The sequence below is a fragment of the Thauera sp. SWB20 genome, assembly GCF_000831325.1.
Taxonomy (GTDB): Bacteria; Pseudomonadota; Gammaproteobacteria; order Burkholderiales; family Rhodocyclaceae; genus Thauera; species Thauera aminoaromatica.
Genome location: NZ_JTDM01000021.1, coordinates 278559 through 509244, shown reverse-complemented (window position 1 = coordinate 509244; position 230686 = coordinate 278559). Strand labels below are relative to the sequence as shown.

Annotated in this window: 199 protein-coding genes, 1 tRNA gene and 1 pseudogene (2 of these 201 only partly in view); 111 read left to right on the top strand and 90 right to left on the bottom strand. The window is 67.4% G+C overall.

Annotated elements, in window-relative coordinates; translation table 11 throughout:
- A protein-coding gene (lptF, locus tag PO78_RS19645) for an LPS export ABC transporter permease LptF (RefSeq protein WP_004300523.1) crosses the window boundary here: on the top strand, positions 1–901 show its 3' portion. It extends 182 nt beyond the left edge of the window; 901 of the gene's 1083 nt are visible here — the last part of the coding sequence; its start codon lies beyond the left edge, outside the window; it ends in the stop codon at positions 899–901.
- A 79-nt stretch (positions 902–980) separates the two neighbouring features.
- Positions 981–2057, top strand: coding sequence for an LPS export ABC transporter permease LptG (lptG, locus tag PO78_RS19640; RefSeq protein ID WP_043746287.1), 1077 nt, complete (start codon positions 981–983; stop codon positions 2055–2057).
- A 224-nt stretch (positions 2058–2281) separates the two neighbouring features.
- Here lptG and rplS read toward each other — a convergent pair whose 3' ends face one another.
- The 4 genes from rplS to rpsP form a co-directional block, all read right to left on the bottom strand.
- On the bottom strand, positions 2282–2689 hold the full coding sequence (rplS, locus tag PO78_RS19635; RefSeq protein WP_004300527.1) for a 50S ribosomal protein L19: 408 nt from the start codon (positions 2687–2689) through the stop codon (positions 2282–2284).
- Between the two features lie 97 nt (positions 2690–2786).
- The gene (gene trmD, locus PO78_RS19630; protein WP_269429776.1) at positions 2787–3557 is read right to left on the bottom strand and encodes a tRNA (guanosine(37)-N1)-methyltransferase TrmD; all 771 of its coding nucleotides are present in this window, start codon (positions 3555–3557) and stop codon (positions 2787–2789) included.
- A gap of 98 nt (positions 3558–3655) precedes the next feature.
- Positions 3656–4174 carry a ribosome maturation factor RimM gene (rimM, locus tag PO78_RS19625; RefSeq protein WP_004300530.1) on the bottom strand — a complete coding sequence of 173 codons (519 nt, stop codon included), beginning with the start codon at positions 4172–4174 and terminating at the stop codon, positions 3656–3658.
- A gap of 28 nt (positions 4175–4202) precedes the next feature.
- Complete coding sequence (rpsP, locus tag PO78_RS19620) at positions 4203–4454, bottom strand: 30S ribosomal protein S16 (protein ID WP_004300532.1); 252 nt, start codon at positions 4452–4454, stop codon at positions 4203–4205.
- A 195-nt stretch (positions 4455–4649) separates the two neighbouring features.
- On the opposite strand from rpsP, the gene PO78_RS19615 reads away from it, so the two are divergent.
- From PO78_RS19615 to PO78_RS19605, 3 genes are all read left to right on the top strand, one after another.
- Complete coding sequence (locus PO78_RS19615; protein WP_004300534.1) at positions 4650–6164, top strand: hypothetical protein; 1515 nt, start codon at positions 4650–4652, stop codon at positions 6162–6164.
- Between the two features lie 86 nt (positions 6165–6250).
- Complete coding sequence (gene wrbA, locus PO78_RS19610) at positions 6251–6850, top strand: NAD(P)H:quinone oxidoreductase (RefSeq protein WP_004300537.1); 600 nt, start codon at positions 6251–6253, stop codon at positions 6848–6850.
- Entirely contained in the window at positions 6847–7194 is a 348-nt protein-coding gene (locus PO78_RS19605; protein ID WP_004300539.1) for a DUF2069 domain-containing protein, read from the top strand. The genes wrbA and PO78_RS19605 overlap by 4 nt, the downstream gene beginning before the upstream one ends.
- A 61-nt stretch (positions 7195–7255) precedes the next feature.
- Here the strand turns inward: PO78_RS19605 and PO78_RS19600 are convergent, their stop codons facing one another.
- The 5 genes from PO78_RS19600 to PO78_RS19580 all read right to left on the bottom strand — a co-directional run bounded on the left by PO78_RS19600 (position 7256) and on the right by PO78_RS19580 (position 13128).
- The gene (locus tag PO78_RS19600) at positions 7256–8791 is read right to left on the bottom strand and encodes a 2-isopropylmalate synthase (protein ID WP_004300541.1); all 1536 of its coding nucleotides are present in this window, start codon (positions 8789–8791) and stop codon (positions 7256–7258) included.
- Positions 8788–9678 (bottom strand): CDP-diacylglycerol--serine O-phosphatidyltransferase, encoded by an 891-nt coding sequence (gene pssA / locus PO78_RS19595; RefSeq protein WP_004300542.1) that lies wholly within the window; start codon positions 9676–9678, stop codon positions 8788–8790. Before pssA ends, PO78_RS19600 begins: the two co-directional genes overlap by 4 nt.
- A 156-nt stretch (positions 9679–9834) precedes the next feature.
- Positions 9835–10851, bottom strand: coding sequence for a ketol-acid reductoisomerase (gene ilvC, locus PO78_RS19590; RefSeq protein WP_004300544.1), 1017 nt, complete (start codon positions 10849–10851; stop codon positions 9835–9837).
- A 41-nt stretch (positions 10852–10892) separates the two neighbouring features.
- Entirely contained in the window at positions 10893–11384 is a 492-nt protein-coding gene (gene ilvN / locus PO78_RS19585; RefSeq protein WP_004300546.1) for an acetolactate synthase small subunit, read from the bottom strand.
- Positions 11385–11415: 31 nt separating this feature from the next.
- Positions 11416–13128, bottom strand: coding sequence for an acetolactate synthase 3 catalytic subunit (locus PO78_RS19580; protein ID WP_004300548.1), 1713 nt, complete (start codon positions 13126–13128; stop codon positions 11416–11418).
- 250 nt (positions 13129–13378) lie between these two features.
- On the opposite strand from PO78_RS19580, the gene PO78_RS19575 reads away from it, so the two are divergent.
- The 4 genes from PO78_RS19575 (at position 13379) to pepN (ending at position 19600) form a co-directional block, all read left to right on the top strand.
- On the top strand, positions 13379–13933 hold the full coding sequence (locus PO78_RS19575) for an RDD family protein (protein ID WP_082047918.1): 555 nt from the start codon (positions 13379–13381) through the stop codon (positions 13931–13933).
- Positions 13934–14079: 146 nt separating this feature from the next.
- Complete coding sequence (locus tag PO78_RS19570) at positions 14080–15867, top strand: cation:proton antiporter (protein WP_043746280.1); 1788 nt, start codon at positions 14080–14082, stop codon at positions 15865–15867.
- Positions 15864–16760, top strand: coding sequence for a universal stress protein (locus PO78_RS19565; protein WP_043746277.1), 897 nt, complete (start codon positions 15864–15866; stop codon positions 16758–16760). Before PO78_RS19570 ends, PO78_RS19565 begins: the two co-directional genes overlap by 4 nt.
- Before the next feature lie 161 nt (positions 16761–16921).
- Positions 16922–19600: an aminopeptidase N gene (gene pepN / locus PO78_RS19560; protein ID WP_043746274.1), complete on the top strand. Its 2679-nt coding sequence runs from the start codon at positions 16922–16924 to the stop codon at positions 19598–19600.
- 313 nt (positions 19601–19913) lie between these two features.
- Here the strand turns inward: pepN and PO78_RS19555 are convergent, their stop codons facing one another.
- The 5 genes from PO78_RS19555 to PO78_RS19535 all read right to left on the bottom strand — a co-directional run bounded on the left by PO78_RS19555 (position 19914) and on the right by PO78_RS19535 (position 23245).
- On the bottom strand, positions 19914–20360 hold the full coding sequence (locus PO78_RS19555) for a CBS domain-containing protein (RefSeq protein ID WP_004300557.1): 447 nt from the start codon (positions 20358–20360) through the stop codon (positions 19914–19916).
- Between the two features lie 133 nt (positions 20361–20493).
- Positions 20494–21321, bottom strand: coding sequence for a pantoate--beta-alanine ligase (gene panC / locus PO78_RS19550; RefSeq protein ID WP_004300559.1), 828 nt, complete (start codon positions 21319–21321; stop codon positions 20494–20496).
- A 29-nt stretch (positions 21322–21350) separates the two neighbouring features.
- On the bottom strand, positions 21351–22166 hold the full coding sequence (gene panB, locus PO78_RS19545) for a 3-methyl-2-oxobutanoate hydroxymethyltransferase (RefSeq protein ID WP_043746270.1): 816 nt from the start codon (positions 22164–22166) through the stop codon (positions 21351–21353).
- 112 nt (positions 22167–22278) lie between these two features.
- Entirely contained in the window at positions 22279–22917 is a 639-nt protein-coding gene (locus tag PO78_RS19540; RefSeq protein ID WP_043746265.1) for a deoxynucleoside kinase, read from the bottom strand.
- A 28-nt stretch (positions 22918–22945) separates the two neighbouring features.
- The gene (locus tag PO78_RS19535) at positions 22946–23245 is read right to left on the bottom strand and encodes a DMT family protein (protein ID WP_043746262.1); all 300 of its coding nucleotides are present in this window, start codon (positions 23243–23245) and stop codon (positions 22946–22948) included.
- A 61-nt stretch (positions 23246–23306) separates the two neighbouring features.
- Here PO78_RS19535 and PO78_RS19530 point away from each other — a divergent pair, with 61 nt between their 5' ends.
- The 17 genes and pseudogenes from PO78_RS19530 (at position 23307) to PO78_RS19465 (ending at position 44360) form a co-directional block, all read left to right on the top strand.
- On the top strand, positions 23307–24695 hold the full coding sequence (locus PO78_RS19530; protein WP_043746259.1) for a hypothetical protein: 1389 nt from the start codon (positions 23307–23309) through the stop codon (positions 24693–24695).
- Complete coding sequence (locus PO78_RS23055; protein WP_156147865.1) at positions 24692–26839, top strand: site-specific integrase; 2148 nt, start codon at positions 24692–24694, stop codon at positions 26837–26839. The genes PO78_RS19530 and PO78_RS23055 overlap by 4 nt, the downstream gene beginning before the upstream one ends.
- Positions 26836–28980 (top strand): hypothetical protein, encoded by a 2145-nt coding sequence (locus PO78_RS23050; RefSeq protein WP_156147864.1) that lies wholly within the window; start codon positions 26836–26838, stop codon positions 28978–28980. Before PO78_RS23055 ends, PO78_RS23050 begins: the two co-directional genes overlap by 4 nt.
- A complete protein-coding gene (locus PO78_RS19510; RefSeq protein ID WP_043746248.1) occupies positions 28977–29462 on the top strand; it encodes a TetR family transcriptional regulator in 486 nt (161 codons plus the stop codon). Before PO78_RS23050 ends, PO78_RS19510 begins: the two co-directional genes overlap by 4 nt.
- On the top strand, positions 29462–29956 hold the full coding sequence (locus tag PO78_RS19505) for a hypothetical protein (protein WP_043746245.1): 495 nt from the start codon (positions 29462–29464) through the stop codon (positions 29954–29956). The genes PO78_RS19510 and PO78_RS19505 overlap by 1 nt, the downstream gene beginning before the upstream one ends.
- A complete protein-coding gene (locus PO78_RS19500; RefSeq protein WP_043746242.1) occupies positions 29953–32118 on the top strand; it encodes an ATP-dependent DNA helicase in 2166 nt (721 codons plus the stop codon). The genes PO78_RS19505 and PO78_RS19500 overlap by 4 nt, the downstream gene beginning before the upstream one ends.
- Before the next feature lie 140 nt (positions 32119–32258).
- Positions 32259–33296, top strand: a complete 1038-nt coding sequence (locus PO78_RS23045) for an ETEC_3214 domain-containing protein (protein WP_156147863.1) — start codon at positions 32259–32261, stop codon at positions 33294–33296.
- A 180-nt stretch (positions 33297–33476) separates the two neighbouring features.
- A complete protein-coding gene (locus PO78_RS19495) occupies positions 33477–34391 on the top strand; it encodes an SLATT domain-containing protein (protein ID WP_197068811.1) in 915 nt (304 codons plus the stop codon).
- Between the two features lie 221 nt (positions 34392–34612).
- Positions 34613–35071, top strand: coding sequence for a hypothetical protein (locus PO78_RS23040; protein WP_156147861.1), 459 nt, complete (start codon positions 34613–34615; stop codon positions 35069–35071).
- Positions 35072–35112: 41 nt separating this feature from the next.
- Positions 35113–35442 carry a hypothetical protein gene (locus tag PO78_RS22585; protein WP_082047916.1) on the top strand — a complete coding sequence of 110 codons (330 nt, stop codon included), beginning with the start codon at positions 35113–35115 and terminating at the stop codon, positions 35440–35442.
- Between the two features lie 200 nt (positions 35443–35642).
- A complete protein-coding gene (locus PO78_RS19490) occupies positions 35643–37004 on the top strand; it encodes an IS1380 family transposase (RefSeq protein ID WP_043746921.1) in 1362 nt (453 codons plus the stop codon).
- Positions 37005–37657: 653 nt separating this feature from the next.
- Entirely contained in the window at positions 37658–38200 is a 543-nt protein-coding gene (locus PO78_RS19485; RefSeq protein WP_043746236.1) for a hypothetical protein, read from the top strand.
- A 271-nt stretch (positions 38201–38471) separates the two neighbouring features.
- Entirely contained in the window at positions 38472–39134 is a 663-nt protein-coding gene (locus PO78_RS23035) for a hypothetical protein (protein WP_156147860.1), read from the top strand.
- Positions 39135–39503: 369 nt separating this feature from the next.
- Positions 39504–40193, top strand: a complete 690-nt coding sequence (locus PO78_RS23030) for a hypothetical protein (RefSeq protein WP_156147859.1) — start codon at positions 39504–39506, stop codon at positions 40191–40193.
- Positions 40194–40362: 169 nt separating this feature from the next.
- A pseudogene (locus PO78_RS19470) lies at positions 40363–41238 on the top strand (IS91 family transposase); the annotation flags it as partial.
- 380 nt (positions 41239–41618) lie between these two features.
- Positions 41619–42935, top strand: coding sequence for a hypothetical protein (locus PO78_RS23025; RefSeq protein WP_156147858.1), 1317 nt, complete (start codon positions 41619–41621; stop codon positions 42933–42935).
- A gap of 321 nt (positions 42936–43256) precedes the next feature.
- Positions 43257–44360, top strand: coding sequence for a hypothetical protein (locus PO78_RS19465; protein WP_043746227.1), 1104 nt, complete (start codon positions 43257–43259; stop codon positions 44358–44360).
- Positions 44361–44999: 639 nt separating this feature from the next.
- Here PO78_RS19465 and folK read toward each other — a convergent pair.
- The 5 genes from folK to PO78_RS19440 all read right to left on the bottom strand — a co-directional run bounded on the left by folK (position 45000) and on the right by PO78_RS19440 (position 49861).
- Positions 45000–45506 carry a 2-amino-4-hydroxy-6-hydroxymethyldihydropteridine diphosphokinase gene (gene folK / locus PO78_RS19460; protein ID WP_004300567.1) on the bottom strand — a complete coding sequence of 169 codons (507 nt, stop codon included), beginning with the start codon at positions 45504–45506 and terminating at the stop codon, positions 45000–45002.
- A 10-nt stretch (positions 45507–45516) separates the two neighbouring features.
- On the bottom strand, positions 45517–46887 hold the full coding sequence (gene pcnB / locus PO78_RS19455; RefSeq protein ID WP_004300569.1) for a polynucleotide adenylyltransferase PcnB: 1371 nt from the start codon (positions 46885–46887) through the stop codon (positions 45517–45519).
- Between the two features lie 436 nt (positions 46888–47323).
- Entirely contained in the window at positions 47324–47986 is a 663-nt protein-coding gene (locus PO78_RS19450; RefSeq protein WP_004300571.1) for an HAD family hydrolase, read from the bottom strand.
- Between the two features lie 79 nt (positions 47987–48065).
- Complete coding sequence (hda, locus tag PO78_RS19445) at positions 48066–48758, bottom strand: DnaA regulatory inactivator Hda (RefSeq protein WP_043746224.1); 693 nt, start codon at positions 48756–48758, stop codon at positions 48066–48068.
- On the bottom strand, positions 48755–49861 hold the full coding sequence (locus tag PO78_RS19440; protein WP_043746221.1) for an AI-2E family transporter: 1107 nt from the start codon (positions 49859–49861) through the stop codon (positions 48755–48757). The genes hda and PO78_RS19440 overlap by 4 nt, the downstream gene beginning before the upstream one ends.
- Positions 49862–50002: 141 nt before the next feature.
- On the opposite strand from PO78_RS19440, the gene purM reads away from it, so the two are divergent.
- Together purM and PO78_RS19430 are read left to right on the top strand one after the other, a co-directional pair.
- Complete coding sequence (gene purM / locus PO78_RS19435; protein ID WP_004322816.1) at positions 50003–51070, top strand: phosphoribosylformylglycinamidine cyclo-ligase; 1068 nt, start codon at positions 50003–50005, stop codon at positions 51068–51070.
- 133 nt (positions 51071–51203) lie between these two features.
- On the top strand, positions 51204–51608 hold the full coding sequence (locus PO78_RS19430; RefSeq protein ID WP_043746218.1) for a DUF2784 domain-containing protein: 405 nt from the start codon (positions 51204–51206) through the stop codon (positions 51606–51608).
- Positions 51609–51861: 253 nt separating this feature from the next.
- Here the strand turns inward: PO78_RS19430 and PO78_RS22580 are convergent, their stop codons facing one another.
- The gene (locus PO78_RS22580) at positions 51862–52524 is read right to left on the bottom strand and encodes a hypothetical protein (protein ID WP_012585659.1); all 663 of its coding nucleotides are present in this window, start codon (positions 52522–52524) and stop codon (positions 51862–51864) included.
- Positions 52525–52919: 395 nt separating this feature from the next.
- Here PO78_RS22580 and PO78_RS19420 point away from each other — a divergent pair, with 395 nt between their 5' ends.
- From PO78_RS19420 to PO78_RS19395, 6 genes are read left to right on the top strand one after another with little or no spacing between them, the layout of a single operon-like run.
- Positions 52920–53510 carry a hypothetical protein gene (locus tag PO78_RS19420; protein ID WP_231570771.1) on the top strand — a complete coding sequence of 197 codons (591 nt, stop codon included), beginning with the start codon at positions 52920–52922 and terminating at the stop codon, positions 53508–53510.
- Positions 53511–53544: 34 nt separating this feature from the next.
- On the top strand, positions 53545–56409 hold the full coding sequence (locus PO78_RS19415) for a DUF6603 domain-containing protein (protein WP_043746215.1): 2865 nt from the start codon (positions 53545–53547) through the stop codon (positions 56407–56409).
- 28 nt (positions 56410–56437) lie between these two features.
- Complete coding sequence (locus PO78_RS19410) at positions 56438–59059, top strand: hypothetical protein (protein ID WP_043746212.1); 2622 nt, start codon at positions 56438–56440, stop codon at positions 59057–59059.
- Positions 59049–63128 (top strand): hypothetical protein, encoded by a 4080-nt coding sequence (locus PO78_RS19405; RefSeq protein WP_156147856.1) that lies wholly within the window; start codon positions 59049–59051, stop codon positions 63126–63128. The genes PO78_RS19410 and PO78_RS19405 overlap by 11 nt, the downstream gene beginning before the upstream one ends.
- Positions 63125–65023 (top strand): hypothetical protein, encoded by a 1899-nt coding sequence (locus tag PO78_RS19400; RefSeq protein ID WP_043746206.1) that lies wholly within the window; start codon positions 63125–63127, stop codon positions 65021–65023. Before PO78_RS19405 ends, PO78_RS19400 begins: the two co-directional genes overlap by 4 nt.
- A 36-nt stretch (positions 65024–65059) precedes the next feature.
- Complete coding sequence (locus PO78_RS19395) at positions 65060–66925, top strand: hypothetical protein (protein ID WP_043746203.1); 1866 nt, start codon at positions 65060–65062, stop codon at positions 66923–66925.
- A 125-nt stretch (positions 66926–67050) separates the two neighbouring features.
- Here PO78_RS19395 and PO78_RS19390 read toward each other — a convergent pair whose 3' ends face one another.
- Both PO78_RS19390 and PO78_RS23260 read right to left on the bottom strand, forming a co-directional pair.
- Entirely contained in the window at positions 67051–68688 is a 1638-nt protein-coding gene (locus PO78_RS19390; RefSeq protein ID WP_004304985.1) for an alpha-D-glucose phosphate-specific phosphoglucomutase, read from the bottom strand.
- Between the two features lie 201 nt (positions 68689–68889).
- A complete protein-coding gene (locus tag PO78_RS23260) occupies positions 68890–69045 on the bottom strand; it encodes a hypothetical protein (protein ID WP_187283066.1) in 156 nt (51 codons plus the stop codon).
- A 364-nt stretch (positions 69046–69409) separates the two neighbouring features.
- Here PO78_RS23260 and PO78_RS19385 point away from each other — a divergent pair, with 364 nt between their 5' ends.
- Entirely contained in the window at positions 69410–69661 is a 252-nt protein-coding gene (locus PO78_RS19385; RefSeq protein ID WP_012585652.1) for a type II toxin-antitoxin system prevent-host-death family antitoxin, read from the top strand.
- Complete coding sequence (locus PO78_RS19380) at positions 69648–69968, top strand: type II toxin-antitoxin system RelE family toxin (RefSeq protein WP_012585651.1); 321 nt, start codon at positions 69648–69650, stop codon at positions 69966–69968. Before PO78_RS19385 ends, PO78_RS19380 begins: the two co-directional genes overlap by 14 nt.
- A 46-nt stretch (positions 69969–70014) precedes the next feature.
- On the opposite strand, the gene PO78_RS19375 is transcribed toward PO78_RS19380, so the two are convergent.
- From PO78_RS19375 to PO78_RS19365, 5 genes are all read right to left on the bottom strand, one after another.
- Positions 70015–70329, bottom strand: coding sequence for a BrnA antitoxin family protein (locus PO78_RS19375; RefSeq protein ID WP_043746199.1), 315 nt, complete (start codon positions 70327–70329; stop codon positions 70015–70017).
- A gap of 114 nt (positions 70330–70443) precedes the next feature.
- Positions 70444–70599 carry a hypothetical protein gene (locus PO78_RS23015; RefSeq protein WP_156147855.1) on the bottom strand — a complete coding sequence of 52 codons (156 nt, stop codon included), beginning with the start codon at positions 70597–70599 and terminating at the stop codon, positions 70444–70446.
- Positions 70600–70645: 46 nt separating this feature from the next.
- A complete protein-coding gene (locus PO78_RS19370; RefSeq protein ID WP_043746196.1) occupies positions 70646–70867 on the bottom strand; it encodes a ribbon-helix-helix protein, CopG family in 222 nt (73 codons plus the stop codon).
- Positions 70864–71328 (bottom strand): putative toxin-antitoxin system toxin component, PIN family, encoded by a 465-nt coding sequence (locus PO78_RS22575; protein WP_082047912.1) that lies wholly within the window; start codon positions 71326–71328, stop codon positions 70864–70866. The genes PO78_RS19370 and PO78_RS22575 overlap by 4 nt, the downstream gene beginning before the upstream one ends.
- 4 nt (positions 71329–71332) lie before the next feature.
- Positions 71333–74848, bottom strand: a complete 3516-nt coding sequence (locus PO78_RS19365) for a class I SAM-dependent DNA methyltransferase (protein ID WP_052484466.1) — start codon at positions 74846–74848, stop codon at positions 71333–71335.
- A gap of 232 nt (positions 74849–75080) precedes the next feature.
- Here PO78_RS19365 and PO78_RS19360 point away from each other — a divergent pair, with 232 nt between their 5' ends.
- From PO78_RS19360 to PO78_RS19345, 4 genes are all read left to right on the top strand, one after another.
- Positions 75081–75368, top strand: a complete 288-nt coding sequence (locus PO78_RS19360; protein ID WP_004304977.1) for a BrnA antitoxin family protein — start codon at positions 75081–75083, stop codon at positions 75366–75368.
- 187 nt (positions 75369–75555) lie between these two features.
- Positions 75556–76356 (top strand): DUF3047 domain-containing protein, encoded by an 801-nt coding sequence (locus PO78_RS19355; protein ID WP_043746193.1) that lies wholly within the window; start codon positions 75556–75558, stop codon positions 76354–76356.
- Positions 76353–76964: a sigma-70 family RNA polymerase sigma factor gene (locus PO78_RS19350; RefSeq protein WP_043746190.1), complete on the top strand. Its 612-nt coding sequence runs from the start codon at positions 76353–76355 to the stop codon at positions 76962–76964. The genes PO78_RS19355 and PO78_RS19350 overlap by 4 nt, the downstream gene beginning before the upstream one ends.
- A complete protein-coding gene (locus PO78_RS19345; RefSeq protein ID WP_004304972.1) occupies positions 76961–77158 on the top strand; it encodes a zf-HC2 domain-containing protein in 198 nt (65 codons plus the stop codon). The genes PO78_RS19350 and PO78_RS19345 overlap by 4 nt, the downstream gene beginning before the upstream one ends.
- Before the next feature lie 3 nt (positions 77159–77161).
- Here the strand turns inward: PO78_RS19345 and PO78_RS23010 are convergent, their stop codons facing one another.
- Positions 77162–77317, bottom strand: a complete 156-nt coding sequence (locus PO78_RS23010; protein ID WP_231570770.1) for a universal stress protein — start codon at positions 77315–77317, stop codon at positions 77162–77164.
- A gap of 157 nt (positions 77318–77474) precedes the next feature.
- Between PO78_RS23010 and PO78_RS19340 the strand changes: the two genes are divergently transcribed.
- Together PO78_RS19340 and PO78_RS19335 are read left to right on the top strand one after the other, a co-directional pair.
- Positions 77475–77813 carry a type II toxin-antitoxin system RelE/ParE family toxin gene (locus PO78_RS19340; protein ID WP_043746187.1) on the top strand — a complete coding sequence of 113 codons (339 nt, stop codon included), beginning with the start codon at positions 77475–77477 and terminating at the stop codon, positions 77811–77813.
- A gap of 2 nt (positions 77814–77815) precedes the next feature.
- Positions 77816–78136, top strand: coding sequence for a helix-turn-helix domain-containing transcriptional regulator (locus PO78_RS19335; RefSeq protein ID WP_004304966.1), 321 nt, complete (start codon positions 77816–77818; stop codon positions 78134–78136).
- 62 nt (positions 78137–78198) lie between these two features.
- Here PO78_RS19335 and torD read toward each other — a convergent pair whose 3' ends face one another.
- The 5 genes from torD to PO78_RS19310 form a co-directional block, all read right to left on the bottom strand.
- Positions 78199–78921 (bottom strand): molecular chaperone TorD, encoded by a 723-nt coding sequence (torD, locus tag PO78_RS19330; RefSeq protein WP_043746184.1) that lies wholly within the window; start codon positions 78919–78921, stop codon positions 78199–78201.
- Entirely contained in the window at positions 78921–81437 is a 2517-nt protein-coding gene (gene torA, locus PO78_RS19325; protein ID WP_004304961.1) for a trimethylamine-N-oxide reductase TorA, read from the bottom strand. The genes torD and torA overlap by 1 nt, the downstream gene beginning before the upstream one ends.
- A gap of 16 nt (positions 81438–81453) precedes the next feature.
- Complete coding sequence (gene torC / locus PO78_RS19320) at positions 81454–82677, bottom strand: pentaheme c-type cytochrome TorC (RefSeq protein WP_043746181.1); 1224 nt, start codon at positions 82675–82677, stop codon at positions 81454–81456.
- 75 nt (positions 82678–82752) lie between these two features.
- Positions 82753–82938 (bottom strand): periplasmic nitrate reductase, NapE protein, encoded by a 186-nt coding sequence (locus PO78_RS19315; RefSeq protein WP_004304957.1) that lies wholly within the window; start codon positions 82936–82938, stop codon positions 82753–82755.
- Between the two features lie 194 nt (positions 82939–83132).
- Positions 83133–84458, bottom strand: coding sequence for a hypothetical protein (locus PO78_RS19310; RefSeq protein WP_043746178.1), 1326 nt, complete (start codon positions 84456–84458; stop codon positions 83133–83135).
- A gap of 222 nt (positions 84459–84680) precedes the next feature.
- On the opposite strand from PO78_RS19310, the gene dmeF reads away from it, so the two are divergent.
- The 3 genes from dmeF to PO78_RS19295 all read left to right on the top strand — a co-directional run bounded on the left by dmeF (position 84681) and on the right by PO78_RS19295 (position 86571).
- Positions 84681–85724, top strand: a complete 1044-nt coding sequence (gene dmeF / locus PO78_RS19305) for a CDF family Co(II)/Ni(II) efflux transporter DmeF (protein WP_043746175.1) — start codon at positions 84681–84683, stop codon at positions 85722–85724.
- Between the two features lie 135 nt (positions 85725–85859).
- Positions 85860–86198 (top strand): arsenic metallochaperone ArsD family protein, encoded by a 339-nt coding sequence (locus PO78_RS19300; protein ID WP_043746173.1) that lies wholly within the window; start codon positions 85860–85862, stop codon positions 86196–86198.
- A 34-nt stretch (positions 86199–86232) separates the two neighbouring features.
- Positions 86233–86571, top strand: coding sequence for a hypothetical protein (locus PO78_RS19295; RefSeq protein ID WP_231570769.1), 339 nt, complete (start codon positions 86233–86235; stop codon positions 86569–86571).
- Between the two features lie 66 nt (positions 86572–86637).
- Here the strand turns inward: PO78_RS19295 and PO78_RS19290 are convergent, their stop codons facing one another.
- Positions 86638–87105: a hypothetical protein gene (locus tag PO78_RS19290; protein WP_043746169.1), complete on the bottom strand. Its 468-nt coding sequence runs from the start codon at positions 87103–87105 to the stop codon at positions 86638–86640.
- Between the two features lie 121 nt (positions 87106–87226).
- On the opposite strand from PO78_RS19290, the gene PO78_RS19285 reads away from it, so the two are divergent.
- From PO78_RS19285 to PO78_RS19245, 10 genes are all read left to right on the top strand, one after another.
- Positions 87227–87478 (top strand): RNA recognition motif domain-containing protein, encoded by a 252-nt coding sequence (locus PO78_RS19285; protein WP_004304945.1) that lies wholly within the window; start codon positions 87227–87229, stop codon positions 87476–87478.
- Positions 87475–87720, top strand: a complete 246-nt coding sequence (locus PO78_RS19280; RefSeq protein WP_043746167.1) for a hypothetical protein — start codon at positions 87475–87477, stop codon at positions 87718–87720. Before PO78_RS19285 ends, PO78_RS19280 begins: the two co-directional genes overlap by 4 nt.
- A gap of 56 nt (positions 87721–87776) precedes the next feature.
- Positions 87777–88139: a hypothetical protein gene (locus PO78_RS19275; protein ID WP_012585633.1), complete on the top strand. Its 363-nt coding sequence runs from the start codon at positions 87777–87779 to the stop codon at positions 88137–88139.
- Positions 88139–88540 (top strand): hypothetical protein, encoded by a 402-nt coding sequence (locus PO78_RS19270; protein WP_043746165.1) that lies wholly within the window; start codon positions 88139–88141, stop codon positions 88538–88540. Before PO78_RS19275 ends, PO78_RS19270 begins: the two co-directional genes overlap by 1 nt.
- Entirely contained in the window at positions 88537–89034 is a 498-nt protein-coding gene (locus PO78_RS19265; RefSeq protein ID WP_043746163.1) for a hypothetical protein, read from the top strand. Before PO78_RS19270 ends, PO78_RS19265 begins: the two co-directional genes overlap by 4 nt.
- 195 nt (positions 89035–89229) lie before the next feature.
- A complete protein-coding gene (locus tag PO78_RS23005; protein WP_012585632.1) occupies positions 89230–89430 on the top strand; it encodes a hypothetical protein in 201 nt (66 codons plus the stop codon).
- 3 nt (positions 89431–89433) lie between these two features.
- Positions 89434–89643, top strand: a complete 210-nt coding sequence (locus PO78_RS19260; protein ID WP_004304933.1) for a hypothetical protein — start codon at positions 89434–89436, stop codon at positions 89641–89643.
- Positions 89644–89787: 144 nt separating this feature from the next.
- Positions 89788–90888 (top strand): efflux RND transporter periplasmic adaptor subunit, encoded by a 1101-nt coding sequence (locus tag PO78_RS19255; protein WP_043746160.1) that lies wholly within the window; start codon positions 89788–89790, stop codon positions 90886–90888.
- Between the two features lie 14 nt (positions 90889–90902).
- Positions 90903–93956 carry an efflux RND transporter permease subunit gene (locus PO78_RS19250; RefSeq protein WP_043746158.1) on the top strand — a complete coding sequence of 1018 codons (3054 nt, stop codon included), beginning with the start codon at positions 90903–90905 and terminating at the stop codon, positions 93954–93956.
- On the top strand, positions 93953–95386 hold the full coding sequence (locus PO78_RS19245; RefSeq protein WP_043746154.1) for an efflux transporter outer membrane subunit: 1434 nt from the start codon (positions 93953–93955) through the stop codon (positions 95384–95386). Before PO78_RS19250 ends, PO78_RS19245 begins: the two co-directional genes overlap by 4 nt.
- 155 nt (positions 95387–95541) lie before the next feature.
- Here the strand turns inward: PO78_RS19245 and PO78_RS19240 are convergent, their stop codons facing one another.
- A complete protein-coding gene (locus tag PO78_RS19240; protein WP_043746152.1) occupies positions 95542–96864 on the bottom strand; it encodes an IS1182 family transposase in 1323 nt (440 codons plus the stop codon).
- Positions 96865–97143: 279 nt separating this feature from the next.
- On the opposite strand from PO78_RS19240, the gene PO78_RS19235 reads away from it, so the two are divergent.
- Complete coding sequence (locus tag PO78_RS19235) at positions 97144–97926, top strand: hypothetical protein (RefSeq protein WP_043746150.1); 783 nt, start codon at positions 97144–97146, stop codon at positions 97924–97926.
- A 336-nt stretch (positions 97927–98262) separates the two neighbouring features.
- On the opposite strand, the gene PO78_RS19230 is transcribed toward PO78_RS19235, so the two are convergent.
- The 5 genes from PO78_RS19230 to PO78_RS19210 form a co-directional block, all read right to left on the bottom strand.
- Positions 98263–98353 (bottom strand) — tRNA-Ser (locus PO78_RS19230).
- A gap of 94 nt (positions 98354–98447) precedes the next feature.
- Entirely contained in the window at positions 98448–98828 is a 381-nt protein-coding gene (locus PO78_RS19225) for an Hpt domain-containing protein (RefSeq protein WP_012585628.1), read from the bottom strand.
- A gap of 14 nt (positions 98829–98842) precedes the next feature.
- A complete protein-coding gene (locus PO78_RS19220) occupies positions 98843–99211 on the bottom strand; it encodes a response regulator (protein WP_043746148.1) in 369 nt (122 codons plus the stop codon).
- Entirely contained in the window at positions 99208–101775 is a 2568-nt protein-coding gene (locus PO78_RS19215; protein ID WP_012585626.1) for a sensor histidine kinase, read from the bottom strand. The genes PO78_RS19220 and PO78_RS19215 overlap by 4 nt, the downstream gene beginning before the upstream one ends.
- Positions 101776–101802: 27 nt before the next feature.
- Positions 101803–102417 carry a response regulator gene (locus PO78_RS19210; RefSeq protein ID WP_004315810.1) on the bottom strand — a complete coding sequence of 205 codons (615 nt, stop codon included), beginning with the start codon at positions 102415–102417 and terminating at the stop codon, positions 101803–101805.
- 210 nt (positions 102418–102627) lie between these two features.
- On the opposite strand from PO78_RS19210, the gene PO78_RS19205 reads away from it, so the two are divergent.
- The 5 genes from PO78_RS19205 (at position 102628) to PO78_RS19185 (ending at position 108204) form a co-directional block, all read left to right on the top strand.
- Positions 102628–103014: a DUF2237 family protein gene (locus PO78_RS19205; protein WP_004315811.1), complete on the top strand. Its 387-nt coding sequence runs from the start codon at positions 102628–102630 to the stop codon at positions 103012–103014.
- Positions 103014–104447, top strand: coding sequence for an AAA family ATPase (locus tag PO78_RS19200; RefSeq protein ID WP_043746146.1), 1434 nt, complete (start codon positions 103014–103016; stop codon positions 104445–104447). The genes PO78_RS19205 and PO78_RS19200 overlap by 1 nt, the downstream gene beginning before the upstream one ends.
- 10 nt (positions 104448–104457) lie before the next feature.
- Positions 104458–106203 (top strand): VWA domain-containing protein, encoded by a 1746-nt coding sequence (locus PO78_RS19195; RefSeq protein WP_043746144.1) that lies wholly within the window; start codon positions 104458–104460, stop codon positions 106201–106203.
- A 151-nt stretch (positions 106204–106354) separates the two neighbouring features.
- A complete protein-coding gene (locus PO78_RS19190) occupies positions 106355–107200 on the top strand; it encodes a Rossmann-like domain-containing protein (protein WP_043746142.1) in 846 nt (281 codons plus the stop codon).
- Between the two features lie 65 nt (positions 107201–107265).
- A complete protein-coding gene (locus tag PO78_RS19185) occupies positions 107266–108204 on the top strand; it encodes a DMT family transporter (RefSeq protein WP_012585621.1) in 939 nt (312 codons plus the stop codon).
- A 50-nt stretch (positions 108205–108254) separates the two neighbouring features.
- Here the strand turns inward: PO78_RS19185 and PO78_RS19180 are convergent, their stop codons facing one another.
- The 15 genes from PO78_RS19180 to ettA all read right to left on the bottom strand — a co-directional run bounded on the left by PO78_RS19180 (position 108255) and on the right by ettA (position 126934).
- On the bottom strand, positions 108255–108824 hold the full coding sequence (locus PO78_RS19180) for a hypothetical protein (protein WP_231570768.1): 570 nt from the start codon (positions 108822–108824) through the stop codon (positions 108255–108257).
- Positions 108825–108964: 140 nt separating this feature from the next.
- Entirely contained in the window at positions 108965–114526 is a 5562-nt protein-coding gene (locus PO78_RS19175) for an RHS repeat-associated core domain-containing protein (RefSeq protein ID WP_231570767.1), read from the bottom strand.
- A gap of 257 nt (positions 114527–114783) precedes the next feature.
- Positions 114784–115830, bottom strand: a complete 1047-nt coding sequence (locus PO78_RS19170) for a TadE/TadG family type IV pilus assembly protein (protein ID WP_043746139.1) — start codon at positions 115828–115830, stop codon at positions 114784–114786.
- Positions 115827–116153 (bottom strand): DUF192 domain-containing protein, encoded by a 327-nt coding sequence (locus PO78_RS19165; protein WP_012585617.1) that lies wholly within the window; start codon positions 116151–116153, stop codon positions 115827–115829. The genes PO78_RS19170 and PO78_RS19165 overlap by 4 nt, the downstream gene beginning before the upstream one ends.
- Before the next feature lie 2 nt (positions 116154–116155).
- On the bottom strand, positions 116156–117061 hold the full coding sequence (locus PO78_RS19160; RefSeq protein ID WP_004298709.1) for a type II secretion system F family protein: 906 nt from the start codon (positions 117059–117061) through the stop codon (positions 116156–116158).
- Positions 117058–117927 (bottom strand): type II secretion system F family protein, encoded by an 870-nt coding sequence (locus PO78_RS19155; protein ID WP_012585615.1) that lies wholly within the window; start codon positions 117925–117927, stop codon positions 117058–117060. The genes PO78_RS19160 and PO78_RS19155 overlap by 4 nt, the downstream gene beginning before the upstream one ends.
- Positions 117924–119348, bottom strand: a complete 1425-nt coding sequence (locus tag PO78_RS19150; protein ID WP_043746136.1) for a CpaF family protein — start codon at positions 119346–119348, stop codon at positions 117924–117926. Before PO78_RS19150 ends, PO78_RS19155 begins: the two co-directional genes overlap by 4 nt.
- A gap of 12 nt (positions 119349–119360) precedes the next feature.
- Entirely contained in the window at positions 119361–120800 is a 1440-nt protein-coding gene (locus PO78_RS19145) for a type II and III secretion system protein family protein (protein ID WP_012585613.1), read from the bottom strand.
- Positions 120787–121647 carry a Flp pilus assembly protein CpaB gene (cpaB, locus tag PO78_RS19140; RefSeq protein ID WP_043746133.1) on the bottom strand — a complete coding sequence of 287 codons (861 nt, stop codon included), beginning with the start codon at positions 121645–121647 and terminating at the stop codon, positions 120787–120789. The genes PO78_RS19145 and cpaB overlap by 14 nt, the downstream gene beginning before the upstream one ends.
- A gap of 7 nt (positions 121648–121654) precedes the next feature.
- Positions 121655–121834, bottom strand: a complete 180-nt coding sequence (locus PO78_RS19135) for a hypothetical protein (RefSeq protein WP_004298692.1) — start codon at positions 121832–121834, stop codon at positions 121655–121657.
- On the bottom strand, positions 121831–122613 hold the full coding sequence (locus tag PO78_RS19130) for a hypothetical protein (RefSeq protein WP_012585612.1): 783 nt from the start codon (positions 122611–122613) through the stop codon (positions 121831–121833). Before PO78_RS19130 ends, PO78_RS19135 begins: the two co-directional genes overlap by 4 nt.
- Before the next feature lie 2 nt (positions 122614–122615).
- Positions 122616–123386, bottom strand: a complete 771-nt coding sequence (locus PO78_RS19125; protein WP_004298684.1) for a hypothetical protein — start codon at positions 123384–123386, stop codon at positions 122616–122618.
- A complete protein-coding gene (locus tag PO78_RS19120; RefSeq protein ID WP_004298681.1) occupies positions 123383–124807 on the bottom strand; it encodes a Tad domain-containing protein in 1425 nt (474 codons plus the stop codon). Before PO78_RS19120 ends, PO78_RS19125 begins: the two co-directional genes overlap by 4 nt.
- A 29-nt stretch (positions 124808–124836) precedes the next feature.
- The gene (locus PO78_RS19115) at positions 124837–125106 is read right to left on the bottom strand and encodes a hypothetical protein (RefSeq protein ID WP_004298679.1); all 270 of its coding nucleotides are present in this window, start codon (positions 125104–125106) and stop codon (positions 124837–124839) included.
- A gap of 163 nt (positions 125107–125269) precedes the next feature.
- Positions 125270–126934: an energy-dependent translational throttle protein EttA gene (ettA, locus tag PO78_RS19110; protein ID WP_043746129.1), complete on the bottom strand. Its 1665-nt coding sequence runs from the start codon at positions 126932–126934 to the stop codon at positions 125270–125272.
- Positions 126935–127085: 151 nt separating this feature from the next.
- Between ettA and PO78_RS19105 the strand changes: the two genes are divergently transcribed.
- Complete coding sequence (locus PO78_RS19105) at positions 127086–127322, top strand: AbrB/MazE/SpoVT family DNA-binding domain-containing protein (protein ID WP_004298675.1); 237 nt, start codon at positions 127086–127088, stop codon at positions 127320–127322.
- Positions 127322–127720, top strand: a complete 399-nt coding sequence (locus PO78_RS19100) for a type II toxin-antitoxin system VapC family toxin (protein ID WP_004298674.1) — start codon at positions 127322–127324, stop codon at positions 127718–127720. The genes PO78_RS19105 and PO78_RS19100 overlap by 1 nt, the downstream gene beginning before the upstream one ends.
- A gap of 74 nt (positions 127721–127794) precedes the next feature.
- On the opposite strand, the gene PO78_RS19095 is transcribed toward PO78_RS19100, so the two are convergent.
- From PO78_RS19095 to PO78_RS19085, 3 genes are all read right to left on the bottom strand, one after another.
- A complete protein-coding gene (locus PO78_RS19095) occupies positions 127795–128277 on the bottom strand; it encodes a glutathione peroxidase (RefSeq protein ID WP_004298672.1) in 483 nt (160 codons plus the stop codon).
- 105 nt (positions 128278–128382) lie between these two features.
- A complete protein-coding gene (locus PO78_RS19090) occupies positions 128383–130761 on the bottom strand; it encodes an EAL domain-containing protein (protein WP_043746126.1) in 2379 nt (792 codons plus the stop codon).
- A gap of 199 nt (positions 130762–130960) precedes the next feature.
- Positions 130961–131737: a ferredoxin--NADP reductase gene (locus tag PO78_RS19085; RefSeq protein WP_004298669.1), complete on the bottom strand. Its 777-nt coding sequence runs from the start codon at positions 131735–131737 to the stop codon at positions 130961–130963.
- A 107-nt stretch (positions 131738–131844) separates the two neighbouring features.
- On the opposite strand from PO78_RS19085, the gene PO78_RS19080 reads away from it, so the two are divergent.
- Entirely contained in the window at positions 131845–132771 is a 927-nt protein-coding gene (locus tag PO78_RS19080; RefSeq protein ID WP_004298667.1) for a LysR family transcriptional regulator, read from the top strand.
- Between the two features lie 154 nt (positions 132772–132925).
- On the opposite strand, the gene murJ is transcribed toward PO78_RS19080, so the two are convergent.
- Positions 132926–134464 carry a murein biosynthesis integral membrane protein MurJ gene (gene murJ / locus PO78_RS19075; protein WP_043746122.1) on the bottom strand — a complete coding sequence of 513 codons (1539 nt, stop codon included), beginning with the start codon at positions 134462–134464 and terminating at the stop codon, positions 132926–132928.
- A 169-nt stretch (positions 134465–134633) separates the two neighbouring features.
- Here murJ and rpsT point away from each other — a divergent pair, with 169 nt between their 5' ends.
- Positions 134634–134900, top strand: coding sequence for a 30S ribosomal protein S20 (rpsT, locus tag PO78_RS19070; protein ID WP_043746119.1), 267 nt, complete (start codon positions 134634–134636; stop codon positions 134898–134900).
- 275 nt (positions 134901–135175) lie between these two features.
- On the opposite strand, the gene PO78_RS19065 is transcribed toward rpsT, so the two are convergent.
- Positions 135176–135466 (bottom strand): DUF3579 domain-containing protein, encoded by a 291-nt coding sequence (locus PO78_RS19065; RefSeq protein ID WP_043746116.1) that lies wholly within the window; start codon positions 135464–135466, stop codon positions 135176–135178.
- Positions 135467–135712: 246 nt separating this feature from the next.
- On the opposite strand from PO78_RS19065, the gene PO78_RS19060 reads away from it, so the two are divergent.
- The 8 genes from PO78_RS19060 (at position 135713) to PO78_RS19025 (ending at position 142273) form a co-directional block, all read left to right on the top strand.
- A complete protein-coding gene (locus PO78_RS19060) occupies positions 135713–136888 on the top strand; it encodes an aspartate aminotransferase family protein (RefSeq protein WP_043746113.1) in 1176 nt (391 codons plus the stop codon).
- 9 nt (positions 136889–136897) lie between these two features.
- The gene (argF, locus tag PO78_RS19055) at positions 136898–137824 is read left to right on the top strand and encodes an ornithine carbamoyltransferase (RefSeq protein ID WP_043746109.1); all 927 of its coding nucleotides are present in this window, start codon (positions 136898–136900) and stop codon (positions 137822–137824) included.
- A gap of 67 nt (positions 137825–137891) precedes the next feature.
- Positions 137892–139121 carry an argininosuccinate synthase gene (locus PO78_RS19050; RefSeq protein ID WP_043746106.1) on the top strand — a complete coding sequence of 410 codons (1230 nt, stop codon included), beginning with the start codon at positions 137892–137894 and terminating at the stop codon, positions 139119–139121.
- Between the two features lie 102 nt (positions 139122–139223).
- Positions 139224–139454: a DUF2788 domain-containing protein gene (locus PO78_RS19045; protein ID WP_043746103.1), complete on the top strand. Its 231-nt coding sequence runs from the start codon at positions 139224–139226 to the stop codon at positions 139452–139454.
- 14 nt (positions 139455–139468) lie between these two features.
- A complete protein-coding gene (gene ppnP, locus PO78_RS19040) occupies positions 139469–139792 on the top strand; it encodes a pyrimidine/purine nucleoside phosphorylase (RefSeq protein WP_043746100.1) in 324 nt (107 codons plus the stop codon).
- Positions 139793–139807: 15 nt separating this feature from the next.
- Entirely contained in the window at positions 139808–140293 is a 486-nt protein-coding gene (locus PO78_RS19035) for a YajQ family cyclic di-GMP-binding protein (RefSeq protein WP_004298649.1), read from the top strand.
- Positions 140294–140725: 432 nt separating this feature from the next.
- On the top strand, positions 140726–140923 hold the full coding sequence (locus PO78_RS19030) for a YjfB family protein (RefSeq protein WP_004298647.1): 198 nt from the start codon (positions 140726–140728) through the stop codon (positions 140921–140923).
- 255 nt (positions 140924–141178) lie between these two features.
- Entirely contained in the window at positions 141179–142273 is a 1095-nt protein-coding gene (locus PO78_RS19025; protein WP_043746097.1) for a PEP-CTERM sorting domain-containing protein, read from the top strand.
- Positions 142274–142345: 72 nt separating this feature from the next.
- Here PO78_RS19025 and PO78_RS19020 read toward each other — a convergent pair whose 3' ends face one another.
- The 6 genes from PO78_RS19020 to PO78_RS18995 form a co-directional block, all read right to left on the bottom strand.
- Complete coding sequence (locus PO78_RS19020; RefSeq protein WP_231570766.1) at positions 142346–145912, bottom strand: pilus assembly protein; 3567 nt, start codon at positions 145910–145912, stop codon at positions 142346–142348.
- A 32-nt stretch (positions 145913–145944) separates the two neighbouring features.
- Entirely contained in the window at positions 145945–146571 is a 627-nt protein-coding gene (locus PO78_RS19015; protein ID WP_144312166.1) for a pilus assembly PilX family protein, read from the bottom strand.
- Positions 146571–147605: a PilW family protein gene (locus tag PO78_RS19010; protein WP_012585601.1), complete on the bottom strand. Its 1035-nt coding sequence runs from the start codon at positions 147603–147605 to the stop codon at positions 146571–146573. The genes PO78_RS19015 and PO78_RS19010 overlap by 1 nt, the downstream gene beginning before the upstream one ends.
- Before the next feature lie 100 nt (positions 147606–147705).
- On the bottom strand, positions 147706–148188 hold the full coding sequence (locus PO78_RS19005) for a type IV pilus modification PilV family protein (protein ID WP_043746091.1): 483 nt from the start codon (positions 148186–148188) through the stop codon (positions 147706–147708).
- Positions 148189–148199: 11 nt separating this feature from the next.
- Positions 148200–148736 (bottom strand): GspH/FimT family pseudopilin, encoded by a 537-nt coding sequence (locus tag PO78_RS19000; RefSeq protein WP_004298635.1) that lies wholly within the window; start codon positions 148734–148736, stop codon positions 148200–148202.
- The gene (locus tag PO78_RS18995; protein WP_012585599.1) at positions 148733–149161 is read right to left on the bottom strand and encodes a type IV pilin protein; all 429 of its coding nucleotides are present in this window, start codon (positions 149159–149161) and stop codon (positions 148733–148735) included. The genes PO78_RS19000 and PO78_RS18995 overlap by 4 nt, the downstream gene beginning before the upstream one ends.
- A gap of 224 nt (positions 149162–149385) precedes the next feature.
- Here PO78_RS18995 and PO78_RS18990 point away from each other — a divergent pair, with 224 nt between their 5' ends.
- The 4 genes from PO78_RS18990 (at position 149386) to PO78_RS18975 (ending at position 152915) form a co-directional block, all read left to right on the top strand.
- On the top strand, positions 149386–150036 hold the full coding sequence (locus tag PO78_RS18990; RefSeq protein ID WP_012585598.1) for a retropepsin-like aspartic protease family protein: 651 nt from the start codon (positions 149386–149388) through the stop codon (positions 150034–150036).
- Between the two features lie 8 nt (positions 150037–150044).
- Entirely contained in the window at positions 150045–150668 is a 624-nt protein-coding gene (locus tag PO78_RS18985; protein WP_004298629.1) for a CoA pyrophosphatase, read from the top strand.
- A 112-nt stretch (positions 150669–150780) separates the two neighbouring features.
- Complete coding sequence (locus PO78_RS18980) at positions 150781–151704, top strand: CobD/CbiB family protein (RefSeq protein WP_012585597.1); 924 nt, start codon at positions 150781–150783, stop codon at positions 151702–151704.
- A 29-nt stretch (positions 151705–151733) separates the two neighbouring features.
- A complete protein-coding gene (locus PO78_RS18975; RefSeq protein WP_004298625.1) occupies positions 151734–152915 on the top strand; it encodes an acetyl-CoA C-acyltransferase family protein in 1182 nt (393 codons plus the stop codon).
- Between the two features lie 233 nt (positions 152916–153148).
- On the opposite strand, the gene msrB is transcribed toward PO78_RS18975, so the two are convergent.
- The 3 genes from msrB to ppsR all read right to left on the bottom strand — a co-directional run bounded on the left by msrB (position 153149) and on the right by ppsR (position 155677).
- Positions 153149–153550 carry a peptide-methionine (R)-S-oxide reductase MsrB gene (msrB, locus tag PO78_RS18970; RefSeq protein WP_004298623.1) on the bottom strand — a complete coding sequence of 134 codons (402 nt, stop codon included), beginning with the start codon at positions 153548–153550 and terminating at the stop codon, positions 153149–153151.
- A 17-nt stretch (positions 153551–153567) separates the two neighbouring features.
- A complete protein-coding gene (locus tag PO78_RS18965; RefSeq protein ID WP_043746087.1) occupies positions 153568–154737 on the bottom strand; it encodes a DUF2863 family protein in 1170 nt (389 codons plus the stop codon).
- Positions 154738–154843: 106 nt separating this feature from the next.
- Positions 154844–155677 carry a posphoenolpyruvate synthetase regulatory kinase/phosphorylase PpsR gene (gene ppsR, locus PO78_RS18960; protein ID WP_043746084.1) on the bottom strand — a complete coding sequence of 278 codons (834 nt, stop codon included), beginning with the start codon at positions 155675–155677 and terminating at the stop codon, positions 154844–154846.
- Positions 155678–155814: 137 nt separating this feature from the next.
- Between ppsR and ppsA the strand changes: the two genes are divergently transcribed.
- Entirely contained in the window at positions 155815–158181 is a 2367-nt protein-coding gene (gene ppsA, locus PO78_RS18955) for a phosphoenolpyruvate synthase (protein WP_043746077.1), read from the top strand.
- Between the two features lie 147 nt (positions 158182–158328).
- Positions 158329–162084: an EAL domain-containing protein gene (locus PO78_RS18950; RefSeq protein ID WP_052484464.1), complete on the top strand. Its 3756-nt coding sequence runs from the start codon at positions 158329–158331 to the stop codon at positions 162082–162084.
- A 63-nt stretch (positions 162085–162147) separates the two neighbouring features.
- On the opposite strand, the gene PO78_RS18945 is transcribed toward PO78_RS18950, so the two are convergent.
- Positions 162148–163680 (bottom strand): fumarate hydratase, encoded by a 1533-nt coding sequence (locus PO78_RS18945; RefSeq protein ID WP_043746074.1) that lies wholly within the window; start codon positions 163678–163680, stop codon positions 162148–162150.
- Positions 163681–163969: 289 nt separating this feature from the next.
- On the opposite strand from PO78_RS18945, the gene acs reads away from it, so the two are divergent.
- The 7 genes from acs to clpB all read left to right on the top strand — a co-directional run bounded on the left by acs (position 163970) and on the right by clpB (position 176537).
- Positions 163970–165934 (top strand): acetate--CoA ligase, encoded by a 1965-nt coding sequence (gene acs, locus PO78_RS18940; RefSeq protein WP_043746070.1) that lies wholly within the window; start codon positions 163970–163972, stop codon positions 165932–165934.
- 196 nt (positions 165935–166130) lie between these two features.
- Entirely contained in the window at positions 166131–166328 is a 198-nt protein-coding gene (locus PO78_RS18935) for a hypothetical protein (RefSeq protein WP_043746067.1), read from the top strand.
- A 13-nt stretch (positions 166329–166341) separates the two neighbouring features.
- Entirely contained in the window at positions 166342–169083 is a 2742-nt protein-coding gene (locus tag PO78_RS18930) for a sensor histidine kinase (RefSeq protein ID WP_043746063.1), read from the top strand.
- Between the two features lie 30 nt (positions 169084–169113).
- Positions 169114–169482, top strand: coding sequence for a response regulator transcription factor (locus PO78_RS18925; RefSeq protein WP_004356430.1), 369 nt, complete (start codon positions 169114–169116; stop codon positions 169480–169482).
- A 3-nt stretch (positions 169483–169485) separates the two neighbouring features.
- Positions 169486–171792 carry an exonuclease domain-containing protein gene (locus tag PO78_RS18920; protein ID WP_043746060.1) on the top strand — a complete coding sequence of 769 codons (2307 nt, stop codon included), beginning with the start codon at positions 169486–169488 and terminating at the stop codon, positions 171790–171792.
- A 37-nt stretch (positions 171793–171829) separates the two neighbouring features.
- A complete protein-coding gene (locus PO78_RS18915; RefSeq protein ID WP_043746057.1) occupies positions 171830–173875 on the top strand; it encodes a sodium:solute symporter family protein in 2046 nt (681 codons plus the stop codon).
- Positions 173876–173945: 70 nt separating this feature from the next.
- Positions 173946–176537, top strand: coding sequence for an ATP-dependent chaperone ClpB (gene clpB, locus PO78_RS18910; RefSeq protein ID WP_043746053.1), 2592 nt, complete (start codon positions 173946–173948; stop codon positions 176535–176537).
- Between the two features lie 126 nt (positions 176538–176663).
- Here the strand turns inward: clpB and PO78_RS18905 are convergent, their stop codons facing one another.
- A complete protein-coding gene (locus PO78_RS18905) occupies positions 176664–179945 on the bottom strand; it encodes an EAL domain-containing protein (protein ID WP_043746050.1) in 3282 nt (1093 codons plus the stop codon).
- 151 nt (positions 179946–180096) lie between these two features.
- Here PO78_RS18905 and PO78_RS18900 point away from each other — a divergent pair, with 151 nt between their 5' ends.
- Positions 180097–181992, top strand: coding sequence for a SurA N-terminal domain-containing protein (locus PO78_RS18900; protein WP_004318358.1), 1896 nt, complete (start codon positions 180097–180099; stop codon positions 181990–181992).
- A gap of 159 nt (positions 181993–182151) precedes the next feature.
- On the opposite strand, the gene fabI is transcribed toward PO78_RS18900, so the two are convergent.
- Positions 182152–182949, bottom strand: coding sequence for an enoyl-ACP reductase FabI (gene fabI, locus PO78_RS18895; protein ID WP_004318356.1), 798 nt, complete (start codon positions 182947–182949; stop codon positions 182152–182154).
- A 342-nt stretch (positions 182950–183291) separates the two neighbouring features.
- On the opposite strand from fabI, the gene PO78_RS18890 reads away from it, so the two are divergent.
- The 13 genes from PO78_RS18890 to PO78_RS18830 all read left to right on the top strand — a co-directional run bounded on the left by PO78_RS18890 (position 183292) and on the right by PO78_RS18830 (position 203129).
- Positions 183292–185505, top strand: coding sequence for an ABC transporter substrate-binding protein (locus PO78_RS18890; RefSeq protein ID WP_443080488.1), 2214 nt, complete (start codon positions 183292–183294; stop codon positions 185503–185505).
- Positions 185505–186482 (top strand): ABC transporter permease, encoded by a 978-nt coding sequence (locus PO78_RS18885; protein WP_004329293.1) that lies wholly within the window; start codon positions 185505–185507, stop codon positions 186480–186482. The genes PO78_RS18890 and PO78_RS18885 overlap by 1 nt, the downstream gene beginning before the upstream one ends.
- On the top strand, positions 186479–187951 hold the full coding sequence (locus PO78_RS18880) for an ABC transporter permease (RefSeq protein WP_012585586.1): 1473 nt from the start codon (positions 186479–186481) through the stop codon (positions 187949–187951). Before PO78_RS18885 ends, PO78_RS18880 begins: the two co-directional genes overlap by 4 nt.
- A 49-nt stretch (positions 187952–188000) precedes the next feature.
- A complete protein-coding gene (locus tag PO78_RS18875; protein ID WP_043746047.1) occupies positions 188001–189575 on the top strand; it encodes a protein adenylyltransferase SelO in 1575 nt (524 codons plus the stop codon).
- Between the two features lie 204 nt (positions 189576–189779).
- Positions 189780–190541, top strand: a complete 762-nt coding sequence (locus PO78_RS18870; protein WP_043746046.1) for a Crp/Fnr family transcriptional regulator — start codon at positions 189780–189782, stop codon at positions 190539–190541.
- A 150-nt stretch (positions 190542–190691) separates the two neighbouring features.
- Positions 190692–191954 carry an MFS transporter gene (locus PO78_RS18865; protein ID WP_004301705.1) on the top strand — a complete coding sequence of 421 codons (1263 nt, stop codon included), beginning with the start codon at positions 190692–190694 and terminating at the stop codon, positions 191952–191954.
- 27 nt (positions 191955–191981) lie between these two features.
- A complete protein-coding gene (locus PO78_RS18860; RefSeq protein ID WP_043746043.1) occupies positions 191982–193637 on the top strand; it encodes an MFS transporter in 1656 nt (551 codons plus the stop codon).
- Positions 193638–193726: 89 nt separating this feature from the next.
- Positions 193727–197482 (top strand): nitrate reductase subunit alpha, encoded by a 3756-nt coding sequence (locus PO78_RS18855; RefSeq protein ID WP_012585584.1) that lies wholly within the window; start codon positions 193727–193729, stop codon positions 197480–197482.
- 35 nt (positions 197483–197517) lie between these two features.
- On the top strand, positions 197518–199086 hold the full coding sequence (gene narH / locus PO78_RS18850) for a nitrate reductase subunit beta (protein ID WP_043746040.1): 1569 nt from the start codon (positions 197518–197520) through the stop codon (positions 199084–199086).
- Between the two features lie 12 nt (positions 199087–199098).
- Positions 199099–199647 (top strand): nitrate reductase molybdenum cofactor assembly chaperone, encoded by a 549-nt coding sequence (gene narJ, locus PO78_RS18845; protein WP_043746037.1) that lies wholly within the window; start codon positions 199099–199101, stop codon positions 199645–199647.
- 10 nt (positions 199648–199657) lie between these two features.
- Entirely contained in the window at positions 199658–200350 is a 693-nt protein-coding gene (narI, locus tag PO78_RS18840) for a respiratory nitrate reductase subunit gamma (protein WP_043746035.1), read from the top strand.
- 104 nt (positions 200351–200454) lie between these two features.
- Complete coding sequence (locus PO78_RS18835) at positions 200455–202398, top strand: type IV pili methyl-accepting chemotaxis transducer N-terminal domain-containing protein (RefSeq protein ID WP_004301716.1); 1944 nt, start codon at positions 200455–200457, stop codon at positions 202396–202398.
- Entirely contained in the window at positions 202398–203129 is a 732-nt protein-coding gene (locus tag PO78_RS18830) for a response regulator (protein WP_043746032.1), read from the top strand. The genes PO78_RS18835 and PO78_RS18830 overlap by 1 nt, the downstream gene beginning before the upstream one ends.
- Before the next feature lie 37 nt (positions 203130–203166).
- On the opposite strand, the gene PO78_RS18825 is transcribed toward PO78_RS18830, so the two are convergent.
- On the bottom strand, positions 203167–203574 hold the full coding sequence (locus PO78_RS18825; protein ID WP_004301720.1) for a MarR family winged helix-turn-helix transcriptional regulator: 408 nt from the start codon (positions 203572–203574) through the stop codon (positions 203167–203169).
- Between the two features lie 177 nt (positions 203575–203751).
- On the opposite strand from PO78_RS18825, the gene PO78_RS18820 reads away from it, so the two are divergent.
- Positions 203752–204324, top strand: a complete 573-nt coding sequence (locus PO78_RS18820; RefSeq protein ID WP_004301722.1) for a Yip1 family protein — start codon at positions 203752–203754, stop codon at positions 204322–204324.
- A 6-nt stretch (positions 204325–204330) separates the two neighbouring features.
- On the opposite strand, the gene smpB is transcribed toward PO78_RS18820, so the two are convergent.
- Positions 204331–204777: an SsrA-binding protein SmpB gene (smpB, locus tag PO78_RS18815; RefSeq protein WP_004301724.1), complete on the bottom strand. Its 447-nt coding sequence runs from the start codon at positions 204775–204777 to the stop codon at positions 204331–204333.
- Positions 204778–204899: 122 nt separating this feature from the next.
- Between smpB and PO78_RS18810 the strand changes: the two genes are divergently transcribed.
- Both PO78_RS18810 and PO78_RS18805 read left to right on the top strand, forming a co-directional pair.
- Positions 204900–205352: a type II toxin-antitoxin system RatA family toxin gene (locus tag PO78_RS18810; RefSeq protein ID WP_043746902.1), complete on the top strand. Its 453-nt coding sequence runs from the start codon at positions 204900–204902 to the stop codon at positions 205350–205352.
- A complete protein-coding gene (locus tag PO78_RS18805; RefSeq protein WP_012585581.1) occupies positions 205349–205675 on the top strand; it encodes an RnfH family protein in 327 nt (108 codons plus the stop codon). The genes PO78_RS18810 and PO78_RS18805 overlap by 4 nt, the downstream gene beginning before the upstream one ends.
- 86 nt (positions 205676–205761) lie before the next feature.
- Here the strand turns inward: PO78_RS18805 and PO78_RS18800 are convergent, their stop codons facing one another.
- Positions 205762–206262 carry a DUF4124 domain-containing protein gene (locus tag PO78_RS18800; protein ID WP_043746028.1) on the bottom strand — a complete coding sequence of 167 codons (501 nt, stop codon included), beginning with the start codon at positions 206260–206262 and terminating at the stop codon, positions 205762–205764.
- Positions 206263–206344: 82 nt separating this feature from the next.
- On the opposite strand from PO78_RS18800, the gene guaB reads away from it, so the two are divergent.
- The 6 genes from guaB to PO78_RS18770 all read left to right on the top strand — a co-directional run bounded on the left by guaB (position 206345) and on the right by PO78_RS18770 (position 213607).
- Positions 206345–207808, top strand: coding sequence for an IMP dehydrogenase (gene guaB / locus PO78_RS18795; protein WP_043746026.1), 1464 nt, complete (start codon positions 206345–206347; stop codon positions 207806–207808).
- A gap of 72 nt (positions 207809–207880) precedes the next feature.
- Positions 207881–209446 carry a glutamine-hydrolyzing GMP synthase gene (guaA, locus tag PO78_RS18790; RefSeq protein ID WP_043746023.1) on the top strand — a complete coding sequence of 522 codons (1566 nt, stop codon included), beginning with the start codon at positions 207881–207883 and terminating at the stop codon, positions 209444–209446.
- A gap of 220 nt (positions 209447–209666) precedes the next feature.
- The gene (locus tag PO78_RS18785; protein ID WP_043746020.1) at positions 209667–210947 is read left to right on the top strand and encodes a tyrosine-type recombinase/integrase; all 1281 of its coding nucleotides are present in this window, start codon (positions 209667–209669) and stop codon (positions 210945–210947) included.
- Between the two features lie 295 nt (positions 210948–211242).
- Positions 211243–211962: a DUF6088 family protein gene (locus tag PO78_RS18780; protein ID WP_052484463.1), complete on the top strand. Its 720-nt coding sequence runs from the start codon at positions 211243–211245 to the stop codon at positions 211960–211962.
- A complete protein-coding gene (locus PO78_RS18775) occupies positions 211959–213029 on the top strand; it encodes a nucleotidyl transferase AbiEii/AbiGii toxin family protein (RefSeq protein ID WP_043746016.1) in 1071 nt (356 codons plus the stop codon). The genes PO78_RS18780 and PO78_RS18775 overlap by 4 nt, the downstream gene beginning before the upstream one ends.
- 5 nt (positions 213030–213034) lie before the next feature.
- Positions 213035–213607, top strand: a complete 573-nt coding sequence (locus tag PO78_RS18770; protein ID WP_231570765.1) for an AbiJ-NTD4 domain-containing protein — start codon at positions 213035–213037, stop codon at positions 213605–213607.
- Positions 213608–213624: 17 nt separating this feature from the next.
- On the opposite strand, the gene PO78_RS18765 is transcribed toward PO78_RS18770, so the two are convergent.
- Positions 213625–214659 (bottom strand): IS630 family transposase, encoded by a 1035-nt coding sequence (locus PO78_RS18765; protein WP_043746013.1) that lies wholly within the window; start codon positions 214657–214659, stop codon positions 213625–213627.
- Positions 214660–214765: 106 nt separating this feature from the next.
- Here PO78_RS18765 and PO78_RS18760 point away from each other — a divergent pair, with 106 nt between their 5' ends.
- Both PO78_RS18760 and PO78_RS18755 read left to right on the top strand, forming a co-directional pair.
- A complete protein-coding gene (locus tag PO78_RS18760) occupies positions 214766–214978 on the top strand; it encodes a hypothetical protein (RefSeq protein WP_231570764.1) in 213 nt (70 codons plus the stop codon).
- A gap of 179 nt (positions 214979–215157) precedes the next feature.
- Complete coding sequence (locus tag PO78_RS18755) at positions 215158–215481, top strand: hypothetical protein (protein WP_043746011.1); 324 nt, start codon at positions 215158–215160, stop codon at positions 215479–215481.
- Here PO78_RS18755 and PO78_RS18750 read toward each other — a convergent pair whose 3' ends face one another.
- From PO78_RS18750 to PO78_RS18685, 14 genes are all read right to left on the bottom strand, one after another.
- Positions 215482–218253 (bottom strand): conjugal transfer protein TraG N-terminal domain-containing protein, encoded by a 2772-nt coding sequence (locus tag PO78_RS18750; protein WP_043746006.1) that lies wholly within the window; start codon positions 218251–218253, stop codon positions 215482–215484. It lies immediately after the preceding gene.
- A 33-nt stretch (positions 218254–218286) separates the two neighbouring features.
- Positions 218287–219747 (bottom strand): conjugal transfer protein TraH, encoded by a 1461-nt coding sequence (locus PO78_RS18745; protein WP_052484462.1) that lies wholly within the window; start codon positions 219745–219747, stop codon positions 218287–218289.
- Between the two features lie 12 nt (positions 219748–219759).
- On the bottom strand, positions 219760–220572 hold the full coding sequence (gene traF, locus PO78_RS18740; protein ID WP_231570763.1) for a conjugal transfer protein TraF: 813 nt from the start codon (positions 220570–220572) through the stop codon (positions 219760–219762).
- A gap of 42 nt (positions 220573–220614) precedes the next feature.
- Positions 220615–220986, bottom strand: a complete 372-nt coding sequence (locus PO78_RS18735) for a hypothetical protein (RefSeq protein WP_043746002.1) — start codon at positions 220984–220986, stop codon at positions 220615–220617.
- A complete protein-coding gene (gene traN, locus PO78_RS18730; protein WP_052484461.1) occupies positions 220983–223370 on the bottom strand; it encodes a type-F conjugative transfer system mating-pair stabilization protein TraN in 2388 nt (795 codons plus the stop codon). The genes PO78_RS18735 and traN overlap by 4 nt, the downstream gene beginning before the upstream one ends.
- 90 nt (positions 223371–223460) lie before the next feature.
- A complete protein-coding gene (gene trbC, locus PO78_RS18725; protein WP_043745987.1) occupies positions 223461–224210 on the bottom strand; it encodes a type-F conjugative transfer system pilin assembly protein TrbC in 750 nt (249 codons plus the stop codon).
- On the bottom strand, positions 224197–225222 hold the full coding sequence (traU, locus tag PO78_RS18720) for a conjugal transfer pilus assembly protein TraU (RefSeq protein ID WP_043745986.1): 1026 nt from the start codon (positions 225220–225222) through the stop codon (positions 224197–224199). Before traU ends, trbC begins: the two co-directional genes overlap by 14 nt.
- Positions 225219–225851: a type-F conjugative transfer system protein TraW gene (traW, locus tag PO78_RS18715; RefSeq protein WP_043745984.1), complete on the bottom strand. Its 633-nt coding sequence runs from the start codon at positions 225849–225851 to the stop codon at positions 225219–225221. Before traW ends, traU begins: the two co-directional genes overlap by 4 nt.
- Entirely contained in the window at positions 225848–226249 is a 402-nt protein-coding gene (locus PO78_RS18710) for a hypothetical protein (RefSeq protein ID WP_043745982.1), read from the bottom strand. Before PO78_RS18710 ends, traW begins: the two co-directional genes overlap by 4 nt.
- Before the next feature lie 11 nt (positions 226250–226260).
- Positions 226261–226851 (bottom strand): conjugative transfer signal peptidase TraF, encoded by a 591-nt coding sequence (gene traF, locus PO78_RS18705; RefSeq protein ID WP_043745979.1) that lies wholly within the window; start codon positions 226849–226851, stop codon positions 226261–226263.
- A complete protein-coding gene (locus tag PO78_RS18700; RefSeq protein WP_043745976.1) occupies positions 226848–227228 on the bottom strand; it encodes a hypothetical protein in 381 nt (126 codons plus the stop codon). Before PO78_RS18700 ends, traF (PO78_RS18705) begins: the two co-directional genes overlap by 4 nt.
- The gene (traC, locus tag PO78_RS18695) at positions 227225–229786 is read right to left on the bottom strand and encodes a type IV secretion system protein TraC (protein ID WP_043745975.1); all 2562 of its coding nucleotides are present in this window, start codon (positions 229784–229786) and stop codon (positions 227225–227227) included. Before traC ends, PO78_RS18700 begins: the two co-directional genes overlap by 4 nt.
- A gap of 7 nt (positions 229787–229793) precedes the next feature.
- The gene (gene traV, locus PO78_RS18690; RefSeq protein WP_043745972.1) at positions 229794–230393 is read right to left on the bottom strand and encodes a type IV conjugative transfer system lipoprotein TraV; all 600 of its coding nucleotides are present in this window, start codon (positions 230391–230393) and stop codon (positions 229794–229796) included.
- A protein-coding gene (locus PO78_RS18685; RefSeq protein ID WP_043745970.1) for a DsbC family protein crosses the window boundary here: on the bottom strand, positions 230390–230686 show its 3' end. 507 nt of this gene lie beyond the right edge of the window; 297 of the gene's 804 nt are visible here — the last part of the coding sequence; its start codon lies off the right edge, out of view; it ends in the stop codon at positions 230390–230392. The genes traV and PO78_RS18685 overlap by 4 nt, the downstream gene beginning before the upstream one ends.

Genomic DNA, 230686 nt, shown 5'->3' with positions numbered 1-230686 from the left:
CACGGTGCTGACGCTCACCTTGTTCATCGCCATCCTGGTGTCGCTGTCGCGCAGCTACCGGGATTCCGAGATGGTGGTGTGGTTCGCCTCGGGTGTGCCCCTCACCGCCTGGATCCGGCCGGTCCTGATGTTCGCGCTGCCCGTCGTGCTGGTGGCCGGTGGCGGCTCGCTCTACCTGACGCCGTGGTCACAGCAGAAGAGCGCGGAATACCGCGAGCGCCTGGAGAATCGCGACGATACCCATCGCGTCGCGCCCGGCGTCTTCCGCGAGTCCGCGAGCGCGCAGCGGGTGTTCTTCGTCGAGGTCGGCGCCGGCGAGGATGGCCGGGTGCGCAATGTCTTCGTCAGCGAGCAGACCCGCAGCGGCCAGTTGGTGGTGATCGCCTCGGCCGAAGGCTACCTGCGCGGCGATGCGGACGGCCGGCGGTTTGTCGTGCTCGAGAAAGGGCGGCGCTACGACGGGACCCCGGGTACGCCCGAGTACCGGGTAATGGAGTTCGATCGCTACGAAGTGCAGGTCGAGCAGAAGCAGGTCGCGGGCCAGCAGGCACGCATCCGCGCGCTTCCGACCGCGGTGCTGCTCGCGCAGCCCGAGCCGCGCGGCCTCGGCGAACTCGTCGGCCGCTTCGGCGTGCCGGCGGTCGCGTTGCTGCTGGCCTTGATGGCGATCCCGCTGTCCTTCGTCAATCCGCGCGCCGGGCGTGCGAACAACCTGCTGGTGGCGCTGCTCGTGTACCTGCTCTACAGCAACGCGATTTCCGTGTTCCAGTCCTGGGTTGCGCAGGGCAAGCTGCCCTTCGTGGCCGGATTGCTGCTGCCCCACGTGGTGGTGCTGGCGGTGCTGGCGCTGATGTTCCACAAGCGCCTGGCGATCTCGCCGTTCTGGCGGAGGCGTGCATGAGCGCACCCGCACGGCCGCCCGAAGGGAGGCGCTCGGCGCCCTCCCGAAGAATGTCGCCCGGCGGCAGGAGGGGAGTCCGGTGAGTCCGGTTCTGCTGCGCTATCTCGCGCGCGAGATCTTCGCCGCCAGTGCGCTGGTGCTGGTGGCCTTTCTCGGCCTGTTCGCCTTCTTCGACTTCATCAACGAGCTCGAGGACGTGGGCAAGGGCGGCTACACGCTCTACCAGGCCCTGGTGTATGTCGGACTCACCCTGCCGGCGCGGGTGTATGAGCTGATGCCGATCGCGGTGCTGATCGGCACCCTGTATGCGCTGGCGACCTTGGCGAAGAACTCCGAGATCACCGTGATGCGAGCCTCGGGGATGTCGAACGCGCTGCTGACGAGCGTGCTCGGCCTGATCGGCGGAGTGTTCGCCGTGCTGATCTTCCTGGTCGGCGAATACGTGGCGCCGCCCGCGGAGGCCGCCGCGGAGGAGTGGAAGCTCACCGCCACGCAGGCGACCGTCTCGCAGCAACTGCGCTCGGGCCTGTGGGTGAAGGACGGCCGGCTCGTGCTCAACGTGCGCACGCTGATGCCCGACCGCAGCATGCGCGGTGCGCGCATCTATGCCTTCGATGAAGACTACGCGCTCGAATCGATCGCCGAAGCGGCGACCGGCGTGTTCGACGGCAGCGGGGAGTGGAAGCTGCTCGACGTGCAGCGTACGCGCTTCCACGGCGATCGCACCGAGGTCGAGCGCCTGCCCGAAATCCGCTGGCGTTCGGAGCTGACGCCGGAGGTGCTGGGGGTGCTCATGGTGTCGCCCGAGCACATGCCCTTCGGTCGCCTGTGGACCTACATCAACCACCTGCGCGACAACAACCAGAACGCCGACCGCTTCGAGATCGCGCTGTGGAAGAAGCTGATCTACCCCTTCACCGCGTTGGTGATGATGGCGCTGGCGATGCCCTTCGGTTTCATCCACGACCGCATGGGCGGCGCGAGCGCGCGCATCTTCATGGGGGTGATGCTGGGCGTGGGCTTCCATCTCCTCAACGGCCTGTTCTCCAACCTCGGCATGATCAACGCCTGGCCGCCCTTCATGGCTGCGCTGACGCCCAGCCTGATCTTCCTCGCGGCCGCGTTCTGGCTCATGCATCGCGTCGAACGGCGCTGAGCAGGGGGCCACGGAGGAGGCGTCCCGGCGCGTGTCCAGGCGTCGCAATCGCGACTCGCGTCGCTCCTGCAACGGACTCCCAGCGCCGCAGCCGCGCCGCAGGAGCGACGCAAGTCGCGATCGACGGGCCGGCGTGGCCGCGCCTGCCAAGCCCCGCCGCGCGGCTGCGGTGAACGAAAAAACGGGCCCGAAGGCCCGTTTCGATGAAGCGAACGCCGGAGCGATCAGGCTTCCTGTTGCTGCTGGGCGGCACGCTTGGCGGCGGCGGCCTTGTAGTCCAGCTTTTCCTTGATGCGCGCCGACTTGCCCGAGCGCTGGCGCAGGTAGTACAGCTTGGCGCGACGCACGTCACCGCGACGCTTGACCTCGACGCCGGCGACCAGCGGCGAGTAGGTCTGGAAGGTACGCTCCACGCCCTCGCCCGAGGAGATCTTGCGGACGATGAAGGAGGAGTTCAGGCCGCGGTTGCGCTTGGCGATGACCACGCCTTCATAGGCCTGCAGACGCTCGCGGTTGCCTTCCTTGACCTTCACCTGGACGATCACGGTGTCGCCGGGACCGAACTCGGGGATGGTCTTGCCCTGCGAGACGCGGGCCATTTCTTCCTGTTCGAGTTGCTGAAGCAGGTTCATTGCAGATACTCCATCGATGTTATCGGCCTTCGCCTCTTGCGTCGGCCTGGCCGCAGAGCAGGTCGCAACCTGATGCGCGCCGTTTGTGAAAGGACGCTCAGCCGCGCTGGGGTTCCAGTGCGTCCTGCGTCCCGGCTTGCTCCTGCCTGAACTCTTCAAGCAGTTTCAATTCGGTCTTGCTGAGCTGGCGCGCCGCGAGCAGGTCGGGGCGGCGCAGCCAGGTGCGGCCGAGCGACTGCTTCAGGCGCCAGCGGCGGATTGCCGCATGGTTGCCCGACAACAGCACCTCGGGCACGCGTTCGTCTTCGTACCGCTCCGGCCGCGTGTAGTGCGGACAGTCCAGCAGGCCGTCGGCGAAGGAATCCTCCTGCGCCGAGCCGGCGGTGTTCAGTGCGCCGGGCAGCTGGCGCACGATCGCGTCGAGCAGCACCATCGCCGGCAGCTCGCCGCCCGACAGCACGAAGTCGCCGAGCGAAAGCTCTTCGTCGACCTCGCGGTCGATCAGGCGCTGATCCACGCCTTCGTAGCGCCCGCACAGCAGCACCAGCGCGGGCTCGGCGGCCAGTTCCAGCACCACCTCCTGCTCCAGCCTGCGCCCCTGCGGCGACAGGTAGATGACCCGCCCGCTACGTCCGAGCGCCCTTTCCTGCGCCGCGCGTGCGGCGCGGATCGCCTGCATCAGCGGCTCGGCCAGCATCACCATGCCGGGGCCGCCGCCGTAGGGGCGGTCGTCCACCGTGCGATGCGGATCGCTGGTGAAGTCGCGCGGATTGTGGAACCCGAGCGCGTACAGCCCGCGATCGATCGCCCTCCGCGTGATGCCGCTGCCGGTGAGCGCGGCGAACATCTCGGGGAAGAGGGTGATCACGTCGTATCGACGCGGGCCGCCTGCAACGCCCGAAGGGCTCGCCTGCTGTGTTTCGCCTTGCGGGCTCTGCGGATTCACCGGCCTTCCACAGTCCCGTGTTACCAGTCTTTCTGCCAGGCGACCCGGATGCGCCGCGTGGCCAGGTCGACGTCGAGCACGTAGGCGGCGACGAAGGGGATCAGGCGTTCGACCCCCTCTTCACCTTCGCCTTCACGCACCTGCAACACGTCGTGCGCGCCGGTCGAGATCAACCCTGCGACCGTGCCCATCGCTTCACCCGCCTCGTTCTCGACCGCCAGGCCGACGAGGTCGCCCCAGTAGTACTCGCCCTCGGCAGGCTTGGGCAGCGCCTCGCGCGGCGCGGCGATGTAGAAGCCGTCGATCGCCTCGGCGGCGCCCCGGTCGGATATCTCGGCCAGTGCGGCCACCAGCCCCTTGCCGTGCGGCCGGCAGGCGCTCAACGTGTATTGCTTCCACGCCTCGGCGGGCGCGTCGTCGTCGCTGCACAGCCACCAGTGCGACATATTCCGCCACGAGGCGGGGTCGTCACCGAAGGGATGGATCTTGATCCAGCCCTGAACGCCAAAAGGGGCGACGATGCGCCCCAGTACGATCATGCGCCGCTCGGCCGCTGATCGAAGTCGATCAGGCCGCGGCCGTGCCGGCCTGCTTGACCAGGCGAGCGACGGTGGGCGAGAGCTGGGCGCCGTTCTGCTGCCAGTAGGCGAGGCGCTCGGCGTTGATCACGAGGCCTTTCTCGGCGCCCGAGGCGATCGGGTTGTAGAAGCCGACGCGCTCGATGAAGCGACCGTCGCGGCGGTTGCGCGAATCGGCAACGACCATGTTGAAGAACGGGCGCTTTTTGGCGCCACCACGGGCAAGGCGAATGACGACCATCTGGATGTTCCTGATCGGTGGATGCGAAAAACCGTGGATTATAGGGGAGTCGCCCGTCGCGGACAAGGTTTTATTGCGGCCGACGAGCGATTCCTCGACATCTTCCGCGTACCGGCGCCGGGTGTCCGCAGTGTTGCGGCGTGTGTGCGCGGGATGGGGATAGAATGTGACCCGAGCAATGTTTCTCCGGGGACCATGGAAGCGCCTTCGACACCGTCCGATGCCGAGCAGTCGCTGCTGCGCTGGCTCGACAGCGAGCCTGCAGACGCCGTGGAGGATGACCTCGCCGCGCTGCGAGCGCGCATGCACGACGCTTTTGGCGGCACCGCTGCCGGTCCGGCGACGAGCGACGCGTTGTTGTGCGCGCTGGCCGAGCGCATGGGCGACATCGGTGGCCGGCTGCGGCCCTTGCTGCTCGCGAGACAGCTCCCGGTGGACGTGCCGCTGTTCGAGGCGAACGAGCAGTTGTGCGTGCTCGCGCTCGATGTCGCCACGGCCGTCTCGGCTGCAGCCGGGCGCGCCGGAAGGGCGCGGCCGGGGGGCGGAGCGGAGCTCTGCGAATACGCGATCGGCGTGGTGACCGAGATCTTCGTGCTGAGCGCGCTGGCGGCGGCTGCGCCTCCCGCGGGGACTTGGCGGTTGGCGCACGACTTCGCGGCGCACCATGAGGTTGCCGCGGCTGCCGCGGACGATCCCCTGCGCTGTGCCTACCTGCGTCTGCTGGCCGTCGCGGTCGCACAGCCCGAGGGGCTTACCGGCCGCGAGATCGCCTGGTTGTACGACTTTCTCGATGCGCGTGTTCTCGGCGCCGCGGTGCTCGCGCGCGGCACCGGCGACACGAGCGCATCGGCGTGGTGGATCGACCTCGGCGCCGACCTGGGGCCGCAATCCGTGGCGCGGCGGCCGGCGCCCTCGGAGTCGGTGCTCGGCGGCGATCTGTGGAGCTTCAATCCGCGCCCGATGGCGCAGAAGCTGGGCGAGTGCATCGAGTGGGTGACGGCGCGCATGACCGCGGCAGAACTCGCGGGCATGCAGGGCGAAGTCGAGTCGCTGGATGCCGAGGAGGCGCTGTTTCCGCCTGGCCTCTCACCCCTCGAGACGGTGGCCTTGCTGCGCCGCCTTCGCAGCCACTGGATGGCGGCGCCGGTGCGGGGGCAGCCGCGGCGCCAGCATCAATACGTGGTTCAGGTCGGGATCGGCCTGCAATCGGTGTGGGATCTGGGCAGTGGGGGAAGGGATGACCCTGCGTTGCTGCAGGAGTGGATGGTCCTCAACGAAAGCCCGGGCGGCCTTGCGATCATGAGTGTGGCCGGCGTGCGCGGCGAGATCGAGGCGGGCGGCGCGCTGGCCCTGCGGCGCAAGCCCGAGCAGGCCTGGTCGGTGTGCATCGTGCGCTGGGTGCGCAGCGATTGCCCGGGGCAGGTGGAGGTCGGGTTGCAGATCATCGGGCAGTCCTTCCATCCGGTCATGGTCGGCTTTCGCGGGCGTGCGGTGCAGCAGCTCTCGCCCGCGCTCGCGCTGCCGATCATGGAGCCGCTGCGCCGCCATCCGGCGATGCTCGCGGTCGCCGGCACCTACGCCTCGCGCCGCTTCGTCTTCGTACGCGGGACGCAGACGGTCTATGTCGCCCAGGCACGCGCGCTCGGGCTCGACCTGCAGACGCCGAGCGTCGAACTTTTCCAGTACGAGATCGATCCCTATCCGATCTGAGCGCATTGCCCGCGTGCGCCTTCGGGCTGCGGGTGGCCGGCGACGCCGCGCGATATAATCCGCTCCCCTTCCGGAACTGGCATCCGATGCACGAAATCCTCGTCCTCTACTACAGCCACCGCGGTTCGGTGCGCGCGCTCGCCGAGCACATCGCCGCCGGCATCCATCAGGTGCCGGGCGCGGTGGCGCGGGTGCGCACGGTGCCGCGGGTGTCCGCCGTGTGCGAGGCGGTGGAGGACGACATCCCGGCGTCCGGGCCGCCCTACGTCGAGGTCGCCGACCTGGAGGAGTGCGTCGGCCTGGCGCTCGGCAGCCCGACGCGCTTCGGCAACATGGCGGCGCCGATGAAGTACTTCCTCGACGGACTTGCCGGTGCCTGGCTCAACGGCGCCCTCGAGGGCAAGCCGGGCTGCGTGTTCACGTCCTCGTCCAGCCTGCATGGCGGGCAGGAGAGCACGCTGCTGTCGATGATGCTGCCGCTCTTCCATCACGGCATGCTGGTGCTCGGCCTGCCGTTCTCCGAGCCGGCGCTCGGCGAGACGCGCAGCGGCGGCACGCCCTATGGCGCGAGTCATGTCTCCGGGAGCGAGGGCGATTCCGCGCCGAGCGCAGAGGAGATCGCGCTCGCGCAGGCGCAGGGCCGGCGCCTTGCCGAGGTGGCGATGCGCCTGGCGGGGTCGCGATGAATGCGCGCATGCTGAGCGTGGTGTCGAGCGTCGCGCTGCTGGCGCTGATCGCGCTGTGCGTGATCTGGGAGGGCTGGCTCGCCCCGCTGCGTCCGGGCGGCTCGTGGATGATGCTGAAGGCGCTGCCGCTTCTGCCGGCGGTGTTCGGCGTGCTGCGCGGCCGCCGCTACACCTCGCAGTGGCTGTCGATGCTGTCGCTGCTGTATTTCACCGAGGGTGTGCTGCGCGCCACCGACCCCGGGCTCACCGGCGTGTTCGCCCTCGTCGAGGTCTTCCTCGCGGTCGTGTTGTTCACCAGCACGATGCTGCATGCCCGTGCGACGGCTCCCTCCCGCGCGCAGTGAGGCGGGCGGGGCGGGGTCGGCAAGTTCCGCACCCGCCCGTCGCTCCTGACGCCTTACGCCCTCATACCTGCGGGTTGAGCCGTTCGGCTCCCACGTGCAGCTTGTTGAGCGCGTTCAGGTAGGCCTTGGCCGAGGCGACGATGATGTCGGTGTCGGCGCCCTGTCCGTCCATCACGCGGCCGTCGCGCGACAGGCGCACGGTGACCTCGCCCTGGGCGTCGGTGCCGCTGGTGATCGCGTTCACCGAGTAGAGCAGCAGCTCGCTTCCCGTCGTCGCCACCGTCTCGATCGCCTTGAAGGCGGCGTCCACCGGGCCGGAGCCGTTGGCACGGGCGTGCTTCTCGGCGCCGCCGATCGACAGGGTGATCTCGGCCACCGGCGTCTCGCCGGTCTCGGAATGGAAGCGGGTCGACACCAGGCGGTACTGCTCGGGCGCCGGGGTCACCGCCTCGTCGCGCATCAGCGCGGTGAGATCCTCGTCGAAGATCTCCGACTTGCGGTCGGCGAGCTCCTTGAAGCGCGCGAAGGCCTGGTTCAGGTGCTCCTCGCTCTCGATCTCGATGCCGAGCTCCTGCAGGCGGGCGCGGAAGGCGTTGCGACCGGAGAGCTTGCCGAGCACGAGCTTGTTGGCGCCCCAGCCGACGTCCTCGGCGCGCATGATCTCGTAGGTCTCGCGGTGCTTGAGCACGCCGTCCTGGTGGATGCCGGACTCGTGCGCGAAGGCGTTGGCGCCGACGATGGCCTTGTTGGGTTGCACCGGGTAGCCGGTGACCTGCGAAACCAGCTTCGAGGCCGGGACGATCTGCGTGGTGTCGACGCCGGTCTCGACCGGGAAGATGTCGGCGCGGGTGCGCACCGCCATGACGATCTCTTCGAGCGATGCGTTGCCCGCGCGCTCGCCCAGGCCATTGATGGTGCACTCGACCTGGCGCGCGCCCGTGCGCACCGCGGCGAGCGAGTTGGCCACGGCCAGCCCGAGGTCGTTGTGGCAATGCACCGACCACACCACCTTGTCCGAGTTGGGCACGCGCTCGATCAGCGTGCGCACGGTGGCGGCGAACTGCTCGGGGACGTTGTAGCCGACCGTGTCGGGCACGTTGATGGTCTTCGCGCCGGCGTCGATCACGGCCTCGAAGATGCGCACCAGGAAGTCGATCTCGGAGCGGCCGGCATCCTCTGCGGAAAACTCGACGTCGTCGGTGTATTCGCGCGCCCAGCCGATCGCCTTGACCGCCTGCTCGACGACCTGATCGGGCGTCATGCGCAGCTTCTTCTCCATGTGGATCGGGCTGGTGGCGATGAAGGTGTGGATGCGGCCGCGCGCCGCCGGCCGGATGGCCTCGCCGGCGCGGCGGATGTCGTGCTCGTTGGCGCGCGCCAGCGAGCACACGGTGGATTCCTTGATCGCCTCGGCGATCGAGCGCACCGCCTCGAAGTCGCCATTGGAGGCGGCGGCGAAGCCGGCCTCGATGACGTCGACCCGCATGCGTTCGAGCTGGCGGGCGATGCGCAGCTTCTCGTCGCGCGTCATCGACGCGCCGGGGCTCTGCTCGCCGTCGCGCAAGGTGGTGTCGAAGATGATCAGCTTGTCTTTCATGGCTTGCTCCCGGGGTCGGATGAAGCGCCCTCGACGGGCGCGGCGGCGGCGTCGCCGGCTTGTGCGGTGTACGCGGCCGCCTGGGGTGCGGCGGGTTCGGCGCGATGGGTGCGGCGCCGGCGCCAGCGCAGCGCGGCGACCACGTAGCCCGAGCCGGCGTAGGCGAGGAAGAGGCCGAAGAGGATGCCGGGCGGGTAGCTGGAGATGAGCGCGAAGGCGAGCACCAGCGCGATCAGCACGATGAAGGGCACGCTCTTGCGCAGGTTGATGCTCTTGCCGCTCCAGAACAGCACGTTGCTGACCATGGAGACGCCGGCGAAGATGGTCAGCACCGCGGCGTACCAGCGCAGCTCGTTGCCGGCGAAGCCGTTGTCGATGCCCACCCACACCATGCCGGCGACCAGGGCCGCCGCCGCGGGACTGGGCAGGCCCTGGAAGTAGCGCTTGTCGACCACGTCGATGTTGGTGTTGAAGCGTGCCAGGCGCAGCGCGGCCCCGGCGCAGTAGATGAAGGCGGCGACCCAGCCGAGCTTGCCGAGGTCCTGCAGCGCCCACTCGTACATCACCAGCGCCGGTGCGGCGCCGAAGGAGACCATGTCGGAGAGCGAGTCGTACTCGGCGCCGAACTCGCTCTGGGTGTTGGTGAGGCGGGCGATGCGGCCGTCGAGGCCGTCGAGCACCATGGCGACGAAGATCGCCACCGCAGCGTACTCGAAGCGCTGGTTCATCGCCTGCACGATCGCATAGAAGCCGGCGAACAGCGCTGCGGTGGTGAACAGGTTCGGCAGGATGTAGATGCCGCGGCGTCGCTTGTCGGACAAGGGCAGCGGGGCGTGTTCGTTATCGGGCACCTTGGGCGTCGCCTCCGTGGATTCCAGGATCGTCATTTTAGCGTACGCGCGCGCCGTGCCGGCTGCAAAAGCGCCTGCGCCGCCGCATGACGATCCTGCGGTGCGTGCGCTTGCGCGGGCGATCGGGCGCAGCAATGAAAAAGGCCGGCACCGCGAGTGCGGTACCGGCCCTTGGACCGAACGTCGGGGCGATCAGTTCTTCGACTTGTCGACCAGGGCCTTGGCCTTGATCCACGGCATCATGTCGCGCAGCTGGCCACCGACCTTCTCGATCTGGTGGTCGGCGTTGAGGCGGCGGTAGGCGGTCATGCTCGGGTAGTTGGTCTTGCCCTCGAGGATGAACATCTTGGCGTACTCGCCGGTCTGGATACGCTTGAGCGCGTTGCGCATGGCAGCGCGCGACTGCTCGTTGATGACCTCGGGCCCGGTCACGTACTCGCCGTACTCGGCGTTGTTCGAGATCGAGTAGTTCATGTTGGCGATGCCGCCCTCGTACATCAGGTCGACGATCAGCTTGAGCTCGTGCAGGCACTCGAAATAGGCCATCTCGGGGGCGTAGCCGGCTTCCACCAGGGTCTCGAAGCCCATCTTGACCAGCTCGACGGCGCCGCCGCACAGCACGGCCTGCTCGCCGAAGAGGTCGGTCTCGGTCTCTTCGCGGAAGTTGGTCTCGATCACGCCGCCCTTGGTGCCGCCGTTGGCAGCGGAGTACGACAGGGCGATGTCCTTGGCCTTGCCCGAGCGGTCCTGGTAGATCGCGATCAGGGTCGGCACGCCGCCCCCGCGCAGGTACTCGGAGCGCACGGTGTGGCCGGGGCCCTTGGGGGCGACCATGATGACGTCGAGATCGGCACGCGGCACGATCTGGTTGTAGTGCACGTTGAAGCCGTGGGCGAAGGCGAGCACGGCGCCCTTCTTGATGTTCGGCTCGATGTCGTCGCGATAGACCTGGGGCGCGGTCTCGTCCGGCAGCAGGATCATGACGAGGTCGGCGGCCTTGACGGCTTCGCCGATTTCCTTGACGGCCAGGCCGGCGGCCTCGGCCTTGGCCCACGAGCTGCCGTCCTTGCGCAGGCCGACGGTGACATTCACGCCGGAGTCGCGCAGGTTCTGGGCATGGGCGTGGCCCTGCGAGCCGTAGCCGACGATGGTGACCTGCTTGCCCTTGATCAGCGAGAGGTCGGCGTCCTTGTCGTAGTAAACCTTCATGTCTTTCCTTTGGTTCGATGTGGAGCGGGGGAGGGGGGAGCTCAGACCTTGAGCACGCGGTCGCCGCGGCCGATGCCGCAGACGCCCGAGCGCACGGTCTCGAGGATCAGTGCCGGGTCGATCGCGCCGATGAAGGCGTCGAGCTTGCCCTGGTTGCCGGTGAGTTCGACGACGTAGGAGGCGTCGGTGACGTCGATGATGCGGGCGCGGAAGATGTCGGCGGTGCGCTTGATCTCCTCGCGGTCCTTGCCCGTGGCGCGCACCTTGACCAGCATGAGTTCGCGCTCGATGTGGGCGGCCTCGGAGATGTCGACGACCTTGACGACCTCGACCAGTTTGTTCAGCTGCTTGGTGATCTGCTCGATGATCTCGTCGGACCCGGTGGTGACGATGGTCATCCGCGACATCGAGAAATCCTCGGTCGGAGCCACGGTCAGCGATTCGATGTTGTAGCCGCGCGCCGAGAACAGGCCGGACACGCGCGACAGCGCGCCGGATTCGTTTTCGATCAGGAGGGAAATGACGTGACGCATGGTGATGTGTTCCGGATTCGGTAGGAGGCGATCAAAGGTCTTCGGCCGACAGGATCATCTCGGTGAGACCCTTCCCGCCCTGCACCATCGGATAGACGTTTTCGGTCTGGTCGATCTGGAAATCGAGGAACACGAGCTCGTCCTTGTGGGTGGTGAAGGCCTCGCGCAGCGCACCCTCGACGTCGGCCGGCCGGTCGACACGGATGCCGACGTGGCCGTAGGACTCGGCCAGCTTGGCGAAGTCGGGCAGGGAGTCCATGTAGGACTCGGAGTAGCGCCCGCCGTGGAACAGCTCCTGCCACTGGCGCACCATGCCCAGGTAGCGGTTGTTGAGGTTGCAGATCTTGATCGGCAGGCGGAACTGCTTGCAGGTCGAGAGCTCCTGGATGTTCATCTGGATCGAAGCCTCGCCGGTCACGCAGGCCACCTGCATGTCGGGGTTGGCGAGCTTGGCGCCCATGGCATAGGGCATGCCCACGCCCATCGTGCCCAGGCCGCCCGAGTTGAGCCAGCGCCGCGGCTTGTCGAAGCCGTAGTACTGCGCCGCCCACATCTGGTGCTGGCCGACGTCGGAGGTGACGATGGCGTCGCCGCCGGTGACTTCCCACAGCTTCTGGATCACGAACTGCGGCTTGATGATCTCGTCCGAGTTCTTGTAGACCATGCACTTGCGCTCGCGCCACTGCTCGATCTGCTTCCACCACGAGGCCAGCGCCTCGGGGTTGGGGCGCGCCTCGCCGGATTCGATCTGGCGGATCATCTCGTCGAGCACTTCCTTGACGTCGCCGACGATCGGAGTGTCGACGCGCACGCGCTTGGAGATCGACGAGGGGTCGATGTCCACATGGATGATCTTGCGCGGCTCTTCGGCGAAGTGCGCCGGATTGCCGATCACGCGGTCGTCGAAGCGGGCGCCGACGGCGAGCAGCACGTCGGAGTAGTGCATCGCCATGTTGGCTTCAAAGGTGCCGTGCATGCCCGGCATGCCGAGGAACTGGCGGTCGCTCGAGGGGTAGCCGCCGAGGCCCATGAGGGTGTTGGTGATCGGGTAGCCGAGGAGCCGCGTGAGCTTGACGAGCTGCTCGGCCGCGTTGGAGAGCACCACGCCACCGCCGGTGTAGATCATCGGGCGCTTGGCTTCGAGCAGCAGCTGCACCGCCTTCTTGATCTGGCCCGAGTGGCCCTTGGTCACCGGGTTGTACGAGCGCATCGAGATCTCTTTCGGGTACTCGTACTCGCAGCGCTGCATCGACACGTCCTTCGGGATGTCGACCAGGACCGGGCCGGGGCGGCCGGTGCGGGCGAGGTGGAAGGCCTTCTTCATCGTCGCGGCGATGTCGCGCACGTCCCTGACGAGGAAGTTGTGCTTGACGCACGGGCGGGTGATGCCGACCGTGTCGACTTCCTGGAAGGCGTCCTGGCCGATCGCGGCGACCGGCACCTGGCCGGAGATGATCACCATCGGGATCGAGTCGCAGTAGGCGGTGGCGATGCCGGTGACGGCGTTGGTCGCACCCGGGCCGGAGGTCACCAGCGCGACGCCGACCTTCTCGGTGCTGCGCGCGAAACCGTCGGCGGCGTGCACGGCGGCCTGCTCGTGGCGTACCAGCACGTGGCGGACCGTTTCCTGCTGGAAGAGCGCGTCGTAGAGGAAGAGGACCGCGCCGCCCGGGTAACCGAAGACGTACTCGACCTTTTCTTCCTGCAGGCACCTGATTACAATTTCGGCTCCGGACAGCACCATCGCGAACTCGCTCTATTGGGGTTTGGATAAACGCAGAACGTTACCGGCCGCTTGCGGTTTGGTCAAGGCTGCAGGCGGTGGCCGGGAGCGCATGCGGCGACGCGCGCGCGATTGACGTTGTCCTGCGGGGCCGCGATCCCGATCCCGCCGCCGGCGGCCGCAGCGCAGGTCCTCGCGCACGCGCTCCTCCCCGGTTCCCCTACCGTTTTCCCTTTTTGCGCCGCCGCCATGCGGCGGCCTGGATCGACTCATGACGCGCAGCAAGAGCCGGGCCGGCAAGGCCGTCCCCGACGGGGCGCGCGCCGCCCAGCCCCCGGCACGGGATGCTTCCTCCCTCAAGGACACGGCCGGTGCAGGCCCAGCCGACCGCCCCTCCGCCGAGCTCGCCGGACTGCGCCGGCGCCTCGCTTCGATGCTGTACGAATCGATGCTGCTGCTCGGCGTGCTCGCGCTCACCTTCCTCGTTCCCTACCTGATGCTCGGCATCGCCGCCGGGTTCGCCCCGCCCGGCTGGTTGCTCTGGCTGCACGTGTTCGGCGTGCTCGGGGGGTATTTCGTGTGGTACTGGCGGCGCGGCGGGCAGACCCTCGCGATGCAGACCTGGCGATTGAAGATCGTCACCGGTGCGGACGGGCGCATCGCCTCGCTCGGGCGCTGCTGGCTGCGCTATGCGCTCGCCTGGCCCTCGGTGCTGCTGGGCGGCATCGGCCTGGCGTGGGCGTTGGTCGATCGCGACCGCCAGTTCCTCCACGACCGCCTGGCCGGCACCTGCATCGTGCTGCTGCCCGCACCCGCGAAGGCCTGATCCGGCGCTTTCCCGAGTTTCCGCGCGCGCCTTTTCGTCCGCCGGCCCTGGCGGCGCGGATCGGGTACCATTCGTGCGAAGGCTTTGGTTCCGCTCCGCGCGCCCCCGTATCCGGGTGTCTCGCCGGGTGACACGAGGATCGAACGATGGCCGGGATGCTGGCCCACGGGCCCTACGCCGAATTCGCCGTGCTGCTGATCGTCTCCGCCCTGGCCGGAGCGTTCGCGGTGCGCCTCCGCCAACCGGTGCTGATCGCCTACATCGTGGTCGGCATCCTGGTGGGCCCGGCGGTGTTCGGCATCGTCACCGCGCACGACGAGGTCGCCCTGCTCGCCGAGATCGGTGTCACCGTGCTGCTTTTCGTGGTCGGGCTCAAGCTCGACCTGCATCACATCCGCCACATCGGCCCGGTCGCGCTCGCCACCGGCCTCGGCCAGCTCGGCTTCACCATCGTGTTCGGCTTCCTCATCATCGTGCTGATGGGCAAAAGCCTGATGAACGCGCTCTACGTCGCGGTGGCGCTGACCTTCTCCAGCACGATCATCGTGGTCAAGCTGCTCTCGGACAAGCGCGAGCTCGACTCCCTGCACGGGCGCATCGCGGTGGGTTTCCTCATCGTGCAGGACGTCGCCGTGGTGCTGGCGATGATGACCATGAGCGCGCTGCGCGGCCACGGCGACGACGCCATCCTCGCCGTGGCCGGGCACCTGGCGCTGCGCCTGGTGGGCGCCGGCGTGCTGATGTTCGTGCTGATGCGCTACGTGCTGCCCTGGCTGGTGCACGCGATGGCGCGCACGCAGGAACTGCTGCTGATCTTCGCCATCGCCTGGGGCACCGGGCTCGCCGCGCTCGGCGAGCTGGCCGGTTTCAGCAAGGAGGCGGGCGCCTTCCTGGCCGGCTTCTCGCTCGCCTCGACGAGCTACCGCGAGGCGATGAACGCGCGCCTGACCGGCATCCGCGACTTCATGCTGCTGTTCTTCTTCGTCGACCTCGGTGCCAAACTCGATTTCTCCACGCTCGGCGGTGAGCTCTGGCCGGCGGTGATCCTGTCGCTCTTCGTGTTGATCGGAAACCCGTTGATCGTCATGGCGATCATGGGCTACATGGGCTACCGCAAGCGCACCGGCTTCCTTGCCGGCCTCACCGTGGCGCAGATCAGCGAGTTCTCCATCGTGTTCGTGGCGATGGGCATCACCCTTGGTCACGTCGGTGTAGAGGCGCTCGGTCTCACCACCCTGGTCGGGCTGGTCACGATCATGGTGTCCACCTACATGATCCTGTACTCGCAGCCGCTCTACGAGCGCCTCGCGCCGCTGCTCGGCGTGTTCGAGCGCGCGCGCCCCTTCCGCGAGCTCGCGGTCGAGCGCCAGGGCAGGGCGGCGGGGCAGCCCGACATCGTGGTGTTCGGCCTCGGCCGCTATGGCGCGCGCCTGATGCGGCAGCTCCGCCAGGCCGGCATCGCCGTGATCGGCGTCGATTTCGACCCCGAGATCGTCCGCCAGCTGCGCCGTCAGCGCCTGCCGGTGCGCTTCGGCGACGGTGAGGACCCCGGCTTCCTCGAATCCCTGCCGCTCGCCGATGCGCGCTGGGTGGTGACCACCTTCCCGCAGTGGGATTCCAACCGCGCCTTCCTGCACGCGCTCGGCGAGGCCGGCTTCAAGGGCCGCATCGCCGGCGTGGTGCGTGACGACATCCATGGCGCCGCGCTCGGCGCCGCCGGGGTGGAGCGCGTGCTCAACCCCTTCAACGATGCGGCCGACTACGCGGCGCGCGCCTTCGCGGTGGAGATCGCCTACGAGGACGCTCACCGCACGGACGCACCCGCAGCTGCCGGCACGCAGTCCGCAACGCCGGCGCAGGATCCGGCCGCCGCGCAGCCCGCGGCGAGCCCGCGGGCGAACGCGCCCGACCGGCCCCAGGAGACCGAACGATGAACCCGATCCGCACCCTCGTCGCCCCCACCGACCTCTCGGCGCTCGCCCGTCATGCCGTGGTGCGTGCCTGCCTGCTCGCGGCCGAGCTCGGTGCGCGGGTGTCGCTGCAGCACGTGGTCAATTCCGGCGCGCTCGACACCTTGCGCCAGCTGCTCGACACCGACTCCGTCGGGCTGCAGGAGAAGCTGCTCGAGGAGGTGCGCGGCGAGGTCGAAGCGCTCGCCGCCGAGATGCACAAGCGCCACGGGGTGACGCCCGAGCTGCACCTGGCGGTGGGTGGCGTGCTCGGCGAGATCGTCGCCCACGCCGAGGCGATCGACGCCGACCTGCTGGTGATGGGGGCGCGCGGCGCAGGCTTCATGCGCGAGCTGCTGATCGGCTCCACCACCGAGCGCGTGCTGCGCAAGTCCGTGCGCCCGATGCTGGTGGTCAAGCAGATCGCCCACGAGCCCTATCGCCGCGTGCTCGTGCCGGTGGACTTCTCGGCACGCGCGCTTGAGGCGCTGGAGTTCGCGCGGCGCGTGGCCCCGCAGGCCGAGTTCGTGCTGCTGCACGCCTTCGAGGTGCCCTTCGAGGGCAAGCTGCGCTATGCCGGCGTGGAGGAGAGCGCGCTGTCCTCGCTGCGCGTCAACGCGCGCCGCGAGGCGGGTGCGCAGATGAACGAGCTGGTCGCGCGCGCGGGGGTGGACGAGAACCGCGTGCGCCGCATCGTGGTCCACGGCGAGGCCACGACGCAGATCCTCGAGCAGGAGCAGGAACAGGATTGCGACCTGATCGTGATCGGCAAGCGCGGCCACGGCCTGCTCGGCGAAATGCTGCTCGGCAGCGTCACCAAGCACGTTCTCGCGCGTTCGACGGCCGATGTGCTGGTCTGCGACCGCAAGCCCGACTGAGCCGCGCCGCGGGCAGCCTGGCGCCGCTCGCGCCGTGGTCCCGTCGTCCTGACCGGTCCTGACCGCAGCTTTGCGCCAGGCATGCCCGCCCTGTGCGGCTCGCCCGCCAGGGCGTACACTCGCGCCCTTGCCGCGCCCGCGAGGCGCCGATGGAGAACATAATGAAAACCGAACATGCCCCGACGATCCAGCGCGCCGACTACCGGCCGCTGGCGTGGACGGTCGAGACCGTCGACCTGCACTTCCGCCTCGACCCCGAGGCCACCCTGGTCACCAACCGAATGTCCTGCGTGCGCAAGCGCGACGCCGCCGACGGCCCGATCCGGCTATGGAGCGAGGCGCTCGAGCGCGTGTCGCTGAGCGTAGACGGCCAGGCCCCGCAAGCGCTGCGCGAGGACGGCGGCGTCATCGAGATCGACGCTGCGGGCGATCGCGTCGTGGTCGAGGTCGTCACCCGGGTGAATCCGCGCGCCAACACCACGCTCTCGGGCCTCTACCTGTCGAACGGAGGCTTCTTCACCCAGTGCGAGGCCGAGGGCTTCCGCCGCATCACCTGTTTCCCCGACCGTCCCGACGTGATGGCGCGCTACACCGTCACGCTCGAAGCCGACCGCGAGGCCTGCCCCGTGCTGCTCTCCAACGGCAACCTGGTCGACGCGGGCCTGCTGCCGGGTGGGCGCCACTACGCCAAGTGGGAGGATCCCTTCCGCAAGCCCTCGTATCTGTTCGCGCTGGTCGCGGCGAAGCTGGTCGCGCTCGAACGCAAGGTCGAGACGATGTCGGGCCGCGAGGTGCTGCTGCAGGTGTGGGTGGAGGAGGGCAACCTCGACCGCGTCGAACACGCGATGGATTCGCTGGTGCACTCGATGCGCTGGGACGAGGAGACCTTCGGCCTGGAGCTCGACCTCGACCGCTTCATGATCGTCGCCGTGGCCGACTTCAACATGGGCGCGATGGAGAACAAGGGGCTGAACATCTTCAACACCAAGTTCATCCTCGCCAAGCCCGACACCGCCACCGACCTCGACTACGAGAACGTCGAGAGCGTGGTCGCGCACGAGTACTTCCACAACTGGACGGGCAACCGCGTCACCTGCCGCGACTGGTTTCAGCTCACCCTGAAGGAAGGCCTCACCGTCTTCCGCGACCAGCAGTTCTCCGCCGACATGCTGGCGCGCGCGGCCGGCCCCGAGGGGGCGGCCTCGGCGCGCGCGGTCAAGCGCATCGACGACGTGCGCGTGCTGCGCGCCGCGCAGTTCCCCGAGGACGGTGGGCCGATGGCGCACCCGATCCGCCCCGACAGCTACCAGGAGATCAACAACTTCTACACCGCCACGGTCTACGAGAAGGGCGCCGAGGTCATCCGCATGCTGCACACCCTGCTCGGGCAGGAGGGCTTCCGCAACGGCATGGACCTCTACTTCAGCTACTTCGACGGCCAGGCGGTGACCTGCGACGACTTCGTCGAGGTCATGTCCGAGGCCAACAACGGCTTCGACCTCGACCAGTTCATGCGCTGGTACGAGCAGGCCGGCACGCCGCGGGTGAAGGCGAGCGGGGAGTGGAACGCGGCCGACGGCAGCTACACGCTGACCCTGGCGCAATCGACCCCGGCCACGCCCGGCCAGCACGTCAAGTTGCCGCTGGTAATTCCGGTCGCGCTGGGCCTCATCGGTGCGGACGGGCGCGACCTGCCGCTGCGGCTCGAGGGCGAGGCCCAGGCCGGGGCGACCACGCGCGTACTGAAGCTGACCGAGGAGGCGCAGGTGTTCCGCTTCGTCGGCCTCGCCGCCGAGCCGGTGCCCTCGCTGCTGCGCGGCTTCTCCGCGCCGGTGATCCTCGAACTCGACGAGGATGATGCGCGCCTGGCCTTCCGCATGGCGCACGACGCAGACCCCTGCAACCGCTGGGACGCCGCGCAGCGCTACGCCGAGCGCGTCGCACTGGCGCTCGCGGCCGACCCCGCGGCGACGGTGCCGGAGGCCTTCGTCCGCGCCTTCCGCGCCCTGTTGAACGACGACGCCGCGCTCGACCCCGCCTTCCGCGCCCAGGCGCTCGCGCTGCCGGGCGAGGCCTATCTGCTCGAGCGCATGTCGCCCGCCGATCCCGCCGCGCTGCGCGGCGCGCTGGTGCGCATGATGCGCGCGCTCGGCGCCACCCTCGCCGCCGACTGGCTGGAGGTGGTCGAGCGCCTGCAGGTAGCGGGTGAATATCGCTACCACCCGGGCGACGCCGGCCGTCGCGCGCTGGTGAATCTCGCCCTGCGCTACCTCGCCGCCGCCGGCGTGGCCGAGGGCCTGGCGCGGGCCGAGGCACGCTTCGCCGCTGCCACCAACATGACCGAGCGCTTCGGCGCGCTCGCCGCGCTGGTGCACAGCACGAGCCCGGCGCGCACCGCCGCGCTGCAGGCCTTCCACGACCGCCATCGCGACGACGCCCTCGTACTCGACAAGTGGTTCGCCTTGCAGGCCGGCGCCTGGCGCTGGGGCGAGGCCGCCGAGCCGGCGCTGGCGCGCGTGCGCGTGCTCCTCAGCGACCCCGCCTTCAGCCTGTCGAACCCGAACAAGGTCTACGCCCTGCTGGGCACCTTCTTCCGCGCCAACCCGGGCGAGTTCCACGCCGCCGACGGCAGCGGCCACGCCTTCTGGGCCGAGCAGGTGATCGCGCTCGACGCCCGCAACCCGCAGGTCGCCGCCCGCATGGCCCGCGCGCTGGAGAACTGGCGTCGTTTCACGCCTGCGCTGCAGGCCAGCATCCTCCCGCAGCTCGAGCGCGTGCTCGCCACGCAGGGGCTGTCGGCGGACGTGGCCGAGATCGTCGGCAAGGCGGTGGGGGAGTGAGCCGCGAGGCGTCCGCTCGGCTCGACAAACCGAGGGGGTTCGTAGGAGCGACGCCAGTCGCGATCCGTGCGCCCGGGGGGCGGCGCCGGCGCAACTCGACCACAGCAATCGCGACTTGCGTCGCTCCCACAGCGCGGCTCGAAAGCCGAGGCGGTTTCTGTGGGAGCGACGCAAGTCGCGATGAGCGCGCTTCCGGGCCACGCTGGCGCAGCCTTCCCGCGCGCCCCGCGACGCATCCCGCAGACGACGACGCCGGACCCGACTCCCGTCGGCTCCGGCGTCTGCTTGTTCGGCGGCGATGTCGCCGCGCGGCTCACTCCGCGGCGAGGTCGCCGGCGATGTAGCTCTCGAGCTGCTTGATGGTCTTCTCGTGCTGGGTGACGATGGACTTCACCATGTCGCCGATCGTCACGATGCCGAGCACCTTGCCTTCCTCGACCACCGGGATGTGGCGGAAGCGCTTGGCGGTCATCGTCGCCATCACGTCGTCGGCCGTGCCCGTCAGGCCGACCGTGTATGGGTTGGGCGTCATCAGGTCGCCGACCTTCACATCGCGCGACACCAGCCCCTTGAGCACGACCTTGCGGGCATAGTCGCGCTCGGTGAAGATCCCGACCAGCTTGTCGCTGTCGGTGACCAGCACGCAGCCGATGTCGAACTGCGCCATCAGCGACAGCGCGTCGAAGACCGAGTCGGTCGGGCGCACCGCATGGAAGGTGCTGCCTTTCGCCTCGAGGATCTGTTTTACCGTCGTCATCATCTTTCCACTCCCCCTTCTTCGTTGAAATGCGCGCCGCAGGTCGCGGCCGGGCCTTTATTTGCGGGTTTTACGGTTTTTAACCAGATCCGTCCGCCGATGCAAGCGCGGGCGAACCCGGATCCAGCCTCCCGCTTCAGATTTCCAGGTTGTCGATCAGCCGGGTGCGGCCAAGTTTCGCCGCGGCGAGCACAACGAGCACGTCGTCTTCCTGCACCGGCGGCTGCAGGTCGAGGCGGCGGCGCACGGCGACGTAGTCGGGCGCCCATCCTGCTGCGCTCAAGCGGGCCATCGCGTCTGCCTGCAGCCGCGCGAAGTCGCGCTCGCCGGTGCGCACCGCGGCGCGGATGCCTGCGAGCAGGTGATGCAGCAGGGGCGCGCGCGCGCGCTCGTCCGCGCTCAGGTAGCCGTTGCGCGAGGACAGCGCGAGGCCGTCCTCGGCACGCACCGTCTCACCCGGTACGACCTCGATCGGCATCGCCAGTTCGCGCACCATGTTCGACAGCACCATGAGTTGCTGGTAGTCCTTCTTGCCGAACAGCGCGACCTCGGGGCGTACGATGTTGAGGAGCTTCATGACCACGGTGGCGACACCGCGGAAATGGCCGGCGCGGAACTCGCCCTCCAGGATCGACACCTGCTCTGCGGGAGGATCGACGTGGTAGCGCTGCGGCTGCGGGTACATGACCGACTCGTCGGGCGCGAACAGGTGCTCGACTCCCGCGGCGGCGAGTTTCTCGCAGTCGGCGGCGAAGGTGCGCGGATAGCGGTCGAAGTCCTCGCCGGCGCCGAACTGCAGGCGGTTGACGAAGATGCTCGCGATCACGCAGTCGGCGTGTTCGCGCGCCTGGCGCATCAGGGCGATATGGCCCTCGTGGAGGTTGCCCATGGTGGGCACGAAGGCGACGCGTCCGGCGCCCGCGCGTGCGGCGCGCAGGCTGTCGATGTTTTCGTGGATCTGCATTTGCGGTTCCTCGCGTGCGCGACGCGGGCTCAGTAACAGTGCTCGGGAGCGGGGAAGCTGCCGTCCTTGACCGCGGCCGCGTAGCGCGCGACCGCTTCCTCGATGCTCGCCGCGCCTTCCATGAAGTTGCGCACGAAGCGCGCCGTCTTGCCGGGGAACACGCCGAGCAGGTCGTGCAGCACCAGCACCTGGCCGTCGCAGGCGGCGCCTGCGCCGATGCCGATCGTCGCCATGCTGGAGAGGCTGGCGGTGATCTCGCCGGCGAGCGTGGCGGGCACCATTTCCATGACCATCAGTGCGGCGCCGGCCTGCTCGAGCACGAGCGCGTCGGCCTTGAGGCGCGCCGCGCCTTCCTCGCTGCGGCCCTGCACGCGATAGCCGCCGAGCTGATGCACCGCCTGCGGGGTGAGGCCGATGTGCGCGCACACCGGCACGCCGCGCTCGACGAGGAAGCGCACGGTCTCGGCCATGAACTCGCCGCCTTCGAGCTTGACCATCTGCGCCCCGGCGGCCATCAGGCGGGCGGCGTTGCGCATGGCCTGCTCGCGGCTCTCGTGGTAGCTGCCGAAGGGCATGTCGGTGACGACGAAGGGGCGCGCCCCGGCACGGGCCACGCATTCGGTGTGGTAGGCCATCTGCTCGAGGGTGACCGGCAGGGTGGATTTCTGTCCCTGCAGGACGTTGCCGAGCGAGTCGCCGATCAGGATGGAATCGACGCCGGCGCGGCCGAGGAGCGCGGCGAAGCTCGCGTCATAGGCGGTGAGCATCGCGATCTTGCGCCCTTCGGCGCGCATCCTGCCGAGTTCGAAGAGGGTGACGGGCTTCTGGTCCTGGAGATAGCTCATTCATCGCTCCTGTTGGGAGGCGGCAGTGTCGGCCAAACTGGTGCATTGCACAAGCCTCGCGGCCCGTGCCGGGCACGGGCAGCCATCGTCGGCGCGCGCCCGCCGACTGCGCTCAATCCGCGTAGCCGAAGAACTCGCGGTAGCTGCGCATCTCGCGCAGGCGTTCGAGCAGCAGTTCGAAGTCCTCGTCGCGGTCGACCGGGTTGAGCTTTCCGGCATCCACGATGAAGAGCGGTGCGGCGTCGTACTGGTAGAAATAGCGCGTGTAGCGCTCGGCCACCTGCTCGAGGTAGAGCTCGGTGATGCGGCGCTCGGCATCCAGGCCGCGCTTGCGGATGCGCTCCATCAGGGTGTCGGGGCGCGCCTGCAGGTAGATCACCAGGTCGGGACGGGGCGCGTTGGCGGGCTGCAGGCCGTCATGCACGCGGCGATAGAGCGCGAGTTCGTCGGGCGACAGGTTCTGCTCGGCGAAGAGGTGGTCCTTGTCGAACAGGAAGTCGGCCACCACACGACGCTCGCCCTCGATGGGGCCGCGCGTGGAGAGCTGGTCGATGCGCTGGAACAGGAAGGAGAGCTGGGTCGCCAGGCCCCAGCGCTCGGACTGCTGGTAGAAGCGGCCGAGGAAGGGGTTGAGCTCGGCCTGCTCGAACACCGCCTCGGCCTGGAGGCGGTCGGCCAGACGGCGGGCGAGGGAGGTCTTGCCGGCGCCGATCGGGCCTTCGACGACGATGTAGCGGGCCTTGTCGAGCATGCTGGGCTGCCTTTCCGGTGAGCGTGCGTCAGTTGCGGAAGATGAAATACACCGCGCCGAGCATACACAAGGCGGCCCACAGGTAGTCAAGCTTGAGCGGCTGCTTCATGTAGAGCACGACGAAGGGCACGAAGACCAGCAGGGTGATCACCTCCTGCATGATCTTGAGCTGGGCGAGGCTGAGCGTGGTGGCGCCGATGCGGTTGGCGGGCACCTGCAGCAGGTACTCGAAGAGCGCGATCCCCCAGCTCACCAGTGCGGCCACATACCAGGCCTTCGTCTGCATGTTCTTCAGGTGGCCGTACCACGCGTTATCGGAGTGATACATTAGCACTTGCTTTGATATTTTGTTGAGTATACGTTGTTATTATCCGACAAAGAAATAAAAAATGCCCGATTACGGTTACAAAGTCGTATATGCCGACCCCAAACTGCTCGCCGAAGCAGGCTATGGGGCGCTGTCCGATCAGCCCTTCCTCCTCGATCCGGAGCCGGGCTATGCCCGGCTTCCGAATCAATTCCTAATCGACCGAGGCTTGGGCTATTGGGACCCGAAGTGGCGTGGCGAGAAAAGAAACCCCATCCCGCCCAGCCGCATTTCCATGAAAAACTTTGCGCGCTGGCTTGCCAACGCGCTTGAGTGGGCCGACACCCGATCTGTCGACCTGATGCGCGGTGACTACGTAAGCGATTTGATCGACCGCTACCAGCAGGAAATGCTGAAGGGCATCTGGTCGGCAGACAACCGCCCGCTGGCCCCGGAAACAGTGAATCCTCGTGTACAGATAGCCCTTGAGTTCCAGATGTGGGCAGCAGACAAAGGTCTGCGACCGCCATTTGTCATCCCAACCACCACAACAACCTACATCGCAGGCAGTCATGACAACAGTCGTAGCCACGAGGCCAAGGTCATCCAATCCCGCAAGGGTAAGGTCAAGGTCAACAAGCGCACCCTGTCCTTTCCGTCAGTTGAAGAGATCGAGGCATGGCGCGAGCGCGTGTATGAGCGCCCGGAGGTCGGTGCGACCGAAGGGCTGATCGTTGACCTGATCCTGAACACCGCCATACGCCGCGAGGAGGCGGCATGTTGGCGGGTGGACACCCTGCCCCTTGATCCAAAGGATTGGAAGATCGTGAATCCCGATCAGCCGGAAGAAGCTCAATCCGTCATTGTAACAATCAGATACGGCGCGAAGGGCAAGCAGTACGGCATCGACGAGCATGACGACAAGATCGGGCCGGAAGGCGAGATTCATATCCCGCTTTGGATTGCAAAGCGTCTGCACGGATATCGCAACAAAGAACGACTGATGGCACTCAAGCCACGGCTCAAGGGTGTAAGGCCTGCCGAGGCACGCCGCATCATGGAGGAGACCGTACATCTGTTCCTCAATCCGGTGACGGGCTTTCGCTATACGGGCGATCAAATTTATGCGTTCTGGAGCCGCGTCCAGGGACCGGCGCATTGGTCTCCGCACCTAGGCCGCGACTGGTGGGCTTGCCGCTATCTCGAAGAACGGATGAAACAGCACGCCGAACTGATTCAACAGATGCTCAAGACGCCCAATGTCAGCATGGAGCATCCGATGGTTCTGGCCTTGAGAGACAGTGCAGTGACTGTGATTCAGATGGAAATCAAGCCACAACTGCGCCACGCCAGCTCGCGTACCACCGAGATTTACCTGCACTGGCTGTTCGCCAAGATGCGTGTGCCGCTCACCATGACGCGGCAGTGGGTGGCGTTGGACGAAGAGGGCGGTGAGGGCGACGACGAATGAGCATAGGAAAGAAAAACAAGGATCATCTGAAGCAACATGCGGGCGTGTCAGCAGTAGGCGGTGAGCCTCCCGATCCGCCCAAGAGCGACGATCCCCTGCATTTCTGGACCAACCACCCAACGGAAAACTATGCCGTCGACCTGCACCCGTTTGCAAGCGGCGAGTTTGAAAATCCTCACCCTAGCGGCGGAAACGTTGGCGCATGGAGAGGCGCTTACACAGGTCGTCCCCGCCTGATCGTCGAACTGGCACCTGCAATTCAGGCGAGTACTTCATTTTTGAGCAAAGAAAGCGCTGAACACTACAAGGCATCCCTTCGAGCATGGTGGCGCTTGTTCGATGCCTACGAGAACACCCCTCTCGCTAACGGTCAGCGTCCACCTCGCATTGATTCGGTGACCGATCTCAATGAACTCCATGAAGCATTTGCGCTTCAGAGTGGAATCGCCCTAGCCTACTTCAAAATCTTTCGTCGCGTTGCCAACGCTACACGGCAAGCCAGGAAGCTCCCGCTGCTGCTTTGGGAGTCCCCCAACAGCGCCGCCCCGATACGCACCTTGATCCCTGACAATCAAGCTAAGGAACTCAAAACTGCTCTCAAGCAGGACTGGGAGCGAGTTCGCAAGACATGGGCGCGCAACGACGCGATCCGCGAAGAAGCGGCACGGCGCGAACGTGGTGGCCCGGTCCGCATCCTCGACGAAGAGGAAGATCGCTTACTGAAAAACTGGCAGCATTTGGAGCGCATCCAGCAGCAGACTGGACGCATACTTCCCAGTGGCGAACAATTGCTTGATGGAAAAAAAGCCCGCACTCTTTGCTATTACAGCTTGGAGCGCAGGCTCATGCGCTCGATCTTATTTCCTACCGTCGAGGAAGCCGATATCGCCTTTCACCTAGCGCTATTGAACAGCGGCTGGAATCCAAGCACACTCAAAAATCTCGACGCCGAATCACCCTATCTGGTTACCCCTCACCCAAAGGATCACGGGCAACTCGTACTGACCTCGGAAAGGTTTGGCGAGCAACAAGAAGAGGATGAGGCAACCCTGCGGGCCCCAAAACCACGCGCTGGAAATAAGACACAATTCTGTACGGGCCTTGTGAAACATACCGCAAGCCCACCATTCATCGTCGCAGCCTATCTCAAGCGCGTTGCACCGCTGCGTGAATTGCTCAAGCAGCAATACACGGAGGCCGTGAAGGAACTGGAGGACATGCGGAACCGCCTAACCGCCGCAAATATCATCGAAGCGCAGTACCTTAAAACCCAAAAGCTACGCCAAGGATGCGGCAATGTCTGGTTGTATGTAGATTTAAAGGGCGACATCAACTGGCTGGATTGGAGGGAATGGAAAAGATACAAACAAAGCGGAGACAAGAGGAATGTTTCATATCTCGATTTGCTTCTGAATCGCCTGAACGCCACACGTGCTGAGCACGGTAAAAACCCCATCGCGGCGGTAACCCCCTCGGACTTCCGCGACATCTACGCTCGCTGGGTCTACAAGCAATCCGGCGGCAACATCCTTGCCGTCATGCTGGCCTTAGGGCACTCGACCATTGCCAGTACCATCAACTACCTTGAAAACAACATCTTCTCAGCCGAGAACGACGCCCATGCCTTGCGGTTCATGACCCATCTCATTGGGCAGTTGCGGGAGGGAAGAATCGACCTCACCATCCTCGCCCAACTCGTGCGTCACGGTGTGCTAACACCTGAAATGGAAGCGCGACTCAAGGAATACCGTACGCTCATGAAAAGCCGCATCGGAGCCGGATGCAGCGACCCACGACATCCTCCTGAGCATGTCGCGCCGAACCATATTCCTGGTCGTCTATGTGGCACCAACCGCTGCCTCAAGGACTGTCACAACGCCAAGTTCTTACCTGAATCGCTGGATGGCATCGCCATGCGCGTCGAGGAACTGTTGATGATGCTTGAGTGCCTGCCCCGCGAGACGTTCCTGCGTGGCCATTTCGATATGGAATTGGAATCCGGTGAATACTTGCTTGACACGCTTTACCCGGCCGAGGCCATGTGCCTTGCTCGCGAGAAATGGCGTAAACGGATTGCATCCGGTGAGCATATCGTCCCTGGATTGGGCCACATCAACGCACGCGATCTTGAGGAGATCGCATGAACGCGGCTGTCAGAAATCTATCTGTCTCTCCCGACCTTGAAGCCGAAGGGCGCCGCGCCGTTCTTGAAAACTTCAAGGCCGAGGAAATCCAGCATCTAGGGCGCGATGATCTGCTCGCCGCCAAAATTCTCGCCGGGCATGGTGCCGATTGGGGGTGCTGGACAACACCCGAATCGATGATGAATGGATCGAAAAAGTATCTATACAACATCGATCTTCGCAAGCGTCTCGTTGACTACCTCACCAAAGAGCCGATTCCGAACGCATTTCCTGATGTTCTGGTCGACGAGGGCGTGCTGACGCTCACACGCATTGCGTTGCTTATGAAATTGGTGCCCACAGCCGGACGTACTATTAATAGCAAAGGCAAGCGCCTCAAGGCATCCTCAATTACCCAACAAATTTATCAATATTGTCCTGTAATTATCGCGCGTGCGATCCGACGCAAGGCTGACGGCCCCGGCGGCGAGGACTTGTTCCAATATCTCACTGAAGCCGACGTCCTTGAGTTCATGGATTACAAACACACGCGAATTGAGATTGAACGCCTGCACACGCTAATCGCCCGTGGCGCCTGGTCTGACGCACCACCGCGACCAGACATTCGGCAGACCACGAATCCGGCCGCTGCAAGCCATTTACCAAAATCAAATCCCAAATCGGAACCCCATCCCCCGCTTCCCGACGAGTGGCTGGCCCAAATCGGCCCTCGCGTGCTGTGGATAATCGAAGAAATGGGGCCGAACCTGCTGCGATTGCTTGAGGATATGCGTGAAGACTTCAAGGGGCTTGATCTGCAAAGGTCGGAGGCTGCAATCCGCAAGTATGTATCCAAGTTGATTGCGGATCACCTTGATGGACATCCTTGGCTGGATCGTTTGGGGCAACCCCTAATGCCGCCTTTCAAGCTTACGACCGCAGGTGGAAAAGGCGGTGCCGACACTTGCGAATGGCCGCCGCGCACTTGGGAACAAGTAACGAACCTGTGTGTAACGCTCCAAGCCGCGCATCTCTTCATCGCACTACTACTGAGTGCGGGTCGCATTGGCGAGATCGCCACTCTGAGCCGCGATTGCGTCAAGATCGGGCGCGATGGCAAAAGCCACCTACACGGTTTCACCTACAAGCTCGCGGACAGCCTCTTTGGCGATGCGCGCACCTGGCCCGCTCCAGATATCCTCGGTCAATGCTTCGGACAACAGGCGAGACTGGCTTCCGCATGGGATTGGTTACCAAACGCACTGGTCGATGACCTGCCTCAAGCCCCGCGATTCGGCAATGATCTTTGGGTGTCGATTGGTGTTGCCGGGAGAGCCGGCAGTGATCCCAGACTCAATATCAGCTCCGCTCTCCAAAGCTTTGCCCGTCGCCTTGACATGAACCCCATGCCAGGAGGGAAGAACGCCCACCCTCACCGCTTCCGCAAGACCATCGGTCGCCTCGCCGGGGTCGCGCTGTTCAACTCGCCATTGGTGCTCAAGCGCCTGTTCGGTCACAAGAGCATCGAAATGACCTTGCACTACATCCTCTGCGATCCCGGCGTGCGCGAGGAAGCCGAAAAGGTGCTGCGCGAGCTGCGCATCATGCACTGCGCCGAAGTGCTGGAGGAGATTCACCAGGCCATGAACGATGGTACTGCCCTGCCTGCTCACGGGGGGGGCGGCCCGGCCCGGCTGATCACGGCTGTTCGCAACGAGGACGCCAAGCTCAACGAATCCGGGCGCGTCTGGAACGAGGGTAGCGCCTACGACCTCGCACTCCTGCTCACGATGCAGGGTCAGGGCTGGCGGCTGATCAAATCCAACATCGTCTGCTCCAAGGCTCCCGGCGAGGATGGTCTGTGCCAGAAGAAGCGCAGCAAGGGCGAACCCAATACCGCCAACTGTCAGCCGCAATGCGACAATCTCATCGTCTTTGCCCGCAGACGGCGTGATGTGGAACAGAGCATCGAACAGTACCTCGATATTGCGCGTCAGGCCCGCGACGATGGACAGCTGCTGGTGCTAGCCGCGACCCTGGATAACGCGCAGGACGAATGGGTGAACTTCCCTGATCTGGCAGCGAAGTACCACGCCGATTATGAGGTTCAAGCCCTGTTCGCGCTGTGCGAGGAAGCCGAATCTGTAGAGGAGTTCGCATGAGCGAACAGCACAAGCTAGCCGCTGCCAAGCGTGGCGCGGCACGTACCGAAAAGACCCTGCGCCAGGTCGAGGATGCAATTCGTTCAATAGCGGACGACATGGCGAACAATGGTGGCATCTACCCACAAAACGGCGGAGCTGTGTCGATGGCCGAGATCGCCCGTCGCGCGGGGATTAACGAGGCGACGCTCTACAAGAAGGACAATACGGCGCTTAAGGAGCGGGCGGCGCTATGGCTCGATACCCTGAAGAAGAAGGAGACGGTCGGGCGCATGCGTGTGCGCAAGACCTTCCAGCAGCGTGCGGAGAGTTGGAAGGAGAAGTACGACGCTTTGCAGAACCGGCACATCATCACCGAGCTTCAGTTGCAGCAACTCCAGTCCGAACACGAACAATTGCGCCGGGATTACGACGCGCTGCTCGAGCAGATGCGCGCCGGATCAGCAAGCAAGGTCACGCCGATGTCGCGAGGAAACCGCTGATGCCCCGCCCCTCAGTCATCCCTGGCATCAAGGCCCGCCTCGAGGCGTACCTCGACCAGCGCGAAGCCGAATACCTCGCACTGCCGGAGGGCTCGCGCCAGCCCACCCTGCCGGTCACGGCCGACGGCAAGGTCAATGTTCGCGCGCTCGCACAGGCGATCGAGCTCAAGCCGACCCAGGAGAAGTATCTCTACGAGCGCAAGGAGCTTTGCGATCTCATCAACTGCATCGCCGAGGGCCAGGGCGTGCTCTCCATCGGCTCCCGCGTCACGCAGACCGAAGCCGACAAGGCGATCAAGCAGCGCCTGATCCAGCAGGCCAAGAGTGCCCAGGAAGCCTCCCAGGCGGCCGTGGAGGCGGTCTCGGCCCAGCAGGCGCTGCTGGACCGGATCCGCAGCCTCACCGCCGAACTGGAGGCGTCCCGGGCCGAGAACGAGCGCCTGCGTGCGCAGCTGCAGGCCGTAGAGAACGGTATCTGGGTCGACGTGCGATGAGCGCCGGTTTCGCGTTCGATGCCGACGTGACCGTCACGCGCATCGTCTCGGCCCTCGAGGGCGGAGCGATCTTCGTCGGCGAGACGACAGCCGGCGATCGTGTACGCGTGCGCTACCAGGGCCGCCACCAGAAGCCGGTGGTCGGCGACACATTCAACGTCAAGGGACAGTGGTCCAACTTCACCGACCGGTACAAGCGCGAACACCGCCAGGTCGAAACCAAGGTGATGAAGCGCAAGGCCATCGTCGGCGAACTGCTCGCGCCCTTCCTGCAGCGGGTGCCGAACGTCGGCCCGCAACGGGCCGAACGGCTGATGCAGCGCTACGGTCACGAACTCACCGAGGTACTCGAGAATCCGGCGCACCTGGCCGAAATCGCTGAGATAATCGAGCCGGACAAGCCCGCACTTGCCGTGCGCATCGCCGCGCAACTCTATGCCGCGATGGCCGAAAAATCGGCCGCCGACCAGGTCAGGCTCGCCGAGGCTCAGTTCCTCGTGATGCTCGAAAAGGCGGGCCTTCGCGACTCTTACGCCGCCTCGCGGCTGTGGCGATTCTGCGCCGGTGCCGACGCGGTTCCGCGGCTCCAGCGCAACCCCTATCTTGCGGCCCACCTCACCTCGTGGCCCCTAGCCGACCGGGTGGGCAAGTTGCTCCTCCGAAAACAGGAATCGGATGCCGATCTCGACACACATCCGGCCCGCCTCGGCGGTGCGATGGCGAGCGTATGGCGCGAACTCCTTGCCGCCGGGGACAGCGCCGCCACCGAGCCGGTACTGCGAGAGATGCTGGTGAAGCGTGGCGTCGATGCGGAACTGGCGCTGCGTTATGCGGAAGACATCGGCAGCCTGCGTCGCCGCGGCGACCTTGTCCGTGCCCCCGGGGCGGCATGGCTGGAGGAAGAGGTTGCGCGGATGCTTCGCGCGATCGAGGCAACCCCGTCCAGCATTCCTCTGCCCGGCGACCAGCTGCTCGACCGGCTGATCGACGCCGGAGAGCGCGCGTGCGATCTGCACCTCACCTCTGAGCAGGCCGACGCACTCTGCAAGCTGGTTCGCTTGCCCCTGGGGGTGCTCCAAGGCGGTGCGGGCGTCGGCAAGACGACCGTGATGAAGGTGCTCGCTTACGTCTGGGAGCGCCAGGGCGGAAACGTCGTGTTCGGCGCCCTGGCGGGAAAGGCCGCACTGCAGCTGTCGCGCGGCGCCTCGACCCATGATTCGCCCCGGCTCGCGCACACGCTGGCCCGGCTGATCGGCATCCTTCAACTCCAGGCCGCCTACCAGGAAGATCCACAGAATGCCCGCCCGCCGGAGCTCAAGTTCGACAGCAGAACCCTGCTGGTGATCGACGAGGCGGGCATGATGGACACGCCCACCTTCCATCAGCTCCTCAAGCACCTGCCCAGGGGCGTGCGAATCCTGCTCGCCGGAGACGATGGCCAGCTCTTCCCGGTCGCCTTCGGCAAAGTCTTCCACGACCTCGTGGAGGAGGGCTCGCGCGTGGCGACCCTCACCAAGGTCCTCCGCCAGGCCGAAGACAGCGCCATACCGCTGGTCGCGCTGGAGATCCGGCTGGGCACCGCCCCGGCTCTACCGACTTGGAGGGGCGAATCCAAGGGCGTATTCCTGATCGACCGTACCCAGCTCAACCAGCTCGTTCGCGGCGAGGACTTCATGCTGATCGCGGCGCGCCGGCAAACGGTGGATGAATGGAACCACGCCGAGTCGGCTGCGCGGCGCCGAGAGAGCACGCCCACGCGCCGTCTCGGACCATTGGCGACTGTGGCCGTCGGAGACCCCGTGATCATCACGCAGAACCGCTACCGCCACGGGCTGTTCAACGGGCTATTGGGCACCGTGACCGAGATCGGCGGGGAGCGGGTACAGGTTCAATTCGACGGGGAATTGGCGGCCCGCGACCTGCCCGAGGAAGCCGAGGTGGACGTGAGTCTCGCTTACGCGATTACCTGCCACAAGGCGCAGGGTTCGAGCGCGGCAACCGTGGTCATGCTTGCCGACGACGGCGCGCTGGTGACCCGGGAATGGCTGTACACAGGGATCACGCGCGGGCGCGAACTGGTTCTGCTGCATGTCGCCTCGTGCGAGAGGCTTGCCGAGGCCGTGTCACGTCGCGCAGCGAGGACGACGGGGTTCGTGCTTTGATCCTGGCCGCGGCAGCCCGGGGCCGGCTACGGCGCCCGCGTTGCGTGGGAGGCCGACGGGCGGCAGCCGGCCACGAGCTGTCGGTGACCGTTACATTCCACTTGCGGGCTGATGGCGCTCGTCTATGTTGAAGCAATGACATGACGCTGGGCTCGTGCCGGTCGAAAGAATGCGGTGAAGATCCGGCGCAGCAAGGAGAGACCCTCCATCTGTGTGCGCTGCGGTCGGTGGGTTCTAGCGTTGCGGGATTTGCCGCACTGTCAGTAGGAGAAAAGGAGACTCCGAACCCGTTCGGCCTCGTACCTCGTACCTTCGCCCTTGTGGAGCGGCGCATGCCAATCTCAGAGTTCCTAATTTCTCTGCGAATTATTGCTACTAGCACGAACGCGCTGATTGGATACGTTTGCCTTGTAGCTGCTTGGGCATACATAGCTGCCCGCACTATGCGCAATAAGCAGTTACTCGAAAAACTGAGTCACATTCCTGAAGTGGATCGACTCGAAGCTCTACGAATAGAGATGGGTGCTGCGCGCTTGAAGGCTGGACTTAATCCAGAACAGTATCTTAGATCGAAGATTCATTTCTATTATCTCATCGCATTTTTGTCGGCATTGCTCACGGTCGTCCTTCTGGCTGCGATTGCTTGGTTCGAACCGGTAACGAAGAAGGCAGGGTACGAGAACGTTACGGTCGGCGCAACAAAGGAATTTATTATTAGTTCGATCGGTCCCGCACAGTATGCCAAGGGATCGGACAGCCAAAGAGTTCAGTACATCTTTGAAGACTACTATTTATTTATCGTCTATCAGGATAATAAGGTCGCCGCTTTTGGCTTAACGAGTAGAAAAGAAAATTTTAAACCATGTATCTTGGACATCTGCTTGGGACTCGATAGCTTTGCAGATGTGGGCGGCTCACCCGATTGGTTCAACAGGTCTTCCAAAGAATACACTTATGTCGAACGACTCGCAGGCGATACCACAGCGAGTAGAGGAGTCTCCAAGTACGTTTTCCTGTCCGACTTTGGTCACGCATTCGGAGAATGTGCGTTGAATGTTGACTCGATCGGCGAGGCAGAGCAACTCGTAAGAAAGAACGACACAACGTATTTGCGTGCGCGCGAGGAATGTCGACCAAATGGTGTCGGGCTCGCATCTTATCCCTGGAAGACGGCGTAGCCTTCATAGTTTGGCCAGAGAATAGCGACACAATTTATTGAAGCATGAAGCACAGGGTTTATACCTCGCAGCAAGCGACGTTCAGTCTGTGGGCGGATGCTGCGAGGGGTAAACGCTATTAGTTGGGAGGCGATATTCACTCAGAGCTTGTCGTCTCAAAAACCTCGGGAGGCAATTGAAATGGCCAAGCAGGACATCTCTACAAAAGAGCTCTCGAAATGGGATAATTACAAGGACAGAAAGCCCGAAGAGACGCTCCCTTCAATCTATGCTCACATCGAAACTACATCACTTGAGATGTGCTCATGGTATTGGACCAGCATTCGAACGAAGCGGACAACTTCGCTTGTGGCCAGATTTGCTGCGTTCCTACTACTTGTTCTTGGAACAACCTTACCGATCTTCGCAGCGATCCAAGTGGAGGCGAAGGACAAGCTGCTATTCACTCAGTGGGCTGTCGCGCTCCTTGCAATTGCTGGCCTCACACAGGTCGCGGATAAGGTTTTTGGCTGGTCGAGCGGTTGGATGCGTTACATCACTACTGTGACGACAATGGAGAATCTCACGCGTGCGTTTCAAATGGAGTGGGCGAAGTACCTTGTTTCAAAGAACGGCGCCCCACTCGAAACGTCCGATGCAAAAGCACTGTTTGACTTGGCCCAAGCACTCGAACAGGAGCTCACAAAGCTTCAGGCAGAGGAAACTACCAAGTGGGTTGCAGAGTTCAATACTGGGATATCGTTGCTGGATACCCTAATCAAGACTCAACGTGAGGAAACAGACAAGAAGCTTGAAGCGATTCGGACCGGACTTACTGCGCAGGAGACTTCAGTGAAGGCTGAGGAGAAAGGGAGGCTTCCAGGATCACTTGAAGTCACGATAGCGCATAAGGGAGAACCAAAGAGGATCAAGATCACCCTCGACAAGCAGGAGCCGGTTGATTTCCTTGGGTACGTGTGGGCGAAACTTGACGTACCTGTCGGACGTCACCTTCTGAAGATTCACACTTCTTCAGAACCCCAACATGCTATCGAACGAGTTATCGAGATCAAACCTGACAGCACGACTAGGGAGCAGATAAACATCGGCGAATGATACTTACTAAGATTTCGGCAAGTAGTGTCAGCCCGACCTTAGGGCGCAAGCCGTTGAAGTCCGGAGATTTTCATGGACAGAATAAATGACACTACTAATGGGAAAATTAGTACCTTCGCACGCACCCGTAAATTCAGGGCCCGGTGACGGACGACCAATCGAACGCAACCGTGGCATTCTTCCACATAACGACTAATACGGTAAACGACGGGAGACATAACATGTCTGCTTTTGATCGAGCCTTAAATATGCGCGGATTAGTCGGCTCCCTTTTGTTGGTCGCGGTTCTCGCATTGCCTGGATGTGCTGTCAAGCTTATCAGCGGCTATGACGAGACAACTGACAAGAATGTAACTGCACTACAGAAGAAGACAGAGGCGCATCTGGTCGCGCTTGAAGCTGTAGAGGGTTTGCCAGAGTGCAAATTCGAGAAATACAAGCCGTTTTATGAAGAGGCAAGAGTCGACGTTAGTGCTATTGCTGTCCGTGCTGCTGCCATCCCAAGGAACGAAATTACAACGGAGCAAACCTTATTGCTTTCCAAAAGCCTGGAGAGCCTCGAAAAACTTCACAAGATTGCATGCCTTTCGAAGGATCAAATTGCTAGTTTGCGCACGCAGTTCAATTCTAGCTTTACAGCAATTCTAAAGCTCGAGCTTGCAAAGCGTCGCGGCGAATAAGGTCAAACTAAAATTTAGATTCAACCTCTAAGGAGGCGATCATGAGTCTTAGTGCAGCACAATTAGGCAAAGACATTCTCGCCGCATTCAAGGGCGCTCTTTCTGAAAAATGGCCAGACATTAAGGAATATGGCGAGGCCGAGGCAAAGAAGCTCGCTCATACGCTCGTGATGATCGCGGCACTCAGAGCCTCAGGAAAGATAAATGAAGAACAAGCAACCCTTCACATCGAAATACAGAAGAATGCGACCCGCACAGTTCTTCTGACTCTTGAAGGACTTGGTATCTTGGCTGTTGAGGCCGCAATTAATGCGGCGCTCAACGTCGTCAAGGACGCAGTCAATACCGCTGTTGGTTTTGCGCTACTCTAGCAGCCCAACCCGCCAGTAGAGGCGCGGCGTCGCCGCTGGGTCGTCGTACTGGCGATGCCGACCCGTGCCCTCACTTTCACGTTGAACGACAGCTTTCCTCAATTCTCAATCCTGAATCCGTGTTCGCTTAGCCGGAAATCCAGTCTAACGCTTTGATGCAATTGTACAATTACGCTTCCAACTCCTTCACCCAACCGACCATGCCGCGCTTCGAAGTCAAGCAATCCGCCAAGCTCAACCTGACCTCCTACTCGGGCCTGGCGTTGATCGGGCAGTGCTGCCAGGCGGCACAGGTCGAGGCGGTGATCGACCCGAGGCTGCCGGTGTCGCAGGGCATGCGGAGCTCGGACCTGGTCAAGTCGGTGGTGGGGCTGCTGAGCCTGGGCAAGAGCGACTTCGAGGCGATCGAGCCGTTTCGCGGCGACCGCTTCTTCAAGGAAGCGCTCGGGCTCGCCAAGGTGCCCGGCAGCGTGTGGATGCGCCAACGGCTCGATGCCCGCGCGGCCGAGCTGCGCGAGCTGACCGACGAGCTGAGCCTGCGCCTGCTCGAGCGCACCGAGGCGCCGATCACGGCGCACAAGGGCTACGTCTGCGCCGACCTGGACACCTTCGTGATGGACAACTCCGACACCAAGAAGGAGGCGGTCAGCCGCACTTACCAGGGCGTCGATGGCTACACGCCGATCGCGCTGTACCTGGGCAACGAGGGCTGGAACCTCGGCCTGGAGCTGCGCGCGGGGTCGCACCACTCGGCGCTGGAGACCGAGTATTTCTTCGAGCGCGCGTTCCCGCGCCTGCGCCGGGTGTGCGCGGCCGATGCGAAGCTGCTGTGGCGGGCCGACAGCGGCTTCGACAGCGCCCGGCTGCTGTTCGCGCTGGCCGACGAGCGCGATCGCTGGGCAGCGCTGGGGCGTTCGTTCGACTACCTCACCAAGTGGAATCCGCGCCGTCAGGACAAGACCGCCTGGGTGGACCGGGCCGAGGCCGCCGGCGTCTTCGAGGAAGTACGCGCGGGCAAGCGGGTGGGGCTGCTGGACCTGAAGATCGAGCGCGCCTGGAAGAAGGCCAAGCGCACGCTGCGTCTGGTGGTGCGGGTGACCGAGCGCACGATCGACAAGAAGGGCCAGCACCTGCTGACCCCCGAGATCGAGATCGAAGGCTGGTGGACCAGCCTCGAAGTGGCGATGGCCGACGTGATCGAGCTCTACAAGCACCACGGCACGCACGAGCAGTTCCACTCCGAGATCAAGACCGACCTGGACCTCGAGCGCCTGCCCTCGGGCAAGTTCGACACCAACGACGCGGTCATGCATCTGGCCGCGTTCGCCTACAACTGCCTGCGCCTGATCGGCCAGCTCGGGCTGACCGGCGAGCTCTCGCCGATCCGTCACCCGGCCAAGCGCCGACGCATCAAGACAGTGCTGCAGGAGGTGATGTACCGTGCGGCGAAGTTCGTCGAACACGCCCGCCGCCTGGTGCTGGACTTCGGACGCGGCGTCGCCGCGCATGTGAAGGTGTTCACCACGGTGCAGGCGCGACTGTGCGCGGTGGCTTCGCCGTGATGCAAATCCGACGGCCGAATTCTCCGAATCGAGGCCATTTCGCTGCGGCGAAAGGGCGACGGCCGCGTGGGAGCAGGAAAATGACGTAGCGCCCCCCCCGTAAGCCCGGCTCGCCGGGCCTCCGGGCCGTGAAAGGACGGTGCTCGGGGCTGCGGTGAGCTGAGATCGGGAGTCAGGCAGCAGAAAAATCATGCGCTGGGGCTCGCGGAGCGGGTACGCGCTGAAGACAACACGGATTCAGGTCAATGGCAACACCGGGTCGAGTCGCGACGCTCACAGACGGTTCGTCGTGGCGCTGGGAATGGCGGACGTCTCAGCCCGGCAAGGAGCTACCGGTGACCGTTACATTCGACTTGCGAGTCCATGTTGAAATGACGGCATGACAAGAACCTTATGCCGGCGAGGAGCACTCAGTGAGAGTTCGCCGCTGCAAGTATACATCCACCGTCCGCATGAACTCCGCTGGAGGTATCGTTGCCGGATTTGCAGTTCTGTTAGTCAGAGCGTATTTGGCTCAACATGGCCATAGATAACTGACTTTTTTCATCTCTTCGAGCTATTTGGCTCCGATCTGACGGAGGGTTGATGGTGTTACGCAGCAGTGCATTCGCCCAAAATCAAAGTCAGGCCCAAGACTGTCGCGGAGTCCATTCATGCCACAGAACCTGAGCATCGCCGCCTTCGTGCTTGGGGCGATCTTGCTTCTCGTCGCAATCGTAGGAGGCGGCTTCAAGCTTTTTGGGGCCGAGATCCCCAGCGGCATTTCGTCTGGCAACCGGAAAGCAGCTCTCATTTTCGGCCTTATATTTTTTACTTTAGCGCTGCTCCCCGAGAGGCAGAAACCGGAGCCCAGCAGCCCCCCACCCAAGGTAGAAAACCAACAAGACATCCGGCCGAGTTCTCCACGGCCACCAGACGTTGCCGATGTTTACGTGCACCCCACTGGAAGCTTCGAGAGACAGGGCGAGGTTTGGGTCGAGTACCCGCCCTATGCATCGGGGCAAAACCATCGCTTCAAGGAAGCCCGTCGGGATAGCGAGTTCATCTATCTCTACGACGAAACGAGGTATGAGGAAGGTGATCCGGTCCGTGTCTTCTATCTCCGCTTACCCATCTCAGGCGGAATGTCGGAATGGTCCTATCCCAACCCATTCCAGTGGCAGTCCCTCTATCCAGTCACTCCAAAGCTCCATTAATTTTGGCTGCAGCCTAACAACGAGTTCTTTTCCCTCGGACCCAGCCGTCCAGCGACACCGCCTGTATCCGACGGAGCACGGACTTGAACGGCAGCTTTCCTCAAAGCTCAACGGCAACAACGGGCCGAGTCCAGTCAGCCCGGAACAGCAAGATCAAAGACGTAACCTCCAACGGTGGTGATGTCCAGCCCCGAAACCAACTGGGCCCGTGAGAAGAATCGACGGGGGCCGATTCAATTGAGCGTTTGGTGCCGCGAGAGGAGGAATATCGATGCACACTAACCGAGTCGTAACGAAGTCCTATCCTGAAAATCTTGAAGGCGGCTTCATGGTTTGCGGTATCAATTATGGCTATTCGATCGATGACGAGAAGAGGGAGAGCGAGAGCGCCTCTGTTGCAGTCGAGACTCCATCGTTTTTTTCAGACGGTACCGTTAGAAAGAAAGATCGGTTCAAGAATAGAGTCTTGAAGTGGCTGAAAGGCTGGGGGCTAGAACTTGTGGACACGCCTGGTAGAGAGAGGGCTTTCGAGCGTTCTTTTTTCCAGTGCAATTGGCTAGATTCTCAAACCCGAGGCACGAATAGTGATGAGGAGATTACAGATGCTATGCTGGTCAACCAAGCGGACGGCTTTCTAAATCTCCTGACCGAACGGAAGCCTTCTGTTATCTTCCTGTTTGGTGCAAAGCTGATCGAGGCGTTGAACGACGAGCGGGTCAGGCCAAGAGTAATTGCGATTCTCGGGGAACGGACAGCCCCAAAGAGCTATGCGGCGGACATCCAGGACTATCAGGGCAAGAAGTTTTCAGTGCGTGTGCAGCGGTTCGGGGAAACCGTCATCATCGCCTCGCCTCATCCGCAAACTCAAGGCTTATCCGATGCATATATGGCGGCTATTAAACTGCCCATTTTCGCCATGGAGAAGTTTTCTTGAGATCTATACGGTCTGTTCAGTCCTACATCGGGATTTAGAGACGTCATTCAGAACGGAAAGGAATTCGTTGGGGGTGTAATATCCCTTGTTTTCCACAATCGCAGGCATCGTAAAGGTCACTCAAGAAGAAACGTCCGAGACCCTAATCCAGAATAGGTTACGAATGTTCAGAATGGGCGCAGGTGACGCTCGCAATTGCGAATGTGTCGCTCCTGCGGGAACGCTGGATGTGGGGCACCTAAGATGTTGCCGTCGAAGGACAGCTTTCCACAAAGCTCAACGGCCGCAACGGGTCGAGTCCAGCCAGTGACGCATGAGCAAATGAAGGACCTGACCCTGTGCGTTTCGTGAGCCCCCCATGGAGGTGCCATGGCAATATCCATAAGCCCATCCTTCCGAGACTCCAAGCTGGATTCTCCATCCATCGATGACGTCATTGACGTCTACGAGGACCGTGTTCGGAACTGGCTTTTGGCCCCCGCAAAAGTTCTTCTCGAGCAGGAGCACTGCGAGCCTGCGGCTTTCTGCATTCTTCTCACGTACTTTGAAGGGGCTTGCAGCTATGCAAGGTGCCAGTCCTCCAAGAACCGATCAAAGGAATTTTTCTCCCGAGGCTTCGTGGATGTATTTAAGTCCTCGAACGTACCCGAAACGCTTCTCTTGAGAGTAGGCGAACTTCTTTACTCTGATGCTCGCTGTGGATTCTTTCACGATGGAATGTTCCGCGAGCGTGTCTATTTCGCAGAGATGAATCGCGACATCGTGGTCACTCTCCCGAAGAAGGATGGGGTTCTTGATTTCCAAGGGGAGATAGCGTCTGTGCTGATCGACGTTCGGCGCTGTTACTCGGCCGTTCTTCGTCATTTCGATGCTGCAATCACCCGCCTTCGCGACCATCAGAGCGTTCCGGAGCGTGATGCGTTCGTTGGGTTTTTCAAGAGTCAATGTGACTGGGAGAAGGTAGGGCCCGTGATTGGACTCCACGAACCGACCGCGCAAAATTGCGAACGAGCGCTTGCAGGGGGTCGTCAAAACGCTGCGGATTTCGCCGTCCGTTGAAGGGACGCGTTGAGCGACAACTTTCCTCGAAGCTCATTGGCGGCTCCGGGTCGGGTTGAGACGGTCGCAGTCCGTTCGCAGCGTCCCCGCGTAGAAGGGGCCGAAAGTCTCAGGCCGGCCAGGAGCGGACACAGGGAGCAGATTCCGAAACCGTCCGTTCTATCCGGCCCCGATGGCCTTCGGGCACCCGCGCTGGCTCTACGGCGCGTTGTTCGACAGTGCGGCGGCGACCTTGCTCGAGTTCGCCGCCAACCCGTGCTGGTTGGGCGCCGTGCCTGGCTTCAGCCTCGTGCTCCACACCTGGAGCCAGGACCTGCGCATGCACCTGCATGTGCACGCCCTGATCACCTGTGGCGGGCTCGACGCCGAGGGCAGATGGCGCGCACCGGTGCGCGGCCCGCGCTTCCTGTTTCCCGTCCAAGCCGCCTCGAAGGTGTTTCGCGGCAAGTTCCTCGCGCGGCTCGACGCTGCCCACCGCTGCGGCGAGCTGCCCGACGATCCGCACGCTGCGGCGGGTGCATGGCAAGCCCGACGTCGTGCGCTGCTGGCGCACGACTGGGTGGTCTACGCCAAGCCGCCGCCAGGCGGACCCGCCCAGGTGCTCGATTACCTTGCCCGCTACACGCACCGCGTGGCGCTCTCGAATGACCGCCTGCTCGGCTGCGAGGTGGGGCAGGTGCGCCTTCGGGTGCGCGACAACGAAACCGGCGGCAACCGTACGGTGAGCCTGCCGACCGAGGAGTTCATCGGACGCTTCCTGCGCCACGTGCTGCCGGCCGGCTTCAAGCGCCTGCGTCACTACGGGCTGCTCGCCTGCGGCCACAAGCGGGCCCGGCTTGCCGCCGCCCGTGCGGCGCTCCAGACGCCGGCACCACAAGCGGTCGCGATCGAGGCGGCCGAACACTTCCTCGCCCGCGTAAGCGGGGAGGACCCGCGATGCTGCCCGCACTGTGGAGTCGGGCGTTGGCACACGGTCGAGATCGTCATGGCTCGCCGGTACGATCCGCCCGCGCCGGCGCCGCGCTGTCGGGATGGGCCGACATGAACACGCACGCAGTCCGGACTCGCTCCTTGCCGATGCAACGTCCGCACCGGCAGGCCGTGGCACGTTCCCAGATTGGCGGACGCGACCGACACCGCACGCCCGGCGCACGGCCGGCACCCGATTGCGGCCCAGTACGACGATGGTCGCGAGCGCTGAGCCGGGAGAGGCTACTCGCCGATGCCAAGATCCTGTCGCGCCCTATCCAATGTGGATGGCCCGCGCGTAGAATCCCCAACATCACCGCCTGAGCGGCGGTTCAGTTCAACAAGGCTTATCCCTCGCGGCAGGCGCCCGCACACTGAACGGCCCTTGCGGCGCGAGGGATAAACCCTATTCGTTAGGGCGCCGGTCAGGAATGGAGCGGAAATATAAGGATTAAGATGTACGAATTTTCAGTCGAGCAAGCAGCTAATAATATTCACGATCACCGGACGAAAGAGTACTTTCGTGAAGTGATGAATAATTATTTCAATGGAAATCATAGGTCTGCACTTGTAATGCTGTGGACCGTAGTCATTTGTGACCTTGTTTATAAGCTGCAATATTTAAAAGATATTCATAGTGACGAAAAGGCAGAGTCTATCCTTAATGAGATGTCAGATTTTCAAGAGAAAAATCCTGCAAACCCAAAATGGGAGGAGAATCTCTTAAAAGAAATATTTTCACGAACAAGCTTGTTAGAAGGCCATGAGCTTGACTCTTTGCAGGCACTGCATCGGCATAGGCATTTGTCAGCTCATCCAGTGATTAGTAAAGCCGACATCCTGTTTCGCCCCAATAGAGAGATGGTTCTTTCAGATATAAGGGTTGCGTTGGACTCTGTATTAACGAAGCCCCCTATTCTAACAAAACAGGTTTTTTCCGAGTTGGTCGAAGATCTTGAAAAAGTAAAAGATTTGTTCGCAGATAATAGCCAGCTTAAAAGGTATCTAGAGTCAAAATATTTTAAAAATTTAAATGAAGAGGTTTCTTCTCAAATATTTAAGTCATTATGGCGGGTAACTTTCAAGATTGAAGACGATCGGTGCAATGAGAATAGAATCATTAATTCCAGAGCAGTCAGAATACTTTTTGACCGAAATCGTGAAGCATTAACAGAATACATCAAAAACAACTCCCCATACTTCAGTGAGATATCTGACGGCACACCATTGCGGCAGGCAGTTTTCTTCCTGGGCGATTATCCTCATTTGTTTAATCTTCTCAGTGAAGCGACTAGAGAAGTGGTTTCTGCTAAAGCAAAATCGGATGTAGATCTGCTGGCTGTTTCTTATTTTCTCAGCAAGAATATCTCAGAGCACATAGAGATGCTTGTTAATTTGATAAAAACGAATCATGCATGTTCTTTTGGCGGGACGCACAAAATACACATTAACCACATTCATGACCTGATGAGGCATGCCGAATCAGCTGGTATAAAAAATCGAATCAACAAACTACTAGTAGTAATGTACGTAAATGCAACAAACTTTGACGCTGCTGATTCGCTCTTTTCTCAATTTATTAAGCCTCATATCAGGAGATTCGATAAAGCTGATATCGAAATTCTGATCGAAGGTATTGGAAATAATAAGCAAACGCACTGCCGGGGCCGAGCTGAGAGCGATCATAGGCTCGTTGTGGAGCGAGCTATGGAGGTAATCGATGAATTTGACGTTTCGGAATACCGATTCCTTCCAGAACCAGAAGAGCCCTAACAAGGTGCTGCTAGGGACAAACCTACGCTCCGCTCCGGCTTGCCCCAGAGCACGGCGTTGAGCGACAGCTTTCCTCAAAGCTCAACAGCCGCAACGGGTCGCAGCACTCGGCGACGAACGGCTGCCTCCGGGAAGTGAAAATGCAACGACCGCTTCTCGGCGATGAACTCGAAGAGATGTAAATCGCATCCCGACCCAGATCTGCGGTACGTTCTGCTCTGCCAAATGACCGCCAAGGCGGCAGAAGTGGCTGCACGGTTGACTTCATATGTAGCCTCGAACACGAGCACACTTGTGGCTTCGGAGGAAACTGGGACGTGTATGAACGCCAGATACTTATTGGAGCAACGCGTCCTCGGACCGCGCTTGCAAATGGATATCAACGAGGAGCGGTACAACGAACTGGCGCATGCGCGTGAAGTTCTGTCGGACGCGCTGGATTTCGAGCAACGCTACGAGTTATTGCTTGGCAACTTCATCTCGTTGGAGCTTGATTTTACAGAGATTTGCCTACGCGCAATGATTGAGCCGCAATACCGGTATCCGGAGATTGCGGAGACCCTCCGACGGGCGAATCGGCACATCGTAAACGTGCTCACAGCCATGCGAGGCTATGCTGACCAAGTGCAGCAGGACTTCAAGTGCTTAGACCTAAAGCCTAAATTCAGCCTGATTGCTAAAAAGGAGCTCGTTAGGATCTTCGAGAGCAGCCCAGATTACAGATTTATGTGCGCGCTGCGGAATCATGTCCAGCACAAAGCCACTGCTCTTCATGGGTTCGAGGAGGCAGATGCAAAAAGCGGCGACCCCAACGGCTGGGTCGAGACGATTAAGTTCTACGCAAGCAAGGTCTCCCTTAGTGCGGATCGAGACTTCAAGTCTCGAGTCTTGGATGACCTGCCAGAGAAGATTGATGTTCGCCGGTGCGCAAGAGAAAGTGTACAAGAGCTGGGGAGGGCGCACTTGGCGTTGCGCAGTGCGATTTCGGAGCATGTAGCACGAGCACGATCGACCATTGAATTGGCTATCCGCGACTACACGGAAGGCGGGGCTGACTCTGCAATTGCTCTTTGTGCACGACGCGTGGGGGATCCTGACGCCGATGTGCCGGTGCTACTGGACTGGGATGATGTTCGACTCCAACTAGTCGAGAAGAACCGACGTCCGCCCCGGCTCTGGCCAAGTCGCACGCATCGCGAACCGGGGACTGAACAAATTGTCTCGCTAAGGAAAGAGGCCCAACACTCGCTGGCTCAGGCTGCAGCGGCAGTGTTCATTCCGGAAAAGCGCTGGCAGGAATACGAATCCGGATTGCCGATGCCGGAGGGACTGTTCCATTTTTACCAGCTTCAGGTAGGGCGTCATCCAACACACCAACTCCAGCCCTCAAGCTCTGCTGACGACGAGAGTAAGCTTACCGATTAGATGCGGCCCGTGGGCATTTCAGCACGGCGGTTAGCTCCTGGCCGGCAGGGATAGATCACCAACGGCCGCTTCGGAGCTGCACGGCTTGCAAAACGAGGGGTTCGGCGAACGACCGCTTCGGCGAGCGCTGGGGGACCGCAACGGGTCGAGGGCTGTCTTTCGAAGACAATGTGGTGCGAGCGGGTTTCCCATCTAGTGTAGTCGGGGTCAAGGGCGGGCGCGGAAGCCGCATGCGGAGCGCAGCCGCAGGCGAGCACCGAACGGGTGAGCACCCGGCGCAGCGTACCCTTGAAGCCGACGTAGCGGCGAAGCTCTGTGGCGGGGCGGTGGTTTAAGCCACCGCCCCCTGCCACGCGGCGAGCGCGGGGTTTGGGGCGGAGCCCTAAGGTTTGAGCACTTGCCTTAAGTTGCTACTTCTAGCCTTAAGGCAAGTGGTTAAGCACTTGCCTACCGATGTAGCGTAGCTCCTACGGCGTTTTGGGATACTCGGCAAGTGTGGCGCAACGTATACCGCTGGAAGGTCATGAACACGTTGGAGGCGGTGAGCAGCAGCGCGGTCTGCATCCACACGGGAATCGAGCTGACGGACTGGATCCAGGCGGCCATGGGCGGACGGAGGGCGGGTCGGTGGCGAGCGGGTCAGGGGTGGCGGGCGCTGTCGGCGGGGGTGGGCACGCGTTCGATCGCCTGGCCGGCGAGCGCGGGCAGCAGCGCCGCGACCGCGCCGCGGCCGGGAATGCTGGCGGCGGGATCGATCTCGGCCAGCGGCAGCAACGCGAAGGCGCGCTCGTGCATGCGCGGGTGGGGCACCTGCAGGCCGGGCTCGTCGATCACCGCGTCGCCGTACAGCAGCAGGTCGAGGTCCAGCGTGCGCGGCGCCATCGGGAAGTCGCGGCGGCGGCCGCTGTCGTGCTCGATCGCGAGCAGGGCCTCCAGCAGCGGGCGCGGCGCGAGCGCGGTGTCGAGCGCGATCACCGCGTTGAGGTAGTCGGGCTGGCCGGCCACGCCCACCGGGGCGCTGCGGTACAGCGAGGAGCGCGCGACGACGCGCGTGCCGGGCAGCGCATCGAGGCGCTGCACGGCTTCGAAGAACGCGGCGGCCGGGTCGCCGAGGTTGGCGCCGAAGGCGACGTATGCGCGGACCAAGCTCGAGCGCTCAGGACGGATCGACGACGGCGGCGTCCGCCGCCGCGGGGGTCTCGCCGGCCGGCTTGCGCTTGCGCCGGCGGCGCTTCTTCGCCGCGGGTGCGGCGTCGGGCGGCGCCTGGCGCAGCAGGGCCTCGCGCTGGTCGGGGCCCGCGTGGGCGAAGTCGTCCCACCAGTCGACGATCTCCATCGGGATCTCGCCGGCCTGCGCGCGCAGGCGCAGGAAATCCCAGCCGGCGCGGTAGCGCGGCTGCTCGATGACGCGGTAGGGCGCCTTGCCGGCACGCTTGTCGAAGCGCGGCTGCAGCGCCCAGATGTCCTTGATGTCGCCGGCGATGCGGCGGGTGATGGCGAGCTTGCCGGCCTGGGCGTCGAGCACCTCGTCCATGGCCTCGAAGAGTGCAGGCTGGCTATGGTCGCCGGCTGCCTTCTTGTTGTCCCAGGTCTTCAGCACCTCGTGCCAGAGCAGGGTGGAGAACAGGAAGCCGGGCGAAACGGACTTGTCCTCGCGCACGCGCTCGTCGGTGTTCTCCAGTGCCAGGGTGACGAAGCGCTCGCCCATCGGCTGCTCGAGGATCACGTCCAGCAGTGGCAGCAGGCCGTGGTGCAGGCCTTCAGCGCGCAGCTGCTGCAGGCACTTCAGCGAGTGACCGGAGAACAGCAGCTTGAGCATCTCGTCGAAGAGCCGCGCCGCCGGCACGTTCTCGAGCAGCGGGCCCATCTCGCGGATCGGCTGGCGCGCTGCGGGGTCGATGGTCAGCCCGAGCTTGGCCGCCAGGCGCACCGCGCGCAGCATGCGCACCGGGTCCTCGCGGTAGCGCGTGCGCGGGTCGCCGATCATGCGCAGGGTCTTCTGCTGGATGTCGGCGACGCCGTGGTGGTAGTCGACGATGGTCTCGGTGCCGGGATCGTAGTACAGCGCGTTGACCGTGAAGTCTCGCCGGGTGGCGTCTTCCTGCTGGTTGCCGAAGACGTTGTCGCGCAGCACGCGGCCGTGCTCGTCGGTGTCGGCGCTCTCGGCGTCCTGGCTGGCGCGGAAGGTGGAGACCTCGATGGTCTCCGGCCCGCTCATCACGTGCACGATCTTGAAGCGCCGGCCGATGATGCGCGAACGGCGGAAGGCGGCGCGCACCTCCTCGGGTGTGGCGCTGGTGGCGACGTCGTAGTCCTTGGGCGGGTGGCCGATCAGCAGGTCGCGCACCGCGCCGCCGACGACGAAGGCCTTGAAGCCCTTCTCCTGCAGCACCGCGCATACCTTGCGCGCGGCCGGCGACAGCTGCTCGCGGCGGATGCCGTGGCGTTCGACGGGAATGAGGGCGGGTTCGTGGCGTGCGGGGGTGGCCGGGCGCTTGAAAACCTTGCGCAGCAGCTTGCGGATCATCGGGAAAGGAGTCGTGCTTGCATAAGCGCGCAATGATAACCGATCGAAACGTCCGTACGCTGCGCGAAGGCGGAGGGGAGCGGTGGGGATTCGGCAAAATGGCACTCCCGACTCGCGTCCCGCCCGCGGAAAGGCTGCGCGCTTCCGGGGCGGCTGCGATCGCGACTTGCGTCGCTCCTACGGGAAACCGGTGCGTGTTCGGGGCGGTGGCGATCGCGACTTGCGTTGCTCCCACGGGAAACCGGTGCGTCTTCGGGGCGGCTGCGATCGCGACTTGCGTCGCTCCCACGCGAACCGTCGCGCACTCGGAGCCGCGATGTGGGAGCGACGCAAGTCGCGATCGGCGGTGCGGGAGGCGATGAGCGTCGGCGGGTGCGGGGTGGTGTAGGAGCGACGCAAGTCGCGAATCTTCAGCGCAGCGAGATCAACGACCAGTTCAGCGCAGCGAGATCACCGGCCAGCCGGCGGCCTCGGCATGGGCGCGCAGGGTGTCGTCGGGGTCGACCGCGACCGGGTCGGTGACGCGCTGCATCAGCGGCAGGTCGTTGTGCGAATCGCTGTAGAACCAGCTGTGTTCGAAGCTGCCCATGTGCAGGCCGAGCGACTCCAGCCAGGCGTCGACGCGCTCGATCTTGCCCGCCTTGAACGCCGGCATGCCGCGCGGCTTGCCGGTGAAGGCACCGTCCTGCTGTGCGGGGATGGTGGCCACCACGTGCGGGATGCCGAACTCGCGCACGATCGGACCGGTGACGAAGGCGTTGGTGGCGGTGACCACCGCGACTAGGGCGCCGCTGTCGAGGTGCTCGCGCACCAGCGTGCGCGCCTTGGCGGTGATCATCGGACGGATCGACTGCGCCATGAACTCGCAGTGCCAGGCGTCGAGTTGCGCGCGCGGGTGGCGGGCGAGGGGGGCGAGCTGGAAGTCGAGGAATTCGAAGATGTCGAGCGTGCCGGCCTTGTACTGTTCGTAGAACGCGATGTTCTTCGCTTCCTGCACCTCGCGGTCGAGCACGCCCTTGCCGATGAGGAACTGCGCCCAGGCGAAGTCGGAGTCGCCGGCGAGCAGGGTGTTGTCGAGGTCGAAGAGGACGAGATTCACGATCGGGCTCCGCAAGATGGATCGGTTGGATGAGGATTCGAAGAGGGCGTGACGCGCGTCGGACGGCGGCCCCGCGGGGTCAGATTTCCAGCCCTTGCTGGATCATGTCGCGCAGCAGCGGCAGGGTGATCGGGCGCTTGTGCTCGAGCGAGGCGCGGTCGAGCGCGTCCAGCACCTCGCGCAGGCTGGAGAGCTCGCGGCGGCCGTGGCGCAGCAGAAAATCCACCACCTCGTCGGCCAGGCGCAGGCCGCGCCGCGCCGCCAGGGTGGCGAGGATCTCCGCGCGCGCGTCGTCGTCGAGCGGCTTCACCTCGTAGATCAGGCTCTGGCCGATGCGGGTGCGCAGGTCCTCGCGCAGCGCCAGGCCGAGCGGGGCGGCCGGGCCGCACAGCAGCAGCGACTGGCCGTTCGCGCGGGCGCGGTTGAAGGCGTTGAAGAGCGCGATCTGCGCGGCGGCGCCGAGCTGGTCCGCGTCGTCGATCGCGAGCAGTGCGCCCGGCGTCTCGGGCAGGTGGTCCTCGACGGTCGCGGCGGCGAGCAGGTGGGCGGGCCGGCCGGCGGCGCGCGCGGCGTCGACCGCGGCGCGCAGCAGGTGGCTGCGTCCGCTGCCCGGCGCGCCCCACAGGTAGATGTGGCGCGCCGGGAGCTGTTCGGCGGTGGCGGGCGAGGCGAGCAGCGAGACGGTGGCGACCAGCTCGGCGTTGGCGCCGGCGACGAAGTTCTCGAGCGTGGGCGGGGCGTCGGGGCGGATGTCGAGGACGAGCTGCTTCATGGGCGCTCGCGCTCGCTCGCGATGATCGGCCGCGGCTGCGTGCCGAGATACACCGGGCTGGCGAGCCAGGCCTCGCGCACCTCGCGCAGGCCTACCAGCAGCGCGGCGCTCACCGGCAGCGCGACCAGCACGCCGACGAAGCCGAAGAGCTGGCCGAAGGCCATCAGCGCGAAGATCACCGCGAGCGGGTGCAGGCCGATGCGTTCGCCCACCAGGTAGGGCGTGAGCACGAAGCTCTCGACGACCTGACCGAGCGCATACACGATTGCCACGCCGGCCAGCGGCGGCCAGCCCTGCGCCTGCAGCAGCGCGGCGACGATGGCGAGGATCAGCCCGCCGCCGAAGCCGACGTAGGGGATGAAGACCAGCAGGCCGGTGAGCACGCCCACCGGCAGCCAGAAGTTGAGCCCGGCCAGCCACAGGCCGGCGCTGTAGAACACCGCCAGCAGCAGCATCACCGAGAGCTGGCCGCGCAGGAACTCGGACATCACCGAGTCGATGTCGCCGAGGACGCGCTTGGTGCCGTCGACCCAGGGGCGCGGCACGATGCGCTCGAGCTCGTCGAGGATGCGCGGCCACTCCTGCAGCAGGTAGAACATCACCAGCGGAATCAGCACCACGTTGGCGAGGAAGCCGAGCACCGCCATGCCCCCGGTCTTGAGGTGGGCGAGCACCGCCGGCACCAGTTCCTGCGCGCTCGTCCAGTTGTCGGCGATCAGCTGCTGGAACTGTTCGGCGTTGAGCTTGATGTCTACGCCGAGGCGCGCCTCGAGCAGCGGCGCGACGTTGAGGTTGAACATCTGCACCAGCTCGGGCAGGCGGCGCACCAGCAGCACGCCCTCGCGATAGACCATCGGTACCAGGATCAGCGCGAGCGCGATCAGCAGCAGGCCGAGCGCGAGGATCACCAGCAGCACCGCCAGTGCCCGCGGCACGCGGCGCGCGACCATCCAGTTGACCGCCGGGTCGCAGATGTAGGCGAACACCGCCCCCACCACGAAGGGGGTGAGGATGGGCCCGAGCAGCCAGAGCAGGGCGACGAGGGCGGCGCCGGTCGCGGTCCAGGCGACGGTTTGCAGGCGATCGACGCGGGGAGGCTTCATTTAAAGTAAAATCGCGGGCTTGGCGCGGGCGAAAACCGCCCGCAGAACACGTAAATGTAGCCACTTGGCGTTGCGGCCTCAAGCTCGGTCCCTCCGGGCATGCGGCGACGCCCGGCAGCCTGCGAGCCCGAAGGAACGATCTTGGCCGACCATCATCCCGAACCGCTGGATCCCCAGCCCTCCCTTTCCTACCGCGACGCCGGCGTGGACATCGAAGCCGGCGACGCGCTTGTCGAGCGCATCAAGCCCTTCGCCAAGCGCACCATGCGCCCCGAGGTGCTGGGCGGCATCGGCGGCTTCGGCGCACTCTTCGAGCTGTCGAAGAAGTACAAGGAGCCGGTGCTGGTGTCCGGCACCGACGGCGTCGGCACCAAGCTCAAGCTCGCCTTCCAGCTCGACAAGCACGACACCGTCGGCCAGGACCTGGTGGCGATGAGCGTGAACGACATCCTGGTGCAGGGCGCCGAGCCGCTGTTCTTCCTCGACTACTTCGCCTGCGGCAAGCTCGACGTCGACACCGCCGCCGACGTGGTCCAGGGCATCGCCCGCGGCTGCGAGCTCGCCGGCTGCGCGCTCATCGGCGGCGAAACCGCCGAGATGCCCGGCATGTACCCCGAGGGCGAATACGACCTCGCCGGCTTCGCGGTCGGCGTGGTCGAGAAGGCCGACATCATCGATGGCAGCCGGATCGTCCCCGGCGACGTGGTGCTCGGCTTGGCCTCGAGCGGCGCGCACTCCAACGGCTACTCGCTGATCCGCAAGATCGTCGAGCGCGCCGGCACCGACATGATGGCGCCCTTCCACGGCCGTCCCTTCCGCGACGTGGTCATGGAACCCACCCGCATCTACGTCAAGCCCATGCTCGAGCTCATGCGCGCGATGCCCGGCGTGGTCAAGGGCATGGCCCACATCACCGGCGGCGGCATCACCGAGAACGTGCCGCGCATCCTGCGCGAGGAACTGACCGCGCGCATCGACGGCGACACCTGGGCGCTGCCGCAGATGTTCCGCTGGCTGCAGTTCGCCGGTGGGGTGAACCAGGACGAGATGTATCGCGTGTTCAACTGCGGCATCGGCATGGTGGTGATCGTGTCGGCGGCCGACGCCGAGGCCGCCGAGGCGAAGCTCGCCGCCGCGGGCGAGACCGTGTATCGCATCGGCGTCATCGACACCCGCCGCGAAGGCGAGGCGCAGACCATCATCGACTGAGGATGTGCCCCGGCGCGCAGGGGGCGACCCGTGCGCGCCGCGTTATCGACCTCGGTCGAGTCGCGTTTCCGCGCCGCTTTCCGCGTTCCCCTCCGCGTTCCGTTCCATCCCCAGGCCTGGAGCTCGTCGCGCCATGGGCTATCGCCTCGCCGCCGACGCGGTGCTGCTGCTTCACCTGGGCTTCATCGCCTTCGCCGTGCTGGGCGGGCTGCTCGCGCTGCGCTGGCGGCTTGCCCCCTGGCTGCATCTGCCCGCGGTCGCCTGGGCCGCGTGGATCGAAGCGAGCGGCGGCCTGTGTCCGCTCACCCCGCTCGAGAATCGCCTGCGCGTGCTGGCCGGCCAGTCCGGCTATGCGGGCGGCTTCATCGAGCACTATCTTCTTCCGCTGATCTATCCCGCCGCGCTCACCCGCGAGCTGCAGTTCGCGCTCGCCGGCTTCGTCGTGCTCGTCAACCTGGCGGTGTATGCGTGGGTGTGGCGTCGGAAGCTGCGCCAGGGCAGCACTGGTGCGTGCGCCAGGCGGGCGCGGGCGCCGTGATCGCGACTTGTGTCGCCCACGTCGCCGCTCCGGAAGCGCAGCGGTTTTCCGTAGGAGCGACGCAAGTCGCGATCGCAGCCGCTGCGGGCCTGCCGACGCTCATCGACTTTCGCACCGCCGATCGCGACTTGCGTCGCTCCTACATGACCACTACGCCTGCCGAGACTCCCGCAGGAGCGATGCAAGTCGCGATCGGCGGTTCGGGCCCGATCCGCATCGGGAGTGAACAGCCGGGTACGGTGCGCTTGCCCGGCTACTCGCTCCAGCCTTCGAAACCGCGCGTGGCCTGTGTCGGGCGGGCGAAGCCGCCGGTGATCCAGGCGGTGGCGCTCGCCACGCCGAGGCGGAAGTCCGGCGGCACGCGCACCTGCGCGACCTCTTCGCCGAGCGCGTCGAAGGCGCTCAGCGTGGCGTAGGGCTCGTACTCGTCGGGGGTGATGTCGAGGCGGACGTCCCACTGCGCGTCGAGCGCGAACACCGTGAGGCGCTTGTGCAGCATCGCGTGCGCCTGCTGGCGGTGACGCTGCAGGACCTCGCCGGCGGTCTTGACCAGGGTGTTGAAGGCGGACTGGTCGAGCGGTTTGGGGTTCTTCTTGTCGCGCCCCATGGTCCATGGGCCCACCAGCGCCGGCTCGGCCTCGCCGTCCTGCAGCATCTCGACCGCCCAGCCGTCGTCGTCCTCGTTCTTGATCACGCGCGCGGTCCAGCCGTCGAGCTGCCACAGACGGTCGCTGCGGAGGGCGGGCACGCCGGGCTGGGGCGGAGTGAAGAGGGCCTGGGCTTCGTCCCGGGCGGGGTCGGGGAGGCTGGGGTTCGTCATGAGGGCCGTGGGCGTGGTATCGGTATGGGGCGCATCGAGCGGGAGCTCGAGCGCGATGGAGACGGTGAGGGATGGCGCGTCGGACGGCATTGGCATGACCGCGTCCGTATGCGGAGCCGCCCGTGGCTTGCGCGTTCGGCGCTGCGGAAGCGATGGAGACGCCGACGACGCCTGTGCTGCAAACAGGGAGAGTTGATCGGTGTTCATGCTTGCCTTTCTCCGAAGCTGATATTTTATACAGTCTTCAGGCGTGAGCAAGCACCGTCGTCCAGCGCACGCAGAAGTGCGACTGGATGCTCCGAGTCGGGCCGTCTATGCTGAATAAAAGCGCCGATGCTCCGTGGCAAGGGCGTCGCGCGTGTTGCGGCTTTCTCATCGCATGCATTCCGACAGGAGTCTTCCTCATGCCCAAGACCGTTCCCAAGCAAAGCGATTCGTAAGTCCCCGTCGCCGCAGCACCCGCCGGGGCCCCGATCGGCATCGGCGAAGGCTTGTTCTCGCCCAATGCCGGCGCGGACGGCAAGACGCACTTCAGTGCCAGCATCGATCTGGCGACGGATGGTCATCCGGCCAGCCTGCTCATCGATAACCCCGGCGAAACGGGGACGGTGCAAGGCGGGGGGACTTCGGTCTGTCTCACCCATCCACTGAAGGTCAAGTTCGAACATCTCAAGGACCATCTCGGCACCCAGGGCGCGACGGTTCCCGAATCCTTGTCCAATGTGATGGAGAGGGCTGAACTCGACTGCGCGGCCTTCTATTACCGCGATAGCGGACCGATGCTGCTGAGCATTGCCTTGAAGTGTTCCGATGAGCAGAAGGGGGGCCTCATCGCGGCGCTGACCAATAGTCCTGAATTGGGTAAGCTGTTCGACGTCGAGGGCGTGTCCTTGCGGGTGTTGAAATGCCCGGAGGCTTGCCAGGAGGAACTGGAAACCTACTGGAAGGCCGTGTCCGCGTTGCCGTCCTCTCCTTCCGAAGAGAAGGACCCCAAGGACGTGAATGCGCCCCCCGCGCCGACCGCTGAGGAAGGGGGGGAGCAGGGAGCGGGCGCAGCCGACACGCCGGCAGCCGTCGGATGAGGGCGATCCATCCGCCTTGCCGCGGAGCCGCGGGGTGAGCACGACGGAGGATGCCGGGCCGGCCACGCCGACGACGGTCGAGCTCGAACTCGAACTCAGGGTAGGCGGCCGTCCACTTGCGTTGCGCGGGACGCTCACCGGTGGCGGGCTGACGGGCCTCGCGGGGACACTGCGCGGCGAGAAGACCGACACCCTGGGCGGCCTGCTCGCCGGTCTCGGCGAGGCCTTCGCCGGCCCCGGCGCGGCGCTCGATGCCCTGGGCGGGGGGGCCTTGGCGGCGATCCATTTCGAGGCGGTCGAGCTCGCCTATCGCAGTACCGCAACGCCCTGCGTCGTGCTGAACACCACCCTGGGCGTCGGGGTCGGCCACACCCGGATCGTCGTCGCGAAGCTCCTTCCCGTCCCCGGGCGTGCGGAGGATGAAGGCGGCCTGGTGGCGGGTTTCGAGCTCGAGCTCGAGCCGCGGCCGATCGGTGACAAGGGCCTCTCGGAGCTGATCGGCGGGATCGTGGTCGAGCGGCTCGGCGTCTTCCATGCGAGCCGGGACTGCAGCGGGCTGCACCTCGAGCCGGCGACCGCGCCGGGCGCCTTCGCGCCCCTCGTCGAGCGCGCCGGGGAGGGCCGCAGCCTGCACGCGGGGCTGAACCTGTCGGGGCGAGTGCTCATCGGTGGCGTCGATCTGCTCGAAGGTTTCGGGCACGACACCGGCAATACCCTCGACGCACAGGCCCCGGCCGCCGAGCCTGCCCCCGCAGCCGCCCCCGCAGTCGCATCGCCCGCGCCCGAAGCACCCCTGCCGGCGCGCGGCAAGGCGTTCTGGAAGCGCATCGGCGGCCTGTCCTTCGAGCTGGTCGGCTTCGGCGTCGATTGCCCGATCGCGGCGTTGCTGAAGGGGCCCCACGCGGCGATGGACGGCCTCGGCGTCCGGCTCGAGGGCGCGATGCTCGGGCTCGAGACCGGGGCGATCGCGATCAGCGGCGGGTTGACGCGCGCGCCGGGAGAGACGCTGCGTCTGGACGGCAGCCTGCGCGTGAGCACGCCGGTGCTCAGCGTGAGCGCGATAGGCTCCTACGAGCGCATCGAGGGCGCGCACTCCTTCTTCGCCTTCGCCGCCTTGCACAAGGAGATCGGCGGTCCGCCCTTCTTCTTCGTCACCGGGCTGTGCCTGGGCATCGGCATCCACCGCCGCCTCACCCTGCCGCCGATCGAGCAGGTGCACAGCTTCCCCTTGCTGCGCGCCGCGGCCGAGCCGGATTACCTCGGCAAGGATGCGGATCCGCGTCGCATCGGCGCGCTGGTGGACACCTGGCTCGCCCCCGAGCGCGACAGCATGTGGATCGCCGGCGGCGTGCGCTTCACCTCCTTCGGCATCGTGGAGTCGGTGGCGATGCTGTCGGTCGCCTTCGGCAACCGCCTGGAGATCGGCGTGCTCGGCCTGTCGCGCCTGCAGCTGCCGCGCAAGGCGGGCGGCGAGGCTGCCATGGCCTGCGTGGAGATGGAACTGCGTGTGGTGATCGCGCCCGACGACGGCCTGGTCGCGGTCGAGGGCCGGCTCACCGAGAACTCCTTCGTGCTGCGACGCGATTTCCGCCTGCGCGGCGGTTTCGCCTTCTTCGCCTGGTACGCGGGCCCGCATGCGGGTGATTTCGTCGTCTCGGTGGGTGGCTACCATCCATCCTTCCAGGTTCCGGCGCATTACCCGCGACCGGAGCGGGTCGAGTTCAACTGCCAGATCGGTCAGGTCACGATCAGCGGGCAGTGCTACTTCGCCCTGTGTCCCGCGGCGATCATGGCCGGCGGCAGCCTGTCGATCGTCTACGCTTCGGGCGGCATCCGCGCCTGGCTGGTCGCGCGCGCGGATTTCCTGATGCAGTGGAAGCCGCTCCACTACGAGGCCGCGGTTGCGGTCTCGCTGGGCGTGCAGCTGAACATCAAGATCTGGTTCGTGCGCATCCGCCTGTCGATCGAGCTCGGCGCGGCGATCGCGCTCTATGGTCCGCCGCTCGCCGGCAGCGTGCGTATCTCGCTCTACGTGGTCAGCTTCACGGTCGGCTTCGGGCCGCCCAGGAGCCTGCCGCCGCCGATGGTCTGGGAGTCGGACGACCCCGAGCGCTCGTTTGCGCACAGCTTCCTCGGCAACCCCGACGTCACCCGCATCGCGGTCGTGGATGGCCTGCTCGATACGCCCGCCGCGCCCCCGGGCAGCGCGCCCCGGCGCCCGGTGCTGCAGGCGCATCGCCTGCACCTGCGCTGCCAGAGCAGCGTGCCGGCGACCGAGCTGCGCTTCGACGGCCGCGAGCTGCACCCGCGCGGGGGTGGTACCTGGCCGCAGCTGGGCGTGCAACCGATGGGCCTGGGGCGCTTTCATTCACGGATCGAGCTCACGCTCGAGGCGCTCCACCCGGATGGCAGCGTCCGGGGAGACGCGCAGGCCGAACTCGACCTCGCGCCCCTCACCGTCAGTGTCCCCAGCGCGCTGTGGAGTCCGCGCCCGCCCGGCATCGACATCCTGTCCGGGAAAACCCTCATCGACGGCGCGCCGGTGGGCATCGAACTACGCGGCCGGGTCGATCCGGACACAAGGGTCGGCCCGGCGCTCGAGCAGGAGACCTTCGCGTACGATCGGGTCGAGTATCCCTGCAGCGATGTCGGTGCGCTCCGCCCGGCGACGGCCCTGCCCGGGAGCGCGGCGAGGCTGGGCGACACCCTCATGGCGGGCGTCGTGGTCGAGCGCCGCAGGGCGATCGTGGACTGCCTCAACGCCGGCCGCGGCGTGCGCAAGCTGAGCGCCGACGCCGAACTGCCCATCCTCGCCGCGGCGCCCGAGCACGTCCTCGACGTCGAGCCCCTGATGGCGCGGATCGGCCAGGACGTGCCGCGCATGTTCGCCGAGATCTGATCGCCTCGATATGGGAGATTCCGCTGTCGTGGAAGAGACCGCCGCCGTTCCGTCGTCAAGTGTCGGGCCCGGGCAGATCCGCTTCGCCGATGCCTGCCTGCCCGCGCTCGCGGCGGGCGACTACCGCCTGCGCATGAATCAGGAGGTACGCGCGGCCCCCCTCGTTCCCTTGCCGATGCACTCGGTGCCCTATGCGTCCGAACTGTTGTTCAGCGTCGATGGGCCGCGCTTCCGCCTCGAGCCGGCGGACATCCACGCCACCTATCCACCGCCGGGTGCGGCCGGCGCCTTCGCCGACGCGCTGCCACACGTGGTGTTCACCCGCCGCACGCTGCCTTGGGAGCGCACGCTCGACGGGGGGCCGCAGGGCGATCCGCCACGACCCTGGCTCGCCGTGCTGCTGCTCGGCGAGGACGAGTTGCTCGCCGGCGTGGAACAGGGCGAGGGCAGGGCGGTGGCAGCCTGTGTCCCGCCTCGTCCGCTGCCGGTGTGCGGCGGTGCGGACAGCAAGGAGGACAGCCTGCTCTTCGCGCGCGACCCGCAGGGCCGGAGTCTTGCCCGGGTCCGGGTTCCCGCACTCGGCCAGGAGGGGCCCGACCACGAGCGGCTGCTGGCCCGCCACGCTGGCGAGCGCTGCCAGGCGCTGGACCTGCCGGCGAAGCTGTTCGCCGCGATCGCGCCCCGGGATGTGGACCTGCCCTGGCTGGCCCATGCCCGGCTGATCGACACCGGCGACAAGGAGATCTTCCGCGGGCACGACCAGGGCTGGTATGCGGTGGCGATCGGCAATCGCATGCCGGCCGCGGGGGGCGCGCATCATGCCTTCCTGGTCTCGCTGGAGGGCTTCGCGGATGTGCTCGCCGACTTCAGCCGCCTCGACGGCTACACCAGCGTGCGCCTCGCGGTGCTCGCGAGCTGGCGTTTCGAGTGCGTCGGCAAGGGCGACTTCAAGGCACGGATGCGCGGGCTCGATGCGGGGGCCTTCGAGCGCGCACGGATCGCGGGCGAGCGCGCCGGGAGCGAGGGAGCGGGGACCGAAAGGACGGCAGCCGGGGTCGACGCCTGGCTTCACCTGCCACTGCCCGAGCCGGCCCTGGCGGCCGAATCGGCGCCGGCGCGCCTGCCCGGAGAGGCTCCGACGCCGGCCGCGCTGGTGCATGGCGCGCTCGCCCGCGGCTACGCTGCGTTCGATCATCGGCTCCGCCACGGTGAGCGGACGGTGTCCTGGTATCGCGGTCCGCTCGTGCCTCTGGAATACCCGCAGCCGCGCCTGGTGCAGCGGCTGGTGCGCTGCAGCGACGAGCTCCTGCGCTACGACCCCGAGTGCGGCATGTTCGACACCGCCTACGCCGGTGCCTGGCAGCTCGGTCGCCTGCTCGCACTGCAGAACCGCGGCTTCGTGCTCGCGCTCGAGCGTGCGCGGCTGGGCCTGCGGCGGCGGCTCGCCGAGCTGCGCCACGCCGCCCGCCTGGCCAGCCTCGTGCCCTGCGCGGGCGTGCGCGGCGAGCCCGACGATGGCGGGCGGCCCGGGCGGCTGCGCGAGGCGCTTGCGCTGGCTTGCGCAGAGGCGATCGAGGCTGGCGTCGGGGCCGGACGTGCCGGCCTCGGGCCGGGGCCGACCCCCATCGCGCCCGCGGCGTCGGCGCCCACGGCAGCGCCGGTGCTGCGGGCGACCGAACTCGAGGCCATGCTCGCCGAGGCCAGCGCCTGGCTCGGACGGTTGGTGCTGCTCTACGGCGTGCCGCTGCACAACCTGGTGCCCGACGAGGACATGCTGCCGCCGGAGACCCTGCGCTTCTTCTTCCTCGACCCGAACTGGATCCAGGCGCTGGTGCAGGGGGCATGCAGCGTGGGCAACGCGGATTGCGGCGATCTTCTGGTCAACCGGGTGATGCGCTTCTGCCTGTCGCCCACGGTGGGCGATCCCGCCGCCGAGACCGACCTGCCCATCGAGGTGGGCGCCGCGGGGGAGGCCGGACGCGCCGCGGCGAGCGTGCGCGCGCGCCTGCGTGCCGAATGCGAGGGGCGCGCAACGGCCTCGGCAAAAGCCTCGGAAAAGGCCTCGACAGCGTCGCCTGCCGGCCTGGCCTGGCCGCTCGGTGGCTTCCTGCTGCGCTCGGCGGTGGTCGAAGGCTGGCGCGGCCTGGAGGTCGAGGCGTGGCAGGGGGGCAACAAGCTGCCTGCGCTGCGCATCGAGCAGCTGGCCGACGACGTCATGCTCGCGCTCTTCAACGGCATGCCGGACACGGTCGAGATCCGCCAGCCGCGCGAGGGCCTGCACTTCGGGCTCAGCCCGACGGTCGGTGGCAGTGGCTTCACGCGCACGCGGCGCGACCCGCAGACCGGCGCGGCGCTCGTCGGGCGCCCGATCGATGTGCCGATGCGCGGCGTGCCGGAGCCAGGCGCGAATGTCCTCGGGGCCCCGGGGGTGATCGACATCGATGCGCTCGCCGGTGTGCTCCGTCCGGTGTCTGCACCTGGCGTCGCGCCGACCGCGTCCGCCTCCGCACCTGCCGCCGCTGGCGGCGCCGTGCCCGACGGAGTCGTCGCCGCGCAGCCCTTCGGCCCCGGCGCCTTCGCGATGCAGATGATCGAGGCGGCGGGGGCCTTCCGTTTCCAGATCGTTGCCGGAGGTGCGCGTGTCGGCTGACCCCTCCCGTCCCTTCCTGCTCGTGCCGATGAACGTCGAGGCGCTCGCGGTGGGCGCGGCGAGTGCGGCGATCGATCTCGCGGCCGATTTTTCCGCGCTCGCCGAGGGGGGGCCCTGCCTCGGCAGCCTGCTCGCCCGCGAGCCTTTCCAGGAGACGCCTCAAGCGCTCGCGCCCGGGGTCTATCTGCACTGGTCGCTGCCCGACGGCCTCACCCACGCCCCGGAGTCGGGCGAGGGCGAGGCCGTCGGGCAGCGCATGCCGGCGATTCCCAACCGCTGGCTCGTGTTGCGTTTCGGGGCTGCCGATGCCGCGTGCCGGGGCTGGGTGGTCGAGAGCGACACCCTGGTCGGCGTGCGCGCGGGGCGGGCCTGGCCGCGCAGGGTCGCCGACGCGTCGGCGCCACTCGGGCCGGACGAGTTGCTCGTGCACCTGGGGCGCTGCGTGCCGCTCGAGGCCTGGTCCGAACGCCTCCCCGCGCGCCAGCCCGGCATCACCGCGCTCGGCTATGGCGATCCGGTGTTCGCGGCGAGCTTCCCGCACGGGCGCGGGGTGCTCGGCTTCCACGACGAGGACGTGTGCGCCCTGCACGAGGGCGAACTCCATTACCTCGTGCTCGGCTGGTACTCCGCCGCCAAGGACGAGGATCCGCTCGCCGTCTGCCTGCACAAGGCGCGCTCGGCGCGCGACTGGGGGGCATGGAAAGCCTTCTTCGAGGGCTGCGCATGGGTGTATCCGGGGCTCGATGAACTCCTGGTCAAGCACGAGGAGCGGCTCGAGGCAGAGGATCGGGCGCTGCAGGCCAGCGCGCACGCCCGCCGCGTCGCACAGCGTCGCCGCGGTGCCGTGCCGCGCGACGCGGCGCGCTGGCTCGCGAGCGAGTATGTCGAGGCGCGGCGCCAGGCGCAGGCGCGCAAGGCCGAGCTCGACACGGCCTGGCACCACCTGCCGGGGCAGATCCTGTGCCATGGTCTCCTCGCCGGGCTGCGCTGGCGCGGCCCGGCAGCGGTGTACGGCGGCCCGCCGCGCGATGCCCCCTTCCGCGCGGCCCTGGGCGAGGACGGCGCCGAGGCCATGGCGGCGCTGCTCGGCGCCCAGCCCGGCGTGCCGGCCGAGCACGCCGCCTACTTCGAGGCATTGCAGCAGGACCTGGATCCGCTGCTCGAGCATCCGGGCGGGGCCGAGCGCCTCGCCCACGAACTGCATGCGCGCCGCTTTCAGCCGCTGTCGCGCGCCTCCGGCTGGGAGATCGCCGAGCGCGAGCCGGCCCCGCTGCGTGCCGGGCGCCCTGCACGCAAGGCCATCCCCGGCATCGTGCGGCGTGCGCTCGCCGCCCTGGAGCGACAGCAGCGCGCGGCCGACGCCGTCGCGCGCGAGCTGGACAGCCTCGGGCAGGCGTTCTACCTCGCCTGGTACCAGCGCGGCCTGGCCAGCTTCGACTGCGACGCCGAGGCGGTCGAGCGCTGGCGCGCCGAGGAGTCCGTGCTGCGCGCGAGGATCGCCTTGCAACGCGAGCGCCTCGCCGAGCGGGTCGATGCGCAGGGCATGCCGCGCGGGCGTCCGCTCGAGCGCGTGCGCGCGTTGGTCGAGTGCCTGCTGCCCGGCCACGAGTTGCGACGGGTCGACGGTGTGCGCTTCCATCGCCCGCGCGACCCGGTCCTGCTGCTCGCCGGAGCGGCCTTTGCCGACCCCGGGCGACATGGCACCGACGGTCGCCATCGCGCCGATGGTCGGCTGCACTGCCGGACCAGTACCCGCCTCGCCGAGGGCGGCCCTGCCGCCGCCAAGGATGAGGCCGTGATCGGCGCGATGGCGGGTCTCGATCTGCAGCGCCGTGGCATTCCGGCACCCGCGGCGGGCCTGCTGCGCGAGGCGATGCGCATCGCGCGTGCAGACGGGACAGTCGTTCCCCGTGCAGATGCAACCGACGCCGGCCCCTCGAACGCGCCACCCGCCGGCGGGTCCGGAACCGGCGCTCCCGGCAGCGCGGACCTGGCCCCCGCGGCGATCGCCTGCACGCGCTGGTGTGGCAACCCCTGGCTGCCGCTGCTGCTGCAGTGGCGGGTGTCGTGGAGCGAGCTCGCCGGGGCCGGGGAGGGGGCCGAGGCGCTCGCGGGGTGGCGGCTCGATGCGCGCGGCAACGGGTTCGAGCGCAGCGTCGAGGCGGTCCCCGGGCGCGAGCACGTCTTCACCGGCACCTCGCTGATGACCCCCGGCGTGGCCGACGCGCTGCGGCGCCGCCTGGCCAAGGCCGGAATGGAGGTGGCCGCGATCGACGTCCTCGGGCAGAACCTCGACGGCCTGATGGACGGCCTGCTCGCCCGCTGCGCACGACCTGAACTTCCCCCGCTCGAGGCCGACGGCCCGGCGGGGCCGCTGCGTCCCGCGCCGCATGCCGCACAGCTCGAGGCTGCAGAATGGCTGTCGCCGCTGCGCAACGCGAGCCTGCTGCCGCTGCGCGCCGGCCTGCTGCGCATCGAGCGCCTGCGGGTGATCGACGCCTTCGGCCAGTTCATGGAGCTGCGGCCCGAGGGCGGCGGTGCCCTTCCGGTGCTGCTGCCGCCACGCCTGCGCGGGCCCGGCGGGGCTGCGCTGTTCGAGCCGCGTCTGGTGCAGGCCGCCCGCCTGGTGGTGGAATGGCCTGCAAGCGGGTGCGACGAGGGCAGCAAGCCGGGCGGAACCGCGCGGGAGCAGGACGATGCCGCAGAGGAGCCCGGCGAGGGCGAGCCGTGCGGCTGGATCCTTCCCGATCGGGTCGGTGGCACGCTCGTGGTGCTCGACGGCGCGGGCAATCTGCTCGGCGCCCTGCAGGCGATGCGCGGCAAGGCGGACGCGCACGGCGTCGGTGGACGCGCCCGCCCGATCGACGGCTTCCGCTGGGTCACGACGCGCGGTCCGCACGCCGCCACAGCAGCGGAGGCGCAGGGCGAGGCCATGCTCGACCCGGCCGATCCTCTGGCCGAAAGCGGCGCCGATCCGGTCGTCCGTGCAGTCGTGCGCGAGCTGCTGCGCTGGCAGGGGGCGAGCGGGGCGCGTCTCGCCGACCTGCTCGACACCTTGCAGCAGGCGGCGGGCGAACTCCTGCCCGACGCCGACGACCCCGCTGTCGGGCTTCTCGTCGGACGGCCGCTGGCGCTGCTGCGCGCGCGCCTGCGGCTCGAGCTCGATGGCGCACCTGCCCACGACCCGGCGAGTGTTCAGGGTGGAGGCCACTGCGGCGGAGTCGGGGCGATCCAGTTTCCGCTGCGCCTGGGCGACTTCGACGGTAGCGCGGGGGACGGGCTCGCGGGCTTCTTCCTGGCCGACGAGCCGGGGCATTTCCACCCGGCCTGGGGCCTGCGCACCGGCGGGGGAAGGCCCGAGCTGCGCGACCGGGCCCAGCCCGTGGTCAGCATCGAGCGCCCGCTCGAGCTCATCCTCCTGATGGACCCGGAGCGCGGTTTCACGGTGACCAGCGCGGTCCTCCCGCGCGCGAGCTTCCGGCCGCCCGGCGCGTGCGAGCGCGTGCGTGCGCGTTCGCTGATGTTCTTCACCGGCCCGGTGCTGGGTGCGCGCGACGAGCTGCGCATGCCGCGGCCGTCGGACCTCTATGGGCAGTGGTCGTGGAACCATCACCCGCGCGTGGGCGTGCGCGAGGAGCGCGAGATCATCGACACCGCGGCGAGCGGCAGCGTCGCCTTCCCGTCCGGGCTCGCGCTGGCCGAGGGCTGGCTGCGGCTCGAAGCGGTCGCGCTGGCGATCGACGGCTTCGGGGTGGTCGAAGCTGCGACCGCCGCGTCGGCGGGCGGGGCCGCGCAGGATGCGGCGGAGGGCTTCGAGCTTCCCAGGGGCGTGCCCGCCACGCTCGTGTGGACGGTGAGCGGCGCCGACGCCATCGAGCTGAGCGCACCGGACGGGCGCGTCCTGCTGTGCACCGCGGTGGCGCCCCTGCCCTCGACCTGGGTGCTGGCGCATCCGCAGGCCGGCCGCTACCGCCTGCGCGCATGGCGTCGGCTCGCCACCTCGGACCGCGACTCGCCACCGGCGTGCCGCATCGCCGAGGTGGCGCTGCGACTGCGGAGGCGGGCATGACGGACGACGCCATGGGGCTGCTGGCCCGCCTCGACAGCCTGGGCGACTTCGTCGTCGGCGCGCGTTCCGCAGCCAATCGGCTGACGCTGCGGATCGACTACCGCGGCGACGCGGCGCTTGCGCGCACGCGCTGGCTGGCGCTCGTCCTGCGTGGCGGGGTCGGCGGCGGGGAGGGCGACCTGGTGCGGAGCGCGGCGCAACTGCGGCGCTGGACCTGCCAGGCGCCGGCGGGCTGGGTGGCGCAGTGGCGGCTGCCGCCGCAGCGGCCGGAGCGCTGCGAGCTATGGTTGCTGCGCCGCGGCGAAGTCCTGCTGCGGCCCGGCGACGCCCTCGAGGTGGTCCTGTCGGGCGCGGTCTCGGACGCGCAGCCCGGCCTTGCGGCGCTCGCGCTCGGGCTGCAGGCGAGCGGCGATGCGGTCGCCGCGGTGGAGATTGCGCTGCGGCTCGCCAAGCGTGCATCGGCCGCGGGCGTGCTCGACTTTGCCTGCGTGCCGGACCAGGCCGCGGTGAACCTGCCCGGCGACGTCGTCGAGCTGCGCTGGTGCACCTGCGGGCTGGCGGGCCTGAGCTTGCTGCGTGACGGCCTGTGCATCGCCGAGGACGTCCCGGACGAAGGGGGGCGGCGCGTCGTGGTGGGGGTTGCGGATGCCGAGTTCGTGCTGCGGGGCTGGGACGGAGCGGGCGAGCGTCACGAGGCGAGATTGCGCGTGCGCGCCTTGCGGCCGGGCTGGCAGCGCTGGCCCTGCGTGCTGGCGACGCGGGAGGGCCGCAGGCTGGCCATGCCCGCCCTCGCCGATACGAGCGCACAAGCGGTGCCGCTGCGCCTGTTCGGAATTGCCGGCGGCAAGTTGTACGCGAGCGTCGCGTTGCCCGGGGTGGGCGGCTCGCGCGTGCTGCTGTGTCGCACGCACCATGCGTTGGGGCCCTGGGAGCCGGTGGGTGCGCAGGGGGTGACCGAGGGGGCAACTGCAGGGGCAACTGAGGGGGCAGGCCCGTTCGTGGCCTTCCCGCCTGGCTGCGAGCGCTTGCCCGGGGCCTTGTTCCGCGGTCGCCTGTGGCTCTTTGGCGGCATGTCCGGCACGGAGGGGCGCTGCGGAAACAAGGTCTGGAGCCTCGACGTCGGTGCCCGCGAACCGCGCTGGCGGGATCACGGCGAGGCCTCCTGGTGCGCCCGTCGGGCACATGGCGTGGCGGTGTTCGAGGATCGCCTGTGGGTGTTCGGCGGCATCGACTCCGCCGGCGCGCCGCTCTGCGACGCCTGGGCGGCGATGCAGAAGCCTGCCGAGGAGGCCGCCGTGTGGACGCCTGCCGAGGACGAGAAGCCTGCCGAGAACGCCGCGGGGCCGACCCTGGACTGGAACGAGCAGCCCGCGGGGGGGCCGCGCGAGCGTCCGCGCGGCGGCGCCCAGCCGGTGGTTCACGGGGGGCGGGTGTGGCTGTTCGGCAGGACAGGATCGGAGCTTGCCGCGGAGGAGGGCAGCGAACCGGGGCGGGAGTCCGACCAGGAACGCAGCGAGTGTTTCGACCTGTGGTCGTTCGACGGCCAGCGCTGGGAGCGCAGCTTCCTGCTCGGTGACCTGATCGACGGGCGGGTGCTTGCCGCCGCGCTGGCGAGCGACGGGTGCAGTCTGCACGCCTTCGCATGGCTGGACCGTTGCGGCGAACCGGATGGCGGCGACGCCGAGCGGGTCGAGGCCATCGCGCTGCGCCTGGTGGATGCGCCCGCCAAGCGCTGGGCGGTGCTGCCCTGCGGGGATCTGCAGCGCCTGGTTCCGGCGGAGATCGAGGATGTCCAGGTGCAGGCGCTACGCGCCGGCGCATTGGTGGTCCACCTGCACGCCGCGGAGAACGAATGCGCGGCGGACCGTGCGCTGCGACTGTACTTCCCGGCCTAGGCGCGACGCCTCCGGGATGCGCAAGGAGAGGATGGGATGAAGCTGCGATCACTGCACATCTGCCTGGCGCTGCTTGCGCTGGTGCCCGCCATGCTGCCGGCGGCCGAGCGCACGGTGGCTGCGGCGAAACCGGGGAGCGTGGCGTTTGCGGGCAGCTCGGCGGTCTCCACGACCCTCCTCGAGGCGCTCGATCCCCAGCCTGCATCGACGACCGAGGCGGCGACCGCTGCGTTGGCGGCGATCGGGGGGGAGCACTACTGGCTTCTGCCCGGCAATGGCGTGAGGCTGGCCTTCGACCTCGGCAGCCTGCCCGCCGGCTTGTCGGCGGCGCAGATGCGGCGCTGCGTGCTGCGCGTGGTGGCGAGCGAGGTGCGATATGTGCGCGAGCACGAGGCGGTCGCCGCCGTGGTCGAGCTGGCGGTGCGGCGCGTGGGCGAGACACGTCCGCTCGCCGCGCTGCGCGACCTGAGACCCGACCGTCCGGTGTCCCTGAACCCCGACAACGGCCGCCTGTGCGAGGCCGTCGCCGAGGCGGCCGCGGCGCCGGCCCGTCGCCTGGAGCTCGAGCTCTACACCGCCACCGCCAGGGCGAGCAGCCTGCTGCACGGCCGGGCGCCGGCGGAGGACACGATTCGGCACGCCTCGAGTGCGCCCCGCCTGGTCATCCAGTACGCGCCCGACGCGGCGGCGGCCGCAGCCACGAAGGGCTGGCACCAGCCGCAGCACGACGCCGGCCACAGCGGCCGTGGCGATTCCAACCCGGCGCACGGCCCGAGCGGTTTCGAACTGCAAGCGCTGCCCTTGCCCGCCGTCGGCGAGGACGCCGGCCCCGGCCTGCTCGCAGAGCGTCCGCTGCTGTGGCGCGATCAGGTGATCGCAGTGCAGCGGGGCAAGCGCAATTTTCTGGTCGTGCTCGATGGCAAGGGGGCCTTGCTGTGGTCGAGCGAGATCGGCGGCGGGGTCGTGCAGCGCGCGCCGGTCATCGGCCCGCAGGGCTTGCTCTATCTGGTCACCGAGGACGCCGTGCGCGCCTGGGACCTCGAGGCCCGCGGCGCCTTGCGCCACCGCTTTGTGCTACCGGAGCTCGCCCCGCAGATGCCGGTGCGCCTGGCGCCCTTCACCAAACCGACCGTGGGCGAGGACGGCAGCCTCTACCTCGTGCTCGGGGATGGCGTGGATGGCGTGCTCGGCCTCGACGCGCGATTGCGCCCCTTCCTGTTCTTCGGACTGCACGAGGGTGCGGGGACGATCACGCCGGGCAGCCCGGCGCTGAGCACCGATGGCCGATACGTGGCGGTCCCGAACGGCGAGGGCGCGGTGCTCGTCGATCTGCACGACCCCGCCGAGGCCGAGCGCCTCGTCTTCGGCGACGGTACAGCCGGGTCCGGCTGGAGGCATCACCTGCCGGTGGCCGGCATGCGCGCGGGCGAGTGGATCTTCTCGGGTTACGACGCGGAGGACGGCACGGGAACCGTGTGGGCCTTCGCCGGGCGCGCGCCGCGCTGGCAGGCGAGCGGCGGGACGAGCACGCAGCCGGTGCTGGCGCCCGATGGCCGCGTGTGCTTCGTCCAGGATGGCGCGCTAAACGTGCGTGGATTCGGGCCGGGCGATGCCGGCCGGCGCTTCGGGGACGGGCTGTGCGCGAGCTCGAATCCGGTCATGGATGGCGCAGGCAACCTCTTCTTCTGGTGCAGCGGCACGCTCCACGGCTTTGCGCCCGACGGGCGGGCCTTGTTCGTCGGACAGCGCTTCGCAGACGGGCCGGAAGAAAACCTCGCGCTCGCGCTCGGTGCGGACGGCAGCCTGTGGACCGCCAACGCGAACGGCGGCGAACTGCTCGTCTTCCGGCCGCGCTTCTCGCCACCGCCGGCGCCGCCTGCGGCCCGGCACCAGCGGCGTTGATGTGGCGCAGGCGTCGTTGAGACGGTGCCGCGCGCTGAAGCGCCGCGCGTCGCACCGTCCAGACAGTGCCGGAAGTTGCGCGGCGCCTTGTGAACAGACTGGTGCGAGGCAGCGCCGGCCAGCCGTCAGGTCACCACCGTCGGCCCTTCCATGCCGCTGTGCCTGCGGATGCCGGCGACCTCGTCGGCGATGCGGATGAGCGCGCCGAGCGCCTGCTGCACCGGCTGGTCGTGGCGGGCCGGGTCGGCATCGAACCGCTCCAGGTACACGCGCAGCGTGGCGCCCTCAGTGCCGGTGCCCGACAGGCGGAACACGATGCGGCTGCCGTCGGCGAAAAGCAGGCGCACGCCCTGGCGGGTGCTCACCGAGCCGTCGACCGGGTCGGTGTAGGCGAAGTCGTCGGCGCTGGCGATGCGCAGGCCGTCGCCGCAGTCGCGTCCGGCGAGCGCGGGCAGGCTCGCGCGCAGCTCGGCCATCAGCGCGTCGGCGCGCTCGCTGGGGATGCCCTCCCAGTCGTGGCGCGAGTAGTAGTGGCGGCCGAAGCGCGCCCAGTGCGCGCGCACCAGGTCTTCCACCGAGCGCCCGGTGGTGGCGAGCAGGTTGAGCCAGAACAGCACCGCCCACAGGCCATCCTTTTCGCGCACGTGGTTCGAGCCGGTGCCGTAGCTCTCCTCGCCGCACAGCGTGGCCTGGCCGGCGTCGAGCAGGTTGCCGAAGAACTTCCAGCCGGTGGGCGTCTCGTGGCAGGGGATGCCGAGCGCCGCGGCGACCTTGTCGGCGGCGCGCGAGGTCGGCATCGAGCGCGCGATGCCGGCCAGCCCGGCGCGATAGCCGGGCACCCGGGTGGCGTGCTCGGCGAGCACCGCCAGGCTGTCGGACGGGGTGACCACGAAGTCGCGGCCGAGGATCATGTTGCGGTCGGCGTCGCCGTCCGAGGCCGCGCCGAAGTCGGGCGCGCCGGGGCCGGACATCGCCGCCATCAGCTCGGCGGCGTGCGCCGGGTTGGGGTCGGGGTGGTGGCCGCCGAAATCCTCCAGCGGCTCGCCGTTGATCACCGTGCCGGCGGGGGCGCCGAGCCGACCTTCGAGGATCGCGCGCGCGTACGGCCCGCTCACCGCGCTCATGGCGTCGAAGCGCATGCGGTGGCCGGCGGCGAACCAGGCGCGCATGGCGTCGAAGTCGAAGAGCTGCTGCATCAGCTCGGCGTAGTCGGCGACCGGGTCGATCACCTCCACGGTCATGCCGCCCAGGGTGCGCGTGCCGAGGGTGTCGAAGTCGATGTCCGCGCCCGCGTCCTCGATGCGGTACTCGGCAATCTCCGTGCTGCGCGCGTAGATCGCCTCGGTGAGCTTCTCCGGCGCGGGGCCGCCGTTGGCGGCGTTGTACTTGATGCCGAAGTCGCCCTCCGGTCCGCCCGGGTTGTGGCTGGCCGACAGGATCAGCCCGCCGAAGGCGCCACGACCGCGGATCACCGCGCTCACCGCCGGCGTCGACAGCAGCCCACCCCGGCCCACCAGCACGCGGGCGAAGCCGTTGGCCGCCGCCATGCGCAGGATGGTGCGGACCGCGACGCGGTTGTGGAAGCGGCCGTCACCCCCCAGCACCAGGGTCTGGCCTTCGTGGCCGGGCAGGGTGTCGAACACCGCCTGCACGAAGTTCTCGAGGTAGTGCGGCTGCTGGAAGACGGCGACCTTCTTGCGCAGGCCGGAGGTGCCGGGGCGCTGGCCGGGGAAGGGGCGGGTGGGGACGGTCTGGATGCTCATGGATGCTCGCGGCGGTTTGTGGGCGCGGAAGGCTTGGCGGTGGCCGAGGCGGGTCGCGTCGGCGTGTCGTGGAGGGGCGGCCTCGGAAGGCCGGTATTGAACGTGTTTGCGGCGAAGTTCTCAAGTGCTGCGCGGGGTCGGCGCGTGCGTGCAGCCACGCGGGACGATGGGACGCCGCCCCGGTGCATCGCGGTCAGCGGCTCATGGCTTGCGGATTCGATCGCTGATGATGCCCAGGCCTGCCGCCACGGCGACGATCAAACCCAGCAGCGGCGGCCAGCCGAGCTTTCCGCTCCAGGCGATCACGATCAGCGCTGCCGCGGGCGCGACGACCGCCGCGACGAACAGGTTGAACAAGGCATTCCACATTTCGGCACCCCATCGGCGGTGGTCCTGACGAGCACAGGGGCGGGAAGGCTTGATCGGGATGGGTTAATCGTGGTCTGTCCCCGATTTTCCCACATGTAGACGAGAGCGGACGCACCGACCGGCTCTTCGAGGCGCTGGCCTCGTATCTGGAACGACGGGACGACAGCGCGGTCAAGGCGTGACGCGTCGTCGTTCGGCGGGGGGCGTCCCCGATGCTCGCCTTGATCTGAGCCATAGCGAGCAAGGCTGACGGCTAAAGGGATAATCGGGGTCTGCCCCCGTTTTTCTCGATTCTCGCCTTTATTTGAGCTATAAACGGAGCTATATTTGTAGCTCTTTAAAGGAGGTGGCTGTGGATGCGATCTATGCCGATTTCTCGGTCAGCATGTCCGAGTTCAAGAAGAACCCCGCACAGGTCCTGCGTACGGCCGGGGAAAAGCCCGTGGCGGTTCTCAACCACAATCGTCCTGCCTTCTACATGGTGACGCCGAAGCTGTTCGAGGCGCTGATCGAGGAGTTGGCAGACCGCGACCTGGTCGAGCTTGCGCGGCAGCGACTGGCCAAGAAAGCTGAGGCGATCGAGGTCGATCTTGAGCAGCTCTGAATCGCCGCCGCCGCGCTATCGACTGAAGTTCCTGCCCGACGCCCTCGACGAATGGAACGCTCTCGACGGCAGCGTCAAGGAAGTGCTCAAGAAACTGCTGAGGAAGCGTCTGGAGCATCCCAGGGTGCCAGGGGCTGAGCTTCATGGCGATCTGCGTGACTGCTACAAGATCAAGTTGCGCAAGCAAGGCTACCGGCTCGTTTACCAGGTCGAAGAAGGTGTGCTGACCGTTCTCGTTCTTGCAGTGGCGAAGCGCGAAGACATGGCCGCATATCGCGCCGCAGTGGATCGCCTGTTGTCCGGTTGACGCCGCCCAACCGGAGGGATAATCGGGGTCTGTCCCCGTTTTCCGTTCACGGCGTCGGATGTTTCTTGACCCACTCGCGCAGGGCGTCGTTCATTCGCGTCTGCCACCCCGGCCCGCCCGCGCGGAAGGCCTCGAGGATGTCGTGGTCGATGCAGATCGCGACCTGCTCCTTGGTGCCTGATCCGACAGGCCGTCCGCGCTTGCACCGCGCAGCCTCGATTCCTGCGGCCAGCTCGACTGCAGCGGCGGGACGGTCATCCTCATCCGAGCCGTCCCACACAAAATCCTGCGCTGGCGGGATGGCGCGTACCGCCTCCAGCACAGCCTTACGTTTCATCGCATTCGTTTTCGAGCCACTCATCGCATACCTCGCGTTGTTCACGACTTGCCCGGCGAAAGCTGATCACGCGCGTCGCACCACTGCGCCCGGTATGCACCACCGTCAACACCGCCATAAAGGCGCCGACAAGCGACCTTAGCCCTGCAGCCGATACGCACCGTCCTCAGGCAACACCGTGCCGAGCTCTTCCAGCGCTTTGAGCACCGCCTGCACGCCGGCGCGGGGCGTGCGCTTGAAGCGGGTGGCGATGGCCTCGGCGGGGAGCGGCTGGTGGGCGAGCGTGCTGCGCACGGCGGCGACCTGTTCGCGCGTAACCGGGGTACGTCCCCGTTATTCCTTAATCGCGATCCGCAGCATCGAGCCGATCCAGAACCGCGAGCGCCGCGCGGACGTCACCCGTCGCCGCAACGGCGCGAAAGTGATTCTCCGTATCCCATGCGGCCAGCGCCTGCGCGCCGAGTTCTTCGATCAGCTTGTTCATGCTCTGCCCGCGGCTACGCGCCAGCGCCTTGAGCCTCGCGGTGGTGTCATCAGGCAAACGAATCGTCAACGTACTCATGGCCACTCCTTCAATGCTTCAGCCGGCGTCATCACGCGCAGCGCGCCCAGCTTTAGTTCACCCCGCCCGACATCCCGAACGTTGTGGGTGATGATCGCAGCTGCATTCCCGGCAAGTGCAAGTTCGAAAAGATGATTGTCGCCGTCGTCGGGCAGGTTCGGGCGCCACCCGAAATAGACCGAAACCCATCGACCGCGCCGTGCAAGTGCAGCCAGAACCCGCTGTCGTTCGGTCAAGGTTGTTGCATCGCCCCACACCGGCCGACCAAGGAGGTCGTTGTATTCCAGCCAGAGTGCGTTTCCGAACAATGGCTGAAAATTGCCTTCCAAGGCCCGGCGCAGCACCTGTCGCGATGCACCTCCCGCGGATCGCAAAGCTGCGACGAAGACATTCGTATCGATGACGACTGGCACGATATTGACAGCATAGGTGCTGTCAGATTCCCGGACAAGACGGCTCATTGACTCACCCCTGCAAGCGATACGTGCCGCCCTCGTGCGCCACCATGCCCAGCTCTTCCAGCGCTTCGAGCACGGCCTGCACGCCGGCGCGGGGGGTGCGCTTGAAGCGGGCGGCGATGGCCTCGGCGGGGAGCGGCTGATGCGCGAGCGCGCTGCGCACGGCGGCGACCTGTTCGCGCATGTTCTTGGGCCAGGTCGCCTTGCCGGCGGCGGCGGGGGCTGCAGCGGATTCGGCCTCGTCGGCGGGGCCGAAGTCGGCTTCGACCTGGCTTGGGACGGCAGTGGCGGAAGTGGCGCCGGGGTTCTGGTAGTCGGGGCGCAGCCAGCGGATGTGGCCGCGGGCTTCTTCGGCGGCGCGCACGGCGTTGAGTTCGACGAGGCGGCGCAGCAGTTCTTCCTCGGCGGCGGCCTGGGCTTCGGGCTTGTCGGGCAGCGGCGTGGTGGCGCCGGGCTTGCCGACGAGTTGCGCGGCGAGGTCGTTCCAGCCGTAGGCCTCGAACACGGCGCTGTCGAGCGCGTCGTGCAGCTCGCGCAGCACCGACACCAGGCCCTGCTCGTGGATCGTGCGTTCCTTGGGCGTGAGCGTGTCGCCGGCGCGCAGCTTCTCGAGCACGTTGTACATGCCGGTGAGGGTCAGCTCGGGGTGCTGGGCTTGCTGGCGTTTGCGGTGGGCGTCGAGCTGCTCGGCGAGGTCGCGGATGCGGGCGGCTTGGGTGGGGGTGGGGTCGGGAAAGGGGAATGGATCAAAGCAGGTTGATTTTGTGTATATCGGCCGATCCTCGAGCGTCCCCCCTGTCGTCAGCGCCCAAAGTACGTGAATACGCGCAGAGAAGACGCCCAACACAAAAGCGTCTTCCACTGCAATGTTGGTCAACCGATTGTCTGGAAGCACCGTTGAGTCGATGAAGCAGAAGATGCGATGACTCGCGGTTTCAGGAGTAGAGATGTAGCGCCTCACACCCAAGGTCATCTCTCGGAGTTTTGGCCGCTCCCAGCCGAAACGCCACCAGAGCCGGCGGATTGATTCGCGCCGATTCAACGCGCGTTCCGGTTTCACGTAGTCGAGCACGTGCTGGTAGGCAGCCGGATGAACCGCGCGCGCTTGCTCCTCATCGAAGCCGAAGAAATCGATTACCGAGCAGCCGCGGCTGCTCTGCATCAGGTCGCGACCGTTCACATATGGGCGAACGATGGGCTGGGTCGTCGAGGTCGGCGTCAGTGCAAGCAATTGCGCTGCCTTTTCCGGTTCAAGCACGAAGCCGCTGCCGTAAAGCTGCACACCCGGAGAACAGACACCGGCATTAGCCTGCAGCGGAACGGCGCTGGCAACGTTGGCACCGATCTTGAGGTCCGCATGCAGCACGCCTTCGCGGGCAAGCAACTGCACATCGACTTCATCGCCGCCGTTGTTGGTCTCAGCAACGACTTCGAGGCGCATCCCAGGCGCGCTGCCGGCCGCACCCACCGTCATCGCAATCCGCACCGCCGCGCCATCGGCTGCATCGACCCACGGATGGTCAGGAATGGCACAGGCCAGCGATAGTGGCGCGGCCGTATTTCCGATGTGGCGCTCAAGGATGCGGCGCTGAAAGACTTGGGTGATGCTGTTTGTCGTGATAAACCCAAAACGGTGAGCGCCACCAGTGCGAACCTTCTCTGCAGCGATGTCCCACCAGTACATGACGAAGTCCGCCTTCTGCGGCATTTCCGGGTATAGCGACCACAGTGTCTCGACGTAACCGTCACCGAGCGCCGCCCGCATCTTCCAGCCGCCGATGAACGGCGGATTCCCCACGATGTAATCGGCCTGCGGCCATTCCGCCCTGCGTGGATCCACGTAGCGCATCTGCACCACCTGCGCGGTCTCGTCCGGGATGTCCTCGCCGGTGATCGGGCTCTTCCTGTAGGTGAGGCCGTCCCAGCGCGTGATCGGGCGTCCCGCCTCGTCGATGACGGGTTCCTCGCGCTCGTACGCGATCAGCGCGTCGCGGTGCTGGATGTTGCGGAAGTCGCGCAGCACCGGCTCGGGCGGGGTCACCGAGCCGTGGGTGCGGAAGTGCCATTGCAGGTAGCCGATCCACAGCACCATCTCGGCGATGCGGGCGGCGCGCGGGTTGATCTCGAGGCCGAGGAACTGCTGCGGATCAACGGTGACGCCTTCGAGTTCGAGCAGGCCCTGGGATTCGCCGAGGTCGTGCAGCAGGTTGAGCACTTCGCCTTCGAGGCGCTTGAGGTGTTCCAGCGTCACATACAAAAAATTTCCGCTGCCGCAGGCGGGGTCGAGCACGCGCACGGTGCACAGGTGGCGGTGGAAAGTGCGGATCTCGGCGACCGCCTCCTTGTGCTTGCCCTGCTGCTCGTAGGTGAGCGCGGCCGCCTGCACTTCGCGCCATTCCGCGCGCAGCGGTTCGATGACGGTGGGCAGCACCAGGCGTTCGACGTAGGCGCGCGGGGTGTAGTGGGCGCCGAGCTTGTGGCGTTCGCGCGGGTCGAGCGCGCGCTCGAGCAGGGTGCCGAAGATGGCGGGTTCGACGTAGCGCCAGTCGGCCTTCGATGCCTTCAGCAACAGCTCGAGCTGGTCGCGGTCGAGCGGGATGGCGCTGGCCTCGGAAAACAGGCCGCCGTTGAAGCGCAGCACCTTGTTGCGCAGGATCGGCGAGAAGCCGCCGGTGTTCATGTTCTGCCACAGGTGTTCGAGCATGGGCGCGAAGGTGTGCGGCTGGCCCGCGAGGCTTTCGAGCAGTTCGGTGAAGGCGCGCGGCGGCAGCAGGCCGATGTCCTCGGCGAACATGGTGAACAGCGCGCGCATCAGGAAGCCGGCGACCTGTTGCGGGGCGTGGCCGGCGGCTTCGAGCGAGCGCGCGAGCGAGGCCAGGCGGTCGGCGATCTCGCGCGTGACGCGCGCCGAGCGGCGGGCGGGGTCGAGCGCGAGCGGGTCGAGCCAGACTTCGCGCAGGCGCTGGCGGATGTCTTCGCGGTGCAGGTCGTCGAGGCGGATGCGGTGGCTGCGCGGGTCGGGGTAGGGCGTGTAGGTGGCGCCCGAGCGGCTGAATTCGGCGTAGAGCTCGATGTTGCGGCCAACGTCGACGACCAGGATGAAGGGCGGCCGGCCCTCGTCGGCGGGCAGGGCGCGGGCGTACTGGTCGGCCTGGTTGTGGGCGCGCAGCATGGCCTTGTCCCAGCCCGAGGTGTCGAGCGTCTTGCCCGACTGCTTGGCCTCGCACACGAAGGCGCCGCGGCGGTAGAGGTCGATGAAGCCGTTGCTGGCGCTGCCGTCGGGCTGGCGCATCAGCACCCGGCGCTCGAACACGTAGGCGTTGTCGCGGGTGTCCTCGCCGGCAGGGTCGGGGCGCGGCAGCGCGAGCAGTTCGCACAGCTCGGCGAGGAAGAGCTGGTAGTTGGCGCGCTCGCTGCCACCGGCGCGCTGCCAGCGCGCGATGAAGGCGTCGAGGGCGGCGGGGCTGGCGCTGTCGGCGGGCTGGGGCAAGGTGGATGACGAGGTCACGGGGTGGTCATGCATGCGGGTTGGGGTGCGGGGATTGTAGCGGGCGGGGTGGTGTCAGGACTTGTGGGTTTGCACTGCACGCGCGGCGAAGGCAAGGGCGGGGAAGTGGTCGCAGTGAGGTCGGGGTGTGGTGAATTGGACGTGCATGTACAAAAATGTCGGACAGATTCCGTCGTCTTCGTGGATCGTGCCGATAGCCGGCGGGTGATCAGCCTTCGCAAGGCCAAGCAACGAGAGGTCAAACGCTATGCCGAAGCTTAAGACGGGAACCCTGCATCCGAGCGCCGAGGAAGATGCAGCCATCACGGCCGCTGCGTTGTCGGATCCGGATGCCATCCCCTATACGGATGCGGAGTGGGAGGCGGCCAAACCGACGATCCGCTGCGGCAGGCCGCCGGCCGCTGTAACCAAGGAACGCATCACGATCCGCTTGTCGCGCGACGTGGTGGAGCAGTTCCGCGCGACGGGGGATGGCTGGCAGACGCGGATGGATGCCGCGCTCAAGGACTGGTTGAAGACGCACTCGCCGGCTTGAGACGTTTGCGCGGTAGGTGATGCGTATGGCACGCACACAATTCTTGTAAGCGTTCGTGGGGCGTGGTGCGCAGGTTGGGTGTCGTGCTCTCTTCCTCCCGGGAAGGCGTGCCGTGCTGATCCGACCACCATCCGGAGCCTGCAAGCCACGCGCTTAGGACAAGCAGCCTGAGATGGAGACAACACAGATGCCTGCAGATACCTGCATGCGCTGGGCACTCGCCCTGTCACTGATGTGCTCCGCAACCGTGGCGCAGGCTGCCACGGTCTGGGTCGGGCGCTTCCCCGCCGGCGCCTCGGGCCTGCCCGAGCCCTGGCGCGTGCAGCAGCTCGACGCGCGCGTCGCGCCCACGCGGTACACACTCAAGACCTGGAATGGCGTGGTCGCGATCGAGGCGGTCGCCGAGCGCAGCATGGCCCTGCTCGGCCGCCCGCTCGAGGTCGACCTCGAGGCCACGCCGCACCTGTGCTGGCTGTGGCGCGTCGATGCGCCGCTCGTCACCGCGGACATGAGGACCAAGGCTGGCGACGACTACGCGGCGCGGGTGTATGTGAGCTTCAAGGTGGCGCCCGAGGCGCTCGGCTTGGCCACCCGGGCCAAGCTGGCGCTGGCGCGCTCGATCTACGGCGACCAGGTGCCGGACGCGGCGCTCAACTACGTGTGGGACAACCGCCAGCCGGTCGGCACCCTGATGCCCAACGCCTACACCGACCGCACGCGCATGATCGTGCTGCGCTCGGGCGCGGGGGATGCCGGGGCCTGGGTCGTCGAGCGGCGCGATGTGGCGGAAGACTTCAAGCGCGCCTTCGGTGATCTGCCGGCGCAGCTCGGCGGGATTGCCCTGGCGTCCGATACGGACAACACCGGCGAGCGGGCGCGCGCAGGGTTTGCGGAGTTCCGCTTCGTTTCGCGGGACGAGACCTGTGCGGCGCCCCATCTAGCGACGAAGCGCGATGATCGGGTTGCACCCGACAGGAGCGAGCGATGAGCAAGGCAGGCGCACAGGCTGCGGCCCCGCCGTGGGACGACGCGTCGATCAGCGCCATCCGGCGCGACATGCTGCGCTTTGCCCGCATGCAGCTGCGCGACAGCGGGGCGGCGGAGGACATGGTTCAGGAGGCGCTGATGGCGGCGATGCGGAGCGCAAAGAGCTTTGCCGGGCGGTCTGCCTTCAAGACCTGGATGTTCGCGATCCTGCGCAACAAGATCGTCGACCACATCCGCGCGTCCTCGCGTGAGATCTGCAGCTCGGATCTCGTCGGGTCCTCGGATCTGGACGCCGGGCTGGAAGAGTTCGACGTGCTGTTCAAGCAAGGGGGGCACTGGAACCCCGACGATCGCCCCGCGACCTGGTCCGATCCGGAAGCCGCCTTCGAGCAGGACGCGTTCTGGCAAGTGTTCGACCTCTGCATGAACAAGCTTCCCGAGCACATCGCCCGCGTCTACACGATGCGCGAGCTGCTGGAGCTCGAGACCGCCGAGATCTGCGCGGAGCTGGGCATCACCCCCAACAACTGCTTCGTGATCCTGCACCGCGCGCGGCTCGGGCTGCGGGAGTGTCTGGAGAACCGCTGGTTCCAGGGAGAGGCCCGATGAAGATGATGAACTGCAAGGACGCGACCCGGCTCATGTCCGAACGCTACGAGCGCACGCTGAGCCTGCGCGAGCGCCTGGCGCTGAAGGTGCATACGGCGATGTGCAGGGGCTGCTCGAACTACGGGCTGCATCTCGACGTGCTGCGCCTCGCCGCCAGGCGCCTGCGCGAGGGCTGCGAGGGTGGCGAGCGCTGAGCATCAGCGCAGCAGCAACGTCGGGATCGTCGCTGCGCGCAGCAGGTCGGTGGTCTTGCTGCCGAAGAGTAGCGCGCGCAGCGGCGAATGGGCGTAGGCGCCCATCAGCAGCATTTGGATCACGCGGATCAGCAGCGCGAGCGGGAATAGGCCCGCCAACAGCGTTTTCCCGCCGGCCTCTGCCACAGGTAAAATGCGATCGAAATATGCAGTAAGCAATTCTGTTGGCAACCCGACCCTGCTGTGCAAAATCTTCGAGAACGCTCGCTGAAGTCGCTCTCCTTAAAAGTAACTTATCTGTTACCATTGGCAAGCAATGCCCTACCATCTCAGAGAGCTTGTTTTACCTGATGGCAGCAGTCCCTACGCCGACTGGTTTTCAACGCTCGACCCCATCGCGGCCGCGAAGGTTACGGTAGCAGCGGCAAGAATGGAGCTGGGCAACCTCTCGAACGTCGAGTGGTTTCGGGGCATCGGTGAGTACAAGATCGATTGGGGCCCTGGATACCGCATCTACCTGGAGAAGGATGGGCTCGAGATCGTCGTGCTGCTCGGTGGCGGGAGCAAGAAGCGCCAGCAGCGCGATATCGACGAAGCGGTGGCCTTGTGGGAGGACTACAAGCGCCGCAAGGCCCGGATGAATAAAGGAGCCTGACCATGGCACTGACCCGCGACTTCAAGCAGACCGTCGCTGCACGGGTGCAGCGCGACCCCGCGTTCGCGCAGGCGCTGCTCGACGAGGCGATCACCCTGTTCATCAACGGTGAGCCCGACACCGCAAAGCTGGTTTTGCGAGACCTTGTGAACGCGACCCTTGGCTTCGAGTCCCTCGCCGAGGAGATCCACAAGCCCGCGAAAAGCCTGCACCGGATGCTGTCGGCGTCGGGCAATCCGACGATGAGCAACATCTCGGCGATCTTTGCCGCCATCAAGCGGGCGCTCGGGGTCGAAGTGCGGACGACCGTCGTCGTGGCATGAGTGCGGGCGCGCACCGAGACGTGCGCTCGCACCGTCGGGTTTGACGGTGCAGGGCGCGCGCGTCAGTCTGCGGCTGCCCCCGCACCTCCGCTCACATCCCCCAGAAACGCCATGTCCGCACGCACGAACCCGAGCAGCAGGGCTGCCAGCGCCGGGTAGACGTCGAAGCGCGGCCGCGCCTGCTGGCAGCGGGCGACGAAGTGCGGCAGCCAGTCCAGCAGCGCGGTGCGCAGGAAATCCGCCTGGGTCGCGGCTGCGGTGGGGAGGTCGCTGGCCCCCGAGTCCTTCTCCGCCACCTCCGCCACCTCCGCCATCACCGCCAGCGCCACGGCGAGGTGGTCGGCGGGCTCGCGGAAGTCGGCCTGGATCGCCAGCTTGCGCGCGGTGAGGAACTCGCGCATGCGCGCCTCCGCCGCGCCGTAGAGCGGCGAGGCGGCGTCCTTGCCCGCGTAGGCCGAGGCGTAGGGCAGGGCGCTGGTCGTGCCGTCGAGCAGGAAGAGCTGGGCGAAGTCCGCGGCCAGCTCCAGGCGTGGCAGTTGCTCCGCGCGCAGCGCGGCGACGGCGTCGTCGAGGCGCTGCACCTCGGCGGCGAGGCCCAACTCGGCCAGCCCCGCGAAGGGGGCGAAGCCCCCGTCCGCGAAGTGGCTGCGGAACAGCTCGTCGGTGACCTCCTGCGCGTACAGCCGGGAGAACCAGCCGTACAGCCCGGCGCGCTGCGTGCTCGCGAACCGCCATTCCGCGGGCGAGAGGGGCGGGGGTGTTCCTGCCTGCGATCGCGCGTCCATCACGCCTTCACCTCCCGGCCTTCCGGATCGACCTCGATCGGGCCGCCGAAGGACGTCACCCGCGGCGGGGTGCCGACGAACTTCTCGATCTGCACCAGGCAGGTGTTGGCGCTGGTGGCCTGCGCCAGGCTGGAGGTGCCGATGTCGAGCGTCAGCGTGTTGGGGTCGCCGTAGGTGTCGAGCGCGCCGATCTCCGGACCGGTCGGTCCGTACCAGGCGCCTTCCTGGATGCGCACCACGCCGCGCGGGAAGTTGTCCGACACGTGCGCGCCGGCCAGCAACTGGCCGCGGTCGTTGAAGACGCGCACCAGGTCGCCGTGGGCGATGCCGCGCGCGGCGGCGTCCTCGGGGCCGATGAACACCGGCTCGCGGCCGGCGATGGCGTAGGTCTCGCGCAGCGGCTCGGATTCGCACAGCTGCGAGTGCAGGCGCTTGTCCGGGTGCACCGACTGCAGCCACAGCGGGAAGCGGTCGGAGCCGGGGCCGCCGTGCGAGCGCTCGGTCTTCTCCATCCACACCGGGTGGCCCTTGCAGTCGGCGTAGCCGTAGCGCTCGATCTTGCGGCTGAAGATCTCGATGAAGCCCGACGGCGTGCCGAGCGCGTTGACCTCGGCGTCGTCGCGGAAGTCGGCGTGGCGCACCCAGGGCTTGCCCTCGGGGAACAGCACGTAACCCTTCTGCCAGAACTCGGCGAACGGCGGCATGGCGATGTCCTTGAGGCCGTTCTCCTTGCGGCAGTCCTCGTAGATCTTCTCGATCCACTGCATCTCGTCCATGCCGCGGGTGTATTCGGCGTCGCGGTTGAAGCGCCGGGTGAGGCCGCGGAAGATCTCGAAGTCGGGGCGCGAGTGGAAGAGCGGGTCGATGAGCTTTTGCATCGCGAGGATGCCGCGGTTGCTGTACGAGCCGTAGCCGTCGAGGTCGTTGCGCTCGAAGGGCGTGCACGCCGGCAGCACGATGTCGGCGAAGCGGCAGGTGGCGGTCCAGTTGTAGTCGATGGCGACCACGGTCTCGAGCTTCTGCCAGGCTTCCTTCATGCGGTTGCGCTGGGGCTGGCGATGCCACTGGTTGCAGCCGCTGAAGATCGCCATCTTGTAGGGCGGCAGCTTGACCTTGCCGCCGTTGAAGTCGATCTCCTTGCCCGGCTCGAGCAGGGCGTCGATGACGCGAGCGATCGGCACCACCGCGCTGTAGCCCTTGTAGTCGGTGTTGTCGTGCCTGGGCTTGCGGCCGGGGTCGAGGTTGAGCGGGAAGGCGCCGGGCATGGCGGCGCCCGACGAGGACACGCCCACCGAGCTGTAGTGGTGCGCGTAGCTGATGCCGCCGCCGGGCAGGCCGATCTGGCCGAGCATGGCGGCGAGCACCGCGCCCATCCAGTAGGGCTGCTCGCCGTGCTGCTGGCGCTGCACCGCCCAGCCGAAGATGAGCTGGGTGCGGTGCCTGGCCATCAGGCGGGCGAGCTCGCGGATGCGATCAGAAGGCACGCCGCAAATCTTCTCCGCCCACTCGGGCGTCTTCTCGACCTTGTCCTCGGTCTTGCCTTGGAGGTAGGGCAGGAACTGGTCGAAGCCGAGGGTGTAGGTGTCGAGGAACTTCTGGTCGTGCAGGTTTTCCTTCACCAGCGTGTGCGCGATGGCGAGCATCAGCGCCACGTCGGTCATCGGGTTGATGTACTGGTGCTCGGCAGCGCCGAGGTAGTTCAGCGTCTTGCTCTTGACCGGATCGATGCAGATCACCTGGATCGACTTGTCGGCAACCTTGGCCTTGAGCTGCTCGAAGTAGGCGTAGGACTCGTGGGTCTCGGTGTTCCAGCCCACCTGCAGGTTCTTGATCGGGTCGTTGGCCCAGAACACGACGAGCTTGCTCTCCTTGAGGATCACGTCCCACGAGGTACCTTGCGAGTACACCTCGGTCGAGCCGAGCACGTAGGGCAGGATCATCTGCCCGGCGCCGGTCGAGTAGTCGCCGATGGTACCGACGCTGCGGCCGTGCATGCCGACGCCGCGCACCATGTGGTTGCCGCAGCTATGCACCTGGCCGACCGAGCGCCAGCCCACGCCGCCGGTGTGCAGCGCCCACGGGCCGTAGTTTTTCTGGATGCGCTCGAGTTCTTCGTAGAACAGGTCGAGCGCCTCGTCCCAGCTCACGCGCACGAAGCGGTTGTCGCCGCGCTGGCTGGTGTCGCTGAGGTGGCGCTTGCGGTACCAGTCCAGGCGCACCATCGGGTAGCGCACGCGGGACGGGCTGTAGATCAGGCCGAGCAGGCCCTTGACCATCTCCGTCGGATGCTTGTCGTGCTCGAAGGGGCGGATATCGACCACGCGGTCGCCGACCACCTTGGCGCGGATGGCGCCGAAGTGCGAGCCGGAGATCTTCCAGGTGGTGATGTCGTCGCCGACCGCGGCCGCCTCGCCGGCCGCGAGGGCCGGGGCGGCGGTGAGCAGACCGGGCGCGACCAGCGCGCTGCCCGACATCGCCGCCATGGCCTTGAGGAAACCTCGCCGAGAGTAGTTCATGGTGTTCAACTCCTGATCAGGGACGCGCGGTCTGCAGGGCGGCATCGGGCGAACCGGCGCCATGCGACTTGCTGAAATCGGACGAATGGGTCTGGAGGTACTTGAGCACCACGCGGGCGGTGTCGTCGTCCATGCTGGTGAAGCCGACCATGCCGCCGAACAGGCCCGGCCAGGTGTTGGCGTCGAAGTGCGCTTCGTCGGGCTGGCGGTGGCACACGCTGCAGCTGCTGCTGTAGCTGGCGCGGGCGATCGACCACACCGGTTCGACGCTGTCGAGCACGCTGCCCTTGCGCATCCACGCGGTGGCGGTGACCTGCTGCCATTCGAGACCGGTCATCGGGTCTTCCCGGGTGTCGAGCACCTTCACGAAGCTCGCGTCCTGCGCGACGTCCTTGTCGAAGGTGGCGCTGGTGATGTTGAGGCCGAAGTGGCTGTACCAGACGCGACCATAGCCCTTGTTCTTGCGCCACAGCGCGAACTCGACGCGCTGCGCGTCGCCCTTGGTCTCGAGCACCTTGACCTGGGTGGCGACCTCGACCGAGCCGATGCGCTTGCTCAGACCTTCGTCGGCGAAGAGTTCCTGCGGCACCACCAGGAAGTAGTCCTTGCCCGTAGCCACGCTCTGTCCGGAGGCGGAGGACACCAGGGTGTCGAAGGCCGGGTTGCGCGCGCCCTTCATCTCGGGCAACTGGTGGGCGACGCCCTTGTGGCAGTCGACGCAGCTCTGGTTGCGCTCGGCGGCCTTGCGCATCGCCACCTGCGATGCCGGACGCATCTTGTCGAAGTTCATGTCCTTGTAGTCGTGGCAGGCACGGCATTCCTTCGAGCCGTTGGCCGCGAAGCGCTTCCACTCGCGCTGCGCCAGCACGATGCGGTGCTCCTTGAACTTCTCGCGGGTGTCGATGGTGCCGAGGAGCTGGCCGAGCACCTCGCGGCTGGCCTGCATCTTGCGCGCCACCTTGTCGGTGAAGTCGTGCGGCACGTGGCAGTCCGGGCAGCGCGCGCGCACGCCGCTGCGGTTGTTCCAGTGCACAGTCTTCTGCAGCTCGGGCAGCAGGTTGTCGTGCATGGTGTGGCAGCTCAGGCAGAACGCTTCCTTGTTGGTGGCTTCCATGGCGGTGTTGAAGCCCTGCCAGGCCAGCACGCCGGCGATGAAGCCGCCGGTGACCAGCACGCCGAGGCCGATCCGAACCGATGGCCTGAGGAAGAGGTCCCGCAAGGACCTGAGTAGATTCTTCATTTCAATGCTCCTGCTTGTTGTCCGGTTCCCGGGCCTGCGGCCCTGCCGCGAGGCCTGTGTTGCAGCGTGGGGGGATCAGGACGGGGGGCCGAAGAACAGGATCTGCAGGAACCAGACCACGAAGCCATAGGCCGCGATCGCCAGCACCATGGTGATGGGCAGGCCGACGAAGGCGAGCAGCAGGAATCTGCGCCACTCGCCCGGGCGCTGGGGCGCCTGGGTACCCGATGGGGCGGAATGCCCGCTTGCTTGATTGTTCATGTCTCGATCTCCGCGTTGATGCGTTCTCCGGACGAGGCCGGAGGCGACGCGCGCGTGGCGCGGGATCGGCTCGGGCTGGGGATGGTCCGGTACTAAAGCCACACCCTGATCATAGATATCGGGTGTTAACGCCGAGGGGAGATTTGTGAATGGAAAGGAGCGCTTGTGTTAATGGCATTAACACAAGCGCCTTTTCACCCGGAATGCCGCCCGGCGGTGGCCACGAATACCGGCGCAAAGCCGCCGCCCGGCGTGCGGAAGTTGGTCGTCTGTCCCTTGTACAGCCGCGCAGCGACCAGGCGGATCGTGCCGGCGTACGCATACGCGCGGACATCGAGCTTGAGATCGCTGCTTTGGCCATCGACGGTGACGCGCCGTGCGGAGGGCGGGGCGAGGTTCTGCGCGACGTAGCCGCCGGCGAGGATCTCCTGCCAGACGCGCTGCGTGAGCTTGTCTCCCCGATAGGTCGCACGACTGCCGAAACCGGCGAAGGGTTTGAAGAACAGGCCGCGCCGTGCTGCCCACAATGCTCCTGCCCGCTCCGGGGTGACTTCGACCGTGCGCGGGACCCCTGCGAGCAGGCGGTCGACAAGGGGTTGTGGCACGCCGAGTTCGGCAAGCCGTGCGGCATCGCTCAGGATGGCGAGGTTGCGCTTGTCCGCGTACAGCGCGTGCGCGCGCGGATGGGGGGTCAGCACGACCGATCCGGCCGCGTAGGCCGTACGCAGGGGCGCCAGCGCCGGAGCCTGCAGGTAGAAGTCGGTGAGGCGGTTGTAGACCAGCTCGATCGGCGCGCCGTCATGCCTCAGGTGGCCCGACTCGAATGAGAGCTCGGCGGGGTCGCAGATCACCGCATCGATGCCGGCGCTGCGGAACAGGTGGCGAAAGAGCAGGAACTCGGGATACAGGTATTGGCTCGTGGGATGTTCGTCGACGATGGCGACGCGGGCGGGCTTGCCGCTTCGCCCCTGCAGCGCCCAGTCGGCGAGGAAGTCGTCCAGCCAGCGCTGGTCGAGCGACTCGAGCGCCGCGGTCGGGTGCAGGAAGGGCTGGATCTGCTCGCAGCAGGCTTTTTGCGCGCGTGCCAGCGCGCCGTTGAGCAGGGCTCCGCCGGCATTGGTGTTGATCTCGATGAGCTGCGGGCCGGCTTCGCCGAGATGAAAGTCGAAGCCCATGAACACCGATCTCGGCCCGAGGTCGATGCGGGCGATCGGCGGTGCGCGATCGAGCGCGATCGCCTGACAGGCCGGCAGTGTCAGGACCGATTCGACCGCGCCGATGAGGTCCGCCATGGCCGCCAGGGTTGCGGGCGCGATGAACACGGCGGTCGCGGAGAAGAGCTGCGGTCGGCTGCGGCCGATCTCGGCGGCGAGCCCGAGCAGGCTGGGCTCCGCCTCGAGCTGCCGGCGCAGGCGCTCGGGGTCGAGGCTGCGGCAGTCGCAGCCCCGGTTGATCGCCTCGGCCACGTCGCGCGCGCCGGTGTGCAGGCTGAAGCTGAAGTCGCTCGTCTCCATGGTCATCCCTTTCTGCAAGCCCGTCCGGGCTGTTGCATGCCCATTGGAACACGACCCGGGTGGCCCCGGTCCCCGGCTTCGGATACCGTACCCCCTATCGGCCGAGGTCGTCGAGGAGCACATCCGCACCCGCATCGCCGATCCGGCGATGACCGATGATGCCGAGCGCACCAAGGGCGCCGACGAACTGATCGGCGTCCTGCGCACCTATCTGAAGCGAGCCCCGCCATGCACACCGAGAACCTGTCCGCGTGGACCCACGACCACGTCTTCGATACCGGCAACGCGCTCGCCGAACGCAGCACGCGGGTGGTGATGTGGATCACCGCCGCGGCGATGGTGATCGAGATCACCGCCGGCTGGTGGTTCAATTCGATGGCGCTGCTGGCCGATGGCTGGCACATGAGCTCGCACGCCTTCGCGATCGGCGTTTCAGCGCTGGCCTATGCCGCCGCGCGGCGCTACGCGCAGGACCGGCGCTTTGCCTTCGGCACGTGGAAGATCGAGATCCTGGGCGGCTTCGCCAGTGCCATCTTCCTGCTCGGCGTGGCGGCGATGATGGTCGTCGGCTCGATCGAGCGCATCGTGTCGCCGCAAGCCATCCAGTACCGCGAGGCGATCGCGGTCGCCATCCTGGGGCTGGCGGTCAACCTCGTGTGCGCGCTGATCCTGGGCAGGGCGCACCATCACGGTCACGACCATCACCACCACGGCCACGGTCACGGCCACTCGCACGGCCACGGTCACGGCCACTCGCACGGCCATGGTCACGAGCATCGCGGTCATGCCCACGATCACCCCCATCACGACCTCAACCTCAAGTCGGCCTACCTCCACGTCATCGCCGACGCGGCGACCTCGGTGCTGGCCATCGTGGCGCTCGTTGGCGGTTGGATCTACGGCTGGTCCTGGCTGGATCCGGTGATGGGCATCGTCGGCGCGGTGCTGGTCGCCGTCTGGGCCAAGGGCCTGCTGGTCGAGACGGGCCGGGTGCTGCTCGATCGCGAGATGGATCACCCGGTCGTGGCCGAGATCCGTGAAGCCGTCGAATCCGCACCGGAGGCGGGCGAAACCCGGATCACCGACCTGCACGTCTGGCGCGTCGGCAAGGCGGCCTACTCGTGCGCCGTCGCGGTGGTGACATCCGATGCCGCGCTCACCCCCGACGCCGTACGCGCCCGCCTGGCGGAGCACGAGGAGATCGTGCACTCCACGATCGAGATCCAACACCATCGCGGTTCCCGGGGAGCCCTTGTCGACGCAGCTCCGTGAGGCGGCGACGGTGCGCCCGCCCGCTTGGCACCGATGCCGGGGCGCGACTAAATTGGGTGCTTCGGCGCCGTGGGTGACCGAATCGATCGATCTTTCCATCGACTTCGCCGGGCTGGCGGGTACAGGAGACAAGAAATGAGAAACATCCAGATTTTCGAGCTTTCGCAGGGTGGTAGCGGCGCGGTCGCGGACGAGTCGATGGCCGATTTCGCCGCCGACGTGGCGTGGGCGATCGGGCAGGGCGCACACATCGAGCGCTTCGGCTTTGCCGAGCAGCCGGACGAGTTCGCGCGGAATACGGTTGTCGAGGACTTCGTCGAGCGCTCCGGATATGACGCCCTGCCGCTGGCCCTGGTCGACGGCGAGCTGGCCGTGGCCGGCCGCCATCCCACGCGCAGCGAGCTCGCGCGCTGGGCCGGGCTGGCGCAGCCGATTCCGGCGGGGGGGTGCTGCTCGGGCGGCCATTGCGGCTGAGGCGGGGTCTGCTCCTTCGTTCGACCCTGCGGGCGTGGTGATCCGCGGCGTCTTCCGCTTCGCGCGGGTGTCGACCGCGGTCGGTCTGCTTTGCGTGGTGGTGGTGCTCGCCTGCGCACAGGCGATCCCCGAGGACGCGGGGAAGCGGATGAACGGGGTGCGCGAGAGCCTGAACATCTTCGCCTGGGTGGCGATGTGGCGACCCGCCGAGCTGTGGCTGTACGCCCATCTGCCCGAACGCCACTGGCGCCGCCTCTCCCTGCGCCTCGGCCAGGCGAAGGTGGGCGTGGAGCGACCGGCCGCGACGGTTACTCGCGCAAGCGCATCGGGAACGCCTCGCGGCCCTGCCTCCGAGACCGTCGCCGCAACCTGAACGGATTCCCCGTCCCCCCGGACCGAGCCACCCTGTCCGCCCCTGCCGCCGGCAGTCGGCGCCGGTTCAGTCCAGGCGCGCGTGCTGCAGGATGCTCTCGATCACGCGCGCGGTCTGCAGCAGGCGCTTGACCGATTCGCGGGTGAACTCGAAGCTGGTCTCGTCGACGCCGCTCCGCAGCACCACCCAGCGCCCGTCTTCGGTGCGTCCGAGCTTGCCGCGCTCGCGCAGCTTTTCCAGCTTGCGCCGCACGGTCTCCTTCGGCAGCCCTGACACCTGCACCAAATCGGCGAGGCGAACCGGGCGTGCCTCGCCGAGCAGGAAGCCGTCGGGCGCGAGCAGATCCGCCGGCTGCGCGCCGGGATGCATGGCATGCGCGATGCTGAGGTGCGCGACCAGGCCCCACAACAGGGCGCTCTCCGCGTCGATCTCGAGCAAGTTGATGATGCGTCGCATGTGATCGACCAGGTGGCGGTTACTCGCAAAGGCCACCATCGCGAAGGTCTTCTCGAAGCGCCGGTCGAAATCGTCCATCTCGATGTCTCCAGACGAGCGGCGGCCCGAAATGGGCCGTTTGCCGACGATTTTCCCTGCGCCCGATTTATCCTGCAACGCCTTTTCGACCCAATCCAGTTCCAGCTGCCGGAGGCCGCACTTGAAGCTGATCCTGTCGGGCCTGAGTCCGGAAACGGATCTCGCCAACCTCACCAAGCGCATGAGCCGTTTCGGCCCGGTGCGTGGCGTCCGACCGGTCCGCGAGGGCGATCCGCAGCGCCCATGGTTCATCGTCGACCTCGACCTGCCGCACGGCGCCGCGGTTGCGGTCGCGCGCCGCATCGACGGCATCTATTTCAACGGCCGCTTCCTGCACGCGAGCGTGATGCTCCCGATCGGATCCGATAGATGAAGATGCTACGCCTTGCCCTGCCGTGTGCGCTCATGCTGGGCCTGAGCGCCTGTTCCACCACTCCGGCGCTGCGCGCACCGGAGGATTACCCCCGGCTCGACGTCAAGGCCGACGAGCCCAACACCCTCGTGTTCGTCAAGCCGGGCATCGACGCCGCCTCGGCGTTCGGGCGCTGGTCGGCCGCCGAGAAGGTGCTGGAGAGCGCCGCCGAGCACCTGGCGACGGACCTCGATCGGCCCTGAGCCCTCGGCCGCGCATGCGCCGTCCTGATTGCCGTCTCCCTCGAAGGAAACCTGATATGAAAATTCGTCCGTTTGTCTGCAGCCTGGCGCTGTGCCTGGGTCTTTCCGCGCCGAACGCGGGGGCCGAACCCGCACAGGGCGACGAGATGGAGCGTGCCCGCTGCAGTGGCATCATCGATCTGTTCGTAGCGGCCGACCCAGCGCTCGAGAAGGACGAACAGGCGCTGGCCGCCGCCCAGGATCGTGCCTACGTCTTCCTGATGTGGGCCCACGGCTACCTGAGCGGCCGCGACGGCATCGACTTCGCCCGCCGGCCGCTGAACCAGGACGGCATCACCGCGCTGGTGGGCGAGATCTACGCGGTGTGCAGGAACGACGAGGCGCGTCTGTTCCTCGATGCGGTGAAGGAGATCCGCTGATGAGCGAACCGGCCTTCAACTTTCGTCACGGCAAGCGCGGCGACGCGCGCCGGCAACTCGCCGCGCTGGGCCTCGCCCTGGTCCTGCTCGCGGGCCTGTGGCCGCAACCGGCCGAGGCGCAATCGCCACGCGCACGCGAGCGGCGGGTGGAGCGTTCGCTGGCGACCAAGGATGCGATCCGGCATCGGCAGATGAAACGGGCCTATGTCGCCGGCGCGGTCGCGCAGCATCGGCGCGAGCGGATCCGGGACCGTTACGAGGACCGCTATTACCGCGACCGTTACGAGCGCTACGACCGTCGCGACGATGACGATCTCAGCCGCGTGTTGATCGGGGTCGCAGTCGGCGCGGTCGCCACGAGCATCATCATGAACAGTCACCAGGATGGGGACGCACGATGACGATCCGATCCGCAACCCGTTACCTTGCCGGCGTCGTCCTTTGCGCCGGGCTGGCCTTGGGTGCGCACGCCGGAACGCCCGAGGAGGACGCGACCCTCGGTCTGATCCGCGAGCAGTTCCAGGATGTGGACCTGCGCCGCGTGATCGAGGTCAGCGCCAGCATGAAGCTCGACGAGCAGGGTGCGAAGCGCTTCTGGCCGATCTATCGCGCCTACCTGGCCGAGATCGTCGCCTTGCGCGACCGTCAGATCGACACGCTTGCCGAGTACGCCAGGCAGCTCGACGCGGGCTGGATCGACGACCCCACGGCGCGCACCTCGCTGGCACGCTCGCTCGCGCTGGAGCAGGCCCGGGTGGACGCCCGCCTCCACATGATCCGGAAGGCGGGTGAGGTGATCACGCCCATCCAGACGCTGCGGCTGTATCAGCTTGAACTGGCGATGGATGCGTCGATCGGCAGTCGTGTGCTCCAGCAGATCCCCCTGGCGAAGTAGGCAGTGGCCGGCCAGCCGAAGCGATGTTCGCAGCCGAGTGCCTGCAGGCGGGCGCCTGTTGCGTCGGCCTGGCCCATTTTGGGACGAACGCGGACATGGGGCATGCGGGCCGGATTAAGCTGCGCAAATCGGTTTCGCCCGTCCCGCATGGCCGGTTTCGGTCGTGCCTGTCGCCACGCTCATGGGATCCTTTCAATGAATACCAGGCTTGCCCTCTTCGCCGGGCTGATCGGCTTGTCGCTGACGGGTTGCGGTGGCCACGAAGTCGTACGGCCTACGGTGGACGTCTCCATCGGCCAGCAGCTCATCGACCTCAAGCGTGCGCGCGAGGCGGGCGCCCTCTCGGACCGCGAGTACGAGCGCCAGCGCGAACGCCTGATCGACAGCGTGGAGTGAACCATGCGCACGAAAGCTTATCCCTTGCTGGCCGTCCTCGGTTGCCTGCTGTTGGCGAGCTGCGGCGGGGACACCTATGTGAAGGTGCAGGGCACCACGACGATCTCGAAGGGGCAGGAGCTGGCCGACCTGCAGCGCGCGCTCGACGAGGGTGCGATCGATCGCGGCGACTACGATCTGCTGCGCAAGCGGATACTGGACCGACCCAACTGACGATCGGTCCCGCGTCGTGCGTGCCCCGCATGCACGCGTCGTGTAAACGGGCCTTGCGCGATGAGCACGTCTGGTGGCTGCGCCGCGCCGGCAGTGCGCACGCGACCCGCGCCCCGACCGCCCGCATCCGACCAGAAGAAATTCATGCGCATTCAAAAATCAGTTTTCGCGCTGACTACCGCGCTGCTTTGCCTGTCGTTGGCCGCCTGCAGCGAGCGGCCCGCGCCCGTTGCGGCGGTGGAGGCGACGCGTCCGGCGCCGATTCTCACCGTCGGACGGCGCACGGCGGACGAGGCCTTGCGCCTGCCGGGGCGGGTGCGTGCAGCCAGGCGCGCCGAGTTGTCGTTCGACGTGCCCGGCTTCGTCGACTCCTTCAGCCTGGAGGAGGGGCGGCGGGTGAAGGCTGGGGAGGTGGTCGCGCGCCTTGACGACCGCATCTACCGCTCGCGTCTGGACGCCGCGCGTGCGGAGTTCGAGCGTGCGCGGAACGATCTCGCGCGCTATCAGCGCCTGTGGGAAAGCGAGCAGGCGGTCGCCCGCGCCGAGGTCGACGACCGCCGCGCCCGCCTCGAAGCCGCGCGCACCAGCCTCGCCGCCGCCGAGCGCGATCTCGCCGACACTGCGATCAAGGCGCCTTTCGAGGGCGTGATCACCCGCCGCCGCATCGAGCCCTTCACCAATGTGCAGGCCAAGCAGCCGATCGCCGAGCTGCAGGACCTGCGCGCGCTCGAGGTCGTGGTGAATGTGCCCGAGCGTCTGGTGCGCCGCATGCGGCCGCAGCAAGCTGCGGTCGCATTTCTCGAGGGCGAGCGCAGCGTGGAGGGCGACCGCGCCGCGCCGGGGCAGGTGCTGAGGCTCGAGCTGCAGTCCTTCGCCGCCGAGGCCGACGCGCTGACGCAGACCTATGCGGTGGTGCTCGCGGTGCGCTCGGTGCCTGCCGGCGTCAACCTGCTGCCGGGGATGGCGGTGAGCCTGGAACCGGCGGCGGACGCCGGCGGGGCGCCCGCGGCGGACGCCGCCATCACCGTCCCGCTCGCCGCCGTGGCCGCCGACGCGCACGGCCGGCCGGGCGTGTGGGTCGTCGGCGACGACGGGCGGGTCGCGCGCCGCCCGGTGCGTACCGGCGCCATCGTCGGCGCCGACATCGTCGTGGAGTCCGGACTCGCGCCCGGCGAGCGCGTCGTCGCTGCGGGCGTCGGCGCGCTGCGCGAGGGCATGCGGGTGCGCGCGCTCGAAGCGCGCTGAGCCGGGGTGCGCCGATGAACATCGCCGAGTACACGATCCGCAAGTCCGTCGTCGCCTGGGTGGCCACGCTGCTGGTGCTGGCGGGCGGCTGGCTGGCCTACGAGCGCCTCGGCCGCTTCGAGGATCCGGAGTTCGTCATCCGCCAGGCGGTGGTCGTCACCGCCTACCCGGGCGCCTCGCCGGCGCAGGTGGCCGAGGAGATCACCGACCGCATCGAGGGCGCGGTGCAGCAGATGCAGGAGGTGGAGGAGGTCGTCTCGGTGTCGCGCGCCGGCGAGTCGCTGGTGAAGGTGGAGGCCAGGCTCGCCTTCTCGCATACCCAGGCCGAGCTCGACCAGGTGTGGGACAAGCTGCGCGGCAAGATCGCCGAGGCCGCGCGCGCGCTGCCGCCGGGTGCGGCCGAGCCGGTGGTGAAGGGCGACTTCGGCGACGTCTTCGCGCTCTTCTACGCGGTCACCGGCGAGGGCTACAGCCCGCGCCAGCTCTATGACTACGTCGACCTGCTGCGCCGCGAGCTGGTGCTGGTGCCGGGCGTGGCGCGGGTGGCGCTGCTGGGCGAGCGCAGGGAGGCGATCTACGTCGAGGTCTCGAGCGCGCGCGCCGCGCAGCTCGGCGTGCCGCTCGAGCGCATCTACGCCTCGCTGCGCGCGCAGAACCTGATCGCGCCCGCCGGTGCGGTCGATGCCGGCCCGCTGCGCCTGCAGATCCAGCCGGCGGACGGCGTGGTCTCGGTGGCGGCGCTCGGCGAGCTGGTGGTGGCGGGCGACGCCGCGAGCGGCCTGCTGCGTCTGCGCGATGTCGCCGAGATCCGCCGCGAGTACGTCGACCCGCCCGCGGTGCTGATGCGCCACGACGGCCAGGCGGCGATCGGACTGGGCATCTCCAACGTGCTCGGCGGCAACGTGGTGGAGATGGGCGACGCGGTCAAGCGCCGCCTCGCCGAGCTCGAAGGCCAGCGTCCGGTGGGCATGGAGCTGAACGTGGTCTCCTTCCAGTCCGATTCGGTGCGCGCCGCGGTGGCGGGCTTCGTGGACAACCTGGTGGCGGCAGTGGCGATCGTGGTCGTGGTGCTGCTGCTCTTCATGGGCCTGCGCAGCGGGCTGATCATCGGCGCGGTGCTGGTGCTGACCGTGGCCGGCACGCTGATCGCGATGTGGATGGACGGCATCGCCATGCAGCGCATCTCGCTCGGCGCGCTGATCATCGCGCTCGGCATGCTGGTGGACAACGCGATCGTGGTCACCGACGGCATCCTGGTGCGGATGCAGAAGGGCGAGGCGGTGGGCCCGGCTGCGGGTGCCGTGGTGCGTGGGACGGTGTGGCCGCTGCTCGGCGGCACCGTGGTCGGCATCCTCGCCTTCAGCGCGATCGGCCTGTCGCCCACCGACATGGGGGAGTACGCCGGCTCGCTGTTCTGGGTGATCCTGTACTCGATGCTGCTGTCGTGGCTGTTCGCGATCACGCTGACGCCGCTGCTGTGCGCCGCCTTCCTGGAGGTGAAGGTCGAGGCGGGTGCGCGGGAGGGCGGCCTGCTGCGCGCCTATCGCCGCCTGCTGCAGGGCGTGCTGGCCCGGCGCGTGGCGAGCGGCGTGGTGCTGCTGGGGTTGCTCGCCGCCGGCGTGCTCGCCTTCGGTCACGTGCCACCGGGATTCATGCCCGATTCGGCGCGGCCGCAGTTCGTCGTCGACCTGGCGCTGCCGCAGGGTACCGACATCCGAACCACTGCCGCCGTGGTCGCCGAGGCCGAGGCGAAGGTGAGCGCGGCGCCGGGCGTGAGCCATGTGACGAGCTTCATCGGCCAGGGCGGGCTGCGCTTCATGCTCACCTACAGCCCGGAAGACCCCAACCCGGCCTATGGCCAGCTCTTGGTCGATGTCGAGCGCTTCGAGGACATCGCCGGCCTCATCGAGCGCCTGCAGCCCGAGCTCGAGGCCGCCTTCCCGCAGGCCAGCGTCAAGGTGTGGAAGTTCATGCTCGGCCGCGGCGGCGGCAAGAAGATCGAGGCCGCCTTCCGCGGCCCCGACCCGGCGGTGCTGCGCCGGCTGGCGGAAGAGGCCAAGGCGATCATGGCCGCCGACCCCGGGGCGGTGGCGATCCAGGACGACTGGCGCCAGGCGGTGCCAGTGGTGCGCCCGCACTTTTCGGTCGAGGCCGCGCAGCGCGCCGGCGTGCTGCCCTCGGACATCGCCGCCGCGCTGGAGCGCAACTACGTCGGCCAGCAGATCGGCGTGTATCGCGACAAGGAGCGTCTGATCCCCATCCTGGCGCGCGCGCCGGCGGACGAGCGCGGCGGCGTCGAGGATCTCGGCAACGCCCAGGTCTTCAGTGCGACCGCCGGCAAGTACGTGCCGGTGAGCCAGTTCGTCGAGCGCGTCGACACGGTGTGGGAGGACGCGCTGATCCGGCGCGAGAACCGCTTCCCGACCATCAAGGCGCAGTGCGACCCGCCCGCAGGGCAGCTGTCCGCGCCGCTGTTCGAGCGCCTGCGCCCGCAGATCGAGGCCATCACGCTGCCGCCGGGCTATGTCCTGGAGTGGCACGGCGAGCACAAGGCCTCGGTCGAGGCCAACGCCGGCCTGGCCGCGGCGGCGCCCTTCGGCTTCGCGGCGATGGTGGTGGCGGTGATCGTGATGTTCAATGGCCTGCGCCAGACCGCGGTGATCTGGCTCACCGTGCCGCTCGCGGTGGTGGGGGTGGCGATCGGGCTGCTGCTGTTCCAGGCGCCCTTCGAGTTCATGGCCATCCTCGGCTTCCTGAGCCTCACCGGCATGCTGATCAAGAACGCGATCGTGCTGGTGGACCAGATCGACATCGAGATCCGGGAGGGCAAGCCGCGCCTGCTCGCGCTGCTCGACGCGTCGGCCAGCCGGGCACGCCCGGTCTTCCTCGGCGCGGTCACGACGGTGCTGGGGGTGGCGCCGCTGCTGGTCGATCCCTTCTTCCGCAGCATGGCGGTGACCATCATGTTCGGCCTCATCTTCGCCACCGGACTCACCCTGGTGGTGGTGCCGCTGCTGTACGCGAGCTTCTTCCGCATCCGCGGCGACGAGGCGGAGGCGGGGCGATGAGACGCGCGTCGCTGCCCGGGTGCCCGCGGTCCGCCCTGCTGCCCGCGCTCGCCCTGCTGCTGGCGGCCTGCCAGCCAGCCGCCTTCGTGCGGCCGGACGTGCCTGTGCCCGCAAGCTGGCCGCGGCAGGCCGAGGTGGCGCAGGCGGAGGCCGCCGCGAGCCTGGGCGTGCAGCCGTGGAGGGAGATCCTGCCCGCGCCCGAACTGCACGCGCTGATCGAGGAGGCGCTCGCCGCCAACGCCGACCTGCGCATCGCAATCGAGCGCATCGAGCTCGCCCGCGCCCAGTACGGCATCGAGCGTGCGGCGCTGTTTCCGGGCGTCGATGCCGCCGCATCCGTGGCACGCGAGCGCATGCCCGGCTTCGATCCACGCGCGAACCGCATCGGGGAGAACGCCGTGGTCGGGCTGTCGATGCCGGCCTGGGAGATCGACCTGTGGGGCCGCCTCGCCGCCCGCAGCGAGGCCGCGCGCCGCGAGGTGCTCGCCAGCGCCGCGCTCGCCGACGGCGTGCGCACCAGCCTGGTCGCGCAGGTCTCCTCGCTCTACCTGGACCTGCTCGATCTCGACGCCCAGCACGAGATCACCCGCCGCACGCTCGACGGTCGGCGCAAGGCGCTGCGGCTGACGCGCGCGCGCTTCGACGAGGGGGTGTCGTCCATCCTCGACGTGCGCCAGGCCGAATCCCTGCTGGCTGGATCCGAGCAGGCGCTCGCCGACCAGGCGCGCCGCATCGCGCAGACGGAGAACGCGCTCGCCATCCTGCTCGGCCGCAACCCCGGCCCGATCGCGCGCAGCGCCCGGCTCGACGAGCTGCGTACGCCCGCCCGGCTCGAAGCCGGCCTGCCTGCGGAGCTGCTGCAGCGCCGCCCGGATATTCGCGCCGCCGAGCAGAACCTGCGCGCCGCCGGCGCCAGCGTGGAGGCGGCCCGCAAGGCCTTCCTGCCGCGCATCACGCTCACCACCCTGCTCGGCTTCGCCAGCACCGACCTGGGCCGGCTCTTCGACAGCGACCGCTACGCCTGGTCGCTGCAGCCTACGCTCGGCCTGCCGCTCTTCGACGGCGGCCGCCTGCAGGCCGGCGTGGAGGTGGCCGAGGCGCAGCAGCGCATCCTGGTCGAGCAGTACAAGGCGACGATCCGCCAGGCCTTCCGCGAGGTCGCCGACGCGCTCGTCGCCTTCGAGCGCCTCACCGAGCAGCGCGCGGCCACGCGCCGCCTCGTGCACGCCAATCGCGAGCGCCTGCGCGCGAGCAAGGCGCGCTACCTAGCCGGCATCTCCAGCTACTTCGAGGTCATCGACGCCGAGCGCCAGCTCTTCGACAGCGAGCTCGGCCTCGCGCAGGCCACGCGTGGTGCGCAGCAGGCGGTGGTGCAGCTCTATCGGGCGCTGGGGGGTGGAGCGGCGGAGTCGAGTGCGTCGAACACCTAGGAGTCTGCGCGGCAGAACTCCAGAGCGTGTTTTCTAGCAGAATGATTGGCGAACCGCGAGGTGCGGCACGAGACTGAGGCCGTGGTCAAGTTGCTTTGCGACGGCGCGGCGCGCATGCCGGACGGCAACGGGGACAGGTTTGCCCCCTTTTCCCGTCATGCCGTCCTCAATGTGCTCATCCTGCGCAGGTTCAGCGCCATACAGACGAGCTTCCACTCCGCTTTGACGCGCTCCAGGCCCCGCAGGCTGAACTGCCGGAATCCCAACACGTTCTTGATCCAGCCGTTGGGCGGTTCGGCGATCCATTTCCGTTTTCGGTAGGCGCTCTTGCCCGCCTCGCTCTCGAGCTTGTCGGCCATCTGCGCGGTGTGCGGATTGCGTTCGCGATCGAAGCCGAGTCGGCGCTTACCTTCCCGGCCCAGCGCCACCACCAGTTCGGTCCCGCACCCGTCGAGTTCCCGGAACGTTTGCTCCGAGCGGTAGCCGGTGTCGGCCAGCGCCTGGCGCGGTCGGTGTTCGACGTTGTCGCGCACGGCCTGCAGTACCCCCGCCAGTTGCCCGGCGTCGCTGGCGTTGTTGGTCAGCTCGGCCGCCACGATGATGTGGGCGGTCTCGTCGACCGCCGTCTGGGCGTTGTAGCTCGGATCGAAACCGCCGCCGGCGCGCTTCATGATGCGGCTGTCCGGATCGGTGAAGTTCTCCTGCGCCTTGTCCTCGGGCACTCCAAAGTCGCGCTTGTAGCGCCCGCCCTTCGGTTTGCCGTCACCGCCGCGCGGGCGACGGTCGTCATCGTCGCTGCGCCCGCGCGCCTGATCGGCCTCGCGCTGGCGCTGCTCGAGCCGCGCCCGGGCTTCAGCAATCGCCGTCAGCCGCGCCTCGCGCCGCGCGATCTCGGCCGGCACATCCCACTCGGGCTCGTTCCGCTCGGCGTCGTCGGCGGCCTTGGCCCGATTGAGCAGCGCCTCGATCTGCCGTTTCAACTCGGCCTCCGCCTTCACCATATGGCCGTAACTCATCGCCTTGTGGCGGCTGGCGTTTGCCTTGACCTTGGTGCCGTCGATGGCCACCGTCCCGAGCTTGACCAGCCCCATCTCGCGGGCCAGTCGCACCACCTGCACGAACAACTCGCTCAGCTCCTTCAAATGGACCGCGCGAAAGTCGCTCAGCGTGCGGTGGGCCGGGAAGTTGTCTGCCGCCAGGACCCGGAACGCCACATCCTCGTGCAGCTTGCGCGCGATCTTGCGCGAACTGAACACGCCCGTGGCGTACGCATACAGCAGCACCTTGACCATCATGGCCGGATGAAACGGCTGGTTGCGCGGTCCGCCACCGGCATACCGGGCGTGGAACGCGCTCAGGTCCAACCCGTCGACCGCGTCGCTGATGAAGTACGCCAAGTGGCCTTCGGGTAGCCACTCCTGCAGCGCCTGGGGCAGCAGCATCTGCTGCTGCGGGCAATAGGGCAGATAGCTCGTCATCTCGACAGTCTACCGGCCCCGAAACGCCCGCGAGGACTTAACTCACCGACGCTTGGCTTCTGCCGCGCAGACTCCTAGCTGGCGCCGGTCGAACGCTTCGCCCTCGACGATCCAGCGGAGCTTCGAAGGCTGCGGTGTTCCCTCGGACGCGTCCGTCCGCGTGTCTTGACATCTGCCCACCTGTCACCTTGATTGAAAGCGGATGGCGTCGAGGGTGGTCGGGATATGCGAAGCTGCTTCCCGGCGAGGACGGATGGATCTTCTCGAGAGGAGCGCGACATGGCCGCATACTGGGATGAAGCCGCGATGCAGCGGGCGCTGGTGATGCCGAGCATTCTGGCGATCGGAGATTCCTGGTTCTGGTATCCCTTCCCGGGCGGCAGCCTGGTCAGCTACCTCGGACCGATCGTCGAGAAGAAGGAGCACACCATCCTCGCGCAGGGCATGAACGGGGCGGAGGCCTTCGACTACGTCGATGGCAAGTACAAGGACCGGATCACCGGTGCGCTGCGTCGATATGGCAGCAGCCTGTCGGCGGTGTTCATCAGCGGCGGCGGCAACGACTTCGCGGGGTTCAACGACATGCGGCCCCTGCTCGCCTTGGACTGCAGCGGCGCGCAGTCGGCTGGCGACTGCTTCCGCAGCGGGGACGGCGGGCTCGGCCAGTTCCTGGAGCGCATGGACGATCATTACCGGCGCCTGATCGGCCTGATCTACACCCATACCTCGCTCGACTGCCTGATCCTGATGCACTCGTATGACTATGCGATTCCGGATGGTCGCGGCGTCGCGGGCAAGGCCGGCTGGCTCAAGCCGGCTCTGGTCGACGCGGGCGTGCCGGAAGCGCTCCAGCGTGACTGCGTGCGCTATCTCATCGATGCGTTCCACGCCATGCTCGGGCGCATCGCGATGGGCGATCCGGCGCATCTGCGGATCGTCGACAGCCGGGGTACGCTCGCGGAAGACGATTGGGCGAACGAGCTGCACCCGAAGGGCAAGGGCTTCAGGAAGATCGCCAAGGAACGCTGGAAGCCGGTCCTCCAGGGGGCAGGGCTCGCCTGAGCGGTTCATGGATGGCGGAACTTGCGATCGGGGGCCGATCACATGGGGCGTCAGCTCGCGCCGGAGTTTCGCCGGGACCGTCCCTCGTCCATCCGGTCTTCGCCCTTGCGATGACGTCGATCGACGGGTTCATCGCCGCCTCGCTCAGCAGCCCGGCGCGCTGAGCGGGAGGGGGGAAAGTTCGGCAACCCGGTGCGCGCAAGGCGACGGTGCCGTATGCGGGCGAACCTGCACCGCCGCGAACAGGCGATGCCCGCTCGAGGGTCTTCGGGACGAGGGTTGAATCGTGTGGCGCAACAAAAAAGCGCCCCGAAAGGCGCTTGATTGCAGGTGTTCTGGCGGACAGGGCGGGATTCGAACCCGCGTTGGGATATTATCCCAAACACGCTTTCCAGGCGTGCGACTTAAACCACTCATCCACCTGTCCGGTGAAGCGCGGCATTATAGCCGCAGGGGCGCGGATTAGAAAGCGCTTTTTGTGCGCGGGGCGCTGGGCGCTGCCCGCCCGGAATCGGTACTCCTCACCGCCGCAGCGCTTCGAGCTGTGCTGCGACTTCCGCGGCGAGGGCATCGAGTTCGGCGTCGAGTTCGGCGAGCAAGGCATGGTCCCGCGAGAGGCAGGCTTCGGGATTTGCCTTGCAGTGCGCCTCGAGCTTCTTCACCAGGGCCACCGCCGGCGCGGCGCGCAGCTGCGCGAGGGCGCCGCGCAGGCGGTGGGCCACGCGACCCAATGGCTCGGCTTCAGCGCTCTCGATGGCCGCGCGCAGCTGCTGGCGGGTGTCGGTCAGCCAGGGGGCGAAGGTCTCCAGCACGACGCGCACGGCGGCGCGGCTCTCGGACATGTCGCTGCGCAGGGCGGCGAGGTCGAAGTGGGAGGTGGATTCGGGCGTGTGGGGGGGCATGTCGGTCTCGCAGCTCAGTCGTTCGGTGCGTGGCCCACCGCGGCGTGCAGCCCGCCGATGGTGATCGGCTTGGTGATGACATCGTCGAAGCCGCCGGCGAGGTAGCGCTGGCGTTCCATTTCCATCGCGTGGGCGGTGTAGGCGATGACGCGGACTGCGCTCCAGGCAGGATTGGCGCGGATCCTCCTGCAGGCTTCCTCTCCGCCGAGGTCGGGCATGGAGATGTCGAGCAGCATGAAGACGGGCTGCACCTCGGCGAGGCGCGCGAGCATCGGGATGGCGCTGTCGAAATCCTCCACGACCCAACCCAGCCGGCGCAGCAGCAGGCGGGCGACCGCGACGTTGACCGCGCTGTCGTCGATGATGAAGGCGAGCTTGTTCATGATTGAGGACCGCCCGCGGGGGCGGTGAAGTGGCGCGGGAGGCGCAGGGTGAAGGTGGATCCCTTGCCGGGGACGGAGTCGAGATCGATCGTGCCGCCCATCCGGTGGGCGAGCCGACGCGACAGGGTGAGTCCGAGGCCGGTGCCGCCGTGCCCGCGGTTGAGGAAGGATGCGGCCTGGTAGAAGGGTGCGAAGACGCGCTCCTGCTCGTCGCGAGCGATGCCGCAGCCGGTGTCGGCGATGCGGATCGAGATCTCGTCCGCGGCGGCGGCGAGGCCGACGAGGATATGGCCTTCGCGGGTGAACTTCACCGCGTTCGACAGCAGGTTCTCGATGATCTGGCGCAGGCGCACCGGGTCCGCGTCCACGATGCACGGATGGGCGGGCAGATCCAGCCGCAGGTCCACGCCCTTGGCTTCGGCGTTCACCTTGTGCAGCGCGGCCACCGAGGCGACCAGGGGGACGAGGTCGATCGTCTGCGCGACGAGGGTGAGCCGGTTGGCCTCGACCTTGGCGAGGTCGAGCACGTCGTTGACCACCGCGAGCAGGTGGCGGGCGCTGTCGTGGATGGTGGTCGCGCACTCGCGCTGCTCGGGGTCCTCGAGCTCCATGCTGAGCAGCTCGGCGAAGCCGATCACGCCGTTGAGCGGGGTGCGCAGCTCGTGCGACATGTTGGCGAGGAACTCGCTCTTCATGCGGTTGGCCTGCTCGGCGGTGTGGCGGGCATCCTCCAGGCTGCGGATCGAGCGTTGCACGGTGTCGGCCATGCGGTTGAAGGCGCGGGCCAGTTCGGCGAGCTCGTCGCCGCCCGCGGCGGCCAGGCGCTGGTCGAGGTCGCCCTGCTCGAAGCGGTGGATGCCATCGACCACGTGGGTGATCCGGCGCGAGAGCAGTCCGGCCATCCAGATCGCGATCAGGATCACCGCGAGCACCATCGCGAGCGTGGAGGCGGCCAGGCGGGTGGTGGTCCCGCGCAGCTGGTCTGCGATGTCGCCGACCAGGGTGTCGCGCTCGTGCTGGGTGAGCGCGTCGGCCTCGCCGATCATTTTGCCGATGCGCTGGCCCGATTCGGTGGCCGCGCGGTGGAAGTCGTCGACATTGGCGCCGATGGTGACGTAGCCGAAGCCGCGCGGCGTCCTGCCGTACTGGCCGGTGTAGTAGGGGATGGTGGCAACCGTGGTGAGCTTGCGCAGCCCCGAGAACAGGATGGTGAAGGAGCCCGAGCCGCCGTGCTCGGTCATGTCGTGCCAGCCCTGGCATTGCGGCGAGAAGTCGAGGTAGCGGCAGTCGAGCGCGACCAGGCCCGAGGCGGTGGATTCGGGGTGGGGCTCCCGGGTGAGGCGCTGGTCCTGATAAGGCGTCAGGGCGGCGGAGAAGGTCGGCCAGGACCGTCCGCTGCTGCGCCAGGCTTCGTAGAGCTCGCGGTCGAGCCAGGGCACGCTGCGCTCGCCGGTGGCAGGGTCGTAGCCGTGGATGAAGTAGTCGCGCGCGTGCGAGATGTTGTGGCCTTCGTCGTCCCAGATGAAGGCGTAGTTGCCCGAGGCGGGGTCGGCGATCGGGGCGAAGCGTTCTGGCGTGGGCCGCAGGGTGTCGGTGAAGGCCATCAGGTGGGCGTGGTCGAGCGCCAGCGTGACGTAGCCGATGATCCTGTCCTGGCGCAGCACCGGGGCCGCCCACCGGATCAATCCCCGGAAGCGCTTGCCGACCGGGTTCTCCAGTCCGGCGTAGCCGGAGTCCTCGGGGGCGAAGGGTTTGCCGAGGGCTTGCGCGCGAGTGGGGGTGTAGTCGCCGATCCAGTGCGTGCGCACCTGGGCGCCGATCACGCGCGAGACGTGGATCTCGCCGGGGCGCAGGGCCTTCAGTGCCGGCCAGTAGGTCTCGGCGCGCACGAAGGTGTTTTCGCGCCGGGTGATGTCGCGCAGGCCGGGGTCGAGGACCTGGCGGCCGGTCTCGCTCAGCGCCTTGATGCGCTCGTGGCCGTCGCGGTCGATGAAGGTGATCTCGAGGAAGAGCGGGCGCGGGGTGCCGCGCATGTGGGTGTCGGGTGCGCGGTAATGGAAGCTGTTGGAGTTGTCGGGCAGCGGCGCGCGCACCAACGCGAGCTCGCGCGGCTGCGGGTCGCGCTCGACCCAGCGCTCGCCCTCGGCGTCGAGCGCGTAGGGCCCGTGCTCCTCGATGTTGCGCACACGGGTGTCGACGAAGCTGCGGTAGGCAGCCGCGTCCGCGGGCAGGCTGGCGGCCGCGCGGATGTCGCCGTCGCGCTCGTGGAGGAACTGCGCGATGCTGCGCGCGGTGGCGGTGGTGAGCGTTTCGATGGCCTCGCGCGAGCGGTCGTCGAGTGCGTCGATGGCGTCGTCGATCGCGGTCTGGCCGGTGCGCATCTGGGTGTCGCGCATCACGTCGGACATGGTGATCGCGCGCTCGGTGACGAGCCGGCCCAGATCGTGCGCCGCCTTCCAGGCGAACACCGCGAGCAGCACCAGCGGCACCACCTTGATCGCGATGAAGATCGCGATCAGCTTGGCGCGCAGGCTCATCCCGCGGATCGCGCGAGGGGTCTCCATCGAGCAGGCTCGCGGGGCAGGCGGCGCTCAACCCGGGTGGCGAGCGCGGCGGCGCATCGAGATCATCGCCTGGACGTAGCCGTGCAGCTCGTGGAAGGGAATGGGCTTGCGATAGACGGTGATGTCCTCCGGCAGTCCACCCGCCGCGGCGATCTCCTTGGGACCGAGCGCGGACACCACGACGATGGCGATGTCGCTCGACAGGGGGTTGTCGCGCAGGCGGCGGATCATCTCGAAGCCGTCGATGCCCGGGATGCGCAGGTCGGCGATGAGCAGGTCGGGCGGCTCGCGGCCGACCTCGACGAGCGCATCGAGGCCGTGCTCCATCAGGTGCACGTCGAGCGGCAGGCTCCAGGTAAGGAAGGTCTCGCGGTAGATGTTCTGCAGCAGTCGGTCGTCCTCGACCACCATCACGCGCAGGCGCTCACGGTTGCTGCGCATCGGTGCCGAGGGCGAGCGCGCATGCGCGAGCAGGGCGTCGACAGAGTCCTGGCGGATGCGGCGGTGGCCGCCGGCGGTCTTCCAGCCTGCCAGCGTTCCGCTTTCGACCATTTGCTGCACCGCACCGAGCGACAGGCCGAGCTGGCGTGCTGCCTGGGCTGTGCTGATGAACTCGGAATTGGAGTCGGACTTTCCAGCCATGGGCGTCTGCGATTCGAGGGAAAAGTTAAAAGTACCAGAATTATGGCAGTCTGACGTGGCGATGCGAAAGGAATTTCAAGGGTGCGGGCCTCGACCCGGCGGGGGTGTTCCGCGCACGGGACGGGCCGCTACAATGATCCGGACGCGGTGGGCCGCGGGCGCCGCGGGCGTTCGCCGATGCCGCTACGAAAGACTTCCGGATCGCCGACCATGAACACCTCGAAGAACGTGCTGGGCGGAGCCTTGCTCGCCTGCAGCTACTCCCCCCTGACCGGTTTCTACCGCACCGGATGCTGCGAGACCGGGCAGGACGACCTCGGGCGCCACGTCGTCTGCGTGAAGGTCGATGCGGCCTTCCTCGAGTTCTCGCGACGGGCGGGCAACGACCTGTCGACGCCGCGACCGGAGTACCGCTTCGCCGGGTTGAAGCCGGGCGACCGCTGGTGCCTGTGCGCGCTGCGCTGGAAGGAGGCGCTCGAGGCGGGCGTGGCGCCGCCGGTGATCCTCGAGGCCACCCACGAGGCGGCGCTGCGCGTGATCGACCTCGAGACCCTCAAGGCCCACGCCTACGGCGCGGCGCACGGCCCCAGCGCCTGATGGCGAGTGCGCGCGCGCCGCTGCGCGAGCGGCTCGCCGGCTTGCTCGCCGTACTCGAGGCGGGCCTGGTCGAACGCCGGCAGGTGCTGCGCGCGAGCCTGCTCGCCGCGCTCGCGGGCGAACACTCGCTGCTGATCGGGCCGCCCGGCACGGCCAAGAGCGCGCTCGCGCGCCGCATCCACCTGGCCTTTCGCGATGCGCGCTATTTCGAGCGCCTGCTCACCCGCTTCACCGTGCCGGAGGAGCTCTTCGGCCCGCTGTCGATCCGCGCGCTCGAGGAAGACCGCTACGAGCGCCACGTGGCGGGCTTCCTGCCCGATGCGGCGGTGGCCTTCATCGACGAGGTCTTCAAGGCCAACAGCGCGATCCTCAACGCGCTGCTGACACTCCTCAACGAGCGCGAGTTCGACAACGGCGCGGGCCGCCTGCGCTGTCCGCTGATCAGCGTGGTGGGGGCGACCAACCAGGTCCCCGAGGACGAGGTGGCGGAGGCCTTCTTCGACCGCTTCCTGCTGCGCCTGACCGTGGCACCGGTGAGCGCGGAGGGGTTTCGGTGGCTGCTCGGCGAGGATCGCCCGGGGGCGCCCGAGGTACTCGCGCCGCCTTCCGGACTGCAGCTCGACGAGGCCGACCGCGCGGCGCTGGCGCAGGCTGCCGCCGCTTGCGCACTGCCTGCGGCGGTGCTCGACCGCCTCGGCGAGCTGCGGGCCTGGCTGGCGGGGCGTGGGGTGTATGTATCCGACCGGCGCTGGGTCAAGCTCGCCCACCTGCTGCGCGTGGCCGCGGCGAGCGAGGGCAGGGCGGCGGCGAGCGAGTGGGATCTGGGCCTGGCGCCGTGTTGCGTCGCTGCCGACGAGCCCACGCGGCTGGCGGTGGCGGACTGGCTGGCGGCGCGTCTGGGGATCCGCGAGGTCTGGTCGCCGCCGCGCATCACGCGGGTGGTGGAGGCCTTCGAGGCTCAGCTCGCCACCGAGCGCGAGGCTCGGGATCTCGACTACGACGAGCGTGGGCGCTTGCGCTTCTCGGCGATCGACCCGGTGGCGACGCAGGCCGGCGAGCTCGCCGGCTCGATCGGCGACGCCAAGGGCGGGGCGGCGGCGCTGCGCATGAGCGCCGCGCGCATGCGGCGCTATGGCAGCCTGCACATCGGTGCGCGCACGGCCCAGCTCGACGGCGTGCTCGCGCGCCTGGCGGCGTATCGCGGCGAACTCGGCGCGCAGCGTGCGACGCTCGAGGCATGGGCGGACCAGGCGCTGTGGGCGGACCCTGCCTTCGTCGCCTGCGCGCGTTCCGGGCTGGACGCGGTGGATGCGGTACTGGCCGGGCTCGAGGCCCGCGCCCGCAGCGCGCGTGCCGGCTTCGAGGCGTTGCCGCGGCTGGAGCAGGCAGGCGCGGCGCCCGCGCCGGTCGAGCACGACCCGCTGCCGGAGTGAGGAGGGGGTGATGGCGACCGGCGATGCAGGTTCCGGCGTGGCGCCCGCCGTCGCGCAGCAATCGGCCTCCGCGGCGGCCGACAGCACGCCCGCGCCGCTGCCGCCGGACCGCGCCCGGGCCGCCGAGGCTCCACCCGTCCCCCGGCTCTTCGAGGCGCTCGAAGCCGTGCTCGCGCCGCTCGATCGCCTGCCGCGTCCGCTCTGGCTCGGTGGCATGACCCACTCCGGCGGCGAACTCGCGGGCCGTCTCGCCGCGCTCGAAGCCTGGCGGGCTGCGCTGCTCGCCGGCGGCCTGCCCCGGTCTTGCGCGGCCTGGCCCGAGGCGGAGGTGCAGGACGCGGTGCGCGAGGTCTTCCGGGGCCTGGGCTTGCCCGCCTACTGTGCAGACCGGCCCGCGCTGGTCGATACCGTGCTGCAAGGCCTGCTCTTCCACCTCGACCTGGTCGTCGACTACCGCGACCGCGGCGATACCGAGGCCGCGGCGCAGGCGAGGGCGCTCGATTCCTTCGCTGCCGACTGGGCCGAGCGCTGCGGCGAGATCGACGAGCTGGTCGGCGCCTTCGGGGATCTCGGCGATCTGCTCGACAACGCCCGCTGGGATGCGCTGCGCGGCCTGCTGCGCAGCACGGACTGGCGCGAGGTGCTGCGCATCCGCGCGCTGATCGAGCGCCTGCCCGAGCTCGCCCGCATCCTGCGCGCGCTCGGCCGCGCCTGCCCCACCGACGAGGACGCCGAATCCAGCCGGGCATTGCACGCCGTGGTCGAGCACACCGAGATACAGCGCAGCGTCTCGCACCGGGTGCGGGTGCCCGACCTGCCCGGCGAAACGCGCGGCGTGCAGCGCTCGGGCCGGATCGCGCGCATGCTGCCGGCCGAGGCGACGCTGCTCGGCCATCCGCGCCTGCGCCTGGTCTGGCATGCGCGCCGCGCCGAGCGCACGCTGCTCGCCTACGAGGACGACGACCACCTGCAGGAGGACTGCCTGCGCCCGGCGCCGGTGCTGCGCCCCAGCCAGCGCCCCGCGCCGGCACGGCGCCTGGAGCAGGGGCCGATGCTGGTGTGCGTGGATACCTCGGGATCGATGCAGGGGGGCGCCGAGGCGGTGGCCAAGGCGGTCGTGCTGGAGGCGGTGCGCTGCGCTCACGCCCGGCGCCGCGCCTGCCGGGTGTATGCCTTCGGCGGGCCCGACGAGGTGGTCGAGATGGAGCTCGGCGTCGATGTCGATGGCGTCGGCCGGCTCGCCCGCTTCCTCGGCCAGGGCTTCGGCGGCGGCACCGACATCTGCGCCCCGCTCGAGCGTGCGCTCGCCCGCCTCGACGAAGCCGGCTGGCAGCTCGCGGACCTGCTGATCGCGTCCGATGGCGAATTCGGCGCCACCCCGGCGCTCGCCGCCCGCGTCGAGGCCGCCCGCCGCGAGCGCGGCCTGCGCGTGCAGGGCATCCTGATCGGCGACCGCGAGACCATCGGCCTGCTCGAACTCGCCGACGACATCCACTGGGTGCGCGACTGGCGGCGCTATCGAGGCGGTACGGACAAGCCGGGTGGGGCCGACGCGGACAAGCGGCGTGGCGATGGCGCCGGCGCGAACGCCCCGACCCTTGCTGCCGGCGGTGGCTCGCCGGTGCATTCCAGCCACCTCACCGCGGACTATTTCCCCGGTGCCCTGCGCACCCCCGAGAACCGTGCCGCCACCGTCACACCCGAGGCGGCTGCCGCTGCCATCCGTGCCGGCCGCCACCGCGGCGACCGGTTGTAGGAGCGGCGCACGCCGCGAACGTCGGCCTTCGGGCAATCCCCGCGCGTCTCGTTCCCGCGGCCGGATTCGCGCCTTGCGGCGCTCCTGCAGGGGCGTGCCGTCGTGGTAGGCTCGCCCGACCCCACCGCCCGGCCTTGCGCCGCTGTCCATCATGAGCTTCGCCACCGACCTGATCGCCGAACTCGAACGCGCCACCGCCGGCTGCCCGATCCCGCGCGTGCGCGCCCTGCACCTGCCGCCGCCGGAGGCGGCCGCATCGAAGAACGGCGAGTTCTGCGCGCTCGAGCTCGACGACGGCGCGCTCGGCCTCTCCTATGTGCTGCTCGGCGGCATCCTCCCGCGGCTCGCCGCCTCCGACGACCCGCACACCATCGTCGGCATGGACGCGCTGCAGCTCGCGCGCGAGTTCGCCGCGCCCGCCGCCGGCGCGGGGGGCGACGCGGAGATCCGCCGCACGCTCGGCTTCGCCGCGGCCAACGCGCTGTCGCGCACGGTGATGGAGCGCATCGGCTTCGCGCCGCCGCGCGCCACCGACTCGATCGGCGGCATCGACCCGCAGGCGGGCGACCACGTCGGCATGGTGGGGTTGTTCACCCCGCTGCTGAAGCAGGTCACCGCTGCCGGCGCGCAGCTCACCGTGATCGAGCTGAACCCCGACTATGCCGGCCACTACGACGGCTACCGCGTCACCCTCGACGCCGCGGCGCTGGAAGACTGCAACAAGGTGCTGTCGACCAGCACCATCCTGCTCAACCACACGGTGGACGACATGCTCGCGCATTGCCGCAATGCGCGGCGCATCGTGCTGATCGGCCCGAGCGCCGGCTGCCTGCCCGATCCGCTGTTCGCGCGCGGCGTCACCGTGGTGGGCGGGAGCTGGATCACCGATCGCGCCGGCTTCATCGACGCCCTGCGCGGGGGCGAGTCCTGGAGCGGCTTCGCCTACAAGTTCGCGCTCGGCGCGGCGGACTGGCCAGGCCTGCCGGAAAACCGCTAAGGTTGCGGCCTCGCGTGCGGGCAGCCTCCACGCTGCCCGCAAAACAATAAAGATCGACCCCCCAAATGCACCTGACTCCCCGACTCGTCTTCTTCCTCGTCCTGCCGCCCCTGCTGTGGGCGGGCAATGCGGTCGTCGGCCGCCTCGCCATCGGCAGCATGGACCCGCTCTGGCTCAACGCGGTGCGCTGGATGCTCGCTTTCGTGCTGCTGCTGCCGCTCGGCTGGCGCGCGCTCGGCACGCCGGCGGCACGTGCGCAGATCCGCGCGCGCTGGACCCACCTCGCGGTGCTCGGGCTGATCGGCGTGGGCGCGTACAACGCGCTGCAATACATGGCGCTGCGCACCAGCACGCCGCTCAACGTCACCCTGATCGCCTCCAGCGCGCCGGTATGGATGATGCTGATCGGCGCCGTGTTCTACCGCGTCATCCCGCGCCCGGTGCAGGTCTTCGGCGCGCTGCTCTCCCTGGTCGGGGTGGCGCTGGTGCTGTCGCGCGGCGACCCGGCCGCGATCGCGCGCATCGAGTTCGTCGAGGGCGACCTGCTCATGCTGCTCGCCATGCTTGGCTGGACCGGCTACAGCTGGCTGCTCGCGCGCCCGCCCGCGCACATGGCGGGCGAGGCGCGGCCGAAGTGGAACTGGGCCGAGTTCCTCGTCGCCCAGTGCGTCTTCGGCGTGCTGTGGGCGGTGGCCGCCGCCGCGGCGGGCGACGTCGTGTTCCCGTCCGGGCCCACGCAGTGGTCGTGGGGCCTGGTCGCGGCCATCGTCTATATCGCCGTCGGCCCCTCGATCATCGCCTACCGCTCCTGGGGCGTGGCGGTGGCCGAGGCCGGCCCGGCCACCGCGGCCATCTTCTACAACCTCACCCCGCTCTTCGCCGCGGTGTTCTCCGCCGCGGTGATCGGCGAATGGCCGCGCCCCTATCATGGCATCGCCTTCCTGCTGATCGTGGGCGGCATCCTGGTGAGCACCCGCGCAGCGGCGCGGCGCCAGGCGGCGTGAGCCGGCGCGGGACGGTGCAGTCGGTCCCGTGCGCCTTCACCGCGCGCGCGTCAATAGTCCGTCTCGACCTTTCGGCCGGTGCGGCGCTCGATGTACCAGCCCTTGCGCACGACCTTGCCGTTGACGATTTCGGCCTCACGGAAATCGCCCCCGGCGAAGGAGTGGACGGCGGGAAAGTGGATGTCCCGGCCTTGCGGGTCGCGCAGGTTCGGATCGTAGCCCGGCCGGCGCTGGATATCCCAGCCGAACAGCGTGCCATCCTTGCTCATGCGGAACTTGAGCCGCAGATTGCCGCGCGGGTCGCGCTCGAGGTCGTCGATGAGCTCCTGCGGGATGCGGGAGCCGACTTCGATGGTTTCGTCGCCGAGGATGTTGCCGGCGTATCGACTGCCGACCCCCTCGATGAAGCGTCGCTCGGAGGTGTCGCGCCAAAGAATCCGGGCGCGTTCGGGGACGGGTTGGGAGAGGATCATCTTCGTCTGGTTGCGCAAGCTCTGGGCGGAAGATGCGTAGAACACATGCGTGGCATGCTCGGGGAAAAACTCGACGCCGAGGAACTCCTGTCCGGCCAGCGCATCGACCACCAGCTCGAAACCAGGACGACCGAAGCGCTGCAGCATGCGCTGCCGGCTCTCCAGGTAGCGCGTCTGGGATTCGGTGAGCGGGGTGGGCGGGGCTGCCGGCAGGGTCCCGCGACAGGCCGTCATAAGGGGCGTGCCGAGGGCCGCCACCGCGAGCCGGATCAGGAAGCGTCGTCGCATCAGAATCCTCCATTTGTCGTCGTGTAGCCGTTCTCGGGCTGCCCGAGCCAGGCGAGGTAGCTCGCCATATCCACCGTGCCGGTGACGTCGCCGAGACGGCGCGGGTCGAGCGCGGAGCCGTCGCCGCGCCTTGTGGCGTCGCGCGGGAGCCAGGTGATGTAGCGCAGGGTGTCGGCGTGGGTGAGGCTGCCGTTGTCGAATGCCATGCGGCGCTGGCGATCTCCGGCCACCGCGCCGTTGACCGCGCGGTCCTCGGGGAAGACGTAATCGATCCGGGGCAGATCGCCGTTCCCGGTCGGGCGCGGAACGACGCTGTGTTGCGGGTTGCCGATCTCGATCACATTGCTCTGGTCGTGGATCACCACATTAAGGATGGGAACAGGGTCCACCGATTCCATTTCTACTCCGGCGTCGCGTGCTTGCGCCACCATCCAGTTGAGCGCAACCAGCGAGAGGCCTTGCTCGACGTCGGGATAGCCCCCGCCGATGTCCGCATGGGCGCCGACGAAGCCCTTCTCGATGCGGATGCGACCGGGCGCAGCGCTGCTGGCGCCGATCGACTCGAGCGGAAAGCCGCCCCAGTGCATGCGGTGCGGCTTCGGGTTGCGATAGGCGAACTCCGTGATCGAGTCCGAGCGGTGCTCGTTGAGCGCGACCGCCTGCGCGACATGGGCGAAGACCTCCGGGATCCCGAGGCGATACGCTTCGCCGCTGAAATTGGTCGATAGCACGGTGTCGAAGAGCCCCATGAAGCGGAAATCGACCGCCTGACAGGCAGAGTCTCCGCGGCGGTTCGTGTAGCGGTAGTAGTCCTGGCCCTCATGGCGGACCGTCTTCGCGACGATCCGGTTGGCGAACTCGCGCGCCTGGGCCGCGCCGCGGCTGAAGCCGACGATGTCGATGTCCATGACCCGGTCGTCACTGAAGAGCTCGGCCTCGTCGTCCAGGTATTGGCTCATCCGCCCGATCCGTGCCGGCCCCGAGTAGTTGCCGCCCATGTCGTTCACATGGGCCGGATCGCCCGGTGTCAGCCACCACAGCAGATGGCCGGTCGCGTGGTCTTCCGGGCGGATGTCGCCGTAGTCGATGTCGTGATGCACGGTGCCGACGCCACTGATGTACCGCCTGTTCCCATCGTTGTATGCACGTGCGAAATACACCACATTGCTGAATCCGCTGCCCGCCATCGCCGGGTCGTTGAGGTCGTCGCTGTTCCCCGTCCCATCGAACGCGAACAGCACCAGCCCATCCGGATCCACGTTCCGCAGCGGATTGAACGCCGCATACGCATACGGGTTCGGCCCGTCCGGCGTACCGAGCGGGTCGGGGGTGAGGTATTGGCCCAGGGTCGGCGCGTAGTAGCGGCGGCGGTTGTAGTGCAGGCCGGTTTCGGCGTCGAAGACCTGGCCGGGCAGGCGCAGGTCGAGGGTGAAGTCGGGACGCCGGGGCGAGGTGGTGACCGTCGCGGCGCCGAAGGGGGCGTGGCGCGCGCGCCAGAGCGGCTCGCCGTCGGCGTCGGTGGCCAGTTCGGGGGCGCCGAGGTGGTTGGTGTGCAGCCAGGCGAGGCCGGCCTGCGGGGCGAGCCAGCTTTGCGCGATGCGGCCGAGGTCTGCGAGGATGCGTCGCGCGGAGTCGGTTGCGCTGTCGGGGCGCGCCGGGGTGTCGAGCACGGCGAGGGGCAGGTCGGCGAGCCACAGATACTGGCGGATCAATCTGCCGTCGGCGTCCAGCTCTGCGAGGGGTTGGCGGGCGTCGTCGTACACGGTGTGGGTCGTGGTGGGCGCGACCATTGCGGGATCGAAGCGCGTGCGCGCGATGCGCAGGCCGCGGTGATCGTAGGCGTAGCGGGCGATGCTGCGCTCGCCTGCGCGCACCTCGATCAGGCGGCCGAGTGCGTCCCATCGCAGGCTGCGCGCGCCGAAGCGTTCGGGCTGGCCGCTGGCGTCGTGGTGACCGGGCGTGGCGGCCTCGTGCGGTCGGCTCGCGGCGGCCCGCGCCGGCACGTTTGCTGCGCGTGGGCTCGAGGACAGGGCACGGTGGCTGCCCGGTGCGAAGTGGGTCGGGCGGGTGTGGCCGGCGAGCTCCTGCTGCGACACGGCGCCTTCCTGGGCAAGGACGCGGCGCTGGTGGCGATCGTAGGCGTAACGCCACACGGCGGTTTCGGCCAGCACGTCGCCGTCGTCCCGCCATTCGACGCTGGCCACGAGCTGGTTGCGAAGGTCGTAGGCCTGGCTGCGGCGCGTCGAGGGCAGCGGGCCGTCGGGCTCGCGCCGGCGCGCGTGCAGGAGGTTGCCTTCCGGGTCCCAGACGTACTGGTAGTCGAGCAGGATGGTGTCGGCGGACGCGACAGTCTCCTGCAGGCGTGGTAACGCACCTTCGAGGGCTTGGCCATCTGCTGCCTCCACCGGCTGGGTGACGTCCGCATCGGTGTTTGCCTGCGCGGCGTGGGCCGCGGAAATGCCGAACAAGCGTTCGATGCGCGCGGCCAGGGGCTGGCCAGGTGCGATCGGCAGCAGCGCACGTGCATTACGGACCGGTGCGCCGCGCTCGTCGGCGCGCAGATGAACGACGCGGACCAGGGTGCCGGTGCGCGTGCGCTCGTGCAACGTACGCATGCCGTTGCCGGCCCGGAAGCCACGCAGGCCGAAGAGATCGCGCTCGAACCCGCTGGCGATGACCTGTTCGCGCGCCAGCGCGCGCAGCCAGGGCGTGGCCACCGGCTGGCGCTTCAGCGCGACGACCTGGCCCTGGCCGTTGCGCTCGTAGCGCAGGCGACTGCCGTCGGGCAGGGTGGTGGCGACAAGATGCCCCTCGGCGTCGTACTCGTAGCGCGTGACCACGACGAGCTCGCCGCCGTCGCGCTTCAGGCTCACGATGCGCGCGCTGCGCAAGCCGCGCTGGTCGTACTCGTAGCGTTCGCGCCCATTGGGGTGATCGACTTCGAGCAGGCGGGAGCCGTCGTAGCGCCAGCGGGTGGTCTCGGTGCTGCCGTTGCGCCCGTCGGTGATCTCCTGGGCGAGGATGCGGCCGCGCGGGTCCCAGGTGTAGCGCGCGCGGTGGCCGAGGGCGTCGCCCATGGCGACAAGGCGCCCCGCGGCATCGAAACTGCGCCAGCGCGCTCCGGCGTCGGGACTGCGTTCGAGGACGGGGCGTCCGAAGTCGTCCTTCAGGATGCGTGGGTGGGCAGGGGGTGCTGCCGGCGCGGATCCGCCGTCGGGGTGGCGCGCGGGCGGCAGCAGCTCGCGACCGTGACTGTCCAGGAGGCCGACGATCCGGCCTGCGACGTCGTGGCGCAGGCTGCGGGTGAAGCCGGTGTCGTCGTCGATCGCGGCGAGGCGTCCGTGCTCGTCGTAACGCCAGCGGCGCCGCAGCAGCCGGCTGGCGCTGCGCAGCCCGGTCTCGACGACGCGGCTCTCGTGGTCGTAGGCCCAGGTCCGCAGGATGCCGAGCGCGTCGGCGTGCCACTGCAGGCGGCCGGCGGCATCGAAGGCGCGCCGCCAGCGCGGATGCAGGCGCTCTTCATCCTCTCCGGAGCGCAGCTCGACGAGTTGGCCGAGGGCATCGTATTCGGCAGCGTGGATGCGATCTGCCGCCTCACCCGCGCTGCGGCTGCGCCACCGGATCAGCTGGCCGGCGGAGTCGTGGCGCAAGTGGGTCTCGTGACCTTCGGCATCGCGCACCCGCCGCGGCAGGCCGGTGGCCGGATCGGATTCGATCTCGCTGCGCTGGCCGCCGGGACCTTCCAGCGCACGAATGAAGCTGCCGCGTTCGTCCCAGTGCAGGCGGACGAGGTCGCTGTCGAGCGGGCTGGCGTCCGCTCCGTCGGGGAGCGGGCCGTCGAGCTCGGCAAGCACGCTGCGACCATTGATCGTGGCGTAGCGCCAGGTGACGCGGCGTTCGATCGGCACGGGATCCGGCCGGCCTTCGGCGTCGATCGGGCTGAAACCGGACTCGCGCAGTTCGATGGGCTGGCCGGTCGCGTTGTAGCGCAGCTCGATGCGGTGCTCGCGGCCGGGGACGACGCTCGGGCGGATGATCGCGCGCGGAGGTGTCGTCGCGGCGGGCTCGGTGCGTTGCGCTGCACGGTCCGTGTCGGCGAGCGCGGTTGCCGGCGCGTCGGGATATTCGTAGCGCGTGCGGTCGAGCAGGCGCGGCCGGGCGCCGGAGAGATCGGCACCGAGGGTCTCGGCGATGCGCCCGCGGGTGTCGAAATGGTGCTGGGTGGAAAGGCGCGGCCTGCCCTCGGCGTCCAGGGTCGTGATGGCGCTCAATCGGCCGTCGGGCGTGTAGCGGTAGCGGACGTCGGTGGGGCCGCAGCGCGCGCAGCCCGGGCCGCGCGCTTCGAGCAGGCGGCGCTGGCCGGCGATCACCGCGCCAAGGTAGGTGGTGCGCTGGCCGAGGCTGTTGGTGAGCACGCTGCGGCCGCGTTCGGGATAGTCGAGGCGCACGTCCTCGGGGCCGCTTTCACCGCCTGCCGGCAGCGCGCCACGCACCGAGCGGATGCCGCGCCCGGCGTGGTCGTAGGCGTAGCTGGCGATGCGTTCGGGCACGGGCGGGCCTGCGGGCTGACGCGCGAGCACGCTGATGCCGGTGAGCGCGACCGGATGGCGCGGGTCCTCGTAGTGATATTCGCGCGCGGCGGCTCCGCCGGTCTGCGCAGCCGGTGCGCCGGGGTAGTCGACACGGAGCAGGCGCGCCGCGGTGAGCGCGGGTGCAGCGGCCTTTCCGGCGGGAGCGCCGCGCTGCAGGGGGCGGCTCGGGCCGGCGGAGCCCGGGCGTTGCGGAGCGTGGACGGAGCGTCCAGGCTGCGTGCCTGCGTCCGTCCGCGCGGGAAGCGCGACGCGTTCCTGCGCATACGAGAAGCGTCCGAGCGGACTGTCGATGTGGGTGATGCCGTCGATGCCGCTGCCGGGCGCGTGGTAGTGAACTTGCAGGCTGCGGCCCTGCGGGTCGGTGACCTGCAGCAGCCGGCCGGCGGCGTCGTGGCGCAGTGAGACGAACTCGCCGCTCGCAACGAGGATCTGCACCAGGTGGCCGGCGCTGTCGAACAGCAGGCTGCGGCCGTCGGGCCAGCGCCAGAGATATTCGTCGCCGCCGCCGGGGCGGTGCCGGAGCAGGATCTCGCCGCGGCTGGGGTCGCGGCTGGCGCAGCGCTGCGGCTCACCGGGCCGGCGCGCGAAGATCACCCGTGCGCCGTCGGCCTGGAGGATTTCGAGGCGATCGTCGCGGATGTTCAGGCGCGTTTCGTAGGACAGTCTCCAGCCGCTGCCGAGCGCCCCGATGTCGCCCGGGCGCGCACGTCGGCTGTTGTAGTGGCGGACGATCTCGAGGCCGAGGATGCCTGGCAGCGCCGGAAGATCGACCTCCTGTTGGTACTTGTTGCCCGAGAGGACGTCGATCGGGTTTCCCGCGCCGACGTCCTGGCCGGTGGTGGAACCCTGGCTGGCCGGGCCGCTGGCGCTGCCGCAGGGGTTGCCCGCGTTGTTGGAGACGCATTGCCCCGCTGCGGGGGGCTCTGGCGCCGAGGGGCCGTCCTGCGCAGAGTCCGGTGCACAGCTCATCGTGATTCCGCACCCGCTCTGCTGGATGCCGTGATCCGCGGCGCCGGATTGCGCCGCCGAGGTCTCGGCCGCTACCCCGGGGAGCGCCGTGATACAGAGCGCCGCCAGCAGTGCGGCACCCGCCCGCATCGCATGGTGCAGCGGACCGGCTGGCGGCTGCAGGCATGCGGACGAGCTGCGCATCGGTTGCCGCCGCGCCGGAGTGGTCCGGCGGTACAAGGCCGCGGGGGTATCGCATGACAGCGTGGGGGCAGCGTTCAGCACTCGGGTTCCTCCTCCGCGTCCTCCGCGTCCTCGGCGTCCTCGGCGTCCTCGGCGTCCTCCGCGTCCTCGGTTTCGTCGCCGCTGTCGGTTCCCGGCCCCGGCTCACCGTCGGATCCGCTGCCGTCGCCAGCCGGCGTACCGTCTTCCCCGGTCGGGTCCGGCGCCTCGGGTGCAGTGTCCGCAGTCGCAGGTTCGGGCGTGCACAGAGGGGCCGTGGGGGTGCAGCCGGGCAGGGGCGTCGAATCGGCGGCTGGGGGGGTGGCGCTTCCCGCCGTACGGGGCCGCATCGCCTCGTTCTCGATCGCGTCGGACTGCATGCGCAGCGTGACCTGGCTCACCATCGGGATGCGGCCGGCCTCCACCAGGCCGCGGCGGAAGGCGTCGTCGTCGTCCGGATCGAGCATGCGCAGGGCCCAGGTGAAGAATCGTCCGGCGAGGGGAACCTGCTTGGCCGGCGGCAGCCCCCAGGTGACGCGCAGCTTGAGCAGGTTGGCGTCGGCGAGTGTCTGGCCCGAGCGGTTGCTTGCCGGATCGGCGTTGCAGTTCGCGCGGTCCGCCGGGCAGCCGAGCACGCCCGGCTGCGCGGACGGAATCACCCGCGCCGTGGTCTGCAGGCGGCGCGCGGCCGCCAGGCTGTGGTAGTCGTCGAAGCTCTCGCGGGTGGGGGAGACGATCTCGATGCGCAGGGCGGCGGCGAGATCGAGCTGCGCCGCGGCGAAGGCGTCGGCGAGCTCGGCGAGGTTGCGACCGCCGCCGTAATAGGGGGTCATCGCGCGCGCGAAGGCCAGGCGCATGCTCGCCAGTCCGGCGTTGGCGATGCTTCCGGCGCGTGCGGCCTCGAAGCTGGCGTAATTGACGATGCTGCGGGCATGGAAGGCGAGCCCGGTCTGCAGCATCGCCAGTGTGAGCGCGAGCAGGGCCGGGGCGACGATGACGAACTCGGCTGCGCCGGCGCCCCGCTGGCGGTGGCGCCAAGGCCGTGGAAGAAGCCGTGGAAGAGGCCGCCGCGCCGGCGGCAGCGGATGGGCGGGATTCATCATGCGCGCACTACCACCGACAAGGTGGAAGCCAGCCTGAGATGCGTGCCGGGGACGAGTCCCGCCCGTCTCGCGGCGCCGGCCGCCATCTCGAGCACGGCGGCGGCGCCGCGGCAACGCGCGAAACGCCACGGGCCGAGCGCCTCGCGCACCGCGACAACGACGCCTTGCGGGTCGATGAACACCACGTCGATGGCGAAGCACATGCCGAAGGTGTGGACCGACGAGCATGGACGAAGCAGCAAGGCCTCGTCGGCGGCGAGGTGCGTGCGTCCGAGCAGGCCGCGGGCGCGTTGCAGGAAGCTGCGGGCGACAAGGACGCGCATGCTCACAGCCCCATGGTCATGAACTTCACCGCGATCGGAAAGCCGAGCACGATGAAGGTGCAGGGGAAGATGCAGGCGATCAGTGGGAGCAGCATCTTCACGGGCGCTTCCATCGCCGCCTTCTCGGCGCGGGCGAAGCGCTCCGCGCGGCGTTGCTCGCCCTGCGCGCGCAGCATCGGGCCCAGGCTCATGCCCATGTTCTCGGCCTGAATGACCGTGGAGACCAGGTTCGCGATCGCCGGTTCGCCGATGCGGTCGGCGAAACCGCGCAGCGCGTCGGCGCGCGACTTGCCCGCACGCACGTCGCGCAGCACGCGGTGCAGTTCTTCGCCGAGCGGTCCGGCAGGGCCTTTCGCGGCCGCCTGCTGGAGTGCCCCGGTGAGGTTGAGGCCGGCCTCGACGCACAGGGTGATGAGGTCGAGCACGAAGGGGAGCTGCTTGAGCATCAGCCGGCGTCGGCAGCGGATGCGATCGTCCAGCCAGGACCACGCGATCAGTGTGCCGGCGGTGGCGCCCGCCAGCGCGGGAAGCGCCGGAGGAAGTGCCCATGCGTGGGCACACCCGAGGCCGGCTGCCAGCCCGCACAGCCCGACGGCGACCCGGTGTGCGAGCAGCTGCGCCGGAGAGAGCGTGTAGTCGAGTCCGGCAAGGCGCAGTCGCACGGCCAGCCGTGCCTGCAGCCGCGCCGGCAGCAGCGGTGCGACCAGGTGCGCGATCCAGCGCGTGGGCCACCACAGCAGGCGCAGGAAGCGCGGTGGCGTGTCGAGCCAGGTGCGGTCCTCGGGCCGGACGGCGCTGACGCTGCGGGCCAGCGCGGCGACGATGCCGGCGCTGCCGAGACCGGCGAGCAGGGCCACCGCCGCGATCACCGTGCGTTCGTCGAGCACAAGCAAGTGCGCGGAGCTCATACGTCGATCGCCACGATGCGCCGGATCAGCAGCACGCCGAGCACCTCGAGCGTGGCGATCACCGCCAGCGTCGCCCAGCCGGGCGGCGAGTGCCACAGGAAGCCCATCGCCTCCGGTTCCATGCGGTCGAGCACCAGCAGCAGCGCCAGCGGCAGCATGCCGACCACCACCGCCTGAAGCTTGCCCTGTGCGGTGAGGGCGCCGATCTTGCCTTCCATCGCGAGCTGGCTGCGTACGGTCAGCGCCGCGCGTTCGAGCGCTTCGGCCAGGCTGCCGCCGGTCTCGTTGGCGATCCGCATCGCGGCGATCACGAGGGTCAGCGAGGGCATGCGCACGCGTGCGGCGAGATGGTCGAGCGCCTCGTCGAGCGGAATGCCGAGGCGGTGCTCGCGCAGGGTGAGGTCGAACTCCTGGGCGATCGGCGGGCGCCCTTCGCGGACGAGTTGCTGCAGCGCCACCGTCATCGAAACCCCCGCGCGCAGGCCGCCGGCGATCACCTGCAGCGCGTCGGGCAGCTGCTGTTCGATGAGGTCGAGCCGGCGCTGGCGCAGCAGTCCGAAGGCAAGACGCGGTAGCAGGGCGAGCGCACCCGCGCTGGCGAGTGCGATCAGCACCTCGCCGCTGGCGAGCCAGCTGCCGATGCCGCCGACGGTGACCGCGAGGAGGTTCAGGACGAAGAGTCGCGCCGGGTCCATGAACAGGAAGAGTTCTTCGAGCTGCAGGTGGGCCTCGGCGGTGAAGCGTTCGCGGTAGCGTGCGAGCGCATTGCCCGCGATGCGCATTGCCGACCAGGCGAGCAGGGCGGAGGCGAGGCCGAAGGCGAGCGTGGCCAGCAGCACGGCGGGTGACGAAGCCAGGGCACTCATGAGCGCTTCCGGTCGAACAGGTGCAGGTCGAGCGCGACCCCTTGGCGACGCAGTTCGTCGTAGAAGCCCGGCACGGCATCGCAGCCGGTGAAGTGGCCGCCGCTCGGGTCGGCGGTGGGGGAATCGGCGGTGCGGCGCTCGAAGCGGAAGAGTTCCTGCAGCTGGATGCGTCCGCCCTCCATGCCGGTGAGCTCGGTGATGCTGGTGAGCCGGCGCGCGCCGCAGGCGAAGCGGGTCTGCTGGACGATGATGTCCACCGCGCTGGCGATCTGCTCGCGGATTGCGGCCAGCGGGAGATCCATGCCGGCCATCAGGACGAGCGTCTCGAGGCGGGCGAGCGCATCGCGCGGGCTGTTCGCGTGCAGGGTCGTCATCGAGCCCTCGTGGCCGGTGTTCATCGCCTGCAGCATGTCGAGCGCCTCGCCGCCGCGGCATTCGCCCACCACGATGCGGTCGGGGCGCATGCGCAACGCGTTGCGCACGAGGTCGCGGATGCTGATCGCGCCGCGTCCTTCCAGGTTGGACGGGCGCGCCTCCAGGCTGACCAGGTGGCTGTGGCGCAGGCGCAGCTCGGCGGCGTCCTCGATGGTGATGATGCGTTCGCCGTCGGGGATGAAGTTCGACAGCAGGTTGAGGAAGGTGGTCTTGCCCGAGCCGGTGCCGCCGGAGACCACGATGTTGCGCCGCTGCTCGACGCAGGTGCGCAGGAATGCGGCCATCTCGTGCGAGAGCGAACCCATGCGGACGAGGTCCGCGACCTCGAGCGCCCGACGCGCGAACTTGCGGATGGTGAGCGTCGGGCCCTTGAGGGCGAGCGGCGGGATGATCGCATTGACCCGCGAGCCGTCGCGCAGCCGGGCATCGACCATCGGCGAGGATTCGTCGATGCGGCGGCCGAGCGGCGCGACGATGCGCTCGATGACGCCGAGCACCGCGCGGTCGCTGGTGAAGGTGGTGGGGTGCGGCGCGATGCGGCCGCCACGTTCGACGAAGATCTGGTCGAAGCGATTGACCATGATCTCGCTCACCGACTCGTCGGCGAGCAGGGTCTCGAGCGGTCCGAGGCCGATGGCCTCGTCGAGCACCTCGCTGCACAGCTGTTCGCGGTCGAGCCCGCCTGGAAGCGCGGCCTCGGCGGCGATGATCTCGCGTACGAGCGCGGTGGTCTCGGCGCGCAACTCGTCGTCCGACATGCGGTTGAGATCGCGCCGGCGCAGGTCGATGGTGTCGAGCAGGCGTTCGTGGATGCGTTTGCGCCAGGTGAAATCCGCGTTCGCTTCGGCAGCGGGCGGGTGCGGCTCGTCGGCCGGGCGGACTGGTGGCTCGGATATGGGCGCGGACGCTGCGGCCGGCTTATCTGTTGCTGCGGCCAGGGCGACGGACGAGTCTTCGGGCGGTTTGCGTGCGGTGCGGAAAAACATGCAGGCCTCCGGTCAGTTGCCGCCGTAGAGGGCGTTCCACGCGGGATCCGCGGGCTCGCGCAGCGCCGGCGAGGGTTCGGGCGCAGGGGCGAGGGCCTGCTCGGCACGGCGTTCGAGCAGTTGCGCGCGCGGATCCAGAAGGCCTTCGCCGGGCTCGAGCAGCCAGGGGGTGACGAAGACCACGAGTTCGCTTTCGCGGCTGTTGAACCGGGTGGACCGGAACAGTCGACCGATTACCGGGAGCTCACCCAAATGCGGGAGCGCATTCTCGTCGCTCTGCTGTTCGCGCTGCAGCACCCCGGAGAGCACCAGGGTCTCGCCGTTGCGCAGGTTGAACTCGGTCTCGGTTCGGCGCGAGAGCAGGCCGGGAACGCCCTGGGCGGCGACGCTGCGGTCGAGCGAGCTGACTTCGGTGCGGATGCGCGCGCGGATCGTTCCGGCGGCGTCGGCGACCGGTTCGAGGATGTTGAGGCGGATGCCGTATTCCTTGAACGTCACGCTCGGCGTCCCGGTGGCGGAGGCGACCGGGACGGGGATTTCACCGCCGGCGAGGAAGCTCGCTTCGCCGCGGTTGCGCGCCGAGAGTCGCGGCGAGGCGAGGATGACCGCGTCGCCCTTCTGCGCGAGCAGGTTGAGGCGGCCGAAGAAGCTGCCGACCAGGGCCACGTTGGCGGCGAAGGGCGAGACGCGGTTCGCCTCGATCTCGACCTCGGAGCTCAGTTCGCCGCTGCCGAGCGTGCGCGTCACGGTCGCCCCGGTGCGGTTGTCGTGGTACAGGTCGCCGATCACGCCGATCCCGAGCAGCGGCTTGCCCTGCGTGGTCCAGTCGATGCCGAGGTCGCGCAGGCCGCTGCGGCTGATCTCCACGAAGCGCACGTCGAAGGCGAACATGCGGTCGAGCCCGACGCGGCTGGTGAAGTCGATGAGCTGCGGGAAACGCTTGGCGAGCTCGGTGACCTTGTCGCGTTCGGCGTCGCTCAGGCCCTCGCCCTCGATGACCACGTTGTCGCCGATGGTGCGCGTGCGCAGCCGCGGGACGTCGTGCAGGAAGCCCTGCAGGTCGCGTGCGATGCGGGCGGTGTCGGTCTGGCGGACGGTGATCTTGATGCGCTGGCTGCGGCCCGAGCGGGTCCACACCTGCAGCATGGTGTCGCCCGGGCCGTTGGCGATCAACAGGATCTCGCGGTCGTCGAGCACGGCCGCGGAGAGCACCTTGGCGTCGCCGACGGCGAGGCGCTGCGCGTCGCGCTGCGGCAGCACCCGGGTTTCGCCGGCGAACATCTGGATCTCGTGGACGACCGCGAGCGCTGCGCGCCCAGGTTCCGGCGGCGCGGCGCTTGCGGGCGGAGCGGCGCGGCTCGGGCCGGGCAGGCCCAGGATCAGGATTGCGCACACGAGGGGAGGGAGCGCCCGCCGGCGCGCCGGCGGGGAGATCGGGTCAGTCCGGGTCATGGGCAGGCTCGGCGCGCGGGGTGGGGCGGGTAAGGGGGGACGGGGTGGGGACGAGCGCGGGGTTCTCGATGCCGCCGTAGATGACCGGTACGCCCGCTTCGCGGGCTGGCGGTGCGAGGCCGAGCAGCGCGAGCGCGTCGGTCTGCTGCAGCGGAGCCGTGCTTGTGTCCCGAGGATGGCGGAGCACCGCGGTCAGGCGGGCGAGTGCGCGTGCGGCGACGAGCCGGGTCGCCTCATCCTCGGAGAGATCCAGGGTCAGGGTGTCGAAGCTCCCACCCAGGAGGTCGCCCGCGCCATCGTCCTCGCCGGGCCGGGTGCGGCTCCCGGTCGCGAGCACGCGTACGCCCTGGAGCAGGGGCAGGGTCAGGTGATGGTGGTCGCGCTGCACGGTCGCGAGCAGGTCGATGCGGTCGCCCGGGCGCAGCAGGCCGGAGAGCGAGCTGGTCTCGTCGACCGGAATCGTGGTGGCGCGCCGACCCGGGGCGAGCTGCGCGGAGAGGGTGGCGGGTCGCCGCTCTTCGAGCTGCGACCACACCAGCGGCTCGCCACCGCGAGCCGGCTGGGCGAGCACCGCGCCTGCCGCGCGCTCGAACTGCTCCGGGGTGATCGCGCTCGAGTGCAGCCACTCGACCGGCACTTCGCGCACGGCGACGAGGTCGCGGGTGAGGGGGGTCCCGACCGCGAGGTCCGTCTTGGCGACCACCGCATGGCCCATCTGCCCTTGCTGGCGCAGTTCGATCTCGGTGGCGCGCTCCTCCAGGTAGCGTGCGGCGAGCCACGCGGCGCCGAGGCCGAAGAGGGAGGCGACGGCCAGGATGATGAGGTTGCGGGGGACTCTCTTGAGCATGGGTGGATCACAACGGCAGTGAAATGCTGGCGAGAAAACGCGCGAAGCCGGTGGCCACGGCTTCGGCGAAGAAGACGAGGAGCGGCTTGCCGTCGAAGGCCGGAAGGCCGAAGACGCCGAGCACGATGGCGAGGATGACCAGGTATTCATGCATCGCCTGGCCGCGGAGGCGCCGGATCCGCTTCATCGCCCGCTCCGTGCGCCGTGGTCGATCATCTGCAGCGTCACCGTGGTCCCGCTGCCGTGGCGGACGATGGTCGCGACCGCCTCGCGGCCCCGGGCGCCGAACCACAGCCCCACGCCCTCCAGGCCGGGCCGGGAGACCGGCGCGCGACGCTCGAGCGCGAGGCCCTGGGCCGAGAGCTCGCGGACCAGGCGCGCCGCGGCCCAGGAGGGCGAGGATTCGTCATGCCAGACGAGGATGCGTGCATGCCGGCCGGCATCGTTCGTTTCCAGGTCGGTGCTGAGCAGGCTGTCCGCCGGGCGGCCCGGAGCTGGCGAGGATGGCGCCGGATCGCGCGAGAGATCGGACTCGGACAGGGTGCCTTCGGTGCAGGCGGCCGGCGCCGTACGGCATGGACGCAGGCGCAAGGTGCGCAAGGCCGCGCCGTGCTTCCAGGACAGCACTTCCCAGCCGTCGATGCGCGAGCTCAGGGGCGTGCCCTCGACCGCTCCCTCGTAGAAGGCGCGCACGCTGGCTGTCGCGGTTCGCGCCTCGAACCGGCGGATCCGGGTCGGTACGCCATGGACGCGGGCGTTGTCGAGCACCGGCGTGATACGGGCTCCGGCGAGGGGCGGCAAGGGTTCGGGCAGGGCGGCCTCGGCGTGGGAACCGACCAGCAGCGCGAAGGCGATCGACAGGCCTGCGCGCGCGCCGCGACCACGTCCGTCCGGACGAGGCCGGGGATGGAGGGCAGGAGTCGTGTGGCGCGAAGTCGGGAGGCGCGGGGCGGGGTGTGCGGGCATGGTCAGCACCCTTGTTCGAGACGGTCGCAAGGCAGGATCTCGGCGTGCACGCGCCCGACCTCGATCGCCTTGTCGAGCACCAGCGGCGGCAGGAGGCGCCCGACCGTATTCCCGATCAGCGCCAGCGGCCGGATCGGGTAGGCGAGCGGGCCGGCGTCTTCGATGCGGCGGGCGTAGTCGGTCGATCCGGCCGCCGACCAGTTGTGACCGAGCAGGACCTGGTGGCGGCGGATCGACAGTCCGAGGGTGTCGAAGGGGGGCAGGCCGGCAACGTCGCGCGGCGACACGTGGATCGTCCCGGTGTGTTCGGAGCCGGCCGGCAGGTCGAGGCCGTGCGGGCCGGCGAGCAGCGCGGAGGCCGGTGCCGCGTTGGCGTGCGCCGCGAGATCGACCCCGATCCGGCTGGCCGGGTCGGCGAGCAGGTGTTCCCCGCGATGATCGATCCACAAGGGGTTGGCCGGATGCTCCGTCGCGGACGCGTTGCCGGCACCGCTGAGGATCGGCGCTCCGCTTGTGGAGAAGATGCGCTCGCGGACCTGCGCGGCCAGGGCTGCGGCCGTGGGGGGCTGCCGGGCAGGGCCCACGATCGAGGTCTCGAAGGCCACGTAACGTGCCGCCTGCTCGGTCGCGTGGGCGAGGTCGAGGTACTTGCCGAGCAGCGGCAGGCTCAGGAAGAGCGGGACCAGGACCAGCGCGAGCACGAGGAACTCGGTTGTCGACTGGCCGCCTTGCGCTGCGCGCGCAGCCGGGAGGAGGGGGTGGCAGGGCTTCATGGCAGCGCCATCCCGTCCTGCCGTCCGGCGGCCCAGGCGCGGTCCGTCGGGGTGACGGCGGCGAGCCTGGCCTGCCAGTAGGGGCTGTACAGACTTGCCCGCTCGGTCTTGTTGTCGCTGCGCGCGGCGGGACGCTCGAAGAACACCTCGGCGCGCGCCATCGCGGCGAGGTGGCCGCCCGGCGCGGTCGCTTCGAATGCACGCAGGTTTCCCTGCGGTTGCACGCTGCCGATGCCCCCCGAACCGCGCAGTCTTTCCCGTGCCTTGGCAACGTGGACGGTCACGCCGGAGCGGTGCTCTGCGGCGGGCGAAAGGTCGCGCAGCTCGCGTGTCTCCGGCAGCCCGCCGAAGTGCGCGGCCCCCGCATCGACGATCGCGGGCTCGGCCCGGTTCAGCGTCGTGATCGGATTGCTCGTGTAGGTGTCGCCGTGATCGCCACGCCGGGCATCGGCACCCTCATCGCCCGTAAAGCCGGCACCGCCCCAGGCGAGCGGCGTGCGACGCCAGCGCCAGCGCCAGCGTTTCATCCGCTGGCCCTGGTGTTCGAGCGTGTCGAGCGCGCGCCATTCGTCGTAACCGATCAGCTCGGTGCCGCCGCGTCGCTTGAGTTCGACCTTGCGTTGCAATGGCGGGAGGTTCAAGCCGCGGATCGACCAGACGCGCTCGCGGGTGAATGCGTCGCGCGAGCGTAGCGTCACGTCGGCGATCCGTTGGCGCGCATCGCCTTGCGCGGAGTCCTTCGCCATCGTGCGGGTGAGATTGCGGAACCCGTGGCTGATCGGGTTGATCGACGCTCGCATTTCGGGATCGATCCGACGCACGAAGTCGTTCGCGAAACCGGCCTGGGCGATGCCCGTGTCCAGGCTCGCGTGCATGACGCGCTGCGAGAGCGAGAGTGCGTTCGCGACCGCGTCGTGGGCGGTGGCGATGGTACCCAGCCCGATATCCAGGCCCTCCACGATCGCCCGCAGCGAACCGCCGCTCCCGACATCCAGATAGGACGTGCCATTGACCCCGGCGAGCAATTGAAGGAGGCGCGGATACTCGCCGGGCTTGTACAGCCAGCTCGCGGCGACCTGGTTCAGGTTCGGAGCGTTTTCGACCGCCGTCTCGAAGTAGTGCATCCACGAGATCAGGCTGATCGCCTGCGCGATCGCCACCTCGTTGGCGACGATCGCTCGATTGGTGTAGGCGTCGTAGTTGAGCGCGCGCGCCTCGAGTGTGGCCACGCTCCAGGCGGTGGCGTCGGCGGCGTTGGTGAGGCGCATCTTTTCGTCGACCACCCTGCCGGTGTTGAACATCAGCAGCAGGACCGCGAGGGTGGCAAAGACGAGGAAGAGACCGAGGACGAGTGCCTGGCCGTGCTGGCGGTCGGCTCGTTGCGGGCGCTGCGCGACGCCGGGACGCGGGGTGGCGGCCATGGCAACCGGTGCGGGCGGTTCGGACAGGCTCAGCGGCCCGCGTTGCCGGTGTAGGTGTCGAGCGTGCGGGCGGTGTTGGCCTCCGTCGCAGCCTTGCCGGCCGCGGTTTGTGCGGCGCTCTTGGCGGTGCCGCCGTCCTTGCCGGCGATCTCCGTGGCGATCGCCGCGGTCTGGTTGCGCACCGTCTGGCCGAAGTACTGATACACGGCGATCGCGGCGACCGCGATCAGGGCCACGATGATGATGTACTCGGTCATGCCCTGACCGCGCTGCCACTGGATCCTTCTGCCTGCCGCCATGATCGATCCTCCGGGTTGATGATGAGCGGATAATGACAAACGGGAATGGTGTCGTCAATATGCAAATAAGATTCTCTGTTCGAGGTCCTCGGGAGGCGTAAACGCAAAAGCCCGCTGCAGGGCATGCAGCGGGCCTCCGGGGACAGCGCGTCCGGTGGATGTGTCAGCGCGCGATCGGCTTGTAGCGGATGCGCTTGGGCTTGGCGCCTTCCTCGCCCAGGCGCTTCTTCTTGTCCTCTTCGTATTCCTGGTAGTTGCCCTCGAAGAAGAACCACTGCGAGTCGCCCTCGGCCGCCAGGATGTGGGTGCAGATGCGGTCGAGGAACCAGCGGTCGTGCGAGATCACCAGCGCGCAGCCGGCGAACTCCAGCAATGCGTCTTCGAGCGCGCGCAGGGTCTCGACGTCGAGGTCGTTGGACGGCTCGTCGAGCAGCAGCACGTTGCCGCCCTGGATCAGGGTCTTGGCGAGGTGCAGCCGCCCGCGCTCGCCGCCCGACAGGTTGCCGACGATCTTCTGCTGGTCGCCGCCCTTGAAGTTGAAGCGGCCGATGTAGGCGCGGCTGGGCATCTCGAAGCGGCCGACCGTGAGCACGTCGGCGCCATCGGAAATGGCGTCGAACACCGTCTTGTCGTTGGCCAGGCCCTCGCGGGTCTGGTCGACCGCGGCGATCTTGACCGTGGCGCCGATCTCGACCGTGCCGGAGTCGGGCTTGTCGCGGCCCTCGATCATCTTGAACAGCGTCGATTTGCCGGCGCCGTTGGGGCCGATGATGCCGACGATGGCGCCGGGCGGGATGGCGAAGCTGACGTTGTCCATCAGCAGCTTGTCGCCGAAGGCCTTGCTGACGCCGTGGAACTCGATGACCTTGTCGCCGAGGCGCTCGCCGGGCGGAATGAAGATCTCCTGGGTCTCGTTGCGGCGCTGGTATTCGACGCTCGCCATCTCCTCGTAGCGGGCCAGGCGGGCCTTCGACTTGGCCTGGCGTGCCTTGGGGTTGGAGCGCGCCCACTCCAGCTCGGTCTTCATCGCCTTCTGGTGCGCGGCCTCCTGCTTGGCCTCCTGCGCCAGGCGCTCGCCCTTCTGCTCCAGCCAGGAGGAGTAGTTGCCCTTCCAGGGGATGCCGTGGCCGCGGTCGAGTTCGAGGATCCACTCGGCGGCGTTGTCGAGGAAGTAGCGGTCGTGGGTGACGGCCACCACGGTGCCGGGGAAGCGGGTGAGGAACTGCTCCAGCCACTCGACCGATTCGGCGTCGAGGTGGTTGGTGGGTTCGTCGAGCAGCAGCATGTCGGGCTTGGACAGCAGCAGCTTGCACAGCGCGACGCGGCGCTTCTCGCCGCCGGAGAGCTTGCCGATCACGGCGTCCCAGGGCGGCAGGCGCAGCGCGTCGGCGGCGATCTCCATCTGGGTCTCGACGTCGCTGCCGGCAGTCGACAGGATGTTCTCGTACTTCGCCTGTTCCTCGGCGAGCTTGTCGAAGTCGGCGTCGGGCTCGGCGTAGGCGGCGTAGACCTCTTCCAGCTTCTGGCGCGCCTCCATGATCTCGCCGAGCGCAGCCTCGACTTCCTCCTTGACCGTCTTGGCGGGGTCGAGCTCGGGCTCCTGCGGCAGGTAGCCGATGCGCTGGCCGGCGAGCCACTGCACCTCGCCGTCGTATTCCTTGTCCACGCCGGCCATGATGCGCAGCACGGTGGACTTGCCCGAGCCATTGAGGCCGAGCAGGCCGATCTTGGCGCCGGGGAAGAAGGAGAGGGAGATGTCCTTGATGATCTGGCGCTTGGGCGGAACGATCTTGCTCACGCGCAGCATCGACATGACGTATTGGGCCACTGCGGGTACCTCGTTGGCGGTGTTCGGTGGGGCGGAAAAAGCGGAAGTCTACCCGAGTGGGCAGCGGCAGGCACGCATGGAGCTTGCAGCTAGCCGATTGGGGTATTACGCTGCGAAGACGTGTAAGAAATACAGGAAGGAGAGAATCGAGATGCACACCACACTGACGAGCAAGGGGCAGGTGACGATCCCCAAGCACATCCGCGACGCGCTGCATCTCGAGCCCGGATGCGCGATCGAGTTCCGCATCAATCGCGAGGGTGAGGTCGTCCTGACGCGCCCCAGTGAACTACGAGACGAGGATGATCGCTTCGAGCGCTTGCGCGGCAAGGCCGACGTCAAGTGGCGGACGGATGACCTGATGGCCTTGCTGCGTGGCGACAACTGATGCTGCTGGTCGACACCAATGCGCTGATCGATGTGCTGGAAGACGATCCGCGCTGGGCGGATTGGTCGATCGACATGCTGCGTCGGCAGTCGCAAGTGCATCGACTTGCGATCAATCCCATCATCTACGCCGAACTTTCCTTGACCTTCTCGACCGTCGAGGCGCTGGATGAGGCGGTCACCGATTTCGGCGTTGAAGTCGTCGAGATCCCCAGGCCGGCGCTCTTTCTCGCGGGCAAGGCCTTCGTCGCCTATCGTCGAAACGGCGGCCAGCGGCGCAACGTGCTGGCCGACTTCTTCATCGGCGCGCATGCCGCGGTCGAAGGCTGGAACATCCTTACGCGAGATCCGCGCAAGTACCGACAGTACTTTCCCTCGGTCGAGCTTGTGACGCCCTGAATCCTGTCGCGGGACCACGTCCGCCCCCCGCCTTGGGGCGCACGAATCCGGCCCAGCGCATGCGTCTCCCTTGCCTAGAGCATCCCCTCGATCTCCTTCACCAGTTCCTCCGGCGTGGTGGTCGGCGCGTAGCGCTCGATGCGCTCGCTGTCGCGGCTCACCAGGAACTTGGTGAAGTTCCACTTGATCGCCTCGGTGCCGAGGATGCCTTTCGCGTGCTGTTTCAGATACTTGTACAGCGGATGTGCGCCGTCGCCGTTGACCTCGATCTTGGCGAACATCGGAAAGCTCACGCCGTAGTTCCTGGTGCAGAAGGCGCCGATCTCCTCCGCGCTACCCGGCTCCTGCGCTCCGAACTGGTTGCACGGAAAGCCGAGCACCACCAGGCCGCGGTCCTTGTAGGTCTGATAGAGCTTTTCCAGGCCGGCGTAATGCGGGGTGAGCCCGCACTGGCTTGCGGTGTTGACGATCAGCAGCAGCTTGCCGGCGTATTCGCCGAGCGTGGTGGTGCCGCCGGCGAGGCGGTCGACTTCGAGGTCGTACAGGGGCGAGCTCATGGGGGAGGGTCTCCGTGCGCGGGTGGGATGCGGGCCCGCCGCATGGCGGACTTCGCAGGCTTGGAGGCGGGCGGGCCGGCGCAAGTTTCCGCCGAGCCGCGCGATTCAGGCGCGCCGGCTCAGGAAGCGCTCGATTTCGCGCGCAGGCGCCGGGCGGGCGATCAGGAAGCCCTGCAACTGATGGCAGCCGTGCATCTGCAGGAAGGCGCGTTGGGCCTCGCTCTCCACGCCTTCGGCGACCGCCTCCAGCCCCAGGCTGTGGGCCATGCCGACGATGGCTGCGGCGATCTTGCCCTCGGCGCCGTCGCTGCCGATGTCGCTGACGAAGCTGCGGTCGATCTTCAGCGCATTGACCGGGAACTGGCGCAGGTAGTTGAGCGAGGAGTAGCCGGTGCCGAAGTCGTCGATCGCGAGGCGCACGCCCATCTCGCGCAGGCGCACGAGGGTGCGGATGGTGCGATCGACGTCGCGCATCAGCATGGTCTCGGTGAGCTCGAGCTCGATCAGGCCGGGCGCGAGGCGGTGGCACTCGATGGCCGCCGCCACGGTTGCGACGATGTCGGGTTGGGCGAGCTGGTGCGCCGAGAGGTTCACCGCGAGCGGCGGCACGTCGAAACCGGCGTCCAGCCAGGCGCGCTGTTGGCGGCAGGCTTCCTCGAGCACCCATTGGCCGATCGGCACGATCAGGCCCGATTCTTCGGCGAGCGGGATGAACTGCCCCGGGGCCACCATGCCGAGCTCGGGATGCTGCCAGCGCAGCAGCGCCTCGAAGCCGCCGAGGCGGCCGCCGGCGGCGCTCACCTTCGGCTGGTAGTGCAGCAGCAGTTCGCCGCGCTCGGCGGCGCCGCGCAGCTGGTGTTCGAGCAACAGGCGGCCGAGCGAACTGGTGTTCATGTCCTCGGTGTAGAACTCGAAACCGTTGCGCCCGGCCTCCTTGGCGCGATGCATGGCGGCGTCGGCATTGCGCAACAGGGTCGATTCGTCGCCGCCGTCGCGCGGGAAGAGGGCGATGCCGATGCTCGCCGTGATGCTGATCTCGTGCTCGCCCAGCCGGCAGGGCAGGGCGATGGCGTCGAGGATCCTGCGCGCGGTGTCTGCGCTGACGTCGGCGGTGGTGGCGTCGGGCAGCACGATGACGAACTCGTCCCCGCTCAGGCGGGCAAGCGTGTCGGTGTCGCGCAGCACGCGCCGGCAGCGTGCGCAGATCTCCAGCAGCAGACTGTCCCCGCGTTCGTGGCCGAGGGTGTCGTTGATCGTCTTGAAGCGGTCGAGGTCGAGCAGCAGCACCGCGGCGCCGCGGCCGTCGCGCCGTGCCTGCAGCAGGCTCTGGCTCAGGCGGTCGTTGAGCAGCGCGCGGTTGGGCAGGTTGGTGAGCGGGTCGTGGTGGGCGAGGTGCAGGATGCGCGCTTCGGCCTCCTTGCGTTCGGTGATGTCGGAGAAGATGCCGATGTAGTTGCACGGCTGTCCGTCCGCCCCCTCGCCCTCGCCCTCGCCCGGCACCGCGGTGATCGACAGCCACTCGGGATAGATCGAGCCGTCGCGGCGGCGGTTCCACAGTTCGCCCTGCCACTTGCCGCGGCTGGCGAGCGTGGACCACATGCGCCGGTAGAAGCCGGCGTCCTGCCGCCCGGAATTGAGCAGCGCCGGCGAGCGCCCCGCGACCTCCGCCGGGCTGTAGCCGGTGATGCGGGAGAAGGCCGGGTTGGCGGCGATGATGCGGCTGTGCGCATCGGTGATCAGCATGCCTTCGCTGGCGTTGGTGAATACCGTGGCGTACAGGCGCAGTTCGGCTTCGGCACGGCCGAGCGCAGCGGCGTGTTCCTGCAGGTCGGCATGCGCCTTGCTGACAGTGAGCGAGACCGCGCGCAGTCGCAGCGCGGTGAGCAGCAGGTAGGCACCGAGCGCGAGCGCGGCGAGCACCAGCAGCACGCGGTGGCGGTGCATGCGGGTTTGCGAGGCGACGTAGCCGTCGGTGTAGCTCTCCACCAGGCGCTCGCCCTCGCGTCCGGTCTGCAGCGCGAGGAGCTGGCGCAGGAGGCGGTCGGCCTCGGCTTCGGCCGCGCCGCCGTTCTGCGGCGGCGCGTCGAGGAGCACGCGCAGCGCGCTGATCACGGTGCGCTTGTCGGTCTGCAGGGCGGTGTAGTGATCGAGCTGGCGGCGCACGGCCGCCATCTCGCTGCCGGTGAGGAAGTCGGGAACGCGGCCGAGGTCTTCGAGGAGTTCCCCCATCCGCGCCAGGTGGGCGTCGGCCCCGTGCCAGTCCTCGGCGAGCCCGAGCCGGCGGGCGAGCGCGGCGGCGCCGAGCTCGGCATCGACCTGGCGGATCTCGCGCAGGTCGCGGGCGTAGCGCAGGTGCTCGCGTGCCGAGCTGGTGCCGGCCTCGACCACGAACCACCCCAGCCCGGCGAGGCCGATCAGCGCGAGCACGAGCAGGCGGATGCTGCTCGAGGTGTGCAGCAGCAGCGCGAAGGCGGCGCGCGTCACTTCCTCCGCTCCGGAGCGAGGGGCCGGGGAGCGGGGGGCAAGGTTGAGCCGGGGAGAAGGGAGGTGGGCAAGGCGGGCACGGGCGGATCCTATCTGCGCGTCTTGCCCTGGAATTGATCTATATCAAAGGTTGGATGATAGGACATCCGGGTCGGGCATGTCGATCCACTATGCCGGGATGACTCCTTCCACGACAGCTTCACTTCTCCACGAACGCGCGCTCGATCACGTAGTCGCCCGCCACGCCGATGCGCGGCGACATCTTGAAGCCGCGCGCGTCGAGCAGGTCGCAGCAGTCCTTGTTCATCGCCTGGCTGCCGCAGATCATTACGCGGTCGTGCCCGGGATCGAGCTCCGGCAGGCCAATGTCGGCGAAGAGCCGACCGGAGTCGATCACATGAGTGATGCGTCCGGTGTTGCGGAAGGGCTCGCGCGTCACCGTCGGATAGTAGATCAGCTGCTCGCGCACCTGCTCGCCGAAGTATTCATGCTGCGGCAGCTCGCGGGTGATGAAGTCGGTGTAGGCGAGTTCGGAGACGAAACGCACACCATGCACCAGCACGACCTTCTCGAAGCGCTCGTAGGTCTCCGGGTCCTGGACCACGCTCAGGAAGGGCGCCAGGCCGGTGCCGGTGGCGAGCAGGTAGAGGTGTTTGCCCGGGTTGAGGTCGTGCAGCACCAGGGTGCCGGTGGGCTTCTTGCTCACCACGATCGGGTCGCCCGGGCGCAGGTGTTGCAGGCGCGAGGTCAGCGGGCCGTCCGGTACCTTGATGCTGAAGAACTCGAGGTGCTCCTCGTAGTTGGGGCTGGCGATGCTGTAGGCGCGCGTCAGCGGCTTGCCGCCGACGTCCAGGCCGATCATCACGAACTGGCCGTTCTCGAAGCGCAGCCCGGGGTCGCGGGTGGTGCGGAAACTGAAGAGGGATTCGTTCCAGTGATGGACGCTGAGGACGCGTTCGGTGGCGAGGCTGCTCATGGTTTCGGGTCTCTGCAGGCTGCGGGATGGAGGAGTGAGCGGATTCTAGGCACTTCTCCTTACCTGTATGGCGGATAATATTCATATCCATCATCGACTTTATCGATATGAAGTTCACCCTCCGCCAGATCCAGGTCTTCGTCGCGGTGGCGCGCGCCGAGCACGTCTCGCGCGCTGCCGAGGGCCTCGCGTTGTCGCAGTCGGCGGCGAGTGCGGCGCTCGCCGAGCTGGAGAGTCAGTGCGCGCAGCCGCTCTTCGACCGCCACGGCAAGCGCCTGCGCCTGAACGAGCAGGGCAGTCTGCTGCTGCCGCACGCGGTGGAGCTGCTCGACCGTGCCGCCGAGTTCGAGGGCCGCATGCGCGGCGAGCAGGGCCTCGGCCCGCTGCGCGTGGGCGCGACGCTGACCATCGGCAACTACCTGCTGCCGCTGATCGTGTCGGATTTCCTCCAGGCCCACCCCGAGAGCCGGGTGCATCTGCAGGTGCGCAACACCGCGACCATCGCCGAGCGCCTGCTGCACCACGAGATCGACCTGGGTCTGGTCGAGGGCCAGGTGGTGGATGCCGAGCTGCACGTCGAGCCCTGGGTCGAGGACGAGCTGGTGGTGTTCTGCGCGCCGGGGCATGCGCTCGCCGCACGCGGTCGCGCGAGCGTGGCCGAGCTCGCCGGCCAGCCGTGGATCCTGCGCGAGCGTGGTTCGGGCACGCGCGAGACCTTCGATCGCGCGTTGCGGCATCACCCGGGCGGGGTCGTGCCGCGGCTGGAGCTCGAGCATACCGAGGCCATCAAGCGCGCGGTGGAGAGCGGCCTGGGCTTGGGTTGCCTGTCGCGGCTGGCGCTGCGCGATGCGTTCCGGCGCGGCAGCCTGGTGGCGGTGGAGGTGCCCGAGCTCGACCTGCGCCGGCGCTTCAGCTTCGTCTGGCATCGCGGAAAATATCACGGTGCCGCGCTGCGCCGCTTCGTCGAGGATTGCCGCGCCTTCACCGCCGGCGCCCGCCGCAGCGACGAGATCCCGCTGCCGCCGGTGGCTTGAATTCGTCGTGGTGTCTCGTTCGGCACTGCGATCGCGACTTGCGTCGCTCCCACAATGTGCGACGCTGTCATCGCGACTGGCGTCGCTCCCACAATGTGTGCAGCGCTTCCGCAGCCCGTTCTGTAGGAGCGACGCCAGTCGCGATATCAGCGCCTCAGGCCGCGCCGCGGCGGCGGAAGTCGCGCAGGCGGAAGCCGAGTGCGAACAGGGTGGCGAAGTAGGCCACCGCGCCGCCGAGCACGATCAGGGCCAGGCGCAGGCCGCGCTCGAGACCGCCGATCCCGGTCCACAGGCTTGCCGGCCCGCTCGCGAACCAGAGCGCGGCACCCATGACGCCCAGTGCCGCCAGCAGCTTGAGCGCGAACGCCCCCCAGCCCGGCTGCGGAATGTACACCTCGCGCTTGCGCAGACCACGGTAGAGCAGGGCGGCATTGAGGCAGGAGGCCACGCCGATCGATAGCGCCAGGCCGGCGTGGCGCAGCGGAATCACGAAGGCGAGGTTCATCAGCTGCGTCGCCGCCAGGGTCAGGATCGCGATCTTCACCGGTGTGCGGATGTCCTGGCGGGCGTAGAAGCCCGGCGCGAGTACCTTCACCAGGATCAGCCCGGTCAGGCCGACGCTGTAGGCGACCAGCGCGCTGCGCGTCTGCATCACGTCCGCGGGGGTGAAGGCGCCATAGTTGAACAGCGTCGCCACCAGCGGCACGGCCAGCAGCGCAAGTCCGAGCGCGGCGGGCAGGGTCAGCATCAGGGTCAGGCGCAGCCCCCAGTCGAGCAGCGAGGAGAACTCCTCCGCCTTGTCGTCGGCGTGCAGCTTGGAGAGGCTGGGCAGCAGGATGGTGCCGAGCGCGACGCCGAGCAGGCCGGCGGGGAATTCCATCAGGCGGTCGGCGTAATACAGCCAGGACACGCTGCCGCTCTCGAGGAAGGAGGCGAAGATGGTGTTGATCAGCAACGAGATCTGGCTCACCGACACGCCCAGGATGGCCGGCGCCATCAGCTTCATGACGCGGCGCACGCCGGGGTCGGAGAGGTCGAGATCGAAGCGCGGCATCATGCCGATCTTCATCAGCGGCCGCACCTGCAGCATGAGCTGGAGCAGGCCGCCGAGGAACACCGCCCACGCCAGCGTCAGCACCGGCGGGTCGAAGTAGGGCACCGCGAACAGCGCCATGCCGATGAAGGCGAGGTTGAGCAGCACCGGCGTGAACGCCGGGATCGCGAAGCGGCTCCAGGTGTTGAGCACGCCGCCCGCGAGCGCCACCAGCGACATGAAGAAGATATAGGGGAAGGTGATGCGGGTGAGCTCGACGGTGAGCTCGAACTTGCCCGGATCGCCGGAGAAGCCGGGCGCCGACACGTAGATGATCAGCGGCGCGGCGAGCGCGCCGAGCGCCGCGACCACCGCCACCACCAGCCCCAGCACGGTGGCGACGCGGCTGACCAGGGTGTGGGTGGCGGCCTCGCCCTGGCGGTTCTTGTACTCGGCGAGGATGGGCACGAAGGCCTGCGAGAAGGCGCCCTCGGCGAACATGCGGCGCAGCAGGTTGGGCAGGCGGAAGGCGACGAAGAAGGCGTCGGTCGCCATGCCGGCGCCGAAGGCGCGCGCGATCACGAGGTCGCGCACGAAGCCCAGGATGCGGGACAGCAGGGTCATGCCGCTGACGGTGGCGAGCGCGCGCAGGAGGTTCATTCGGTGGGGGCGTGCGCCGACCGGCGGCGCGCGGAAAATGCGGAGCGCGCATCATAGCCGCCCGCCGCGGTCTCGATAAGCGGAAAGACCGAAAACACGCTTGCATTCACCGGAGCGGGTCCCTATAATCGCGGACTTTTCCAGAACCACCAATACGGACACGAAATTTATGGCCAACTCGGCACAAGCTCGCAAGCGCGCCCGTCAGGCGACCAAGGCCCGCGCCCACAACGCCAGCCTGCGTTCCCGCCTGCGTACCGCGATCAAGGCCGTGCGCAAGGCCATCGTGGGTGGCGACAAGGCGGCGGCTCAGTCGGTCTTTCGCACCTCGATGAGCACCATCGACAGCATCGCCGACAAGAAAATCATCCACAAGAACAAAGCCGCTCGCCACAAGAGCCGCCTGTCGGCCGCTGTCAAGTCGATGGCTGCCTGATTCCTGCCGCGTGCCGGCGCTGCGGCGCCGAGATCGAAAAAGCGACCCGCGGGTCGCTTTTTTGTTGAGCATCGAAAGGTGTCCGCACAAACGCCGACCCCGGGGTCGCGACCTGCGTCGCACTCGCAGGAAAGGCCCCGGACGGGGTGGTCGTGCAGGAGCTGCGCGCGGCGCTTCCGGATGTCTGGGCGCGGATTTTTCGGCCTTGGGTTTTTCGTTCCTGGAAGCGCGCCTCGCGCCGCTTCCAGGGCCCGTGAAATAGCGAGTGCGCCGTCTCAGAAGGGCGAGTCGCCCATCCACTCGATCTGGAGGTTGTTGTCGTTGGCGAAGTTCACCATGAACTTGTAGGCCAGCGGCTCGACGTCGTAGAGGCGGGCGTCGACGAGGACGGTCTTGTCGCCCTTGAGCGTGCACCCCGGGCGGACATAGGGCGAATACGTCATCCGATGGTCGGCGCCGAAGGCGGACATCACGCCGCACAGGCGATCGGACCAGTCGCTCGGACGGAATTTCTTCCCCTCCCTCGTGACCCCGACGATGATGAAGTTCTCGATCTTCTGATTCATGTGTGATGCCTTGGCGGCTTCGGGGATGCGCATGTTCCGGTTCTTCGTCGCCGGAATCAGGACGGCCGCGATTCTAGCAGAAATCGTCTGTGCCCATTCCGCCGCGCGGAGCGCTGGCGGTTGGGCGGGCGGGCGGTCCCCTTATGTACAGGCCCGGCCGTTTTGGCTTAACATCGGCACATTTCCTGCACGGCGGCGTCTGCCGCCGTGTGCGTTTTCCGGCTTCGCACCGATCGAGGTAACCCCGTGTCCCATGTCATGAATACGTACGCCCGCCTGCCCGTGGCCTTCACGCACGGCGAAGGCGTGTGGCTGTACGACGAGACAGGCAAGCCTTATCTCGATGCCCTCTCCGGCATCGCGGTCAACACGCTCGGCTACAAGCACCCCCGCCTGGTCAAGGCCATCGCCGACCAGGCCGAGCGCGTGCTGCACACCTCCAACCTGTACCGCATCCCGCTGCAGGAGCAGCTCTCCGACCGCATCGCCGAGGCCGCGGGCATGGACGAGGTGTTCTTCTGCAACTCCGGCTGCGAGGCCAACGAGGCGGCGATCAAGCTGGCGCGCATGTTCGGCCACAACAAGGGCATCGAGCTGCCGCACATCATCGTCATGGAGAGCGCCTTCCACGGCCGCACCATGGCGACGCTGTCGGCGACCGGCAACCGCAAGGCCCAGGCGGGCTTCGAGCCGCTGGTGCAGGGCTTCATCCGTGTGCCCTACAAGGATATCGAGGCCATCCGCAAGATCGCCGAGCACAACCACACCGTGGTCGCGGTGATGCTCGAGATGATCCAGGGCGAGGGCGGCGTGAACGTCGCCGACGACACCTTCCAGCGCGAGCTGCGCGCCCTGTGCGACGAGAAGGGCTGGCTGATGATCTGCGACGAGGTGCAGTGCGGCATGGGCCGCACCGGCAAGTGGTTCGGCTGGCAGCATGCCGGCACCAAGCCCGACGTGATGACGCTGGCCAAGGGCTTGGCCTCGGGTGTGCCGATCGGCGCCTGCGTGACCAGCGGTCTCGCCAAGGGCCTGTTCGGCCCGGGCAACCACGGCTCCACCTTCGGCGGCAACCCGCTCGCCTGCGCGGCGGGCCTGGCCACCTTCGACGCCATCGTCGAGGACAAGCTCATGGACAACGCCGTCGCCGTCGGCGAGGCGATCCGCAAGGGTATGGCCGAGGCGCTCGCCGGCGAGGCCGGCGTGGTCGACATCCGCGGCCGCGGCCTCATGATCGGCATCGAACTCGACCGCCCCTGCGGCGTGCTGATGGCGCGCGCCGCCGAGCATGGCCTGCTGCTGTCGGTGACCTCCGAGCGCGTGGTGCGCCTGTTGCCGGCGCTCACCTTCACCACCGCCGACGCGCAGACCCTGGTGTCCATGCTGGCGCCGATGATCCGCGACTTCCTCGCGAACGGCTAAGGACCGCGTATGAGTTCTCCGATCAAGCACTACCTCCAGTTCAAGGATTTCACCCGCGAGGAATACGACTATGTGTTCGCGCGCGCGAAGTGGATCAAGGACAAGTTCAAGCGCTACGAGCCCTACCACCCGCTCTTCGACCGCACGCTGGTGATGATCTTCGAGAAGGCGAGCACGCGCACGCGCCTGTCCTTCGAGGCCGGCATGCACCAGCTCGGCGGCTCGGCGATCTACCTCAACACCCGCGACTCGCAGCTCGGTCGCGGCGAGCCGGTGGAAGACGCCGGCCAGGTGATCTCGCGCATGAGCGACCTGGTGATGATCCGCACCTTCGAGCAGGACATCGTCGAGCGCTTCGCCGCCAACTCGCGTGTGCCCATCATCAACGGCCTCACCAACGAGTACCACCCCTGCCAGATCCTCGCCGACATCCTCACCTTCATCGAGCACCGCGGCTCGATCCAGGGCAAGACGGTGGCGTGGATCGGCGACAGCAACAACATGTGCAACACCTGGCTGCAGGCTGCCGAGGTGCTCGACTTCAACGTGCATGTGTCGACCCCGCCGGGATACGAGGTCGAGCCCGAGCGCGCCGGCCTGTTCGGAACCAATCACTTCGAGCAGTTCGCCGACCCGATGGAGGCCTGCAAGGGCGCCGACCTGGTGACCACCGACGTGTGGACCTCGATGGGCTTCGAAGCCGAGAACGAGGCGCGCATGAAGGCCTTCGCCGACTGGTGCGTGGACGCCGACATGATGTCGGTGGCGCACAAGGACGCCGTCTTCATGCACTGCCTGCCCGCGCACCGCGGCGAAGAAGTCACCGCCGAGGTGATCGACGGCCCGCAATCGGTGGTGTGGGATGAGGCCGAGAACCGCCTGCACGCGCAGAAGGCGCTGATGGAATACCTCGTGCTCGGCCGCATCGACGGCTGAGCCGACGCACAATCACGGCACGCACGGGCGTGCGCGCCGGCAACACCGCAGGAAACAGGAAAACAGCATGAGCGACGTCAACAAAGTAGTGCTCGCCTACTCGGGCGGTCTGGACACTTCGGTCATCCTGAAGTGGCTGCAGGACACCTACCAGTGCGAAGTGGTCACCTTCACCGCCGACCTCGGCCAGGGCGAGGAACTCGAGCCGGCGCGCACCAAGGCGCTGAAGTTCGGCATCCGGCCCGAGAACATCTTCATCGACGACCTGCGCGAAGAGTTCGTGCGCGACTTCGTCTTCCCGATGTTCCGCGCCAACACGATCTACGAAGGCGAGTACCTGCTCGGCACCTCGATCGCGCGTCCGCTGATCGCCAAGCGCCAGATCGAGATCGCGCGCGCCACCGGCGCCGAGGCCGTGTCCCACGGCGCGACCGGCAAGGGCAACGACCAGGTCCGCTTCGAGCTCGGCTACTACGCGCTGATGCCGGGCGTGAAGGTCATCGCACCGTGGCGCGAGTGGGACCTGCTGTCGCGCGAGAAGCTGCTCGCCTACGCCGAGCAGCACGGCATTCCCATCGAGATGAAGCACAAGCAGGGCGGCTCGCCCTACTCGATGGACGCCAACCTGCTGCACATCTCCTTCGAGGGCCGCCACCTCGAGAACCCCGCCGCCGAGGCCGAGGAGTCGATGTGGCGCTGGACGGTGTCGCCCGAGGCCGCGCCCGACGCCGCCGAATACATCGACCTCGAGTTCGAGCGCGGCGACCTGGTCGCGATCGACGGCAAGCGCATGAAGGCGCACGAACTGCTCGCCAAGCTCAACGAGCTCGGCGGCAAGCACGGCATCGGCCGTCTCGACCTGGTCGAGAACCGCTACGTCGGCATGAAGAGCCGCGGCTGCTACGAAACTCCGGGCGGCACCATCCTGCTGCGCGCCCACCGCGCCATCGAGTCGATCACGCTCGACCGCGAAGTCGCCCACCTCAAGGACGACCTCATGCCGCGCTACGCCAGCATGATCTACAACGGCTACTGGTGGAGCCCCGAGCGCCGCGCCCTCCAGGCGCTTATCGACCACACCCAGCAGACCGTCAACGGCTGGGTGCGCCTCAAGCTCTACAAGGGCAACGTCATCGTCACCGGCCGCGACTCGAAGACCGACTCGCTGTTCGACCCGACCATCGCCACCTTCGAGGACGACGCCGGCGCCTACAACCAGAAGGACGCGCACGGCTTCATCCGCCTCAACGCGCTGCGCATGCGCATCGCGGCCAACGCCAAGGCCAAGCGCGGCTAAACCGGCATCGCGGGAGCGGCTCCGGCCGCTCCCCCTTTCGTCTCCGTCCCGGCGCGCGTGCGGATCCGGCGCACCCCGGGCTCCAGGATCCGACCCATCGCGATGAATAACGACGCCTTCATCTTCGGACTCAGCTTCACCGAGTTCGAGGATCTCGCCCTCAAGCTCGGGCTCACCGGCCTGATCCTGTTCATGGTCTTCATCATCTGGAACCTGGGCAAGGAATCCAAGGCCGGCCGCTACGGCATGATGTGGCTCTTCCTCGGCCTGGGTGTCGGCTTCGTCGGCTTCATCGCCAAGGGCATCATCCAGAAGCTGCTCGGCATCGAATAAGGAAAACCGAACCGATGGGTATCACCGCCAAGTTCGACGGCGTCGCCGTCACCACCCAGGCCAACGTCTATTTCGACGGCAAGTGCGTCAGCCACGGCATCCAGTTCGCCGACGGCACGAAGAAGTCCGTCGGCGTCATCCTGCCCGCCTCGCTCACCTTCAATACCGGCGCGCCCGAGATCATGGAAGGCGTGGCCGGCGCCTGCCGCGTCCGCCTGAAGGGCGAGGCCGAATGGAAGACCTACGGCGCCGGCGAGTCCTTCGACGTGCCGGGCAACTCCAGCTTCGATATCGAAGTGGCCGGCGAGCCCTACCACTACATCTGCCATTTCGGCTGAGCGGGGGAGGGGAGCATGCCGTCTTTCGACATCCTGTCCGAGGTCGACCAGCCCGCGCTGCGCAACGCGGTCGAGCAGGCCAACCGCAAGGTCGACGGCCGTCACGACTTCAAGGGCACGAGCGCCAAGATCGAGCTCGCCGAGAAGCTGCTGACCCTCTACGGCGACAGCGACTTCCAGCTCGAGCAGATCAAGACCATCCTGCTGCCCGAGATGACCAAGAAGAACGTCGACGTCCGATGTCTCGACTACGGCGACGTGCAGAAGATCTCCGGCAACAAGGTCAAGCAGGAGGTCAAGGTGCGGGTCGGCGTGGAGCAGGAACTGGCCAAGAAGATCGTCAAGCTCTTGAAGGACAGCAAGATGAAGGTGCAGGCTGCGATCCAGGGCGACGCGGTGCGCGTCTCCGGCGCCAAGCGCGACGTATTGCAGGAGGCGATCGCGCTGGTCAAGAAGCAGATCACCGATTTTCCGCTGCAGTACGGCAACTTCCGCGACTGAGCGGAACGCCGGGGCAGGAATCCGACGGGCGCCGCGAGGCGCCCGTCGTGCGTTCGGGGGTTGGGTTGTGGGGGAGTCGGGTTGACGGCGACGAGGCGATGTTCCGGGCGGGGAATCGCGACTTGCGTCGCTCCCACGAGAAGCAGCGGGGAATCGCGACTTGCGTCGCTCCCACGAGAAGCAGCGCGATTTCGGACGCGGTTCGGCTGGGGTTCGGCCGTTGTTTCCCGCGCGGGTGGGGCGGTCCTCACGCATGCCGAGCGCGCTGCGTTCGCGTATTTCCGACACCTGCACGCGCTGCAGGAGCGGCGCAAGTCGCGATGCGGGCGGTCCGTCACCCGCTGCCGCCGGTGCGGCTCAAGCTCCTCCGCTCCCTGCCGATATGCTCTTCGACATCACCGCCCTCGCCCCGGCTCGACAGGAGAACAAATCATGGAAGCAACCGCAATCGCCGCGCTGGCCTCGAACAATGCGCTCGCGCAGGTCCAGCAGGAAGCCTCGGTCGAAGTCCTGCGCAAGGCGCTCGACCTCCAGGGCGAGAGCGCGATGCAACTGCTGCAGGCGATTCCCCGGCCCCCCGCTGCGGCGGTCGGCAGCACGGCGGGCGGCATCGTCGACACCTGGGCTTGAGCAGGTCGTCGGGCCCGAACCACGAAAACCACCCATGCGTCTCGCAGCCATTGGCTGGACCCCATTTTGGGGCATCGATGAGGCCTCGATTTCGCTTTGCGTCGGTTTTTTTTACAGTTACCCAGGGTTCGGGGGGGGGGGTAATAATTTAAGTCACGGATTATTAAGCAAAATTTCTTCTGGCTTGATTTTTGCTGGTAACGCTCGTCGGCAAGCATGTAATACCCGCTTGCTCAAATAGAACGGGAGAACCACATGAATCCTCAACCCCGCCTGATGGCGCTGGTGCTTTCCATGATCGGCATGTCGGCTGTCCAAGCCGCACCGATGATTTCCGTGCGGACGTACGATATCGCTGAGAGAAGTTATGCAGTGACCGACTCGTCCGTGATGGACGGCGCGGTTAGCACGGCAATAACGACCAGCGGCTCGGTCGGCCCGAATTCGTTCCAGCAGTTCGATGCATCGACGGGCGTGCTGACCTCGATTACCGCATCGGTCTCCGCTTCGAACTTGCTGCTCTCGCAGCAAGTCACGGGTGGCGCGACGGGGACGAGTGCGGTGCGCGTCAGCTGGACGTCCTTCGGCGAGTCCCTGTTCGATCGCCAGGTCATCGGTTCGGTGAGCACGCCGACGCCGTCGCTGAGCAATTTCGATACTCTTTCTCGAACCATCGCCTCGGGTGATGCGGCCGGAGACGCCTTCGTCGCGAAAGCCGGGCAGCCGCCCGGAAACAGCGCGGCTTCGTACGAGCTTGTTGCCGACCTGAGTTCGACGGCGCCGGGTTCGGCCGACTCTTTGACCTCATCCCTCAGCTCCCGTACGGCCGACGCGGCGGGATCGTTCACCCATAAGCTCGCTTACAGCTACGTTCCTCATGCGATCGCCTCCTTCGAAGGAGACCAGACCACGACGACTTGGCGGCTCCCTGTGTCAGGGAACATCGAGGTCGGGCTCGGCGACTTATTTACGCTCGATCTGAACATCTTCAACCTTGGTTTGCTCGGCGGAGCGGGACTGGATCTGGATGGATTCAATCCCAAGAGCGGTTCCGGGCTGTCGATGACGGACCTCGAATTGTTCGAGGGGCTCGCGCAGGGCACAGGCCGGAATGTCAAGGCGAGCTTCAGGGCGGACGAGCTTGGCAGCCACGAGATGATGTTCTCGCTCTTGCTGTCGGATGAGGATGTCGGGTTCGCCTCCAGTCGCGGCAGCTACGAGTTGGAGCTGACGGTGTTTGCCAACGTCGTCGACAACGGAAACGGAAATCCGGTGCCCGAGCCGGGCGTGCTGGCGCTTCTCGGTATCGGTCTCTTCGGGCTGGCCGTGCGCGGGCGTGCCGCGCGATGACTTCTTAGGTGGTTCCCGAAACGAGAAAGGCGCCGTCGGCGCCTTTCTCGTTTCCAGTGATCGTGTCCGGTCTCAGCGATAGTTCAGTTCGCGCCAGGATATCCGGCGAATGTCGCCCCCGGACACCGAAGTCACGATCGGCTCGGCTTCGCTGCTGTCGTCGGTCTTGCGGATCAGGCCGATGACCTGGCCGTTCGGCGTCACGATCAGTACGACGCGGCTCGCCAGACCGGGCCGCAGGCGCTTGCCCACGTAGGGAAGGGCGTTTGTACCGATCGGAGCCATCCCGGTTGCGAGGTCGAACTGGAACAGATAGCTCGTCCCGCCCGGCACGCATGGATCGGACGCGCTCGGGACGTTGGTCGTGAATGCGACCGTGGTGTGGGCGATCGCAGGATCGGTCGTGGCACGTTCGCCGCTGATGTTCAGATCCACCCTCCACCCGCGCTTCGCAGACCAGTTGATGTCCGCTGCATCGGACAGGGTGCGCGTGCCGTCGGTCTCCGCGGCGAGGGTCCGAGGCGTCAGGTCTGCGCGCACGACGGTGCTGCCGCCGCGGTCGATGCGATCTTCGATGACGTAGAACGTCTGGACCTGGGCCGCGTCGGCCGCGGAGACCGTGGTACCGGGGACGTCCTTCTCTCCAAGGTAGCGCCCCGTGCCCACCACGACCAGGTTGCGGAAATCGTTGCCGGCCTTGACGCGGGTGAGTTCGGGCGCCGCGGTGATGGGCTGGACGTTGCCGCTGGCGTCGGTGAGGACCGCAAGTTTGCTTGTCGACCAGGCGTCGGGGTTGGTTGCGCTCAGGTCGAAGCGCCACAGGTTCCCCTTCAGGTCCCCACCGTAGACCCACTGCACGCCATTATTGACGTCGGCGTTGTGCACCCAGGCGCTGAGCTGGCCGAGCCCGCTCGGGTCGCTGGCGCTGCCGACGCCCGTGGAGAGCTTCTTGATGAGCGCACCGGTCTTGGCGTTGAGAACATACAGGTAGCCTCTGCCGTCGCCACTCGAGTTGTTGTAGCCCGAGCTGACGAGCACGACCCACCCCTGGCCCGAGCGCGTCTCGTTACCCCGGTTGTCGGTCGTGACTACCTCGTGCTTGACGATGATCGGCCGCGAGAAGGCGAGGCCGAGATCGGCGTCGCCGCTGAATTCCCACAGCACCTTCGCCGTGAGCGGGCTGGACTCGGTCACTTCGGGGGAGGTGATGTCGAGTGCATAGAAGCCCTTGCCGCCACGGCCGAGGCCACCCACCAGCAAGGTGCGCCAGTCGGCGGTGCCCCGCGTTCCCCCGGTGAAGCCGAAATCCACATCGCCTTCGGTGAGATAGCCGTCAACCGTGGCCTCGAACAGTCCGTTGGGCGAGGCCAGTCCGGGCAGCCGCGGAAACACGGCCTTCGGGACGTAGGCCCACTTCTCCGCGCCCGTGGAGGCGTCGAATGCATGCATCATGCCGTCGTTGGCGCCGACGTAAAGCATGCGGGTGCGTCCCGCGGTGCTCGAGCGGAAGCTCGCGTAGCCGGCGTCGGCATAGGAGCGGTCGGGCTCGCGCACCAGGACCGGTTCGCTGTGGATGATCGGACCGAGGAGCTGCAGCCGGCGACGCAAGCTCGTCGACTCCTGGCTGCGGTCGCCGCGCAGGTAGGCGAGCACCTGTGCGCCATTGCCAGCCCCTGCCGGGGACTGGAGCTGACCGAGGAGCGTGGTGCCGAGGCCGCTGCTGGTGAAGTCCACTCCGCTGCTGCCGTTGAAGGTGGCGATCTGGCGCGAGTCCGGGGTGCGCGCCTCGAGCATCTCGGCGACCCCTTTGGCGCAGGTCCTGCTCGCATCGGTCGGGCAGGGCTTTGTCCAGGCCGGTTGGTTACGGTCGGGCTGCCCGGTTTCCAGGTGCAACTTGTAGGCCTTGATGTCGCCCATCCGCTGCGCAGCCCTGTAGCTGGTCTCGTAGGTGAAATTGTTCGCGATATCGATGTAGGGCTTGGTCACGGCCGCGGCTGCGGCGCCGCTCGGATTGTTGGCGAGCGATTCGAGCACCTTGCTCATGCGCTGGGCGAAGAGCTCCGGATCGTCGGCGCGGAAGAATTCTCCGCGGCCATTGAGTGCCGCGTGGACGAGGTCGTCGCCCTTTGCCCGGTCGTTGCCGACGGTGGTCGGGTTCAGCCAGGACACCGAGTTCAGGCGGCCCGCGAACAGCGCGACGATGTCGCTTTCCGAGAGCATGCCGGTGATGCCGAAGCCGATGGTGTAGGTGGAGAGATGCTGCCAGAAGGCCGGGTTCCGATCGTCGTCGGGAATGCCGTTGGCGAGGCCCGGGCGCAGGTCGGTCTTCCAGTAGTACATCGCCACGTCGGCGAGGGTATTGGTGTAGTCGTCCTTGTACGGGGCGGCCGGCAGGTAGCTAAAGCTCCTGGTGCCGTCCTCGCTCGTGTGCTCGTCGCCTTCGAGGTTGTCGACGTTCGATCCCGAGATGGACGCGCGTGCGCTGTCTCCGTCGTTGTCGTAGTAGCCGTCGGTCATCAGGATGTGGTGGCTGCGCTGGCAGCTCAAGGCCGCGCTGGTAGAGTCCTCGACCTTCGCACGCCAGGGCGGCGCGCTCGTGAAGTAGTTGCCGACATCGTCCATCGCGGTGCGCAGCGGCGTGGTCAAGAAGCGCGGCATCGGGTCCTTGTAGAGCCAGTCGAAGAACTGGGTGCGCCAGCGCTTGTCGGCGGCCTCCTCGTCCTTGAACAGGCGCAGGCCGCGCACGACCCGCTTGGTCGTGAAGCCGTCGATGTCCGTCTCGGTGGTTCGGTTGATCGTCGCGTAGCCGACACGCAGGTTGTCCTTCTGTTCGGAAAAGGCCTTGCCGATCGCCGCGCGTGCGGCGAGGTGGCGGGAGCGGTGGTAGGAGAACCAGTTGGCGAAGTTCTTGATTTCCTCCGCGTAGGTGCAGGGATCGCCGGCACAGTCGGTACGCTTGGGACTGCGGGGGGGTAAGGTGGTGAGGCCGATCTGCACCCGGGCGAAGTTGCCTGGCGTGTTCGTCGTGGTCGTGTCGGTGCGGACCAGAGGGGCCGGGCCGGTGTAGACGAAATAGGTCGCAGGATAGATCGTGGCCTCTGCAACGTTGGAGCTGTCCGGTGGTGGCCGCCAGAGCAGGTTCTGCGTGAGGTCCAGGGTGTAGTCGTCCCTGTTCGGATGACCCGGATTCAGCCAGGCCCGGGTCGGCTCCGCGTTCGGCCACAGGCTGCCGTCGCTGTTGCTCCAGGGCTTGTAGGTTTTTTCCGGGTTGTAATACAGGGGGTTTCCGGCGTACGAACGATAGAAGCGCGCATTGGGGTCGTCGAGATCCGTCGAGACCGGGTTGGCCGGATAGTCGGTGGCGCCGGTGCGCCAATCGTAGACGTTCGCCGGGCGCGGAAAGAGATAGATGCCGTCCCGAAAACCATGTGAATCGGGGATGCTCTCCCAGTACATCGAGCCGGAGTCGTCGAGCGTGAACATCACGTTCGCCGGCACCGTGATCTTCGATTCGGGAGGGACCTCGGAAATCTCGGTCTGGGCGGCGAAGCCAATCTGGGCGGCGAGCAGGCCGGCTGCGAGCAGCGCGAGGCGGGTGTGCCGGGCAATCGGCCGGAAGGCGGGGTGTGCGTTGTTCACGACGCGTTCTCCGGTTAAGGGCGAGGAGTCCATCAGTCGCGCAGCACGACCTGCACGAAGGACTGCGCATTGTTCGGGCCGGTGACGCGGACGGTCAGCCGGTAACGGATCGACGAGGCGCCGGTGATGCGTGGCGAACCGGCACGGCGGGATCCGCCTTCCTCGGGGTTGTCCGAAACGCAGGATTCGGCGCGGTTGGCGATCGGCAGCGTGCCGGTGCACAGGCGGTCGATCACGTACTGCACCCGGTATCCATCGGGGATCCGGGAGTCTTCGATGCAGGCGACCTTGTCCCAGTCGAGCGTGGGGACCCCCGGAATCGTGTAGCTGCGCCCACCGATGGTCGGGCTGCCCATCGTGCTCGCCGTGGCGAACATGGTCGGGAAATAGTTCGAGACCGTGGGTTCGGCGCTCGTCAGCCGACAGGTCCCGCCGACCTTCCACTGGCTCTCGCGCGGCTTGGTGTCGAGGTCGTGCGCGGCGGCTTCGACGCCGAAGTCGGAGGCCTGCAGTGCCGCCTGCTGGAAGGCGAGGTTGCCGGCGATCGTGACCGTGGTGTCTACGCTGCGCACGAGCGAGACCGCGGCGATGCTCATCGCCACGAGCATGATCAGCGCCATGAAAAGCGCGGCGCCGCGCTGGCGGCGTTCACCGTGCATCACTCGCGGTTCCATAAGGCATTCCTCAACGGAACCACGGTTTCGTAGCTCCGATAACGGTAGTTGCGCTCCGCGCTGCCCAGGGTGATCTGGACCGGCGTGTCGTATTCGAAGAAGCTGAAGGTCTCGGGCGCGGTGTAGCTGGCGTCGCGCTGGCTCGCGCGCACCAGAATGCCCACGCGCACGGCGACCAGGTCCGCCGCCCCGGCTCCGGTGGGGATCGTCGAACTGAAGCTCACGGTGTTGGTCGTCCTGTTCCACCAGCCGTACTGGGCCCGCAGGGCGACGACGTCGCGCACGAGCGTCTGCGCGGCCGTGGTGCTCGCCATGTCGGCGCGCGAGGTCGCCAGGTCAGTGTCGGGTGGCGCGGTGCTGCTGCCGCGCGACTGCAGGCGATAGACCGTCTCGGCGATGCCGCCCGGGCCGAGCGAGCGGATCGTGCCGGTCCCCGACTGGTAACCGTCGGAGGGGAACAGGCCCGCCGAGTCGCCCGGGTCGTTATACGGACTGCTCGGGTTGATCTGGAACCGCCATGCACCGCCTCCGCGCCCGACCGAGCCGGGGTCCTGGGTGAGCTGCTGGATCGCGCAGTGGCCTTCCGCGTCGTTGAGCACGATCAGATCGTCCTCGGAAAACCCCATCCCGATGTTCGCGAACATTGTGGACGAGGGGCTGGGCATGGATTCGGTGAGGGTGGCCTTGGCGATCGAGGCCTCTCCCGAACTCGCGTAGCGGATCGTGATGCGATCGCTGCGCGAGGCCAGGGCGCTCGGCGCGCTCGGATCCGCCACGATCGTGACCGGCATGCCATTCATCTCCTGTGCTCCGCTGGTGCCGGGCTTGAGATACTTGATCGTTCTGCAGCCCGTGCCGATCAAGCCGGCGCCCGCGTTCAGCAGATCGCGTTCCAGCAGCGTCATGGCCACCTGGCCGGCCGTCGTCGCGTCGGCGCCGCTGACCGTGTTGGCCTTGTGTGCATTGCTTGCCGAGAAGGTTTGCACCATGACGAGCAGCGCGATCAGGCCGATGGTCATGCCGACCATCAACTCGACCAGGCCAATGCCGCGCGTACGTAGCCTCGCAGCGCGGCGCCATCTGCCGGCGCTTGCGCGCCCGGGTGCCGGCCGCGCGGCTTCAGTTGTTCGAATTGATGCGGGCGCGGACGACATGGTTGCTCCATTCGTTGGTCTGCGGGCGCGGCCAGCAGATGGTGAGTCGGGTCTCGCCAGTGGTCTCGTCGTGGCCGATGACCACCTGGGCGCCGGGGATGGTCGCCCGCAGCTTGTTCAACCAGGACGACAGGATGTCTGGCGGTGTCGTCGCGGTCGCAGTGCAGTCGGCATCGGACCGATAGACAAAATCCTCACGCCTGATCGCAGGCGCCAGCCACATGCGACCGATGATCTCGTCGGCCAGCAGCGCTGCCTCGGCGCGCTGCCGGGCCTCGGTGCTGCGGATGTTCATGCTGGCTTGCAGGCCGACGATGCCGAGCACGCCGAAGGAGAAGATCAGCAGGGCGATCAGCACCTCGAGCAGGCTGGCGCCGCGCTGCGGACGGCTGCCCGCGCAGGCCTTGGAGCGGTCGGGCTGGATGGGGAGTCTCACGGTGCGCTTCATGGCTGGCCTCCTCAACAGGCACGCGGGTCGCCGCTGGCGGTGATGCCGGGCTCGCACAGGCGGGTCTGGCCGCCCGCGCTGACGCCCAGGCGGAGCGTACGTCGTTGTGCGGAGGGGAGATTGTTGCCGAAGTCGATGGTGGCCGTGGCTCCGCCCACACTCATGCCGATCCCGTTGAAGATGAGCGTGCCCCTCGAGGTGCTGACCGTGACGCCCGCCTCACTACCCCCGGCGACGAACCTTTGCACCACCGTCGCGTCGTTGTTGCAGGTCGTGCCCAAGAAGACCACCCAGTTCGTGCCGGTGGTGTCGGCGCTGCAGCCGGTGACGGCGGAGACGACGGCGAACCCGACCGGCAGATTGCGCCGCATCGCCTCGGTACGGGCCAGATCCACACCGGCGCGGAAGGATTCGGCGATGGTGCGGGTGCGGCCGTTGACGATCATCTGCTGGAAGCTGGGTACGGCGACCGCGAGCAGGATCGCTAAGACTGCGATCGTCACCATGGCCTCGACCAGGCCGAAACCGCGCTGGATCGGCGTCCTCATAGACAGCCGCCTCCCCTCTTGCCGACCCAGCAGGTCGTGCTGGTGCCGAAGCTGCCGCCGGTTGTCGCGCGGACGTTTTGCTGGTTCAGCGTGTACGTGAACCCTGCCACGTCCGTGCCGGACTTGCCGGTCGCGGTCAGCGTGTAGGTGGTGCTGGTGCCGGTGCAACTCATCGTGAAGAACTGCTGTGTGGGCATGGCGACGCCGCAGGTGGTGCCGGTCGACACGTAGCTGCGGTTGTCCTGGTAGAACTGCTCCATGCGCACGCGCAGGTCGGACAGCACCGAGGTCGCCTCGACGATCTTCGAGCGGCGGATGTAGTCGGAGTAGGCGGGCAGGGCGATCGAGGCGAGGATGCCGATGATGGCGACCACGATCATCAGTTCGATCAGCGTGAAGCCGCGGGTGCGGGAGGCGTGTTTCAAGGGGGGCTCCGTGTCGGATGGTGCACAGTCTCGATTGCATTGTCGGACTTTGCCGCCGGGGTGTTCGTGACGGATTCTATGGCGCCACGCAGAATGCCGCCGTCGCGGGTGGACGAACGGCGGGGGCTCGGAGGATGATCGGCGGGCGGTGCGCAGCGCGGGCGGGCCCGCTTGGCGGATCGGCAACGGGGAGGGAGATCGGCGCGATGCGGAGGAAGGACGGGATGGACGGATGGAAGGCGGCTTCGGTCGGCGTGCTGGCCATCGCGGCGGGCTTGGGCGCGGGGGCGGCGTACGCTGCCGACGTGGCGGTGGCCGGGCTGTTCGCGGGCCGGGCGGTGCTGGTGGTCGATGGCGGCGCGCCGCAGACCGTGAAGGTGGGCGCACGCACGCGCGAGGGCATCGTGCTGCGGGCGGCGACGAGCGAGGCGGCCACGCTGGAGCACGACGGCCGTGTCTTCGTCGCGCGCCTGGGCGAGCAGGTGGCGAGCAGCGCGGGAACCGCGGCGAGCGAGATCAGTCTGCAGGCCGACGGGGGCGGGCACTTCTTTACCGGCGCGCGCATCAACGGCGTGGCGGTCAATGCCCTGGTCGACACCGGCGCCACCCTGGTGGCGATGGGGCGCAGCGATGCGCTGCGGCTCGGCATCGACTACCGCGCCGGCACGATGGGCCAGAGCGCGACCGCGAACGGGCTGGCGACGATCTGGAAGGTGAGGCTGGACGCGGTGGAGCTCGGCGGCGTGCGCATGCTCGGGGTCGATGCGGCGGTGCACGAGACAGACCTGCCCGTGGTGCTGCTCGGCATGAGTTTCCTCAATCGAATGGACTGGCGGCGCGAGGGCGACCGCCTGCTGCTCAAGAAACGTTACTGAGGCGTCGCGTGAATCCTGCTAGCGGACCGCATGGTCTTCCCCCTCTGGAACAGATCCGCCGCCGGCTGGCCGCGGGCCCGCACCGGGACGGCGGGTTCAACGGCGACGGCCGCGACCTCGCGCGCTCGCGCCCGCCCAAGCCGGCGGCGGTGCTGGTGCCGCTCGTGGTGCGCGACGAGGTGCCGTCGGTGCTGCTCACCCGGCGCACCGACCACCTGCACCATCATCCGGGCGAGATCAGCTTTCCCGGCGGCCGCCTCGAGGACGACGACCCCTCGCCGGTGCATGCCGCGCTGCGCGAGACGGAAGAGGAGATCGGGCTCGCCCGCCGTCACGTCGAGCTGATCGGCGCGCTGCCCGACTACTTCACCGGTACCGGCTTCAGGGTGACCCCGGTGGTCGGCGTGGTGCATCCGCCGCTCGAACTCACGCTCGACGCCTTCGAGGTCGCGGAGGCCTTCGAGGTGCCGCTCGCGCACTTCCTCGATCCGCGCAACCATCAGGAGCACAGCATCCTGCACGAGGGGCGGATGCGACGCTTCCACGCCATGCCCTGGCACGGCTATTTCATCTGGGGTGCGACCGCGGGGATCCTGATGTCGCTGTATCGCCTGCTGAACGAGGAAGGCTGAGCGCGGCCAAGGGTTTCCGGCAGGCGGCGCGCGCTTGCCTTTGTGATATCTTGCCGCACCGATGACTCGGCTCTGTGCCCGGGGCCTTTTCGGCCCGCGACGTCCTGCCTGAATGACCTTCTTTTCCTTGATCCTTGCGCTCGTCCTCGAACAGTTGCGTCCGCTGCCGGCGCGCGGGTGGACGGTGCGCGGGGTGCGCGGCGTGGTCTGCGGAATGCGAGGGCGCTTCGAGGGCGGCTCGGCGGCGCAGGGACGGCTCGCGTGGCTCCTGCTGGTTCCCGCCGCCGGGTTCGCGAGCGCGCTCGCCTTCTGGCTGCTGTGGGAGATGCATCCCGCGCTGGCCTTCCTGTTCAACGTGGTGGCGCTCTACCTCTGCATCGGCTTCCGCCACGACACCCGCTTCTTCTCGGCCATCCACATGGCGCTTCGCCTCGGCGAGCCCGAGGGCGCGCGCAGCCTGCTCGAGGATTGGCGGGGGACCCGCCACGAGGGGGCCTCCGCGAGCGAGATCGCCCGCCTCGCGATCGAGGAGGCGCTGGTCGTCTCGCACCGCCGGCTGTTCGGCGTGATGTTCTGGTTCGTGCTGCTACCCGGCCCGAGCGGCGCGGTGATGTACCGGCTCGCCGGACTGCTGGCCGAGGAGTGGGGACGCCCGGATGGGGGCGACGCGGGCTTCGGCGGCTTCGCGCTGCGCGCGCGCGAGGCGATCGAGTGGCTGCCGGCGCGGATCACCGCGATCGTTTTTTCCATCATGGGCAATTTCGAGGATGCGATCTACTGCTGGCGCTCGCAGGCGGTGCTGTGGCCGGAGAGGTCGTCGGCTATACTTATCGCTAGTGGTGGTGGCGCGCTGGGCGTGCGGCTCGGCATGCCGGTCCATGTGGCCGGGGGCATCGTGGATCGGCCCGAACTGGGGCTGGGGAGCGAGGCAGGCGTCGATCACATGCAAAACACGGTGAGCCTGCTATGGCGGGCTCTGTTCGTGTGTCTGTTCCTGCTCTTCCTGCTCGCGGCTGCGGGCTGGGTGGGGCGGTGACAAGTCTAATCTCAACAAGGGAGTGGGTTATGGCAAATCGTGAAGTCGTCGTTCTGAGCGCTGTTCGTTCCGCCGTGGGTGGTTTCGGTGGCTCGCTGAAGGACATGGAGCCGTCCGATCTCGGCGCGGTGGTGATCAAGGAAGCGATCGCCCGCGCGGGTGTGGACCCGAAGGCGGTTTCGTTCGCATCCGTCGGCCACTGCATCCCGACCGATTCCCGCTATGCCTACGTCTCGCGCGTGGCCACGATCAACGCCGGCATGTCGATGGATTCGGTCGCCTTCCAGGTCAGCCGTCTGTGCGGCTCGGCGCAGCAGGCCATCGTCAGCTCGGCCCAAGCCATCATGCTGGGCGATGCCGACTTCGCCATCGGCGGCGGCGTCGAAGTGATGTCGCGCGGTACCTACCTGCTGCCCGCCCTGCGCAGCGGTGCGCGCATGGGCGACACCAAGGCGATCGACTCGATGGTCGCCGTGCTGACCGACCCGTTCGGCGTCGGCCACATGGGCATCACCGCCGAAAACCTGTGCACCAAGCACGGCATCACCCGTGAAGAGCAGGATGCCTTCGCGCTCGAGTCGCAGAAGCGCGCCGCCGCGGCGATCGCCGAGGGCCGCTTCAAGGGCCAGATCGTGCCGATCACCTTCGAGACCCGCAAGGGCACCGTCGTGTTCGACACCGACGAGCATCCGCGCATGACCACCATGGAAGCGCTGGGCAAGATGAAGCCGGCGTTCAAGAAGGATGGTTCGGTCACCGCCGGCAACGCCTCGGGCATCAACGACGCCGCCGCCTTCCTGGTGCTGGCCGATGCCGCCAAGGCGGCTGCGGGCGGCCACAAGCCGATCGCGCGCCTGGTGTCCTACGCGATCGCCGGCGTGCCCAACGACGTGATGGGCGAAGGTCCGATCCCCGCCACCAAGCTCGCGCTGCAGCGTGCCGGCCTGAAGCTCGACCAGATCGACGTGATCGAGTCCAACGAAGCCTTCGCCGCGCAGTCGATCACGGTGAACCGCGGTCTCGGCCTCGACACCGCCAAGGTCAACCCGAACGGCGGCGCGATCTCGCTCGGCCACCCTGTCGGCGCGACCGGCTCGGTGATCATCACCAAGCTGCTGCACGAGCTGATCCGCACCAACGGCCGCTATGGCGTCGCCACCATGTGCATCGGCGGCGGCCAGGGCATCACCACGGTGTGGGAACGCGTGTAAGCGTCGTCCTCGTCGCAAGAAAAACCCGCGCGGCCGAGAGGCTGGCGCGGGTTTTTTCGTTTCGGGCGCGCTGAACTGGCAATCGCGACTTGCGTCGCTCCTACGGGGCGGTCTGGGGGTCTCGATCGCGACTTGCGTCGCTCCCACGGGGGGCCTCGATCGCGACTTGTGTTGCTCCTCCGGGGGGCTGCGGAGCTGTGCGGGTTTTGTGGGAGCGACGCGAGTCGCGATCTTCAGTCCGACTCCTTCTCCAGGCGCACCGACGCCGAGTTGATGCAGTAGCGCAGCCCGGTGGGCTGCGGGCCGTCCTCGAAGACGTGGCCGAGGTGTGCGCCGCACTGGTGGCAAAGGACCTCGGTGCGGACCATGAAGTGGCTGCGGTCTACCGCGGTCTCGACGTTGTCGGGCTCGGCTGCGGTCCAGAAGCTCGGCCAGCCGCAGCCGGCGTCGAACTTGTGCTCGGAGCGGAAGAGCGGGGCGCCGCAGCACACGCAATTGTAGGCGCCCTTGTCCCAGACGTCCCAGTATTCGCCGGTGAAGGCACGTTCGGTGCCTTTCTCGCGGGTGACGCGGTACTGCAGGTCGGAGAGCTGGCGGCGCCATTCGGCGTCGGGTTTGTCGACTTCGCGGGCCATGGGAACCTCGTGCGGGATCAGTGGAGGTGGCGCGGCGCCTGCACGCCCTGTTCCTCGGGCATCTCGGCATGCACGACCTCGCCCTCGGGCGAGGGGTAGAGCGGGGCGCCGCAATCGTCGCAGTACTCGAGCGGGAAGTGGTGCTCGAGCGCCACGACGTCGGTGAGACCGGATTCGCGCAATACGGTTTCGATCTGCGCGACGCAGTCGGTGGTCTCGTCCTCGGCCCCCAACAGCGGCCACACCACCCCGTGCACGACCTCGTCGCGGCCGCGCACGGTGAAGCCGATGCGGTATTCCTCGAGAGTGCGCTCCCAGAACGGCGCGACCACCGCGCGCAGGTTGGCGGCAGGTGTTTCCAGCGTGGTGGCGAGGAAGGCGACCGAGGCGCGCACCGAGTAGGGCCGGCTGTCCTTGTCGGCGGCGCGGCTGGCGGCGAAGTAGGAGTCGGGCAGCACGAGGTCGACCGCGCAGCCGGGCAGCAGCGGGGTCAGGCAGGCGCCACCCTGGGCGCGCCACTGCTCGAGCGCGCCGTCGCGGGTGCCGTCCGGCTCCTGCCAGCGGAACAGCGCGGCGCCGCGCGGCACGGCCACCGCGGCGAGCAGGTAGCGGGTGTCGGAGAGGAACTGCGCGGTCTCCGGCATGCCATCGGTGTCGATGTGCAGATCGAGGTTGTCGGCCGCCGCACCGCAGATCACCTTGGCGAACTCCGCGGTGGCGCAGTAGCCCTGGGGCAGCTGGTCGGGGCTGAAGAGGAAGTCGGCCACCGACAGCTTGGCCCCCTTGGCGAGCACGTGGGCCTGCAGGTGCACGCGCAGGTTGGCGAGCACTGCGGGCGGGATGTTGGCGGCGGGGATGCGGTAGCGCGACCAGGCCAGCACCGGCGCGGCGATCAGCACGACGTCGTGCTCGGCGAGGCTGCCGGCGGCGCATTCGGCGCGCGACTCGATGTTGTCGGCGAGCTCGTCGTAGGCGCGCGCGTCGGCGCTGTAGAGGTGGTCGAGCGCGGCGTTGAGCACTTCCTCGTCGTTGTCGGTCAGGGTCTCGTCGATCAGCCTGGCGAGCTGCATCTCCCAGTAGTGGTCCTCGATCCGGCTGCCGGACTGGGCCAGCCCGCCGGCGAGCCAGACGAGTTGTTCGGCAGTGCGGCCGAGACCGCCGCGGCGCTTGAGGCGCGTTCTTTTCATGTCGGGTTCCTGTTGCGCTGTTCGGGGTGCCGGCTTGGGCGGCACGCATGACCGCGTATTCTACCAATGCCGCGGGAAAACGCCGGTCGAAGCGCCCGGCGCGCGCTCAGAAACCGGGGCGGTCGACCCGGATGGTCTGCAGGATGGTGGCGGAGATCTCCTCGATCGACTTGGTGGTCGAGTCGAGGCAGCGGATGTTCTCGCGGCGCATCAGCTTGTGCGCGGCGTCGATCTCGTAGCGGCAGTTCTCCAGCGCGGCGTAGCGGCTGTTGGGGCGGCGTTCCTGGCGGATCTGCGACAGGCGCTCGGGGGCGATGGTGAGGCCGAAGAGCTTGGTGCGGTACTTGTGCAGCTCGCCGGGAAGCTTGTTGCGCTCGAAGTCCTCGGGGATCAGCGGGTAGTTGGCCGCCTTGACGCCGAACTGCATCGCCAGGTAGAGGCTGGTGGGGGTCTTGCCCGAGCGCGACACGCCGACCAGGATCACGTCGGCCTCGGCGAGCTCGCCCTCGCTCGAGATGCCGTCGTCGTGTGCCATGGCGAAGTTGATCGCCTCGATGCGGTACTTGTAGTTGAGGCTGTCGGCGATGCCATGGAAGCGGCCCACGGCATGGGTGGAGCGCTGGCCGAGCTCGGCTTCGAGCGGGCCGATGAAGCGCTCGAAGAGGTCCAGGAAGAGCGCGTCGGATTTGTGCAGTGCGTCAACGGTGGCCTGATTGACCAGCGTGCTGAATACGATCGGGCGCACGCCGTCCTCGGCCGCAGCCTCGCGGATCTGCGTCGCGCAGTCGATCGCCTTGTCGATGTCGTCGATGAAAGGGGCGCGCACCTGGCGGAAGCGCGCCTCGGGAAACTGCGCCAACAGGCTGTGGCCAAGGGTTTCGGCGGTAATGCCGGTGCCGTCGGAGACGAAGAAGACGGTGCGGCGGGCGATGTCGTTCATGATTTCGGACCTTGCGGCCCCGACCAGGGGTGCGGGGCGTGTATTGGGGCAAACCCTGTGATGCGGCACAGCACAAAAAATCGTACACTGCCGTTCGCGATATTTTGCTTTTTCCCCAACATTTGCGGAAGCCACCCATGACACGCTACGTGATCCCTTTCAACGAACTGCGCATGTCCGACGTCGAGAAGGTCGGCGGCAAGAACGCCTCGCTCGGCGAGATGATCAGCCAGCTGCCTTCCAGCGTCCGCGTCCCGGGCGGCTTCGCAACCACCGCCGAGGCCTATCGCGAGTTCCTCGCCCACGACGGCCTGGCCGACCGCATCAACGCCGCGCTCGACGCGCTCAACGTGGATGACGTCGATGCGCTCGCCAAGACCGGCGCGCAGATCCGCCAGTGGATCGTGGACCTGCCCTTCCCGGCCAAGCTCGAGGCCGAGATCAAGACCGCCTACGAGGCCATCACCGCCGAGGGCGAGGGCAGCTTCGCGGTGCGCTCGTCGGCCACCGCCGAGGACCTGCCGGACGCCTCCTTTGCCGGCCAGCAGGAGACCTTCCTCAACATCCACGGCTACGAGAACATCCTGCACGCGATGAAGGAGGTGTTCGCGTCGCTGTACAACGACCGCGCGATCGCCTACCGCGTGCACAAGAACTTCGCCCACGCCGACGTCGCGCTGTCGGCCGGCGTGCAGCGCATGGTGCGCTCGGACTCGGGCGCCTCGGGCGTGATGTTCTCGATCGACACCGAGTCGGGCTTCGACCAGGTGGTGTTCATCACCGCCTCCTACGGCCTCGGCGAGACCGTGGTGCAGGGCGCGGTGAACCCGGACGAGTTCTACGTCCACAAGCCCACCCTCGCGCTCGACAAGCCGGCGATCATCCGCCGCAACCTCGGCTCCAAGCTCATCAAGATGGTGTTCACCGACAAGGCCGTGGCCGGCAAGTCGGTGCGTACGGTCGATGTGCCCGAGGCCGACCGCAACCGCTTCTCGCTGACCGACGCCGACGTGCTCGAGCTCGCCCGCTACGCGGTGATCATCGAGAAGCACTACGGCCGCCCGATGGACATCGAGTGGGGCAAGGACGGTGTCGATGGCAAGCTCTACATCCTGCAGGCCCGCCCCGAGACGGTGAAGAGCCAGGACTCCGGCCTGGTGATGGAGAAGTACCGCCTCAAGCAGTACGGCAAGGCGCTCACCCACGGCCGCGCGATCGGCCAGAAGATCGGCGCCGGCGTGGTCCGCATCGTCGGCGACGCCTCCGAGATGAACCGCGTGCAGGCCGGCGACATCCTCGTCACCGACATGACCGACCCCAACTGGGAGCCGGTGATGAAGCGCGCCAGCGCGATCGTGACCAACCGCGGCGGCCGCACCTGCCACGCCGCGATCATCGCGCGCGAACTCGGCATCCCGGCCATCGTCGGCTGCGGCAATGCCACCGACGTGCTGCACGAGGGCGAGTCGGTCACCGTGTCCTGCGCCGAGGGCGACACCGGCTACGTGTACCGCGGCAAGCTGGAGTTCGAGGTCATCACCACCGACATGGGCAACCTGCCCGAGATCCCGGTGAAGATCATGATGAACGTGGGCAACCCCGAGCTCGCCTTCGAGTTCGCGCAGATCCCCAACGGCGGCGTCGGCCTGGCGCGCCTGGAGTTCGTCATCAACAACATGATCGGCATCCACCCCAAGGCCATCCTCGACATCGGCCAGGTGCCGGCCAGCCTGCGCGACGAGATCAACCGCCGCTCGCGCGGCTACGCGACGCCCAAGCAGTTCTTCATCGAGAAGCTGGTCGAGGGCGTGGCCACCATCGCCGCGGCCTTCTACCCGAAGCCCGTGATCGTGCGCATGTCCGACTTCAAGTCGAACGAGTACCGCAAGCTGCTCGGCGGCGAGATCTACGAGCCGGAGGAAGAGAACCCGATGCTCGGCTTCCGTGGCGCCTCGCGCTACATCGCGCACAGCTTCCGCGACTGCTTCGAGATGGAAGTGGCGGCGATGAAGAAGGTGCGCAACGAGCTCGGCCTCACCAACGTGCAGATCATGATCCCCTTCGTGCGCAACCTCGAAGAGGCCGCCGGGGTGGTGGACCTGCTCGCCGAGCACGGCCTCAAGCGTGGCGCCAACGATCTCAAGCTGATCATGATGTGCGAGATCCCGTCCAACGCCATCCTGGCCGAGCAGTTCCTGCAGTACTTCGACGGCTACTCGATCGGCTCGAACGACCTCACCCAGCTCACCCTGGGCCTGGACCGCGACTCGGGGCTGGTGGCGCATTCCTTCGACGAGCGCGATCCGGCGGTCAAGCAGCTGCTGTCGATGTCCATCCAGGCCGCGAACAAGCTCGGCAAGTACGTGGGCATCTGCGGCCAGGGCCCGTCGGATCACCCCGACCTGGCCGAGTGGCTGATGGACGAGGGCATCCAGACCATCTCGCTGAACCCCGACACGGTGGTCGATACCTGGCTCAAGCTCGCCGCGCACGGCAAGCGCTGAACCTCGCCCACGCGGGCTGTCGCATCGAGGGCGCCGACCGGCAGGGTCGGCGCCTTTTTTATGCATCCAGGCGTTGCAGTCATGCCGCCGGGAAAGGCTTCCCGCTAAGATGCGCGCTTGTCTTGCTTGCGGATTCGAGGGGATCGGATGTCGGGCTTGGGGAACGAGTTGCCGGGTGACGTGCCCGTCGAGCCAGGGCAGGAGGGGGTGCAAGCGGCGCCACGGCGCGCCTCGGCTGCGCTCGCGGAGCTGGAGGCGCGCGTTGCACGGCAGGCGCAGATGCTGTCGGTGCTGTCTGCCCTGCAGCGCGGCATGCTGGTGGGGCGCTCCTCCTCCGACACCTTCTCGGCGATGCTCGACCACCTCCTCGCGCTGACCGGCAGCGAGTACGGCTTCATCGGCGAGGTCCTGCACGATGAAGCCGGGGAGTCCTTCCTGCGCATGCACGGGCTCAGCGACATCTCGTGGAGTCCGGAGTCGCGCACCCTCTTCGAGCGCATGCGTACCGGTGGCTTCGAGTTCCACAACCTCGACACCTTGTTCGGTGCGGTCGTGCGGACCGCCGCCCCGGTGATCTGCAATGCGCCCGCCGGCGATCCCCGCGGCGCGGGGCTGCCGCCCGGACACCCCGAACTGCGGGCCTTTCTCGGCCTGCCGCTGTTCCACGGCGGGCATTTGATCGGCATGGTCGGGCTGGCGAATGCGGAGCAGGGCTACGACCAGGCCTTGATCGTCGAGCTCGAGCCCATGCTGGTCACCTGCGCGAGCATGATCATCGCGCTGCGCACCGAGGAGGACCGCAAGACCGCGCGTCGCGCCCTGGAAGAGAGCGAGCGCCACTTCCGCGAGCTCGCCAACAGCAAGTCGGCGCTGATCTGGACATCGGATGCCGAGGGCGGGTGCAACTACTTCAACGACACCTGGCTGCAGTTCACCGGCCGCACGCTGGAGCAGTCCCGGGGCACGGGCTGGGCGGCCGACTTGCATCCGGACGACGCCGAGGGTTGCCTGAACACCTGGAGGAAGGCCTTCGCGCGCCGGGAGCCGTTCCGGATGGAATACCGCCTGCGCCATGCCGACGGCGGCTTCCGGTGGATCTCGGACGAGGGCAATCCGCGCCGCGACCCCGACGGCACCTTCCTCGGCTACATCGGCTATTGCTACGACATCACCGAGCGCAAGCGCGGCGATCTCGCGCTCGATGCGCTCGCGGCGCGCTATGCGCGGCTGTCGGGCGAGGGCTTCTACGAGGCGGTGTGCCGGCACGTCGTCGAGGCGCTCGATCTGGATATCGCCTTCGTCGGCCAGCTCTGCGCCGATGGGGCGCACGTCGAGGTGCGCGCGGGCTGGGGCGACGGCGGCGTCATACGTCCGTTCCGCTACGCGCTCGCCGAGTCCCCCTGCGACGGCACGGTCGGGCGGGGGGCGTGCATCTACCCGCGTGGGGTGCATGAACGCTTTCCGCGCGACCGCGAACTCGTGCGCATGGGCATCGACGCCTATGCCGGCGTGCCGCTGTTCGACCGCGAGGGGGGCGTACTCGGCCTGATGGTGGCGCTGCGCCGCAAGCCTTTCGACGACGAGGCGGCAGTGCGCACCCTGCTCGAGATCTTCGACGACCGGGTGGCGGCCGAGCTGGTGCGCGAGCGCGCCGAGCGCGTGCTGACCGGGCGGATCGCGTTCGAGCGCCTGGTGGGGCGGATCTCGTCCGAGCTGATCCTGGCAGCGCCCGCCGAGCTGGACGGGCACCTCGACCAGGCCCTCGGCGAACTCGGCCGCTTCGCCGAGGCCGATCGCGCCTATGTGTTCCAGGTCTCCGAAGACGGTTGCCTGCTCGACAACACCCACGAGTGGTGTGCCGAGGGCATCGAGCCGCAGATCGACAAGCTCCAGGGCCTGCACTTCGACGACTCGCTGCTCTTCCTGCGCACGATCAAGCAGCTCGGGATCGTCGACTACCCCAGCGTCGCCGCGCTGCCGGCCGAGGCCGAGGCCGACCGCGTGCTGCTCGAGGCGCAGTCGATCCGGTCGGTGCTCGGGGTGCCCATGGTGGTGGACGGGCAGGTGCGCGGCATCATAGGGCTCGACGCGGTGTGCCGCGAGCGCTCCTGGACCGACGAGGACAAGACCCTGATGACCCTGGTGGGCAACGCCTTCAGCGGGGTCATCGAGCGCAAGCGCGCGCACGACGGGCTGTTGGCGAGCGAGGCACGCTACCGGTCGGTGGTGGAGAGCGTGCGCGAGGTGATCTTCCTGCTCGACGGGGAGGGGCGCTGGACCTTCCTCAACAAGGCCTGGGCCGACATCACCGGCCATCCCCTGGAGGAGAGCCTCGGCCGCCATTTTCTCGCCCACGTGCATGCCGACGATCGCGAGCAGCACGGCGAGATGGTCGAGCAGGTGCTCGCGGGCGAACTCGAGTCCTGCACCCACGCCGCGCGCTACCGCTGCGCCGGCGGCGGCTTTCGCTGGCTGCAGATGAGCGCGCGGCGTGCACTCGATGCGCAGGGCCGGGTCGTGGGGCTCTCCGGCACGCTGACCGACATCACCCGGCAGAAGGAGCACGAGTCCCGCCTCGAGTACATCGCGCACTACGATGCACTGACCGGGCTGCCCAACCGCGTCCTGCTCAGCGACCGCATGCAGCGGGGGATGGCGCAGGCGCGCAGGCGCGGCCAGCAGCTCGCGCTCGCCTACATCGACCTCGACGGCTTCAAGTCGATCAACGACACCCTCGGCCACCAGGCTGGCGACCAGTTGCTCACGGTGGTGGCGGCGCGCATGAAGGCGGCGCTGCGCGAGGGCGACAGCATCTCGCGCCTGGGGGGCGACGAGTTCGTCGCGCTGCTGCTCGATCTGCCCGACGTCGAGGCCTGTGAATTGCTCGTGCGCCGCCTGCTCTGCGCGGTGTCGCAGGCGGTTGCGCTCGCGGGGCAGGAGGTGAAGGTCTCGGCAAGCGTCGGGCTCACCCTTTACCCCCAGGCCGAGGAGGTCGATGCCGACCAGCTGCTGCGCCAGGCCGACCTCGCGATGTACCAGGCCAAGCTTGCCGGCAAGAACCGCTACCACGTCTTCGACACCGCGCACGATCGCTCCCAGCGCGGCCGCCACCAGACCCTGGCGGCGATCCGCGGGGGCTTGCGCGCGAGCGAGTTCCAGCTCCTGTACCAGCCCAAGGTGAACATGCGCAGCGGCGCGGTGGTAGGGGTCGAGGCGCTGATCCGCTGGCGCCATCCGCGCCAGGGCGAGCTCGAGCCGGCGGCCTTCCTGCCGGCGGTGGCCGATCACCCGCTCGCCGTCGAGATCGGCGACTGGGTCATCGAGCAGGCGCTCGCGCAGGTTGCCGCCTGGCAGCGTGGGGGCTTGTTCCTGCCGGTGAGCGTGAACGTGGGCGCGCGTCATCTGCAGGCGGCGGATTTCATGCTGCGGCTGCAGGCGGCGCTCGCGCGTCACCCCGAACTGGGACCGGGTGCCCTGGAGCTGGAGGTACTGGAGACCAGCGCGCTGGAGAGCATCACCCAGGTCACGCGCATCGTCGAGGCCTGCGCAGGCATCGGCGTGTCCTTCGCGCTCGACGACTTCGGGACGGGGTATTCCTCGCTCGCGTATCTCAAGCGGCTACCGGCGGCGCGCCTCAAGATCGACCAGCTGTTCGTGCGCGGGATGGTGGATGACGCGGAAGATCTCGCCATCCTGAAGGCGATCATGGGGCTCGCCCATGCCTTCAAGCGCGAGGTGGTCGCCGAGGGCGTGGAAGAGGTGGAGCATGGCAGCCTGCTGCTGGAGCTCGGTTGCGAGGTGGCGCAGGGCTACGGGATCGCGCGGCCGATGCCGGCGGAGAGGATCCCCGCCTGGGCGGCGAGCTGGTCGCCCCCCGCGCCGTGGCGCCTGGCGCGGGCCTGAGCCGGCGCCGCGCCCGCCCCCCGTGCGAGGGAGCGGGCAGGGTGCTTCAGGATGGGAGCGGGCTCAGGCGACGGCGACCGGGATCTTGCCGATCTTCGCCTGCCATTCCTTCGGCCCGGTGTTGTGCACGCTGGTGCCCTTGGCGTCGACCGCGACCGTCACCGGCATGTCCTGCACGGTGAATTCGTAGATCGCTTCCATGCCGAGGTCGGCGAAGCCGACGACCTTGGCTTCCTTGATCGCCTTCGACACCAGATAGGCCGCGCCCCCGACCGCCATCAGGTAGGCCGACTGGTTGTCCTTGATCGCCTCGATGGCCACCGGACCGCGCTCGGACTTGCCGATCATCGAGATGAGGCCGGTCTTCTCCAGCATCATGCGGGTGAACTTGTCCATGCGCGTGGCGGTGGTGGGGCCGGCGGGACCGACGACCTCGTCGCGCACCGGGTCGACCGGGCCGACGTAGTAGATCACGCGGTTGGTGAAGTCGACCGGCAGCTTCTCGCCCTTCTCCAGCATGTCGGCGATGCGCTTGTGCGCGGCGTCGCGGCCGGTGAGCATCCTGCCGTTGAGGAGCAGGATCTGGCCCGGCTTCCAGGAGGCGACCTCTTCCTTGGTGAGGGTGTCGAGGTTCACGCGGGTGGCGACGTTGGTGTCGGCCTTCCAGGTGACCTGCGGCCAGTCCTCGAGCTTAGGGGTCGGCAGGTGCGCGGGGCCCGAGCCGTCGAGGTGGAAGTGCACGTGGCGGGTGGCGGCGCAGTTGGGGATCATCGCCACCGGCAGCGAGGCGGCGTGGGTCGGATAGTCCATGATCTTGACGTCGAGCACGGTGGTGAGGCCGCCCAGGCCCTGGGCGCCGATGCCGAGCGCGTTGACCTTGTCCATGAGCTCGAGGCGGAGCTCCTCGACGCGGCTGAGTGCGGCGCCGGAGGCGGCCTTCTCGCGCAGCTCGTGGATGTTGACGGGCTCCATCAGCGATTCCTTGGCCAGCAGCATCGCCTTCTCCGGGGTGCCGCCGATGCCGATGCCGAGGATGCCCGGCGGACACCAGCCCGCGCCCATGGTCGGCACGGTCTTGAGCACCCAGTCGACGATCGAGTCGGAGGGGTTGAGCATGACCATCTTGGTCTTGTTCTCGGAGCCGCCGCCCTTGGCCGCGCAGATGACCTCGACGTCGTCGCCCGCGACGATCTCGTAGTGCACCACCGCCGGGGTGTTGTCCTTGCTGTTCTGGCGTTTGCCGGCCGGGTCGAGCAGCACCGAGGCGCGCAGCTTGTTGTCGGGGTGGTTGTAGGCGCGGCGCACGCCCTCGTCGATCATCTCCTGGACGCTCATCTTGGCGTCCCACTGCACGTTCATGCCGACCTTGAGGAAGACCACCGCGATGCCGGTATCCTGGCAGATCGGGCGGTGGCCTTCGGCGGCCATGCGCGAGTTGGTCAGGATCTGCGCGATCGCGTCCTTCGCGGCCGGGCTCTCCTCGCGCGCGTAGGCCTCGCCGAGCGCCTGGATGTAGTCGAGCGGGTGGTAGTAGCTGATGTACTGGAAGGCATCCGCGATCGACTGGATGAGGTCTTCCTGGCGAATGATCGTCATGGCGCTTGGTCTCCGGAATGACATGGGGGCAGAATGACGCGACCGGGCCGCGAGGCCCGGAGTGGCGCCGGATTCTACCACCGGCCCCGCCGGCCGTCGCTGGCGAGGCGGTGTAAGTCCTGTGTAAGATAGCTGTTCTCTAATGCCGGCGTTTCGAACGGCATCCGAGTGTCCGGACGGGGAGGGCCCGCAAGGGGGCGTCGGCGTTCGGGCAAATCAAAGGCTGGGTTCAACCAGCCCACCCGCAACGGGTAGCTTCAACCATTTGAACAGTTGAGGAGAGGTGAGCATGTCCAACGAGCAACAAGTCCGCATTTACAACCCCTCGGAAGAGATGGTCAAGAACGCAGCGGTGTCCGGCATGGACGGTTATCGCGCGCTGTGCAAGGAGGCCGAGGACGACTACGAGGGTTACTGGGGCCGCCGCGCCAAGGAGTTGCTGGACTGGAAGGAGCCCTTCACCCAGGTCCTCGACCAGTCGAACGCGCCTTTCTTCAAGTGGTTCGCAGACGGCAAGCTCAACGTCTCCTACAACTGCCTCGACCGTAACGTCAATAACGGCCTCGGCGACAAGGTCGCGCTGATCTTCGAAGCCGACGGCGGCGAAGTCATCCGCATCACCTACAAGGACCTGCTCGCCCGCGTCAGCAAGTTCGCCAACGCCCTGCGCGGCATGGGCGTCAAGAAGGGCGATCGCGTCATCATCTACCTGCCGATGTCGATCGAAGGCGTGGTCGCGATGCAGGCCTGCGCCCGCATCGGCGCGACCCACTCGATCGTGTTCGGCGGCTTCTCCGCCCAGGCGCTGCGCGATCGCATCGAGGACGCCGCTGCCGTGGCCGTGATCACCTCCGACGGTCAGTTCCGCGGCGGCAAGGCGCTGCCGCTCAAGCCGATCGCCGACGAGGCGCTGTCGCTCGGCGGCTGCGATACCGTCAAGAACGTCATCGTCGTCAAGCGCACCGGTGCCGACATCGCCATGGTCGCCGGCCGTGACAGCTGGTTCCACGACGCGGTCGCCAACCAGTCCGAGACCTGCGAGCCGGAGTGGGTCGAGGCCGAGCACCCGCTGTTCATCCTCTACACCTCGGGCTCCACCGGCAAGCCGAAGGGCGTGCAGCACTCCTCGGGCGGCTACCTGCTGCAGGCCGTGCTGTCGATGAAGTACACCTTCGACATCAAGCCGAACGACGTCTACTGGTGCACCGCCGACATCGGCTGGGTCACCGGTCACACCTACATCACCTACGGCCCGCTCGCCTGCGGCGCGACCGAGATCGTGTTCGAAGGCGTGCCGACCTATCCGGACGCCGGCCGCTTCTGGAAGATGATCCAGGACCACAAGGTCAGCATCTTCTACACCGCGCCGACCGCGATCCGCTCGTTGATCAAGGCCGCCGACAACAACCCGGCCGTGCATCCGAAGCAGTACGACCTGTCCTCGCTGCGCATCCTCGGCTCGGTCGGCGAGCCGATCAACCCGGCGGCCTGGGAGTGGTACTACGAGAACGTCGGCGGCGGACGCTGCCCGATCGTCGATACCTTCTGGCAGACCGAGACCGGCGCGCACATGATCACCCCGATGCCGGGTGCGACCCCGATGATCCCGGGTTCGTGCACGCTGCCCTTCCCGGGCATCATGGCCGCGGTGGTCGATGAGACCGGCACCGAGGTGCCCTGGGGCCAGGGCGGCATCCTGGTGGTCACCAAGCCGTGGCCGTCGATGATCCGCACGGTGTGGGGCGACCCCGACCGCTTCAAGAAGACCTACTACCCCGAGGACTTCAAGGGCAAGCTCTACCTCGCGGGCGACGGTGCCATCCGCGACGCCGAGACCGGCTACTTCACCATCACCGGCCGCATCGACGACGTGCTCAACGTCTCCGGCCACCGCATGGGCACGATGGAGATCGAGTCGGCCCTGGTCGCGCACGAGAAGGTGGCCGAGGCCGCCGTGGTCGGCCGCCCGGACGACCTCACGGGCGAGGCGATCGTTGCCTTCGTGGTGCTGAAGGGCGCGCGTCCCACCGGCGAGGAAGCCGCCAAGGTGGTCAAGGAACTGCAGAACTGGGTCGGCCACGAGATCGGGCCGATCGCCAAGCCGAAGGACATCCGCTTCGGCGAGAACCTGCCCAAGACCCGCTCCGGCAAGATCATGCGCCGCCTGCTGCGCCAGCTCGCCAAGGGCGAGGATGTCACCCAGGACACCTCGACGCTCGAGAACCCGCACATCCTCGAGCAGCTCAAGGGCTGATGCAGTGCAGGCCGGGCGCCCCGCGCCCGGCCGCTCCTGAACGACAGGAGGAAGCCGGCCAGCGAGCCGGTGCCGGGGGGAGACCGGGTACGCGCAAGGCGTGCCCCTGTTCGTGCGTCGCGCCGACCCTGCCGCAAAGAGCAGGGCGGTGCTGCGCCATTTCGTTTGCCGTGGCTCGTTTCATGGGAGCGACAGGATGCGCAAGGGTCTGGCCGGGCAGCGCCTGGTGGCCGTGTTCATCGCCGGCCTGGTGTTGCTGAACTATCCCATTCTGTCCCTGTTCGACCGCCCGCAGACCGTCCTCGGGCTGCCGCTGCTCCACGTCTATCTGTTCGCGGTGTGGATCGCGCTGATCCTGGTCGTGGCGTGGATCGTCGAGCGCGGGGCGCGCTGATGCGGAGGTCGTGATGCTGCCGGGCTGGCTGATCGTCGGCGCCTCGTTCGCCTACCTGCTGCTGCTGTTCGCGGTGGCCTACTTCGGCGACCGGCGCGCGGACGCCGGGCGCTCGGTCATCGACAATCCCTGGGTTTTCAGTCTCTCGCTCGCGGTGTATTGCACCGCGTGGACCTATTTCGGCAGCGTCGGTCGCGCCGCCTCGGGCGGGCCGTGGTTCCTGCCGACCTATCTCGGGCCCACGCTGGGCCTCACCCTGGCCTGGCTGGTCGTGCTCAAGATGATCCGCATCGCGCGCAGCTACCGGGTCACCTCGATCGCCGACTTCGTCGCCTCGCGCTACGGCAAGAGCCACCTGCTCGGCGGGCTGGTCACGCTGATCGCGGTGGTGGGCATCGTGCCCTACATCGCGCTGCAGCTGAAGGCGATCTCCAGCGGCTACGCGCTGCTGGTGGGCGAGCACGACACGCTGTTCCGCATCGAGAGCCAGTCCGGCTGGTGGCAGGACGGCACGCTCTACATCGCGCTCGCGCTCGCCGCCTTCACCGTGCTGTTCGGCACCCGCCACCTCGACACCACCGAGCGCCACGAGGGCATGGTGGCGGCGATCGCCTTCGAGTCGGTCGTCAAGCTGCTGGCCTTCCTCGCGGTCGGCGTCTACGTCACCTACTGGCTCTACGACGGCTTCGGCGACCTCTACGCGCGCGCCGCGGCGGTGCCCGAGCTGCAACGCCTGCTCGCCTTCGACGGCGCCGGCCGGCTCGGCTACGGCGGCTGGTTCGCCCACGTCCTGCTGGCGATGCTGTCGATCATCTTCCTGCCGCGGCAGTTCCAGATCGCGGTGGTGGAGAACGTCAACGAGCAACACCTGCGCCGCGCCACCTGGGTCTTTCCCGCCTACCTGCTGGCGATCAACCTCTTCGTGATCCCGGTCGCGATCGGCGGGCTGCTGCATTTTGGCAGCGGCACGGTGGACCCGGACACCTTCGTGCTGACCCTGCCGCTCGCGCATGGGCAGAATGCGCTCGCCTTGCTCGTGTTCATCGGCGGCCTGTCCGCAGCCACCGGCATGGTGATCGTGGAGGCGATCGCGCTGTCCACGATGGTGTGCAACGACCTCGTGATGCCGATGCTGCTGCGCAGCCGGCGGCTCGACCTCGCGCGCGAGCGCGACCTCACCGGGCTCCTGCTCGGCATCCGCCGCGGCGCGATCGTGGTGCTGCTGCTGCTCGGCTATCTCTACTTCCGCCTCGCCGGCGAGGCCTACGCGCTGGTCAGCATCGGCCTCATCAGCTTCGCTGCGGTGGCGCAGTTCGCCCCGGTGGTGATCGGCGGCATGTATTGGCGTGGCGGCACCCGCGAGGGCGCGCTCGCCGGCCTGCTCGCGGGCTTCGCGGTGTGGGTCTACACGCTGCTGCTGCCGTCGTTCGCCAAGTCGGGCTGGCTCGATCCGGGCTTCCTCGAGCACGGCGTGCTCGGCCTAGGCTGGCTCAGGCCCGAGCAGCTCTTCGGGCTCACCGGCCTGGACAACATCAGCCACGCGCTGTTCTGGAGCCTCCTCGCCAACATCGGCTGCTACGTCGCGGTGTCGATGCTGCGCGTGCCGACCGGGCCGGAGGCCACCCAGGGCGCGCTCTTCGTCGATGTGTTCCGGCGTGGTGACGCGCCGCCGGCCAGCTTCTGGCGCACCGGCGCCGAGGCCGGCGAGCTGGTGCCGCTGGTGGCGCGCTTCCTCGGCCAGCGCCGCACCGAGGAGGCCTTCGGCGCCTACGCGCGCTCGCATGGCCTGCAGCGGGTCTCCGAGCTCAAGGCCGATCCCGAGCTGGTCCACTTCGCCGAGACCCTTCTCGCCGGCGCCATCGGCAGCGCCTCGGCGCGGGTGATGGTGTCGACCGTGGTGCAGGCGGAGCCGCTCGGGCTCGGCGAGGTCATGGACATCCTCGACGAGGCCTCGCAGGTCCGCGCCTACTCGCACAAGCTCGAGGAGAAGTCGCGCGCGCTCGAGGCCGCGACCGCCGAGCTGCGCGCCGCCAACGAGCGCCTGCAGGAGCTCGACCGCCTGAAGGACGACTTCATGTCCTCGGTGACGCACGAGCTGCGCACGCCGCTGACCTCGATCCGCGCGCTCTCCGAGATGATGCTCGACGATCCAGACATCGACGTCGAGGATCGCCAGCGCTTCCTGGGCATCATCGTGTCGGAGACGGTGCGCCTGTCGCGCCTGGTGAACCAGGTGCTCGACATGGCCAAGATCGAATCCGGCCACGCCGAGTGGCACAACACCGACATCGACCTGTGCGAGCTCGTGCGCCACTCCGGCGACGCCACGCTGCAGCTCTTCCGGGACCGCGGCGCCGAGCTGCACCTGCACCTGCCGGAGTCGGTGCCGACGCTGCGTGCCGATCACGACCGCCTGCTGCAGGTGATGCTCAACCTGCTGTCGAACGCGGCGAAGTTCGTGCCCACGGGCAGCGGTCGGGTGGACGTGACGCTGAGCTGCGACGGCGAGCGCTGTCGCGTCGCGGTGAAGGACAACGGACCGGGGATCGAGCCGGCCCAGCAGCCGGTTGTATTCGAGAAGTTCCGCCAGGGCGGGGACGAGCGCTCGCGGCCGCAGGGCACCGGCCTGGGCCTGCCGATCAGCCGCCAGATCGTCGAGCACTTCGGCGGTCGGCTGTGGCTGGAGTCCGTGCCGGGCGAGGGCGCGACATTCTCCTTCGAGCTGCCGCTGAAGTCGGCGGCGGGCGAGGGATGACATAGAATATCGGGCGGGGAGGAGACGCTGATGGACAAGAAAGTACTGATTGCCGACGACGAACAGAACATCGTCATTTCGCTGGAGTTCCTCATGAAGCGCGAGGGCTATCAGGTCGAGGTGGCCAACGACGGCGAGGAGGCCGTGCGCCGGATCCGCGCCTCGCGGCCCGATCTGGTGCTGCTCGACGTCATGATGCCGAAGAAGAGCGGTTTCGAGGTTTGCCAGGAGATCCGCTCCGATCCCGAGATGGCCGGCGTGCGCATCCTGATGCTGACCGCCAAGGGCCGCGATACCGAGGTGGCCAAGGGGCTCGCGCTCGGCGCCGACGCCTACATGACCAAGCCCTTCTCCACCCGCGAGCTGGTGGACAAGGTGCGCAACCTGCTGGAGCAGTGAGCCATGCAGGCACGTACGCGATTCATGCTCGCGGTCATCGTGCTGTTTTTGCTGATGACCGGGCCCTTCCTGCTCACCGCGCTGATCGTCTGGGTCGAGACCGAAGGGGAGGCGCGCGAACTGCTGGTGAAGGTGCTGTCGCCGCACCTCACGCTTGGCACCCTGCTCACGGCGATGGGTTTCGCTGCCGGCGTCGGCGTGGTGCGGGTGCTCTTCCGCCAGTACGTCCAGGGCTTGCTGCGCATGTCGGAGAACCTGCGCCTGATGCTGGGCGCCAACCGCGGCTTCCGTGTCCAGCCCGAAGGTCCGCCCGAGGTGCAGCAACTCGCGGTCGCCACCAACGAGCTCGCCAGCCAGCGCGACGCGCTGATGCAGGACGTGGAGGCGCAGATCGGGCGCGCCAAGGCCTCGGTGGAGCTCGAGAAGGACCGCCTCGCCGCGCTGATGTCCGAGCTCACGCAGAGCGTGGTGGTGTGCAACCTCGACGGTCGCGTGCTGCTCTACAACAACCGTGCGCGCGCGCAGTTCCGCGCGCTCTCCGATGCGCCCGGCGTGGCTGGAGGCGGTGAGCTGATCGGCTTAGGGCGCTCGATCTACGGGGTCTTCGAGCGCAACCTGATCGCGCACGCGCTCGACACCATCCAGCAACGCCTGCGCCGCGGCGCAACCCAGGCGCAGGCCAATTTCGTCACCACCACTCGTGCCGGCCAGTTGCTGCGCGTCCAGATGGCGCCGGTGCTGTCGCTGGCGGCTCCGGCGCTTGCGGCCGCGGCGGAGAGCGAGGTCGTGGGCGAGGCCGTGGGCGGGGAGGACGCCGCGCCGCAGGGCGCGACGGACGCGGTCGGCACGGCGGGTGAGATGACGCCTGCAGCGGCGGAGACCGCCGCGGCAGCGCCCGCGTCCGAGCGCACGCTCACCGGCTTCATCCTCATGCTCGACAACATCACGCGCAACTTCGAGACCGAGTCGCGCCGCGACCAGATGTTGCACAACCTCACCGAGGGCAGCCGCGCCTCGCTCGCCAACGTGCGCGCAGCTGCCGACATGCTCGAGTTCGAGGATCTCCCCGAAGAGATGCGCACTCGCTTCCGCAAGGTGGTGCGCGACGAGGTGCAGTCGATGAGCCAGCGCCTCGACCAGACCGCAAACGAATTTGCCGATTCGCTGAAGGCGCGCTGGCCGCTCGAGGAGATGCTCGGCGCCGACCTGGTCGCCGCGGCGCAGCGCCGCATCGAGGCCCGCATCGGCCTGCCCACCAAGCTCGAGGAGGTGGATGAATCCCTTTGGATGAAGGTCGACAGCTTCTCGCTGATCCAGGCGATCACCTACCTCGCCAGCCGGCTTTCGGACGAGTTCGAGGTGCGCGAGGTGCGTTTCCGCCTGACTGCCGCCGGCCGCCTGGTCCACCTCGACCTGATCTGGTCGGGGCAGGCGATGAGCACCGAGACGGTGATGAGCTGGGAACTCGAACCGATGAAGATCGAGGACGAGAGCAGCCCGCTCACCGTGCGCGACGTGATCGACCGCCACGACGGCGAGATGTGGCTCGAGCGCGAGAAGGTGCGCCACCGCGCCTTCTTCCGCATCCTGCTGCCGGCGGCGACGCCGCAGGAGCAGGCCGAGGCCGAGACCTACCTGCGCGGCGAGAGCCGGCCCGAGTACTACGACTTCGACCTCTTCGCCTGGTCGGAGAAGTCGCACGAGCTCGACGATCGCCTGCTCTCCGAGCTCAGCTACACGGTGTTCGACACCGAGACCACCGGGCTCAACCCCTCGCAGGGCGACGAGATCATCCAGATCGGCGCCACCCGCATCCTCAACGGCAAGCTGCTGCGCGCCGAGTCCTTCGAGCAGCTGGTGGATCCGGAGCGTCCGCTCGCGCCCGAGTCGGCCAAGATCCACGGCATCACCTCGGAGATGCTGCGCGGCCAGCCCACCATCGACAGGGTGCTGCCCGCCTTCCACGCATTCTCGGCGGACACCGTGCTGATCGCGCACAACGCGGCGTTCGACATGCGCTTCCTGCAACTCAAGGAGGAGCAGACCGGGTTGCGCTTCGACCACCCGGTGATCGACACGCTGCTGCTGTCGGCGGTGGTGCATCCCAACCAGGAATCGCACCGCCTGGAGGCGATCGCCGAGCGACTCGGCCTGACCATCGTCGGCCGCCACACCGCGCTTGGCGACGCGATCGTCACCGCCGAGGTCTTCCTCAAGCTGATCCCCTTGCTCGCGGAGAAGGGCGTCCGCACCCTGCGCGATGCGCGCGAGGCCGCCGAGAAGACCTACTACGCGCGGATCAAGTACTGATGACCCGGGTGCGCGGGCCGAGCGGAGAGCATTCCCCTTGAGGCGCAACCTCGGCTTCGCGCGCCAGCTGCGGCGCTACTACGGGATCTACACCCTCGGCTTCGCGGTCTTCGTCGTGCTGCTGGCGATCGGCGAGAGCATGGGCCTGCCGCAGCAGCTCATCGGCCACGTCTTCCTGTTCGTCACGATCGCGATCTACGCCACCATCGGCGTGCTCTCGCGCACGTCCGACGTCTCCGAGTACTACGTCGCCGGGCGCCGCGTGCCGGCGATGTTCAACGGCATGGCCACCGCCGCGGACTGGATGAGCGCGGCGTCCTTCATCGGGCTGGCCGGCACCCTTTACTTCAGCGGCTTCGAGGGCCTGGCCTTCGTGACCGGATGGACCGGCGGCTTCGTGCTGGTGGCGCTGCTGCTCGCGCCTTACCTGCGCAAGTTCGGCCAATACACCATCCCCGACTTCCTCGGCGCGCGCTACCAGGGCAACGTCGCGCGCCTGGTCGGGCTCGCCGCGGCGGTGCTGGCGAGCTTCGTCTACCTGGTCGCGCAGATCTACGGCGTGGGCCTGGTGACCAGCCGCTTCGTCAGCGTCGAGTTCGAGATCGGGCTCTTCATCGGGCTGGCCGGCATCCTGGTGTGCTCCTTCCTCGGCGGCATGCGCGCGGTCACCTGGACCCAGGTGGCGCAGTACGTGATTCTGATCATCGCCTACCTGGTGCCGGTGGTGATCCTTTCCTACAAGCTCACCGGCATCCCGATCCCGCAGGCGGTGTACGGCACCGTGCTGCAGCAGATCAGCGCGCGCGAGGACGAGCTCTTCGAAGCCCCCTCCGAGCGTGCGGTGCGCGACCTCTACACCGCGCGCGCGCAGGACTACGCCGACAAGATCGCCGCGCTGCCGGCCTCGCTCGAGGACGAGCGCCGGCGCATGATCGAGGAGCTCAACCGCATGCGCCTGGGCGATGCGCCGGCGCGCGACATCGCGCTCGCCGAGCGCGCGCTGCGCGACCTGCCGCGCACGCCGTCCGAGGCTCGCGAGGCCTGGCAGCGCGCGCGCGCCGAGGCGCTCGAGCGCGCGCGCCCGCCCCCTCGTCACGCCGAGGCGCATCCGGGCGCGAGCGCGGACGAGTCCGCCACCGCGCGCAACAACTTCCTCGCGCTGATGTTCGTGCTCATGGTGGGCACGGCGGCGCTGCCGCACATCCTGATGCGCTACTACACCACGCCCGGCGTCATGGAGGCGCGGCGCTCGGTGCTGTGGTCGCTGTTCTTCATTTTCCTGCTCTACGTCACCGCGCCGGCCTACGCCGTGTTCGCGAAGTGGGAGGTCTATAACAACCTGGTCGGCTCGAACATCGCGATCCTGCCCGACTGGGTGGCGTCCTGGGGCAGGGTGGGCCTGGTGCGCATCGAGGACCTCAACGGCGACGGCATCCTGCAACTCGCCGAGCTGCGCCTCAACACCGACGTGATCGTGCTCGCCACACCCGAGATCGCGGGGCTGCCCTACGTGGTCTCGGGCCTGGTCGCGGCCGGAGGGCTGGCTGCGGCGCTGTCCACCGCCGACGGCCTGCTGCTGACGATCTCGAACGCGCTGTCGCACGACCTGTACTACAAGGTGATCAATCCCCGGGCCACGACCCACCGCAGGCTGGTGATCTCCAAGTCGCAGCTGCTGGTGGTGGCGGTGGTGGCGGCCTGGGTGGCGTCGATGCGGCCGGACAACATCCTCTTCATGGTCGGTCTGGCCTTCTCGATCGGCGGCTCGGCCTTCTTCCCGGCACTCGTGCTGGGCATCTTCTGGAAGCGTGCCAACCGCCCCGGGGCGGTCACCGGCATGCTCGTCGGGCTCGCGGTCACGGTGTTCTACGTGATGCACACGCACCCCTTCTTCGGCGGTTCGATGGCGAACGCCTGGTTCGACATCAATCCGATCTCGGCCGGGGTGTTCGGCGTCCCGCTCGGCTTCGCGACCATCGTCGCGGTCAGCCTGCTGACCAAGCCGCCGCCGCAGGAGATCCAGGACCTGGTCGACTACGTGCGCTACCCCGACATACCGGGCCAGACCCGGCCGCATCTCTGAGCGGGTACTTGAAGCGCGGCGGATGTGCCCCACATAGGGTTCAGTTCAACGAATCCCGAGGATCGTCCCCATGCGCTTCGACAAGCTCACCACCAAGTTCCAGCAGGCCCTGGCCGATGCGCAGAGCATCGCCGTGGGCAACGACCAGCAGTTCATCGAGCCGCTGCACGTGCTGCAGGCGCTGCTCGAGCAGGACGACGGCGGCAGCGTGTCGCTGCTGCAGCGCGCCGGCGTCAACGTGCCGCCGCTCAAGAACGCGGTCGGCAAGGCCATCGGCCGCCTGCCCAAGGTCGAGGGCCACGGCGGCGAGGTCAGCATCGGCCGCGATCTCAACAACCTGCTCAACGTCACCGACCGCGAAGCGCAGAAGCGCGGCGACCAGTTCATCGCCAGCGAGATGTTCCTGCTCGCGCTCGCCGACGACAAGGGTGAGGCCGGCCGCCTGCTCAAGGAGAACGGCCTCGCGCGCAAGGCGCTGGAGGCCGCGATCGAGGCGGTGCGCGGCGGCGCCAATGTGGGCAGCCAGGATGCCGAAGGCCAGCGCGAGTCGCTGAACAAGTACTGCCTCGACCTCACCGAGCGCGCACGCAGCGGCAAGCTCGACCCAGTGATCGGCCGCGACGACGAGATCCGCCGCGCCATCCAGATTTTGCAGCGCCGCACCAAGAACAACCCGGTGCTGATCGGCGAGCCGGGCGTGGGCAAGACCGCGATCGTCGAGGGCCTGGCGCAGCGCATCGTCAATGAGGAAGTGCCCGAGACGCTCAAGGGCAAGCGTGTGCTCTCGCTCGACATGGCGGCGCTGCTGGCGGGAGCCAAGTACCGCGGCGAGTTCGAGGAGCGCCTGAAGGCCGTGTTGAAGGAGATCGCCCAGGAAGAGGGCCGCATCATCGTCTTCATCGACGAGCTCCACACCATGGTGGGCGCTGGCAAGGCCGAGGGCGCGATCGACGCCGGCAATATGCTCAAGCCCGCGCTCGCGCGCGGCGAACTGCACTGCATCGGCGCCACCACGCTCGACGAGTATCGCAAGTACATCGAGAAGGACGCCGCGCTCGAGCGCCGCTTCCAGAAGGTGCTGGTCGACGAGCCTTCGGTCGAGGCCACCATCGCCATCCTGCGCGGCCTGCAGGAGAAGTACGAGATCCACCACGGCGTGGACATCACCGACCCGGCCATCGTCGCTGCGGCCGAGCTGTCGCACCGCTACATCACCGACCGCTTCCTGCCCGACAAGGCGATCGACCTGATCGACGAGGCCGCGGCGCGGATCAAGATGGAGATCGACTCCAAGCCCGAGGTCATGGACAAGCTCGACCGCCGCATGATCCAGCTCAAGATCGAGCGCGAGGCGGTCAAGAAGGAGAAGGACGAGGCCTCGCTCAAGCGCCTGCAGTTGATCGAGGAAGAACTCGCCAAGCTGCAGCGCGAGTACAACGACCTGGAAGAGATCTGGAAGGCCGAGAAGTCCAAGGCGGCGGGTTCCGCCCACATCAAGGAAGAGATCGACGCGCTGCGTGCGCAGATGGCCGAGTACCAGCGCAAGGGCCAGCTCGACAAGGTCGCCGAGCTGCAGTACGGCAAGCTGCCGCAACTGGAAGGCCAGCTCCGGATGGCCGAGCAGGCGGGCCAGAATGCGGCGCCCAACAAGCTGCTGCGCACCGAGGTCGGCGCCGAGGAGATCGCCGAGGTGGTCTCGCGCGCCACCGGCATCCCGGTGAGCAAGATGATGCAGGGCGAGCGCGAGAAGCTGCTGAAGATGGAAGACAAGCTGCACGAGCGCGTGGTCGGCCAGGACGAGGCCGTGCGCCTGGTGGCCGACGCCATCCGGCGCTCGCGCGCCGGCCTGTCGGACGAGAACCGGCCGTACGGTTCCTTCCTCTTCCTCGGTCCCACCGGCGTGGGCAAGACCGAATTGTGCAAGACGCTGGCGAACTTCCTGTTCGACTCCGAGGAGCACCTGATCCGCATCGACATGAGCGAGTTCATGGAGAAGCACTCGGTCGCGCGGCTCATCGGCGCGCCTCCCGGCTACGTCGGCTACGAGGAGGGCGGCTACCTGACCGAGCAGGTGCGGCGTAAGCCCTACAGCGTGATCCTGTTCGACGAGGTCGAGAAGGCGCACCCGGACGTGTTCAACGTGCTGCTGCAGGTGCTCGACGACGGCCGCATGACGGATGGCCAGGGGCGCACGGTGCACTTCAAGAACACCGTGATCGTGATGACCTCGAACCTGGGTAGCCAGATGATCCAGGCCATGGCGGGCGACGACTACGGGGTGATCAAGCTCGCGGTGATGGCGGAGGTCAAGACGTATTTCCGCCCCGAGTTCATCAACCGCATCGACGAGGTCGTGGTGTTCCACGCGCTCGACGAGAAGCACATCGCCGGCATCGCGAAGATCCAGCTGCAGTACCTCGAGAAGCGCCTCGCGCGCCTGGAGATGGGCATGGAGATCAGCGACGCGGCGCTCGCCGAGCTGGCGGAGGCTGGCTTCGACCCGGTGTTCGGCGCGCGGCCCTTGAAGCGCGCGATCCAGGAGCGCATCGAGAACCCGCTCGCGAAGGCGATCCTGGAGGGCAGGTTCGCTGCCAAGGATCGTATCCGCGTCGATGCCGAGGGCGGGCAGTTGGTGTTCCAGCGCGCCGCGGCGCCCCTGTAGGGGCTGCGGTAGCCGCGAACGAGGCCGGCGGGGCAGGCGACGCGCTTCGCGCCGGCCAGCCGCGGTCTTCGCGCCTTCCGCCGCTCGTGCGGAGAGCGGGGTGCGCGCACAGGCGCGGTGTGTTCGTCAGGCGAGCGCCGCCACCTGCCTTTCGAACCACTCCCCGAACTCCCTCACGCCCAGCGGCTTCGAGAACAGATAACCCTGCATCGCGCGACAGCCGCGGCTGCTGAGGTAGCTGCGCTGTTCGAGCGTTTCCACGCCTTCGGCGACCACCTCCAGGCCGAGGTCGCGGGCGAGCGACAGGGTGGCCGAGGTGATCGCGGCGTCTTCCGGATTGTCCGGCAGGCCGTCGACGAAGGAGCGGTCGATCTTCAGGCGGCGCAGCGGCAGGCGCTTGAGGTAGGACAGGCTGGAGTAGCCGGTGCCGAAATCATCCAGGGCCAGCGTCAGTCCGAGCGCCACGAGCTGGTCGAAGCTCGCCACCAGCTCGGGCGTCGCGTCCATCAGCGCGCTCTCGGTGATCTCCAGCTCGATCCGCGCCGGATCGGCGCCCGTCTCGCCCAGCACGCGCGCCACCGTGGCGACGAAGTCGCGCCGGCGGAACTGCAGCGCCGAGATGTTTACCGCCACGTCGAGCGGCGGCAGGCCGGCGTCGCGCCAGCGCACCTGCTGCAGGCAGGCTTCGCGCAGCACCCATTCCCCGAGCGGCACGATCAGGCCGCTCTGTTCGGCGAAAGGGACGAAGCGGTCGGGCGGGAGCAGACCCCGCTCGGGATGTTGCCACCGCACCAAGGCCTCGCAGCCGTACACCCGGCCGCTCGCCGCGTCGATCTGGGGCTGGTAGTGCAGGCGCAGATCGCCGCTCTCGATCGCCTTGCGCAGCTCGGCCTCGGTCTGCAGTCGGCGGGTCACGCGCTGGGTCATCTCGGGCAGGAAGAAGCGGTAGGCGTTGCGGCCGGACTCCTTGGCCTCGTACATCGCAGTGTCGGCGTGCTTGAGCAGCGTATCGATCTCGCCACCGTCGGCGGGGTAGAGGGCGATTCCGATGCTCGCGCCGACGCGCAGCGGCTGGCTGTCGATCTGCAGCGGGCGGGCGAGCGCATCGAGCACGCGCTCGGCAACGCGCGCCGGCTCTTCGGCGTGCGCGAGGCGCGACAACAGGATCACGAACTCGTCGCCGCCGATGCGGGCGACCAGGTCTTCCGCGCGTACGCAGCCGCCGAGGCGGCAGGCCACCTGGGCGAGCAGGCGATCGCCGGCGGCGTGGCCGAGCGAGTCATTGACCGTCTTGAAGTCGTCGAGGTCGAGGAACAGCACGGCGCAGCGGTCGTCATGGCGCGCGGCGTGCCGCAGCACGTCCTGGGCGTGGTCCTGCCAGGCGCTGCGGTTGAGCAGCCCGGTGAGCGGGTCGAAGCGAGCGAGGTAGCGGATGCGGGCTTCGGCCTCGCGCAGCGCGGTGACGTCCTGCGCGGTACCGCGGATACGCCGGAGGCGGCCGCCCACATGCTCGCCCTCGATGCGGAACTGCAGCGTGCGCATCGGCAGACTGTCGGTGTTGCAGTCGAGCATGATCCGGCCCGGCTCCGTGGCGGCGCGTTCGAGCGCGTCGGTCAGGGCCGCGCGGCTGGCGGGGGCGATCGCGTCGATCAGGTCGGCGAGCGAGTTCAGGTCGCCTGCCGTGCTGTCGAGCAGCAGGTGGAGCTCGTCCGAGGCGTGCAGCCCGTCGCGTGCGCAGAGGGTCTCCCAGCTGCCGAGGCGGGCGATGCGCTGGGCGTCGATCAGTGCGGCGCGGTTTTCATGCAAGCGTACGCTCGCGGCCTGGAGCTCGGCGGTGCGGTGTTCGACCAGCGCCTGGATGCGGCGACGGTTGCCGGTGGTGATGAGCAGGAGCGCGCCGAGCATTGCGCTGGTGAGGACGCCGACCGCGATCGTGCCCCACGCTGCCCAGCTGCGCAGCTGTTCGATGTAGCGGGGCAGGGCGCGGGTGTGCAGCTCCCATCGACGACCGGCGAAATCGATGCTCGTGGTGCGCGCCAGGATCTCTTCCGGCCAGACCGACTCCTGTCCGCGATCGTCGCCGGCAAGCAGCGCCGACTCGGGCCCGGCGTCGCGGTCGGAGAGTCGCACCGCGATGCCCTGCGCCGCAGCCTGGCGTGAAACGGCTGCGAGCAGGTCGTCCATGCCCAGTGCCGCGGACACGACTCCGAGCGGGGCGCGGACCGGTGCAGGCGGCGAGGAGCCGAAAACGGCTTGATAGAGCACCACGGCATGCTGCTCCCCGTGCTCCTGCACCAGGCGCATGCGCGCGCTGGCCGCTGGCTGGCCGGTGGCCAGCGCGCGTTCGATCGCCTCGCCTGCGACCGGGAAGGACAGTGGATCCATGCCGAGCACGGCGTGGTTGCCCTCTTCGGGCTCGACGTGCGTGACCGGGAAATACTCGCGACGCTCGGTAGCAGGCGAAGTTTGTCCGGCGGGATCGCGGTCGAGGATGCGGTAATCGACCCGGCAGTCGCTCCGGATCCCCTCTTCGAATGCCGCGCGCTCAGCGTGTCTTACGTAAGGGTTCCAGGTGAAGCTGCGCGTGCCCGGGTGCAGTCGCATCCAGGGCGCGACGAACTCGTGGAAATCGGCGCGCGAGACCTGGTCGCTCGCGAGCAGCAGGCGCTCGATCGAACGCACCATGTCGACCTGTTCTTCGAGGCGCTTCTGCAGCAGGGCGGAGAGATGGACGCTGTCGCGCTCGAACTGCGCCCGCACGCGCGAATCCTCCCAGCTCACCACCTGCCGGTAGGCGAGGGCGAGCAGCACGAGCGCGATCGACATCGGCAGCGCGACGCCGAGTCTGCGCTGGCGCCAGTCCTGCGCCGGGCGGCCAATGAACACCAGGGTGAGCGGGGCGGCGACGAGCATGCCCAGGGTGTCGCCGGTCCACCAGGTCCACCAGTTGAAGAGCGCGTCGGATGCCGGGATCACCGCCGCCCAGACCAGGGCGGAGACGCCGATCGTCGAGCACACCAGCCCGCTAAGCGGCATGCAGATGCCGAGGAAGCGCATCACCGAGCCGGCCGTGTCGAGCGTGTCGCCGGGCGCGAGCAGCCGGCGCGCGAGCAGGACGCCGACCACCGCCTGCAGGGTGGCGCCTATCGGGACGGCGAGCGGACCGAGCGGATTCCAGCCTGCGCTGCCGAGCAGCGGCCAGGCGGTGGCGAGCTGGACCAGGGCCGACCCTGCGAACACCGCAGGCCACAGGCGCAGTCCGAACACGAACAGCGCGGCGAGTGCGATACCGGCCGGTGGAAAGAAGGGGGCGGTGTAGCCCGGTGGGATGGCGAGATGGAGGGCGGGATAGCCGACCGCCCAATAGGCCAGGGCGAGGACGACTGCGGGGAGAGGGCTTGCGCGCATCCGCGCAGTATATTGAGCGCCGTTCCCTGCGCGCTGTGACGGATGGCATGCCGCGGACCCGAAGCCGGACCGATGCGCTAAACTGCGGAACTTTTCGCGCCGGGATCCTGCCACACGGCTGCATTTTTCTGTCCTTTCCACGGAATACGAGATGTTCGAGGCTGTTCGCAACAATAAACGCGTCGCCCAGGTGATCCTGGCGCTCCTGATCGTCCCCTTCGCCTTCTTCGGCATGGACGCCTACTTCAGCGACTCGGGTTCGGCGAACGAGGCCGCGCGTGTCGGCGGCACCACCATAGGAGCATGGGAGTTCGACCAGGCCCTGCGCGAGCAGCAGGACCGCCTGCGGCAGGACGGCGGGGGCCAGGTCGACCGTGCGCTGCTGCAGTCGGCCGAACTGCGGCGAGCCGTGCTCGAGAACCTGATCAACCAGCGCGTGCTCGCACTCTACGCCGCCGAGAACCGTCTCGTGGTGACGCCGCAGCAGCTGCAGGAGACCATCGCCGGCGTGGCCTCCTTCCAGGAAAACGGCAGCTTCTCGCTGCAGCGCTACGAGACCCTGCTGCGTGCCCAGGGCATGACCCCCGCGACTTTCGAGGCGCGCCTGGCGCAGGACGTGCGGGTGCAGCAGATCGTCGCGGCGGTCGGCGACGCCGGCATCGTTCCACAGGCATCGGCACGGCGCTTCCTCGACGCCCAGCTGGAGTCGCGCAGCGTGCGCGAGTTCCGCCTCTCGGCGAAGGCCCTGGCGGCCGACGTCAAGGTGGACGACGCGCAGGTCAGCGCCTACTACGAGGCCAACCCGACGCGCTTCGAGCGCCCGGCGCGGCTGCAGGCCGAATACCTGGTCTTCGACCGCGCGGCGGTCGAGCGTGGCGTCGAGGTCGCGGACGACGCGGTGCGCGCCTTCTACGACGGCAATCCGCAGCGCTTCGGCGTGCCCGAGGAGCGCCAGGCTCGTCACATCCTGCTCGCCCTCGACCAAGGCGCCGAGCAGGCCGAGGTCGATCGCGTGATGGCCGAGGCGCGAGCGCTCGTCGAGCAACTGCGCGCCGATCCCGCGCGCTTCGCCGCCCTCGCGAAGGAGAAGTCGCAGGATCCGGGCTCGGCCGGCAACGGCGGCGATCTCGGTTTCTTCGCCCGCGGCGTGATGGTCGGCGCCTTCGAGGACGCGGTGTTCGGTCTGCAGAAAGGCGTGATCGGCGAGCCGGTGCGCAGCGACTTCGGCGTGCACATCGTCGAGGTCACCGACATCAAGCCTTCCTCGGTCAAGCCCTTCGAGGCCGTGCGCGCGGAGATCCTCGCCGAGCTGCGCGCCCAGGAGGCCGGTCGTCGTTTCGCGGAGCTGGCCGAGCAGTTCTCCAACACGGTGTACGAGCAGCCCGACAGCCTGCAGCCCGCGGCCGAGGCGCTCGGCCTCAAGACCGCCACCACCGACTGGATCAGCCGCGACTCCGCCCCGGCGCCGCTCGCCGACGAGCGCGTGATCTCGGCCCTGTTCGGCGACGAGGCGGTGCAGAAAAGCCGCAACACCGAGGCCATCGAGATCGGCAACGGCACCCTGGTGTCGGCGCGGGTCAAGGCCTTCGAGCCGGCGCGCCGGCTGCCGCTCGACGAGGTCCGCGAGCGCATCGTCGAACTCGTCCGCATCGAGCAGGGCCGGGTGAAGGCCACCCGTGCGGGCGAGGAGATGCTGGCCGCGCTGCGCAGGGGCGAGCAGCCCGCAGCCCGCTGGGGCGAGGCGCGCAAGCTGCAGCGTGGTGCCCCCGGGCTGCCGGCGGCGGCCATGCAGGCGGTGTTCTCGGCGTCGGCCGAGACGCTCCCGGTGCACGTCGGCGTGCAGTCGACCGAGGGCGACTACGTGCTGTACCGCATCGAGGCGGTCGAGCGCGCGCAGATCGGCGACGCGGACCCGCGCGTCGCCGCGGTTACGGGACAGTACAAGCAGCTCCTGGCCGGGCGCGACTTCGGCGCCTTCCTGAGCGAGCTGCGCCAGCGCTACGAGGTCACGATCAACCCGACGGCACTGCAGGTCGAGCCGCGCTGATTCCCAGCGGATCCCCGCATGCTCCGCCACTCGCCCGTGCGGCGGGGGCAGCATGGAAACAAAAAGCCCGGTGTCGAAACCGGGCTTTTTTGTGCCGTCCGCCGAGGCTCGGCAGGCGGATGCGGCGGCTGCCGCGCAGCGCCGTCCGCCGCGATATCCTTACTGCGGCAGCGGCAGCGCGTTGCCGAGCGCGGTGGTGTTGAAGCCGCCATCCACGTACATGACCTCGCCGGTGATGCCGCTGGCCAGGTCCGAGCACATGAAGGCGGCGGCGTTACCCACTTCCTCGATGGTCACGTTGCGGCGCAGCGGGGCGTTGTGCTCGTTGAAGGCGAGCAGCTTGCCGAAGCTGCCGATGCCCGAGGCCGCGAGCGTCTTGATCGGGCCGGCGGAGATCGCGTTGGCGCGGATGCCTTCCGGGCCGAGGGTGACGGCGAGGTAGCGCACCGAGGCTTCCAGGCTGGCCTTGGCGAGACCCATGATGTTGTAGTTGGGCATGGTGCGCACGGCACCCAGGTAGGACAGGGTCAGCACGCTGGCGTTGCGGCCCTGCATCATCGGGCGCGCGGCCTTGACCAGCGCCGGGAAGCTGTAGGTGCTGACCTCCTGCGAGATGCGGAAGGCCTCGCGGGTGAGGCCGTCGAGGAAATCGCCCTCGAGTGCCTCGCCGGGGGCGAACGCGATCGAATGCACCAGCGCGTCGAGGCCGTCCCAGTGCTGCCCGAGCTGCTCGAACAGGCCGGTGATCTGCGCGTCGTCCTGAACGTCGAGCGGGAAGATCAGGCTGCTGCCGAAGTCGGCCGCCAGCTTGGCGACGCGGTCCTTGAAGCGGTCGTTCTGGTAAGTGAAGGCGAGCTCGGCGCCTTCACGGTGCATGGCCTTGGCGATGCCGTAGGCAATCGAACGGTTGCTGAGCAGACCGGTGATGAGGATTCGTTTGCCGGCGAGAAAGCCCATGAGAAATGACTCCGAATGACAAGACGGGGATTATAGCGAAAAACCGTCAAAACCCTTCGACGGACGGGACTTTCGCCCGCGCGGGGGGATGGAAGGAGGCGACGGAGCCGGTAGGGCAGGCCATGTTTCGTCGAGGCGGGCGGGTCACGGCTGTGGGTCCGAGGCCGTGTGCAGATCGCAAGCGCGTGCGAAACCTGCCAGAATCCGCGCTTTCATCGAAGCTTCCGCGTGCCCGTGCGCCGGTTCTCCTGCCCTCTCCGGACCCCCGGCCGCCCCGGCCCGATCCGCCCTGCGCACCCGCGCAGGGCGGGTGCGTCGTTACGTTCCGCGGCTGCGCTGTTGATCGCCTGCCTGGCACTCGCGGCCTGCGGCCCGGTGTGGAACGACCCCTATCCGGTGGCCGAGCGCGGGGAACACATCCTGTACACCGCCTTCACCGAGCGCCCCAAGCATCTCGATCCGGTGCAGTCCTACAGCGAGGACGAGGCGAGCTTCCTGTACCAGATCGTCGAGCCGCCGCTGCAGTACCACTACCTGAAGCGCCCCTATGTGCTCGAGCCCGCCACCGCCGAGGCCATGCCGAGCCTGCGCCGGCTCGACGCTGGCGGCCGCGAGCTGCCCGCGAACGCCGACCCGGCCAAGGTGGTGCGTACCGTGGTCGAGGTGCGTATCCGCCCGGGCATCCTGTACCAGCCCCACCCGGCCTTCGCCCTCGATGAGGATGGCAGCCCGCGCTATCTCGGCCTTGGCGAGGCCGACCTGCGCGCAGTGCGGGGTCTCGGCGACTTCGCCGCGACCGGCACGCGCGAGCTCGAGGCGCGCGACTACGTCTATCAGATCAAGCGTCTCGCCCATCCGCGCCTGCACTCGCCGATCTTCGAGCTCATGGCGGAGTATCTGCCCGGGCTCCAGGAGCTGCAGGCCGGGCTGGTTGCGGCAACCAAGGAAGGCAGGGCGAGCGGTGCCGCGGCGAAGGACGACCCGCCCGGCTGGCTGGATCTCGACCGCTTCGCGCTGCCCGGCGTGGAGGTGGTGGACCGCCACACCTTGCGCATCACCCTGCAGGGCGCCTATCCGCAGTTCCAGTATTGGCTTTCGATGCCCTTCTTCAGCCCGGTGCCGCGCGAGGTGGACCGCTTCTTCGCCCAGCCCGGCATGGCCGAGCGCAACCTGACGCTGGACTGGTGGCCGGTGGGCACCGGGCCGTACATGCTGGTCGAGAACAACCCCAACGCGCGCATGGTGCTTGCGCGCAATCCGAACTACCGCGGCGACGCCTATCCCTGCGCGGGCGAGTCCGGCGATGCCGAGGCTGGGTTGCTCGGCGACTGCGGCAAGCCCATGCCATTCATCGACAAGGTGGTGTTCTCGCGCGAGCGCGAGGGCATCCCATACTGGAACAAGTTCCTGCAAGGCTATTACGACGCCTCGGGCGTGTCTTCGGACAACTTCGACCAGGCCGTCAGTCTCACCAGCCAGGGCGAGGTGACGCTCTCGGACGACATGCGCGACAAGGGCATCCGCCTGCTCACCTCGGTGTCGCCGTCGATCTTCTACCTCGGCTTCAACATGCTCGACCCGCTCGTGGGCGGCGGTGCCTCGAAGGCGGAGAAGGAGCGCGCGCGCAAGCTGCGCCAGGCGATCTCGATCGCGCTCGACATGGAGGAGTTCGTGTCGATCTTCCTCAACGGCCGCGGCCTGCCCGGCATGAGCCCCTTGCCGCCGGGCATCTTCGGCGCGCGCGCGGGACGGGCGGGGATGAACCCGGTGGTGTACGAGTGGCAGGGCAGCGAGGCGGACGGCCGTCCCGTGCGCCGTGGCGTCGACGAGGCGCGCCGCCTGCTCGCCGAGGCCGGCTGGCCAAATGGACGCGATGCGCAGACCGGCGAGCCGCTGGTGATCCACCTCGACACCACGCCCGGCGGGCTGGGCGACAAGGCGCGCTCGGACTGGCTGGCGAAGAAGTTCCGCGCGCTGGGCGTGCAGTTCGTCGTGCGGCCGACCGACTTCAACCGCTTCCAGGACAAGATCCGCCAGGGTAACGCGCAGCTCTTCTTCTTCGGCTGGAACGCAGACTACCCCGATCCGGAGAACCTGCTCTTCCTGCTCCACGGCCCGCAGGGCAAGGTGAAGTTCAACGGCCAGAACGCGGCCAACTACGAGAACCCGGAATACGACGCGCTGTTCGAGCGCATGAAGGCCATGCCCGACGGCCCCGCGCGCCAGCAGATCATCGACCGCATGGTGGCGATGCTGCAGCACGACGCGCCGTGGATCTTCGCCTTCCACCCGATGTCGTATTCGCTGCAGCATGGCTGGGTGCTCAACCGCAAGACCGGGGCCATGGTGCGCAACACCATGAAGTACCAGCGCATCGACCTCGAGCGCCGTGCCGCTGCGCGCACGGAGTGGAACGCGCCGGTGACCTGGCCGCTGCTGCTGGTGGCGGCGCTGCTCGCCGCGCTGGTGGCGCCGGCGGCGATCCACTGGCGCCGGCGCGAGACCGCGACCGCGGCGCCGGGCGCGGCCGGGTCCGGCGCGCGAGGAGGGCGCTGATGCCGGCCTACCTGCTGCGCCGCCTGCTCTACGCGGTGCCGATCCTGATCGGGGTGAACCTGCTCACCTTCGTGCTCTTCTTCGTGGTGAACTCGCCCGACGACATGGCGCGCATGCACATCGGCGTCAAGCGCGCCACGCCCGAGGCCATCGAGCGCTGGAAGGTCGAGCGCGGCTACGACAAGCCGATGTTCATCAACGACGCCGCGAGCGGCAGCGCGCGCCTCACCGAGACCCTCTTCTTCGACAAGTCGCTGCGCATGTTCGCGCTCGAGTTCGGCCGCGCCGACGACGGCCGCGACATCGGCCAGGAGATCCGCGAGCGCATGGGGCCCTCGCTGGCGATCGCGCTGCCGACCTTCGTGCTCAGCCTCGTGGTGTCGATCAGCTTCGCGCTGCTGCTGGTGTTCTTCCGCGCCACCTGGCTGGATTTCTGGGGCGTGGTGCTGTGCGTGGCGATGATGTCGATCTCCAGCCTGTTCTACATCATCGGCGGCCAGTGGCTGGTGTCCAAGCTGTGGGCATTGGTGCCGATCTCGGGCTACGCGCCCGGGCTGGATGCAGCGCGCTTCCTGGTCTTGCCGGTGCTGATCAGCGTGGTGGCCGGCATCGGCTCTTCGGCGCGGTGGTACCGCACGATCTTCCTCGAGGAGATCTCGAAGGACTACGTGCGCACCGCGCGCGCGAAGGGGCTGTCGGAGCTCGCGGTGCTGTTCCGCCATGTGCTGCGCAATGCGCTGATCCCGATCCTGACCGGGGTGGTGGTGGTGATCCCGCTGCTCTTCATGGGCAGCCTGCTGGTGGAGTCCTTTTTCGCGATTCCCGGCCTGGGCAGCTACACGATCGACGCGATCAACGCGCAGGACTTCGCGGTGGTGCGGGCGATGGTGTTCATCGGCTCGGTGCTGTACATCGTCGGCTTGATCCTCACCGACCTGTCCTACACCCTGGCCGATCCGCGGGTGAGGCTGCAATGAGCGCATCGAGCGTGATCTTGGGCTTTCAGCCGGTGCTGCTGTGGACCGACGCGTTGCTCTTCCTGCTCGTCGCGCTGGCGCTGCTGGCGGGCATGCGCGCGCGTGCGCAGGCGCCGCTGCGCGCGGCCTGGCGCAAGGTGGGGAGGCGACCGACCGGGATGGCGGCGGCCACCGTGTTGCTGGCCTTCCTCGTCGTGGGCCTGGTCGACAGCCTGCACTACCGGCCGCTGCTGCCGGCGCTGGAGCGCGTGGCGGGGGCGGATGGGGGCGGGCCGGCAAGCGGAGCAGCACCGGCGGCTCCGGTCGTTTCCACCGAGGTGCTGTCGGCGCTCGACGCCCTGCTCGCGCCGCTGCGCCTGCGCACCGAGAAGACCTATTCCGCGCCCTTCGCGTGGACGCTGTACCAGCGCGAGACGATGGAGACCGCCGACGGCGGCCAGGTGCGCGACTATCCGCGTCTCGCCCACGGCGCGGCCCACCTCGGCGCCGACCCGGGCCCGGCGCGGGCGGGCGACCTCGCGCTGCGGCTGGCGAAGGCGCTCGCGCAGGCGGCGCTCGCGTGGCTGCTCGCCTTCGTCGTGCTCGCCAGCCTGGTATGGCGCGGCAGCGGGCTGCGCTGGGGCGAGGTGGCCGCGGCCTTGCTGGCCGGACACACCGTGCTGGCCTGGCGCGCGGCGCTGGTGACGCTGGCGGTGCTGCTCGCGGTGGTGGGGGTGTGCGTGGAGCTGGCGCCGCTCTACCACGTGCTCGGCACCGACAAGGTCGGGCAGGACGTGCTCTACCTGGCGCTCAAGAGCGTGCGCACGGCGCTGGTGATCGGCACCCTGACGACGCTGGTGATGATGCCCTTCGCGGTCGCGCTCGGCATCGCCGCGGGTTACCTTGGCGGCTGGGTGGACGATGCCGTGCAGTACGTATACACCGTGCTCAACGCGATCCCCGGAGTGCTGTTGATCGCCGCCGCGGTGCTGATGATGCAGGTCGTCATCGACACGAATCCGCACTGGTTCGACACCGCAGCCGAGCGCTCGGATGCGCGCCTGCTGGCACTGTGCTTCATCCTCGGCATCACCAGCTGGACGGGGCTGGCGCGCCTGTTGCGCGGCGAGACGCTCAAGCTGCGCGAGCTCGAGTACGTGCAGGCGGCGCGCGCCTTCGGGGTGTGCACCCCGGCGATCCTGCGCCGCCACATCCTGCCCAACCTGATGCATATCGTGCTGATCGCGCTGGTGATGGACTTCTCCGGGCTGGTGCTGGCCGAGGCGGTGCTGTCCTACGTCGGCATCGGCGTCGACCCGTCGACGATCAGCTTCGGCACCATGATCAACATGGCGCGTGCCGAACTCGCGCGCGAGCCGATGGTCTGGTGGTCGTTGGCGGCGGCCTTCGTGTTCATGTTCGTGCTCGTGCTCGCCGCCAACCTGTTCGCCGACGTGGTGCGCGACGCCTTCGACCCGCGCCGCGCCTGAGCGCGCCCTGGCCCGCACCCGCCGGGCCGACCATGACGAGGATTTCCCGATGAGAGCGCTTCGCTTCGACAACCGCTTCGTGCGCGAGCTGCCCGCCGATCCCGAAGCGGAGAACCACGTCCGTCCGGTCCATGGCGCCTGCTACTCGCGGGTGATGCCGACGCCGGTGCGGGCGCCGCGCCTGCTGGCGTGGTCGCGCGAGGTGGCGCACATCCTGGGCCTGGAGGAGGCCGACGTGCGCAGCGCCGAGTTCGCCCGCGTCTTCGGCGGGAACGGCCTGCTGCCCGGCATGGAGCCCTACGCCGCCTGCTACGGCGGCCACCAGTTCGGCAACTGGGCGGGGCAGCTCGGTGACGGGCGCGCGATCACGCTCGGCGAGTCGATCAATGCGCGTGGCGAACGCTGGGAGCTGCAGCTCAAGGGCGCCGGGCCGACGCCGTATTCGCGTTTCGCCGACGGCCGCGCGGTGCTGCGCTCCTCGCTGCGCGAGTTCCTGTGCAGCGAGGCGATGCACCACCTGGGCGTACCGACCACGCGCGCGTTGAGCCTGGTGGGAACCGGCGAGACCGTGGTGCGCGACATGCTCTACGACGGCAATCCCCGACCCGAGCCGGGCGCGGTGGTGTGCCGGGTGGCGCCGTCCTTCATCCGCTTCGGCAACTTCGAGATCTTCGCCTCGCGCGGCGAGGAGGCGCTGCTCGAGCGCCTGATCGACTTCACCATCGCGCGCGATTTCCCCGAACTCGCCGCCGAGCCCGATGCGGCGGCGCGGCGCATCCGCTGGTTCGACGAGGTCTGCCGGCGCACCGCGGTGCTGGTCGCGCACTGGATGCGGGTGGGCTTCGTGCATGGGGTCATGAACACAGACAACATGTCCATCCTCGGCCTCACCATCGATTACGGCCCCTACGGCTGGGTCGACGACTTCGACCCCGACTGGACGCCCAATACCACCGACGCCGGCGGGCGCCGCTACCGCTTCGGCAACCAGCCGTTCATCGCGCATTGGAACCTGTGGCAGCTCGCCAACGCGATCTATCCGGTGGTGCGCGAGGTCGAGCCGCTGGAGCGCGCGCTCGCCGCGTACGCGGACGTCCATGATTCGAGCTATCGCGACATGATGCGCGCCAAGCTCGGCCTCGCCGAATGGCGTGGTGGCGAGGAGGGCGACGACGGCCTGCTCGAGCGCCTGCACCGCCTGCTCGCGGCAGGCGAGGTGGACATGAGCCTGTTCTTCCGCCGCCTCGCCGACGTCGATCCGGCGGCGCCCACGCTGGAGCCGCTCGCCGAGGCCTTCTACGACCCCACGCGCCGCGCCGCGGTGGAGGCGGAGCTGCTCGCCTGGTTGCGAGCGCATGGCGCGCGCGTGCTCGGCGACGGTCGGCTGGCCGCGGCGCGACGGGCGGAGATGAACCGCGTCAATCCGCTCTACGTGCCGCGCAACTACCTGGCCCAGCAGGCGATCGACGCCGCGGAGGGTGGGGACATGAGCGAGCTCGAGGCCCTGCTCGAGGTACTGCGCCGACCCTACGACGAGCAGCCCGGGCGCGATCGCTTCGCGGCGCGCCGGCCGGACTGGGCGCGCGATCGCCCCGGCTGCTCCATGCTCTCCTGCAGTTCCTGAACGTGCAGGCGGCATCGCGCGTGGTCGCCGCCGGGCGTGCCTGCGCCATCCGGGTTCGCCGCTTCCCGAGGGCTCCTTGAGGCGAGGGTAGTCCTTTCGGCGTAGCGCTCCGTCGATCGGCCAATGGCCAGCGGCCGTGCCAGGGTCTAGGATGGAACTGGAGGAGGAACCGTCGCGACCCATGCCGGCGGATAAAACAGACCTGTGTCCACCATCGTCCTGACTCATGCGGAGGAGTCGCGCGTGCGTCCTGCGCTCGCGCGCAAGGCCGTTTCGCCTCGCGAGGCCTTGGCGCGCATGCCGATCCTGCTCGGCAGCGGGCCCGAGGTGCTCGACGAGCTTGCGCGCGGCGCGGAGTTCGTCCGCCTGTCCTCGTCGGCCACGGTGTTCGAGCGCGGCTCCCACCCCAGCGGCCTGTTCTTCGTCTGCAACGGCGCGGTCCGCCTGATGGTCAGCGGGCCCGAGGGCAAGGACAAGGTGGTCGAGCTCTTCGAGCCGGGCGGCATGTTCGGCGAGATCGGCGTGTTCACCGGCGAGCGCTATCGAACGTGGACGCAGGCGGTCGGCGCGGTCGTGCTGGTGCATGTTCCGCGCGAGCGCGTGCTGGCCGCGGTGGCGATGGACAATTCGCTCTCCAACCGCATGCTGGTCGCGGTGTGCGCGCGCATCCAGCGCCTGATCGACGCGATCGGCAGCACCGTCGGCGGCCCGGCGGCGGTGCGCGTGGCGAGCTATCTGCTCGAACAGCTCGAGCGCGGTGCGCGCAGCGATGGTTGCATCGTCCTGGCCGCGCCCAAGAAGACCATCGCCTCCTTGCTCAACCTCACGCCCGAGACGCTCTCGCGGGTGTTGCGCAGCCTGGTCGAGGAGGGCGTGCTCACCGTGAGCGGCCGTCGCATCCGCGTGCGCAACCGTGCGCAGCTCGCCCGCCTGCTGACGCACGACGAGGCGGTCCTACCCCTCTGAGCTCGTCCGGGCTAGTCACTAAGGACTAGTCCACCTTCGTGCCGGCAGCGCCGATCCCGTGCTTTTGGCGAATGGTGCGGGGCGCCGCCCGAGCCTATCCTCACCCCGGAAAATTCGTGACCGTCGGACCTTTCCGGAGCGCAGTGGGAAATGGCTACTCGCAAGTTTCAGCAGATGTCCGTGCTCATCATGAGCACCACCGCATTCACCGTCTGTTTTGCCGTGTGGATGCTGTTCGCGGTGATCGGTATCCCGATCAAGGAGGTTCTCGCCCTCAACGAGACCCAGTTCGGCCTGCTGGCGGCTACCCCGGTGCTGACCGGATCGCTGATCCGTCTGCCCCTCGGCATGCTCACCGACAAGTTCGGCGGCCGCATCGTCTTCTTCGTGCTGATGCTGTGCACCGTGCTGCCGATCTGGCTGATCGGCCATGCGACCGAATACTGGCAGTTCCTCGTCGCCGGCCTCTTTGTCGGCTTCGCGGGCGGCTCCTTCTCGGTCGGCATCGCCTACTGCGCGCGCTGGTTCGAACGCCAGAACCAGGGCTTCGCGATGGGGGTGTTCGGTGCCGGCAACTCGGGCGCCGCGGTCACCAAGTTCGTCGCGCCCACGCTGGTGGTCATGTTCGGCTGGCAGATGGTGCCGCAGGTCTATGCGGCGGCGATGCTGATCACCGCGGTCGCGTTCTGGTTCTTCACCTACGACGACCCCGAGCACCGGGTGCACTCCTCGGTGACCTTCCGCGACCAGCTGCGCGTGCTCAAGGATCCGCGCGTGTGGAAGTACTGCCAGTACTACTCGATCGTGTTCGGCGGCTACGTCGGCCTGTCGCTGTGGCTCACCAAGTACTACGTCAACGAGTTCGGCATGGGCATCCAGGCGGCGGCGCTGCTCGCTGCCTGCTTCTCCCTGCCCGGCGGCGTGCTGCGCGCGGTGGGCGGCTGGCTGTCCGACCGCTACGGCGCGCACAAGGTCACCTGGTGGGTGATGTGGGCGTCGTGGATCTGCCTGTTCCTGCTCTCCTATCCGAACACCGACTTCACCGTGCAGACCGTCGAGGGGCCGCGCACCTTCAGCATCCACCTCAACGTGTGGGTGTTTACGATCCTGCTCTTCATCGTCGGCATCGCCTTCGCCTTCGGCAAGGCCTCGGTGTTCAAGTACATCTCCAACGAGTTCCCCAAGGAGATCGGCGCGGTCTCCGGCATCGTCGGCCTGGTGGGCGGCATGGGCGGCTTCCTGTTGCCGATCATGTTCGGCGCCCTGGTCGACCTCACCGGCGTGCGCTCGAGCGCCTTCATGCTGCTCTACGGCGTGACCTGGGTTTCCCTGATCTGGATGTACCTGACGGAAGTCCGTCGTGTCGACATGTTCGACGGTCACGACACCGCGGTCGACTCGTCCAAGGCCTGATTCGCAAGACAACGAGGAGTGGGTTTCATGCAAGCAAGCAATGTCGCGGCGCCGAGCCCGGCGATCACCAGCAGCGTCGACCTCGTCGATTGGCGCCCCGAGGACGAGGCCTTCTGGAAGGAGAAGGGCTCGCGGATCGCCAACCGCAACCTGTGGATCTCCATCCCCAGCCTGCTGTGCGGCTTCGCCGTGTGGCTGATGTGGGGGATCATCACGGTGCAGATGGCCAACGCGGGCTTCCCCTTCGCCCCCGACCAGCTCTTCTCGCTCGCCGCGATCGCCGGCCTGTCGGGTGCCACCACGCGCATCCCGGCCTCCTTCTTCATCCGCATCTGCGGCGGTCGCAACACCGTGTGGCTGACCACCGCGCTGCTGATGATCCCCGCCGTGGGCACCGGCATCGCGCTGCAGAGTCTGGAGACGCCGCTGTGGGTGTTCCAGCTCATGGCGCTGCTGTCGGGCATGGGCGGCGGCAACTTCGCCTGCTCGATGGCCAATATCTCCACCTTCTTCCCCAAGCGCCTGCAGGGCACCGCGCTCGGCCTCAACGCCGGCTTGGGCAACTTCGGCGTGACCACCTCGCAGCTGCTGATCCCGGCAGTGATGACCATGGGGGTGTTCGGCGCACTCGGCGGCGACGCGATCCCGCTGGTCAAGGATTCCGCCACGCTGATCGGCAAGATCGCCGCCGGCACGCCGACCTACGTGCAGAACGCCGGCTTCGTCTGGCTGCTGCTGTTGGTGCCGCTCGCGGTGGTCGGCTGGTTCGGCATGAACAACCTCCTCACCGTGTCGCCCAACATCGGCTCCACGGGCGCGGCGCTCGGCAAGATCATCCTGTTCTACGGCATCGCCCTGGTGGTCTCGGCGATCGGTCTCTACCTCTACCTGCCGAGCGGCCTCGGCGTGCTCGCGGGCGGCGGGATGTGGATCATGCTGCCGCTGGTCATCCTCGGCACGCTGTACGGCATGAAGTTCGCCGCCAGCGGCGAGATGAAGACCAATCTCGACAAGCAGTTCGCGATCTTCCGCAACAAGCACACCTGGTCGATGACCGCGCTCTACGTGGTGACCTTCGGCTCCTTCATCGGTTTCTCGATGGCGCTGCCGCTGTCGATCACGGTGATCTTCGGCAACACCCACGTGCTCGATCCGGCCACCCAGGCCTGGGTGCATGCGAAGAACCCGAACGCGCCCTCCGCGCTGATGTTCGCCTGGATCGGCCCCTTCGTCGGCGCGTTGATCCGACCGGTGGGCGGCTGGATCTCGGACAAGCTGGGCGGCTCGATCGTGACCCAGTGGATCTCGATCGTGCTCGTGATCGCCTCCGCGGTGACCGGCTACGTGATGTTCCTCGCCTACCACTCGGCGACGCCGGAACAGTACTTCTTCATGTTCATGGCGCTGTTCGTGCTGCTGTTCGCGGCCTCCGGCATCGGCAACGGCTCGACCTTCCGTACCGTGGGCTTCGTGTTCGACAAGGACGAGCGCGGCCCCGTGCTGGGCTGGACCTCTGCGGTGGCGGCCTACGGCTCCTTCATCGCTCCGGTGGTGATCGGCGGCCAGATCAAGGCCGGCACGCCCGAGTACGCGATGTACGGCTTTGCAGTGTTCTACGCCCTGTGCGTGGTCCTCAACTGGTGGTTCTACCTGCGCAAGGACGCGTACATCCAGAACCCCTGATTCCCGCCCGACCGACGGATTCCCTTTTTCAACCAGACTTTTACCGATCGCGCTTGACGAACGAAGCGACGACTTGAGAGGAGCAAACCATGAGTCATTTTCTCGATCGCCTGAGGTTTTTCGACAAGGTCAAGGAGACCTTCTCGAACGGACACGGTATCGTCACCAATGAAGACCGCAACTGGGAGGATGCCTACCGCAACCGCTGGCGCCACGACAAGGTGGTGCGCTCCACCCACGGTGTGAACTGCACCGGCGGCTGTTCCTGGAAAATCTTCGTCAAGAACGGCCTGGTGTCGTTCGAGATGCAGCAGACCGACTACCCGCGCACTCGCGAGGACCTGCCCAACCACGAGCCGCGCGGCTGCCAGCGTGGTGCCTCGTTCTCGTGGTACCTGTACTCGCCGCACCGCATCAAGTACCCGATGATCCGCGGCCGCCTGCTCGACCTGTACCGCGCCGAGCGCAAGGCCGGACGCGACCCGGTCGAGGCCTGGGAGGCGATCCAGAAGGATCCCGCCAAGCGCGAGAAGTACGTGCACGTGCGCGGCCTGGGTGGCTTCGTGCGCACCAGCTGGGACGAGGTCACCGAGATCGTCGCCGCAGCCAACGTCTACACGATCAAGAAGTGGGGCCCGGACCGCATCTACGGTTTCTCGCCGATTCCCGCGATGTCGATGATCTCGTACGCCGCCGGCGCGCGTTACCTGTCGCTGATCGGTGGTGCCTGCGGCTCGTTCTACGACTGGTACTGCGACCTGCCGGCCGCGTCGCCGCAGACCTGGGGCGAGCAGACCGACGTGCCCGAGGCCGCCGACTGGTACAACTCGACCTATCTGATCATCACCGGCGCCAACCTGCCGATGACCCGCACCCCGGACGCCCACTTCGCCACCGAAGTGCGCTACAAGGGCACCAAGATCGTGTCGATGGCGCCGGACTACGCCGAGTACGTCAAGTTCGCCGACCTGTGGATGCCCGTCAAGCAGGGCACCGACGCCGCCGCCTTCCTGGCCATGGGCCACGTCGCGCTGAAGGAATTCCTCGTCGAGAAGCAGGACCCGTACTTCACCGAGTACGCGCGCAAGTACACCGACCTGCCGATGCAGGTCGTGCTGCGCAAGCACGGCGAGGGCTATGTTTCGGATCGCAACCTGCGCGCTTCCGACTTCGACAACAACCTCGGCGAGTCCAACAACCCCGAGTGGAAGACCATCGTCTTCGACAAGAAGAGCGGCCGCTTCATCGCGCCCAACGGCTCGATCGGCTTCCGCTGGGGCGAGGACGGCAAGTGGAACCTGCTCGAGAAGGCCGGCGCCGACCAGGCCGAGACCGAAGCGGAGCTCACCTGCATCGGCAGCCAGGACGAGGTCGTCTCGGTGGGCTTCCCGCACTTCGTGCCGGGTGAACCCGAGCTGCTGTACCGCAACGTGCCGGCGCGTCGCCTCAAGCTCGCCAGCGGCGAAGAAGCCTTCGTGACCTCGGTGTTCGACATGCAGGTCGCGCAGTACGGCATCGACCGCGGCCTGGGTGGCGCCAACGTGGCCTCGTCCTACGACGACGCCAATGTCGCCTACACCCCGGCCTGGGCTGCCAAGCAGACCGGCGTGAAGGCCGCCGACCTCGAGCGTACCGGCCGCGAGTTCGCCGAGAACGCCTCGAAGACGAAGGGCAAGTCCATGGTGATCATGGGCGCTGCGATCAACCACTGGTACCACAACGACCTCGCCTACCGCTCGATCATGAACCTGCTGCACATGTGCGGCTGCGTGGGTCAGACCGGTGGTGGCTGGGCGCACTACGTGGGCCAGGAAAAGCTGCGTCCGCAAGCGGGCTGGGCGCCGATCGCGTTCGCGCTCGACTGGCAGCGTCCGCCGCGCCACATGAACTCGACCTCGTTCTGGTACTTCCACACCGACCAGTGGCGCTACGAGACGGTGGATGCCGACTCGCTGCTGTCGCCCGCCGGTCCCTGCCGCAACAAGGGTTCCTCGCTCGCCGACTACAACGTCAAGGCGGTGCGCATGGGCTGGCTGCCGTCCGCCCCGCACTTCAACCGCAACCCGATCGAACTCGCCGAAGAAGCCGCGCGTGCGGGTGCGACCGACGAGGCGAGCGTGTCGAAATACGTGGTCGAACAGCTCAAGTCGGGCGCGCTCGACGTGTCCTTCGCCGACCCGGATGCCGAGGAAAACTGGCCGCGCAACCTGATCGTGTGGCGCGCCAACCTGATCGGCTCGTCGGCCAAGGGCCACGAGTACTTCCTCAAGCACCTGCTGGGCGCGCAGAACGGCGTGATGCAGGAAGGCGGCGCGGGCAACAACTGCAAGGAAGTGAAGTGGCGCGAGCATGGCCCGACCGGCAAGCTCGACCTGATGGTGGACATCAACTTCCGCCTCAACTCGACCGGCGCGTACTCCGACATCATCCTGCCGACGGCGACCTGGTACGAGAAGAACGACCTCAACACCACCGACATGCACCCCTTCATCCACCCGCTGGGTGAGGCGGTGACCCCGGGCTGGGAGTCGAAGTCCGACTGGCAGATCTTCCGCACTCTGGCGAAGACCTTCACCGCGCTCGGCGCCAAGCACCTCGGCACCCGCAAGGACGTGGTCTCGCTGCCGATGCAGCACGACTCGCCGATGGAACTCGCGACTCCGATGGGCGTGGGCAAGGACTGGAAGCACGGCGAGTGCGATCCGATCCCGGGCAAGACCATGCCGATGCTCAAGCTCGTCGAGCGCGACTACGCTCAGATCTACAACAAGTACATCGCGCTCGGCCCGCTGATGGTGAAGTTGGGCAACAACGTCAAGGGCATCGACTGGGATACCACCCAGGAGTACGAAGAGCTCAAGAAGTGCAACTACCCGGTGCAGGTCGAAGGTGTTTCGAAGGGCATGCCGTCGCTCGAGGAAGACATCTACGTCTGCGACTCGGTCATGCGCATGGCGCCCGAGACCAACGGCGAAGTGGCGCACAAGTCGTGGAGCGCGCTGTCGAAGAAGACCGGCATCGATCACCACCACCTGTACGCCGGCCGTCACGAGGACAAGATCACCTTCCGCGACATCGTCGCCCAGCCGCGCAAGATCATCACCGCGCCCACCTGGTCCGGCATCGAGTCGGAGACCGTGTCCTACACCGCGGGCTACACCAACATCCACGAGCACATTCCGTTCCGTACCCTGACCGGTCGTGCGCACTTCTACCAGGACCACGAGTGGTTCCTCGACTTCGGTGAAGGCTTCTGCGCCTACAAGCCGCCGGTCGACCTCAAGGCCCACGAGAAGGTGCCCGACAGCGTGCGCAACAAGCCGCACCTGACCCTGTCGTGGATCACCCCGCACTCGAAGTGGGGCATCCACTCCAGCTACCAGGACAACCTGCGCATGCTCAACCTGTTCCGCGGCGGCCCGTACGTCTGGCTGTCCGAGGAAGAGGCCGCGACCATCGGCATCCGCGACAACGACTGGGTCGAGGCGATCAACGCCAACGGCGCCACGGTGGCCCGTGCGGTGGTGTCGCAGCGCATCCCGCGTGGCATGGCGATCATGTATCACGCCCAGGAAAAGAACGTGAACGTGCCCGGCTCGAACACGACCGGCAAGCGTGGCGGCATCCTGAACTCGGTCACCCGCGTCATCGTCAAGCCCACCAACATGGTCGGCGGCTATGCGCAACTGGCTTACAGCTTCAACTACTACGGCACCGTCGGTTGCCAGCGTGACGAAGTCGTGGTGATCCACAAGATCGAGGACCAGGACATCGACTGGCTGGAGCGTCCGCTCACGCCCGAACGCGAAGCCCAACGCAACCCCGTGGGCATCGGCAAGAAGTAAGCGCCGACTCGAGACCAGAGATTCAGGAGAAACAAATGAAAATCCGCGCGCAATTCGCGATGGTGTTCAACCTCGACAAGTGCATCGGTTGCCACACCTGCTCGGTGACCTGCAAGAACGTGTGGACCAACCGCAAGGGCGTCGAGTACGCCTGGTTCAACAACGTCGAGTCCAAGCCGGGCATCGGTTACCCGAAGGAATGGGAGAACCAGGACAAGTGGAAGGGTGGCTGGACCAAGCTCAACGGCAAGCTCGAGCTCAAGGCCGGCGGCCGCCTGAAGAAGATCGTGCAGATCTTCTCCAACCCGAACCTGCCCGAGATCGACGACTACTACGAGCCCTTCACCTACGACTACGCCCGTCTGCAGAACGCGCCGCTGTCCGAGGCCGCGCCGACCGCGCGTCCAGTGTCGCAGATCACCGGCGAGAAGATGGACAAGATCACCTGGGGCCCGAACTGGGAAGACGACCTCGCCGGCGAGTTCGCCTCCCGTGCTCGTGACAAGAACTTCTCCAACATGGAGAAGGAAATGTACAAGCAGTTCGAAAACACCTTCCACATGTACCTGCCGCGCATCTGCAACCACTGCATCAACCCGGCTTGCGTGGCCTCGTGCCCGTCCGGCGCGCTCTACAAGCGCGAGGAAGACGGCATCGTGCTCGCCGACCAGGACCGCTGCCGCGGCTGGCGGATGTGCATCTCGGGCTGCCCGTACAAGAAGGTGTTCTTCAACTGGGAGTCGTCCAAGGCCGAGAAGTGCGTGGGCTGCTACCCGCGCGTCGAGAACGGCATGCCGACCGTCTGTTCGGAGTCCTGCGTCGGCCGCATCCGCTACAACGGCATCATCCTGTACGACGCCGACAAGATCTCGGCCGCGGCCAGCGCCGACAACGTCCAGGACCTGTACCAGGAGCACCTGGACATGTTCGTCGATCCCTTCGACCCGGCCGTGATCGAGCAGGCCAAGAAGGACGGCATCACCGACGACTGGATCCTCGCCGCGCAGAAGTCGCCGATCTACAAGATGGCCGTGCAGTGGAAGATCGCCTTCCCGCTGCACCCCGAGTACCGCACGCTGCCGATGATCTGGTACGTGCCGCCGCTCTCGCCGGTGCAGTCGCAGATCGACCAGAAGGCGCTGCCGACCGAGGCCGACGGCGTTATCCCGAAGGCCTCCGCGATGCGCCTGCCGGTCAAGTACCTGGCCAACCTGATGACCGCGGGCAAGGAGCAGCCGATCATCGACGCGCTCAACCGCATGATCGCGATGCGCTCCTACCAGCGCTCGGTGCACGTCGAGGGCACGCCCGACACGCGCGCGCTGGAGGCGGTGGGCATGACCGAGGACATGGCCAAGGAGATGTATCGCTACCTGGCGATCGCGAACTACGAAGACCGCTTCGTGATTCCGACCTCCAAGGAAGAGATGCGCCTCGAGGACTACCACGGCTTCCAGGGCCAGGCCGGCTTCAGCTTCGGCAGCGCCTCGTCGGTCGGCATCTCGCCGAACTCCCTGTTCCCCGAGCGCCGCAAGGAGTCGATGGAGCCGCGCAAGCCGGTCCCGCACGCCGACGAGCACGACGTCACCGGCGAACGCTACTGAGGAGACTGAACCATGCAGACCTACAAGCTGCTTGCCGTGCTGCTCGACTATCCGGGCGGCGAGATCGTCGGCGACCTGCGCGCTGCGGTCGCCGAGCAAGGCGGCGCGCGGGGTCTGGTGCGCTCGGTGGACACCGACAAGGTGTTCACCGAGGCTGAGCATGAGAGCATCGCCGGTTTCATCGACTGGATGCTCGCTCAAGACCAGACCGAGCTCGAAGGCCGTTTCGTCAAGACCTTCGACCTCACCCCGGAGCACAGCCTGCACCTGACCCACCACGTGTTCGGCGACGACAAGAACCGTGGTCCGGCGCTGATCGACCTGTCGGAGTTCTACAAGTCCTACGGACTGCAGCACGACGAACACGAGATCCCGGACTACCTGCCGATGATGATGGAGTTCGTGTCGCAACTCGAGGAGACCGAGGCGCGCGTGTTCCTGACCGACGCGGTGAAGGTGTTCAACGTGCTCGCGACCAACCTGGAAAAGGCGGAGAGCCCCTATGCGGCGCTCGTTCGCGTGATCGAAAACCACAGCTCGCTGGCCCGCGCGGCCGCCTGAGGAGAAGACGATGTCCCTGACCAACCTGTTTTTCGGGGTCTATCCCTACATTGCGCTGACCGTGTTCGTGATCGGCAGCTGGATCCGGTACGACAACGAGCAGTACACTTGGAAGACCGATTCGTCGCAGCTGCTGTCCAAGCAAGGCATGATGCTGGCCAGCAACCTGTTCCACGTCGGCGTCATCATGATCTTCTTCGGCCATTTCGCCGGTCTCGTGCTGCCGCACGGCCTGTGGCTTGGCCTGGGGATCTCCGACCTCGCCCACCAATGGATCGCGATCATCGCCGGCGTGATCTTCGGCATCATGTGCCTGGTCGGTGGTTCCATGCTGTGGTATCGCCGCATGTACAACCCGCGCGTGCGCATCAACAGCCGTCGCAGCGACGTGTTCATCATCACCTGGCTGATGGCCACGCTGATCCTCGGCCTGCTGACCGTGCCGTTCTCGATCGGTCACGCCGTCAAGGGTGATCCGGCCGTGATGCTGGCGCTGGCCGAGTGGGTCAAGAGCATCCTGCTGCTGAACCCGCAGCCCGAGTTGATGACGAAGGTCGATGCGATCTTCCGTGCCCACATCTTCTTCGGCATGACGGTGTTCCTGGTGTTCCCCTTCACCCGCCTGGTGCACATCCTGACCGCGCCGTTCAGCTACCTGACGCGCGCCTACCAGATCGTCCGGACCAAGCGCCGCCTGGCCTGAGGCTGAAGCGAGAGGCAGGGCTGGCAGCCATCAAGGCTGCCGGCCTTGCCTTTCGGTCCTTTTGCCCCTAGCTTGCGCGGATGCGCCAGAAAGCACCGATTCTCATGTTCATCCGCGGCTCGGGCCTGTCGGTCAAGATCACCGGCATGCTGCTCGGCTTTTTCCTCGTGGCACTTGCCGCGATCGCGCTGACGCTGTTCATCTCGTGGCGCCTGGAAGGCGCGGCGGCTGCGATCAACGATGCCGGCAGCCTGCGGATGCGCTTGTACCGCGTGGCGCATCACCTCGCTCGTGCGGATCTGCACACCAGCGACCGGCAGGGTTTCGCTGGCGACCTGAGGGCGAGGGTCGACGACTTCGACCGCATCCTCGGCGTGCTGCGCCGGGGAGATCCGTCCCGCCCCTTGTTCGTGCCGCGCGAAGCCGGTATCCAGCAGGTGCTCTCCGGGATGTCCGAAGAATGGAGCGTGCAGCTGCGCCCGATCCTGCTCGCGATCGCCGCGGACCCGGATCCGGCCAACCTGCATCGCAGGGGCCTGGAGTTCGACCGCGCCGCCCGCGACTACGTCGAGGACATCAACGATTTCGTGCTGCGCATGGAGCAGAGCTATGCGCGCAACACCAACATCCTGCGCACCTCGCAGGTGATCCTGGTTGCCCTCGCGGTGATCGGCACCATCCTGCTGCTGCGCTTCTTCTTCCTCACCGTGATCCGCCCCGTGTTCGAACTCCACGAGGGCGTCAAGCGCATGGGGCAGGAGGATTTCGATGCCCGCGTGCCGGTACTGTCGCAGGACGAGTTCGGCGAGCTCTCGGCCGGCTTCAACCGCATGGCAGCCCACTTGCAGAACGTCTATGACACGCTCGAGGAGCGTGTCGTCGCCAAGACCCGCAGCCTCGAAGAGAAGAACCGCGAGCTCGAGATCCTCTACGAGATCGTCGCCTTCCTGCGCGAACCCAACGACGTCGACACGCTTTGCAAGGGCTTCCTCGAGCGGGTGCAGAAAACGATGGGTGCGAGTGCGAGCTCCGCGCGCCTGCTCGATCTCGAATCGCGCAACCTGTGCATGATCGTCCACGACGGGCTGGGCGACGACTTCCTCGATCGCGAGGAAGTGCTGGCCTGCGGCGAATGCGTTTGCGGCGAGGCGGCACAGGGTAGCGGGCTTTCGCTGACCCTGGATGTACGCAATGCCGCGCTCGCGGTGACGCGCGATGCCTGTCGGCGCGCCGGGTTCCGTACGGTGTCGGCCACCTCGATTACGGCCAGCAAGCGCGCGCTCGGCGTGTTCAACCTGTATTTCGACCAGTCGGATGCGATCGGCGACGCCGATCGCCAGCTGCTCGAGGCCCTCGGGCAGCAGCTCGGCATCGCGATCGAGAACCAGCGCCTGCACGCGCGCGAGCGCGAACTCGCCGTCTCCGAAGAGCGCAACCTGCTCGCGCGCGAACTGCACGACTCGATCGCCCAGGGCCTGGCCTTCCTGAACCTGCAGGTGCAGATGCTGGAACGCGCGCTCGCCGAGAACCGCGCCGCGGACGTGAGTACGACCGTGGAGATGCTTCGTCGCGGTATCCAGGAGAGCTATGAGGATGTGCGCGAGTTGCTGGTGCACTTCCGCACCCGGGTCGAGCAGCAGGATCTCGATGCCGCCATCGCCGCAGCCCTGCGCCGGCTCGCAGAGCAGACCGGCATCGCCACCGACCTTGACGTGCAGGGCGACGGCGCACCGCTCGATCCCGAGGCCGAGACCCAGGTGCTCTACATCATCCAGGAAGCGCTCTCCAACGTGCGCAAGCACGCCGGTGCAAGCACCGTTTCCGTGGGTGTGCGGCGCGGTCGCGACGGGCTCGCGGTGACGGTGCGCGACGACGGCGTGGGCTTTGCGGAAGACCGTGACGCGTCCGACAGCGAGGCGCACATCGGCCTGCAGATCATGCGCGAGCGCGCCATGCGGATCGGTGGCCGCTTTGCGGTGCGCTCGTCGCCCGGGCGGGGCACCGAGATCCGACTGGAACTGCCGAGAACGAACGAGGTGCTGGCTTGATGGCTGAAGAGAAGATCCGTGTCCTTCTGGTCGACGACCACATGCTGTTCCGCAGCGGCATCCGTTCGCTGCTGCAGAGCTACGTCTGCTTCGAGGTGGTGGGCGAGGCCGGCGACGGGCGCGAGGGCATCCGCCTCGCCGGGCAGCTGCGACCCGACGTGGTGTTGCTCGACAACAACATGCCCGGGCTCTCCGGGCGCGAGGCCGCCCGCCTGCTGCTCGAGGAGGTGCCCGAGACGCGTGTGCTGATGTTGACGGTCTCGGAGGACGCCGACGACCTTATCGAGACGCTGCGCGCCGGGGCCTGCGGCTACCTGCTGAAGAACATCCAGGCCGAAACCCTGGTATCGGCGATCAAGACGGCCGCGCAGGGCGAATCGGTGGTTTCGCCCCAGATGATGGGCAAGCTGCTGAGCGGCGTGCGCAGCAGCGCCAGCCGAGCGGCGATGGGCGGTGCGATCGCGCCTGCGCCGGGAGCGCTGGCGAGGAGTGCCCCTGCTGCCGGTGCGGAGCCGGCCGAACTCGAGAAGCTGTCGCCGCGCGAACGCGAGATCCTGCGCTTCATCGCGCGCGGACAGAGCAACAAGGAGATCGCCCGTGCACTCGAGCTCGCCGAGAGCACGGTGAAGATCCACGTGCAGAACATGTTGCGCAAGCTCAACCTGAGCAGCCGGGTGCAGGCGGCGGTATTCGCGGTGGAGAACGGCTTGGGGCAGGGACCGGAGGGCTGAGCTCCGCCAGCGGGCTTGCAGCAGGCTTCCGAAGGCTTCAGCGCAATTGCGAGGCGAGGTCGCGGAACACACCGCCGAGCAGCTTGACCTCCTCGCGGTGGTGCAGTGCGATCGTTGCCGCGAGGCGCTCGCCTTCGGCGGTCAGGTGCACCTCGACCGCGCGCCGATCCTCGCGACCCGGACGGCGCTCGACCAGTCCGAGTTTCTCGCAACGCGAAACCAGCGACACCACTCCATGCTGGTGGGCCTGCAGGCGCTCGGCGAGCTCGCCGATGCAGGCCCATTCGCGTCCGGGATAGCCCTTGACCTGGAGCAGCAGCAGGTATTGGAGGTTGGTGATGCCGTGGCGCCGGGTGAGCAACTCGGAGAAGCGCAGGAAGCGCCGCAGCTGGTAGCGGAAGTCGGCGAGGGCCTCGAATTCGGACTTGTCGAGTGGAGTGTTCATCGTGCGCGGATTTTAGCTTCTTCCGCCCTCGCTTCGGCAGTCCGATCGAGAGATCGTCCTTGCAATCCGACGATTGCGGATTAATATCAAAGTGTGATGTAAAAAGAGCGATGGCCCACGCGCGCAGGTGGATCGTGGCGGCGGCCGGATTTCCACCCCGAAAGAGGAGACCGAATCATGGACGTCATGCAATTTCCCCGCATGGTGGTTTCGAGCCGCGATGGCTGGGACTTGGTCGCGCGCGAACGGCCACCGATGGACTGGCTGTTCCGTCGCCTGGTCCTGCCGATGTCGCTGCTGCCGCCGCTGATGATCCTGCTGGCATCGGGGGGCGTGGGCGCCCGGGTGTTTCCCGACGCGGGCTTCGGCAACTGGTTGATCGCGGCCGTGCTGTTCTTCGTCGCCGAACACTTCAGCGTGCCGATCATGGCGAACTCGATCCGCCAGGCCTCGATGGCCAAGGACGGCAGCAGCCGGCTCGAGGATGCCTACACGGTGGCGGCGATCGCGCCGGTGCCACTGTGGCTGTCCTCGCTCGCGGTGGTGTTCGGCAGCGCGTGGTTCGTGGTGCTCGTCGGCCTCGTCGCGCTCGGCGCCTCGGCCATGCTGATCCGCCACGGCGTCGACCGCCTGCTCGGCATCGACGAGGACGTCGAGGCGAGCGAGGTGGCCATGCAGGTGACCAGCTTCGGCGTGCTGACCTGGCTGGTGCTGCTGGCGGTCGCGGGGGGGGCGGTGACGCTGCTGTGAGGGCGCTCAGGCCTTGACCCGCATGAGGCGCTGCTTCTCGCGCTCCCAGTCCTTCTTCTTCTCGTCCTCGCGCTTGTCGTGCAGCTTCTTGCCCTTGGCGAGCCCGATCTCGAGCTTCACGAGCCCATTCTTGTAGTGCAGGTCGAGCGGCACCAGCGTATAGCCGGCGCGCTCGACCTTGCCGATCAGGCGGGCGATCTCCTTCTTGTGCAGCAGCAGTTTGCGCGTGCGCGTCGGGTCGTGGCGCACATGGCTGGAGGCGGTGCTGAGCGGGGTGATGTGCATGCCGAAAACAAAGATCTCCTCGGCGCGGATCACCACGTAGGATTCCTTGATGTTCGAGCGACCGGCGCGGATCGCCTTGACCTCCCAGCCTTCGAGGACGATGCCGGCTTCGTGCTTCTCCTCGATGAAGTAGTCGTGAAGGGCCTTGCGGTTTTCGATGATGCTCATGGTTCGGCGTCCCGTGGCGGCGCGGCCCTGAGCCGGCGCGTCCGTATGCGGTAGAATCGCGGATTTTAACAGTTCGGCCGCACCTCCGTTCCGTCATGGTGGTGGCGCCGACCAACTTGCCCATGGCCGAAGTCAACAAGCTCGTCCTGATCGAATTCACCCCGGCGCAGATGTTCGAGCTCGTCGACCGCTGCGAGGAATACCCGCTGTTTCTGCCCTGGTGCGGCGGCGTCGATCTGATCGGGCGCACCGAGACGATCACCGCGGCGACGCTGCACATCAATTACCATGGCATCAAGGCGCATTTCAGCACCGAGAACGCCAAGCGCTACCCGCAGGAGATGAAGCTGCGCCTGACCGACGGGCCCTTCACCCATCTCGACGGACACTGGCGCTTCACCGCGCTCGGCGAGACCGCGTGCAAGGTCGAGTTCCAGCTGCGCTACCAGTTCGCGAGCAAGCTGCTGGAGAAGGTGCTCGGGCCGGTGTTCAACCATATCGCGAACACTTTCGTCGATTCCTTCGTCAAGCGTGCCGGCCAGGTCTATCGGGCCGGGGAGGGGAGTGCTGCATGAGCGGGATGATCAACGTGGAAGTGGTGTACGCGCTGCCGCAGCGCCAGGAGCTGGTGCACGTGCGGCTGGCGGAAGGCGCCTCGGTGCGCGATGCGCTGGAGGCTTCCGGCCTGTTGCAGAAGCATCCGGAGATCCAGCCCGACCGTGCGAACAAGCTGGGGATCTATGCCAGGCTGGTCAAGCTCGACACCGAAGTGCGCGACCGCGACCGGGTGGAGATCTATCGTCCGCTGATCGCCGACCCGAAGGCGGTGCGAAAGAAGCGTGCCGACGAGGGCAAGGTCATGAAAAAGGGGGGTGGGCCCGCCGAAGCGGCCGAGTGATGGATCGGCGCGACCCGGCGCAGCGGAATTTCCGCTCGCGCGACGTTCGGCTTGCGAGCCTGCTGGCGTCGACCTGCGGGTCGGATCTACCTGCAATGCTCTGCGATCTTGCGCTCCAGAGCCTCGGCCTGCTCCGCGCGCGCACGATCGTCGAGGAACTCGCGTTCCCCCTTGGCGTTGAAGCGGACCATGCGCTGGCCGCCACGCAAGGCGGCGAGTTCATGCTGCGCGTCCGTGCAGAAACGTTCCGTCTCGCCTCTCGATTCCGCTTCCCGAGCGGCCTTCGCCTCGGCCTCCGCCGCGGCGGCGCGGCGTTCCCGGAAAGCCTGTTCGCGCTCGGCGAGCGAACTCGGGGAGGTGGGAGTGGCAGCAGGCGGCATGTCTGCCGACGGCGCGGTCTCTCCAGTCTTGCGCGCGGCGGCACCCGGTCGTGCTCCGCGGATCACCGTGGCCTCGACGCCTGCGGGAGGCATGTCGCCGTAGTGGATGCGCCCGTCCTTGTCCTTCCAGCTGTAGACCTGCGCGGCCGCGGGAAGGGCGGTCAGCAACAGGGCGAGGATCGCGACCGGGGCGAACGGATGGGTCATCGGCACAATTCTCCGCGGCGAGCCGCTTACGTGGTGCAGGAGCGCTCTGTATAATACGGATTTGGTCGAAAGGAAAAAAGCCATGCGAGTGATCCAGAAGGCGCTGACCTTCGATGACGTCCTTCTCGTTCCCGCCCACTCCACGGTCCTCCCTCGCGACGTGAGCCTGCAGAGCCAGGTCACGCGCCGCATCCGCCTCAACGTCCCGCTTGTCTCGGCCGCCATGGACACGGTGACCGAGAGCCGTCTCGCGATCGCGCTCGCGCAGGAAGGCGGGATCGGCGTGGTGCACAAGAACCTCACCCCGGCCCAGCAGGCCGCCGAGGTGCTCAAGGTCAAGCGCCACGAGTCGGGCATCCTCAAGGATCCGATCACCATCCCGCCCACGATGACGGTGGGCGAGGTCATCGCACTGCAACGCCAGAACCGCTTCTCCGGCGTGCCGGTGGTCGAAGGCGGCAAGGTGGTCGGCATCGTCACCAACCGCGATACCCGCTTCGAGACCAAGCTCGACCAGCTCGTCTCCGAAATCATGACCCCGCAGGACCGCCTTGTCACCGTGCGCGAAGGCGCCAGCCTCGAAGAGGCGCGCGAGCTGCTGCGTGTGCACCGCCTCGAGCGCGTGCTGGTGCTCAACGATGCCGGCGAGCTGTGCGGTCTCATCACCGTCAAGGACATGATGAAGTCCACCGAGCACCCGCTCGCTGCCAAGGACGAGCATGGTCGCTTGCGCGTGGCCGCTGCGATCGGCGTGGGGGCTGGCACGGAGGAACGCGCGGAGCGCCTCGCCGACGCGGGCGTGGACATGATCGTGGTCGACACCGCCCACGGTCACTCGCAGGGCGTGCTCGACCGCGTCGGCTGGGTCAAGAAGCACTTTCCGCACATCGAGGTGGTGGGCGGCAATATCGCCACCGCCGACGCCGCGCGTGCGCTGGTCGATGCCGGTGCCGACGGTGTTAAGGTCGGCATCGGTCCGGGCTCGATCTGCACCACCCGCATCGTCGCCGGCGTGGGCGTGCCGCAGATCAGCGCGATCGACAACGTCGCCAACGCGCTGCTGGGCACGGGCGTGCCGATGATCGCCGACGGCGGCATCCGCTTCTCGGGCGACATCGCCAAGGCGATCGCCGCGGGCGCCGACGTGGTCATGCTCGGTGGACTGTTTGCCGGCACCGAGGAGGCGCCAGGCGAGACTGTGCTGTTCCAGGGCCGTTCCTACAAGTCGTACCGCGGCATGGGCTCGCTCGGCGCGATGGAGAAGGGCGCGGCCGACCGCTACTTCCAGGAAGAGAACACCGGCAACATCGACAAGTTGGTGCCCGAGGGCATCGAGGGTCGCGTGCCCTACAAGGGCTCGGTCACGGCGGTGATCCATCAGCTCGTCGGCGGCCTGCGCGCCTCGATGGGCTACCTCGGCTGCGCCGATATCCCGACCATGCACCGGCGCGCCGAGTTCGTGCAGATCAGCTCGGCCGGCATGCGCGAGTCGCATGTTCACGACGTGCAGATCACCAAGGAAGCGCCCAACTACCAGATCAGCTGAGCGCAATCCCCTGAGACATCCGGGCGGCTGCGAGGCCGCCCTTCCTTTTTCGACGTTCGAGATTCCCGCCCCATGGCCCACCAGAAGATCCTCATCCTCGATTTCGGCTCCCAGGTCTCCCAGCTCATCGCGCGCCGCGTGCGCGAGCAGCAGGTGTACTGCGAGCTGCATCCCTTCGACGTCTCGGACGAGTTCGTGCGTGATTTCGGCGCCCAGGGCGTGATCCTGTCCGGTGGCCCCAACTCGGTCTACGAGGCCGAGGACTGGCGCGCGCCGCAGGCGGTGTTCGAACTCGGGGTGCCGGTGCTGGGCATCTGCTACGGCATGCAGACCATGGCCAGCCAGCTCGGCGGCAAGGTCGAGAGCTCGGCCAAGCGCGAGTTCGGCTACGCCGAGATGCGTGCGCGCGGGCACTCGAAGCTGTTCGCCGGCATCGAGGACCGCAGCAACGCCGAAGGCCACGGCCTGCTCGACGTGTGGATGAGCCACGGCGACAAGGTCACCGAGCTGCCGCCGGGCTTCAAGGTCATCGGCAGCAACGAGTCGACCCCGATCGCGGCGATGGCCGACGAGGCGCGCGGCTTCTACGGAGTGCAGTTCCACCCCGAAGTCACGCACACGATCAAGGGACGCGAGATGATCGGGCGCTTCGTGCACGAGATCTGCGGCTGCGGCCATGACTGGAACATGCCGGACTACATCGCCGAGGCGGTCGCGAAGATCCGCGAGCAGGTGGGCGACGAGGAGGTCATCCTCGGCCTGTCGGGCGGCGTGGACTCCTCGGTGGCGGCGGCGCTGATCCACCGCGCGATCGGCGACCAGCTCACCTGCGTGTTCGTCGACCACGGCCTGCTGCGCCTCAACGAAGGCAAGCTCGTCATGGAGATGTTCGCCGGCCGCCTGCACGCCAAGGTCGTGCATGTCGACGCGACCGAGCAGTTCATGGGGCATCTGAAGGGCGTCACCGACCCCGAGCAGAAGCGCAAGATCATCGGCCGCGAGTTCGTCGAGGTCTTCCAGACCGAGGCGAAGAAGCTCCCGAACGCGAAATGGCTCGCCCAGGGCACGATCTACCCCGACGTGATCGAGTCCGGCGGCGCCAAGAGCAAGAAGGCGCACACCATCAAGAGCCACCACAACGTCGGCGGCCTGCCCGAGACGCTCGGACTCCAACTCCTCGAGCCGCTCCGCGACCTGTTCAAGGACGAGGTGCGCGAGCTCGGGGTGGCGCTTGGCCTGCCGCACGACATGGTCTATCGCCACCCCTTCCCGGGGCCGGGCCTGGGCGTGCGCATCCTCGGCGAGGTGCGCCAGGATTTCGCCGATTTGCTGCGCCGCGCCGACGCGATCTTCATCGACGAGCTGCGCGCCGCCGACTGGTACGACAAGACCAGCCAGGCCTTCGCGGTCTTCCTGCCGGTGAAGAGCGTGGGCGTGATGGGGGACGGCCGCACCTACGAGTACGTCGTGGCGTTGCGCGCGGTGCAGACGCAGGACTTCATGACCGCGCACTGGGCCGAGCTGCCGCACAGCCTGCTCGGCAAGGTCAGCAACCGCATCATCAACGAGGTGCGCGGCATCAATCGCGTGGTCTACGACATCTCGGGCAAGCCGCCGGCGACGATCGAGTGGGAATAAATTATCTTCGTGTCAGGTCGTCCCATGTCGTCCGGTCTTCCGGAGAAAAGCAAGTCCTGACAATTGGTTAGCGTCTCATCTGGTCTCAAATCGCCTCACTAAAGCGCGCCGAAATTGGCGGTATTGGTGACGGTATCGAAGAGCCGGCCTTGAACGACCACGGTTGATACCGTCAAATGCCCTGACGGTATCGGTTGACGGTATCAGTTCGGGGGATGAGATGCTCACTGACTTGAAGTTGAAGGCGCTGAAGCCCACGGGAAAAATCTACAAGGTTGCCGATCAACAGGGGCTCTACGTCGCTGTCACGCGGACAGGAGTAGTTAGTTTCCGGTTTGACTACCGGGTGAATGGCCGGCGCGAAACGCTGGTGATAGGCCAGTACGATCCGAATCTCGGGGCCAAGAAACCGCGTGATTTGGTGGAACTGGACTACGGTATGTCCTTGACCCTGGCCGAGGCGCGACTACTGCTGACGCGGGCTCACCGATCCGTCGAGCAAGGCGAGAGTCCCTCACGCACCAAGGTTGAAAAGCGAGTCGAGGCTGCGGACGCGTTAACGTTTGGCAAGTGGGCCGAAAAGTACTTCGCTGAAGCTGACTTGGCTGAGTCCACCCGGTCCATGCGAAAGTCGGTCTATGACCGCAACTTGGCAGAGGAATTTGGCCGGCTGAAGTTGGAAGAGATCACGCCGGTTCGGCTGATGGCCAGGTGCGAGAAGATCAAGGAGCGGGGGGCTGCAGCACCTGCGGTTCAGTCGCGCGAAATCGTGCTGCAAGTCTTTCGTTTCATCCAGGCGCGGGGATTGAAGATCGACAATCCCGCTGAGGCGATTCGACCCAGCGCCATCGCCACGTTCAAAGCTCGGGACAGAGCCCTGTCACCAGCCGAGATTCATACATTTTTCAACGCGCTCGACCAGACCGCGACCACGTCGACACTGCGTTTGGCGGTCAAATTCATGCTGCTCACTCTGGTGCGCAAATCGGAATTCATCGAGGCAACATGGGGCGAGGTGAACTTCGAGACGGCGATATGGACGATCCCGAAGGAGCGCATGAAGGCGGGGCGCCCTCACAATGTGTACCTTAGCCAGCAGGCGTTGGACATCCTGGTCGCTTTCAAGACCTGTTTCAGCGCCAGTTCGTACCTGCATCCCGGACGTTACGAGACGGAGTTGCCGATCAGCGCGGCGACGTTGAACCGGGTGATTGATGCCACCGTGACCTTGATCCGTGGCCGCGGTGAAGACTTCGAGCCCTTCACCGTACATGACCTGCGCCGCACGGCCAGTACATTGCTCCACGAAGCCGGCTTCAACAGCGACTGGATCGAGAAGTGCCTTGCTCATGAGCAGCGCGGTGTGCGTGCGATCTACAACAAGGCCGAGTACGCCGAACAGCGAAGAGCGATGCTTCAAACCTGGGCCGATATGCTTGATGGTTGGATCAAGAATGGCGCCAATGTGGTGCCTATTCGACGAGGCGTCAGCATCGCTTGACGATGCTTGTGCCAAGCGGTCTCCGCCTTGATGCAACGTCCCCGAAGTTTCCGAGACGGGGCATAGTCGTCGGTCCTGACAAAACCCGTCTACCGCTTTGGTAACGCCTACCTGTGGCCATGAATGCGTCGGTTCGCTGCTTGGCGCGCAGCAGCTGTAGCAAGGCGCGTGGGATCAGGCCCGTGGCCGGCAGGGAGGAGACTAGGTGCAGGTGTCCGAAATAGATCTACAATTTTCGGACATTACTTGTTGCCCGCTGTCCGAAAAAGTTGTACAAATATCGGACAGGTGCCCTATGTCCGATCTCAAATTCGCGATCTCCTCGCAGATCAACGCCGCCGGTGCCGGCCATGTCTGGGTGCCGACCGACTTCGCACACCTCGGCAACCGTGATGCGATCGACAAGACGCTCCAGCGCATGGTGCTGGCGGGCGACCTGCGCCGTATCGACCGTGGGTTGTACGACAAACCCACTATCAACCGTTTGACTCAGCGTCCCACCACCCCGGACTATCGCGCAATCGTCGAGGCCATTGCTCGGCGCGACCAACTTCGTCTGTTGGTGGATGGCATGACGGCGGCGAATGATCTCGGCTTGACGGACGCCGTCCCGGCCCGCGTCACCATCCACACTGATGCACGCCGCCGAGCGATCAAACTCGACAAGCTGACCATCGACTTCAAGCAGACCGCGCCCAGTCGTCTCTACTGGGCCGGTCGTCCCGCCATGCGGGTCGTACAAGCGCTGCACTGGCTGAAAGACACGTTGGTCTCCGACCGCGACCGCATCCTGAATCGCCTGAGCCAACTGCTGGCCGATCCGAACCATGGCACGGTACTCCGCCAGGATCTGCTTGACGGGTTCAATACCTTGCCAGCGTGGATGCAAAGCCTGATCCGTGAACTGCCCGGATGCGACCCGCTGGCCACCGTGGCCAAGACTCCGCAACCGCGAAGCAGCGTGAAGCGATCGGCGAGTCCCGGTTCCCTTGGAAGCGCAGGGAGGGCCAGTTGAACCCATCCTTCCGTGAGGTGATCACCGCCGCCGACGCCGACCGGCTCGATCTATTTCTGGGCGCTGCCGCCCGTCTCGGCACGGCGGTCCAGAACGTCGAAAAGGACTTCTGGGTCTGCTGGACCCTGGACGTGTTGTTCAACGGCTTGGCGGCAGGCGGGCCCCGGCTTCTGTTCAAAGGCGGCACTTCCCTGTCCAAGGCGTTCGGCCTGATCTCCCGTTTTTCCGAGGACATTGACATCACGGTGTTCCGGGACGACTTGGGGCAAGCGGCCGACGTGGCGGAACTGGAAGCCTTGAGCGGGAAGAAACGTCGTGCGCGTCTCGAATCCATCCGCTCAGCTTGCCAGGCGTACATCGCCGGGCCTTTGACGGACCAATTTGCTCAGGTCGCCGCGGCCGTCATCCCACAGGGGCGTTTCCGGTTGGAACTCGACCCAGACGACCAGGACGGCCAGAGCCTGCTGTTCTGGTATCCCGCCGTCACGCCCACGGCCGGCAGCTACATTCGCTCAGCCGTCAAGATCGAATCCGGTGCGAAGTCGGCGCTGGACCCGCACATCGCAGCTTCGGTCGTACCGTACGTCGCACAAGATCTGCCCGGGTTGGATCTGGCGGTGGGTAACGTCACCACCGTGAAGCCAGAGCGCACTTTCTGGGACAAGGTCATCATCCTGCACGGCCTCCGACAGTGGCACGACCGCCGCGGCGAACTCCGGCACGGCGGACAGCGCGTCTCGCGCCACTACTACGACGTGCACCGCCTGATGCAGGCACCGGCATCGTCCGAGTGGCAGGCCGATCATGCGCTTGCCGTCGATTGCGCCCAGCACGCGAGGCTCTTCTTCGGCAGTGCCGACCTGGGGCTGGATGCAGCCCAATCCGGTACATTCACGCTCATGCCCAGTCCGGCGATGCGTGAAGCGCTCGCCAAAGACTACGCAGCCATGGCCGGCATGGTCTTCGGTGAAGTTCCACGGCTTGACGCCGTACTTGCCAGCATCGAGCGCTTCGAACAGGTCGTCAATGGGACTGTGGTCGCGGCACCGCTCGCGCCGAAGGAATGAATTTCGTGAACGACTACTTCAGCGACCGGGAGAATGGGCCGCGGGCGCGAACCGAGCAGGTGATTTCACCGGCTGTCTGGGCGGGCTTGGTGGCGACGGTACAGGCGCTGATCAATAGTGGAGCCTTCGGCCTGCGTTTCCCCGATCGCTGTCCGGATGGACAGGCCGTATGTGGATGCGATGCGGATGCCCTGGCCGCAAGCGTGATTGCGGAGATGCCGGGACTAGCATGGCCGCTCGAAACCACGAGGATGGCGGAAGACGGCTTCCTGTCGCAGCATGAGCCCTTCGCGCCGGATACGCTGTTGATCCTGGACTTCATCGAGTTCGTTTACGCTTCGGTGGCGAAGCCGATTCCCGGGAAGCACCACGACTTCTTCAGCCACCATCATCTGACATTCGATCAACAGTCCGGACAGGAAGAGTTCCGGGCGACCATCAATCGCATCTTTTCACGCAACGGCGTGGCCTTCGAGATGCTGTCGACCGGCCGTATTGTGCGGGTGCTTCCGCCGGTGCTTGGGGAAGACTTGAAGCGAACGCTGTTTCGGACCGGGGATCGGACGCTCGATTACTAACCTTCTAGAAAGTAATGTCAGATAAGAGCGTACTGGCACTCGGGCTGACGGAAGAACGATTTGACGAGGCTCGGCAGTCGTTGAATCCGACGCAGCGCGCCCAGCGCCAGCCGCTTCATTTCGTCTTTGTCCTGCACCAGGCGCTTCGAGACCTGACGCTTCACATGCGCCCAGACCTGTTCGTCGGGATTCAGTTGGGGCGAGTACGGCGGCAGGTAGAAGAGCTTGAGTTGCCCTTTCAGGCTCTCGACGTAGGCCCGAACCAGTTTGGCCTTGTGAATGGGGTGCCCGTCGACGATCACGAAGACCGGCTTGTCGGCGCCGATCATCAGACGCTTGAGGAACTCGCGAAACACCGTGGCGGTGACCGAACCGTCGTGGAGCATGAAGCGAAACTCGCCCTGCGGGCTCACCGCCGAAATCATGTTCAGCGAGAAGCGCCGGCCGGTGACCTCGACCACCGGCGTCTGCCCACGCGGCGCCCACGTCGTGCCGGTGTGGTAATCGGAACGGATTCCCGACTCGTCGGCGAAGTAGATCGTCGCCCCCGCCGCACGCGCTTCCGCGCGAATCGCCGGATAGGTTTCCGCCTCCCATCGCCGCACCAGTGCGGCGTCCTGTTGCCATGCTTGGTAGAGCGGCTTTTGGGCGCTGAATCCGAGCACCTTCATGAGCCGGCTGACCGTGGCGATCGACAACGCCTTGCCGAACTGCCGGTTGATCAGCGCGCGGATCAGCGACAGCGTCCACAGCCCGAACTCGAACTTGTACTGCAGCGGCGTGTGGTCCCGAACGGCCTGAGCGAGCCAGCGCATCTCCTCCGCGCTCACCTTCGACGGACGCCCGGGGATCGGCTTGGCGAGCAGCGCGTTCTGCCCGCCGCTGGCGAAGTCGGCCAGCCACCGAAAGACGCTGCGCACGTTCACGCCGAAGGCGGCCGCTACGCTTTGCGCCGTCTGCCCTTCGCGAACCGCCTTGATGGCCTGCTGGCGCATGACCTGAAGCGAGTGGTGGTCGATCGCGCGACCGTCCGAGTTCCGTTTGCATTTCATGCGCGTATTGTCTCATGCAATGACAATACTTACGAGAATGTTAGTATATGCTGGAAGAGTGTCGGGCAAAGTTCTCAGAGCGCACCCGCTGTTGCGCCGCGAGGCCTTGGAGCGCCTGTGGGACGCCTGGGAGCGGCTCAAATCCCTCGCCGACCCCGGCGACAAGAAGAGATCGATCAAAGTCATCCTTGATGCCGCTGCGGCAGAGCCGTCACTTCGGGCGCGTCTGGAGGAAGAAGCGAAAGAACTGACGGGCATCGGAAACAGCCATCTCATCCGGCACTCAGAAGTTTGCTCAGGTGCCCGTCATCGACGTTGATCAGGTCGACTACCTGTTCCACCGCCTTTTCGCGATGATCCAGTTGCTGCTGAGAAAGAAGGGAACAGAGTGAGGGGCGTGGTGGATAGCGGGCCTTGATGGTGGAAATGCAAATGAGATAGGCGCACATAGGCTTGAAACTAGTCCTATCAGATGTAGCCTGAATCCAGGAGGGCGACATGAGAAAACTCATCTTCATAGGATTCACCGTGCTGGGGGCGCTAATCGGCTTGATCTCCGCTGCGAATAGCGGTTGGGAAACCCGCCTTGTGATGATGGGAGTCGGTGCGCTCTTCGGAGCGCCCATTGGCGGGGTTCTGGCCAGCATTGGAATGAAAAGGCGGCAGCCTCTGGAATGGGACGAGAATCCCCTCCCTGGGATGGGCACTACGCCGAAGGATTTGGCCGCGAACTACTGGCGCGACAAGGGCCACCCACCATTCATGAAGCCGTCTGAAGCTGAACCCGACAAGCACATGTTCGATCCTGACAGACTCGGCTGACTACTTACGCAGCAAGTCCTTTACCACATCCTTTGCATTGTCGAGTGTTGCCGCGGCATCCTGACCTACCTGTTTGCCTGACTGCACGAGCAGCGATTTCTTCGATGCAAGCGTTCCGTCATCCGACTTGATGATCTCTGCCTTGGAGTCAAAGCTTGTGCGGTTCGATTCTGCGTCCGAGCGTATTTGATCGCCTTGGGTACGAACCTCCTCTCGAACGGGCGACACGGATGGAGCAGTTCCCGGCGCTGGTGTACCGTTCCCAAACCGTGAGGTCTGCTCGCGGCCGGATTGGTACTGACCTGCGATGTCGGGCGTCAATACGATGTCATCTCTCAGTTGCATATGCTGGTCTCGAATGTCTCCAAAGGAGGCTGGCAGTGCGGTCCCGTCGGAGAACACTCGATTTGGCCGAAGAGATTGCCGCGCCAGTTCCGATTCCATCAAGGCGTGCGCTGCAGCGCTATCGCCGCCGTATTGCTCCGCGTAGCGCATAAACATCTCCAGGTTGTGTGGGTCCTGAGCGATGTCGATGGAAATGGTCTCTCCCTTCTCATGGGCAGCAGACACACGTTCCGCGAAGGCTGTACGCTCCGCGAGACTTGCCTCGGCGCGTTCCAATCGCGCATGGGTGGAGGCAAGCCGGGCAGTCATGTCGCGCGCTTCACGGGCATCGTTGGCGATCACGCTCGTGAAGCTCGCGTCGCGCGACACCCTGTCACCGAACTGCTTGAACTCTGCCAACTGTTCGCTGCTCATGCTGCTCAGGACCTTTTGTTCTTGGACCGATAAGCCAGACAGGTAACTCTTGTCCGCGCGAGCGTCCAGGCGGCCACCAACGACACCAGCATTTACTCCCAAGTGACCGGCCGCTCCGAACGCGATACTGGCAACTTGAGACTGCGACAGTCCGGTGCTTTCGGCCACACTCTTTGATATCTGATCCAGCCTGTTCAGCGTCTCGCCCATCTGCTCGAAGCTGCTGGAGGTGGATCCACTGCTACTGCGCGATGAGCGCAGTTTGGTCAGCCCGTGTGAGAACGCTTCCGCCAGTACGGCCGAGCGCTCGTTGCTGGCTGCGATGGCCTCATTTCGTGCCGCGTCAGCCTGCCGACTCGCCTGTACCACATCCTGCTCGGACACACGCATCGAGACCATCCGCGACGCATAGCCTTGGTTGCGCAGCAGGCTGATGGCCGTCCGTCCGGTCAGCACATTCGACGAGAAGGTGTTCCCGCTCAGGTCGTTTTGCCAGCTGTGCATGAAGGCCGAGGTGCGGTTGGGCGCCAGGTGCATCTGGTCCATCCCCACGTTCCCCATGGAAACGTTGCCGACGGTCGCAGCCGAGGTTCCCCCCGAGATCATCGCCTGCAGGCCCGACAGGCCCCCGACCAGGGCCGTCCCGAAGTTTTCCATGCGCTTTAAGGCCGCCCAGGCGATGAAGGGGATACTGATCGCGAGGTAACCGACGACGGCCTCGCCCGAGATCACACGCGAATAGATCGTCGAGGCGGTCTGCAGGGCCAGTGCCTTGGTGCCGGTACCGAGGTCCGCCGCGGCCGCCAGATCGTAGGCCGCGTAGATCGAGGCCATGTAGTTGAGGATGGCGTAGAGCGGGGGCCACAGCTGGATCCAGATGAGCACCGCCGCGTAGCCCTTGAAGGCGATCATGGTCTCGCGGCCGCTGGTAAGCAGGAGGAGCAGGACGAAGAGCGGGAACATCGCGTAGGTCACCGCCTCGACCACGTTGCGGAACACCGGCAGGGCCTGCTCGGCCACCTTCCCGTAGTTGAGCCAAGTCGCGTTCTGCTGGGCCACGGCTTGGGCACGGCCGACCGCCAGCACCATGGCTGCCGGATCATTGACCTTCTGGCCGACGATCTTGCTGGTGTCGTCGATTGCATTGAGCATGGCGTTCTGCCGGATGAGATCGGCGGCGGTCGCCGCGGCGGTGGCGATGCTGTTCTTGAGATAGGCCTGCTGGATCTGCCCGGCGATGGCCGCTGCCGCCGCGGCGCCCGGCAAGGTCGGGTTAAGCTGGAAGGCGAGTCGCCCCTCGATACGAGTGATCTGGGCCGGCAGTCGCCCGTTGAGGCTCTGATAGACGTTGGGGCAGGTGTCGACGCCCACGCTGCCGCCCGCGCTGGTGAGAGTGCTGAAGCGCGCAGGGTTGGGCGAAGCCATCAACGGCCAGACATCGTCCGACGTGGAGAATGCGGCCGGATCGAGGGTGCCGTCGATGAGGTCGTAGCTCGTGCAGTTGTGGATGAAGTTGATGAGGTCGGTACGGAACGCCGGGTCCTGGAAGACCACGTTGCCGGTCTCGCGGATCAGGCGATTGCCGAACATCAGTCCGTTCTGCTGGTAACTGAGCTCGGCCGGCAGCGCGCCGATGCCGGGTATGACCTGGAACGCCGTCTCGAACAACCCGGTCAGGGTGTGGCCGATGGTGCTGGTGAGGCTGCCCAGCAAGGCCACGCCGAAGGGCACGTTGTCGACCACCTTGACGGCGGAACCGCCGGTCTTGTCCACGATTCCGACGGTCACCTTGGGCACGATCAGCACCGAGAACACCAGCACCACGGTGGCCAGCCACTTCCAGCCCTGCAATTTCTCGGGGGCGAAGGCGTAGGCGATGAGCGCCGCGACGAAGCCGCAGAAGGCCACGGCCGCCACCGCCGCCGCGTAGTCGCCCGACGCATGGATGGCCGCCGCGGCGTTGAAGACGCCGAACAGGCTGTCGGCATTCTGGTAGGCGTAAATCTCCCACATGGCCGTCCTTCTCCTCGCACGATCCCGTCGGCGCTACTGCGCCAGATAGGCGGCCTGCTGGCCGAGCATGTCCATCACATGCTGCGGCATGCTGGAGCGTAACTGGCGTTCGAGCTGTTCCAGGTGGCTGGCCACGGCCCGGAAGGAGCCCACCTTCTGGTACAGCAGGTTCTTCTCCTGCGAGATTTGCAGGAGCATCGCCTGGGCGCGCTGGCGGACCTGATTGGCCTGCTCGCGTTGCGTCTGCTGCAGCGTGTAGTTCTTGTCCAGGGCGGCCATGCCCAGACGCAGGTTGCGTTCGAGGAAGACGTAGGCGTAGTCGGCGGCGATGACGTCGCGGTACTGGGCGATCAGGCTGTCGGATAGCCCCGACCCCGGGATGCTGGTCCCGATGGACAGCATCTTGTAGACCGGTTCGGTGGTCTGGTTCACGAAGCCGACCTCGGCCGAGTTGTTGGGGATGGCGGTGCGCGAGGCGATCTTTTCCGCGATGGAGCGCATCATCGTCTCGACCTTGGCGGTGAAGGGCGTGTGGGTGTAGGTGGTGTTCAGGCTGACCACGTCGCAGTTGGTGTAGTCGTTGCACTTCAACATGTGCTGGATGACATCCGTGCCGCTCGCTGCGCTCTGGCCATAGAGCAACTGGCTGATCGACGTGAGCGTGGGCGCGATCGGCTCGGGGTCACGGGCCGATTCTTCCGGGTAGTAGATGATCGTGCCGACCATGCTCATGATCAGCTCGCGTTCCTGGTCGTCGAGATAGGAGCCGGTGTACTGCAACGCCTTCCACGTGAGGTTGCCGACGAAAGGGGCCTTGTTCTTCACGTTCGGATCGCTGGAAGCCCGCGCCGAGGACAGGATGCTGGGCCGGTCGGTGGCGCAGCGCCGGCGCGCCGCATCGCGGTCGCTCTCCAGTCCCATCTCGATGGCGAGGTCGGCGCAGGTTTCCTGGGAGCTGTAGCCGAGCGACTCGGCGGCGGTGCTGACGATGGCCTTGGCGGTCTCGCACGAGTTGATGCGGGCATTGTTGATCCAGGTCTCCAGGCCCTTGGCCCATTTGGTGAGACCGCCCAGCAGCGGCGAGACCGCTTCGAGCGCCAACTGGAAGGCGATGCCGGGCAGGGCCGCGGTGATGTTCCTCAGCATGTTCTTGAACTCCTCGGCCGAGATGTGGCTGAAGCTGCCGCCGAAGACGTCGATCCCGCCGCAGCCCGCCTTGGCGCTGGGGAACTGGATGGCCGCGAGCTGATAGACCTTGTTGGGCGAGCGCATCATCAGGTTGCCGCCGGCGTAGGTGTTGAAGGTCTGGCCGCGGAAGGCGCCGGGCGCGGTGTAATTGCCGATGGCTCCGAGGTTATTGAACATGTCGTTAACCTCCGCGTTGAGGTCGCCCGCGTGCAGGGGGGCGGAGGCGGCAAGCAGCAGGGCGGCCAGCGCGAACGCGGCCGTCCGGCGCGTGAAGGAAGGGACCGTCGGGCGTGGCAGGGTGGACATGTTGGTGGACTCCTAACGAAGGTCGATCTGCCGCGTCGCGCTGGGCAGCATCGCCTCGCCCTGCGGGGTCGAGACGACGGCGAGACGCTCCAGCAACTGGGATTCGGAGAGCACGCCGAAGCCGATGGGCGTGATCCTTCCGGTGAAGGGTTGCGCCAGGAAGACGGCGGGCACCTGAGTGACCTTCAGGGTGGTGGCGATGCCGTTGTCCGGGCGCGCCTCGGGGAAGCCCGGCATCGGACCGCCGTCCATGCTGACGGCGACGACCTGGATGCCATGGCGCGCCTGAAAGGCAGCCAGGGTCGGCGCGAAGGCATGGCAGTAGGGGCAGTCCGAGCGATAGAAAAAGAACAGCACATGGTCCTTGCCCAGATCGGCGATCGCGCGGGAGCGCCCGGCCTGCTGGGTCTGCTCGAACACTTCCAGCGCCTTGGCGTTGACCGGTCGACCCTGCAGGGTCGGATCGAGCTCGGGCGTCGCCCAGGCCACCCGCTGGGCGACGTCGGCGAAATGGGAGGCACGCGCGACAACCTGGGACTCGAGTTCCATGTAGCGCCGCACGTTCGCCTCGGTCGGCAGCATGATGGCGATGTTGCGGGTGTCCTCCAGGGCCTTCTGCAGACGTTCGAACTCGACCAGTTCCGGAGCTTTCGAGGTCGGAGCCGAGGGCACAGCCTGCTCCAGCACAGTCGGGCGTTCATGTTCCGCGGCCGGTGGATCCTCATAGAAATGCCAGCCGCGCCAACTGTCAGACCAGTAGCGCGCAGCGGCATCCTGGGCCGACGCCACGCCGGCGCCCAGCAGCAAGGCCAGCGCCAGCGGCAAGCGGACGGACGTGGGGAACGCGGAACGTTTCATGCCGGACGGCTACTTCAGGGATTGCGGCGGTCGGCCGTCGAGGCAGTAGTCGATGCCGAAGTCCATCGTCTGCCGGCGCGGGGTCGTGGCGCCGGGGAGCAGAACACCCTCCTGCCAGAACGTGACCTTCAAGCGGCCGCAGCCCGGTTGCGCGTAGCGCTTCTCGGTCGTCACGTCGATGTAGATTGGCGAGGTGGCGCCGAAGCGCCGGGTGATCGCGTCGGCCATCTCCCCGGTGAGGATCCCCTGGGCGTGCCCGTCGGTCGCCTGGAGGGCGGCCAGCATGAGCGGGCGCGCATCGGGTACCGGCGCGCGGGATGCGTCGTCGGCGAGGACGGGCGACGCGAGCACGGCCAGCGCTGCGGCATAGATCAACTTCATTGGCATTTCCCCTGTCCGTAGTAGCAGGTGGTGAGGCGCGCGGCATTGCTGCCCTGGATCGCTCCGACATTGGGGAGCGTCGGGACGATCGAGGCATAGAATTCCGTGAGGTCCATCGCCGCGAAATCGAGGCGCTGGAGCTGGGCGATGGTGAAGCCCGAGCAGTCGGGGTTCTTGCCGGAGCCCCAGCCCTTGCCCACCTGCACGCGGCCCTGTTCGTTGACGATGCGCGCGAGCTTGCTGTTGAAGCAGCACTTGCCCGTGGTGTGCTCGATGCAGGCGACGCACTTGCCGAAAACGCGGATGCACGACGAGCACCAAGTGCCAACCTTGTGGCAGAGCCCGGCCCCTTCCTTCATCGCGAGCTTGCCTTCCTCCTCGTTGCAGGACGACATGGACATGACGATGTATATGACCACGGCGATGGCGAGCGACCACGGATCGAAGGCGATCACCACGCTGTCCCCCGCATAAAGGACCGCCGAGCCGGCGGGCAGGGCGGCGCCATTGACCGCCACGGTCACGCCGTAGGTGGTGAAGGTGCCGCTGAAGCCCCCGCCGAGGAGCAGCGCCTGCATTCCCTGGTACAGGAACTCGCGGTTGTCGGCGTTCATCAGCACGTCGTAAACGAGGCGCGAGCCGGTGCCGAACAGGCTCTGGTTGGTCATGCCGGCGCCGGCCGAGTCGGAATAGCAGCAGTTCTTGAACAACCGGTCGCGGCAGCGGTTGCCCTCGCCCTTGAAGACCTGCATGCGGTCGGTGTCGAGATACACGCCGGCCTCGCGCGCCGCCTCCATCAGGGACATCGAACGGGCGAAGTCGGCGTCATTGGTGTAGCTGGTGTTGAAGCAGTTTCCGGCGAGGCAGAAGACGTTCGCCGGACAGTTCGTTGCCGTGACGGTATTGCCCGGCGGCACCGGGCAGGTGTAGGTGTTCTCGGTGATCTCGCAGATGCCGGTGGCCGCGTTCATCTGCCGGCATACAGTGCCTGCTGGGGCACAGCCGGCCGCAATCAGGGGCGCGCACTCGTCGCTCGCGGCGGCTTGCGCGCAGGCGAGTGTCGTCTCGTACTGCCAGCAGGCACGCGATACGGAGGTGCCGTTCACGACCTTGGTGGCCGGGCCGTCGACGCAGCGCGCGGCTCCTGCCACCGTGCAGCGGCCACCGGCGGCGAGGGCGGGGCACTGGTCGTCCCATCGATCGGTTTCGGTCACCGTTGTGTGGGGACGTTCGTAATTCAGGATCATCTGCGGAATCGACCCATAGGCCGGATTGACCCGCCAGCCGACCACGAGACGTTGCGCGTCCTTGGTCCAGAAGTAGCCGGGCACGGTGCCCGTCACGTCATAGCCGATGAGTCCGGACGCCGTCGCGGACGGCGCATAGCAGGCGGACGCCTCGAAGGCGGAAATGTCGCCGCCCCAGCCCCACCAGGGCAGGATGTTGTCGCCACTCTGGGTCCCGGACGGGCAGGCGCCATAGACTTCGAGGAAGGGGCGCTCCAGCGCGCAGTCGCCGAAGCCCGAGTCGCCACCTCCGTCGGCGCAGACGCGCCGGTATTCCTGGGCGACCATGGCGGTCAGCCGACAACTGTCGCCGACGCACTGATTGTCGGCGACCCACAGGCCATTCTGGCCGTCGCCCCACCACCACCATGAGCCGCTGCGGGGGAGCGTCGCGACCATGCGGGGAAACGCCAGCGGCGTGGTCATATCGAGGTCGAAGTACGTCAAGGGCGTACCCCGGTCGGTAACCCGGAAATGCTGTTGGCTGGCAGGCCTGTCCGGTATGCACTGCACATCCAGGCCGGTGCGGCCCGAAGCGGCGTTGGCGAACCAGTTGCCCGGTGTGCAACTGCTGGTGCGCGACACCGATACGCTCAATGAGCGCGTGCAGGAGTACGGGGAGGTGCCGCTGTACTGGCGGCAGACGCGGTTTTCGGTGGGGGGGGTGGCGACGCGATTCACCTCACAGCCGCTGTAATAGGTGGCGATGTCTTCCAGGGTCGCCGCGGGGTTGGCGGCGATGGCTCGGGCGGCGCTCACTGCCGGGTCGTAGGGCGAGATGGCCTCGCGCGGCGTGTTGGCCGACGTCATCGCCCCGCGCTGAGCCTCACAGACGGGATCGCCGGTAGCGGTGGCGCAGGCGGTCAGGCGGGCATTGGCCGACCCCGCCAAGCTGGGCAGGCCGTAATACGCGGTTTCCGGCGGTGTGCTGGTATAACCCGGTACGGTGCTCGAGGCGCTCGGCGCATTGACCGTCCCCCGGATTACCGGGTTGGCCGCCTGGCCGGCTGCGGTGCCTTCCTCGAACGGGTCGGCCACGGCAGCGGTCTGCGTCGTGACGAAGCAGAAGAGCGTGATCCAGATGATCCAGCGGCGCATCCAGCCTCCGCCGAGCCGCCTCAAGGAGGCTGGTGCCCCTTCGGGGGGCAGCGAACGAACGTGAGCGTGGGGGCCGTTCATCTCTGCCTCCTATCCCCGAATCCGCTTCAGGAAGATGTCGGCTGCCGGGCCGAACCCGGGTGCCGACCGCTGCATGTATTCCAGCGCGTAGTCCAAGCTCACGTCGCCGGAGGTCCGCAGGAAGATCTCGGACGGCGCGCAGCTGCCACCGGCGCAGGGGACCGGTCGGGCGTCATCGCGCACCAGCACGAAGGTCGGGACCCGGGTGACGGCATAGCGGTCGAAGGCCTGCGGATCGATTTGCACCGCCACTTGCCGGTCGCCGATGAGGCGCTGCACCTGGACGACGGTGGTGCGCAGCGACCCGTCGGTGAAGCCCCGGAGGACGATGGAAGCCTGGGCGCGTGCGGCCTGGTCGATGAGGCGCTGCAGCGTAGGCTGCGGCATGGAGAGGCTGACGAACACCAGGAGTCCCGGCCCGGACGCCAGTCCCTCTGCTCGACTCATCTCCTGCGCTTGCGATGCATAGCCCCGCGCGAGGGCTTCGAGGTCGATCGGGGCACGGGCCGCTGGCGTCGGCAGTGCGTCGATGTGGGGCGGGGCCGGCACCGGCGCGGCTTGCAGTTCGGCGTCGCTCGGCATGCGATGTCGCTGCCGCACCTGCTCGATATCCTGATCGGAGATCGTCGGCTGTTCGCGGCGGACCCGTTCGATGTCCGCGTCGGTGACGAGCGGCGGGTTCTGCGCAAGGGTCTGGGCGCTCGCCGCCAGCACAACAGCGAAGGCGAGGGCAGGAAGGACGGGATTAGAAGCCGACACAGCAGTTCCTTTTGCGAAACAACATGAAGGCGAAGTCCTCGCCGCGCACGGGGTATTCCTTGCCGGCACCCCAGAGCACTGTGGTGCGGCCGAAGGGCTGGCAGCAACGGCCGGCCTCCTTCGCGGTGTTGGGGATCGGGTAGGTGAGCTGGGTCTTGTAGGCGGTCTTGTCCATGACCGGCTCGAAGTACGGTCCGCACAGGCCGGGCGTCCCGTGCCAGCCCCAGGCGATCAGTTCGCGGTGCATCTTTGCGGTCAGGCGCTGGGCCATCAGCGCGGCGGTGCGCACGCCCCCCAGGTGGTAGGGCACGTGGCCGTCGAGCGGATAAATGCCACCCTGGCAGCCGGCGCACCAGAAGAGCTCCTTGAGGCCGAAGCCCACCGAGGCGGCGACGCAGTCGGCCGCGCAAGCGGCGATGGCGACCGGATTGGCGAAGAGCACGGCGTCCGGGTTGAGGATCAGGGTGAGCTCGTCGTCATTCCACAGCGGGTCGACCTCGGTGAGGTAGGCGAGGTCGAAAGAGCCCTTCTCCAGGCAGGGGAAGTCCGTGACCACTTCTAGCCAGTACATCACCGGGTTCACGTAGAAGTGCGCCTGGTAGAAGCTGCCGCCGTCGCCATCGCCTTCCGGGCGGGTGAAGCGCGCGGCCTCCGGCGCCGGGATGCCCGGGTCGAGATCGACGCCGCCCAAGGAAACGAGGCAGAAGGGCTTTCGCACCGCTTCGACGTGCCGTGCGGGCTCCCAGAAGCCGATGGAGAGCCCAATGGTCGGATTGACGCCGCAACTGCAGACGGGACTGGACGGGTTGTCGGTGTCTTCCTGGTCGCCGAAGTTGGCGACGCGTGCGGCGCCGATGCTGATGGGCAGGATGCAGGACCAGCAGATGTCGGTGATCGGGTTGGGGAACTTGCCCGTGCAGGTGGCCGCGCCGGCGGCCCGGGCCGGCAGGGTGGCGAGGCCGAGGAGCAGCGCCAGCACGAAGGGCAGCATGGGTAGACGTCGCCGGGTCATCGCGCGAGCTCCAGTTCGTCGATCCGCAGCCGCAGTCCCTCCTGGGAGACCAGGGCCGGCACCTGGGCGATGCCCAGGCGGCGCGTGAGCAGGCCGTGCTGGTCGTAGTAGATCGGAATGCGCCAGGACTTCATCAACTCCAGATAGGAACCGCCCACCAGGATCGGCTTGATGCGTCCGTGGTACGACACCATCAGCTGGCGCGCCCGGCCGACCTGACGCGGGTCGCGGGCGTCGAAGAACAGCAGGTACCGGGACAGCGACACCACCTCCAGCGGGTTCTTGCGCGTACCGGCGGCAAACAACAGCTCGCCCTGGGGGCCGAGGAGGTTGCGATCGAGGGTGAAGCTCGGGTCGACGTAGTAGGTCCGCGCGGTTTCGGCGGCGTGCAGGCCCGCTACCGGCGGCGGGTGCTTCACAGACTCGATGCCGCGGTCCCGGGCTTGCTCTACCAGCCGCTGGAGTTCGCCGCTGCGTTCCATGTCCCGCAAGCGCCGCTCGATCATCTGCAGCAGGTGGGGTTCGCTGATCTCGTAGGTCGGGCCGATGACATCCAGCTCCACGGCGAACGCGGTAGGCGCAAGGAGGCTCAGACCCGCCGCGACGACGAGCATCTTGAGTGCGGTCATGGCGTGCTCCCGCCCGGGCAGCGCACCTGCTGGGCCCATTGGGCTTCTCCCACCGCATCCCGCAGGTGGCTGGCACGGATCAGCCCCAGCAGCACGGGATCGCCGCCGCCCTGGGAAAGGGCACGGCGCAACTCGCTGGTGCGCATGGGGCGGCCGCAACGCCGCTGGAATGCCGCCAGGTAAGCCCGGGCACCGGTTTCAGCGGCGGGGGCGATCCGCTGCAGCAAGCCCAGATAATCGTCGAGAGGTATCTCGTCGGCGTGGACATCCGATTTCGGTAGTGCTCCGCGCGCCGGACTGGTTTGTCCCCAGACCGGCATAGCGGCGGAGGTGGTGGCCAGGACGACGGCGACGAGCCGGGGGGCGAGTCGCGACATCAGTGCGGTGCGATGCTTCATGCCCGCCTCCATCAGTACAGCGGCACCGCGCGGCCGATCACCTGGTCGGTGCGAACCAGGCCGCTCGCGGCGTAGCGCGAATCGAAGGAGTCGGAGCTGGTGCCCTGCACGTAGAAGTAGCCGGGCGGGATGATCGTGGGCGCGATCGGTGCCAGCGGGCGCCGGTCGTGGGCGTGGGTCTTGGCCACCCCGACCGGCACTCCGTTGATGGCGACGACGCGCCCCTGCACCGTGACCGCATCACCGGGCAGTCCGCGGACGATCTTGAAGAAGGGCTGGCCCCGCAAGCCGGGGTAGTCGGCCTGCGCGCGGCCGTCGAAGGCGAACACCACGTAGTCGCCGCGATGCAGTTCTCCGGGATCCTGAACCAGCAGTGCGATCCGGTAGGGCAAGCTGGGCGTCCAGTTGAACAGCACGGGCAGCCGCGGCGTCGCATCGACGAAAAGCCGCACATAGGCGAGGCCCCAGATCGCGAAGACCGGCAGGTAGAGATACCAGCGCCTATGCATATGGCGCAGGAAGTCGGCGAAATCGTCGAGGGCACGCCGCCCGAGGGAGCGGGGCGGGACTTGAGGTGCCACCGGGGAGATCGGCTCTTTCATGGGGCTTCCACCTTTCTGCGCAGTTGGGCGGTCAGGTCGACGGTGTTCGGCGTCGGTCCGGCGACGGCCGTCTTGAGGAGTACGAGGCAGCCGCATTCCCGCGGCAGCTCATCGAGGGCGGCCGGCAGGCGCTGGGCGAAGGTCTTCGCCATGGAAAGCGCCTTCTGCCGGTCTTCTTCCGAGGATGGCTGACTAAGCGTCTTGGTCAGGATCTGGGTGAACTCGGCTTCCTTGGCGCGGTACACCTCGGCCACATCGACCACCCCGATGACCAGGGCCGGCCGCAGCACCCAGCGGTCGTAGGCTGCGAGCGATGCGGCCACCACGACCAGCGTCACCAAGCCGTGGGCAAGCCAGTGGAGAACGGTCGCTTTCATACCGCGTGCCCCCGGCGCCGCAACAGTTCGCTGATCGCCTCATCGATCGAAAGGCCCTGGGCGCGCAATTCGTCGATGGGCGCGTTGTCTTCGAGCTTGTTGGAGAACAGCAGGTGGGTGGCCGGATCGAGGATGGCGCGGGCGACCCCTTCGCCCACCGGCGAGGAGATGTAGAGCTCGGAGAACACGCCGGCCTCGGTGCGCAGCGAGTTCAAGAGGCGCTTTTTCGGCTCGTCCATGGTGAGCCGGCCCTTGCGGTCGAGCATCTCGATGGACTCGGGTTTCTGGCGCAGCAGGAAGACCCAGTCCGAGCAATTAAAGGCGGCCTCCATCTGCGCCGAGCCGTAAAAGTCGTCGGCGCTTTGCGTCGCCGTGCCCAAGGCGCCGCCGTACTTGCGGGCGCGTCGGGCCGCCTCCTCGATCACGGCTGCCTTGACGGGATCGTCGGCGCCGATGTCCCCCAGCTGCTGCTTCAGCTCGTCGACGAACAGCACCTTGCGCCGGTTGCGGGTCAGATACATCTCGCCGGTGATCCGGTGCAGCAGCAGGATATTGACCACCGCATGGAGGTCGGGCCGGCGCTTCAGCTCCTCGTTCTCGATGACGATGAAGTCGTTGGAGAAATCGACGTTGTTTCGGCCCTCGAAGAAGCGCTCGTACTGCCCGCCGCGCGCATAGGGGTTGAGCATGATGGCGAGGTCTTTGATGCGCTGATCATTGACCACGCCGAGTTCCTCGATGGTCCCGCCCTTGAAGGCATCGCGCAGTCCCGTGATGCGCAGCCCGTTCCCGTATTCGCGCCAGAGCTTCAAGACCATCGCCGAGATCGCCTTGTACTGGACCTCTTCCAGCGCGTGCTGCATCGAGCACATCTTGGCGATGCCCGGCACCAGCATGTCGATGTCTTCATTGATGTCGACGATGTGGGTGAAGGGGTCGAGGCAGATGTCGACGTCCGGGCGGAACTCGATGTAGGTGCCCTGGGCCTTGCGGCACAGCTTCTCGAAGGAGCGCCCGAGGTCGAGCATCCAGACCTTGGCGCCGATGGCGCGGTAGGACCACGCCATCTCGTTCATCAGCACCGACTTGCCCGAGCCGGGAGCGCCGATGATGGCGAAGTTGTAGTTGCCCAGGTCGTTGTCGAAGATGTCCAGAGTCATCAACTGGCCGCGGCGGCCGCCGAAGACCAAGGCCGGGGTGCGCGTGCCGCGCCACTCGGCGATCAGCGGCGCCATGTGGATGGCGTTGGCCATCGTCTTGCGCGTGACCCGGCGCATCTTCACCAGGTCCTTGTGGAACTTCTCCGTCAGCGTCATGGGGAGGCTGGCCAGCAGCGCCTGGCGGTGCATGTAGGCGTCGGCGTTGAGTTGGAAGCCGCGGCCGCGCCAGATGGCGTTAGCGGCTTCGTGGGCGGCGACCGCTTTGTCTGGGGCGGTGAAGAGCGCCAGTTGGTGGTAGAGGCTCACGAGGCTGCCGCCGGTGTCGATGGCATCCGCCGCGGCGGTCCAGTCGTCCAATTTCTTTTTCACGTCGGGCATGACGTCGGCCATCTTGGACTTGGCGTTCTGCGTCGCCCGCACATGGTTGGCGGTCACCACCGACTTGGTGACGTTGGGGTCGAGCACATGCACGCCCAGCGTCAGCAGGAAGGGCGCGCTGTACTGCAGCGCCGGTTGCATCAGGTCGCCGATGAGGGAACCCATCTGCCAGAGCGCGAAGCGTTCCGGGAAGCTCTTGATCGAGTAGAAGCGTGCCTCCAGCACCTCGGAGATCGCTTCCTTCCACAAGGTGAGGCCGCCCGGGTGCGGGTCCTGGATGGTGTCGAAGTCCACGATCTGGTCGCGCAGCTCGCGCCCGTCGTCGTAGTGCAGGTCGGGGGCGTCGGTCTGCGAGATGCGGTCCGGATTGGTGAAGAGGGCGCACCAGTTGATCAGGTCGGCTGCGTCGCAGACACGGTTCGGGAGGGAGGCCGAGCGCAGCGTCGAGGACATCGAGTCGCGCAGCGCCATCAATTCGTCACGCCGGTTGAGGTCTTCTGCGTCGCCCGGGAAGGCGACGGAGAGCATCAGGCGAAAGTCCCGGATCGTGTAGTGGAAGCCCGCCGTGAGCGACTTCTGCGCGCCCTGCAGCAGGTGGCCGACGCGCTGGCGGGCGAGCTTCCTGAACAGGTTGCCGTTGCGGGCCGGGCGGCCCCAAGCTTTGGCCTGTTCGGCCTGGGTCGCATCCTCGACCCGCAGGTTGGCGTAGCGGCGCAAGGGCTCGCGCACCTGGGGCGAGGCGAAGAGGTGGAACTGGATGCCGGTGCCGGTCGGGCAGTTGGCGTAGAGCGAGACTAGGACTTCCGCCATGCGCTCGTCGGCCCCGGACTGGGGCATGAGTTCCAGCAGGAAGCCCATGCTGTCGCGATTGACGAAGATCTTCTCGGCGGCGAGGTAGGCGGAGTAGGGCAGCCAGTTGGCGAACTGCTCGGCTGGCGTCTCCACGGGCCGGCTGAAGGCGAAGCGCGGTGCCTCGGAGCGGCCGCGGGGTGTAGTAGTGTCGAGATGCGGGGTGCTCATGGAGTCCTCACTCTGCGCGGCTGGCGCCGGGTCCGGTGACGGTTGGCCGCTGCAGCAAGCTTGGCGCGGCCGGCGAGTTGCCTCCGGGGTTCGATTCGGTGGCGGTATCGGGAGCGGACTTAGTTGGCAAGTTCGGCGGCGGCTTCAGTGGTGCATAGGCGTCGCGGATCTGGCGCTGCATGTGGTCGATCAGCCATTGGCCGTTGTCGACCTGCACGTACACGTAACCCTGGTCGTACAGGTCACCGTCCGCGTCTTCCCAAGGCTTGATCCACAGGCGTAGGACGCGGGCCTGCGAGCGCAAGGGGCTGGGCGCCACGCCGGGACCGGCATCGCCGGCGGTTGCGGGGGCTGCGGCGCGCGTCGTCGCTTGGGGAGCCCGCTCGCCGGATTCTTCTTGCCGGGCAGCGGGGGAGCGCCGCGCGCGCTGGCTGGGCAGGTTGTGGTGAAGGGCGTTGGCATAGGTACCGGACACCGAGTCGCAGGCGACCCCTTCGGGCGCTTTGCAGGCGTACTTCGAGCCGCCACCCAGTCCCGACATGTTCATGCAGGCACCCAGGGGGAGGAGCAGGCAGGCCGTGACGATGCGCAGGATGAGGGTCTTCATGGCTGCCGCTCCGGGATGCCGGCCTGGGCGAGTCGCGCCTTCAGCACCGTGCGCCGCACGAAGCCTTCGGTACGCTCGCCATCTGCCCAGACCAGGGTGGGCGTGCCTTGCACGCCGAGGCGGCGGGCCAACTCCAGGTTGCGGGCGATGGGGTGGTCGCAGGCGGCGCCGGTGTTAAGCAGGGTCTCGTCGCCGTGGAGCATCAGGCGCTCCCAGGCCTGCTCACGATCGGCCGCGCACCACACCGCGATCGGTTTGGTCTCACCCTGGAAGGGAACGAGGAAGGTGTAGAC

What these genes read in the sequence shown, in the direction of transcription:
- PO78_RS19565 (WP_043746277.1), top strand. Translation starts at nt 15,864, where the DNA reads ATGAACCCGATCCGCACCCTCGTCGCCCCCACCGACCTCTCGGCGCTC.
- PO78_RS23025 (WP_156147858.1), top strand. Translation starts at nt 41,619, where the DNA reads ATGTACGAATTTTCAGTCGAGCAAGCAGCTAATAATATTCACGATCAC.
- traW (WP_043745984.1), bottom strand. Translation starts at nt 225,851, where the DNA reads ATGACCGCACTCAAGATGCTCGTCGTCGCGGCGGGTCTGAGCCTCCTT.
- narI (WP_043746035.1), top strand. Translation starts at nt 199,658, where the DNA reads ATGTCCCTGACCAACCTGTTTTTCGGGGTCTATCCCTACATTGCGCTG.
- fabI (WP_004318356.1), bottom strand. Translation starts at nt 182,949, where the DNA reads ATGGGCTTTCTCGCCGGCAAACGAATCCTCATCACCGGTCTGCTCAGC.
- PO78_RS19360 (WP_004304977.1), top strand. Translation starts at nt 75,081, where the DNA reads ATGCCGAAGCTTAAGACGGGAACCCTGCATCCGAGCGCCGAGGAAGAT.
- pssA (WP_004300542.1), bottom strand. Translation starts at nt 9,678, where the DNA reads ATGACGATCCTGGAATCCACGGAGGCGACGCCCAAGGTGCCCGATAAC.
- ppsR (WP_043746084.1), bottom strand. Translation starts at nt 155,677, where the DNA reads ATGAACGACATCGCCCGCCGCACCGTCTTCTTCGTCTCCGACGGCACC.
- smpB (WP_004301724.1), bottom strand. Translation starts at nt 204,777, where the DNA reads ATGAGCATCATCGAAAACCGCAAGGCCCTTCACGACTACTTCATCGAG.
- PO78_RS23055 (WP_156147865.1), top strand. Translation starts at nt 24,692, where the DNA reads ATGAGCATAGGAAAGAAAAACAAGGATCATCTGAAGCAACATGCGGGC.
- PO78_RS23045 (WP_156147863.1), top strand. Translation starts at nt 32,259, where the DNA reads ATGACGCTGGGCTCGTGCCGGTCGAAAGAATGCGGTGAAGATCCGGCG.
- dmeF (WP_043746175.1), top strand. Translation starts at nt 84,681, where the DNA reads ATGCACACCGAGAACCTGTCCGCGTGGACCCACGACCACGTCTTCGAT.
- PO78_RS19220 (WP_043746148.1), bottom strand. Translation starts at nt 99,211, where the DNA reads ATGAACAAGCTCGCCTTCATCATCGACGACAGCGCGGTCAACGTCGCG.
- PO78_RS18885 (WP_004329293.1), top strand. Translation starts at nt 185,505, where the DNA reads ATGCCGGCCTACCTGCTGCGCCGCCTGCTCTACGCGGTGCCGATCCTG.
- PO78_RS19485 (WP_043746236.1), top strand. Translation starts at nt 37,658, where the DNA reads ATGCCACAGAACCTGAGCATCGCCGCCTTCGTGCTTGGGGCGATCTTG.
- PO78_RS19205 (WP_004315811.1), top strand. Translation starts at nt 102,628, where the DNA reads ATGAACACCTCGAAGAACGTGCTGGGCGGAGCCTTGCTCGCCTGCAGC.
- narH (WP_043746040.1), top strand. Translation starts at nt 197,518, where the DNA reads ATGAAAATCCGCGCGCAATTCGCGATGGTGTTCAACCTCGACAAGTGC.
- PO78_RS19570 (WP_043746280.1), top strand. Translation starts at nt 14,080, where the DNA reads ATGGCCGGGATGCTGGCCCACGGGCCCTACGCCGAATTCGCCGTGCTG.
- PO78_RS19105 (WP_004298675.1), top strand. Translation starts at nt 127,086, where the DNA reads ATGCACACCACACTGACGAGCAAGGGGCAGGTGACGATCCCCAAGCAC.
- PO78_RS19180 (WP_231570768.1), bottom strand. Translation starts at nt 108,824, where the DNA reads ATGCTGCAGCGCTTCGGTCGTCCTGGTTTCGAGCTGGTGGTCGATGCG.
- PO78_RS19210 (WP_004315810.1), bottom strand. Translation starts at nt 102,417, where the DNA reads ATGGCTGGAAAGTCCGACTCCAATTCCGAGTTCATCAGCACAGCCCAG.
- PO78_RS19085 (WP_004298669.1), bottom strand. Translation starts at nt 131,737, where the DNA reads ATGAGCAGCCTCGCCACCGAACGCGTCCTCAGCGTCCATCACTGGAAC.
- wrbA (WP_004300537.1), top strand. Translation starts at nt 6,251, where the DNA reads ATGCACGAAATCCTCGTCCTCTACTACAGCCACCGCGGTTCGGTGCGC.
- clpB (WP_043746053.1), top strand. Translation starts at nt 173,946, where the DNA reads ATGCGCTTCGACAAGCTCACCACCAAGTTCCAGCAGGCCCTGGCCGAT.
- PO78_RS19490 (WP_043746921.1), top strand. Translation starts at nt 35,643, where the DNA reads ATGCCGCGCTTCGAAGTCAAGCAATCCGCCAAGCTCAACCTGACCTCC.
- PO78_RS19365 (WP_052484466.1), bottom strand. Translation starts at nt 74,848, where the DNA reads ATGCATGACCACCCCGTGACCTCGTCATCCACCTTGCCCCAGCCCGCC.
- traC (WP_043745975.1), bottom strand. Translation starts at nt 229,786, where the DNA reads ATGAGCACCCCGCATCTCGACACTACTACACCCCGCGGCCGCTCCGAG.
- PO78_RS19120 (WP_004298681.1), bottom strand. Translation starts at nt 124,807, where the DNA reads ATGGCCGCCACCCCGCGTCCCGGCGTCGCGCAGCGCCCGCAACGAGCC.
- guaA (WP_043746023.1), top strand. Translation starts at nt 207,881, where the DNA reads ATGGCCCACCAGAAGATCCTCATCCTCGATTTCGGCTCCCAGGTCTCC.
- traN (WP_052484461.1), bottom strand. Translation starts at nt 223,370, where the DNA reads ATGCGCCGCTGGATCATCTGGATCACGCTCTTCTGCTTCGTCACGACG.
- torC (WP_043746181.1), bottom strand. Translation starts at nt 82,677, where the DNA reads ATGAAGAATCTACTCAGGTCCTTGCGGGACCTCTTCCTCAGGCCATCG.
- PO78_RS18865 (WP_004301705.1), top strand. Translation starts at nt 190,692, where the DNA reads ATGGCTACTCGCAAGTTTCAGCAGATGTCCGTGCTCATCATGAGCACC.
- ppnP (WP_043746100.1), top strand. Translation starts at nt 139,469, where the DNA reads ATGGGTATCACCGCCAAGTTCGACGGCGTCGCCGTCACCACCCAGGCC.
- narJ (WP_043746037.1), top strand. Translation starts at nt 199,099, where the DNA reads ATGCAGACCTACAAGCTGCTTGCCGTGCTGCTCGACTATCCGGGCGGC.
- PO78_RS19290 (WP_043746169.1), bottom strand. Translation starts at nt 87,105, where the DNA reads ATGGACGATTTCGACCGGCGCTTCGAGAAGACCTTCGCGATGGTGGCC.
- PO78_RS19250 (WP_043746158.1), top strand. Translation starts at nt 90,903, where the DNA reads ATGAACATCGCCGAGTACACGATCCGCAAGTCCGTCGTCGCCTGGGTG.
- PO78_RS19505 (WP_043746245.1), top strand. Translation starts at nt 29,462, where the DNA reads ATGCCCCGCCCCTCAGTCATCCCTGGCATCAAGGCCCGCCTCGAGGCG.
- PO78_RS19000 (WP_004298635.1), bottom strand. Translation starts at nt 148,736, where the DNA reads ATGAGGACGCCGATCCAGCGCGGTTTCGGCCTGGTCGAGGCCATGGTG.
- rimM (WP_004300530.1), bottom strand. Translation starts at nt 4,174, where the DNA reads ATGATCGTACTGGGGCGCATCGTCGCCCCTTTTGGCGTTCAGGGCTGG.
- PO78_RS19130 (WP_012585612.1), bottom strand. Translation starts at nt 122,613, where the DNA reads ATGCCCGCACACCCCGCCCCGCGCCTCCCGACTTCGCGCCACACGACT.
- PO78_RS18920 (WP_043746060.1), top strand. Translation starts at nt 169,486, where the DNA reads ATGCAGGCACGTACGCGATTCATGCTCGCGGTCATCGTGCTGTTTTTG.
- PO78_RS19440 (WP_043746221.1), bottom strand. Translation starts at nt 49,861, where the DNA reads ATGAAGCCTCCCCGCGTCGATCGCCTGCAAACCGTCGCCTGGACCGCG.
- PO78_RS19240 (WP_043746152.1), bottom strand. Translation starts at nt 96,864, where the DNA reads ATGACGAGCTATCTGCCCTATTGCCCGCAGCAGCAGATGCTGCTGCCC.
- PO78_RS22585 (WP_082047916.1), top strand. Translation starts at nt 35,113, where the DNA reads ATGAGTCTTAGTGCAGCACAATTAGGCAAAGACATTCTCGCCGCATTC.
- PO78_RS19135 (WP_004298692.1), bottom strand. Translation starts at nt 121,834, where the DNA reads ATGAAGCGGATCCGGCGCCTCCGCGGCCAGGCGATGCATGAATACCTG.
- PO78_RS19400 (WP_043746206.1), top strand. Translation starts at nt 63,125, where the DNA reads ATGACGGACGACGCCATGGGGCTGCTGGCCCGCCTCGACAGCCTGGGC.
- PO78_RS19025 (WP_043746097.1), top strand. Translation starts at nt 141,179, where the DNA reads ATGAATCCTCAACCCCGCCTGATGGCGCTGGTGCTTTCCATGATCGGC.
- PO78_RS18700 (WP_043745976.1), bottom strand. Translation starts at nt 227,228, where the DNA reads ATGAAAGCGACCGTTCTCCACTGGCTTGCCCACGGCTTGGTGACGCTG.
- PO78_RS18945 (WP_043746074.1), bottom strand. Translation starts at nt 163,680, where the DNA reads ATGACGATCATTCGCCAGGAAGACCTCATCCAGTCGATCGCGGATGCC.
- pepN (WP_043746274.1), top strand. Translation starts at nt 16,922, where the DNA reads ATGAAAACCGAACATGCCCCGACGATCCAGCGCGCCGACTACCGGCCG.
- PO78_RS19160 (WP_004298709.1), bottom strand. Translation starts at nt 117,061, where the DNA reads ATGAGCTCCGCGCACTTGCTTGTGCTCGACGAACGCACGGTGATCGCG.
- PO78_RS23035 (WP_156147860.1), top strand. Translation starts at nt 38,472, where the DNA reads ATGCACACTAACCGAGTCGTAACGAAGTCCTATCCTGAAAATCTTGAA.
- PO78_RS19465 (WP_043746227.1), top strand. Translation starts at nt 43,257, where the DNA reads ATGAACGCCAGATACTTATTGGAGCAACGCGTCCTCGGACCGCGCTTG.
- PO78_RS19355 (WP_043746193.1), top strand. Translation starts at nt 75,556, where the DNA reads ATGCCTGCAGATACCTGCATGCGCTGGGCACTCGCCCTGTCACTGATG.
- PO78_RS19100 (WP_004298674.1), top strand. Translation starts at nt 127,322, where the DNA reads ATGCTGCTGGTCGACACCAATGCGCTGATCGATGTGCTGGAAGACGAT.
- PO78_RS19035 (WP_004298649.1), top strand. Translation starts at nt 139,808, where the DNA reads ATGCCGTCTTTCGACATCCTGTCCGAGGTCGACCAGCCCGCGCTGCGC.
- PO78_RS19225 (WP_012585628.1), bottom strand. Translation starts at nt 98,828, where the DNA reads ATGCCCCCCCACACGCCCGAATCCACCTCCCACTTCGACCTCGCCGCC.
- murJ (WP_043746122.1), bottom strand. Translation starts at nt 134,464, where the DNA reads ATGAACCTCCTGCGCGCGCTCGCCACCGTCAGCGGCATGACCCTGCTG.
- PO78_RS19555 (WP_004300557.1), bottom strand. Translation starts at nt 20,360, where the DNA reads ATGATGACGACGGTAAAACAGATCCTCGAGGCGAAAGGCAGCACCTTC.
- PO78_RS19530 (WP_043746259.1), top strand. Translation starts at nt 23,307, where the DNA reads ATGCCCGATTACGGTTACAAAGTCGTATATGCCGACCCCAAACTGCTC.
- PO78_RS18765 (WP_043746013.1), bottom strand. Translation starts at nt 214,659, where the DNA reads ATGAAATGCAAACGGAACTCGGACGGTCGCGCGATCGACCACCACTCG.
- PO78_RS19080 (WP_004298667.1), top strand. Translation starts at nt 131,845, where the DNA reads ATGAAGTTCACCCTCCGCCAGATCCAGGTCTTCGTCGCGGTGGCGCGC.
- PO78_RS19280 (WP_043746167.1), top strand. Translation starts at nt 87,475, where the DNA reads ATGAAGATGCTACGCCTTGCCCTGCCGTGTGCGCTCATGCTGGGCCTG.
- PO78_RS19335 (WP_004304966.1), top strand. Translation starts at nt 77,816, where the DNA reads ATGGCACTGACCCGCGACTTCAAGCAGACCGTCGCTGCACGGGTGCAG.
- PO78_RS19050 (WP_043746106.1), top strand. Translation starts at nt 137,892, where the DNA reads ATGAGCGACGTCAACAAAGTAGTGCTCGCCTACTCGGGCGGTCTGGAC.
- PO78_RS18825 (WP_004301720.1), bottom strand. Translation starts at nt 203,574, where the DNA reads ATGAACACTCCACTCGACAAGTCCGAATTCGAGGCCCTCGCCGACTTC.
- PO78_RS19580 (WP_004300548.1), bottom strand. Translation starts at nt 13,128, where the DNA reads ATGGTGCTGTCCGGAGCCGAAATTGTAATCAGGTGCCTGCAGGAAGAA.
- PO78_RS19390 (WP_004304985.1), bottom strand. Translation starts at nt 68,688, where the DNA reads ATGAGCATCCAGACCGTCCCCACCCGCCCCTTCCCCGGCCAGCGCCCC.
- PO78_RS19200 (WP_043746146.1), top strand. Translation starts at nt 103,014, where the DNA reads ATGGCGAGTGCGCGCGCGCCGCTGCGCGAGCGGCTCGCCGGCTTGCTC.
- PO78_RS19495 (WP_197068811.1), top strand. Translation starts at nt 33,477, where the DNA reads ATGGCCAAGCAGGACATCTCTACAAAAGAGCTCTCGAAATGGGATAAT.
- PO78_RS19315 (WP_004304957.1), bottom strand. Translation starts at nt 82,938, where the DNA reads ATGAACAATCAAGCAAGCGGGCATTCCGCCCCATCGGGTACCCAGGCG.
- PO78_RS18990 (WP_012585598.1), top strand. Translation starts at nt 149,386, where the DNA reads ATGGACGGATGGAAGGCGGCTTCGGTCGGCGTGCTGGCCATCGCGGCG.
- PO78_RS18755 (WP_043746011.1), top strand. Translation starts at nt 215,158, where the DNA reads ATGAGAAAACTCATCTTCATAGGATTCACCGTGCTGGGGGCGCTAATC.
- PO78_RS19500 (WP_043746242.1), top strand. Translation starts at nt 29,953, where the DNA reads ATGAGCGCCGGTTTCGCGTTCGATGCCGACGTGACCGTCACGCGCATC.
- PO78_RS19115 (WP_004298679.1), bottom strand. Translation starts at nt 125,106, where the DNA reads ATGGCGGCAGGCAGAAGGATCCAGTGGCAGCGCGGTCAGGGCATGACC.
- PO78_RS19275 (WP_012585633.1), top strand. Translation starts at nt 87,777, where the DNA reads ATGAAAATTCGTCCGTTTGTCTGCAGCCTGGCGCTGTGCCTGGGTCTT.
- PO78_RS19125 (WP_004298684.1), bottom strand. Translation starts at nt 123,386, where the DNA reads ATGAAGCCCTGCCACCCCCTCCTCCCGGCTGCGCGCGCAGCGCAAGGC.
- cpaB (WP_043746133.1), bottom strand. Translation starts at nt 121,647, where the DNA reads ATGCTCAAGAGAGTCCCCCGCAACCTCATCATCCTGGCCGTCGCCTCC.
- PO78_RS19170 (WP_043746139.1), bottom strand. Translation starts at nt 115,830, where the DNA reads ATGATGAATCCCGCCCATCCGCTGCCGCCGGCGCGGCGGCCTCTTCCA.
- PO78_RS18855 (WP_012585584.1), top strand. Translation starts at nt 193,727, where the DNA reads ATGAGTCATTTTCTCGATCGCCTGAGGTTTTTCGACAAGGTCAAGGAG.
- PO78_RS19345 (WP_004304972.1), top strand. Translation starts at nt 76,961, where the DNA reads ATGAAGATGATGAACTGCAAGGACGCGACCCGGCTCATGTCCGAACGC.
- PO78_RS19430 (WP_043746218.1), top strand. Translation starts at nt 51,204, where the DNA reads ATGGGCTATCGCCTCGCCGCCGACGCGGTGCTGCTGCTTCACCTGGGC.
- PO78_RS19185 (WP_012585621.1), top strand. Translation starts at nt 107,266, where the DNA reads ATGCACCTGACTCCCCGACTCGTCTTCTTCCTCGTCCTGCCGCCCCTG.
- PO78_RS19190 (WP_043746142.1), top strand. Translation starts at nt 106,355, where the DNA reads ATGAGCTTCGCCACCGACCTGATCGCCGAACTCGAACGCGCCACCGCC.
- torD (WP_043746184.1), bottom strand. Translation starts at nt 78,921, where the DNA reads ATGGACGCGCGATCGCAGGCAGGAACACCCCCGCCCCTCTCGCCCGCG.
- hda (WP_043746224.1), bottom strand. Translation starts at nt 48,758, where the DNA reads ATGAAGCAGCTCGTCCTCGACATCCGCCCCGACGCCCCGCCCACGCTC.
- PO78_RS19615 (WP_004300534.1), top strand. Translation starts at nt 4,650, where the DNA reads ATGGAAGCGCCTTCGACACCGTCCGATGCCGAGCAGTCGCTGCTGCGC.
- rpsT (WP_043746119.1), top strand. Translation starts at nt 134,634, where the DNA reads ATGGCCAACTCGGCACAAGCTCGCAAGCGCGCCCGTCAGGCGACCAAG.
- PO78_RS18780 (WP_052484463.1), top strand. Translation starts at nt 211,243, where the DNA reads ATGTCCGATCTCAAATTCGCGATCTCCTCGCAGATCAACGCCGCCGGT.
- ppsA (WP_043746077.1), top strand. Translation starts at nt 155,815, where the DNA reads ATGACACGCTACGTGATCCCTTTCAACGAACTGCGCATGTCCGACGTC.
- PO78_RS18900 (WP_004318358.1), top strand. Translation starts at nt 180,097, where the DNA reads ATGTTCGAGGCTGTTCGCAACAATAAACGCGTCGCCCAGGTGATCCTG.
- PO78_RS19340 (WP_043746187.1), top strand. Translation starts at nt 77,475, where the DNA reads ATGCCCTACCATCTCAGAGAGCTTGTTTTACCTGATGGCAGCAGTCCC.
- PO78_RS18710 (WP_043745982.1), bottom strand. Translation starts at nt 226,249, where the DNA reads ATGAAGCATCGCACCGCACTGATGTCGCGACTCGCCCCCCGGCTCGTC.
- traV (WP_043745972.1), bottom strand. Translation starts at nt 230,393, where the DNA reads ATGAAGACCCTCATCCTGCGCATCGTCACGGCCTGCCTGCTCCTCCCC.
- PO78_RS18785 (WP_043746020.1), top strand. Translation starts at nt 209,667, where the DNA reads ATGCTCACTGACTTGAAGTTGAAGGCGCTGAAGCCCACGGGAAAAATC.
- PO78_RS18750 (WP_043746006.1), bottom strand. Translation starts at nt 218,253, where the DNA reads ATGTGGGAGATTTACGCCTACCAGAATGCCGACAGCCTGTTCGGCGTC.
- torA (WP_004304961.1), bottom strand. Translation starts at nt 81,437, where the DNA reads ATGAACTACTCTCGGCGAGGTTTCCTCAAGGCCATGGCGGCGATGTCG.
- pcnB (WP_004300569.1), bottom strand. Translation starts at nt 46,887, where the DNA reads ATGATCCGCAAGCTGCTGCGCAAGGTTTTCAAGCGCCCGGCCACCCCC.
- PO78_RS19155 (WP_012585615.1), bottom strand. Translation starts at nt 117,927, where the DNA reads ATGAGTGCCCTGGCTTCGTCACCCGCCGTGCTGCTGGCCACGCTCGCC.
- PO78_RS18880 (WP_012585586.1), top strand. Translation starts at nt 186,479, where the DNA reads ATGAGCGCATCGAGCGTGATCTTGGGCTTTCAGCCGGTGCTGCTGTGG.
- PO78_RS18935 (WP_043746067.1), top strand. Translation starts at nt 166,131, where the DNA reads ATGCGCAAGGGTCTGGCCGGGCAGCGCCTGGTGGCCGTGTTCATCGCC.
- PO78_RS19375 (WP_043746199.1), bottom strand. Translation starts at nt 70,329, where the DNA reads ATGAGTGGCTCGAAAACGAATGCGATGAAACGTAAGGCTGTGCTGGAG.
- PO78_RS18805 (WP_012585581.1), top strand. Translation starts at nt 205,349, where the DNA reads ATGAGCGGGATGATCAACGTGGAAGTGGTGTACGCGCTGCCGCAGCGC.
- PO78_RS18810 (WP_043746902.1), top strand. Translation starts at nt 204,900, where the DNA reads ATGGCCGAAGTCAACAAGCTCGTCCTGATCGAATTCACCCCGGCGCAG.
- PO78_RS19235 (WP_043746150.1), top strand. Translation starts at nt 97,144, where the DNA reads ATGGCCGCATACTGGGATGAAGCCGCGATGCAGCGGGCGCTGGTGATG.
- PO78_RS23050 (WP_156147864.1), top strand. Translation starts at nt 26,836, where the DNA reads ATGAACGCGGCTGTCAGAAATCTATCTGTCTCTCCCGACCTTGAAGCC.
- PO78_RS19535 (WP_043746262.1), bottom strand. Translation starts at nt 23,245, where the DNA reads ATGTATCACTCCGATAACGCGTGGTACGGCCACCTGAAGAACATGCAG.
- PO78_RS18975 (WP_004298625.1), top strand. Translation starts at nt 151,734, where the DNA reads ATGGCAAATCGTGAAGTCGTCGTTCTGAGCGCTGTTCGTTCCGCCGTG.
- PO78_RS23030 (WP_156147859.1), top strand. Translation starts at nt 39,504, where the DNA reads ATGGCAATATCCATAAGCCCATCCTTCCGAGACTCCAAGCTGGATTCT.
- PO78_RS18820 (WP_004301722.1), top strand. Translation starts at nt 203,752, where the DNA reads ATGGACGTCATGCAATTTCCCCGCATGGTGGTTTCGAGCCGCGATGGC.
- PO78_RS19575 (WP_082047918.1), top strand. Translation starts at nt 13,379, where the DNA reads ATGACGCGCAGCAAGAGCCGGGCCGGCAAGGCCGTCCCCGACGGGGCG.
- rplS (WP_004300527.1), bottom strand. Translation starts at nt 2,689, where the DNA reads ATGAACCTGCTTCAGCAACTCGAACAGGAAGAAATGGCCCGCGTCTCG.
- PO78_RS18745 (WP_052484462.1), bottom strand. Translation starts at nt 219,747, where the DNA reads ATGTCCACCCTGCCACGCCCGACGGTCCCTTCCTTCACGCGCCGGACG.
- PO78_RS19150 (WP_043746136.1), bottom strand. Translation starts at nt 119,348, where the DNA reads ATGTTTTTCCGCACCGCACGCAAACCGCCCGAAGACTCGTCCGTCGCC.
- PO78_RS18860 (WP_043746043.1), top strand. Translation starts at nt 191,982, where the DNA reads ATGCAAGCAAGCAATGTCGCGGCGCCGAGCCCGGCGATCACCAGCAGC.
- PO78_RS19215 (WP_012585626.1), bottom strand. Translation starts at nt 101,775, where the DNA reads ATGGAGACCCCTCGCGCGATCCGCGGGATGAGCCTGCGCGCCAAGCTG.
- PO78_RS18835 (WP_004301716.1), top strand. Translation starts at nt 200,455, where the DNA reads ATGTTCATCCGCGGCTCGGGCCTGTCGGTCAAGATCACCGGCATGCTG.
- PO78_RS19030 (WP_004298647.1), top strand. Translation starts at nt 140,726, where the DNA reads ATGGAAGCAACCGCAATCGCCGCGCTGGCCTCGAACAATGCGCTCGCG.
- PO78_RS18925 (WP_004356430.1), top strand. Translation starts at nt 169,114, where the DNA reads ATGGACAAGAAAGTACTGATTGCCGACGACGAACAGAACATCGTCATT.
- PO78_RS18905 (WP_043746050.1), bottom strand. Translation starts at nt 179,945, where the DNA reads ATGCGCGCAAGCCCTCTCCCCGCAGTCGTCCTCGCCCTGGCCTATTGG.
- PO78_RS19010 (WP_012585601.1), bottom strand. Translation starts at nt 147,605, where the DNA reads ATGACCATCGGCCTGATCGCGCTGCTCGTCATGGTGCAAACCTTCTCG.
- traU (WP_043745986.1), bottom strand. Translation starts at nt 225,222, where the DNA reads ATGACCCGGCGACGTCTACCCATGCTGCCCTTCGTGCTGGCGCTGCTC.
- PO78_RS19175 (WP_231570767.1), bottom strand. Translation starts at nt 114,526, where the DNA reads ATGAGCTGTGCACCGGACTCTGCGCAGGACGGCCCCTCGGCGCCAGAG.
- PO78_RS19510 (WP_043746248.1), top strand. Translation starts at nt 28,977, where the DNA reads ATGAGCGAACAGCACAAGCTAGCCGCTGCCAAGCGTGGCGCGGCACGT.
- PO78_RS22580 (WP_012585659.1), bottom strand. Translation starts at nt 52,524, where the DNA reads ATGCCAATGCCGTCCGACGCGCCATCCCTCACCGTCTCCATCGCGCTC.
- PO78_RS19255 (WP_043746160.1), top strand. Translation starts at nt 89,788, where the DNA reads ATGCGCATTCAAAAATCAGTTTTCGCGCTGACTACCGCGCTGCTTTGC.
- argF (WP_043746109.1), top strand. Translation starts at nt 136,898, where the DNA reads ATGAGTTCTCCGATCAAGCACTACCTCCAGTTCAAGGATTTCACCCGC.
- PO78_RS18965 (WP_043746087.1), bottom strand. Translation starts at nt 154,737, where the DNA reads ATGAAAAGAACGCGCCTCAAGCGCCGCGGCGGTCTCGGCCGCACTGCC.
- PO78_RS19310 (WP_043746178.1), bottom strand. Translation starts at nt 84,458, where the DNA reads ATGACCATGGAGACGAGCGACTTCAGCTTCAGCCTGCACACCGGCGCG.
- PO78_RS19540 (WP_043746265.1), bottom strand. Translation starts at nt 22,917, where the DNA reads ATGCTCGACAAGGCCCGCTACATCGTCGTCGAAGGCCCGATCGGCGCC.
- PO78_RS18735 (WP_043746002.1), bottom strand. Translation starts at nt 220,986, where the DNA reads ATGAAGTTGATCTATGCCGCAGCGCTGGCCGTGCTCGCGTCGCCCGTC.
- PO78_RS18930 (WP_043746063.1), top strand. Translation starts at nt 166,342, where the DNA reads ATGCTGCCGGGCTGGCTGATCGTCGGCGCCTCGTTCGCCTACCTGCTG.
- PO78_RS18830 (WP_043746032.1), top strand. Translation starts at nt 202,398, where the DNA reads ATGGCTGAAGAGAAGATCCGTGTCCTTCTGGTCGACGACCACATGCTG.
- guaB (WP_043746026.1), top strand. Translation starts at nt 206,345, where the DNA reads ATGCGAGTGATCCAGAAGGCGCTGACCTTCGATGACGTCCTTCTCGTT.
- traF (WP_043745979.1), bottom strand. Translation starts at nt 226,851, where the DNA reads ATGAAAGAGCCGATCTCCCCGGTGGCACCTCAAGTCCCGCCCCGCTCC.
- PO78_RS18875 (WP_043746047.1), top strand. Translation starts at nt 188,001, where the DNA reads ATGAGAGCGCTTCGCTTCGACAACCGCTTCGTGCGCGAGCTGCCCGCC.
- PO78_RS19195 (WP_043746144.1), top strand. Translation starts at nt 104,458, where the DNA reads ATGGCGACCGGCGATGCAGGTTCCGGCGTGGCGCCCGCCGTCGCGCAG.
- PO78_RS19600 (WP_004300541.1), bottom strand. Translation starts at nt 8,791, where the DNA reads ATGAAAGACAAGCTGATCATCTTCGACACCACCTTGCGCGACGGCGAG.
- PO78_RS19005 (WP_043746091.1), bottom strand. Translation starts at nt 148,188, where the DNA reads ATGAAGCGCACCGTGAGACTCCCCATCCAGCCCGACCGCTCCAAGGCC.
- ilvC (WP_004300544.1), bottom strand. Translation starts at nt 10,851, where the DNA reads ATGAAGGTTTACTACGACAAGGACGCCGACCTCTCGCTGATCAAGGGC.
- PO78_RS23005 (WP_012585632.1), top strand. Translation starts at nt 89,230, where the DNA reads ATGAATACCAGGCTTGCCCTCTTCGCCGGGCTGATCGGCTTGTCGCTG.
- PO78_RS19165 (WP_012585617.1), bottom strand. Translation starts at nt 116,153, where the DNA reads ATGCGCGTCCTTGTCGCCCGCAGCTTCCTGCAACGCGCCCGCGGCCTG.
- PO78_RS19045 (WP_043746103.1), top strand. Translation starts at nt 139,224, where the DNA reads ATGAATAACGACGCCTTCATCTTCGGACTCAGCTTCACCGAGTTCGAG.
- PO78_RS19395 (WP_043746203.1), top strand. Translation starts at nt 65,060, where the DNA reads ATGAAGCTGCGATCACTGCACATCTGCCTGGCGCTGCTTGCGCTGGTG.
- PO78_RS22575 (WP_082047912.1), bottom strand. Translation starts at nt 71,328, where the DNA reads ATGAGCCGTCTTGTCCGGGAATCTGACAGCACCTATGCTGTCAATATC.
- PO78_RS19145 (WP_012585613.1), bottom strand. Translation starts at nt 120,800, where the DNA reads ATGACCCGGACTGACCCGATCTCCCCGCCGGCGCGCCGGCGGGCGCTC.
- PO78_RS18980 (WP_012585597.1), top strand. Translation starts at nt 150,781, where the DNA reads ATGACCTTCTTTTCCTTGATCCTTGCGCTCGTCCTCGAACAGTTGCGT.
- PO78_RS19265 (WP_043746163.1), top strand. Translation starts at nt 88,537, where the DNA reads ATGACGATCCGATCCGCAACCCGTTACCTTGCCGGCGTCGTCCTTTGC.
- PO78_RS19300 (WP_043746173.1), top strand. Translation starts at nt 85,860, where the DNA reads ATGAGAAACATCCAGATTTTCGAGCTTTCGCAGGGTGGTAGCGGCGCG.
- PO78_RS23040 (WP_156147861.1), top strand. Translation starts at nt 34,613, where the DNA reads ATGTCTGCTTTTGATCGAGCCTTAAATATGCGCGGATTAGTCGGCTCC.
- acs (WP_043746070.1), top strand. Translation starts at nt 163,970, where the DNA reads ATGTCCAACGAGCAACAAGTCCGCATTTACAACCCCTCGGAAGAGATG.
- PO78_RS18800 (WP_043746028.1), bottom strand. Translation starts at nt 206,262, where the DNA reads ATGACCCATCCGTTCGCCCCGGTCGCGATCCTCGCCCTGTTGCTGACC.
- PO78_RS19065 (WP_043746116.1), bottom strand. Translation starts at nt 135,466, where the DNA reads ATGAATCAGAAGATCGAGAACTTCATCATCGTCGGGGTCACGAGGGAG.
- PO78_RS19245 (WP_043746154.1), top strand. Translation starts at nt 93,953, where the DNA reads ATGAGACGCGCGTCGCTGCCCGGGTGCCCGCGGTCCGCCCTGCTGCCC.
- PO78_RS19015 (WP_144312166.1), bottom strand. Translation starts at nt 146,571, where the DNA reads ATGCACGGTGAACGCCGCCAGCGCGGCGCCGCGCTTTTCATGGCGCTG.
- PO78_RS18950 (WP_052484464.1), top strand. Translation starts at nt 158,329, where the DNA reads ATGTCGGGCTTGGGGAACGAGTTGCCGGGTGACGTGCCCGTCGAGCCA.
- panB (WP_043746270.1), bottom strand. Translation starts at nt 22,166, where the DNA reads ATGAGCTATCTCCAGGACCAGAAGCCCGTCACCCTCTTCGAACTCGGC.
- PO78_RS19350 (WP_043746190.1), top strand. Translation starts at nt 76,353, where the DNA reads ATGAGCAAGGCAGGCGCACAGGCTGCGGCCCCGCCGTGGGACGACGCG.
- PO78_RS19370 (WP_043746196.1), bottom strand. Translation starts at nt 70,867, where the DNA reads ATGAGTACGTTGACGATTCGTTTGCCTGATGACACCACCGCGAGGCTC.
- PO78_RS19095 (WP_004298672.1), bottom strand. Translation starts at nt 128,277, where the DNA reads ATGAGCTCGCCCCTGTACGACCTCGAAGTCGACCGCCTCGCCGGCGGC.
- msrB (WP_004298623.1), bottom strand. Translation starts at nt 153,550, where the DNA reads ATGGCCCGCGAAGTCGACAAACCCGACGCCGAATGGCGCCGCCAGCTC.
- PO78_RS19260 (WP_004304933.1), top strand. Translation starts at nt 89,434, where the DNA reads ATGCGCACGAAAGCTTATCCCTTGCTGGCCGTCCTCGGTTGCCTGCTG.
- PO78_RS19270 (WP_043746165.1), top strand. Translation starts at nt 88,139, where the DNA reads ATGAGCGAACCGGCCTTCAACTTTCGTCACGGCAAGCGCGGCGACGCG.
- PO78_RS19605 (WP_004300539.1), top strand. Translation starts at nt 6,847, where the DNA reads ATGAATGCGCGCATGCTGAGCGTGGTGTCGAGCGTCGCGCTGCTGGCG.
- rpsP (WP_004300532.1), bottom strand. Translation starts at nt 4,454, where the DNA reads ATGGTCGTCATTCGCCTTGCCCGTGGTGGCGCCAAAAAGCGCCCGTTC.
- ilvN (WP_004300546.1), bottom strand. Translation starts at nt 11,384, where the DNA reads ATGCGTCACGTCATTTCCCTCCTGATCGAAAACGAATCCGGCGCGCTG.
- panC (WP_004300559.1), bottom strand. Translation starts at nt 21,321, where the DNA reads ATGCAGATCCACGAAAACATCGACAGCCTGCGCGCCGCACGCGCGGGC.